Source organism: Bradyrhizobium sp. OAE829 (assembly GCF_040546575.1).
Taxonomy (GTDB): domain Bacteria; phylum Pseudomonadota; class Alphaproteobacteria; order Rhizobiales; family Xanthobacteraceae; genus Bradyrhizobium.
Genome location: NZ_JBEPOE010000001.1, coordinates 1 through 230,686, shown reverse-complemented (window position 1 = coordinate 230,686; position 230,686 = coordinate 1). Strand labels below are relative to the sequence as shown.

General features: G+C 61.2%; 174 protein-coding genes, 2 tRNA genes and 9 pseudogenes (1 of these 185 cut by a window edge). 94 read left to right on the top strand and 91 right to left on the bottom strand.

The annotated features are described in order from the left end of the window. From ABIE49_RS00915 to ABIE49_RS00905, 3 genes are all read right to left on the bottom strand, one after another. Nucleotides 1-923, bottom strand: the 5' portion of a protein-coding gene (locus ABIE49_RS00915) for a GGDEF domain-containing protein (RefSeq protein WP_192736025.1). It extends 304 nt beyond the left edge of the window; only the first 923 of its 1,227 coding nucleotides appear in the window; it begins with the start codon at nucleotides 921-923; its stop codon lies off the left edge, out of view. Between the two features lie 91 nt (nucleotides 924-1,014). Continuing rightward, complete coding sequence (locus ABIE49_RS00910; protein ID WP_192736024.1) at nucleotides 1,015-2,520, bottom strand: AMP-binding protein; 1,506 nt, start codon at nucleotides 2,518-2,520, stop codon at nucleotides 1,015-1,017. A 22-nt stretch (nucleotides 2,521-2,542) separates the two neighbouring features. After that, nucleotides 2,543-4,375 (bottom strand): extracellular solute-binding protein, encoded by a 1,833-nt coding sequence (locus ABIE49_RS00905; RefSeq protein WP_192736023.1) that lies wholly within the window; start codon nucleotides 4,373-4,375, stop codon nucleotides 2,543-2,545. A gap of 269 nt (nucleotides 4,376-4,644) precedes the next feature. Here ABIE49_RS00905 and ABIE49_RS00900 point away from each other — a divergent pair, with 269 nt between their 5' ends. Beyond that, entirely contained in the window at nucleotides 4,645-5,478 is an 834-nt protein-coding gene (locus tag ABIE49_RS00900) for an invasion associated locus B family protein (protein WP_192736022.1), read from the top strand. 85 nt (nucleotides 5,479-5,563) lie between these two features. On the opposite strand, the gene hspQ is transcribed toward ABIE49_RS00900, so the two are convergent. After that, nucleotides 5,564-5,896 carry a heat shock protein HspQ gene (hspQ, locus tag ABIE49_RS00895; RefSeq protein WP_192736021.1) on the bottom strand — a complete coding sequence of 111 codons (333 nt, stop codon included), beginning with the start codon at nucleotides 5,894-5,896 and terminating at the stop codon, nucleotides 5,564-5,566. A 122-nt stretch (nucleotides 5,897-6,018) separates the two neighbouring features. Between hspQ and ABIE49_RS00890 the strand changes: the two genes are divergently transcribed. Beyond that, complete coding sequence (locus ABIE49_RS00890) at nucleotides 6,019-6,972, top strand: AEC family transporter (protein WP_192736020.1); 954 nt, start codon at nucleotides 6,019-6,021, stop codon at nucleotides 6,970-6,972. A 95-nt stretch (nucleotides 6,973-7,067) separates the two neighbouring features. Further along, entirely contained in the window at nucleotides 7,068-8,144 is a 1,077-nt protein-coding gene (locus ABIE49_RS00885; protein WP_192736019.1) for a tetratricopeptide repeat protein, read from the top strand. 50 nt (nucleotides 8,145-8,194) lie between these two features. Here ABIE49_RS00885 and ABIE49_RS00880 read toward each other — a convergent pair whose 3' ends face one another. Beyond that, nucleotides 8,195-9,385, bottom strand: coding sequence for a UbiH/UbiF family hydroxylase (locus ABIE49_RS00880; RefSeq protein ID WP_192736018.1), 1,191 nt, complete (start codon nucleotides 9,383-9,385; stop codon nucleotides 8,195-8,197). Between the two features lie 134 nt (nucleotides 9,386-9,519). Here ABIE49_RS00880 and pcsA point away from each other — a divergent pair, with 134 nt between their 5' ends. The 3 genes from pcsA (at nucleotide 9,520) to ABIE49_RS00865 (ending at nucleotide 12,048) form a co-directional block, all read left to right on the top strand. Next, on the top strand, nucleotides 9,520-10,254 hold the full coding sequence (gene pcsA / locus ABIE49_RS00875) for a phosphatidylcholine synthase (protein WP_192736017.1): 735 nt from the start codon (nucleotides 9,520-9,522) through the stop codon (nucleotides 10,252-10,254). Further along, a complete protein-coding gene (locus ABIE49_RS00870) occupies nucleotides 10,251-10,985 on the top strand; it encodes a TerC family protein (protein ID WP_192736016.1) in 735 nt (244 codons plus the stop codon). Before pcsA ends, ABIE49_RS00870 begins: the two co-directional genes overlap by 4 nt. An 88-nt stretch (nucleotides 10,986-11,073) precedes the next feature. Continuing rightward, entirely contained in the window at nucleotides 11,074-12,048 is a 975-nt protein-coding gene (locus ABIE49_RS00865) for a quinone oxidoreductase family protein (RefSeq protein ID WP_192736015.1), read from the top strand. A 176-nt stretch (nucleotides 12,049-12,224) separates the two neighbouring features. Here ABIE49_RS00865 and ABIE49_RS00860 read toward each other — a convergent pair whose 3' ends face one another. Together ABIE49_RS00860 and ABIE49_RS00855 are read right to left on the bottom strand one after the other, a co-directional pair. Beyond that, nucleotides 12,225-13,421, bottom strand: coding sequence for an acetylornithine transaminase (locus ABIE49_RS00860; RefSeq protein ID WP_192736014.1), 1,197 nt, complete (start codon nucleotides 13,419-13,421; stop codon nucleotides 12,225-12,227). Nucleotides 13,422-13,664: 243 nt separating this feature from the next. Continuing rightward, entirely contained in the window at nucleotides 13,665-14,936 is a 1,272-nt protein-coding gene (locus tag ABIE49_RS00855; protein WP_192736013.1) for a tetratricopeptide repeat protein, read from the bottom strand. A 154-nt stretch (nucleotides 14,937-15,090) separates the two neighbouring features. Between ABIE49_RS00855 and ABIE49_RS00850 the strand changes: the two genes are divergently transcribed. Then, the gene (locus ABIE49_RS00850; protein ID WP_192736012.1) at nucleotides 15,091-16,047 is read left to right on the top strand and encodes a hypothetical protein; all 957 of its coding nucleotides are present in this window, start codon (nucleotides 15,091-15,093) and stop codon (nucleotides 16,045-16,047) included. Between the two features lie 9 nt (nucleotides 16,048-16,056). Here ABIE49_RS00850 and rimO read toward each other — a convergent pair whose 3' ends face one another. After that, nucleotides 16,057-17,382, bottom strand: a complete 1,326-nt coding sequence (gene rimO, locus ABIE49_RS00845; protein ID WP_192736011.1) for a 30S ribosomal protein S12 methylthiotransferase RimO — start codon at nucleotides 17,380-17,382, stop codon at nucleotides 16,057-16,059. A 113-nt stretch (nucleotides 17,383-17,495) separates the two neighbouring features. Here rimO and ABIE49_RS00840 point away from each other — a divergent pair, with 113 nt between their 5' ends. The 5 genes and pseudogenes from ABIE49_RS00840 to ABIE49_RS00820 all read left to right on the top strand — a co-directional run bounded on the left by ABIE49_RS00840 (nucleotide 17,496) and on the right by ABIE49_RS00820 (nucleotide 23,364). Further along, the gene (locus ABIE49_RS00840; protein WP_192736010.1) at nucleotides 17,496-18,086 is read left to right on the top strand and encodes an ANTAR domain-containing response regulator; all 591 of its coding nucleotides are present in this window, start codon (nucleotides 17,496-17,498) and stop codon (nucleotides 18,084-18,086) included. Continuing rightward, nucleotides 18,083-19,261 (top strand): CmpA/NrtA family ABC transporter substrate-binding protein, encoded by a 1,179-nt coding sequence (locus ABIE49_RS00835; protein WP_192736009.1) that lies wholly within the window; start codon nucleotides 18,083-18,085, stop codon nucleotides 19,259-19,261. Before ABIE49_RS00840 ends, ABIE49_RS00835 begins: the two co-directional genes overlap by 4 nt. A gap of 356 nt (nucleotides 19,262-19,617) precedes the next feature. After that, nucleotides 19,618-21,404, top strand: a pseudogene (locus ABIE49_RS00830) (NirA family protein). 10 nt (nucleotides 21,405-21,414) lie between these two features. Beyond that, a complete protein-coding gene (locus tag ABIE49_RS00825; RefSeq protein ID WP_192736007.1) occupies nucleotides 21,415-23,013 on the top strand; it encodes a sulfite reductase subunit alpha in 1,599 nt (532 codons plus the stop codon). 198 nt (nucleotides 23,014-23,211) lie between these two features. Then, nucleotides 23,212-23,364 (top strand): hypothetical protein, encoded by a 153-nt coding sequence (locus ABIE49_RS00820; protein WP_192736006.1) that lies wholly within the window; start codon nucleotides 23,212-23,214, stop codon nucleotides 23,362-23,364. A 94-nt stretch (nucleotides 23,365-23,458) separates the two neighbouring features. On the opposite strand, the gene ABIE49_RS00815 is transcribed toward ABIE49_RS00820, so the two are convergent. Then, on the bottom strand, nucleotides 23,459-24,370 hold the full coding sequence (locus tag ABIE49_RS00815) for a helix-turn-helix domain-containing protein (RefSeq protein WP_192736005.1): 912 nt from the start codon (nucleotides 24,368-24,370) through the stop codon (nucleotides 23,459-23,461). A 168-nt stretch (nucleotides 24,371-24,538) separates the two neighbouring features. Between ABIE49_RS00815 and ABIE49_RS00810 the strand changes: the two genes are divergently transcribed. Genes ABIE49_RS00810 through ABIE49_RS00785 form a run of 6 tightly spaced genes read left to right on the top strand, consistent with a single transcriptional unit; the run spans nucleotide 24,539 to nucleotide 30,558 of the window. Continuing rightward, nucleotides 24,539-25,765, top strand: coding sequence for an amino acid ABC transporter substrate-binding protein (locus tag ABIE49_RS00810; RefSeq protein ID WP_192736004.1), 1,227 nt, complete (start codon nucleotides 24,539-24,541; stop codon nucleotides 25,763-25,765). Between the two features lie 30 nt (nucleotides 25,766-25,795). Beyond that, nucleotides 25,796-26,665, top strand: a complete 870-nt coding sequence (locus ABIE49_RS00805) for a branched-chain amino acid ABC transporter permease (RefSeq protein WP_249133094.1) — start codon at nucleotides 25,796-25,798, stop codon at nucleotides 26,663-26,665. Continuing rightward, the gene (locus ABIE49_RS00800; protein WP_502915854.1) at nucleotides 26,662-27,609 is read left to right on the top strand and encodes a branched-chain amino acid ABC transporter permease; all 948 of its coding nucleotides are present in this window, start codon (nucleotides 26,662-26,664) and stop codon (nucleotides 27,607-27,609) included. Before ABIE49_RS00805 ends, ABIE49_RS00800 begins: the two co-directional genes overlap by 4 nt. Further along, on the top strand, nucleotides 27,606-28,349 hold the full coding sequence (locus ABIE49_RS00795; RefSeq protein ID WP_192736003.1) for an ABC transporter ATP-binding protein: 744 nt from the start codon (nucleotides 27,606-27,608) through the stop codon (nucleotides 28,347-28,349). The genes ABIE49_RS00800 and ABIE49_RS00795 overlap by 4 nt, the downstream gene beginning before the upstream one ends. Beyond that, nucleotides 28,342-29,067, top strand: a complete 726-nt coding sequence (locus ABIE49_RS00790) for an ABC transporter ATP-binding protein (protein ID WP_192736002.1) — start codon at nucleotides 28,342-28,344, stop codon at nucleotides 29,065-29,067. The genes ABIE49_RS00795 and ABIE49_RS00790 overlap by 8 nt, the downstream gene beginning before the upstream one ends. A 39-nt stretch (nucleotides 29,068-29,106) precedes the next feature. Further along, entirely contained in the window at nucleotides 29,107-30,558 is a 1,452-nt protein-coding gene (locus ABIE49_RS00785) for an aldehyde dehydrogenase (protein WP_192736001.1), read from the top strand. Here the strand turns inward: ABIE49_RS00785 and ABIE49_RS00780 are convergent. Beyond that, entirely contained in the window at nucleotides 30,546-31,502 is a 957-nt protein-coding gene (locus ABIE49_RS00780) for a helix-turn-helix domain-containing protein (protein ID WP_192736000.1), read from the bottom strand. The two genes, ABIE49_RS00785 and ABIE49_RS00780, sit on opposite strands and share 13 nt — an antisense overlap. A gap of 140 nt (nucleotides 31,503-31,642) precedes the next feature. Here ABIE49_RS00780 and ABIE49_RS00775 point away from each other — a divergent pair, with 140 nt between their 5' ends. From ABIE49_RS00775 to ggt, 3 genes are read left to right on the top strand one after another with little or no spacing between them, the layout of a single operon-like run. Next, nucleotides 31,643-33,619, top strand: coding sequence for a primary-amine oxidase (locus ABIE49_RS00775; RefSeq protein WP_192735999.1), 1,977 nt, complete (start codon nucleotides 31,643-31,645; stop codon nucleotides 33,617-33,619). A gap of 42 nt (nucleotides 33,620-33,661) precedes the next feature. Beyond that, nucleotides 33,662-34,747, top strand: coding sequence for a TRAP transporter substrate-binding protein (locus ABIE49_RS00770; protein ID WP_192735998.1), 1,086 nt, complete (start codon nucleotides 33,662-33,664; stop codon nucleotides 34,745-34,747). Between the two features lie 39 nt (nucleotides 34,748-34,786). Next, the gene (gene ggt / locus ABIE49_RS00765) at nucleotides 34,787-36,409 is read left to right on the top strand and encodes a gamma-glutamyltransferase (protein WP_192735997.1); all 1,623 of its coding nucleotides are present in this window, start codon (nucleotides 34,787-34,789) and stop codon (nucleotides 36,407-36,409) included. Nucleotides 36,410-36,413: 4 nt separating this feature from the next. On the opposite strand, the gene ABIE49_RS00760 is transcribed toward ggt, so the two are convergent. From ABIE49_RS00760 to pxpB, 3 genes are read right to left on the bottom strand one after another with little or no spacing between them, the layout of a single operon-like run. Next, nucleotides 36,414-37,184: a LamB/YcsF family protein gene (locus ABIE49_RS00760; RefSeq protein WP_192735996.1), complete on the bottom strand. Its 771-nt coding sequence runs from the start codon at nucleotides 37,182-37,184 to the stop codon at nucleotides 36,414-36,416. Between the two features lie 34 nt (nucleotides 37,185-37,218). Further along, the gene (locus ABIE49_RS00755; RefSeq protein WP_192735995.1) at nucleotides 37,219-38,274 is read right to left on the bottom strand and encodes a 5-oxoprolinase subunit C family protein; all 1,056 of its coding nucleotides are present in this window, start codon (nucleotides 38,272-38,274) and stop codon (nucleotides 37,219-37,221) included. Next, on the bottom strand, nucleotides 38,271-39,002 hold the full coding sequence (gene pxpB, locus ABIE49_RS00750) for a 5-oxoprolinase subunit PxpB (protein ID WP_192735994.1): 732 nt from the start codon (nucleotides 39,000-39,002) through the stop codon (nucleotides 38,271-38,273). The genes ABIE49_RS00755 and pxpB overlap by 4 nt, the downstream gene beginning before the upstream one ends. A gap of 276 nt (nucleotides 39,003-39,278) precedes the next feature. Here pxpB and ABIE49_RS00745 point away from each other — a divergent pair, with 276 nt between their 5' ends. Together ABIE49_RS00745 and ABIE49_RS00740 are read left to right on the top strand one after the other, a co-directional pair. Then, on the top strand, nucleotides 39,279-39,977 hold the full coding sequence (locus ABIE49_RS00745) for a ribonuclease activity regulator RraA (RefSeq protein WP_192735993.1): 699 nt from the start codon (nucleotides 39,279-39,281) through the stop codon (nucleotides 39,975-39,977). Between the two features lie 23 nt (nucleotides 39,978-40,000). Then, nucleotides 40,001-40,405 (top strand): (R)-mandelonitrile lyase, encoded by a 405-nt coding sequence (locus ABIE49_RS00740; RefSeq protein WP_192735992.1) that lies wholly within the window; start codon nucleotides 40,001-40,003, stop codon nucleotides 40,403-40,405. A 194-nt stretch (nucleotides 40,406-40,599) separates the two neighbouring features. Here ABIE49_RS00740 and ABIE49_RS00735 read toward each other — a convergent pair whose 3' ends face one another. After that, nucleotides 40,600-41,442 (bottom strand): DUF2147 domain-containing protein, encoded by an 843-nt coding sequence (locus ABIE49_RS00735; protein ID WP_192735991.1) that lies wholly within the window; start codon nucleotides 41,440-41,442, stop codon nucleotides 40,600-40,602. 186 nt (nucleotides 41,443-41,628) lie between these two features. Beyond that, nucleotides 41,629-42,408, bottom strand: coding sequence for a transporter substrate-binding domain-containing protein (locus ABIE49_RS00730; RefSeq protein ID WP_192735990.1), 780 nt, complete (start codon nucleotides 42,406-42,408; stop codon nucleotides 41,629-41,631). Between the two features lie 97 nt (nucleotides 42,409-42,505). Between ABIE49_RS00730 and ABIE49_RS00725 the strand changes: the two are divergent. Continuing rightward, nucleotides 42,506-43,019: pseudogene (locus ABIE49_RS00725) on the top strand (DUF1993 domain-containing protein). Between the two features lie 9 nt (nucleotides 43,020-43,028). Here the strand turns inward: ABIE49_RS00725 and ABIE49_RS00720 are convergent. The 6 genes from ABIE49_RS00720 to ABIE49_RS00695 form a co-directional block, all read right to left on the bottom strand. Beyond that, entirely contained in the window at nucleotides 43,029-43,541 is a 513-nt protein-coding gene (locus tag ABIE49_RS00720) for a hypothetical protein (RefSeq protein WP_192735989.1), read from the bottom strand. Between the two features lie 247 nt (nucleotides 43,542-43,788). Further along, the gene (locus tag ABIE49_RS00715) at nucleotides 43,789-44,775 is read right to left on the bottom strand and encodes a hydroxyacid dehydrogenase (protein ID WP_192735988.1); all 987 of its coding nucleotides are present in this window, start codon (nucleotides 44,773-44,775) and stop codon (nucleotides 43,789-43,791) included. A gap of 32 nt (nucleotides 44,776-44,807) precedes the next feature. Continuing rightward, nucleotides 44,808-45,908, bottom strand: coding sequence for an ABC transporter ATP-binding protein (locus ABIE49_RS00710; protein WP_192735987.1), 1,101 nt, complete (start codon nucleotides 45,906-45,908; stop codon nucleotides 44,808-44,810). A gap of 4 nt (nucleotides 45,909-45,912) precedes the next feature. Further along, nucleotides 45,913-46,827 (bottom strand): carbohydrate ABC transporter permease, encoded by a 915-nt coding sequence (locus ABIE49_RS00705; protein WP_192735986.1) that lies wholly within the window; start codon nucleotides 46,825-46,827, stop codon nucleotides 45,913-45,915. After that, nucleotides 46,827-47,759, bottom strand: a complete 933-nt coding sequence (locus ABIE49_RS00700) for a carbohydrate ABC transporter permease (protein ID WP_192735985.1) — start codon at nucleotides 47,757-47,759, stop codon at nucleotides 46,827-46,829. Before ABIE49_RS00700 ends, ABIE49_RS00705 begins: the two co-directional genes overlap by 1 nt. A gap of 153 nt (nucleotides 47,760-47,912) precedes the next feature. Continuing rightward, nucleotides 47,913-49,253 (bottom strand): ABC transporter substrate-binding protein, encoded by a 1,341-nt coding sequence (locus tag ABIE49_RS00695; RefSeq protein ID WP_192735984.1) that lies wholly within the window; start codon nucleotides 49,251-49,253, stop codon nucleotides 47,913-47,915. 464 nt (nucleotides 49,254-49,717) lie between these two features. Here ABIE49_RS00695 and ABIE49_RS00690 point away from each other — a divergent pair, with 464 nt between their 5' ends. Continuing rightward, nucleotides 49,718-50,470, top strand: a complete 753-nt coding sequence (locus tag ABIE49_RS00690; protein WP_192735983.1) for a Spy/CpxP family protein refolding chaperone — start codon at nucleotides 49,718-49,720, stop codon at nucleotides 50,468-50,470. Between the two features lie 345 nt (nucleotides 50,471-50,815). On the opposite strand, the gene ABIE49_RS00685 is transcribed toward ABIE49_RS00690, so the two are convergent. Together ABIE49_RS00685 and ABIE49_RS00680 are read right to left on the bottom strand one after the other, a co-directional pair. After that, a complete protein-coding gene (locus ABIE49_RS00685) occupies nucleotides 50,816-51,217 on the bottom strand; it encodes a VOC family protein (RefSeq protein WP_192735982.1) in 402 nt (133 codons plus the stop codon). Between the two features lie 12 nt (nucleotides 51,218-51,229). Further along, nucleotides 51,230-52,426, bottom strand: coding sequence for an acyl-CoA dehydrogenase family protein (locus tag ABIE49_RS00680; RefSeq protein ID WP_192735981.1), 1,197 nt, complete (start codon nucleotides 52,424-52,426; stop codon nucleotides 51,230-51,232). Between the two features lie 402 nt (nucleotides 52,427-52,828). On the opposite strand from ABIE49_RS00680, the gene ABIE49_RS00675 reads away from it, so the two are divergent. Then, a complete protein-coding gene (locus ABIE49_RS00675; protein WP_192735980.1) occupies nucleotides 52,829-53,095 on the top strand; it encodes a PilZ domain-containing protein in 267 nt (88 codons plus the stop codon). Between the two features lie 9 nt (nucleotides 53,096-53,104). On the opposite strand, the gene ABIE49_RS00670 is transcribed toward ABIE49_RS00675, so the two are convergent. Both ABIE49_RS00670 and ABIE49_RS00665 read right to left on the bottom strand, forming a co-directional pair. Beyond that, nucleotides 53,105-54,073, bottom strand: a complete 969-nt coding sequence (locus ABIE49_RS00670; protein WP_192735979.1) for a Bug family tripartite tricarboxylate transporter substrate binding protein — start codon at nucleotides 54,071-54,073, stop codon at nucleotides 53,105-53,107. A gap of 83 nt (nucleotides 54,074-54,156) precedes the next feature. Next, the gene (locus tag ABIE49_RS00665) at nucleotides 54,157-54,792 is read right to left on the bottom strand and encodes a DsbA family protein (protein WP_502915853.1); all 636 of its coding nucleotides are present in this window, start codon (nucleotides 54,790-54,792) and stop codon (nucleotides 54,157-54,159) included. 140 nt (nucleotides 54,793-54,932) lie between these two features. Here ABIE49_RS00665 and ABIE49_RS00660 point away from each other — a divergent pair, with 140 nt between their 5' ends. The 9 genes and pseudogenes from ABIE49_RS00660 (at nucleotide 54,933) to ABIE49_RS00630 (ending at nucleotide 94,267) form a co-directional block, all read left to right on the top strand. After that, nucleotides 54,933-55,112, top strand: coding sequence for a hypothetical protein (locus ABIE49_RS00660; RefSeq protein ID WP_192735978.1), 180 nt, complete (start codon nucleotides 54,933-54,935; stop codon nucleotides 55,110-55,112). Nucleotides 55,113-55,329: 217 nt separating this feature from the next. Continuing rightward, nucleotides 55,330-56,415, top strand: a complete 1,086-nt coding sequence (locus ABIE49_RS00655; protein ID WP_192735977.1) for a helix-turn-helix transcriptional regulator — start codon at nucleotides 55,330-55,332, stop codon at nucleotides 56,413-56,415. Between the two features lie 235 nt (nucleotides 56,416-56,650). Then, nucleotides 56,651-57,010, top strand: a pseudogene (locus tag ABIE49_RS39995) (VCBS domain-containing protein); the annotation flags it as partial. 35 nt (nucleotides 57,011-57,045) lie between these two features. Beyond that, nucleotides 57,046-57,246, top strand: coding sequence for a hypothetical protein (locus tag ABIE49_RS39990; protein WP_502915975.1), 201 nt, complete (start codon nucleotides 57,046-57,048; stop codon nucleotides 57,244-57,246). Continuing rightward, nucleotides 57,233-71,620 (top strand): VCBS domain-containing protein, encoded by a 14,388-nt coding sequence (locus ABIE49_RS00650; RefSeq protein WP_502915974.1) that lies wholly within the window; start codon nucleotides 57,233-57,235, stop codon nucleotides 71,618-71,620. Before ABIE49_RS39990 ends, ABIE49_RS00650 begins: the two co-directional genes overlap by 14 nt. 565 nt (nucleotides 71,621-72,185) lie before the next feature. Continuing rightward, a complete protein-coding gene (locus ABIE49_RS00645) occupies nucleotides 72,186-72,905 on the top strand; it encodes a hypothetical protein (protein ID WP_192735975.1) in 720 nt (239 codons plus the stop codon). Nucleotides 72,906-72,980: 75 nt separating this feature from the next. Beyond that, nucleotides 72,981-91,634, top strand: coding sequence for a leukotoxin LktA family filamentous adhesin (locus tag ABIE49_RS00640; protein WP_192735974.1), 18,654 nt, complete (start codon nucleotides 72,981-72,983; stop codon nucleotides 91,632-91,634). A 15-nt stretch (nucleotides 91,635-91,649) separates the two neighbouring features. Then, entirely contained in the window at nucleotides 91,650-93,311 is a 1,662-nt protein-coding gene (locus ABIE49_RS00635; protein WP_192735973.1) for a ShlB/FhaC/HecB family hemolysin secretion/activation protein, read from the top strand. A 143-nt stretch (nucleotides 93,312-93,454) separates the two neighbouring features. Then, nucleotides 93,455-94,267 (top strand): aspartate dehydrogenase, encoded by an 813-nt coding sequence (locus ABIE49_RS00630; RefSeq protein WP_192735972.1) that lies wholly within the window; start codon nucleotides 93,455-93,457, stop codon nucleotides 94,265-94,267. 25 nt (nucleotides 94,268-94,292) lie between these two features. On the opposite strand, the gene ABIE49_RS00625 is transcribed toward ABIE49_RS00630, so the two are convergent. The 3 genes from ABIE49_RS00625 to ABIE49_RS00615 all read right to left on the bottom strand — a co-directional run bounded on the left by ABIE49_RS00625 (nucleotide 94,293) and on the right by ABIE49_RS00615 (nucleotide 96,324). Further along, nucleotides 94,293-94,562 carry a hypothetical protein gene (locus ABIE49_RS00625; protein ID WP_192735971.1) on the bottom strand — a complete coding sequence of 90 codons (270 nt, stop codon included), beginning with the start codon at nucleotides 94,560-94,562 and terminating at the stop codon, nucleotides 94,293-94,295. Between the two features lie 69 nt (nucleotides 94,563-94,631). Beyond that, a tRNA-Ser gene (locus ABIE49_RS00620) sits at nucleotides 94,632-94,721 on the bottom strand. Nucleotides 94,722-94,899: 178 nt separating this feature from the next. Continuing rightward, nucleotides 94,900-96,324: an outer membrane protein gene (locus tag ABIE49_RS00615; RefSeq protein ID WP_192735970.1), complete on the bottom strand. Its 1,425-nt coding sequence runs from the start codon at nucleotides 96,322-96,324 to the stop codon at nucleotides 94,900-94,902. 988 nt (nucleotides 96,325-97,312) lie between these two features. On the opposite strand from ABIE49_RS00615, the gene ABIE49_RS00610 reads away from it, so the two are divergent. Next, on the top strand, nucleotides 97,313-98,239 hold the full coding sequence (locus ABIE49_RS00610) for a septal ring lytic transglycosylase RlpA family protein (protein ID WP_192736124.1): 927 nt from the start codon (nucleotides 97,313-97,315) through the stop codon (nucleotides 98,237-98,239). Here the strand turns inward: ABIE49_RS00610 and ABIE49_RS00605 are convergent. Beyond that, nucleotides 98,233-99,174: an alpha/beta fold hydrolase gene (locus ABIE49_RS00605; protein ID WP_192735969.1), complete on the bottom strand. Its 942-nt coding sequence runs from the start codon at nucleotides 99,172-99,174 to the stop codon at nucleotides 98,233-98,235. The genes ABIE49_RS00610 and ABIE49_RS00605 overlap by 7 nt on opposite strands. Nucleotides 99,175-99,341: 167 nt before the next feature. Here ABIE49_RS00605 and ABIE49_RS00600 point away from each other — a divergent pair, with 167 nt between their 5' ends. From ABIE49_RS00600 to ABIE49_RS00590, 3 genes are read left to right on the top strand one after another with little or no spacing between them, the layout of a single operon-like run. Continuing rightward, on the top strand, nucleotides 99,342-100,604 hold the full coding sequence (locus tag ABIE49_RS00600; RefSeq protein ID WP_192735968.1) for a D-alanyl-D-alanine carboxypeptidase family protein: 1,263 nt from the start codon (nucleotides 99,342-99,344) through the stop codon (nucleotides 100,602-100,604). 2 nt (nucleotides 100,605-100,606) lie between these two features. Next, a complete protein-coding gene (tmk, locus tag ABIE49_RS00595) occupies nucleotides 100,607-101,293 on the top strand; it encodes a dTMP kinase (protein WP_192735967.1) in 687 nt (228 codons plus the stop codon). After that, nucleotides 101,290-102,330, top strand: coding sequence for a DNA polymerase III subunit delta' (locus ABIE49_RS00590; RefSeq protein WP_192735966.1), 1,041 nt, complete (start codon nucleotides 101,290-101,292; stop codon nucleotides 102,328-102,330). The genes tmk and ABIE49_RS00590 overlap by 4 nt, the downstream gene beginning before the upstream one ends. A gap of 40 nt (nucleotides 102,331-102,370) precedes the next feature. Here ABIE49_RS00590 and ABIE49_RS00585 read toward each other — a convergent pair whose 3' ends face one another. Then, complete coding sequence (locus ABIE49_RS00585) at nucleotides 102,371-102,823, bottom strand: hypothetical protein (RefSeq protein WP_354066528.1); 453 nt, start codon at nucleotides 102,821-102,823, stop codon at nucleotides 102,371-102,373. Between ABIE49_RS00585 and metG the strand changes: the two genes are divergently transcribed. From metG to ABIE49_RS00560, 5 genes are all read left to right on the top strand, one after another. Further along, complete coding sequence (gene metG, locus ABIE49_RS00580) at nucleotides 102,807-104,363, top strand: methionine--tRNA ligase (protein ID WP_354066527.1); 1,557 nt, start codon at nucleotides 102,807-102,809, stop codon at nucleotides 104,361-104,363. The two genes, ABIE49_RS00585 and metG, sit on opposite strands and share 17 nt — an antisense overlap. 14 nt (nucleotides 104,364-104,377) lie before the next feature. After that, nucleotides 104,378-105,169, top strand: coding sequence for a TatD family hydrolase (locus tag ABIE49_RS00575; protein WP_192735964.1), 792 nt, complete (start codon nucleotides 104,378-104,380; stop codon nucleotides 105,167-105,169). Continuing rightward, nucleotides 105,166-105,972, top strand: coding sequence for an MBL fold metallo-hydrolase (locus ABIE49_RS00570; RefSeq protein WP_192735963.1), 807 nt, complete (start codon nucleotides 105,166-105,168; stop codon nucleotides 105,970-105,972). The genes ABIE49_RS00575 and ABIE49_RS00570 overlap by 4 nt, the downstream gene beginning before the upstream one ends. Before the next feature lie 76 nt (nucleotides 105,973-106,048). Beyond that, nucleotides 106,049-107,047: a L,D-transpeptidase family protein gene (locus ABIE49_RS00565; protein WP_192735962.1), complete on the top strand. Its 999-nt coding sequence runs from the start codon at nucleotides 106,049-106,051 to the stop codon at nucleotides 107,045-107,047. 161 nt (nucleotides 107,048-107,208) lie between these two features. Next, nucleotides 107,209-107,841 (top strand): antibiotic biosynthesis monooxygenase family protein, encoded by a 633-nt coding sequence (locus ABIE49_RS00560; RefSeq protein WP_192735961.1) that lies wholly within the window; start codon nucleotides 107,209-107,211, stop codon nucleotides 107,839-107,841. A 108-nt stretch (nucleotides 107,842-107,949) separates the two neighbouring features. Here ABIE49_RS00560 and ABIE49_RS00555 read toward each other — a convergent pair whose 3' ends face one another. From ABIE49_RS00555 to ABIE49_RS00535, 5 genes are all read right to left on the bottom strand, one after another. Beyond that, nucleotides 107,950-109,611 (bottom strand): acyl-CoA synthetase, encoded by a 1,662-nt coding sequence (locus ABIE49_RS00555; RefSeq protein WP_192735960.1) that lies wholly within the window; start codon nucleotides 109,609-109,611, stop codon nucleotides 107,950-107,952. 28 nt (nucleotides 109,612-109,639) lie between these two features. Beyond that, nucleotides 109,640-111,538: a TRAP transporter large permease gene (locus ABIE49_RS00550; RefSeq protein WP_192735959.1), complete on the bottom strand. Its 1,899-nt coding sequence runs from the start codon at nucleotides 111,536-111,538 to the stop codon at nucleotides 109,640-109,642. Between the two features lie 62 nt (nucleotides 111,539-111,600). Further along, nucleotides 111,601-112,620, bottom strand: coding sequence for a TRAP transporter substrate-binding protein (locus ABIE49_RS00545; protein WP_192735958.1), 1,020 nt, complete (start codon nucleotides 112,618-112,620; stop codon nucleotides 111,601-111,603). Nucleotides 112,621-112,995: 375 nt separating this feature from the next. Then, nucleotides 112,996-113,802, bottom strand: coding sequence for an enoyl-CoA hydratase/isomerase family protein (locus ABIE49_RS00540; protein ID WP_192735957.1), 807 nt, complete (start codon nucleotides 113,800-113,802; stop codon nucleotides 112,996-112,998). A gap of 103 nt (nucleotides 113,803-113,905) precedes the next feature. Beyond that, nucleotides 113,906-114,679 carry a PA4824 family protein gene (locus ABIE49_RS00535; protein WP_192735956.1) on the bottom strand — a complete coding sequence of 258 codons (774 nt, stop codon included), beginning with the start codon at nucleotides 114,677-114,679 and terminating at the stop codon, nucleotides 113,906-113,908. Between the two features lie 62 nt (nucleotides 114,680-114,741). Here ABIE49_RS00535 and nthA point away from each other — a divergent pair, with 62 nt between their 5' ends. The 6 genes from nthA to ABIE49_RS00505 all read left to right on the top strand — a co-directional run bounded on the left by nthA (nucleotide 114,742) and on the right by ABIE49_RS00505 (nucleotide 119,538). Beyond that, on the top strand, nucleotides 114,742-115,389 hold the full coding sequence (gene nthA, locus ABIE49_RS00530; RefSeq protein WP_192735955.1) for a nitrile hydratase subunit alpha: 648 nt from the start codon (nucleotides 114,742-114,744) through the stop codon (nucleotides 115,387-115,389). Next, on the top strand, nucleotides 115,389-116,048 hold the full coding sequence (gene nthB, locus ABIE49_RS00525; protein ID WP_192735954.1) for a nitrile hydratase subunit beta: 660 nt from the start codon (nucleotides 115,389-115,391) through the stop codon (nucleotides 116,046-116,048). The genes nthA and nthB overlap by 1 nt, the downstream gene beginning before the upstream one ends. Continuing rightward, on the top strand, nucleotides 116,048-116,431 hold the full coding sequence (locus ABIE49_RS00520; protein ID WP_192735953.1) for a nitrile hydratase accessory protein: 384 nt from the start codon (nucleotides 116,048-116,050) through the stop codon (nucleotides 116,429-116,431). The genes nthB and ABIE49_RS00520 overlap by 1 nt, the downstream gene beginning before the upstream one ends. A 227-nt stretch (nucleotides 116,432-116,658) precedes the next feature. Then, nucleotides 116,659-117,666, top strand: coding sequence for a TRAP transporter substrate-binding protein (locus tag ABIE49_RS00515; RefSeq protein WP_192735952.1), 1,008 nt, complete (start codon nucleotides 116,659-116,661; stop codon nucleotides 117,664-117,666). 10 nt (nucleotides 117,667-117,676) lie between these two features. Continuing rightward, nucleotides 117,677-118,219: a TRAP transporter small permease gene (locus ABIE49_RS00510; protein WP_192735951.1), complete on the top strand. Its 543-nt coding sequence runs from the start codon at nucleotides 117,677-117,679 to the stop codon at nucleotides 118,217-118,219. A gap of 26 nt (nucleotides 118,220-118,245) precedes the next feature. Further along, on the top strand, nucleotides 118,246-119,538 hold the full coding sequence (locus tag ABIE49_RS00505) for a TRAP transporter large permease (RefSeq protein ID WP_192735950.1): 1,293 nt from the start codon (nucleotides 118,246-118,248) through the stop codon (nucleotides 119,536-119,538). An 80-nt stretch (nucleotides 119,539-119,618) separates the two neighbouring features. Here ABIE49_RS00505 and queC read toward each other — a convergent pair whose 3' ends face one another. Then, nucleotides 119,619-120,329, bottom strand: a complete 711-nt coding sequence (gene queC / locus ABIE49_RS00500; RefSeq protein WP_192735949.1) for a 7-cyano-7-deazaguanine synthase QueC — start codon at nucleotides 120,327-120,329, stop codon at nucleotides 119,619-119,621. 135 nt (nucleotides 120,330-120,464) lie between these two features. Here queC and mazG point away from each other — a divergent pair, with 135 nt between their 5' ends. Then, complete coding sequence (mazG, locus tag ABIE49_RS00495) at nucleotides 120,465-121,313, top strand: nucleoside triphosphate pyrophosphohydrolase (protein ID WP_192735948.1); 849 nt, start codon at nucleotides 120,465-120,467, stop codon at nucleotides 121,311-121,313. Between the two features lie 52 nt (nucleotides 121,314-121,365). Next, nucleotides 121,366-121,842, top strand: a complete 477-nt coding sequence (locus ABIE49_RS00490; RefSeq protein WP_192735947.1) for a hypothetical protein — start codon at nucleotides 121,366-121,368, stop codon at nucleotides 121,840-121,842. Between the two features lie 31 nt (nucleotides 121,843-121,873). Here ABIE49_RS00490 and hflX read toward each other — a convergent pair. The 7 genes and pseudogenes from hflX to dusB form a co-directional block, all read right to left on the bottom strand. After that, a pseudogene (gene hflX / locus ABIE49_RS00485) lies at nucleotides 121,874-123,251 on the bottom strand (GTPase HflX). A gap of 11 nt (nucleotides 123,252-123,262) precedes the next feature. Further along, nucleotides 123,263-123,511, bottom strand: coding sequence for an RNA chaperone Hfq (hfq, locus tag ABIE49_RS00480; RefSeq protein WP_006020546.1), 249 nt, complete (start codon nucleotides 123,509-123,511; stop codon nucleotides 123,263-123,265). Nucleotides 123,512-123,785: 274 nt separating this feature from the next. Next, nucleotides 123,786-125,156: a nitrogen assimilation response regulator NtrX gene (gene ntrX / locus ABIE49_RS00475; RefSeq protein WP_192735945.1), complete on the bottom strand. Its 1,371-nt coding sequence runs from the start codon at nucleotides 125,154-125,156 to the stop codon at nucleotides 123,786-123,788. A gap of 17 nt (nucleotides 125,157-125,173) precedes the next feature. Further along, complete coding sequence (locus ABIE49_RS00470) at nucleotides 125,174-127,522, bottom strand: sensor histidine kinase NtrY-like (protein ID WP_192735944.1); 2,349 nt, start codon at nucleotides 127,520-127,522, stop codon at nucleotides 125,174-125,176. 146 nt (nucleotides 127,523-127,668) lie between these two features. Further along, nucleotides 127,669-129,111 carry a nitrogen regulation protein NR(I) gene (ntrC, locus tag ABIE49_RS00465; RefSeq protein ID WP_192735943.1) on the bottom strand — a complete coding sequence of 481 codons (1,443 nt, stop codon included), beginning with the start codon at nucleotides 129,109-129,111 and terminating at the stop codon, nucleotides 127,669-127,671. A gap of 9 nt (nucleotides 129,112-129,120) precedes the next feature. Then, nucleotides 129,121-130,296, bottom strand: a complete 1,176-nt coding sequence (locus ABIE49_RS00460; protein WP_192735942.1) for a two-component system sensor histidine kinase NtrB — start codon at nucleotides 130,294-130,296, stop codon at nucleotides 129,121-129,123. Next, entirely contained in the window at nucleotides 130,293-131,294 is a 1,002-nt protein-coding gene (gene dusB / locus ABIE49_RS00455) for a tRNA dihydrouridine synthase DusB (protein WP_192736123.1), read from the bottom strand. Before dusB ends, ABIE49_RS00460 begins: the two co-directional genes overlap by 4 nt. A gap of 286 nt (nucleotides 131,295-131,580) precedes the next feature. Between dusB and ABIE49_RS00450 the strand changes: the two genes are divergently transcribed. Together ABIE49_RS00450 and ABIE49_RS00445 are read left to right on the top strand one after the other, a co-directional pair. Further along, entirely contained in the window at nucleotides 131,581-132,762 is a 1,182-nt protein-coding gene (locus ABIE49_RS00450) for a bifunctional 2-C-methyl-D-erythritol 4-phosphate cytidylyltransferase/2-C-methyl-D-erythritol 2,4-cyclodiphosphate synthase (RefSeq protein WP_192735941.1), read from the top strand. Between the two features lies 1 nt (nucleotide 132,763). After that, a complete protein-coding gene (locus ABIE49_RS00445; RefSeq protein WP_192735940.1) occupies nucleotides 132,764-133,366 on the top strand; it encodes a CinA family protein in 603 nt (200 codons plus the stop codon). Between the two features lie 12 nt (nucleotides 133,367-133,378). Here ABIE49_RS00445 and ABIE49_RS00440 read toward each other — a convergent pair whose 3' ends face one another. The 4 genes from ABIE49_RS00440 to lipA are packed head-to-tail and all read right to left on the bottom strand — an operon-like array spanning nucleotide 133,379 to nucleotide 137,441. Continuing rightward, on the bottom strand, nucleotides 133,379-135,058 hold the full coding sequence (locus ABIE49_RS00440; RefSeq protein ID WP_192735939.1) for a thiamine pyrophosphate-binding protein: 1,680 nt from the start codon (nucleotides 135,056-135,058) through the stop codon (nucleotides 133,379-133,381). A 34-nt stretch (nucleotides 135,059-135,092) separates the two neighbouring features. Next, nucleotides 135,093-136,013, bottom strand: coding sequence for an NAD(P)-dependent oxidoreductase (locus ABIE49_RS00435; RefSeq protein ID WP_192735938.1), 921 nt, complete (start codon nucleotides 136,011-136,013; stop codon nucleotides 135,093-135,095). A gap of 1 nt (nucleotide 136,014) precedes the next feature. After that, nucleotides 136,015-136,473 carry a type II toxin-antitoxin system RatA family toxin gene (locus ABIE49_RS00430; protein ID WP_192735937.1) on the bottom strand — a complete coding sequence of 153 codons (459 nt, stop codon included), beginning with the start codon at nucleotides 136,471-136,473 and terminating at the stop codon, nucleotides 136,015-136,017. 8 nt (nucleotides 136,474-136,481) lie between these two features. Next, nucleotides 136,482-137,441: a lipoyl synthase gene (lipA, locus tag ABIE49_RS00425; protein WP_192735936.1), complete on the bottom strand. Its 960-nt coding sequence runs from the start codon at nucleotides 137,439-137,441 to the stop codon at nucleotides 136,482-136,484. A 129-nt stretch (nucleotides 137,442-137,570) separates the two neighbouring features. On the opposite strand from lipA, the gene ABIE49_RS00420 reads away from it, so the two are divergent. Continuing rightward, on the top strand, nucleotides 137,571-138,176 hold the full coding sequence (locus tag ABIE49_RS00420) for a DNA-3-methyladenine glycosylase (protein WP_192735935.1): 606 nt from the start codon (nucleotides 137,571-137,573) through the stop codon (nucleotides 138,174-138,176). Nucleotides 138,177-138,846: 670 nt separating this feature from the next. Here the strand turns inward: ABIE49_RS00420 and ABIE49_RS00415 are convergent. The 6 genes from ABIE49_RS00415 to ABIE49_RS00390 form a co-directional block, all read right to left on the bottom strand. Next, on the bottom strand, nucleotides 138,847-139,233 hold the full coding sequence (locus ABIE49_RS00415; protein WP_192735934.1) for a VOC family protein: 387 nt from the start codon (nucleotides 139,231-139,233) through the stop codon (nucleotides 138,847-138,849). 162 nt (nucleotides 139,234-139,395) lie between these two features. After that, nucleotides 139,396-142,263, bottom strand: coding sequence for a valine--tRNA ligase (locus ABIE49_RS00410; protein WP_192735933.1), 2,868 nt, complete (start codon nucleotides 142,261-142,263; stop codon nucleotides 139,396-139,398). A 306-nt stretch (nucleotides 142,264-142,569) separates the two neighbouring features. Beyond that, nucleotides 142,570-143,325 (bottom strand): PopZ family protein, encoded by a 756-nt coding sequence (locus tag ABIE49_RS00405; protein WP_192735932.1) that lies wholly within the window; start codon nucleotides 143,323-143,325, stop codon nucleotides 142,570-142,572. A 406-nt stretch (nucleotides 143,326-143,731) separates the two neighbouring features. Further along, nucleotides 143,732-145,138, bottom strand: coding sequence for a TolC family outer membrane protein (locus ABIE49_RS00400; protein ID WP_192735931.1), 1,407 nt, complete (start codon nucleotides 145,136-145,138; stop codon nucleotides 143,732-143,734). Nucleotides 145,139-145,423: 285 nt separating this feature from the next. Next, nucleotides 145,424-146,008: a protein-L-isoaspartate O-methyltransferase family protein gene (locus ABIE49_RS00395; protein ID WP_192735930.1), complete on the bottom strand. Its 585-nt coding sequence runs from the start codon at nucleotides 146,006-146,008 to the stop codon at nucleotides 145,424-145,426. Nucleotides 146,009-146,171: 163 nt separating this feature from the next. After that, on the bottom strand, nucleotides 146,172-146,351 hold the full coding sequence (locus ABIE49_RS00390; protein WP_192735929.1) for a hypothetical protein: 180 nt from the start codon (nucleotides 146,349-146,351) through the stop codon (nucleotides 146,172-146,174). A gap of 270 nt (nucleotides 146,352-146,621) precedes the next feature. On the opposite strand from ABIE49_RS00390, the gene ABIE49_RS00385 reads away from it, so the two are divergent. Then, nucleotides 146,622-146,696: transfer RNA gene (locus tag ABIE49_RS00385), tRNA-Asn, on the top strand. Between the two features lie 287 nt (nucleotides 146,697-146,983). On the opposite strand, the gene ABIE49_RS00380 is transcribed toward ABIE49_RS00385, so the two are convergent. Next, a complete protein-coding gene (locus ABIE49_RS00380; RefSeq protein WP_192735928.1) occupies nucleotides 146,984-147,331 on the bottom strand; it encodes a hypothetical protein in 348 nt (115 codons plus the stop codon). A gap of 340 nt (nucleotides 147,332-147,671) precedes the next feature. Here ABIE49_RS00380 and ABIE49_RS00375 point away from each other — a divergent pair, with 340 nt between their 5' ends. Further along, nucleotides 147,672-148,922 carry a hypothetical protein gene (locus tag ABIE49_RS00375; protein ID WP_192735927.1) on the top strand — a complete coding sequence of 417 codons (1,251 nt, stop codon included), beginning with the start codon at nucleotides 147,672-147,674 and terminating at the stop codon, nucleotides 148,920-148,922. 43 nt (nucleotides 148,923-148,965) lie between these two features. Here ABIE49_RS00375 and ABIE49_RS00370 read toward each other — a convergent pair whose 3' ends face one another. Continuing rightward, a complete protein-coding gene (locus ABIE49_RS00370) occupies nucleotides 148,966-150,000 on the bottom strand; it encodes a hypothetical protein (protein WP_192735926.1) in 1,035 nt (344 codons plus the stop codon). A gap of 1,654 nt (nucleotides 150,001-151,654) precedes the next feature. On the opposite strand from ABIE49_RS00370, the gene ABIE49_RS00360 reads away from it, so the two are divergent. From ABIE49_RS00360 to ABIE49_RS00335, 6 genes are all read left to right on the top strand, one after another. Further along, the gene (locus ABIE49_RS00360; protein WP_192735925.1) at nucleotides 151,655-152,011 is read left to right on the top strand and encodes a hypothetical protein; all 357 of its coding nucleotides are present in this window, start codon (nucleotides 151,655-151,657) and stop codon (nucleotides 152,009-152,011) included. Between the two features lie 7 nt (nucleotides 152,012-152,018). Beyond that, entirely contained in the window at nucleotides 152,019-152,411 is a 393-nt protein-coding gene (locus tag ABIE49_RS00355; RefSeq protein WP_354066525.1) for a hypothetical protein, read from the top strand. 38 nt (nucleotides 152,412-152,449) lie between these two features. Beyond that, entirely contained in the window at nucleotides 152,450-152,611 is a 162-nt protein-coding gene (locus ABIE49_RS00350; protein WP_192735924.1) for a hypothetical protein, read from the top strand. Nucleotides 152,612-152,681: 70 nt separating this feature from the next. Next, nucleotides 152,682-153,038, top strand: coding sequence for a DUF3303 domain-containing protein (locus tag ABIE49_RS00345; RefSeq protein ID WP_192735923.1), 357 nt, complete (start codon nucleotides 152,682-152,684; stop codon nucleotides 153,036-153,038). Between the two features lie 141 nt (nucleotides 153,039-153,179). Continuing rightward, nucleotides 153,180-153,794, top strand: coding sequence for a COG3904 family protein (locus ABIE49_RS00340; protein ID WP_192735922.1), 615 nt, complete (start codon nucleotides 153,180-153,182; stop codon nucleotides 153,792-153,794). Nucleotides 153,795-154,315: 521 nt separating this feature from the next. After that, nucleotides 154,316-154,654 carry a hypothetical protein gene (locus ABIE49_RS00335; RefSeq protein WP_192735921.1) on the top strand — a complete coding sequence of 113 codons (339 nt, stop codon included), beginning with the start codon at nucleotides 154,316-154,318 and terminating at the stop codon, nucleotides 154,652-154,654. Between the two features lie 954 nt (nucleotides 154,655-155,608). Here ABIE49_RS00335 and ABIE49_RS00330 read toward each other — a convergent pair. After that, nucleotides 155,609-155,812 (bottom strand): cold-shock protein, encoded by a 204-nt coding sequence (locus tag ABIE49_RS00330; RefSeq protein ID WP_192735920.1) that lies wholly within the window; start codon nucleotides 155,810-155,812, stop codon nucleotides 155,609-155,611. Between the two features lie 2,356 nt (nucleotides 155,813-158,168). Between ABIE49_RS00330 and ABIE49_RS00325 the strand changes: the two genes are divergently transcribed. From ABIE49_RS00325 to ABIE49_RS39980, 3 genes are all read left to right on the top strand, one after another. Then, complete coding sequence (locus ABIE49_RS00325; RefSeq protein WP_192735919.1) at nucleotides 158,169-158,495, top strand: hypothetical protein; 327 nt, start codon at nucleotides 158,169-158,171, stop codon at nucleotides 158,493-158,495. Nucleotides 158,496-158,550: 55 nt separating this feature from the next. Next, nucleotides 158,551-158,775, top strand: a complete 225-nt coding sequence (locus tag ABIE49_RS39985; RefSeq protein ID WP_502915850.1) for a hypothetical protein — start codon at nucleotides 158,551-158,553, stop codon at nucleotides 158,773-158,775. A 302-nt stretch (nucleotides 158,776-159,077) separates the two neighbouring features. Further along, nucleotides 159,078-159,248 (top strand): hypothetical protein, encoded by a 171-nt coding sequence (locus ABIE49_RS39980; protein WP_502915849.1) that lies wholly within the window; start codon nucleotides 159,078-159,080, stop codon nucleotides 159,246-159,248. Between the two features lie 237 nt (nucleotides 159,249-159,485). On the opposite strand, the gene ABIE49_RS00315 is transcribed toward ABIE49_RS39980, so the two are convergent. Further along, nucleotides 159,486-159,689: a cold-shock protein gene (locus ABIE49_RS00315; protein WP_192735917.1), complete on the bottom strand. Its 204-nt coding sequence runs from the start codon at nucleotides 159,687-159,689 to the stop codon at nucleotides 159,486-159,488. Between the two features lie 1,431 nt (nucleotides 159,690-161,120). Here ABIE49_RS00315 and ABIE49_RS00310 point away from each other — a divergent pair. The 7 genes from ABIE49_RS00310 to ABIE49_RS00280 all read left to right on the top strand — a co-directional run bounded on the left by ABIE49_RS00310 (nucleotide 161,121) and on the right by ABIE49_RS00280 (nucleotide 167,769). Then, entirely contained in the window at nucleotides 161,121-161,333 is a 213-nt protein-coding gene (locus tag ABIE49_RS00310) for a hypothetical protein (protein ID WP_192735916.1), read from the top strand. 1,412 nt (nucleotides 161,334-162,745) lie between these two features. Continuing rightward, nucleotides 162,746-162,892, top strand: coding sequence for a hypothetical protein (locus tag ABIE49_RS00305; RefSeq protein WP_192735915.1), 147 nt, complete (start codon nucleotides 162,746-162,748; stop codon nucleotides 162,890-162,892). A 983-nt stretch (nucleotides 162,893-163,875) separates the two neighbouring features. After that, a complete protein-coding gene (locus ABIE49_RS00300; RefSeq protein ID WP_192735914.1) occupies nucleotides 163,876-164,385 on the top strand; it encodes a hypothetical protein in 510 nt (169 codons plus the stop codon). A gap of 419 nt (nucleotides 164,386-164,804) precedes the next feature. Then, the gene (locus tag ABIE49_RS00295) at nucleotides 164,805-165,032 is read left to right on the top strand and encodes a hypothetical protein (protein WP_192735913.1); all 228 of its coding nucleotides are present in this window, start codon (nucleotides 164,805-164,807) and stop codon (nucleotides 165,030-165,032) included. 98 nt (nucleotides 165,033-165,130) lie between these two features. After that, the gene (locus ABIE49_RS00290) at nucleotides 165,131-165,538 is read left to right on the top strand and encodes a hypothetical protein (protein ID WP_192735912.1); all 408 of its coding nucleotides are present in this window, start codon (nucleotides 165,131-165,133) and stop codon (nucleotides 165,536-165,538) included. Nucleotides 165,539-166,655: 1,117 nt separating this feature from the next. Then, complete coding sequence (locus ABIE49_RS00285) at nucleotides 166,656-166,802, top strand: hypothetical protein (RefSeq protein WP_192735911.1); 147 nt, start codon at nucleotides 166,656-166,658, stop codon at nucleotides 166,800-166,802. Between the two features lie 673 nt (nucleotides 166,803-167,475). Then, nucleotides 167,476-167,769, top strand: coding sequence for a hypothetical protein (locus tag ABIE49_RS00280; RefSeq protein ID WP_192735910.1), 294 nt, complete (start codon nucleotides 167,476-167,478; stop codon nucleotides 167,767-167,769). A 212-nt stretch (nucleotides 167,770-167,981) separates the two neighbouring features. Here the strand turns inward: ABIE49_RS00280 and ABIE49_RS00275 are convergent, their stop codons facing one another. The 5 genes from ABIE49_RS00275 to ABIE49_RS00255 form a co-directional block, all read right to left on the bottom strand. Continuing rightward, complete coding sequence (locus ABIE49_RS00275; protein ID WP_192736121.1) at nucleotides 167,982-168,512, bottom strand: DinB family protein; 531 nt, start codon at nucleotides 168,510-168,512, stop codon at nucleotides 167,982-167,984. Between the two features lie 825 nt (nucleotides 168,513-169,337). After that, nucleotides 169,338-169,871, bottom strand: coding sequence for a hypothetical protein (locus tag ABIE49_RS00270; protein WP_192735909.1), 534 nt, complete (start codon nucleotides 169,869-169,871; stop codon nucleotides 169,338-169,340). After that, nucleotides 169,871-170,257 (bottom strand): hypothetical protein, encoded by a 387-nt coding sequence (locus tag ABIE49_RS00265; RefSeq protein ID WP_192735908.1) that lies wholly within the window; start codon nucleotides 170,255-170,257, stop codon nucleotides 169,871-169,873. Before ABIE49_RS00265 ends, ABIE49_RS00270 begins: the two co-directional genes overlap by 1 nt. Nucleotides 170,258-171,671: 1,414 nt before the next feature. After that, on the bottom strand, nucleotides 171,672-172,070 hold the full coding sequence (locus tag ABIE49_RS00260; protein ID WP_354066524.1) for a hypothetical protein: 399 nt from the start codon (nucleotides 172,068-172,070) through the stop codon (nucleotides 171,672-171,674). Between the two features lie 4 nt (nucleotides 172,071-172,074). Continuing rightward, nucleotides 172,075-172,293 carry a hypothetical protein gene (locus tag ABIE49_RS00255; protein ID WP_192735907.1) on the bottom strand — a complete coding sequence of 73 codons (219 nt, stop codon included), beginning with the start codon at nucleotides 172,291-172,293 and terminating at the stop codon, nucleotides 172,075-172,077. Between the two features lie 1,065 nt (nucleotides 172,294-173,358). Between ABIE49_RS00255 and ABIE49_RS00250 the strand changes: the two genes are divergently transcribed. Next, nucleotides 173,359-173,658: a hypothetical protein gene (locus ABIE49_RS00250; RefSeq protein ID WP_192735906.1), complete on the top strand. Its 300-nt coding sequence runs from the start codon at nucleotides 173,359-173,361 to the stop codon at nucleotides 173,656-173,658. Nucleotides 173,659-173,814: 156 nt separating this feature from the next. Here the strand turns inward: ABIE49_RS00250 and ABIE49_RS00245 are convergent, their stop codons facing one another. Both ABIE49_RS00245 and ABIE49_RS00240 read right to left on the bottom strand, forming a co-directional pair. Next, nucleotides 173,815-174,066, bottom strand: coding sequence for a hypothetical protein (locus tag ABIE49_RS00245; protein ID WP_192735905.1), 252 nt, complete (start codon nucleotides 174,064-174,066; stop codon nucleotides 173,815-173,817). A gap of 597 nt (nucleotides 174,067-174,663) precedes the next feature. Then, a complete protein-coding gene (locus tag ABIE49_RS00240; RefSeq protein ID WP_502915848.1) occupies nucleotides 174,664-174,918 on the bottom strand; it encodes a helix-turn-helix domain-containing protein in 255 nt (84 codons plus the stop codon). Nucleotides 174,919-175,019: 101 nt separating this feature from the next. Between ABIE49_RS00240 and ABIE49_RS00235 the strand changes: the two are divergent. The 3 genes and pseudogenes from ABIE49_RS00235 (at nucleotide 175,020) to ABIE49_RS00225 (ending at nucleotide 177,349) form a co-directional block, all read left to right on the top strand. After that, nucleotides 175,020-175,821: pseudogene (locus ABIE49_RS00235) on the top strand (YqaJ viral recombinase family protein). Nucleotides 175,822-175,901: 80 nt separating this feature from the next. Beyond that, nucleotides 175,902-176,129, top strand: coding sequence for a hypothetical protein (locus ABIE49_RS00230; RefSeq protein ID WP_192735904.1), 228 nt, complete (start codon nucleotides 175,902-175,904; stop codon nucleotides 176,127-176,129). A gap of 29 nt (nucleotides 176,130-176,158) precedes the next feature. After that, complete coding sequence (locus ABIE49_RS00225; RefSeq protein ID WP_192735903.1) at nucleotides 176,159-177,349, top strand: ERF family protein; 1,191 nt, start codon at nucleotides 176,159-176,161, stop codon at nucleotides 177,347-177,349. A 1,052-nt stretch (nucleotides 177,350-178,401) separates the two neighbouring features. Here ABIE49_RS00225 and ABIE49_RS00220 read toward each other — a convergent pair. Further along, nucleotides 178,402-178,737, bottom strand: a complete 336-nt coding sequence (locus tag ABIE49_RS00220) for a hypothetical protein (RefSeq protein ID WP_192735902.1) — start codon at nucleotides 178,735-178,737, stop codon at nucleotides 178,402-178,404. 998 nt (nucleotides 178,738-179,735) lie between these two features. On the opposite strand from ABIE49_RS00220, the gene ABIE49_RS00215 reads away from it, so the two are divergent. The 7 genes and pseudogenes from ABIE49_RS00215 to ABIE49_RS00185 all read left to right on the top strand — a co-directional run bounded on the left by ABIE49_RS00215 (nucleotide 179,736) and on the right by ABIE49_RS00185 (nucleotide 188,752). Then, the gene (locus tag ABIE49_RS00215; RefSeq protein WP_192735901.1) at nucleotides 179,736-180,323 is read left to right on the top strand and encodes a COG3904 family protein; all 588 of its coding nucleotides are present in this window, start codon (nucleotides 179,736-179,738) and stop codon (nucleotides 180,321-180,323) included. A 63-nt stretch (nucleotides 180,324-180,386) separates the two neighbouring features. Next, nucleotides 180,387-180,689 (top strand): hypothetical protein, encoded by a 303-nt coding sequence (locus ABIE49_RS00210; RefSeq protein ID WP_192735900.1) that lies wholly within the window; start codon nucleotides 180,387-180,389, stop codon nucleotides 180,687-180,689. Between the two features lie 2,374 nt (nucleotides 180,690-183,063). Then, nucleotides 183,064-183,297: pseudogene (locus ABIE49_RS00205) on the top strand (IS3 family transposase); the annotation flags it as partial. A 316-nt stretch (nucleotides 183,298-183,613) separates the two neighbouring features. Beyond that, nucleotides 183,614-185,344 (top strand): glycosyltransferase family 39 protein, encoded by a 1,731-nt coding sequence (locus ABIE49_RS00200; RefSeq protein WP_192735899.1) that lies wholly within the window; start codon nucleotides 183,614-183,616, stop codon nucleotides 185,342-185,344. Between the two features lie 353 nt (nucleotides 185,345-185,697). Continuing rightward, nucleotides 185,698-185,985 (top strand): hypothetical protein, encoded by a 288-nt coding sequence (locus tag ABIE49_RS00195; protein WP_354066523.1) that lies wholly within the window; start codon nucleotides 185,698-185,700, stop codon nucleotides 185,983-185,985. Between the two features lie 837 nt (nucleotides 185,986-186,822). Further along, the gene (locus ABIE49_RS00190) at nucleotides 186,823-188,223 is read left to right on the top strand and encodes a hypothetical protein (protein WP_192735897.1); all 1,401 of its coding nucleotides are present in this window, start codon (nucleotides 186,823-186,825) and stop codon (nucleotides 188,221-188,223) included. Nucleotides 188,224-188,458: 235 nt separating this feature from the next. Beyond that, nucleotides 188,459-188,752, top strand: a complete 294-nt coding sequence (locus tag ABIE49_RS00185; RefSeq protein WP_192735896.1) for a hypothetical protein — start codon at nucleotides 188,459-188,461, stop codon at nucleotides 188,750-188,752. A gap of 176 nt (nucleotides 188,753-188,928) precedes the next feature. On the opposite strand, the gene ABIE49_RS00180 is transcribed toward ABIE49_RS00185, so the two are convergent. The 3 genes from ABIE49_RS00180 to ABIE49_RS00170 all read right to left on the bottom strand — a co-directional run bounded on the left by ABIE49_RS00180 (nucleotide 188,929) and on the right by ABIE49_RS00170 (nucleotide 191,601). Then, nucleotides 188,929-189,396 (bottom strand): tetratricopeptide repeat protein, encoded by a 468-nt coding sequence (locus ABIE49_RS00180; RefSeq protein WP_354066522.1) that lies wholly within the window; start codon nucleotides 189,394-189,396, stop codon nucleotides 188,929-188,931. Between the two features lie 171 nt (nucleotides 189,397-189,567). Further along, complete coding sequence (locus ABIE49_RS00175; protein ID WP_192735895.1) at nucleotides 189,568-189,957, bottom strand: hypothetical protein; 390 nt, start codon at nucleotides 189,955-189,957, stop codon at nucleotides 189,568-189,570. A gap of 24 nt (nucleotides 189,958-189,981) precedes the next feature. After that, nucleotides 189,982-191,601 (bottom strand): type II and III secretion system protein family protein, encoded by a 1,620-nt coding sequence (locus ABIE49_RS00170; protein WP_192735894.1) that lies wholly within the window; start codon nucleotides 191,599-191,601, stop codon nucleotides 189,982-189,984. Nucleotides 191,602-192,165: 564 nt separating this feature from the next. On the opposite strand from ABIE49_RS00170, the gene ABIE49_RS00165 reads away from it, so the two are divergent. Then, nucleotides 192,166-192,324 (top strand): hypothetical protein, encoded by a 159-nt coding sequence (locus ABIE49_RS00165; RefSeq protein WP_192735893.1) that lies wholly within the window; start codon nucleotides 192,166-192,168, stop codon nucleotides 192,322-192,324. Between the two features lie 361 nt (nucleotides 192,325-192,685). Here ABIE49_RS00165 and ABIE49_RS00160 read toward each other — a convergent pair. From ABIE49_RS00160 to ABIE49_RS00100, 13 genes and pseudogenes are all read right to left on the bottom strand, one after another. Further along, nucleotides 192,686-193,111 (bottom strand): annotated as a pseudogene (locus tag ABIE49_RS00160) (hypothetical protein). Nucleotides 193,112-193,488: 377 nt separating this feature from the next. After that, nucleotides 193,489-195,693 carry a spermine/spermidine synthase domain-containing protein gene (locus ABIE49_RS00155; RefSeq protein ID WP_192735892.1) on the bottom strand — a complete coding sequence of 735 codons (2,205 nt, stop codon included), beginning with the start codon at nucleotides 195,691-195,693 and terminating at the stop codon, nucleotides 193,489-193,491. A gap of 209 nt (nucleotides 195,694-195,902) precedes the next feature. Further along, on the bottom strand, nucleotides 195,903-196,295 hold the full coding sequence (locus tag ABIE49_RS00150) for a TadE family protein (protein ID WP_354066521.1): 393 nt from the start codon (nucleotides 196,293-196,295) through the stop codon (nucleotides 195,903-195,905). Between the two features lie 23 nt (nucleotides 196,296-196,318). Next, nucleotides 196,319-197,806, bottom strand: a complete 1,488-nt coding sequence (locus tag ABIE49_RS00145; RefSeq protein ID WP_192735890.1) for a pilus assembly protein TadG-related protein — start codon at nucleotides 197,804-197,806, stop codon at nucleotides 196,319-196,321. Nucleotides 197,807-197,815: 9 nt separating this feature from the next. Continuing rightward, the gene (locus ABIE49_RS00140) at nucleotides 197,816-198,247 is read right to left on the bottom strand and encodes a hypothetical protein (RefSeq protein WP_192735889.1); all 432 of its coding nucleotides are present in this window, start codon (nucleotides 198,245-198,247) and stop codon (nucleotides 197,816-197,818) included. 83 nt (nucleotides 198,248-198,330) lie between these two features. Further along, on the bottom strand, nucleotides 198,331-199,227 hold the full coding sequence (locus ABIE49_RS00135) for a type II secretion system F family protein (RefSeq protein ID WP_192735888.1): 897 nt from the start codon (nucleotides 199,225-199,227) through the stop codon (nucleotides 198,331-198,333). After that, nucleotides 199,224-200,150: a type II secretion system F family protein gene (locus tag ABIE49_RS00130; RefSeq protein ID WP_192735887.1), complete on the bottom strand. Its 927-nt coding sequence runs from the start codon at nucleotides 200,148-200,150 to the stop codon at nucleotides 199,224-199,226. Before ABIE49_RS00130 ends, ABIE49_RS00135 begins: the two co-directional genes overlap by 4 nt. Further along, nucleotides 200,150-201,622, bottom strand: a complete 1,473-nt coding sequence (locus ABIE49_RS00125; RefSeq protein ID WP_192735886.1) for a TadA family conjugal transfer-associated ATPase — start codon at nucleotides 201,620-201,622, stop codon at nucleotides 200,150-200,152. Before ABIE49_RS00125 ends, ABIE49_RS00130 begins: the two co-directional genes overlap by 1 nt. Next, nucleotides 201,619-202,812: a CpaE/TadZ family protein gene (locus ABIE49_RS00120; RefSeq protein ID WP_192736117.1), complete on the bottom strand. Its 1,194-nt coding sequence runs from the start codon at nucleotides 202,810-202,812 to the stop codon at nucleotides 201,619-201,621. Before ABIE49_RS00120 ends, ABIE49_RS00125 begins: the two co-directional genes overlap by 4 nt. Next, on the bottom strand, nucleotides 202,812-203,753 hold the full coding sequence (cpaB, locus tag ABIE49_RS00115; RefSeq protein ID WP_192735885.1) for a Flp pilus assembly protein CpaB: 942 nt from the start codon (nucleotides 203,751-203,753) through the stop codon (nucleotides 202,812-202,814). The genes ABIE49_RS00120 and cpaB overlap by 1 nt, the downstream gene beginning before the upstream one ends. 1 nt (nucleotide 203,754) lies before the next feature. Continuing rightward, complete coding sequence (locus ABIE49_RS00110; RefSeq protein WP_192735884.1) at nucleotides 203,755-204,261, bottom strand: A24 family peptidase; 507 nt, start codon at nucleotides 204,259-204,261, stop codon at nucleotides 203,755-203,757. Nucleotides 204,262-204,395: 134 nt separating this feature from the next. Then, entirely contained in the window at nucleotides 204,396-204,587 is a 192-nt protein-coding gene (locus tag ABIE49_RS00105; RefSeq protein ID WP_192735883.1) for a Flp family type IVb pilin, read from the bottom strand. A 109-nt stretch (nucleotides 204,588-204,696) separates the two neighbouring features. Then, entirely contained in the window at nucleotides 204,697-205,035 is a 339-nt protein-coding gene (locus tag ABIE49_RS00100; RefSeq protein ID WP_192735882.1) for a hypothetical protein, read from the bottom strand. Here ABIE49_RS00100 and ABIE49_RS00095 point away from each other — a divergent pair. From ABIE49_RS00095 to ABIE49_RS00080, 4 genes and pseudogenes are all read left to right on the top strand, one after another. Next, complete coding sequence (locus tag ABIE49_RS00095; RefSeq protein WP_354066520.1) at nucleotides 205,034-206,224, top strand: glycosyltransferase family 87 protein; 1,191 nt, start codon at nucleotides 205,034-205,036, stop codon at nucleotides 206,222-206,224. The two genes, ABIE49_RS00100 and ABIE49_RS00095, sit on opposite strands and share 2 nt — an antisense overlap. A 495-nt stretch (nucleotides 206,225-206,719) precedes the next feature. Beyond that, nucleotides 206,720-207,010, top strand: a complete 291-nt coding sequence (locus tag ABIE49_RS00090; RefSeq protein ID WP_354066519.1) for a DUF5658 family protein — start codon at nucleotides 206,720-206,722, stop codon at nucleotides 207,008-207,010. Nucleotides 207,011-207,194: 184 nt separating this feature from the next. Further along, entirely contained in the window at nucleotides 207,195-208,481 is a 1,287-nt protein-coding gene (locus ABIE49_RS00085; protein WP_192735880.1) for a glycosyltransferase family 87 protein, read from the top strand. Nucleotides 208,482-208,537: 56 nt separating this feature from the next. Beyond that, nucleotides 208,538-208,716: pseudogene (locus ABIE49_RS00080) on the top strand (transposase); the annotation flags it as partial. A 707-nt stretch (nucleotides 208,717-209,423) separates the two neighbouring features. Here ABIE49_RS00080 and ABIE49_RS00075 read toward each other — a convergent pair. Then, nucleotides 209,424-209,981 (bottom strand): LabA-like NYN domain-containing protein, encoded by a 558-nt coding sequence (locus ABIE49_RS00075; RefSeq protein WP_192735878.1) that lies wholly within the window; start codon nucleotides 209,979-209,981, stop codon nucleotides 209,424-209,426. A gap of 107 nt (nucleotides 209,982-210,088) precedes the next feature. Then, a complete protein-coding gene (locus tag ABIE49_RS00070) occupies nucleotides 210,089-210,253 on the bottom strand; it encodes a hypothetical protein (RefSeq protein ID WP_192735877.1) in 165 nt (54 codons plus the stop codon). Between the two features lie 320 nt (nucleotides 210,254-210,573). Between ABIE49_RS00070 and ABIE49_RS00065 the strand changes: the two genes are divergently transcribed. Next, nucleotides 210,574-211,551 (top strand): Bug family tripartite tricarboxylate transporter substrate binding protein, encoded by a 978-nt coding sequence (locus tag ABIE49_RS00065; protein WP_192735876.1) that lies wholly within the window; start codon nucleotides 210,574-210,576, stop codon nucleotides 211,549-211,551. Between the two features lie 2,281 nt (nucleotides 211,552-213,832). On the opposite strand, the gene ABIE49_RS00060 is transcribed toward ABIE49_RS00065, so the two are convergent. Beyond that, a complete protein-coding gene (locus tag ABIE49_RS00060) occupies nucleotides 213,833-214,117 on the bottom strand; it encodes a hypothetical protein (RefSeq protein WP_192735875.1) in 285 nt (94 codons plus the stop codon). A 256-nt stretch (nucleotides 214,118-214,373) separates the two neighbouring features. Between ABIE49_RS00060 and ABIE49_RS00055 the strand changes: the two genes are divergently transcribed. Continuing rightward, the gene (locus ABIE49_RS00055) at nucleotides 214,374-214,619 is read left to right on the top strand and encodes a helix-turn-helix domain-containing protein (protein WP_192735874.1); all 246 of its coding nucleotides are present in this window, start codon (nucleotides 214,374-214,376) and stop codon (nucleotides 214,617-214,619) included. Between the two features lie 61 nt (nucleotides 214,620-214,680). Here the strand turns inward: ABIE49_RS00055 and ABIE49_RS00050 are convergent, their stop codons facing one another. The 3 genes and pseudogenes from ABIE49_RS00050 to ABIE49_RS00040 all read right to left on the bottom strand — a co-directional run bounded on the left by ABIE49_RS00050 (nucleotide 214,681) and on the right by ABIE49_RS00040 (nucleotide 218,859). Further along, nucleotides 214,681-215,097 (bottom strand): ester cyclase, encoded by a 417-nt coding sequence (locus ABIE49_RS00050; protein WP_192735873.1) that lies wholly within the window; start codon nucleotides 215,095-215,097, stop codon nucleotides 214,681-214,683. A gap of 269 nt (nucleotides 215,098-215,366) precedes the next feature. After that, nucleotides 215,367-215,752: pseudogene (locus ABIE49_RS00045) on the bottom strand (response regulator). After that, nucleotides 215,749-218,859 (bottom strand): GAF domain-containing protein, encoded by a 3,111-nt coding sequence (locus ABIE49_RS00040; protein WP_192735872.1) that lies wholly within the window; start codon nucleotides 218,857-218,859, stop codon nucleotides 215,749-215,751. Before ABIE49_RS00040 ends, ABIE49_RS00045 begins: the two are co-directional and overlap by 4 nt. 472 nt (nucleotides 218,860-219,331) lie before the next feature. Between ABIE49_RS00040 and ABIE49_RS00035 the strand changes: the two genes are divergently transcribed. Then, nucleotides 219,332-219,577 (top strand): hypothetical protein, encoded by a 246-nt coding sequence (locus tag ABIE49_RS00035; RefSeq protein ID WP_192735871.1) that lies wholly within the window; start codon nucleotides 219,332-219,334, stop codon nucleotides 219,575-219,577. A gap of 702 nt (nucleotides 219,578-220,279) precedes the next feature. On the opposite strand, the gene ABIE49_RS00030 is transcribed toward ABIE49_RS00035, so the two are convergent. Next, complete coding sequence (locus ABIE49_RS00030; RefSeq protein WP_192735870.1) at nucleotides 220,280-220,537, bottom strand: hypothetical protein; 258 nt, start codon at nucleotides 220,535-220,537, stop codon at nucleotides 220,280-220,282. A 361-nt stretch (nucleotides 220,538-220,898) separates the two neighbouring features. Between ABIE49_RS00030 and ABIE49_RS00025 the strand changes: the two genes are divergently transcribed. Both ABIE49_RS00025 and ABIE49_RS00020 read left to right on the top strand, forming a co-directional pair. Further along, nucleotides 220,899-221,303, top strand: coding sequence for an FAD-dependent oxidoreductase (locus ABIE49_RS00025; RefSeq protein ID WP_354066518.1), 405 nt, complete (start codon nucleotides 220,899-220,901; stop codon nucleotides 221,301-221,303). Nucleotides 221,304-221,721: 418 nt separating this feature from the next. Continuing rightward, nucleotides 221,722-221,988, top strand: coding sequence for an NAD(P)/FAD-dependent oxidoreductase (locus tag ABIE49_RS00020; protein ID WP_354066517.1), 267 nt, complete (start codon nucleotides 221,722-221,724; stop codon nucleotides 221,986-221,988). Between the two features lie 495 nt (nucleotides 221,989-222,483). Here the strand turns inward: ABIE49_RS00020 and ABIE49_RS00015 are convergent, their stop codons facing one another. The 3 genes from ABIE49_RS00015 to ABIE49_RS00005 all read right to left on the bottom strand — a co-directional run bounded on the left by ABIE49_RS00015 (nucleotide 222,484) and on the right by ABIE49_RS00005 (nucleotide 230,501). Beyond that, nucleotides 222,484-223,131, bottom strand: coding sequence for a hypothetical protein (locus ABIE49_RS00015; RefSeq protein WP_192735869.1), 648 nt, complete (start codon nucleotides 223,129-223,131; stop codon nucleotides 222,484-222,486). A gap of 18 nt (nucleotides 223,132-223,149) precedes the next feature. After that, the gene (locus ABIE49_RS00010) at nucleotides 223,150-223,605 is read right to left on the bottom strand and encodes a hypothetical protein (protein ID WP_192735868.1); all 456 of its coding nucleotides are present in this window, start codon (nucleotides 223,603-223,605) and stop codon (nucleotides 223,150-223,152) included. 116 nt (nucleotides 223,606-223,721) lie between these two features. After that, nucleotides 223,722-230,501, bottom strand: coding sequence for a VCBS domain-containing protein (locus tag ABIE49_RS00005; RefSeq protein ID WP_354066516.1), 6,780 nt, complete (start codon nucleotides 230,499-230,501; stop codon nucleotides 223,722-223,724). Nucleotides 230,502-230,686 lie beyond the last annotated feature (185 nt).

Genomic DNA, 230,686 nt, shown 5'->3' with positions numbered 1-230,686 from the left:
GCGAAGCGCGCGACCGACAGGCCGCCGCCGCGTTGCTGGGTCTGGTAGACGGCGCTGGCGAAGTCGCGCTCGAAGGCGCCTGGCGTGAGCAGGCCGGTGCGGGCGTCGATCAAACCCTCGGCGTCGATCGAGCGCAGGGTCCGGCTCAGATGCGCTTCAAAGGCATGCTGGCGGATCAGCGGCAGCGCGGTCGCCACCATCTGTGCGGACTCGCCCAAGAGGATTTCGAGGTTCGGCAATTCATAGGCCGGCAACAGATCGCCTGACGTCACCACGACAGGCAGATGGCGGAAGCGGGCGTCTTCCGCCAGCACGGTCAGGAACGCATCGACCACGCGCGGGCTAAAGCCTTCGCTGAGCACGATGCCGTCGATGTCGCGCGTATTCAGATGTTTCGCCGCGGCTTCGATGCTCAGCGCGCCGACCACGCCGGTTTGCTCGCCGAGCGAGACCGACAGCGTCGGGTAGGCGCCGCCGCGGCCGACCAGCAGCACGGTAGCATCCCGGAAGGTGTCAATATCAGACAGCGCGATCCGGGTGGCCGGTACCAGCCGGCGCATCACGGTCGCGTGCAGCGAGCGGACACGCAGCGCCGCGCGCAGGCGCGCGACGAGGCGGCTGGAATCCCCCTGGCTCTGGAAAAACGGAATGGCGTTCTCAGGCAACGTTCCCTGCGGATCGACCGCGATCAGCGGCAGATAGGGTTGGTGGGCCGCGATCGGCGCGGCGAGTGCGGCAAGCGTGGCCTGATCGACGTCGGACGTCGCGGCCAAGACCGCGGCCGGCTGCAGCTGTTCGACCGCGCGACCTGCGTCCGCCCATTCGGCCTCGACGACCGGAAACAGCTTTGCGACATCGAGCGCTGCGGCGAACGACGGCCGCCTTGCGGTCGATACGACGAGGATCGGGCCTTGCTGGGACATCTGACAACTCGGATCAAGCGCGCGACGTATGAGAGCGCGATCCTAGTTTGCCGGGCTTAATGTGGCGTCAACGCAAGCCGCGAGATTGCGTTCAGGTGGAGTTGGCCCGGTCGCGAAACGCTTCGACCATCAACGGGTTAAGCCCGAGTTCCGTCAGCGCGTCGCGGGCGCGGGCGTTGTCCTGGGCGCGGCCGGCAAGCCGATGGCCGCTAAGGCGATCCGGCAATGCCGTGAGCAGCGCGCCTTGCCCGAGGCGACGCGCCCATTCCTGCAGGTCCTGCGCCAGGAAGCGGTAGCCGCCAACCGCCATGATGCCGGACGGCGGCGCGGTAATATTGATGGCGCCGGTCGAGCGGTCGAGCCGCGCGGAATAATCAGTGTCGACGTAATCGCGCGGCGGGGCTGCGATCAGCGAGTCGCTGGGTGGCGGCGGGGGCGCATAGGCCGCGACCGGGATCATCGGTCCGCGCAGTCCCAGGGTGCCCCGCGGCGTCAGCAGGATGTCGCCCGCGATCGAGGAGCCCGGAAGTTCGCGCGGCGCGCCATGCGGTCCTGACTTGATCAGGGCCGGCGAACCGTCCTCCGCAATCCGGCGCGCCCCGAACAAACCGACTTCGCCGAACAGATAGACGTCGGTCAGCGTCGCCTGCTGGGCCGACCAGGACGCGCTCGACATCACCTGTTCCGGCGCGCGCCACAAGCCGATGACGTTGCGCAGGGAGGGCAGGCTGCCCGCGAGGCCGAGTTCGTCCAGCCGCAGCGCCAGTTGGGCCGGGGCAATCAGCGTGTCGCAGGCATGCTCGTTGACCTGCTGCTCCAGCACTTCTTCGTCGAACGGATGGTGCAACACCAGCGTTCCGCCCGACAGCAGCCACACCGTCAGCGTCGATGCGAGGCCGGCAAACGACATCGGCGAAAACGCCGACAGGATCGTTGCGCCCTGCGGCACGTCGCTTTCGAGCGAGACCGATAGTCCTCCGGCGATCAGGCCGAGATGCGCGCGCGGCACCGGCCGGAAACCGTCCGACGTCAGATCGAACGAGATCAGCGCCGCCTTGCGGCCATCCTGAATGACGGCGCGCGCCGTTGTCGATTCCCGAAGGATCGCGTTGTCGAGCGAGGCCATGCCTTCCGGCAAATCGGTGCCGAAGCCGCAGACATGGCGGATCGAAAACGCTTCGGCCGCGGCATTCATGGCCAGATCCGAATAGACGATGCCGTCGACCTTGCTTGTGGTCACGATCGCCCGCGCCGCGGTGCGGTTGAGCGCCATGGTCAGTTCCGCCTGCCGCCACAGCAAGGGCAGCACGGCGACCACAAGTCCGGCGCGATAGGCGGCCAGAATCGTCAGCGCGAATTCGATGGTGTTCGGCAGCTGGACCGCGACGACGGAGTTGGCCGGCAACCCGGATTCGATGAAATGCGCAGCCAGCGCGGAAATGGCGCGGTCGGCCTGCGCGTAGGTGAGACGCTTCGGCGTCTGCCCGGTGACGCGCTGCTTGTTGGGCGGATCGACCAGCGCCGTCGCATCCGGCTGCCGTGCCAGTGACCGCTTGAACAACGTATCGAGCGTGGGCGAAGCGGCTGGCTGGGTCACGGCGTCACATCGATGGCTTGCGTCATTTGGTTTGCGCGTCCGGTCTGTGCCACCACGTTTCCGGCAGGTAGCCCGTCAAAGCGATGGTTGAAGGCCGTTCTACCCGATTCCATCGCGCGATCCATTGCTCGGCGACGTTAAACAACGGGATAGCGTAGAAGCCCGACATCAGGGTGCGGTCCAGCGCCCGCACCGCCGAGACGAATTCCGGTCGCTCGCGGGCCTCCAGCAGCGCCGCGATCAGGGCGTCGATCGCTGGATCCTTTGCGCCCATGTAGTTCCTTGTGCCTGATATATCGGCGGCCTGGCTGCCCCAATAGAACGACTGCTCATTGCCGGGCGACAGTGACTGGTCCCAGCGGTTCTGCAGCATGTCGAACTCGTAGGCGAGCCGGCGCTGGTCGAATTGCACCGGATCGACCGCGCGCACGCTGGCCTCGATGCCGGCGCGCTTGAGGTCTCTGGCGTAGGCCAGCGCGATCCGTTCCTGATCGCGCGTCGTGACCAGGATCTCGAAGGTGAGGGGTGTTTTGTTGGCGCGCTGGCGCAGCACGGTGCCGTCGAGCGCGTAGCCGGCCTCGGACAGCAGAGCGAGGGCGGCCCGCAGCGCGGCGCGGTCGCGGCCCGAACCGTCAGTGACGGGCAGGCGGAAGCTGCCGTCGAGAATGTCACGCGGAATATGCGCGAGGTAGGGTTTCAACAGTTCGCGCTCGCGTGCATCGGCGGCGCGGCCATAGGCTGATAATTCCGACCCGGCGAAGAAGCCTCCGGCACGCGTATAGAGGCCGAAGAAGTAGTTGCGGTTGATCCATTCGAAATCGAACAGCAGCGTCAGTGCGCGCCGCACCCGGACGTCGGAAAACAATGGGCGGCGGGTGTTGAACACCAAATACTCCGACGGCTGCGGCATCCCCGGCTTGATGGTGTCGCGGATCAGCTCGCCGCTGCGGGCGGCCGGGAAATCATAGCCGTCGTGCCAGCGCAGTGGCTCGGCCTCATTGCGGAAATCATACAGACCGCGCTTGAAGGCTTCGAACTGGCCGTTGGACTCGCGGTAGTAATCGAACCTTATCTCGTCGAAGTTCCACAGGCCCCGGTTCGCCGGCAGGTCACGGCCCCAATAGTCGGGATTGCGCGTCAGCGTGACGCTCGCGCCGGGGCGCACCGCAGTGACGCGATAGGGACCGGAACCGACCGGTCCGGTCATCGTGGTTTCTTCAAAGGTTTCGGGATCGACCGCATGGCGTGGCAATATCGGCATCAGGCCGAGGATCAGCGGCAGTTCACGGTCAGGCGCGCCGCCGAAATCGAACCTGATGGTGAGCGGGTCGGGCGCCGCGGCCTTGGCGACCTTGGCGTAATACTGGCGGTGGTTGGGGCGGCCGCGGTCGCGCAGCAGCGCCCAGGAAAACAGCACGTCGTCGGCCACGACCGGCTTGCCATCCGAGAACCGCGCCCGGGGATCGAGATGGAACGTGACATAGCTTCTGATGTCGTCGGTCTCGACGCTCCTGGCCAGCAGCCCGTAGAGCGTGAAGGCCTCGTCATTGCCGCGGCTCATCAGGCTCTCGACGACAAAGCCCCTGATCTGCTGCAGGGCGAGGCCCCGGACGATGAACGGATTGAGGCTGTCGAAGGTGCCAAGCAGACCCCAGACCAGCCGGCCACCCTTCGGCGCATCCGGATTGGCGTAGGGCATGTGGGCAAAATCGGCCGGCAGGGCCGGCGCGCCATGCATGGAGATCGCATGGCTTTCACCGGCGCGGGCCTTGCCCGCGAGCGCCAACGGCACCAGGCCGAGCGCCAGCACAACGCTGGCGAGAATACCAAGCCGGATACGTCCAAAGGCTAACATCGGCACGCGCGGATTTGATTCGGAATGACACACCAGCGAGCTTTACCATAGGCCTTGACCATAGGCCTTGGTGTCCACCGGGACCGCAGCCAAAGATACTTGTCGGCATTGATCTTTTCGTCTGCCGCTGTATTGAAGGCGTGCAATTGGTCAGGGCGGTGGCGCTGTCACGTATCCGCCTCAATTGACTAGGAGACAGCCGCCCAAACGGCTAGGTGTCGGTGCCTGCAGCGGTTTCGGGCGCTCCCGTTCAGAAAGGGTTTTCCGCAATGAATTTCCGTATTTTGGCCGTCCGGCCGCGTGGGCGGGTTGCCGCCTTGTTGGCGGCGACGGCATTGTCGGCGCTCGTTGCGAGCGCGCAGGCCCAGACCCCGGCTCCGGCCCCCGGAGCCCCCGCAGCGGCGCCCAAGGAGGCCCCGAAGGCCGCTCCCAAGGCTGCCCCGAAAGCCGCTCCGAAGGCTCAGGCGCCTGCCGCCCCGAACGCCCAGCCGGCCCCGCCAGCGGCCGCCGGCGGCGCTCCCCCCGCAGGCGGTCAGTCGCAGGACCAGCAGGTTCAGCTGATCTATGCGCCCTGGACCAAATTCTGCCTCAAGGGGCAGGACGCCGGCGCGAAGCAGGTCTGCTTCACCGGCAAGGACGGGCGCATCGAGTCCGGCCAGCCGGTCATCGCGGCCGTCATCATCGAGCCTGAAGGCGAGCCGAAGAAGATCCTGCGCGTGACGCTGCCGCTCGGCATGCAGCTCGTGCACGGCACCCGCGTCATCGTCGATGCCAATCCCCCGGCGCAGAGCCCCTATGTGATCTGCTTCCAGAATGGTTGCATGTCGGACTATGAAGTGACCCCGGAACTGCTGGCCAACCTGAAGAAGGGCCAGAACCTGGTGGTCCAGGCGATCAACTCCAACGGCGCGCCGCTGACGCTGCCGCTGCCGCTGGCCGAATTCGCCAAGGCCTATGACGGCCCGCCGACCGACCCCAAGGAATTCGAAAAGACCCAGCAGAAGTTGCAGGAAGAGCTGCAGAAGCGGGCTGAAGAAGCGCGCAAGAAGCTCGAGGCCAACCCGCCCGCCGGCGGCGCGCCGGCCAATCCGGCGGCCAAGTAACGCTGCTTCGATCGACAGACAAAAAGGCGCCCGGTCGGGGCGCCTTTTTCGTTCAGAGAACCTTTAGAGCTCGGATGGAGCCAGGTCAGTTCAGCGAGGGATTGCGCGGACGGTAGCCGCCGGACTTGTCCTTGACGAAGATCTCGGCGACCTGCGAATGCCGGATCGGTTCGCCGGACTCGTCGGGCAGCAGGTTCTGCTCGGAGACATAAGCGACGTATTCGGAGTCCGAATTCTCCGCCAGCAGGTGATAGAACGGCTGATCCTTGTGCGGCCGAACGTTCTCAGGGATCGACAACCACCATTCCTCGGTATTGTTGAATACCGGATCGATGTCGAAAATCACGCCCCGGAATGAAAACACCCGGTGGCGGACGATCTGACCGATCTGGAATTTGGCGGTGCGCGCTTTAATCATATCTCGTCGAATAGACCATGATTGTGGCCGATGCTAGGGGCAAAAGCTTGATTACCTCTCAAGTCCAGCTGGCACATCCGGCGACAGCACGCGGAAAACGTTGAAGAAAAGACCTCCATTGCATGGCTGATATCCTCAATCTGGCGATTCCCTATTTCGGGGTGATCTTCATCGGCTTTGCCTGCGGCAAGACCAGGGGGCTGCCGGAGGCGGGGCTGGCCTGGATGAATTTCTTCCTGCTCTACGTCTCGCTGCCGGCCCTGATGTTCGGCATCATGGCCAAGACGCCGTTTTCGGAACTCAATAACCCGCCATTCCTGATCGCGACCACGCTCGGCACCGTGATTGCCTTCGTCGTGGCCGTGGTGACGGGCCGGGTCATCGGCGATCTGTCGCTGCGCAAGGCGACCCTGGCCGGGCTGGCCGGCGCCTACGGCAATATCGGCTATATGGGCCCGGGGCTGGCGCTCGCCGTGCTCGGCACCAAGGCGGCGGCGCCGACCGCGCTGATTTTCTGTTGCGACAGCATTTTCCTGTTTTCGATCGTGCCGATCCTGATCGCGTTCACCGATCGCGAGCACCGCTCGCTGCTGCACACGCTTCGCATCGTGGTGCGGCAGATCGTGCTCAACCCGCTGATCATGTCGGCCGGCGCCGGCGCGCTCGCCGCGGCGCTGCATTTTCGTCCCCCCGTCGCGATCGACAACACGCTGGTGTTTTTGCAGAACGCCGCGGCACCGACGGCGCTGTTCGTGCTGGGCGTGACCGTCGCGCTGCGCCCGTTCGATCGCGTGCCCTGGGAGGTGCCCGGCGTGATCGCGGTCAAGCTCCTGATCCATCCGCTGATCGTGTTCGGCCTGATGCTGCTGTTCGGGCCGTTTGCGCAGCCCTGGGCCGCCACCGCGGTCCTGATGGCGTCACTGCCGCCGGCGCTCAACGTGTTCGTGATTGCGCGGCAGAACAACACCTGGATCGAGCCGGCGTCGGTCGCCGTCCTGATCGGCACCTTCGCCTCTGTCGTCACGCTGACCAGCGTGATGTGGTTCATCCAGAGCGGAAGGCTGGGGCTACCTTGAAGGGCGTGGACCTATCACGCGCCTCGGTGTCGCCTATTGGAACGCAATAGAAGTGGTGATTTTCACCAATGTTCGGCCGCCGTGCTGCGAATAGGGTGAATGACTTCAATAGATTGTCAGCTTTCGAATTCATCCATCGTCAACCGCAAAGTCCGGCGTTCTATTTACCGGGGAGGCTTAAACTCTCCGCCATGACGCGCCGCCGCTGGATCATTGTCTTTGTTGCTTTCCTTGCCATGATCGTGGTGGTCATTTCCATGATCGCGGTGACTCCGATCATTCTGCGTTCCGCCCTGCATTTCTGGCATCAGCGGCAACTCGCAAGCCTCTTGAACGGGCCTCCGCCCAGTTACGAGGTCCTTCCATCCGACGATACGTTGACGGCCCTTCATAAGCGTGCCCGTCAGGCCGAGCGCGCACGCGACTACCAGCGCGCAGTCGACCTCTACACCCAGGGACTGGAAGACGTGTTCTACGGCGCCGAAGTTCGGCGCAACTTGCTGCGCCAGCGTGCCTTTGCCTATGAGGATTTGAAACAATACGAGAGCGCCGAGGCCGACTACAACGCGGCCTTACAGACCGAGCCGCTCGATCCCGACTTCTATGCCAAGCGCGGCTTTTATTTTTACCGCCTCGGACGTTACGACGAAGCGCTGACCGATTTCCGCAAGGGTGGCCAACTTGTTCCGACCGACGGCGGGTTTCCCTTCGGCGAGGGCGAAGTCCATGGCAGGCTCGGGCAACATGAAAAGGCGGCGGAATGCTACACCGAAGCGATCCGGCGAAACGCGGGGGTCACGAGCTACTACCGCGAGCGCGGCAGTGCGTACAACTCTCTCGGCAAGTTCAAAGAGGCCAAGATCGATTACGACAAGACTCTGGCTCTCGGCTATTATCCAATCCCGGCCCCGCGCGAGACTGCCGACGCCAATCTTGGACGCGGGTATGCATCACTGCGGCTTGGTCACTACCAGGATGCGATCGACGATTTCAACGCGGTGTTGAAGGTCGTGCCGCGATCGAGCAATGCGCACGCGTGGCGCGGCACAGCCTACCAGCGCCTTGGCAAAGGTCCTGAAGCGGTTGCCGCCTACAAGGCGGCGCTGACCATTAATCCAAAGAACGAGAGTGCTCTGGGCGGACTCAAGTCGTTGGGTGTGCCGCCGCCCTAAGCCACGGTAATGATCCCGCTGGGACGCCTCTGGTTTTACGGGTTCAGGCCCTAACCCACGCGCTTCCATGATGGCGCGAGGCCCTCGCGCATGGCGAGCCGCCGCAGCGGGCCGAATGAGCCGATCAGATGCAGCCCCACAGCGCGCAGCGACTGCACGGGGAGGAAATCGCTGAGCAGTGAGCGGTTGGCGAGGTCGATGGCAAATATCCGGCTGACGACATCGGAGCTGCGGGCGGATTGATAGCGCGCCAGCACCTGCGGCGCGCCCGGATCCTCGCCGAGCGACAGGGCTTGCCCGGCGATATCGGCGATGTCGGCGGCGTCGCGCAATCCCATGTTGAGACCCTGCGCGCCGATCGGCGGTAGCACATGGGCGGATTCGCCGACCAGCGCGACGCGATGGCTGGCGAACTGCTTTGGACTTTCGATCGAGAGCGGAAACAGATTGCGTCCAGGCTCGACCCGGACTCTGCCGAGAATGGAATGCGATTGCTTTTCCGCAGCGTCGGACAATTCGTCGTCACCGAGCGCCATCAGCCGTTGCGCTTCATTGGCCGCGGAAACCCACACCACGCTGCTGCGGTTGCCGGGCAGGGGCACGAACACGCATGGCCCGTGCGGGGTATGAAACTCGGTGGAGATATTCCTGTGCGGCCTTGAATGGCTGATGTTGAAGGTCAATGCCGACTGATGCAGGTCGCGGCGCTTGACGTCGATGCCGGCGGCCTCGCGAGACAGGGACTGCCGCCCGTCGGCGCCGATCACCAGCCGCGCCGACACCGACCCGCCCGCACGGGTGTGGATGGCAACCATTGCATCCTGCGGATCGACGGCTGCCGCCTCATCGTCAAATCGCGTCAGGCCGGACAATTCGGCGGCGCGCTCTTCCAGGGCTGCCATCAGCGTCCGGTTGTCGATGTTGTAGCCGAACTGGTCGAGGCCGATCTCCTGCGACGAAAACCGCACTTCCGGCGCCCGGATCAGGCGGCCGGTGTCGTCGACGAGCCGCATGGTCTGCAAGGCCGCGGCCTGATCCCGGCAGCGGCGCCAGACGTCGAGGCGTTCGAGCAGATCGGTGGAGGCGCCCAGCAGCGCCGTGGTGCGGTTGTCGGCATAGGGCACTCGGCGGGCGAGCAAAGCGGTCCTGGCACCGGTCTCCGCCAGCGCGATGGCGGCGGTCAGTCCCGCCGGTCCGCCGCCGATCACAACGGTGTCATAAATTGGCGATGCATCGTTCATATTGGAACAATTGCCATTCCCGGCGGCATTTTCAAGTCATTGACCTTCTTAAATGTTTCCACCGATTTGCGCGGCGGAACGCCGCAAGCGCCGGTATGCAAATCGGGGCGATTCCTGTTAGCACTGCCGGAGCAATGGACCAGACACAAGAACCAATAGCATCTCCTGCTACGACCCGAATGCGGACGGCCGCATTCGGCGTCCACGTCTTCACGGCGCTTGGAGCGGGCATCGGCCTGATTGCGATGCTGGAAGCGGTGCGCGAGCACTGGGCCGCCATGTTCGGCTGGCTTGGCGTCGCGCTCATCATTGACGCCATCGACGGACCGCTCGCGCGCAAATTCGACGTGGTGCGGCTGCAGCCGAACTGGTCCGGGGAGGTGCTCGACCTCGTGGTCGATTTCGTCACTTACGTGTTCGTTCCGGCTTACGCCATCACGGCGAGTGGCTTGCTGCTGCCGATGGCGGCGCCGCTGCTCGGCATCGGCATCATGACCTCTAGCGCGCTCTATTTTGCCGACCGCCGCATGAAGGCGGCTGACAACCATTTCCGCGGCTTTCCGGCGGTGTGGAACGTCGCGGCATTCTACCTGTTCCTGCTGCATCCATCGCCGGCGCTTGCCACTCTTGGCGTAGCGGTCCTGATCGCGCTGACCTTCGCGCCGTTCCACGTGTTGCATCCGATCCGCGTCGTGCGCCTGCGCTGGCTGACCATGTGGCTGCTGGCCGCATGGGCCGTGCTGGCGGCCTACACCATTGTCTGCGACTTCGCCGTGGGCATTCCCATTACCGTCGGACTCTGTGCGATCGCCATCTACGTCGCCGGCAGCGATGCCGTGATCCGCAAACTGAAATCGTTCAAGGCATGATGGAATTACTGACCAGCCCGGAAGCATGGGTGGCGTTGCTGACGTTGACCACGCTCGAAATCGTCCTCGGCATCGACAACGTCATCTTCCTGTCGGTGATCGTCTCAAGGCTTCCGCCGGAGCAGGCCAACCGCGCGCGCCAGATCGGTTTGCTGCTGGCGCTGGTGTTCCGCATCATGTTGCTCAGCGTGCTGGTGTGGCTGATCGGCCTGACGGAACCTGTGCTGACCGTGAAAAGCGTGACGCTGTCCTGGCGTGACATCATCCTGATCGGCGGCGGCATGTTCCTGATCGCGAAGGCGACGCATGAAATTCACGCCGAAGTGGAGGCGCGCGAGGCCGAGCCCGAGGCCAAGCCGAGCGCGAGCGTATTCTTCTGGGTGATCATGCAGATCATCGTCGTCGACATGGTGTTCTCGCTGGATTCGATCATCACTGCGATCGGCATGGCGGAGGATATCGAGATCATGGTGGCCGCCGTCGTGATCGCCTGCTTCATCATGTACGTTTCGTCAGGACCGGTGGCGAAGTTCGTGGCCGATCACCCCACCACCAAGATGCTGGCGCTGGCGTTCCTGGTGCTAATCGGTGTGGCGCTGGTGGCGGACGGATTCAAATTCCACATCCCGCGCGGCTACATCTATTTCGCCATCGTGTTCGCGGCCGCGGTCGAATTGTTCAACGTGCTGGCCCGGCGCAATCGCAAAAAAGTCGTCAAACAGCGGGTTTAGGCCCCCGCGAGTTGACAATACGGCCTTGATGGCTTTCGCTCCGCCACGAGCCGGGGCGCTTGAAGCCGATACCGAGGGAGACAAGGTCATGGTCAAGGCCGTGCGCGTGCACAAGGTAGGGGGTCCGGAAGCCCTGGTCTATGAGAGCGTCGACGTGCCGGCGCCGGGACCGGGCGAGGTCCGCATGCGCCAGCACGCCGTCGGCCTGAACTTCATCGACGTGTATTTCCGCACCGGTCTCTACAAGGCGCCGGGGTTGCCCTTCATCGCCGGTAATGAGGCCGCGGGCGAGGTGGTGGCGGTCGGTCCTGGTGTCACCAATTTCCATCCCGGCGACCGCGTCGCCTATTATTTCAATCTCGGCGGCTACGCCTCTGAACGCGTGATCCCGGCGGACAAGCTGGTCAAGCTGCCCGACCACATCACCTACGAGCAGGGCGCTGTCCTGATGCTCAAGGGCCTGACGGTCTGGTACCTCCTGCACAAGACCTTCAAGGTCGAGCCCGGGCACCGCGTGCTGATCCACGCGGCCGCCGGCGGCATCGGCCTGCTGGCCTGCCAATGGGCGAAGGCGCTCGGCGCGCATGTGATCGGCACCGTCGGCACCAAGGCGAAAGCCGACCTCGCGCTCGCCAATGGCTGCGACCATGTCATCCTCTACAACGAGGAGGACTTTGTCGCGCGGGTCAAACAGATCAGCCGCAACGAACTGTGCGACGTCGTCTATGACGGCGTCGGCAAGACCACGTTCCCGGGCTCGCTGTCCTGCCTGCGGCCGCGCGGCCTGTTCGTCAGCTTCGGCAACGCCTCGGGCCCGGTGCCGCCGTTCGCGCTCGCGGAGCTCAACAACCACGGCTCGCTGTTTGCGACGCGGCCAAAGCTCAACGATTACGTCAGCACCCGCCGCGACCTGCTGGAGGGCGCCGACACGTTGTTCGCCGCCGTCATCAACGGCAAACTGCACGTTCCGATCAACCACGCCTATGCGCTGAAGGACGTCGCCAAGGCGCACACGGACCTGGAGGGCAGGGCGACGACCGGGGCTATTATTTTGAGGCCGTGAGGTTTCGGCCGTAGGAAAAAGTGTCGTCCCGGCCTTGAGCTCAGATGTGCAATTGCACATCGGGGGACCCATACCGCGTGATCCATCGATAGAAAAAAGCCGACAGAGACCGCCTGCCATTACAACGGCCGCGGCGTATGGGTCCCGGCTCAAGGCCGGGACGACATCTGTTAGAGCTACGCCACCATCCGCGCCGCTCCCATCTGGGTCAGCACCGTATCGAGGCAGTCGATCATCATCGAAATCTCCTCGCGCGTGACGTTGAGCGCCGGCATGAACCGCAGCGCGTCCGGCTGCGGCGAGTTGAGCAGCACGCCTTCGGCAAAGGCCTGCGCGACGATCGAGGCGCCGATCGGCAGTTTGAGGTCGAGCGCCAGCAATAGACCCCGGCCGCGCACGTTGCCGAGACCGTGGCGCGCGGACAGTTTCTGCAATTCGCTTTCCAGGAACAGGCCCGTGTCCGCCACGGACTTCAGGAAGCCGGGCGCTACGACATGTTCGAGCACCGCAAGGCCGGCGGCGCACATCAGCGGGTTGCCGTTGAAGGTGCCGCCCTGGTCGCCATGCTCGAAACAGGATGCATATTCGGTCGCCAGCAATGCTGCGAGCGGCACGCCGCCGCCGATGCCCTTGCCGAGAGTCATGATGTCAGGCTCGATCCCGGCATGCTCGTAGTGGAACAGTTTGCCCGATCGGCCCATGCCGGTCTGGATCTCGTCGACGATCAAGAGCAGCCCGCGCTCCTGGGTCAGCGCCCGCAGCTCCCTGAGGAATTGATCGGTCGCCGGCCACACGCCGGCTTCGCCCTGCATCGGCTCCAGCATGACAGCAACGGTCTTGCCCGAGATCAGTCGCTTGACGGAATCGAGATCGTTTAGCTGCGCCTTGGGAAATCCGGTGACCTTGGGCTCGAACAGCGGCTCAAAAGCCTTCTTGCCTGACGCCGACATGGTGGCGAGCGTGCGGCCGTGGAAGCCGCCGACGAAGGTGATGATCTCGTGCGCGCCGCCCTTGTACAGCGTGCCAAATTTGCGCGCGAGCTTGATGGCGCCCTCGTTGGCTTCGGCCCCCGAATTCGCAAAGAACACCTGGTCGAAGCAGCTGTTGGCGACCAGCGCATTGGCGAGCTTGAGGCTGGGCGCGTTGAAGAACGCGGGGCTTGGCGTCAGCAGCAGTTTTGCCTGCGCCGCAATGGCGTCGGCGATGATGGCAGGCGAGTGGCCGAGGCAATTGACCGCCCAGCCCTGCATGAAATCGAGATAGCGCTTGCCGCTGTCGTCCCACAGATAGGCGCCTTCGCCCTTGACGAAGACGGTGGACGGCCGCGCGGTGATGTTCATCAATGCGTCGAACGGTTGGGTAGCGCTGGTCATGTCGAGCTCCTCGTTGGGTTTGGGTGAAGGGCAGGCCGAAACGCAAGAAGGCCGCACTTTTCGGGTGCGGCCTTCTCGAAAACGTTGCTGAACTAGTTGATCAGCGGTGTCGTCGGACATGGCGCAGCCCATCATCGTCGCTGGAGCGACGACGGAAAGCTGCGCGGCGGTTGGTCCGGTTCAATGTCATGGCGCAGGCCCATACAGCCGAATGGCCGGCCCTGTCAAGCGGGGAGCTGGTCATCACTCGATCCCATAGCGGCGGAATTCATCTGATATATCGGCCTTGATCGCCCTGGCGGCGGCCATGTCGCTCTCTGCGCCGCTTTCGTCGCCCTTTTTCCGCTTGGCGATGCCGCGGCCGTACAGCGAGTTCGCCAGCTTCGGATCGACGCCGAGCGCAACGGTGAAACCGTCGATCGCCGCGTCGAGTTGGCCGAGCTTGAGAAAGCAGAAGGCGCGGCTGTCGAGCGTTTGGGCATCGTCCGGCCTGTGCCGGAGCGACTCGCTGCAGTCTGCGAGCCCTTCCTGCGGACGGTCGAGAATGGCCCGTGTCAGGCAGCGGGCGTTGAGCGCGGCGGCGTATTTCGGATTGAACCGGATCGCCTGGTCGAAGTCGGACAGCGACCGTGAAAAGTCGTGACGGTCAAAGTGAATAAGACCGCGCGCATAGGCATCGCGATATTCGTCAGGCGCCAGCCGCAGCGACTGGTCCAGGTCGGCGAGCGCGCGTTCGATCTCGCCTTTGCCCCTGAACAGGCGCGCCCGGTTGCCATAGGCGGCGGCGTAGTTCGGGTCGAGCCGGATTGACGTATTCAGGTCGGCGAGCGCGCGGGCTTCGTCGCCGTGATTCCAATAGGCGGTGCCGCGGTTGAAATAGGCGAGTGCAAATTTCGGGTCGAGCTTGAGCGCGTGATCATAGTCGGCCATCGCGCGGCCGAAATCGTTGATGTCGCCGTAGGAGTTGCCGCGGTTGTTGTAGTACCAGGGATCGATCGAATTGAGCCGGATCGCCTGATTATAATCGGCAATCGCCTTTTCCGGTTCACCCTTGTCGCTGTAGGTGATTCCACGGTTAAACCAGGCGAACGATCCCTTCGGATCGAGCGCGATCGCGCGGTCCAGATCGGCGATCGCCCTGTCAACCTCGCCCTTGCGACGCCAGGCTTCGCCACGGTTGGTGTAGGCGCCGCCAAGCTTCGGATTGCGCCGGATCAGTTCGCTGAAGTCGGCAATGGCGCGGTCGCTGTCGTTCTTGGTGAGGTAGTTGGCGCCACGATTGAGGTAGGCGCCGACGAGGTCTTTTGGCTTGGTACCTTTCGCCGCGATCACGGCCGTGCAGCCTGCGATAATCTGGTCAGGGGTGGCCTTGCCGCCGCTGAAGCATGAGGCTCGAGCCTGGGTCACGGGTGACGATGGCTTCGCCAAAGCCGGCATTGCCGTGAGCAGGGTCACCAGACACAGCATGGTCTTGGCGGCGCGGAAACCAATTTCAGTCCTTTTGAAACTCGCCATCATCGATCTCGCGCTTACCTGCGTTGCCAATCCGAAAATTGTGTCCCTTGGTGACCGCAAAGGCCGGATCGGTTCACATTCCAGGCTCGCAATTGAACCGGCTCGATCATGGAGCCGACCAAGGCGGGCCCACCAACCGCACAAGGTCATCCCAGTGTCCGACGACTATTCCTATCCCATCGACATCGACAGCATCCGCAGGGCATTTCCGCCGGGCACCGAGGCGCCGCCATTACTGATTGATTTCGCTGGCTGGCTCAAAGGTCGCGATTGGGGCAATGCCGGCTGCTACGAGCTTGTCGGGGACTTTTCCGACAATGCGCCGATCGTCGATGGCAGCCCGCTGCGCGACCAGTTCGCGCTGTTTGCGCGATTGCCGGAAGGCTCGGTCGTCGGCGCCTGGTACGGGGCCGGCACCAGCGTCGCCAATGCGCCGATCGTGGTGCTTGGTTCCGAAGGCCAATACGAAATCATCGCGGCGTCGCTCGAGGGTTTGCTGGCCAAGATCGCAATCCAGCGATTTGAGGAAGACGTGGTGTGGACCGACTTTACTCCGCACGAAGACGCAGAGGATGAGACGCACGAACTCGCCGATTGGTTGGCCAAACGTTTCCGCGTGAGGGACCTCAGGAGTTTGACCGAGCCGCCGACCGGACTGCCGGACTTCGGCCGCTGGATGGAGAAATGGTGCAGGGATCGCGAGGCGTTTTGGGAAACGCATCCGGCGATGATCAGGTTAGCGGATCAGTTGATTGCGCATCGGCCACCTGGCAAGACGCCATGGGATCGCACGATTTTCGAGGTCGCGATCGCTGGCCAGCAATATCAGGTCCGCGTGCTGGATCGCGGCCGCCAACCGATCGAAGAATCCTTCGCGATTGAACCGTTGCTGCGCGGTCTGCGCGACGACATGTGGCGGGCGAAACCCGATCTCGGCCTTTGGTATTCGATGTCGTTTTCGATGGGCGCCGATGGTCGCATCCTGCCGCGCTTCGACTATGAGACGCGTCCGGCGATCAATGACGTTCCCGTCGCAATTGCTGAGGCGCGAGCCGACCTTGTCCGCGCACCCCGGCCCGAACGATGGGTGCCGGGCTGGCTCGCGACTTGAGCAGAAGGGTCAGAACCCCGCGACGCTACCGTGCAGATCGTATTGGTCCGCGCGCTCGATCTTGGCGGTGACGATTTCGCCGACCCGCAACGGACGTCGGCTGGAGACATAGACCGCGCCGTCGATTTCGGGCGCATCGGCCTTGGACCGGCCCTTCGAGACGGTCGGGCCGACTTCGTCGATGATGATCTGCTGCCGCGTGCCGACCTTGCGCTTCAGACGGCGCGCGGAGATCTTCTGCTGCCGCGCCATCAGCGCGTTCCAGCGCTCCTGCTTGATGTCGTCGGGCACGGGACTGCCGATCGCATTCGAGCTCGCGCCGGCGACCGGTTCATATTTGAAGCAGCCGAGGCGATCGATCTCGGCTTCCTCGAGCCAATCGAGCAAATAAGCAAAATCAGAATCGGTCTCGCCGGGGAAGCCGACGATGAAGGTCGAGCGCAGCGTCAGCTCGGGACATTGCTCGCGCCACTTCTTGATCCGCGCCAGCGTCTTTTCCTGCGCGGCCGGGCGCTTCATCGCCTTGAGCACTTCCGGGCTCGCATGCTGAAAGGGAATGTCGAGATAGGGCAAAACCTTGCCCTCGGTCATCAGGCCGATGACTTCATCGACATGCGGGTAGGGGTAGACATATTGCAGCCGCACCCAGGCACCGAGCTCGCCGAGTTCTTTTGCGAGGTCGAAGAACTTGGCGCGGACCTGGCGGTCCTGCCACGGGCTCTCGGCATATTTGATGTCGACGCCGTAGGCTGACGTGTCCTGCGAGATCACAAGCAGTTCCTTGACGCCGGCCGCGACCAATTTTTCTGCCTCGCGCAGCACGTCACCCGCCGGGCGCGATATCAGGTCGCCGCGCAGCTTCGGGATGATGCAGAAACTGCAGCGATTGTTGCAGCCTTCGGAAATCTTCAGGTAGGCGTAGTGCCGCGGCGTCAGCTTGACGCCCTGCGGCGGCACCAGGTCGAGATGCGGATTATGGACCGGCGGCAGCGCCCGGTGCACCGCGTCGAGCACGCTCTCATATTGCTGCGGACCCGTGATCGACAGCACGCCCGGATAGGCGGCCTCGATCTGCTCGGGTTCCGCGCCCATGCAGCCGGTGACGATCACCTTGCCGTTCTCCGCCATGGCCTCGCCGATAGCGCCGAGCGATTCCTGCTTGGCGCTGTCCAGGAACCCGCAGGTGTTAACGATGACGATGTCGGCGCCGTCATGCTTGCGCGCCAGTTCATAGCCTTCGGCCCGCAGCCGCGTGATAATGCGCTCGGAATCCACCAGCGCCTTGGGGCATCCCAACGAAACAAAGCTGATCTTGGGCGCGGCGGCCTGTTGCATATCTTATCTGCCTGATTGATCAGCACGAGCTAGTCCCAATTGCCCACAATTACAAGGCTTTGCGCGGGACCATGACGTGCTATGGATGGGCCCGCCGGGTTAAGAGTTGATCGATGAGCGCTGAGTCGTCACCGAAAATCGTCATTGTCGACGAAAGCCCGATCCGCGCGGCCATTCTCGAAGAGGGGCTGCGGGAGGCGGGCTTTACCCGCGTGGTCCATATCAGCGAAATGCAGAGCCTGCTGGCGCGGATCTACTCCGAAGACCCTGATGTCATCCTGATCGACCTGGAAAACCCCAGCCGCGACGTGTTGGAGGCGATGTTCCAGGTCAGCCGCGCCGTGCGCCGCCCGATCGCGATGTTCGTCGACCAGAGCGACTCCGCCTCGATCCAGGCCTCGGTCGATGCCGGCGTCTCCGCCTATATCGTCGACGGCCTGAAGAAGGAGCGGATCAAGCCGATCCTCGACCTCTGCATCTCGCGCTTCAATGCCTTTTCCAAGCTGCAGGATGAGCTCGACCGCACCAAATCCGCGTTGGAGGAACGCAAGGTCATCGATCGCGCCAAGGGGATCCTGATGAAGGTAAAGGGCCTGACGGAAGACGAGGCCTACGTGCTGCTGCGGTCCACCGCGATGCGCGAAAAGAAGAAAATCGGCGAGATCGCGCAGTCGATCCTGACCGCGTCGGAGCTGCTGAAATGACCACACCGCTGCATATCGGCTTCATTCCACTGGTAGATGCCTCCGCGCTGATCATTGCCGTCGACAAGGGCTTTGCCGCCGCTGAGGGGCTCGATGTCACGCTGACGCGGGAAGTGTCGTGGTCCAACGTCCGCGACAAGCTCAATATCGGCCGGTTCGACGCGGCGCACCTGCTGGCGCCGGTTGCGATCGCCTCAAGCCTCGGCCTCGGCCACGTCAAGGTGCCGATCGCGGCGCCGTTCAATCTCGGCCTCAACGGCAATGCGATCACGATCTCGCCGGCGCTGCATGCGGCGATCACGGGCGAGATCGACGGCGACCCGCGCAATCCGCTGGTGACGGCGCAGGCGCTGTCCCGGGTGGTGGCGGCGCGGCGCAAGGCCGGCGCGGAGCCGCTGACGTTCGGCATGACGTTTCCGTTCTCGACCCATAACTACCAGCTCCGGTTCTGGATGGCGGCGGGCGGGGTCGATCCCGACGAGGACGTCCATCTGGTGGTGCTGCCGCCGCCCTACATGGTGGACAGCCTGGCCAACGGGCATGTCGATGCGTTCTGCGTCGGCGCGCCCTGGAATTCGGTGGCCGTCGATCTCGGCGTCGGTCACATCCTGCATTTCGTCTCCGACATCCTGGTGCGCGCCGCGGAGAAGGTGCTTGCGGTCAGGCAGAGCTGGTCGGACAAAAATCCGGAAGTCCTGACGGCCTTGATCCGGGCCGCCTCGCGCGCCGCGCAATTCATCGAGCAACCGGACAATCGCACCGAGGCCGCGCATATCCTCGCGAAGCCGGAATACATCGGCGTCGATGCCGGAGTGATCCTGCGGACGCTGGATGGCCGGTTGAAGATTTCGCCCGACGGAAGCATCCGCGAAAGCAGCCGCTATCTGCTGGTCGGACGCGAGGGCGCCGCGCGGCCCGATCCCGCCCAGGCCGCCTGGCTTTACGCCCAGATGGTGCGCTGGGGACAGACGGCGATGCGGCCGGACGCGCTCAAGACCGCCATGGAGGTGTTCAGGCCGGATCTCTATGACGCTGCCATGGGGGCTTCCTTGGGACAGCCGGGCAAGTCGGGCAACGGTGCGGATGCGATCGGCGCCTTTGCCGGTCCCGCCTTCACCCCCGACGACATCGCCGGACATCTGGCGGCGTTCGAGATCGGCCGCTGGAAGCCGTGACGGCTTGAACCGAATGAGGCGAAATTAGGCATTGGTATTGGATGCCCAATAATTAAGCCGACTGCCTTCCAAGTCGCGGTGAAGCAAGCTTCAGAGTTTCACCGATCAATTCCCAACGATTTGATATTTCATGTGATTTTTACGAAATCGATTTGGCACGCAACTTGTATGTTGCAGTGCAGCCAAACCGACGCGGATGTCGGTCGGCTCAAGTCCAAGATGGATTTCCGCAGCAACGAAGCTGGTCGGACCGAACAGGAGCAAAAGCCCGGCACGGCGGCTGCGCCGAGTTCCAAACGGTCAAACCCCATTCGTTGACGCCACCGATCGTGGCCGCAGGAGCTTCGTCACGTCAGATGAAAATGGAAACGCTCACAGTCGACTTTACCGACGAGCAGAAGCGCTACCTCGAAGGCTTCACCACACCGGCCTGCAGATCAGCAGGGTCGGGCGCGGCCTCGGCGGCGGTACGGGCAAGGCGAATGCCGAGCCGAGCGGACCTGAGGCCGCGCACATCAAGGCGCAGGACAGGGTTACCGCCGCCGGCAAGAAGCTCGTCGAGCAGGAAAAGTGGAAGCGCGAGGAGCATCCGTTCGATGCTTATCCGCGGCTGAAGCAACAGGCGCTGGTCGATGCGCGGCCGTCGCCTGCGGACAATTTCCGCTGGCGCTATTACGGCCTGTTCTATGTAGGACCGGCGCAGGATTCCTATATGTGCCGGCTGCGGATCCCGAACGGCATCATGAAGCATTGGCAGTTTGCGGGGCTTGCCGATCTGATCGAACCCCTGTGCGGACCGTTTTGCCACGTCACCACGCGGGCGAATTTGCAGGTGCGCGAAATCCCGCCGAAGAACGCCGTGGCGCTCATCGAAGGCATTCAGGACCTCGGCCTGTGTTCGCGTGGCTCCGGCGCCGACAACATCCGCAACGTCACGGGGACGCCGACGGCGGGGATCGATCCGCAGGAAATTCTCGACACCCGCGAATACGCCCGCGAGTGGCACTATCACGTCCTCAACGACCGCTCGCTGACGGGACTGCCGCGCAAATTCAATGTCGCCTTCGACGGCGCCGGCAAGATCGCAGTGCTGGAAGACACCAATGATATCGCGTTTTCCGCGGTCGAGGTGAAAGACGGTTTTGGCGTCGAGCCCGGCGTCTGGTTCAAGCTCGGCATCGGCGGCATCACCGGCCACCGGGATTTTGCCGCCGATACAGGTATCGTCGTGAAGCCTGCCGACGCAACCAGGGTGTCGGATGCCATTGTCCGTGTTTTCATCGATCTCGGGGACCGCACCAACCGGCTCAAGGCGCGTTTGAAATATGTCATCGACGGCATGGGGATGGAGAAATTCCTTGTGCTGGTCGAGGAGAAACTCGGCGACGCTTTTACGCGCGTGCCGGCGGAGGCGCTGGCGCCACGGCCCAAGTTCGACCGCACGGCGCATATCGGCGTGCACAAGCAGAAGCAGGATGGCTTGAACTGGATCGGCGTCGCACTGCCGCTCGGCAAAGTGACCTGCGAGCAGATGCGCGGCCTCGCCAGGATCGCGCAGGATCTCGGCGACGGCGATATCCGTCTGACGGTCTGGCAAAACCTGCTGATTCCGGGTGTGCCCGACGACAAGGTTGCGCTGGCTAAGGCCGCTATCGAGGCGATCGGGCTTGCGATCGCGACCTCTGAAATTCGCGCCGGCCTGATTGCCTGCACCGGCCGCGCGGGCTGCAAATTCGGCCTTGCCGACACCAAGCGCACGGCCGCCAGGATCGCGGATTGGTGCGATCCGAGGGTGCCGATCGAGACGCCGATCAACATCCATCTCACCGGCTGCCACCATTCCTGCGCGCAGCATTACATCAGCGATATCGGCATGATCGGTGCGCGCATCCCGGTCGGCGATACCGACGACACGGTCGATGGCTTTCATGTCTTCACGGGCGGCGGCTTCGGTCCGGACGCCGATGTCGGGCAGGAGGTGTTTCACGACGTCACGGCGGAGGACGTGCCAATCTATGTCGAGCGGCTGTTGAAGGCCTACCTCGCACATCGCGCTTCGCCTGAAGAAACCTTCCTGACCTTTGCGCGCCGCCATGACGGTGAGACGTTGCGCAAGCTGGCCGACGCCCAAATGTCTTCGTGAAAGTGCCCTCATGAACCAGATCACGCCGCCACCCAAGATCGAGATCATTCCCTCCAGCGCGCCGTTCTCCGAAGCGCAGCGCTCGTGGCTGAACGGGTTCTTTGCCGGTCTCTTGTCCGACGCGCCGACGCCGTTGTCGGCCGAGCAGGGCGCTGCCGTCATGGAAGGCGGCGACGTCGATGACGGCGCGCCGTGGCACGACCAGACCATGCCGATTGCCGACCGCATGAAGCTCGCGGAGGGGCGCCCGCTGCGGCGGAAAATGATGGCGGCGATGGCGCAGCAGGACTGCGGCCAGTGTGGCTACAATTGCAACGACTATTCGGACGCGATCGCCGGCAGGACCGAGGCGCGGCTCAATCTCTGCGTCCCCGGCGGCAAGGAAACCGCCCGGATGCTGAAATCGCTGTATGAGGAACTGGACAAGGCACCGGCGGCGCCATCATCGGCGGCTGCCACGGCACCTGCCGCTGCCGCGCCCCCGGTCGTCGCAGAGCCGGGCCGTTCGCGTGACAATCCCGCGCCGGCAAAATTCCTCGGGCGCTATCTGCTCAACAAGGGCCAATCGGAAAAGGAAACCTGGCACATCGACTTCGACCTGTCGGGCTGCGGTCTCGATTACGTGGTCGGCGATTCCTTCGGCCTCTTCGCCCGCAACGATCTCGGCAATGTCGATCAGATCATTGCCTTGCTCGGCGCCTCGCACACCACCGAAGTCCGCGGCAAGACCTTGCGTGAGGTGTTGCTCGACGATGTCTCGCTGGCACCGGCGCCGGATTCGCTGTTCGAACTGATCTCCTACCTCACCGGCGGCGTGCAGCGCGAGAAGGCGAGGGCGCTGGCGCAAGGTGAAGATCCCGATGGCGATGCCGCGACGCTCGACGTGATGGCGGTACTGCAGAAGTTTCCCAATGTGCGGCCGCATCCCGAAGCCTTCGTCGAAGCGCTGGAAGCGTTGCAGCCGCGACTCTATTCGATCTCTTCGTCGCACAATGCGACGCCTGGAAAACTCTCGCTGACGGTCGACTGCGTTCGCTACGTCATCAACAAGCGCAAGCGGCTCGGCCTTGCCTCGACCTTCCTCGCCGAACGCATCCGGCCCGGCGACGAGGTCAAGGTCTATGTGCAGAAGGCCCACGGCTTTGCGCTGCCGGAGGATCCGAAGATTCCGATCATCATGATCGGGCCGGGCACCGGCATCGCGCCGTTCCGCGCCTTCCTGCATGATCGCCGCGCGACCGGCGCGACCGGCAAGAACTGGCTGTTCTTCGGGCATCAGCGCAGCGACTGCGATTTCTTCTACCAGGATGAACTCAGCGCGATGAAAACGTCAGGGCTGCTGACGCGGCTGTCACTGGCGTGGTCACGCGACGGCGACAAGAAGTTCTACGTGCAGGACCGCATGCGCGAAGTCGGCCGCGAAGTGTGGACGTGGCTGGCCGAGGGCGCCAACGTTTACATCTGCGGCGACGCCAAGCGGATGGCCAAGGACGTCGAGCGCGCGCTGGTCGATATCGTCGCCCAGTTCGGCGCAAGGTCCACCGACGAAGCCGTCTTGTTCGTTGCGGAACTCAAGAAGAAGGGCAGGTTCCAGCAGGACGTTTATTGACGGGGGTACAATCGTAGCGCCGCGGGTTCCAAATCGCTCAAATCGACCCGAATAAAATTCTCGTCCGAATTGGGCCAAGAGAATTTTTCACTGGAAAGTGAGTCCGGCGGAGGGGCCGTATCACTATTTTTCGGGCCCGCTTGCAAGTTGCCGCGAACGATATTCCATATGCATCCCATGCTGCGTTGGAGATCGACAATGCGCGAACTATCGGCGGAAGCCCGCCTGCACCTCTATGCACGTTCCCTGTCCCGCCGGACCGGAACCGGATTCCATACCGCCGCGCTCTACGGCTCGTTCGCGCTCATCGCCGCCATCGTGTTCAGCTCGCTCTCGGTTCACCCGTTCTGATTTGAAGCGTTCTTTTTTGACGGATTTTCTTAACGCGAACCGGAATCCATCCCCGGATCAAGTCCGAGGACATGCTTCGCTCGAAAACGCTACGTTACGGCCAGGCCGCGTAGGACGCGCCGCGCCGCATCTGCTCCAGTCGAGAACGACGCCGGTAGACGCCCGGCGAAACGCCTTGGTGCTTGCGAAAGAAGCGGCTGAAATATCCGGGATCACGAAATCCAAGACCGTAACCGATCTGCTCGACTGGAAGATCGAGTTGCTGCAGGCGCGTGCAGGCCTCCTCGATCAGTCGCAGATGCACGACGGCGCGAGGGCTGACGCCTTTCTCGCGTTTGCAGTGGGCGTGAAGCTTGTCCTCGGTAACGCCCAGCGCGGCCGCATAACGCGCGACCTGCCAGCCATCCCGATAATGCAATTCGACCATCTGGAGAAAATTTCCGACCAGGCGGGTGCCGTCACCCCGGTGCGCGGCTTCGTCGGGCGGTTCGCCTGAAATGACGGAACGCCACAGATGCAGGCAAAGCAGCAGCACATGCGATGACGCCATCGTCGCGGTGCCACGTCCGGGAGAATGCAGTTCGCGTACCAGCGCGTCGCAGCCATGGATCACGGCGTTGAAAGCTTCGCCGACCTGTCCCGCCTTCAAGAGCACAAGCCGGTCGATGGTGCGGCGGAGGTGAAGTGCCTCGGCGCTGCCAGCAACGGTTTTGGTGAGAAAGTCTTCGGAGATCGCGATCAGATAACCTTGCGCGCCGGCTTCGACCTGCAGGTCGCCCTCGAGATCGGCCGGCAGCCACAGCAGCGCCGGGGCTTCAAACGCTACATGGGTGCCGCGCAGTGCAACGGCGCCGCGCCGCGCCTCGATCACCATGAGGTGGGAACGGCGAAGTCCGCGCTGACGAATGACCCATTGGGCCGGCGCCAGGCTGGCGGAAAACCGCTCCGCATGGAGGGCCGGAATCGGCTTCTCCGCAAAGGCTTCCAGCACCGAACCCAACTGCATGGCATCCCCCAACCGTGACAATCTACCGCTTGTCCCAAGCGCTCTTTGACGGAAGGATACAATCAATCCCCGGATACGTCCAATTCTATGCCCCGAGCGCTCCCATAGGCTGCATCCGGTCGAACGCCGCTCCAAGGCGATGGACGCAAAAGTCTCTGGGAGGAGAACATGGGGTCATCAGTCACCCGCTTCGCAGCGGGATTACTCGCCGTCACCGGGGCGGCCCTTTTCGCAGCCGATGGGCCGGCGCTGGCACAAAGCTCGGTCAAGATCGGTTACGCGCTTTCGCGCACCGGTCCCAATGCTGGCGGTGCCGCGGTGACGACGCTGCCGAACTACGAAATGTGGGTGAAGGAAGTGAACGCCGCGGGCGGCCTGAAGCTCGGTGACAAGCGGGTGCCGATCGAGGTTGTGCAATATGACGATCGCTCCAGCGCCGAAGAAGCGGCGAGGTCGCTCGAGCGGCTGATCACCCAGGACAAGGTCGACTTCATCCTGCCGCCCTGGGGCACCGGCCTCAATCTGGCGGTCGGGCCGATCCTGAACAAGGCCGGCTATCCGCATCTCGCATCGACCGCGGTGACCGATCGCGCGCCCGAACTGGCCAAACGCTGGCCCAACAGCTTCTGGCTGCTCGGCACCAGCGCCGGCGCCGCCAACACGCTGGTGGATCTCTTGGTCAAGCTGCGCACTGAAGGCAAGATCGGCGACACCGTCGCCATGGTCAGCGTCGCCGACGGTTTTGGCATCGACCTGTCGGGCGCCGCGCGTCCTGCACTGGCAAAAGCCAATTTCAAGCTGGCCTATGACAAGACCTATCCGGTCGGCACCCAGGACCTCAGCCCGATCGTCAACGAGGTCAAGGCGCTCAATCCGGATGTCTTCATCGCGTTCAGCTACCCGCCGGATACGCTTGGGATCACCGAACAGGCGCGGATCGCAAGCTTCAATCCAAAAATCTTTTACACCGGCGTCGGCACGGCCTTTCCGCTGTTCAAGCAGAAGTTCGGCGCCAATGCGCAGGGCGTGATGGGGATCGGCGGCTGGAGCGGCGACAGCGCCCCGATCAAGGATTACCTGGCACGCCACAAGGCGGCAGCGGCGAACGGCGCCGAGCCGGATCGCTGGGCCAGTGCGGTGACCTACGCCAGCCTGCAGATGCTGCAGCAGGCGATCGAACGCGTCGGCAAGATCGACCGTGAGGCCGTCATCAAGGATCTGCAGACCGGGACCTTCGATACCATCATCGGCAAGGTCAAGTTCGAGAACAACCTGCCGACCAAATATTGGTGGGTCGGGCAGTGGCAGGACGGCGAATTCTACGGCGTCGGCCCGGCCACCAACGAAGGCGCGCGTACGCCTATTGTCCCGAAGCCGGCATGGAAGGCGCCGTGATCGGCGATTGGTCCAGACGGCACTGAGTAAATGACGAACGCCATCTTCACCGGCCTGATGCTCGGGGGCATGTACGCGCTGATCGCCATGGGGCTGACGCTCCAATATGGCGTGGCGCGGATCATGAACCTGTCCTACGGCGAGTTTCTCGTCGCGGCGGCCTTTGCGTCCTACTGGCTGTTCACGGGATGGGCATTGAACCCGTTGCTTGGGCTGGCGCTCGTCATTCCCGCCGGTTTCGGCGTGAGCCTGTTGCTGTACCGCGTCCTGCTCACGCCGCTGGTGCGCCGGGCGCGGACGCGGGGCGCGCTCGAAGTCGACAGCATCCTGGCGACGTTCGGCATGATGTTCATCGTCCAGGGCATCATGCTGTCGATGTTCGGGGGCGCTTACTTCAGCTACTCCTTCCTGGCGATCCCGGTCAGCCTGTTCGGTGAAATCCTCGCCTTGAATAGGCTGATCGCGTTCGGCCTCGCGGTCGCCGTCGGGCTGGCGCTGTATCTGGCGCTGACGCGCACCCGGCTCGGCACATCGATCCGCGCGGTTGCGGTCGACCCCATGGCCGCACAGCTGGTGGCGATCGACGTGGTCAGGACATCCGCCTTTGCTTTCGCGCTCGGCGGCGCGCTGGTGGCGGCGGCTGGTGTTCTGATCAGCATGTTTCTGACCTTCAGCGCCTCATCGGGGGTGATCTTCACCATGAAGGCGCTGATCGTGGTCGTGATGGGCGGCGTCGGCAATCTGCTTGGCTGTCTCGTCGCCGGGCTGGCGCTGGGCTTAAGCGAATCCTTGGTCGCGACCTTCGTCGATCCGGGCCTGACACTGGCGGTGAATTTCGCGCTGTTCCTCGGCGTTCTGCTGGTCAAGCCGGCGGGCCTGTTTGGGAGGGCGCAGCGATGAGCGCCATGCGCCTTGCCGCCGCGCTCGCGGCCTGCGTTGGCCTCGCCGTGCTGGCGCTGCTGCCTGTCTACGTCGACGCCTATTACCTCGCGCTCGCGATCGGCCTCCTGCAATTCACGGTGCTGGCGACCGCATGGGGCCTGTTCTCCGGACCGACGCGTTATGTCTCGCTGGCGACGACGGCGTTTTTCGGGGTCGGCGCCTATACGGTGGCGGTGCTCGGCGAACTGCTGCCCTGGCCAGTGGTGCTGCTGATTGCGACCGCGATCGGCGCGGTGATGGCCGTTGTCGTCGGCCTTTCCACGCTGCGGCTCAGCGGCCTGCATTTCGTGATCTTCACGTTCGGCCTCGCCGAACTCATTCGCCAGCTCGTGATCTGGTTCGAAGTCAACAAGTCCCGCGTGCTCGGCCGCTACGTGTTCGTCGATATCACACAGAAGGACATTTACTGGCAGCTTCTCGTGCTTGCGGTCGCCGTGTTCGTGATCGGCTGGCTGATCGCGCGCTCGCGGCTCGGCTTTGCGCTGCGCATCATCGGCGAGGACGAAACGGTCGCCAAGCATTGCGGGATCAATGTCACCGTCGCCAAGGTGACGCTGTTCACGATCAGCGCCGTGTTCATGACGCTGGTTGGCGCGATCATGGCGCCGCGCTGGACCTATATCGAGCCGTCGATCGCCTTCAACGCCACGATTTCCTTTGAAGTCGTGATCATGGCTCTTCTGGGCGGCGCGCACCGGCTCTGGGGGCCGGCGCTCGGCGCCATTCCGCTGACATTGCTGTTCGAGTTCCTGGCGGCACGGTTTCCGACCGCCTCGACGCTGATCATGGGCGTCATCTTTCTGCTGATCGTGTACGCGCTGCCCGCCGGCGTCGTCGGCCTCTGGGACAATTTCCGGCGGCAATGGCGGCCGCAGCGCGCCGGGCAGGAGGCCAAGGCATGACGGCCACAGGCTCAACCGTTCTTGAGATCAAGGGTCTGGTCCGGGCGTTCGGCGGCCTTGTTGCTGTCAATGCGCTGGATATGACGGTCGGGTCCGGCGAGATCGTCGGACTGCTCGGTCCGAACGGATCAGGCAAGACCACCGCGCTCAATCTCGTCTCGGGCGTGCTGCGTCCGGATTCCGGCGCGATCCACTTCGCCGGGCACGACATTGCGGGGATGGCGACGCACCGCATCGCGCGTCTTGGCCTCGGGCGAACCTTCCAATTGGTGCGCGTGCTCGACGGCATGAACTGCGCCGAGAATGTCCGGGCGGGCCTCGCCTTTCATCCGGCACGCTTGGCGCGCAGCGAAATGGATGCCGCTGCCATCCGATTGCTGGAGCGGGTCGGGTTGAAAGATGCCGATCAGCGCCTGGCAACCGAGCTGACTTACATCGACCGCAAGCGCCTCGAGTTGGCGCGCGCGCTGGCGCTGAAGCCGCGGCTTCTTCTGCTCGACGAATGGCTGGCCGGGCTCAATCCCTCCGAGCTTTTGATCGGCATCGCGCTGATCCGCTCGTTGAAGGAGGAGGGTTTGTCGATCTTGCTGGTCGAGCACGTCATGGACGCGATCCGTTCGCTTTGCGATCGCTGCGTGGTCATGAACAGCGGCCGGAAGATTGCCGAGGGGACGCCGGACAAGGTGTTATCGGATCCCGCCGTGATCGAAGCCTATCTGGGAGCACCGGCCGATGCTTGAGGTCGCAAACATCAGCGTCGCCTACGGCCAGCATCGCGCATTGACGGACGCAAGCTTGAGCGTGGGGCGTGGCGAAATCGTCGTCATCCTCGGCGCCAATGGCGCGGGAAAGACCTCACTGCTGAAAGCCATCGCCGGCATCGTGGCCTGCCTTCCCGGCAAGCGCGTCACGCTTTCGGGACGCGATATCGCAGGTCTTGCGGCGCACGAGATCGTCGAAGCCGGTCTGGCGCTGGTGCCGGAAGGCCGCGGCATCTTTGCCGATTTGACGGTCGCGGAAAACCTGTTGCTGGGCGCCAATCCGAAGCGCGCGCGTGACGGGGAGGCGGCGCGGCGGGAGCGGGTGCTGTCGCTGTTTCCGCGCCTCGGTGAACGGCTCGGACAGACGGTGCGGACCATGAGCGGCGGCGAGCAGCAGATGGTCGCAATCGGTCGCGCGCTGATGTCCAATCCCGACGTGCTCCTGCTGGACGAGCCCTCGCTCGGCCTGTCGCCGCTCCTGGTGCGTGAATTGTTCGCAAGCCTTCGCAAGGTGCGCGAGAGCGGCGTCGGCCTGCTGCTGGTCGAACAGAACGCGCGCGAAAGCCTCGCCATCGCCGATCGCGGCTACCTCATCGAGAACGGCAAGATCACCGGCAGCGGTACGGGGACCGAGCTGATGTCCAACGATGCCGTACAGCGCGCCTATCTCGGCGGAATTGTCGCAAGCGCGGTTTGAGATTCACGAAAACAACCTGAAAACACGGAGGATCACGCCATGAACCAGATCAGTCTGCTGCTCGAAAACCAGGACGTCCAGGCGGTCGACGGCGTCACGTTCGATCGCCTCAACCCCATCACGGGTGAAGTCGCTACTCGCGCTTCCGCCGCGCAGATATCCGATGCTAAACGCGCGGCCGATGCAGCTGCGGCGGCGTTTCCGGCGTGGTCGGCGACCGGGCCGGGTCTGCGCCGAAAGATTTTGCTCAAGGCGGCCGACGCGCTCGAAGCCAAGACGGCGCAATTCATTGAACTGATGGCGACTGAAACCGGCGCGACCGCCGGCTGGGCCGGGTTCAATGTGATGCTTGCAGCGGGGATGCTGCGCGAAGCCGCCGCCATGACGACGCAGATTTCGGGCGAGGTCATCCCGTCGGACAAGCCGGGCTGTATCGCGATGGCGGTCCGGCAGCCGGCCGGCGTCGTGCTCAGCATCGCGCCCTGGAACGCCCCCGTGATCCTCGGCGTACGCGCGGTGGCGTTGCCGCTCGCGTGCGGAAATACGGTTATTCTGAAGGCCTCGGAGATCTGTCCGGGCACCCACCGCTTGATCGCGGAATGCCTGCGCGATGCGGGATTGCCGCCCGGCGTGGTCAACGTCATCACCAACGCACCGGAAGATGCACCTGATCTGATCGAGGCCCTGATTGCGCATCCGGCCGTGCGCCGTATCAACTTCACCGGCTCGACCCGTGTCGGCCGCATCATCGCCCAGACGGCAGCAAGGTATCTCAAGCCGGCACTGCTCGAGCTCGGCGGCAAGGCGCCGCTGATCGTGCTCGATGACGCTGACATCGATGCCGCGGTCGCCGCTGCCGCGTTCGGCGCGTTCATGAACCAGGGACAGATCTGTATGTCCACGGAGCGGATCGTGCTCGACAACAAGGTCGCCGACGCTTTTGTCGCGAAGCTGGCGACCAAGGCCGACTCGTTGGTGGCGGGCGATCCGCGCAAGGGCGGCACGCCGCTGGGATCGCTGATCGGCGCTGACGCCGTCGATCGCATCCAGGGTCTGATCAAGGACGCGGTAGCTAAGGGCGCGCGCGTCGTCGCCGGCGGCCGGTCGGAGGGGACATTGATGTCGGCCACCGTGCTCGATCACGTCACCTCGGTTATGCGGATCTATGGCGAAGAATCGTTTGGTCCGGTGGTCAGCATCGTGCGCGTGAACAGCGTCGATGAGGCCGTGCGGGTCGCGAACGACACCGAGTATGGATTGTCAGCTGCGGTGTTCGGCCGCGATATCGCCCGCGCCATGGAGGTCGCCAAAAGGATCGAGTCGGGCATTTGCCATGTCAACGGCCCGACGGTGCACGATGAAGCGCAAATGCCGTTCGGAGGCACCAAGGCCTCCGGTTATGGCCGTTTCGGCGGCAAGGCAGGCATCGCCGAATTCACCGAACTGCGCTGGATCACCATCGAGACCGGTCCGCAGCATTATCCGATCTGAGTCAGACGAGGAGAGGTCACGCCGCGGAAATCCCGCGGCGTGACGCCAAAGAAACTCTTGAAGGTCCGGGTCGCGTGCGCGCCGTCGGCGAAACCGCATTGCATGGCCAGCGCCGCAATTGAAGTTTGCGACAGGGCAGGTTGCTGCAGCAGGTTTCGAAAGTGGTCGACGCGCAGTCCGAGTACGTGGCGTTCAAACGTCGTCTGGTGGTCGGCGAAGATGCGATGCAAGGTTCGCTCCGAAACGCCGAACGCAGTTGCAATCGCCGGAGCCGGCCGGATCGCCTCAATGTTCGCCCTCAGATAGGTGTCGATCAGGCCGAACAGCTCGGTGCGGGTAAGCCCGTGGTCGTCACCGGTTGCAAGACGAAGCAGGGTCGACAGATAAGCGGCGATATCCGTTTCGGCCTGGCCTGGCCGCGCATCCGACAGATGGATGGCCGCGCGAATGAAAGCCGCGATCGAGCGCGCGATGGCGCCGGACAGAGGGACGGGTCTTGCGCATAGTCGCTCGGCTTGCGGAAACATCTGGAGCAGCGTCGCGGCAGGAACTGTTGCGATCAGCACTTCGGAACGCTGTTCGGGTCCATCTAGTCGATCCTCGAACGGCCGCCGCGCGTCATAGAGTACGCCATATCCCGGCTCGATCGTGCCTTCGTTGCCGGCCTGCGCCATCGAGCTTCGCCCGCGACGCTGGAAATCGAACATGAATTCGTCCGAGCCCGCCTTGCTCACGAGCTTTGCGTCGCGGCTGTAACATTGCGGGCTGCTGTCGAAACGCACGAGTTTGACGCTGCCGAGTTCCACGAACTCGAAGTGACCGCTGACCCGCGTCGGACCGATCGGCCTGGTCTCGATATGGGCGAATGATCGACAGATCGACTCGGTCCAGAACGCCTGGCGTTCGGCGGGGTGGATTTGGTCTGTCGAGACGCTGATCGGCATCGCGGATGCGGTTCCACAAGGTGATGGCTCACCGTCGCCCGAATTCGGTCCGGCTGGCAAGGTCGAAAAGCTGGCAGGTTCATTCAAGACGGTGCACCCTGGTTACCCTAACGTGCGGTCCAATGTTGCAAGGTGTGAATATGGACCTGACGAGAGAACCGGCCGGTATGGCCGTCAAGCATCCCCTCGATCCACTCAGCGAGGCTGAGGTGGTGCTGGCCTCCGATCTCCTGCGGGCCGCCAAGCAACTTGGTCCGGATACCCGTTTTTCCCACGTCCAGCTTGAGGAACCGGCCAAGGCCGACATCCTCGGATGGAAGCCCGGTACCAAGCTGCCGCGCCAGGCGGCGGTCACGCTTTTCGACTGCAAGACCGGGGCGACCGATGTCGCGACCGTCGATCTCGGGTCACGGCAGGTGACGGCATGGCGAGAGCATTCGACCAAGGTGCATCCTTATGGCCAGCCCCCGGTCACGATCGAGGAGGTGTTCAAGGTCGGCGACATCGTCAAGCGTGATGCCGGATGGCGACACGCGATGAAGCGTCGGGGGCTGACGGACGAAGACATCGAGCTGGTCCAGGTCGATCCGTTCTCGGCCGGTTACTTCGACCGGGACGTCGAGAAGGGCCGCAGGCTTGTCAGTGGGGTTTCCTTTTGGCGCCGCGATATCAAGGACAATGGCTATGCCCATCCGATCGAGGGCGTGGTCGCGCTGGTCGATCTGATCGAGGACAAGGTCGTGCAGCTCGTGGACGAGCCGGAAATCGTTCCGATCCCGAAGCGGTCTCGCAACTATGATCGCGCATCGATCCCGAAAATGCGCGAGGACGTCAAGCCGCTCGACATCGTGCAGAAAGACGGTCCCGGTTTCTCCGTCGAGGGTTGGAAGGTGTCCTGGCAGAACTGGTCGTTCCGCGTCGGCTGGACGGCACGCGAAGGCCTCGTGCTGCATCAGATCGGTTTCAACGACAGCGGACGCGAGCGACCGATCATCTATCGGGCCAGTGTCAGCGACATGATCGTGCCTTATGCCGATCCGACCGCGAACCATTTCTGGAAGTGCGCATTCGACGCCGGCGAGTACGGTCTGGGCAAGCTCGCCAATGCGCTGGAGCTTGGCTGCGACTGCCTCGGGCACATCCATTATTTCGATGTGCCGGTTGCCGACGATTACGGCAAGCCGTCTGTCATGAAGAACGCGATCTGCCTGCACGAGGAGGATTACGGCATCCTCTGGAAGCACTATGAATTCCGCAACGAGACGTTTGAGGTGCGGCGATCCCGCCGTCTCGTGATCTCGTTCTTCACGACTGTCGGCAATTATGATTACGGCTTCTACTGGTATTTCTATCAGGACGGCACGATCCAGCTTGAAGTCAAGCTGACCGGCATTATCCAGACCGCGGCGGTAGCGCCCGGCCAATCCTATCCCTGGGGCGGCATGGTCGCGGAGGGGCTCGGCGGTCCGACGCACCAGCACTTCTTCAACGCGCGCCTGCACATGATGGTCGATGGCGAGCGCAACAGCGTCACCGAGCACGAATTCAAGCCACGGCCCTTCGGCAAGGACAATCCATACGGCAACGTGTTCGACACCACGGCGCGAACGCTGGCGTGCGAACAGGATGCGGCCCGCGAGGCCGACGGCCGCACCGGGCGCTACTGGAAGATCATCAATCCCAACCAAACCAACAGCGTCGGCGGGCCGACCGGGTACAAGCTGCTGGCGCATGCGGCGCCGGTCATGCTGGCGCAAGAAAACTGTTACATGACCGCGCGTGGCGGCTTTGCCACCAAGCACCTCTGGGTCACGCGCTATGCGCCTGACGAACGCTATGCCAGCGGCGAATTCCCGAACCAGCATGCCGGCGGCGACGGTCTGCCGAAATACGTGGCGCAGAACCGCGGAATCGAGAACGAGGACATCGTGGTCTGGCACACTTTTGGCGCGACCCATGTCTGCCGGCCCGAGGATTTTCCGGTCATGCCGGTCGAATATGTCGGGTTCGCCCTCAAGCCGAACGGATTCTTCGCCGAGAATCCGGCGATGGATTTGCCGCCTGATCGCAACGACGCAAGCCGCGACGTCAGGGAGAAGGGGGCGTGCTGCGCCTGACACGCGACTGGTTTCGCATCCGATCCAAACAGGAGATGGGCCATGAACCGCAGGAAGCTTCTAAAGGGCGCCGGTCTTGCCGTCGCCGCAACGGCTGTCAGCGCGCCCGCGATCGCACAGTCGGCTCCAACGGTGCGCTGGCGGCTGACGACGTCGTTCCCAAAATCCCTCGATACGCTCTATGGCGCGTGCGAGATGTTCAGCAAGGCCATGGCCGATCTGTCGGAACAGAAGTTCCAGATCAGCGTGTATGGCCCGGGCGAAATCGTGCCGGCGTTCCAGGTGTTTGACGCGGTCGCCAACAACACCGTCGAGATGGGGAACAGCGCGTCCTACTACTACATCGGCAAGGATCTGGCGTTCGCGTTCGGAACCGCCGTACCATTCGGGCTCAACACGCGGCAGATGAACGCCTGGCTCGCCTATGGCGGCGGGCTCGAACTCATGAACGACCTCTACAAGCCTTACGGCATCTACGGCCTGCCGTTCGGCAACACGACCGCGCAGATGGGCGGCTGGTTCCGCAAGGAGATCAAGACGCTCGATGATCTGAAGGGCCTGAAATTCCGGGTCGGCGGCGTGGCCGGGCAGGTGCTGGCCCGCATCGGCGTCGTGCCGCAGCAGATTCCACCCGGGGATATTTATCCCGCACTCGAAAAAGGTACGATCGACGCTGCCGAATGGATCGGCCCCTATGACGACGAGAAGCTCGGCTTCCTGAAGGTCGCGCCCTACTACTATTATCCCGGCTGGTGGGAAGGCTGCGCCAACGGCTTTCTCTACATCAACACGGCGAAGTGGGCGGAGCTTCCAAAAGTCTATCAGGACATGATGACGATCGCGGCCGCGCAGGTCGCGGCCGACCTGACCGCCAAATACGATACCCGCAACGCCCAGGCGATCAAACGCCTGGTCGCGGCCGGCGCGCAGCTCCGGCCGTTCTCGACCGACATCCTCGACGCCTGCTTCAAGGAGACCAATGAGCTGTTTGCGGAGGTCGCGGCCAAGAACGCAAAGTTCAAAGCCCTGAACGACTCCATGACGGCGTTCCGCAACGAGCAGTATCAGTGGCATCAGGTCTGCGAAGCCACCTACGACAATTACATGATCCGGCGAAGCCGCGGCTAGGCTGACATCGCCGGCGGCTTGCCAGAACCGGAGACGCATTTGGATATTCGCACCGGGCGGCCGGTTTCGCTCGCGCCTCGCGGCATGGTGACGTCACCGCATTCGCTGGCCTCCTCAGCCGGCGTCGATGTGCTGCGTGCAGGTGGATCCGCCATCGATGCCGCGATTGCCGCGAGCGCCGTGCTTGCGGTCGTTTATCCGCACATGACGGGGCTGGGCGGCGATGCGTTCTGGCTCGTGCATGACGGCCGCAGCGGAGAGATCAAGTACCTCAACGGCGGCGGCAAGGCGGCAGCGGGCGCATCGCTGGCGTCGATGGCGGGGAGAGGGCTGAAAGAAATCCCGCTGCGCGGGATCGTCCCGGCGACGCTGACGGTGCCGGGCGCGGTTGCTAGCTGGGCCGCGGCGCATGAGGCCCATGGCCGGCTGCCGCTGCGGCGCGTACTCGAAGCCGCGACCGGCTATGCGCGCGACGGCTTTCCGGTCACCGGACGGCTGGCGAGCTTCATCGAGATGATGCGCGACGATCTCGTTCAGCAACGCGAAGCCGCCGGGATTTTCTTACCCGGTGGTGCGGTGCCAGCGCCAGGCACAAGGCTCACCAATCCCGATCTGGCGAGGACGCTTGAAGCGATCGGGGATCATGGATGGTCCGGCTTTTACGAGGGGCCCGTCGCCGCTGAAATGGTGCGCTTCTCGCAAGCGCAAGGCGGTTTCTTTCAGCCCGGAGATTTCGAGGCGCAACGGGCGAGTTGGGGTATGCCGCTGACCGGTCGTTATCGCGACGTCACCATCTTCAACACGCCGCCGCCGACGCAGGGTTTTACCGTGATCGAGATGCTCAATCTGCTCGAGCCGCTCGAACCGCACCGCATGGACTTGCTTGGACCCGACCTATTGCACCTGATGGTGCAGGCCAAGCAGATTGCCTATCATGACCGCGATCTGGTGCTTGCGGATCCAGCCTTTGCCGATGTGCCGGTCGAAACGCTGATCAGCGAGGACTACGCGCGCAAGCGGGGCCGGTTGATCGATCCGGCGCGCGCACTGAAATGGGATGAGGTGCCGTCATTCGGCAGCCTGGCCGGCGATACCGTCTACATCGCCGCGGTCGACCGCGACGGCAACGCGGCCTCGCTCATTCAGAGCCTCTATGGCGGCTTCGGGTCATGCGTGGTGGCGGGAGCTACTGGCGTCGTGCTGCAGAATCGCGGCGCGTACTTCTCGCTCGATCCCAATCATCCCAATCGGCTTGAGCCTCGAAAAATCCCGCTGCACACCCTCATCGCCTCGATGGCCAAGCGCGACGGCAAGCTCTGCAGCGTGCTGGGCTGCATGGGCGCGGATGGCCAGCCGCAGATCCAGCTGCAGCTCTATTCGGCGATGATCGATCACGGGCTCGATATTCAGGCGGCGATCGAACTGCCGCGGTTCCTGTCCGGCCGCTTCGCACTAGGCGAAGCGCGCGACACCCTGCACATGGAAAACCGCTTTCCGGCGGACACGATCCGTGTGCTGGAACAACGGGGCCACACCGTCCATCGCTGGGCCCCGTGGGAGGAGATGGCCGGCCACGCCCATGGCATCACCATCTCATCGCGCGACGGGACCTTGAGCGGCGGTTCGGATCCGCGCAGCGACGGTGCTGCGATCGGATACTAAAACGTCAGTTCGCCGTCTTGAACGGTGCGACCGCGATCCCGGCTTCCTTCAACGCCTGACGCAGGCCGCGCCCGATCTCGACAGCGCCTGGCGTATCGCCATGAATGCAGACGGTATCGGTGCGCATCTTGATCACCTTGCCTGTGACCGAGACCACGGCGCCGTCCTGCACCATCCGCACCACCCGATCGGCGATCGCCTTGGGATCATGAAGCACCGCGCCCGGCTTCTTGCGCGACACCAGCTGGCCGTCGTCTTCATAGGCACGGTCGGCGAACACTTCGTGCACCATCGGCAGGTTGGCCGCTTCGCCCGCGGTCACCAGCTTCGAATTGGCCAGCACCACGAAAATCAAATTGGGATCGACCGCCTTGATGCCGTTGGCGATCGCCCGTGCGGTCATGTCGTCCTCGCAGGCGACGTTGGAGATCGCGCCATGCGCCTTGACGTGGGTGACCTTGTGGCCGGCCGCAGTCGCAATCGCCTGCAGCGCGCCGATCTGGTAGGCGATCAGGTTCTCGATCTCGGATGATTTCAAGCCGGGCATCGGGCGCCGGCCAAACCCGTGCAGGTCGCGGTAGCCGGGGTGAGCGCCGACGCTTACGCCGCGCGCCTTCGCCAGCTCGACCGTGCGGCGCATGATATCAGGATCGCCGGCATGGAAACCGCAGGCGACGTTGACCGAGGTCGCAAGCTCGATCATCGCGGCGTCATTGCCCATTTCCCACGCGCCAAATCCTTCGCCGAGATCGCAGTTGAGGTCGATGGTTGTCATGGTGCTGGTCCGCTTCTGGTGAGTGGATCTTGAACTAGTCCGGTCCCGATACATCCGCAGGCGATGCGACCTGCCAGGTGGTTGCGTCGACGGCGCTGACGGCATAGCCGGCGACGTTGGCATCTTGCAGCGCGTCGATGTTGAGATCAAAGCTTTCGATTGACCGCAGCCGGTCAGGCAGGGAGCGCAACAAATCGGCGAACTGGCGCGCTGCGGCCTGGGCTTCCGCCATGCTGACGGGCTTGAAGCGAAAGGCGCGCCCGGCCGGCGTCTGCGCAAACCGCCCAAAGTCGGCGGAAATCACCGTCGCGATTTTGGGATAACCGCCGCTGGTGCCGCGATCCGGCATCAGCACGATCGGCTGGCCGTTGCCGGGAACCTGCAGGCTGCCGTTCACAGTGCCGTCGGAAACGATGTTGTGGCCGTGCAGATGCTTGATGACGGGGCCTTCGAGCCGGTAACCCATGCGGTCGCTGGTCGCCGATATCTTCCACTCGCTGTCGATAAACAGCTGTTTGGCATCATCGCCGAATTCGTCGTCCTGCGGTCCCCAGACCACGCGGATTGGGGCGTCGGCCGTGGCCGGCAGTTCGATCCGGCGTTCGGGCGCGCCGCTGGCCGGCTGCGTCTGCAACTCGTCGCCGCTCTGCAACGGGCGGGGATAGGGGCTGCCGAGCCCGGCGCGGGCGTTGACGGAGAGGCTGCCAAAGTCAGGTTCGCCGATGATGCCGCCCTCGATGGCGAGGTAGCTGAACGAACCGCTGCGGGCAAAGCCAAGTGTCAGGGTCTCGCCGTCGGCCAGCGTCGCAGACGTATCGACCACAACCGGGCGTCCGGCGATGTCGGCGTTGCGTGACGCCCCTGACAGCGCGATGCGAACGGCGCCGCCGCGCGCCGTGAAGGCGGCGCCGAACGGGCCGATCTCGACAGCGGCTGCAAACAGCTCGTTGCCGACCAGCGTGTTGGCGGCCGCCAGCGCCAAGCGGTCCATCGCGCCGCTCGGCACCAGGCCATAGCGCTGGGAGCCAGGGCGGCCGCCGTCCTGTACCGAACTTGCCGGGCCGATGGAGGTGATGACGAGCTTGCTCATGAGGGCATCAACTCGGCCACGATCTCGCCCGCCGCCGCGGCGCGGTCCTGCTCGGCAAAGGTTTTGCTGTCGACCGGTTCAAAATTGATGGCGTCGCCGGGCTCCAGCAGGAAAGTCGGATCGCGATGCAACTGGTAGGTTCGAACTGCAGTCTGTCCGAGCAGATGCCAGCCGCTGGGGCCGGCCAGGCATTGCACGCCGGTCTGCACGCCGCCGATAGAGACCGTGCCGGCCGGGGTCAGCAACCGCGGATTTTGCCGCCGCGGCATCTGCATCGAGGCCGCTAAACCAGAGAGATAGGACCAGCCAGGCGTAAAGCCGATCATGGCGACGCGGTAGTCGCCGGCGACGTGCCGCGCCACGATGTCGTCGGGCGTGGTCTTGAGCGTCTTGGCGACGTCCTCGAGGTCGACGCCGTGCTCGCCGCCATAGACAACGGGGATGCGCCAGCGGCGAGTCTTTGTCGCCTCCGGTACCGGCAGCTGCGCCAGCGCCAGAATCTGCTCGCCAAGTGCTTCAAACGAAGTTCGCACGGGATCGTAATGCACCAGCAGCGAGCGATAGGTCGGAACGGTCTCGGTGACGCCCTCGATTGGCGTCGCTGCCATCGCGCGGTCGAGCGCCAGCACCCGCCCGTTGGCGGCATCATCGATGTTGCGGGAAAACTCCACCGTGATGGCGCTGTCGCCACTGGGCAAAAGGCGGGGCGGGGGTAGCGTCGCGGCCATGGCCTCGGTACTGCCTCGGATCTGTCTCAGGACTGGCTGGGGACTGTCTCAGGGACTGCCTCAGGGACTCTTGCGCTGAGATCAAGCTGTAGCGTGTTTCGCGCGCCAGTGGAATTCGCTTCGTGCGAAATCATTGAGCAAGTTCAATAAATTAATCTGCATGGCAGCGATAAGCTGTTGTGATCGCTCCGCTGCGAACGAACCCTTGACGCGATGCCCGCGCCCCGCAAGATGCGCTACCTTTTGATCCCCTCCCATTGGAGCGTTGCCTTACCGATGTCCCTGACCCCCGAAGCGATCGCGACCCTGTCCCGCGTGTCCACTGCCACCATCACCACGGTCCTGCTGAAGAAGGGCCTGCGGAACGTCTGGATGCGCGGCACCAAACCGTTGCGTCCGGGACAGCCGCGGCTGGTCGGGCCGGCCTTCACGCTGCGATTCGTGCCCGCGCGCGAAGATCTCGCCACCCCCGAGTCATGGTCCTCGCCGATCTCAACCCGGACGGCGATCGAAGCGATGCCGCAGGGCTGCATTGCCGTGGTCGACGCCATGGGCGTCAAGGATGCCGGTATCTTCGGCGACATCCTGTGCGCGCGCATGGTCAAGCGCGGGGTCGCGGCGCTGATCACCGACGGCGTCGTGCGTGACGTCGATGGTGTGCTCGGCACCGGCCTGCCGGTCTGGTGCGATGGTTACGCGGCGCCACCGTCGGTGGCCGGGTTGACCTTCGTCGGTTGGGGCGAGCCTATCGGCTGTGGCGGGGTTGCGGTATTTCCGAACGACGTCGTGGTCGCCGACCAGGACGGCGCGGTGTTGATCCCGCAAGCGTTCCTCGACCTCATCCTGGCCGAAGGTGCCGAGCAGGAGCGGATGGAAGCCTGGATCGTCAACGAAGTGAACAACGGCGCGGCGCTGCCCGGCCTCTACCCCATGAACGCCGAGACCAAGGCGCGCTACGCGGCGAGCAAGAAATAACGTCAACAAAGCGAGGTAACGCCATGGATATCCACGTCTCCGGCTCGCGGCCGACGCGCAAGGCTCCACCCGACTATTTCACCGGTACGGTCTGGCAGGATCCTATCATCGCCACCGAGGCGCCGGCGCGGCTGGTTTCCACCCGCGTCTCTTTCGAGCCCGGCGCGCGTACGGCGTGGCACTCGCATCCGCTCGGGCAGACCCTGTACGTGGTTTCGGGGATCGGCCGTGTGCAGGCCGTGGGCGGGCCGGTCCGGGAAATCCGGCCCGGGGACGTAGTCTGGATCCCGCCTGGCGAGAAGCACTGGCATGGCGCCTCGCCAACCAACGGCATGACCCACATCGCCATGCAGGAAGCACTCGACGGCAGCTACGCGACCTGGATGGAGAAGGTCACGGACGCCGAGTATGCGGCAAAGGTCGGGTAGAGCGGGAACAGATCAGGTTGGCTAGCCGCGGCCCATTCTACTTTGCATGGGGTTGTTTTCGCGACTTCTTGTTCGGGCGCTGCCGTTCATCGCCCATAGCGTGAACCCGATGGCCTGACGCGACACGGGAAACCACAAGCAAAAAGCCCCGCCGGCGAAGGCGGGGCCCCGGTTGAATGTGCGTCGTCCGCGCGTCAGTTCACACGGGTCCAGGTCTGGCCACCGCAGAACATGCCGCCAAAGGCGCAGCCCTGAACGCGCAGGCTGTCGGCACCTTTCAGCGCGAGCGTTGAATCATAGGTGCTGCCGGAATTCGGATCGAAAATCCGGCCGCTCCATTTGTTGTCCTTGCCAGGCTTCATGTTGATCAGCACCTGCTCGCCGTTGCGGTTCGACTTCTTGTCGACGGAATAGCCGCAAAGATTGGGGCCGCATTGTTCGATGCGGACCTTGCCTTCCTTCTCTTCCGTCAGCCAGACGCCAAGCGGCGAGGTCGCCGCCTGCGGGGCGGCCGGCGGCGGTGCGGGCGGCGGTGTTACTGTGGCGACGGAAGGCGCAGGCTTCGGCGCGGGAGGCGGCTCTTGCTGGACCTGCGGGGCGGGTGCGCTGGGCGGCAGTGGAGCGGCCGGCACAGTCACCGGATCCGCCGCCGGAGCAACGGCGACATTGGCGGCCGAAGGTTCAGCGGGCGCGACCGGTGCGGGAGCTGCAGGGATGGGTGCAGGGGCCGGCGGCACAGCGGCTTGTTCGGCGGGGACAGGCGCGGCGGGAGCAGGTGCGGCGGGAGCGACCGTGTCGGGTGGCGTCCTGGAGTCCGTCTTCGCCTGTTGCGGCGACTGCTTGCGCGGACGGTCGCGATCACCGTCCTCGTTGCGCGAGCGTTTGGCCTTCGGCGTGTTGTCGTAGACGCCCGGGATCTGAACGGTGCCGCGATCGGGATCGATCCTAATGGTGCGGCCGCCGTAATCGAAGGTGTACTGCGCCTGCGCGGCACTGCTCGCCAGCAAAAGCGCGGCGATCGCCATAAGCTTCTTCATGATGACCTCCTGAGCAGGGAATCCCAACCCCCGAAGCTACGCAATGGCAGCTCGCAAAACGTGATCCAGATCACTTTCAAATCATGAGTCGTATACTAACGGCTTTGGTTCAATGTCGTTCGCGCAGCCTAATTTGCCCCCGACAGACGGTCAATTTGCGGCGAAATTGCATTATTTGCCGGCCGATCAATCGAACCAGGCGGCGTAGATTTTCCTGAAACTGCCGTCCTCTCTTGCAATGTGCAGCCACTGATCGACGAAGGCTTTCAGCGCCACGTCGCGCTGCAGCCAATAGGCCTTCTCGGCGAAGTCGAACGGCTTTTCGGGATGCACCGCGCACAGCACGCCGGGATGCAGCTTCTGCTGATACAGAGTCTCCGACGAGTCCGTCATCATCAGGTCGGCATTGCCCTTGGCGATCTCGTCGAAGATCGTGACGTTGTCGTTGTGGAGTTTCACTTCCGCATTCTTGACGTTGGCGCGGGCAAACCGTTCGTTGGTGCCGCCGGGATTGACGATCACGCGCGTGCCGGGCTTGTCGATGTCGGCCATGGTTTCGTACTTGCCCTTGTCGGCGCAGCGGGCGATCGGCGTCTTGCCCTCACGCATGATCGGCGTCGAGAACAGGCCCTTCTTCTGCCGGTCGAGCGTGATCGATACGCCGCTCATCGCGACGTCGAAATTGTCGGCCTCGAAGTCCTTCATCAGTTGCGGCCATGCGGTGTGGACGAATTCGATCTTGACGCCGAGCGCCTTGCCGAGCGCTTCTGCCATGTCGACGTCGAAGCCGCGGAATTTCGACGTCGTCTTATCGAGATAGGTGAAGGGCAAATAGTCGCCGGTCATGCCGACCCGCAGCGTGCCGCGCTTGATGATGTCGTCGAGGCGGGAAGGGGCTGGCTGCTGGGCATGGGCTGATATCGTCAACAGGGCAGCCATACCCAGACCAAATAGCATTCGAAGCATCAGTTCTTCTCCGCCGGTGAATTCGATGACACCTAGTTTGTGATGACGCAGGATTTAGACCAGATGCGCGCGCCGTACCAGCCGGAGAAATCCAATCGTGACCATCTCTCTTTGTGAAACGTCAGTCGATGTTTTCGTGCCGTATCTCGGCAATCTGTCGGCCCTGCTGGACCACGGCTCGACCTATGCCAAGGCCAAAAACATCGATCCGGCGATCCTGCTCGATATGCGGCTCTTTCCCAACATGTACAATCTGACGCGCCAGGTGGGGGAGGCCAACCGTCATGCGGTGGTTGCCTGCGCGCTGCTCGCCGGGCGCGAGCCGCATGTTTTTCCGGAGGCCTAGCCAGATATTGCGGAACTCCAATCGCGTATCGCGGCAGCGATCGCCTTTGTGCAGGGCCTGCCACGCGCGGCGATTGACGGCGCCGCAGACAAGGAGGTGGTGTTTACATTCAAGAACGGGGCGACACGTAAATTCACCGGGGCGGTCGTTGCTGCTGACATTCAGCGTGCCGCAGTTCTTCTTCCACGTCACCACGGCTTACGACATCCTGCGCCACGCCGGCGTGGATCTCGCCAAGAAGGATTTCCTGGGGCCGCCGAAATAGCGCGCAGGATTACGTCTCGCCGTTGTCTTTGCGCACCAGATTGGCGACGGCGGCGCGTCCCGTCATTTCGCTTTTCAGTTGCTCGAACCGGTGACGTGCCGCGGCTTCGCGGTCGTCGACCAGCTGGATCGCGGCATCCTTGTTCATCGGTCCGCTGACAATGGGCGTTGAATTCTCGCCTATGGTCTCATCGACGTAATACTCGCCATCGTCCTCGCGGACCGTCCATTTGAAACGGATCGCGGCCATCGGTCCGGGCCCGACCTTGGAATAGCCATCGGCCTCGAACGGTAGAAAGACCTCAGGCGGCGGGGCGGCCTCGATCGGCGCGGCGGTCTCAAGCGGCGGAGGAACCGCCATCGATGGCAGTGCCTCGATCGGTTGAAATTCTTCGAGTGGCGGAGGGGTGGCCGGCACCTCTTCAACGGCAGGCCGTTCCCGCTCGCGGGGGATCACGGGCGGCTGATCGAGAATGCTGGCGATCGCCGCCAGGGCGTTGTCGGTCGGGTCGTTTTGGCTCACGATTCGGCCTCCGGATCGAACTCCGTCTGCGGAATCGGTGTCCCCGTTGCCGCCCGGTATCTTTTCCTCGCTTCCGAATGAGGCTGAGTTTTGTCCGTTCAGGCGCAAAACCGGCTATGCCGGGCGCGGACCTGCGCGTTTAGCCCGTCATACGGAATAAGGGTTCCTTATGCTTGGGCCGGTATGAAACATCCCGGGCGGCGGCTCGATGGTTCAGCCGTCGCCCGGATTGATCATGCCGGATCGGTCAGAGCACGTCCTGATTGATCACGTTCTGACGCAACGGATCGCCGTCGAGAACGCTCAGGATATTGCGCGCGGTCTGTTCGCTCATGCGATCGACGGCTTCCCTGGTCACACCGGCGACGTGGGGTGCGAAGATGACGTTTGGAAGCGCGAACAGCGAATGGCCGGCCGGCGGCGGCTCCTGTTCGAACACGTCGAGACCGGCGCCGGCAAGTTTGCCGGACAGCAGCGCGTCATGCAGCGCGGGTTCGTCGACGATGCCGCCGCGCGCGGTATTGATCAGATAGGCGGTCGGCTTCATCCGCCTCAAGCGCGCGGCATTGATCATGCCGACCGTCTCCGGGGTCTTCGGGCAATGCAGGCTGACGAAGTCGGCGCGCGGCAACGCCGCGTCGAGATCGGTAACAGGCTCGCAGCCGGCGGCCTTGATGTCGGCCGCGGGCTTGTAGGGATCGAAAACCAGCACGTTCATTTCCATCGCCTGGCAGCGCTTGGCGGTGCGGGTGCCGATGCGACCGAAGCCAATGATCAGGACGGTCTTGCCATAGAGGTCGTAGGGCAGCATGCCGAGCCGGCTCGGCCATTTGTTGTCCCTGACGATGGAGTGCATTTCCACCGCGCGTTTTGCCAATGTCAGCATCATGAACAATGCGCACTCGGCAACGGAGGGCGAATTCGCTGTGCCGGCGACCATCAGCGGCACCTTGCGGCGGCTCAACGCCGGCACATCGACGGCATCAAAGCCGACGCCGATCCGGGTCACCACCAACATGTCCCTGGAAGCTTCCAGTTCCGTTTCGCCAAAGCGGGTGCCGCCGAGGGCGACACCATGGACCGGCGCATGCTCCTTGAGCTTGGCCTGAAAATCCGGTTGCGAGATCATGTTGGGGAATTCAACGAGCTCGATATCCTCGCGTGCGTCGAGCAACGCACGCCCCTGCTGTGACATCGATTCCGTGACGAAGATTTTCTTCTTGTTGGTCGCCATTTCCTGCCCTTGGGTGACTGTTGTCCCCGCCGTCAAATGACGGCGCCGCTCACCTCGTTTAGCAGGTGCATATTGTTGAGGTCCACTGCCAATCGGAGCGGGGCGCCATCCTGCGCGCCGGCGTTGGGATTGACCCGGCCGCAGACCTGCGTGCCCTCGAGCGCGAAATAGATCAGCGTCTCCATTCCCATCGGCTCGGTGACGTCGAGCGTGGCATCGAAGTTTTCGACGCCGGTTTCCGGATGCGGGCTCGCTTCCGTGATGTGCTCGGGCCGCAGTCCCAGCAGCAGCTTGTCGGTCCGCGACACGCTTTGGTATCTGGCCGCGCGCGCCGGCGGCAGCGGGAAGGCGAGACGGTCGGTGATCTGGACATGGAGCTTGCCGCCGGATTCCTCGAGCCGGCAGGGAATGAAATTCATCGCCGGCGAGCCGATGAAGCTCGCGACGAATTTGGTTGCGGGATTGTGATACAGCTCGTTCGGCGTTCCGATCTGTTCGATGCGGCCATGGTTCATCACCACGACCCGGTCGGCGAGCGTCATCGCCTCAACCTGGTCGTGGGTAACGTAAACCGTTGTGGTGCGGACCTTCTGATGCACCTTCTTGATCTCGATCCGCATCTGGACGCGGAGCTTGGCGTCGAGGTTGGACAGCGGCTCATCGAACAGGAACACCTTGGGATTACGCACGATGGCGCGGCCCATGGCGACGCGCTGGCGCTGGCCGCCTGACAGCTGCTTCGGCTTGCGGTCGACGAGTTCGACGATGTCGAGCATGCGCGCGGCTTCGTCGATCCGGGTCTTGATTTCGGCCTTCGGATAGCGCTTCAGCCGCAGCCCGAACGACATGTTTTCCGCGACCGTCATGTGCGGGTAGAGCGCGTAGTTCTGAAACACCATGGCGATGTCGCGGTCCTTTGGCGGCACGTCGTTGACGACGTCGCCTCCGATCATGATATCGCCGTCGGTGATGTCCTCGAGCCCGGCGATCATCCGCAGCGTGGTCGATTTTCCGCAACCCGACGGACCCACCAGCACGACAAACTCATGATCGGCGATGTCGAGATCGATGCCGCGCACCGCCTCGACGTCGTCGTACTTCTTGACAACCTTGCGCAACGTCACGTCAGCCATGAGTTCAACCCTTTGTCGCACCGGCGGTCAGGCCGGCAATGTAATAGTCCATCAGGAACGCGTAGATGATCAGCGGCGGCGCGGCGCCGAGCAGAGCGCCGGTCATGATCTGGCCCCATGCGAACACGTCGCCCTTGATCAAGGTCGTGACGATACCGACCGGCAGCACCAGTTGATCCGTCGATGTCGTGAAAACCAGCGGATAGAGGAACTGCGCCCAGGAAACCGTGAAGGCGAAGATGGTCGCGGCGATCAGGCCGGGCAGGGCGACGGGAATGAAGATCCGCGTCAGCGTCTGGAACCAGGACGCGCCGTCGATGATCGCGGCTTCGTCGAGTTCCTTGGGGATGGAGGCGAAGTACCCGATCATGATCCAGGTGCAGAACGGCACCGTGAGTGTCGGATAGATGACCAGCAGCACGTACCACTTGTTGATCAGCTGGATCCCGGTCAGCTCGCCAAACGCCACGAACATCTTGAACAGGGGCAGAAACAGCAGCGTTTCAGGAATGAGGTAGGTCAGGAAGACGCCGGTCGCAAGCGTGGCCGAGCCCCAGAACCGCATCCGCGCCAGTGCAAAAGCCGCCGGCACGCTGATCAGCATGGTGATGGTCACGACGAAGATCGAGACCAGCGCCGAATTGCGGAAGAAGGTCAGGAACTGGTTCGATGTCAGCAACTCGACATAGTTCGACAATGTCGGATGGTAGACCCACCACGGATTCGTCGCCGCCGAGATTTCGGCGCTGGTCTTCAGCGACGTGATCACCATGTAGAGCGGGGGGACCAGCGCAAAGACCGCGAACAAGGTGAGGAAAAAGTACGACCATCGCAGCGCCCATGTGCGGTCGCGGCTCATGCTGCGCAGTTTGACGGGGCGGGTCGGGGCGGCCTTGTCGATCACGACGGTGCTGGTCATCAGGATTCATTCCCGCGTTTGTTGATGTCGCGCAGGATGAAGACTGCCGCGATTGCGAGTATCGGCACCATGAACAGCGAGACGCTGGCGCCGAGCGGAATGTCGCCGCCCTCGATACCGATGCGGAACGCCCAGGTGGCGAAGACATGGGTACGGTCCAGCGGACCGCCGGCGGTCAGGATGCGCACGATATCGAAATTGGCGAAGGTGACGATCACCGAAAACAGCGTCGTGATCGCGATGATGTTGCGCATCATCGGTAGCGTCACGTACCAGATGCGCTGCCACCAGTTGGCGCCGTCGATGGCCGCGGCCTCATAGAGCTGATCGGGTACCGACTTCAGCGAAGCCAGATACATGATCATAAAGAACGGGGCGCCGAACCAGATATTAACCAGGATAACCGAGAATCGGGCCCAGCCGGTCTCGCCGGTCCACGGAATCCGGTCGATGCCGATGCCGGCCAACAAATAGTTGAAGGCGCTGTACGACGGATCGAACAGCCACAGCCAGGCCAACGTGCTCATGGCCGGTGGGATGACCCAAGGCACCAGCAGCATGCCGCGCCATTTGCGCTGCCCCTTGGCCGGAATGTTGTGAACGAAGTGGGCCACGATGAAGCCGATCAAGGCCTTGAAGAAGACGGCCGTGATCGCGAAAATGCAGGATTGCTCGACCACCAGCCAGAAGGTTTCCCGCTTGAACAGGAACTGGAAGTTTCCGAGCCCGATGAAGCGCTGCATCGACTTGTTCAAGGTGGCCAGATGCAGCGAGTAGAAGGCGGGATAGATGACCAGCAGCGAGATCAGCAGGATCAGCGGCAGCGTCATCAGGAAGGCTGCGGTCGATTTGCGCTTCAGGGCGGTTCGTAAACTGGCGCGCTTGCGCGCCGTTCGCGGAGCGGCGTTACGCTCAATCGCGACATCAGCCATGATGCATCTTCCTCGCGAGTTTCATTCAGAGCAGGGTGGTTTCCTCGTCGAGGAGCCGGCGCGGCGCCGGCTCCCATCGTGTCGGCAGGCGGATACACACCGCCACGGCCCAAGATCCAACCGAGATCCGACGGGCCGCGCGGCGAAATCGCCTCAGCTACGCATGAAGCCTTCGAGTTCGCCTTCCGCCCAGGCCAGCGTCTTCTCCATGGGCTCGCCCCGGTAGAAGCGCACGCACATCTTGGTGAGCGTTGCCTGGGTGTAGATCTGCTGGGCGACCTTGGGCGGCGCGGGCGACGCCGAGATCGAAAGCAGCTGATGCTTGTGCGGATTCGGATAGTGGTAGAGCGTGCCCTTCGGCGGTCCTTCCTCGGCCCATGTCTTGAAGGTTGTCAGTTTCTCGAAGGCCGGCAGGTCGTAGCCGCCGCTCGCCGCCACCATTTTCTCGACCGCATCCGGCTGCGACAGACGCGTCAGCACGCTCTTTGCCGCCTCCTTGTTCTTGGAGAAGCTCCAGACGCTCCAGAAGTAGGGCAGGAACGGCGCGAAGCGGCCCTTCGGACCGACCGGGAAGCCGTGGGTCCAGCATTGCTCCGCGATCTGCGGCGCATCGCGCCTTGCGACGGCCCACGCGCTCGGCGGATTCATGATCAGGGCGCCTCTGCCCGAGACCAGCCACCTGTTGTTGGAGCCGTCGTCCCATGACGGCGCGTCCGACGGCAGGAAGGCCATCAGCTTTTTGTAATATTCGAGCGCCTGCCGCACGTTGTCGTTCTTGACGACGACGTTGCCCTTGGCATCGACGACCTCCGCCCCGAAGGCCAGGAAGAACGCCCCGACGGTATCGACGGAATCGCTGGTCTCGCCAAGACCGATGCCGAAGGGAACACCGCCCTTGTGACAGGCCTCCGCCGCCTTCAGGAATGTGTCCGTGGTCCAGCCATCGGCTTTCGGGGCCGAACCTGCCGGGTACATGGCCTGGACGTCGATGCCGGCGTGCTGCTTCATCAGATCGATGCGCGAGCAGGGCCCCTTGATCTGGCTGCCGACGCAGGCCGGAACGCCCAGCCATTTGTTGCCGGCCTTGCCGAGATACTGGACGGTGCCGTTGACTTCGCCGTTCTGCTTGATGAGCCCCTCGACCACGTCATTCATCGGCTCGAGCAATTCCGCCTGGGCGTGCGGCCACCAGGTCGGCATCGCCAGAATGTCGTGGCCCGACTTCGCCTGGGCTTCGGCGGCGATCGTCAAGAGGTTCTTGTTACCCTGGCTCGGGATGTAGTCGATGGTGACCTCGACCTTTTCCTTCTCGGCCCACTCATTGACAATATCGGTAGAAGCCTTGTTGGCGCCGGGTACCCAGTGGTCCCAAAATCCGATCGATAGCTTGCCGGCGGCATGCGCGCCGCGCACGTAGGGTGCGGTCACGAGTGCGGCCGATGATAGCGCTGTCGCAGCAATGAATTGGCGTCGAGTAAGCTTCTTCCGTGTCATGGCGTTCCTCCCTGGATGGGCCAATCGGATGTGAAGAAATTCCCGTTCTTGCTTTTTTATTCGGCTCCGTTCGGACGCCGCGGATTTTTCATTATTGACGATCAGAGCAGAATTGCCAGCGTCTGTCGAGAAATCACGTAAGCGCGATTCTAGAACTAACGTTGTGTGCAATTGGCAGGCAGCGAGGACCGTGAGCCCGTTGTCTACCGCTCATTCCTGACTCATGACGCGGAATATTGCGTTGCACCTATCGAACTCATCGGTGGGGGTGAGGATGCGAAATAGCGCCGCAGGTTCCCCTGCCGCGTCTCTAATTTGGGATACGCCGCCGTTTTCATCACTGGGATGACCGGGCGCGGCAGGTAGACTTGCACGGCGCGAAAACGATAAAATCGGATTCGGCTGCGGTCCTTGGCCCAGCACCACCACGCCGGAAACTCACGATCGACCATGGAGACCAGACAATGACCAGCCCGACATCGAAGCTGCGCGCGCGGCTCAGACTGTGCGCAGCCCTTGGGGTGGCCGCCCTTATGCTGTTTAGCGCGTCGCTCACGGTGGAGGCACAGGTGGTTGAGGGGGTCCAAAAGGGCGCCCGGGAGGGGAACAAGGCGGCCGGACCGGTCGGTGGCGTGCTTGGCGGCGCTATCGGCGGTGTCGTGGGGGTGGTGACCGGTGTGACCGGTGTCCTCACCGGCGGCGCACAACAGCAACAACAACAACAGACAGCCCCGGCGAAGGCTGGCAAACAGGGCGATACCGCAAAGCAGGACGATGCCGCCAAATCCGGCAAGGCGGCCAAGGGCACAAAGACGGCGGCGAAGCAGCCGCAGGTGCTGACCCAGACCGGTGCACCGCAGATCACGGCCGAACAGATCGTCGCCAACAGCGACGCCAATATCGAGCGCATCAAGAAGCAGTTGAATCTGACGCCCGAGCAGGAGAAGAACTGGTCCGGCTTCAACAGTGCGATGCACTATCTCGGCCACAATGGCGCCGATCGCCTCAATCTGCGTATTGCGCGCGCCAAACGCGATCCGCCCGACGACATCATCGAGCAGATGCGGAACGAAGCCCAGTTTCTCAACGACCGTGCGGTGGACCAGCGCAATGTGGCCGATGCCGCCGAGCCTTTATTTGCAAGCCTGGACGAGAAGCAGAAAAAGATCTTCATCCAGGAAATGGTCAATCTAAGCCACGAGCGCGGGCTGGATTAGCGCGGAAAAACTGACGCATTCGCACGAAACGTCATCCGCCCCGGATCAAGTCCGGGCCGGCTTCCCCATCATTGAGGGTTTGCCCGTGGGCGAATAGCCGGGCACGCATGCCCTGGGGTAGGTGAAAGGCGAGGCACCCGGCTATCCTGCCGCAGCGGCGCGGCAGGTTCCAATCGCCATGCAATGATGAAGAAACCCTGACGGGATCGCGCCCGACTGATGGCTGACTTGCGGCCTTGTCGGGAACCGCTAACGCAAAGCCGAAATCAAAAAGCCGGAATTAAAACAAGTTCGGCCAGCGCTGGGCTGGCCGAATAGTCGAACCTTGCCCGCGGCGGTGGCCGGTTACGCCTTCGCGAAATTCAGCTCCACACCGACACCGTCGGGATCGTAGAGAAAGAATTGCGTATCACCGGTTCGCGGCACGATGCTCTCGCGGAATTTTACGCCTTTGGCCTGCAGGCGCTTGCGCACGCCGTCGACGTCGGTCGCGGCAAAGGCAATGTGGTCAAGCCGGCCAGTGTCCTCGTATTTCTTCTCGGTGCCGCGCACCACGATGCCCTCGCGCGGCTCGCGCGTACCCATCAGGTGCACGGTGGCGGTGCCGCCGGAGTAGAGCCAGTAGCCGGGGAAACCGAGCGGCGGACGGTCGCCGTTCTCCAGTCCAAGCACGTCGCAGTAGAAATCCTTGGTGCGTTCGAGGTCGGAGGGTTCGATGGTGTAGTGCTGTAATCCGCCAAGTCCCATGGTTTGTTCTCCTTATACAAAGGTGAGATCGACATCGACGCCCATCATCCAGGCGCCGACGGTTTCAAAATGTCTGATCTGGCCTTGCAGCTGCTGGGTTACGGTGTGGATGTCGCGAAAGCGGCGCTCCAGCGGGTGGCCTTCGAAGATCGCGGTGGCTCCCGCCGCGTTGTAGGCGAAGTCGACCGCCTCGCGTGCCTTGTGGATGGCGTTGGTGGCGGCCATGCGAACCGTGATGCGCTGCGCGACGGTGATGCTGGCCCCGGCGACGAGGTCCTTCCAGATTTCGGCCATCGACTGCAGCACGAAGCCGCGGGCGGCGCGCAGATTGACCTCGGCCTGGGCGAGGCCGGTCTGGACCACGGCGTTGTCGCGCAAGATGCCTTTGGCGCCGCGCGGCACCTTGTTGCGCGCCACCTCGACGAAATCGTCGAGCGTGCTTCGGGCGATGCCGCAGGCAACGCCGGCAAAGCCGACCTGGTAGCAGGTGCCGGCCCCCATGCGATAGAGCGGACCGCTTTCGCGGCATTCCCGGTCGAATTCACGGGTGATGGAATGGTCCGTTGGAACGAAGAAGTCATTCAGCGCGAACTGGTCGCTGGCGGTGCCGCGCAGGCCGACCGTGTTCCAGATGTCGGTCCATTCGACGTCCTCGGTTCGCACCAGCATGGTCCGCTCCAGCGGCATACCGTTGGCTTCCAGCCTGGGAGTGCCGTCGGCCGCAAAGATCGGACAATGCGCGCCGAGCCAGGTCGCGTGCCGACCACCGGAGGCAAAGGCCCACACGCCCGTGACCCCGTAACCGCCCTCGCATTCGATCGCACGGACCTTGGGCCCTGGACCCCAGGCGAGTACTGCACGCGGATCCCCGAAGATCGCGCGCGCCACCGGCAGATCGAGATAGGCCGCCGACATCGCACAGCCGCCGGCCTGGCTCAGGCACCAGGCCGTGGACGCGTCTGCCTTGGCGATGGTTTCAATGACATGGAAGAAGGTAACGGGATCGGTTTCTATCCCGTCGGTCGAGCGCGGCAGCAACAGACGAAACAGCTGCGCGTCGTGCAGCCTGTCGAGTAACGCCGGCGGCAGCCGGCGCTTATTCTCAATGTCGTTTCCGGCTGCCGCAACATCGGGACGAACAGCTTCGGCACGGGCGATAATCGCCCGGTCACCGGTAAGGTCGGCAGCAGTCGCGATCAAATTATCCAAGCCTCCATCGACGCCTTGAATTCAGGGCTATGCCTGTCGGACTCTCGCCGCCGACATACTCAGCTCGTCGGCCTATTCCTTGTCGATCTGCTCGATCGACTTGCCCCTGGTCTCGAAGCCGATGAAATCATACACGATGCCGGCCATCAGGAACCAGCAGCCGAGATAGACCAACGCCGTCACCGCCTGTGTAAAAAGGGTATCGCCGGCCCGTCGCGCGCGACAAGCCCACGAAGACGCGGAGCACATCTGCGCAGAAGCGATGGAAGCCCATCCTGCCGTTCCGCACAAACCGGAACGTCGCGGTCCATCGTCGCCAATCGCATTGCGGTGCACACACGCCATTTGCTTAAGGTTTTTCGTCTATTTAGATAGGTCGAGCGATATCCACGGCCAGAACGTATGGAAGAAAAGCGAAAATTTCCGCGAACCGAGATCGAGGAGCCCGCCTATGTTTCATCGGGCGGCTCCGTGATGCGTTGCGTGGTGAGGAATATTTCGCTCGAGGGTGCGGCAATCGACGTCGAGAACCCAGCATTCGTTCCGCAGCACTTCCGCCTCGTGATGGCGAAGGATTCCTCGATCGTTCATGAGTGCCGGGTCGCCTGGATCAAGAAGAACCGGATCGGCCTGACGTTCATGAATGTCGTACAGGAACCGCAGAAATGAAGTGACGCGTCACTCTATCCTGAGCTTTGCGTCACGTACCACTTTGCCCCATTTTTCCATTTCCAGCTTGATACGGGCGCCGAATTCCTCAGGCCGGTTTGCGACCGGCTTGAATCCGAGCGCGGTCAGGCGCTCCTTCACGTCTGCCTGCCCGACTGCCTTGGCTATTTCGCGATAGAGCAGGTCGACGATCTCTTTCGGCGTTCCCGCCGGCGCAAGGACGCCTGTTATGGTGTCGGCCTCCTGGTCCTTGATGCCTTGTTCGGCGAAGGTCGGCACGTCGGGCAACTGGATCGCGCGCTCGCTTGCGGCGACGCCGACCGCGCGCAATTGGCCGGCCTGCACCGCCGAAAGGGCGGGCGGCAGCGCGGTGAAAGCGATCGGCGTGTGCCCGCCGACGGTTGACTGGATCGCAGGCGCTGCGCCGGTAAACGGGACGTGCACCAGGTCGAGGCTGAACGCCAGCCGAAACAGCTCACCCCCCAGATGCGGCGTCGAGCCGACGCCGGGTCCGGCAAAACCGTATTTGCCGGGATTGTCACGGATCAGCTGCACCAATTCCGGAAGCGACTTGGCAGGCACCGACGGGTTTACCACCACCACGTTCGGGGAAACCGCCACCAACGTCACCGGCGCGAAATCCTTGACCGCATCGTACGGCACCTTGGCGTAGAGGCTGGGATTGACCACAAAGCCGGTGCTGACGACCATGAGGGTGTAGCCATCGGGCGTCGCTCGGGCGACCTGGCCGGAGGCGGTGTTGCCGCCGGCGCCGCCGATATTCTCCACGAAGAACTGCTGACCGAGCGCATCGGAGAGCTTCTGCGACACCATTCGCGCGATCACGTCGGTCGGGCCACCGGCGGGAAACCCGACAACCACGCGCACCGGGCGGTTCGGATAGTTCTGTGCCGAGACGGTCGGGACGGCCCCCAGCAGCAGCGCGGCAGCAAGCAAGGTTTGCAGAACGGCCGCCATGACGCCCCCCGGATTTTATGTTTGTTGACGCCATCATCAACGACGGCGCAGCGCAGAACAAGGGGAGGCGCGGGGGGCCGGCGCTATTTCTTCAGCAGCGGCTTGATCCGTTGCTCCAGTTCCTCGAATGACATCGAGCCTTTCAACCGCTCGCCATTGAGGAAGAAAGTCGGCGTTGAATCGACCTTGAGCATCCCATGGGCGTATTTCTGATCCGCCGCGAGCTTGTCGAGCATCGCCTGATCCCTCTCGCAAGTCGTCACGTCCTGTTCGCTCATCCCGTTCAGCTTGCCGACATAGTTCAGCGTTTCCTTGGTCCGCGCGATCAGTCGGTCCTGCAGCTTGAACAGGGTCTCGATGACGCCGAAATATTTTTCCGAATCGTTCCTGGCGATGCAGCGCGCCAGCATCGAGGCCGCCGCAGCCGCTACGTCGAGCGGGAACTCGCGGAACACGAATCGGACCTTGCCGGTGTCGATATATTTGGAGCGCAGCATCGGAAAGACGTTCTCGCCGAAGGCGGCGCAATGCGAGCAGCTCATCGACGCGTACTCGGTGATGGTCACCGGCGCATTCGGCGATCCGATCGCGATGTCCGGCAGCGACACCGGCTTGGCGACAGCCGCCGCCATTGCGCTCTGGGCGACGGCGGGGCCTGCGAAAAACGGCGCCGTGAAAGCGAGCAGGGCGACAAAAGCGATGCAGCGAGGGGCGTTCAACGGGCTATTCCAAATTGATGGGTAGGGGAGAGTCTATCCGGTTCTGCCGTGCCTGAAATTATCTATATTCTTCAACGAGCAAAGACGAAAGCCGGATGTGTCACAGCAGCGACCGGTCGGCGTGTAGCTAACGCGCCGTCATGGCCGCCGAAATCCTGGTCAGCGCTCCGTCGCCGACGCGTGCAGCAATCGTCCGGAAGTTGATGGGGTGGCTGCAGAAGTTTCCGGAAGAGCTCACCCGCCTTGCCGGAAATGGATCAGTGCTTTTCGAGACCGTGACGGCGACAGACCCACAGCAGATTTCCAGTGAGATCACGTAGAACTACGGATGCCGGTCCGCATGGTCAGGCTACCAGAGTTGGACATACTCGCTCGCGGGAGATGTGTACAAGGTAACGGTCTGCGATCCGCACGGTTGAATTAATCGTGCTTGCTTACGATGATTGACGATCGCAGTTGACCGGGAAATTCCGGCAATCCATTCATGCCGGACGAACTGGCTTGTAAAGCCGGCGGGCAAGAAGGGGTGAGGGGGCAGTGGCGATAGATCCATTCATAGACGAGATCTATGAAGCGGCGGTCGTTCCGGAAAAATGGCGATCCATTCTCGATCGCCTGGCGGAAATTGCCGATGCCGAGGGCACGCTGCTGTTCGCAGCCGGCCCTGGAGATCCAAGATGGCTGTCATCCAGATCCATCGAGGCGTTCATCGCGGAATGGACCGGCAGCAAATGGTATCTCGACAATCCACGCGGCCAGCGCCTCGTTCCGATCGACGAGCCGAGGTTCCTGACCGATCTGGACGAGTTGACGATGGAGGAGATCGACGCCTCCGATTTTTATACCGAACTGCTACGCCCCCGTGGACTTGGATGGTGCGTTGGAACGTCGATACGTTCACCGGCCGGCGACACGCTGGTGTTCTCAATCGAGAAGGCTCACAGCAAGGGGCCGGTGCCGCGATCGGTTGCGGAGACTTTGGATCATTTGCGTCCGCATCTTGCACGGGCATCGGTCCTCTCGGCGCGACTGGGACTGGATCGGGCGATATCGACGGTCGCGACGCTGGAGGCGATCGGCTTGCCGGCTGCGGCGTTGGCGTCCACTGGTCGCGTTATCTCGGCCAATGCGGGTTTCCTCGCCAGCAAGGGGCATGTGCGCGTCGGCGCGGGAAACCTCATTCAATTCACGTCCGAACCGGCTCAGACATTGCTGATGGAAGCCATTTCGCGCGGCGGGCGTTCCTCCAATGGAATCGGCCGGTCCATTCCGGTCCGAGCTACCAAAACTGACCCGGCTTTTGTCGCCCACGTCGTGCCCTTGCACGGCGGCGGACGGGATGTTTTCACCGGAGCCTTGTCGATCGTTTTCATCACATCGATGGTACCGAGCACCAGCCCGGCGTCGCCATTGTTGCAGGCCCTTTTTGATCTCACTCCGGCGGAGGCACGTACGGCGAGTCAGATCACCGAAGGCAAATCCATCGAACAGATTTCGTCCACAACCGGAATAGCCCAGAACACGATTCGATCTCACCTGAAATCGGTGTTTCAAAAGACAGGAGTGCAGCGGCAAGCGGAATTGGTCAGCTTGCTCGGCGTAACGATCAATCAAGTCACGTAGGATCACTGGTTAACGCCTAACCCATTTGGGGGAGGCTATTTTGTTGTTGACGGGCGGCTTGACTTGACCGCGATGATTTCTAAAGACTACATAAAACGCATTCTAAAATTTCATCTCAAAAAACTCATTTCAAAAAACTCATACCGGCCCGTTGGGGCTTTGAACAACAACCAATCAAAAGCAGCGGATTGATCTGACGCCGTCAGACCGACCGATTTTTCGTGGGGCTATTGCTATGGCAAATTCACCGGCGGTCATTGGTTTACCGAGCAACAAGGAAGTCACCGAAGACACCACGTTGCAATTCCTGACAGCCGTTGGATTCATCCCGATCAGCGATGCCAACCCAGGACAGGCCGCTTTCAAGACCACGGTGAAAGCAGCGTCAGGCACTATCGGAACGCTGACGATTGCGGCGAACGGGGCGTACACTTACTCGGTCGCCAACAGCGCCGTTCAATATCTCGGGGCGGGCAAGACCAAAGTCGAGACCTTCACGGTGACGTCGGTCGACGGCACAACCAAGCAGGTCAGTTTCACGATCAAGGGCACCGACGACGCGGCGGTGATCGGCACGCCGACCAATTCTCTGGTCACCGAGGATGCCAGTGTTTCCGGCGGCAAACTCAAATCCACGGGCACGCTGTCGATTTCGGATGCCGATCAGGGAGAGGCGTCCTTCAAGACGACGGTGACTTCGGTCGGCTCCAATCTTGGAACGCTGACGATCGCCGCGAACGGATCCTACACCTACTCGGTTTCCAATTTTGCCACGCAATATCTCGGCGCCAACGACACCAAGACCGAAACCTTCATCGTGACGGCGCTTGACGGCGCCACCAAGCAGGTCAGTTTCAAAATTCAAGGCAGGAATGATGTCGCCGTGATCGGCACGCCGACCGTGCGCAACACGACCGACACGGGCGGATCGTCATTGACGGCAACCGGCACGATCTCGGTCTCGGATGTCGATCAGGGCCAGGCCGGATTCAAGACCACGGTGAGTTCGGTAGGCACCAATCTGGGAACGCTGTCGCTCGACGTGAACGGGTCGTACACCTATTCGGTCGCCAAGAGTGCCGTGGGCTATCTTGGCGTAGGCGTCACCAAAACCGAAACGTTCACGATTACTTCGCTTGACGGCACCAGCAAGCAGGTGAGTTTCGTCGTCACCGGCATCAACGACGCCGCGGTGATCGGTACGCCGACCGTCAGCAACGTGACCGAGGACGCCACGCAGCCGATCCTATATGCCTTCGGATCGATCTCGATTACGGACGCTGACCAGGGCGAAGCCTCGTTCAAGGTGGCGATGATCAGTGGCCAGGGCGCGCTCGGCACCTTGGTGCTGATGCCCAACGGCAGCTACAGCTATCTTGTTGCGGGTTCCGCCGTGCAGTATCTCGGTGCCGGCGACACCAAGGTCGATACGTTTACGATTATTTCGAAGGACGGTACCACCAAGCAGGTCTCCTTCACGATCCACGGTACCAACGACGCTGCGGTGATCGGTACGCCGACCCATCGCGACGTTACCGCCGATCCCAATCAGACGACGTTGACCGCGACGGGCTCGATCTCGATCTCGGATGTCGATCAGAACCAGGCGTCGTTCAAGACGACGGTGGTTTCGGCGGCGGGCAATATCGGCAATCTCTCGCTCAACAGCAACGGCACCTACAGCTACACCGTGCCGGAAAGCGCGGCTGAACAACTCGGCTTCGGCGGCACCAAGATCGATACCTTCACGGTCACCTCGTTTGACGGCACGACCAAGCAGGTCACATTCGTCGTCCATGGTCCGACCTCTACCAACCACCCTGCGGTGATCGGTAACCCGACCGTTACGAGCGTGACTGAGGACGCCACGACGCCGGATCTTACGGCGAGCGGCACGATCTCGATCTCCGATTCCGATGGTGCAGGGCAGGCCGCGTTCCAGGCTGCGGTAACTTCGGCGCCAGGAACTTTCGGCACGCTCACGCTGTCGAGCGACGGCAGCTACACCTACAAGGTCGCGAATAACCTCACCCAATCGCTTGGCGTCGGCGAAAGCAAGATTGAGACGTTCACGATCAAGTCGCTCGACGGCACCGCCAAGGAAGTGACGTTCACGATCAAGGGCACCAACGATGCCGCCGTCATCACGGGCAGCAGCACGGCGAACCTCTCGGAAACCAACGCGAATCTGAACGGCGGCGGAACGCTGAGCGTTAACGACGTCGACGGTGCGGACACCTTCGTGTCACAAACCAACGTGGCGGGCAGCAATCAGTTTGGCCATTTCTCGATCACCGCGGCAGGGGTGTGGACCTACAGCACCGACACGGCGCACAACGAATTCGCGCCCGGCCAGACCTATACTGACAGCCTTACGGTCACGACTGCGGATGGTACGCCCAAAACACTTGTGGTCAGCGTCGTCGGCAAACAGGATGCCCCAACGCTGAGCGTCGTGACTGCCAGCGGTAACGAGGAGGCCGCCGCGATTCCGCTGACGATCTCGTCGGTGCTGGTCGATCCCGGTGCTGTCTTGACGTTGAAGATTACCGGCGTGCCGGCCGGCGCAATCCTCACCAAGGGTATGGCTGATCCCGGCGACAGCAGCATCTGGCACCTCAGCGGTTCGGATCTGACAGGCCTTGCGCTCAAGCCGGCGCATGACTTCTCCGGCACCATCAATCTGTCTGTCACGGCAACCAGCACGGATACTGCGACCAGTTCGCAACTTTCGACGGCGCCGCAGACACTGACCGTAAACGTTGCTGCCGTGAACGACGCGCCCGTCGCAGTCGCCGATATGTTAGCCGCGACCGAAGACACGCCGATTACCTATTCGGTAGCGCAGCTGCTGAGCAATGACACAGACGTCGATAATTCCGCTGCTCAGCTCTCGATCGCTACGGTAACGAGCGGAACCGGCGGCACCGCGGTTCTGAACAGTGATGGCACCTTGATCACCTTCACGCCGAACGCAGACTTCAACGGGCAGGCGAGTTTTACCTATACGGTGACGGATGGACAGCTTACGAGTTCACCTGCAACGGTGATTGTGAATGTCGCGCCCGTCGCGGCCCAGCCGTCGATCATCACCCAACGAGTCGAGGTCCCCACTTCAGCCGACCCGATTTCTCTTAGCATCCAGATCAGCGACCTCGACACGAGTGACACGCTTGCATCTACCGTTCAGATCAGCGGTGTTCCGGACACCTACAAGTTGAGTGCTGGCGCCCCTGCGGCCGAGGGCGATGGCGTCTGGATCGTCAACCTGAGCGATGTGTCGAGTTTGAAACTGCTACCAGCCAATGGTGGCGTCGGCGCCGCGCAAACGATTACGCTCAGCATTACCGCAAGCGCATTTGATCACGGGAACGTTGCTTCGAGCACCGTGGAACTGAACATCCTCGTCAAGGATCCGAACGCGCAGCGCGCAGTTGACGGTTATATCGCCGACGCGCTTGTGTTTGTCGATAAGCCCCGCGACGGTATTTATAACGGCATTCTTGATGGAGACGAACTGTTTACCTATACGGCCAGCGATGGCTCGTTCAGTCTCAACTCGGCGGGCGGACAGTTGGTTCTTCAGGGCGTCCATACTGGCGGCCACAATACGATCGACGTACTTACCGGGTTGGATTTCTACGGAACGCTGAGGGCCCCCAGCGGCTCGACCGTTGTGACGCCGCTGACCACGTTAATCGTGGCTATTGCTGCAACTGGTGGCACCACGGCGGAGGCTGAAACCTCCGTCAAACTAGCGTTGGGGCTGTCAGCCACGGTAAATCTGACGACGCTGGATCCAATCGCCAGCACGGTTTCGGCTGCTCCCGGTGCGGCCGAGGTTCTCGCCGCGTCCATCCAGGTGCAGGCGACCGTGGCCCAGCTCTCGGCCGCCACGGGTGCGTCGAGCGATGCGGTGATCGGTGCGCTGGCCCAGGCCGTCTCCGGCAGTGCTACGCCCGGCAGCGTGGACCTTGGCGAGTCCTCGACGGTTGGCGCGCTGGCATCGGCCGTAAACGATACCCTTCCGTTAGGAGATCAACTGACGGAGGATCAACTGGGTGCGGTCTCGGCGGTGGTGTTCGAATCGAATGCTCAGATCTCAACGGGCGTAACGGATGGCGCCGATCTCAGCCAGGTCGCCCAGGCGGCCCAAGTAGCCTTCGGCAGCACGACGCAAGCGCTGTCGGACGCTGCGAGTGGCGTGATCACTTTCGATAACGTTGAGACCAACTACACGGGCACTGCGCTCGAGGAAAAGATCGCAGCCGCGCCGCTCACGCTCACGGGAACCGAAGTCGCCGACACGCTGGTGGGCGGCGATGGCAATGACGAGATTGTCGGCCTCGGCGGCGGCGATACGCTCAAGGGCGGCGCCGGCGCCGACATGCTGTTCGGTGGCGCGGGCAAGGACAGTCTGACCGGCGGGGAGGGCAACGATATTCTGGACGGCGGCCAGGACTTTGACCGGGCCGTCTACACCGATGCGTCCGGCGCCATCACCGTCAACATGCAGACCGGAAATGTAACCGGGCTGGGGATCGGCAGCGATACCCTGATTGCCGTGGATGGCATCATCGGAAGTAACTTTAACGACCATTTCAACGGCGCCGGATACACCGGGACCGCCGGCTTGCCGGGGTCGATCACCGGCTTCACCGAATTCGAGGGGCGCGGGGGCGACGATGAGATCATCGGCGCGATGAACGTGCAGGGCCATGCCCTGACGCGCGTGAGTTATCTCGGCGCTTCTGCCGGTGTCACCGTCGATTTGCAGACCGGGCAAGCCTTCGGAACCGACGCGGGAGACGTTGCCGACGTCGGCCACGATACGATCAGCAATATTCTTAACGTCTGGGGTTCGAACTACGACGATATCCTTCGCGGAAGCGACAACGGACCCGGCTCATTCGAGGCCTATGAAGGGCGTCGCGGCAACGACCTCATTGAAGGTCGCGGCGGCTACGATGTCGTCGTCTATGCGACCGATCTGACGACCACGACAGGAATCACTGTCAACATGGCAAGTGGAACGGTGACCGGCGATGCAACGGTCGGCACCGACACACTTCGGCAGGTGGAGGCCGTGCGCGGCACTAACTTCAGCGACCTGTATGATGCGACGAACTTCGGTAACGTGGGTACTGCCAATATCGGCTCGTCGGGCACCTTCAACGACTTCCAGGGTGGTGGCGGAAACGACACCGTCATCGGCAACGGTTTCACGCGCGTCAATTTCTCGAGCGCATTGGCCGGCGTGACGGTCAACCTGCAAACCAACCTGAGCCAAGCCGGCGTTACCGCGACGAACGTTGCCGGCACCGCGAACGGCACCACCGAAGGCACCGACACACTGACGGGCGTTAATGCCGCGCAAGGGTCGGCATTCAATGACGAGCTGCTTGGAAGCAATTTCAACAACACTATGACCGGACTGGGTGGCGATGACGTCATCGACGGCCGCGGCGGCTTCGATACCGCGAGCTACAACAGCATGACCCTTTCCACCGGGGGCATTGCCGTGATGCTCGCTGCCGGAACGGTGACGGACAACGTCAGTGATGTAATCGGCCATGACACGCTGCTCTCGATCGAGGCCATCCAGGGCACCCATTTCGCTGACACCTTCAACGCGACGGGCTACGGTCAGGCCGGCGCAGCCAACGCCAGCAACAGCAACGGCAACTTCAACCAATTTGAAGGCCTCGGCGGCAACGACACCATCACTGGCAACGGCAACACGCGGTTGGGCTATTTCAACGCAACCGCGGGCGTCACCGTCGTGTACAGCGCAGCGAACGTCGGCTCCGGCACTGTACAGGGCGATTCGTCGGTCGGTCTTGACACCTTTAGCCTCGTCAACAGCGTCACCGGCTCTGCTTTCGGCGACACCTTTACCGGCGACAACACCAACAACGTGTTCGACGGTGGCGCCGGCGACGACACCTTTAATGGTGGTGGGGGCAGCGACACCATCACCGGCGGCGCAGGCAACGACACGATCCACGGCGGCGGCGGCTTCGCCGACATGGCGGTCTATACCGGCGCGCGCGGATCCTACACCCTCAACCTCACAGGGGGCGGCGCCGGCTCCATCTCCGGACCTGATGGCAGCGATACCTTCACTGGCATCGAGGTCCTGCAGTTCAGCAACCAGTACCTGCTGACGGTGTCGGGCAGCACGGGTTCACCTCTCAACGTGACCGGTTTGAATTTCAATGCCGGCGTTATGGTCGCGACCGCGACCGGCTCGAACGACGACTACCTGACGATCGGGCAGGGACTCTCCAACCGCATGATCAATCTCGGCGACGGCACCGGCGATACCATCAACCTTGGTGTAGCCGGCGGCTACAACCTCAATCTCGTCAACGTCGAGAATCTGAACGGTACCGGCGGCGACGATTTTGTCGGCATGTTTGCCACTGTCAACGGCCTCGCGATTGATCTTGGTGCCAGTACCAATGGTGACACCGTTAATCTGGCCAGCGGCACCAACACGGTAAGCGTCGTCAATGTCGAGAATCTTACGGTCAACGAGGTCGGGGCCAGCAACGATACGCTCACACTGACGAACAATGTCAGCGGCCTTTCCATCAATCTCGGCCTTGGAACCAACACGATCAACCTGGCGGCGGGAGGCAACTTGCTTAACCACGCCTTCGGCACAAACATCATCAACGGCACGTCGTCCGCCGATACGCTTACCGTCGTCAACGGACTGTTCCAGTCCACGGTGAATCTCGGCGAGGGCACCGACTCGCTGATCCTGACCAATCCGACGGGTTTCAGCAGCCTTGGCCTCGTCGGCGTAGAAAATGTGGTTGGCGGGGCAGCCGGCGACTATATCGTCTTGCAGAACGCAGTGACGGGCGTCACGTTCAATCTCGGGACCGAGATTGACATCGACACCCTCAATATTGCCACAGGTTCGAATTCCGTTGGGGTCGTGGGCGTTGAACAAATCAACAGCAACGAGGTGGGTGGGCCGTCGGACGATGCGCTAACGCTGCTAACGAACGTCAACGGCATCACCATCAATCTGGGCAACGGCAGCAATACGCTCAATCTCGCGGCAGGAGCGAATTCCGTAAAAGGCTACGGCCTCACGACCATCAACGGTACGACGTCCGTCGACGAACTCACGACGCTGGAGAACGACATTGGCAGTACCATTGACCTTGGCGCCGATACGGACACGCTGAACCTTGGCGTCATCGCCACCGGCGTCACCGTCAAGAACGTCGAGAACGTCAACGGCAGCGCGTTTAACGACACCATCACGATCGCAAATACCTCCGGAACGACCACGGTGACCGGCGGAATGGGTTCGGATTTCATCACCGCCGGCGCCGGACAGGACAACATCCGCTACACCAGCGCAGCACAAGCCGGGATCGGGGGAGGTGAGACCGTCAACGACTTCACCGTCGCCAACGATACGTTCGTGCTCGATCACGTCGCTGGCCTGGCCGGGCAGATCCATTTCGTCGGCGACGGCGCGTTCACCGGATCGCCAGGGGACTTCCATTCCGAAGCCCGCCTCAACGGCAACATTCTGCAAATCGACGTCGACGGTGACGGACAGATGGGCGCGGGTGACATGGAGATCACCCTCAATGGCCTGAACGGCACACTCACCGACGCCAACTTCGTCACCTCCGGCGTCAACCACACGCCGACAGACATTTCGCTGGTCGGGTCGTCCATCGCGGAAAACACGGCGGCCGGAACCGTTATCGGCACCTTGTCCGGCACCGATCCGGATGCCAGTGACACTCTCACCTTCAGCATCGTCAATCCGAACGGGATGTTTGCGATCAACGGCAACGATCTCGTCGTCGCCGGTCCGATCGACTACGAGGCCGGCGCATCACAGCAGGTGACGGTGCGCGTTACTGACGCCAGCGGCGCAACGTACGACAAGCTGTTTAACATCGGCGTCACCGACGCGAACGATGCACCCACGGTGATCTCGGGTGCGACGGGCAGCATCGCCGAGAACGCGGCAACCAGCACCGTGGTCTATCAGGCGATGGCAAGCGATCAGGATGCGGCCGGACCGAATTCCACGATCGCATGGAGTCTGTCAGGCACCGATGCCGCGGCTTTCGACATTGACGCGACCGGCCAGGTTACGCTTAGGAATTCGGCCGATTACGAGCTCAAGAACTCCTACAGCATCAATGTCGTCGCGACCGACGGGGGGACTCTGTCCAGCACCAGGGCGGTCACGATCAGCGTCACCAACGTCAACGAGGCACCGACCAATATCGGGCTCAGCGGCAACACGATCGCCGAGGGCAGCGCCAATGGAACGGTGGTCGGTACGCTCTCGGACGTCGATCCGGACGCGGGCGATTCCGCTACCTACACCTTGACCGGCAATGCGGGTGGCCGCTTCGCCGTCAGCAACGGCCAGATCGTCGTCGCCGGTGCGCTGGACTTTGAAACGGCAGCCTCGCATCAGATCACGGTCCGGGTAACGGACGGCGGTGGCAATACCTTCGACAAGAACTTCACCATTGGCGTGGCTGACGTGACCGGTGTCACCCAGAACGGCGACAGCGCCGACAACACGCTGGTTGGAACTTCCGAAGCTGACACGCTGAACGGCCTGGGCGGCAATGATTTGCTGAAAGGTCTGACCGGCAATGACAGCCTCGATGGTGGGCTCGGCTTCGATCGGGCAGATTACAGCGACGCCACTGGCGGCATCACGGTCAACTTGGCGGCGGGCACCGTTACGGGCCCGGGTGTCGGCAGCGACACGCTGACCGGCATCGAGGCCGTCACCGGCAGTGACTTCGCCGATACCTTCAATGGCGCCGGGTTCACGGGCTCGGTCGGCGCACCTACCACCGTTGTCTGCCAGGACGATTTCGAAGGCCTCGGCGGCGATGACACCATCATCGGCACCGTGAATGCACTTGGTCAAATGACGACCCGTATCACCTACATCAGTGCAGCCACCGGCGTGACGGTCGACCTGGCCGCGGGTACCGCTGACGGCGATGTGAGCGTCGGCCATGACACGTTCACGAACGTCAATTCGATCATCGGATCGAACTATAACGACACACTCTACGGCAGCGATAACGCGCTCTTCACCTATGAGACCTATGAAGGTCGGGCAGGCGACGACTACATCGACGGTCGTGGCGGCTTTGACCAGGTCAACTACAACAACAACCCGGCGACGACGTCGGGCATCGTGATCCAGCTTGCAAACGGGATTGTGACCGGTGACGCCTCTGTGGGCACGGACACGCTCGTCAACGTCGAAGCGGCCCGCGGCACGATCTTCGATGACATATTCGACGCGACCGGATTCGGCAGCGCCGGTGCGGCCAATGTCGGCTATAGCGGAGGCTTCAACGATTTCGGCGGGGCGGCCGGCAACGATACGATCATCGGTAACGGCAGTACCCGCCTGAACTACCAGACAGCGGCAAGCAGCATCAGCGTTGATCTCGAGACGAGTGCGTCTGGAACCAACGCGGTCACCGTCGCCGGTGTCGCCAATAGCGCCACCGAAGGGACCGACAGCTTTACCGGCGTCAACGCCGTCCAGGGCTCCATGTTCGGCGACACGCTGCTAGGCAGCAGCTTCAACAACACCCTTATCGGACTTGGCGGCAACGATTTCATCGACGGTCGCGGCGGGTTTGATACCGCGGGCTACAACAGCCTGGGCACCGTCACCAGTGGCGTGACCGTCAACATGGGAGCGGGCACCGCCTCCGGCGACGGGTCGATCGGTACGGATACCCTGCGCAACATTGAAGCTGTCCAGGGCACGATGCTGGCGGACAACTACGATGCGAGCGGCTATGGCGCCTTGGGGGCGCTGAACTTCAGCAGCAGCAACGGCACCTTCAACCAATTCGAGGGATTGGGTGGTAACGACTCCATCAAAGGCAACGGCAATACGCGCGTACTCTATTCCAATTCGTTGGCCGGAGTGACGATCGCGATCGGTGCCGGTGGCACCGGCTCAGCCCACGGAACGGCAGGCGGTGACGCCGCCAATGTCGGTACCGACACTTTCGTCAGCGGCGTTAACAGCGCCATCGGAAGCAACTATGCCGACGTCTATGACGCGTCCGGATTCAATGGCTACAATTCGTTCCAGGGCAACGCCGGCAACGATCAGATCACCGGCAATGGGGGTACGCAGGTACAGTATGGCAACGCCACCTCTGGCGTGACGATTGCGATCGGTGCAGGTGGCACCGGATCGGCGGCCGGCGATATCTCGGTCGGCACCGACACCTTTACCGGTGGCGTCAACAGTGCGATCGGCGGCAATTCGGCCGACAGCTACGATGCATCCGCTTATGTCGGCTTCAATGCGTTCCAGGGTCAGGGCGGCAACGACACCATCACCGGAAATGGCGCGACCGAGATCCAGTTCAACAGTGCCACTGGCGGGATCAACGTCAACCTGTCGACCGGTATTGTCACTGGCAACGCCTCGGTTGGTACCGACACCATTACCGGCGGCGTCGACCGCGTGGTTGGCACGAACTTCAACGACACGCTGACCGGCGGCGCCGGCAACGAGACGCTTATCGGCAACGGTGGCAACGATACGATCAATGGCGGGGCCGGCAATGACGTCCTCAGCGGCGGCGGGGGAGCCGACAAATTCATCTTCGCAACCGGCACCGGCGCGGACACCGTCACGGACTTCGTCTTCGGCTTCGGTAAGCAAATTGACCTGACCGGCATGAACGGCGTCTACAGCTTTGCCGACGTTCAGGCACATGCGGCCCAGGTCGGCGGCAACACGGTGCTGACGTTTGGCACGGACAGCATCACGCTGCAGGGCGTGATGCCCGGAAGCCTCGCGGCAAGCGACTTCATCTTCGGGTCCAACAGCGCGCCGACGGACATCCTGCTATCCACCAACTCGGTTGCCGAGAACAGCGGCGCAGGAACCGTCGTCGGAACCTTGTCTGACGTTGACGTCGATGTCGGAGATTCCGCCACCTATACGCTGACCAACGATGCAAACGGTCGCTTCGCGATCAGCAACGGCCAAATCGTCGTCGTGGGTGGGTTGAACTTCGAGGCGGCAACGTCGCATCAGGTCACCGTGAGGGTCACGGACGGGGGCGGCAATATCTTCGACAAGAGCTTCAGCATTGCCGTGACCAACGCCAACGAGGCGCCGACCGATATCTCGGTCTCGAACGCGGCCGTTCCGCAAGGCACTGCCAACGGCGCGGTCATCGGCGCATTGTCGGCGATCGATCCCGATGCGGGCGATACCGCGGCGTTCTCGCTGGTCGACGGGGGCGGTCAGTTCGACGTCGTTAATGGCAATATCGTTGTCGCGGGTCCGCTTACGGCGGGCTCACAGCAGGTGATCGTGCGCGTTACAGACGCCGGTGGCGCAATGTACGACGAGGCGATCACGATCAGTGTCAACGCGGGTTCGACCGTCGTTGGTACCGAGGACGCCGATCCGGCGTTGACCGGCACCGGTGGCGACGATCTGATTCAGGGTCTTGGCGGCAATGATACGCTGCAGGGCTTCGCCGGTAATGATACCCTTGAAGGTGGCAACGGTCAGGATGCCGCGATCTATATCGATGCCACAAATGCAATAACGGTCAATATGACGGCTGGAACGGTCGCTGCAACTGGAGCGGACGCTTCCATTGGCGCCGACACGCTTCGTTCTATCGAACTCGTGCAGGGTTCCAACTTCAGCGACAGCTACAACGCGACCGGCTACTGGACCGGCTTCGGAACTCCCAGCGCCAACCAGGGCAGCCCGACATTCCAGGGCAACGTCAGCAATACCTTTGAAGGCATGGGAGGTGATGACAGCATCACCGGTAACCTCCGCACCACAGCATCCTACTTCCATGCGCTAGCGGGGGTCACGATCAACCTTTCGAGCGGAGCAACCAACGGAAGTGCGTTCACTACGGGGGGCGGCGACACTGCCGGAATCGGCGCCGATACCCTGATCAACGTCATCTACGGGCGCGGCTCTGAGTTCAATGACATCATCAACGGCGGCACCGGTAACGACGTCCTGCTAGGCGGCGCCGGCGATGACGCGCTGAATGGCGGGACCGGGTTCGACCTCGCACAATATTCGCCAAACTTCTACTACACAGCGACTGCTGGCATTAACGTCACGATGTCGAGCGGCGTGGTGGTTAGCATGACGCCGGGCGATCTGTCGAACGGCAGCGATACGTTGCGTTCGATCGAGTCGGTTCGTGGCACCCATCTTGCCGATACTTACGTCGCCACAAATTTCGGCGCCGCGGGTTTCCAGAACACTTTGACCAACAACGTCGGCAACAATGGCACCTTCAATGAATTTGAAGGCATGGACGGAAACGACACGATCGTCGGCAACAACAATACCCGCATCTCGTATTACAACGCGGCTGCCGGGGTGACCGTCGACCTGCTGGCCGGTTCTGCGGTGGGCACCGCGCCGGACGATATCGCCTCGATCGGCAGCGATACGATCAGCGGCATATCCCAGGTCCGCGGCTCGAGCTTCGACGACACCCTGCGAGGCAGCAACACGGCCGCATTCACGGAAGTCTTCGAGGGCTGGACCGGAAATGACCAGATTGACGGCCTGGGCGGCTTCGATGTCGTGGCCTTTGGCAACAATATTGTGACGGCGGCCGGCGTCGCAGTTAATATGACCACGGGGGTCGTGGTCGGAGATGCAAGCATTGGCACGGACACGCTGCGAGGGATCGAAGGCATTTCGGCCACGAATTTCAACGACACCTACACGGCAACCAATTTTGGAGCCACGGGCTTTATCGATACGAATAGCTTCAATGTCGGCAACGCCGGGTTCGGAAACTTCAACCAGTTCGAAGGTCTTGGCGGCAACGACACGATCACGGGTAACGGCAATACCCGCATCATCTACAGCGCCGCGACAATTTCCGGTGTGACCATTAACCTGCAAGGTCTAACAGCAAGCGGTGCCACGGTAGGCAACGACACGTTTGTCGGTGTCAACAGCGCGACCGGCAGCAACTTCGACGATACTTACAACGCGTCAGGATTTACCGGCGTCACTTCGGCGGGATCATTCGGCACCTTCAACTCGTTCGAAGGTCTTGGCGGTAACGATACCATCACCGGCAACGGCAACACGCGCATCTCGTACTCGCAATCGGGAGCCGGCGTTACGGTGACCCTTGCGGGAGCTGGCCCAAATCAAGGTAGCGCAACGGGTGCGGCGATTGGAACGGATACGATTGTCAGCGGCGTAAACAGCATCCAGGGGTCGGGTCAGAACGACACCCTTACCGGCGGCACAGGCAACGATTTCTTCCTGGGCGGTAACGGTCTCGATACGATCCACGGCGGTGGCGGCAGCGACAATATCAGCGGCGAAGCCGGCGACGATACTCTCAATGGTGACGGCGGTAACGATACCATCAACGGCGGTGGCGGTAACGACACGATCACCGGGGGTCTGGGTAGCGACACGATTACAGGTGCCGGCAACAACGACAATATCGACGGTGGAACGGGCGGCGATGTCGCCGTCTATACCAACGTGTTCGCGAACTACACCACGGTCAACTCCGGTACGGTCGTCAGTGGCGTTAATGCCACCGATGGTACGGACATCTTGAGCAACGTCGAACTGCTGCAGTTCAACGATACCATCCGCCTGATCGCTTCCGGTGCGGCGGGTGCCGGCAACTCGATCGACGCTTCCGGCGTCTTTTTGAGCGGATCGGCGGCTGTCACCTCCATGACCGGCACCACCGACGACTACCTGACGATCGGGCAGGGCTTCTTCGGCCATCAGATAGATCTCGGCGCGGGCACGGCCGACACGATCACGCTGGGCGTCAGTGGATTCTACACGTTGAATTTGCTCGGCGTGGAATACGTCGTTGGCAGCGGCGGTGACGACAGCGTCAACCTGACTGCGAATGCGGCCGGCCTTTCAGTCGACCTCGGAGGGGGCAATAATTCGCTTAATCTGGCGGCGGGAATCAACTCGCTCAGCGTCAGCGGTGTTGCGAATGTGGGGGGGACGGATTTCGGCTCGACTCCGGCTGTCAATGATGTGCTCACGTTCCAGAACAATGTGGGCGGCATCAACATTAGCCTCGGCAACGGAAACAACACGATGAATCTGGCCGCCGGCGGCAATTCGTTTACAAATATTTTCGACATCAACCATGTGGTCGGGAGTGGCAGCAACGACACGTTGACGATCACCGGTGCAATTGCGGCGGTGAACGGAACGACGATCGATCTTGGCATCGGCGACGATACGCTGGTCCTCGCTGGAGCTAATACGTCGTTCTCCGCGGTAGGTATCGAGCACATCAGCGGTAACGCGGCGGACAATTCGATAGTCTTGAACAATAACGTCGATGGCATTGCCATCGATCTCGGCGGCGGTTCCAACGCGGTTTTCCTCGCCAACGGCGCGAACTCGGTTAGCTTGACCAACGTCGGAAGTATTTGGGGTAACGACTTTGGCGGTGCTGCTTCGGACGACTCGTTGACGCTGCTCAGCACGGTCGACGGCGTTTTGATCAATCTGGCCCAAGGCAGCAACACCCTAAACCTGGCTGCGGGCGTCAACACCCTCGGCAGCGGCGTCTTCGGCCTCAGCTTCATCAACGGCAGTGCGACCGGCGATGTCCTGACGATGCAGGGCAGCAACGGCAACACGATCGACCTTGATGACGGAACCGATACGCTGAACTTCACGCAGTCGGCGATCAACGTCACCGTCGCGAATGTCGAGAACGTCAACGGCTCTGCCAGCTTTGACACCATGATCATCGGCGGCAACTCGACGGGAATCACGACGGTCACGGCTGGCGTCGGCGCAGATGCCATCACAGGCAGTGCGGGACAGGATAATTTCCGTTTCACTAGCGTGGGTGACTCCACGATCAACGGGGCGCGGGACACCATCACCAGCTTCGATGCCAGCATCGATACGTTCACGTTTGCCGGGATTGCCCACAACGGCGATCACATCGAATACATCGGCACCAACAACTTCAGCGTGACTGGCCTGGCTCAGGCCCGCTATCTTACCAGCACGCCGGGCAACGACATGCTGCAGATCGACCTCGACGGCGACGGAGTGATGGGGGCAGGCGACATGGAGATCGGTGTGGCCAGCTATACAGGGAACCTCTCCAACTCCAACTTCCTGCTGTTGTAAGGAAGCGCATTGCGCGCACCATGATACGGAAGCCGCGCGTCAAGCGCGGCTTCTTCGCATTCTGCAACGGTAGCGGCGCCGTCGCTTGGTTTTGAGTTGGCGAATCCCGTTTCTTCGATGCCACGCGAGTGTGCGCCGCGTGAGAGATGCGGCGATCTGATCGTGCGCTGGATGAGAACCGACGCCGTTCGAATTCTCGCCGGCACCGACATTAACGATCGACAGGTCCGCCGGAATGCCACCGGCCTGAACCTTCCCAGGCATCGACAGAGGCTTGCGGCGCTGTCGCTATAAGCAGCTGATTTGTATCACCAATCCAAAATGCTCTGATGGCGTTTGGCTCGGCTGTCGGAAGTGAGCAGCATGCCACATCAGCGCGCACTCGTGTCGGGCCTGCCACGCATCCGCGTCGATATTAGCTATCGGTGCTCATTCTCCCATCGCCGCTATGTTCGATGTGGGGAACGCGGTATTAATACGGGGTAACGAGGCCAATTGCTAATTTCCGGTTACCGAATTGCGGCGTTGCCTAAAGTTTATGTCTGGTGTTTCGGAAGGTTTTGGAATGCGCAAGTTTTCGATGTTTCTGGCATTTTGCGGTATCGCATCTGTCGTTGCCGGCCCGGCGTACGGGCAGGGCGTGCCCAGGCAGCAGAAGGCAGTGCCGGCGCCAAGGCCCGCAGCCCAGGCCGAGGCAACGGTGCCGGCGGCAGCGGCGGCGACCGATGAAAAATCCGCCAAAGCGATCGATGGATTCCGTTCTTCGAAATTCGGCATGAACGAGGCGGATGTCCGCGCGGCGATCACCAAGGATTTCGGCGTCAAGCCGGAAGCGATCAAGTCGCAGGACAATCCGGCCGAACTGACCCGCAGCGTATTGCTGGCCGTTCCGGACCTGCTGCCGAGCGGCGGAATCGCCGAAGTTTCCTACGTGTTCGGCTACAAGTCGAAGACGCTCATTCAGGTCGGCACGGTCTGGTCGAAAGGGACGGATCCGGCGATGACGCCGGAGAAGCTGTTCTCGAATGCCAATATTCTCCGCGCCCACTTCCTGGGCGAAGGCTTCAAGCCCGATACCATCGCCGTCAACACGCCCGTCGCCGGCGGCGTCCTGATGTTTCGCGGCAGCGATGCCAAGGATCGATCGGTGATCCTGCTGCTGCAGGGAACGTTCGAGACCAAGGAGAACAACCAGCGGATCCTGACCCCGACCGGGCTGCTGCTGTTCTATGTGGCCGACACCAAGAGCCCCGACGTTTTCAAGCTCCCGCCCGGTCAGTTCTGATGTCGTTCCGCTCCGGATCAACCCGACGCATGGCCGCCGGTCGCGCGCTCTTGTCACCAGCGAAGGTGAGCTGACATGCGTATGCCGCTCTCGGCCAGAAGCGAGGGTGGTCTGACGTTACGCAGGTTCTCCCGCCTGCGTTTCGTCTCGTTGATCTGCATTGCGCAAATGACGATCCTGCCGTTGCTCGGCACGGGTCTTCAGGCGCAGACGGCCAACGTGATCATTCCCGACGGTCGCACCGGAACGAGCCTGCAGACGTCGGGCAATGTCACCAACATCACCACGACCACCGTATCCGGCGCCAACGCGTTCAACTCGTTCTCGCAGTTCGGCGTCGGGCAGGGGAACACCGTCAATCTGCAGGTGCCCAACGGCAGCCAAAACCTGATCAATATCGTCAGGGACGCGCCGGCTTACGTCAACGGCACGCTCAACTCCTATCAAAACGGCAAAATCGGCGGCAATGTCTATTTCGCCGATCCCTATGGCTTCGTGGTCGGCAAGACCGGCGTCGTCAACGTGGGCAGCCTGAACGTTTCCACGCCGTCGAAGGAATTCACCGACAGCATCATCGGCGCCTCCGGGCAGATCAATAACGCCGCCGTCATCAGCCTGATGAACGGCTCATTCCCGATATCGCCGGACGGCAATATCCGGATTCTCGGCCGTATCAACGCCGCGGACGGCGTCCGGCTTACGGGCCAGAACGTTTTCGTCGGGGGCGCAGGGAGCCAGCGCGAGCGTGTCAACCACGAGCACGCTTCCAAATTCGCGGCATCGGTCAATTCCAAGGGCCTGCGCAGCGCCAGCGCGATTACCGTCCGCAACGGATCGATCCATATTGGCGCGGTCAACAACGCAACCATCTCTGGACGGCTGACGGCGCGCAGCCGTACCACAACGCCGAGCGCGATCACGGTCACCGCCGGAAACAATATCGAGCTCGGCAAGAACGCCAGCCTGAGCACCGCCGCCACCAAGTCGGGCGACGCCGGTAACATCACGTTGAAGACCACCGGCGACCTGACCGTGAAGAGCGGCGCCCGGATCAATGCCAGCTCCGCCAAGGGTAACGCGGCTGTCGTTGATTTCAGCGCCGACGGCATCGTCAACATCGCCAACGGCGTCAAAGTCAATGTTGCCGCGCCTAACGGCAATGCCGGCAAGCTCATCCTCGATCCGACGGATATCGTCGTCGGCGCGGCCACCGGTGTCGCCGGTGTCAACATGTCGAATGCCACCGTCGCCGCCGCGATCTCCGCGCTCAATGGCACCGGCACGTTCACGCTTCTGGCGAGCAACTCGATCACGATCAATGGAAACGGCGTCGTCGACGGCGGTACCGCGGTCAATGTGACGCTGAATGCGCCGACGCTGAACCTGCTGGCGGGCAGCTATGTCAGGGGCGATACCGTTGCTCTGACTTCGACTACCTCTGGCGGCCAGGTCAACATCAATGCTGCCAGCAATGGCGGCGCTCAGGTTTTGACCAACACTGCACTGCAGATTACTGCGTCGCGGGTCGTCCTCTCCAGCGCCGCCAATATGATCGTTGGCAACGGCAGCACAAGCAGCAATACCGGCGCGGCTGGCTTCGTGTCCAATGCCACGATCGCGCGCTACGCCGGCGCAGTAGGGAGCGGCGCCACGCTTTCGCTCAGCGCGGCGTCACAGATTACCGTCGATTCCACCGGCGTCGTCGACGGCCGCCGGATGGCTGGCGCCGTTTCGAACGCCAACTCGGTCGACCAAATCGTATTCACCGCACCGACGATCAACATCGACAGCGGCGGTCAGGTCCTTGCGCAGGCGGTGAATACCACGGGCGCCAACGCTACCAGTTATACTTCCGGCCGGGTCATCATGAATGCCTTCGGCGCCGGTTCAGGTATTAACCTATCCGGTACTGTTAGGGGCGGCTTCCTCGGCTTCAGTACGGATCAGGCCTCGATAAGTGTGGGATCGACGGCCGTCCTTGCCGGCGATCCGTCGCGGTACGTCAATTTCAACGGCCCATCGATCAGCGTAAACACCGGCGCGAGCATCAGCGCGGGCACTGTCGGTTTCTTCTTCGCTCAAAGCACGCTTACCGTTGGTGGCACTTCGCTGACAGGCGGCAACGTCGCCGCCAACAACGGCCAGTCCGGTCAACTGTCGAACCTGATGGTCGCCAGATATATCGCGGCGGTGAACGGTTCCGGAACCCTGTTGCTGTCGGCTCAGGCCAACACCCTGAATCTGAACGCCGATGCCGTGATCAACGCCGGCAGCACGATGAAGGTCGCGCTGCAGGCTCGTACGCTGAACGTCACGTCGGGCGCCCAGATCACCGCGGGTGCCGCCGCCTTTGCCTTCGACCAGGACAACGTCATCATCGGCAGCTCGGCCGACCCCAGTGCCGGGAGCGCCGGGTTTGTCAACAACACCCAGATCGCCTCGTTGATGCTGGCGCTTTCCGGTACCAGCGCATTCGAGATTTCGGCGAACAATTCGATCACCCTGAACGCGACCGCCGTCATTGATTCACGTTCCCTGAACGCCTCGCAGAATTCGCAGGCCAACTCGCGGGACGTCACGTTGAGCGCGCCGACGATCACGATGGCCCAGGGATCGAAGATCCTTGCACAAGCCGTCAATTTCGGCGGCTCGACCTTCACCAGCGGCAACGTCTCGCTCAACGCGAGCGCGAGCAGCAACGTGTTGTCAGGCCAGGCGACTGCGACGACGGGAATTACGATCGACGGTCAGATCACGGGCGGCCATATTACGATCAACGCCACCTCGACCGCCGTATCGAGTTTCACAAGCTCAATCCTGGGGATGTTCGCGCTCGTCGGCGAAAGCGTTGCGCCGGCGTTGCTCGGCCTCAATGGCGGCTACGTCGCGGCGAGTGCGACGGCAACGGTGAGCATCAACAGCCACGCCAACATCAATGGCACCGGCCGGGTTTTGATCAGCGCGAACGGCTCAGAGCTGGCGGAGGATCCGGTCCTGGCGGGGCTCGTGAACTTCATGCCGTTCAGCGCGGCGGTGGTGGTCGGCAAGATCGACGCGAACGTTTCAACCAACGTGGCATCCGGCGCGACGATTTCTGCCGGTAGCAACCTGTCGATCCTTGCCACCAACGATGCGACGATGAAGGTGTCCGCCGTCTCGGCCGGTTCGGCGCAGTTTGTGGAGACGGTCGCCTATTCCAAGGTTTCCGTCGCGACCTTGGCCAACGTGGCCACCGGCGCCAACATCAGTGTCGGGACGGTCAACGCCGGCGGCAATACGTTTGCCGTCCGTGCGCTCAACAACAACAGCTTCTCGACGTCGGCGACGTCGGTGGCATTGAGCACGCCCAGCGCTAGCGGCGGCGTAGGCGGAGCGCTGGCGATCAGCGATATCACGACCTCGGCTACGGCATTGTTGGGAGCCTCGCTCGGCACCAGCGCCAACCGGCTGAACGGTTCAGTGGTCGTCGAGGCGACATCCAACGGCAAGCTCAACTCGACCATGGCCTCGACCATCGTCGGCACACCGGCCCTGGTCGGCGCCCTGCAGGAAGCAATTCTTACAACCGTGTCGCCGCAAAGCATGATCTTTGCGATGATGGGCCCGCTGGTCTCGGCGAGCTTCAACTTCAAGGCTGCCGGGGCGATGTCGCTTGCGAACAGCACGCAGAATGCGACGGCCGCAATCAAGCAAAACCCGAGCGGCGGCGCACCCAGTATCTACACCAATGGCAATGTCGCTGTCGTCAGCAATGTCATCGACGTCGGCGTCCGTAGCAATGCGACCGCCAGCGCGATTACGTCCGATGTGTCGGCCGGCGAGGGCGTCGCGATCAGTGCGGCCGTCGCATGGGGCACCTTCAACCATAATTCCAACGCCTATATCGGTGGCGGTACGCTGATCAACGCGCCGAACATCGGCGTCGCTGCGAACACCTATTTGCCGATCACCAACACCTGGCTGCAATGGGCCGGACTGGGCGAGGTGATCAGCCATCTCAACGGCAATCTCGGCGTCGGCGGCAACATCCTGACCAGCTACGCCAATGCAACCTCGGATGCCGGCGACACGGTCGGCATTGCCGGCTCGCTGAACAATTTCATGGTCAACAACAACACGACCGCGTGGGTCGCGACCGGAGCGAGCCTGAACGCTACCTGCAGCATCGCGACCTGTGGCAACGGCGCCTGGTCGGCGTCGACCTGGAGCGGCACGCAGGACTTCAATGCGACCCTGGCGATCGCGGCCAACACGACCACGAGTTCCATCAACGCCGCCGGCAATGTCGGCACGCTGGGCTTCCTCCCGGGCAATACCTCCGGTGGCTCCTCGCTGGGTGGCGCACTCAACCTCGTTCAGTTCTCCAGCAACACCATCGCCGGCGTTGCCTCCGGAGCTTCGCTAAGCTCCGCCGATAACATTTCCATCGATGCGGTCACAACCGACCTGTTCTTCGGTGTGGCGCCGACATCGGGCAAGGCTGCGGGCGCTCTGTCGCTGAACGGGATCACGTCGATCGCGCTGGTCAACAACAAGACGCACGCATCGATCGGCATCGGCGCCAACGTGTCTTCTCCGACGGTCAACGTCCATGCGGCGCAGGATCTGTCGATGCTGTCGATCGCCGGTGCGGTCTCCCTCGGCGGCGCTTCCGCGGTCGGTATCGCCGTCGCCTATCTCGGAGCGAGCACCGATACATCAGCCTATATCGGCGAAAATCAGAGCGACATCAGGCCGGGTCCCTTCAGCGCCAATGATCCGTTCTCGGGTAGCGGTGGAGGCAACGGCACGATCGCTGTGGACCATCTGGCGGTCAGCGCGACGACCTCGGGACGCATGACGGCGGCTTCGATCGCGGCGGCGATCTCCGAGCCGTCGGTCTCGGACTTCGCCAACAAGGCCGGAGCCGTCGGTGCCGCCGCGACAGGCGGAGCCGATGGTGTCGGGATAGCGATGGCCAGGATCAGCCAGTCCTCGGGCGCCTCGAGCGATGGCTTCTCCATCGACATCGCGGGCAGTTCGTCGATCAGCGACGTCTCGCTGGGAACGAAAGCATCGGTCACTGGTGTTACAATCAACCGCTTCACGGCGTCGAGCACAGCGGCGAGCACGCTGGTCCAGGCGCTCAACGACACGGTCCTCAACAACGGTTCGGGCTCCGCTGCGGCCAACCTCGCAGGGTCCGCGGCATCGGGAAGTGTTGCGGTCGCGGGCGCCATTGCGGTCGCCATGTCGAACAACGCCACGGTGGCCTATATCGACAACACGACCATCAACAATCACGCGGCGGTGTCGGTTCAGGCGCTGAACGGCGGATCGGAAACAGTCGTCGCCATCGGTATCGCCGCATCGCGGGCCAATTCGGTTGCGATCGCGCTGTCGGTCGGCATCATCACCGACAGCGTCAACGCCTACATCCAGAATTCGATCCTCAACGGCGTCTCCAGCGGCACGTCGCGCGCGGTCGAGGTCGACGCCTACCAGACCAGCAACATCGCCATCGGCGGCGGCTCGCTTTATGTGGCCGGCGGGCAGGGCGGGGTCGGTGCCGGATTTACCTATGCCTCGATCGGCGATCCGACCGGTGGCACGGCGGTCGATGCGCATGTTCGCGGGACGTCGATCAACAATTACGACACGCTTACGGTGCTTGGAGACAATGCCAGCGTGATCGCCGCAGGCGCGGCATCTGGCGGGGCCGGGGGCAATGGCGCTGCCGGCGCCATCGTCGTCACCGACATTACGACGTCGACGATGGCCTATATCCGCAGCAGTGCCACCGTTAACATCACGGTCACCGGCAACGTCATTGTGACCGCCGATAGCGTTGCCATTGCATCGCTCGACACCGCGCTGTCCAATCTCGTCAAGGCCTCGAACGCCAACCAGCTCGCGTCCGACAATTGTTCAACCACCGGCGGCCAGCAAAACTGCGTCGATTTCAGCTACCAGGCGCTGAACGGCGGGACGGCGGGCAGTCCAACGGCACCGGGTGCCGCTATCATTGCGGTCGCCGGCATCATCCAGGCAGGCAAGAACAATGTCGGCGCATCGATGGTGTATGACCACATCGCGACGACGCATTCGGCCTACATCGCAGGTGTCCTGCTGACCTCGACCAGCGGCACCGTCTCGGTGACCGCGAGCGACTCCTCGGAGATCCAGTCCGTTGCGATCGGCTTCGGCCTTTCCACCGGCCAGTTCTCGGGCGTCGGCGGACTGTCGATCAACTCGATTCAGAATACCGTGACGGCCTCGGTCGGCAACGCGCAGTCGAACACCACGAATTCGACGGTTACGGCCGAGAAAGGTCTCTTTGTTACCGCGAACGACACCTCGAAAATCACCGGAACTGCGGCGGTGGCCGGCGGATCGACGCAGGGAAGCGCCGCGGGCCTTGCGCTCGTCTATAGCGACATCTCCAACAATTTGAGCGCCGGGATAAGCGGCTCCAAGGTGTTGGTTTCGAGCGGAAATGTCGGCGTTTCGACCAAGTCGGACGCTACGATTTCGACGGTTGCGGTGGGTGTCGCCATCTCGTCGCAAGTCGGTCTTGCCGGATCGGTTGCCACCAATCTGATGGGCACGAATGTTACCGCCAGCATCACCGGCGGCGCCGACGTCATCGCCGACGGCAACATCGCCGTGCAAGCGAACAACACCGACAACGCCGCGGTCTTTGCTGGCGCCTTTGCGATCTCCAAGGGGGCTGCCGGCGGCGCGGGGTCGCTTGTCACCAACAAGATCACAGGCAACACGTCAGCCTATATCAGCGGCTCGGCCACCAAGGTCGACGCGCGCGGCAACACTGGGTCGACGTCGAATCCCTTCTCCGTCAACAGCGGCACACTCGCGCACGCGCTCGATCTTGGTGCGTTCAGCGCGCCGACCGACGACACGCCCGACCTGACCGAGATGCGTGAAAATGTGAGAGGCCTTTCGGTCAACGCCAGCTCGCATCAGGCGGTCGTCGCCAACGTGGCCAGCCTTGCCGCGAGCTCCGGCGTTTCGATCATGGTCAATCCGATCGTCAACGTGATGTCGGGCTCGACCAAAGCCTATATCGACAGCGCCAGCATCGACACCCGACTGACCAGCTCCACTTCGTTGCCGCAGATCAACGTCGCCGCCAGCAGCATGTCTTACTCCGGCACGTTCGGGCTCGGCATCGTGGCGCCGACCGGCACCGCGGGCGGCGGCGCGACCATCATCAGCACGACGATGTCGCGCGAAACGTTCGCCTATATCACCAACGCCGAGGTCGGCGGCACCGTCAACGTGGGCGGCGTGATCTCGCCGACGGTCGGTGCGGTCACGGTCAAGGCCAATGCCGAGCAGCACGCGTCGTCCGTCGCGGTCGGCTTCAACAGCGGTTCGGTCGGGCTCAACGTCTTCAATGCCAGCACGCAAGCCTATGTCGATGGCGGCTCCCTGACCGCCTCGTCACTGTCGGTCAAGGCCAAAAACAGCACGGGCATAGCTTCCGCCAACGGCTCCGGCGCCTACGGCAGCAATGTGGCGATCGGCGCTGCCTTCCTGGTCCAGGTCAGTTCGAACAAGACCCTGGCTTACGTCGGCGATGAATTCCACTACCGGGGCAACGGTGCGGCGCATACGACGGCGCTGCAATTGACCGGCGCGCTCGAGGTCGACGCAAGAACGATCAACGATTTCCAGGCGTTTTCGGTCGGCGGCGCGATCTCGACCGGCGGTGGGGCCGTGGCGGGAATGGCCAACATCGAGATCGCCAACAACGTCACGATTGCCGGCATCTACGACACCACGCTGACGTCGCCGACCGGCACCGCTGCGGGCGCGGTCACCGTCAATGCAAACGAGGAAGTCTACATCCGCGAGATCGCGGGCGCGCTGTCGGTTGCGACCGGCGGGGTAGGCGTCGGCGCCGCCGCCAATGTGCTGGTGTTCAAGAGCCAGACCACCGCGGAGACCCGCAACAGCAATTTGAACTCGTCCGGGGCGATCAACGTCAACGCCCAGAGCATCAAGGAAGTGCAGTCCTACGCCGTGACCGTGGGCGCCGGCAGCTCGGTGGGTATTGGGGCAGCGATTGGTGTCATCCTGATCGGCACCAACACGGCGGATGCCGACACGCAGGGTGACCAGACCGGACAATTCGGCGGCACCATCGCCGCCGCCAATGCCGGAACCAGTTCCAGCCAGGGCAGCGGCGCGGTCGCGAGCGTTACGGCTGGCAATCCGAGCGGCGCCAACGCCACCTCGACCTATGACGTCAGCACCGTGCTGACCGGCGGGAATGACAGCGTCACGGCGCAGATCGCGGGCGGCAACGTCAGCGGCACCCAGGTCAACGTCAACGCCACCAGCGCCAATGCCGCGCAACAATTCCTGCTCGGCGCTGGTTTCGGCAAAAATGTCGGCATCGGCGCCGGCATCGGCTGGACCAGCGTCAACAGCAGCGTTCTCGCCAATCTGAGCGCCATCGTCTCGGCACCCACCGTCAGCGTCGCGGCTGTCGTGAAGGATGCCACGACCGGGCCTTATGCGGGCAAGACCGTAGACACCGAAGCCATCGCCGGCGGCCTGTCGCTGTATTTCGGCGCTCAGGCCGCCGTGGCGGTCGGCAATGTCAGCAATACCGTGACGGCGCAGCTCGGCGGCACGGTGACGGGAACGGGCGGCAACGGCGTTCAGGTTAGCGCGCGCGACACCTCGACCCAGGCCGCAACGGCCGGGGGCGGCAGCGGCGGCATCGCGGCCGTCGGCGTTACGATCGCTACCGCCGCAAAATCCAGTTCGGTCGCCGCCAAGATCCTGGATAACGCCAGCGTCAACAGTTCGACGGTTGCCGTCACTGCGACCCAAGCCGGCGAATTGTCGGCGTCGGCGACGGCGGTCGCCGGCGGTATCGTCTCCGGCACGGGCGCGGCTGCGACCGCGAAGGAAGACTCCACGGTGCTGGCGGAGATCGGCAGCAGTGCCGCGATCACCACCTCCTCGACTGGCCTCGGCACCCTGGTGTCGGCTTCGGCGACGCCCGACGTCTCGGCGACTTCGCTGGGTGTCGCCGTCGGCGGCGGCGCGATCGGTGTCTCCGTGGCGCTGGCGACTTCGGCGCTCAACGTCACCTCCCGCGTCGGCAACAGCACCACATTCACCGGAGGCGACGTTTCCGTCACCGCCATGGCGCTGACGCCGAGCAGCGGCAACGGCATCTATGCCCGTGCGATCGCGGGCGGCGGCGGATCACTGATCGGCGTCCAGGGCAGCTACGCCGAAACTAGGGAAAACTCGACGGTCAGTGCCTATGGCTGGACGGGGATTACCCTGCCGGACGGCGACTTCATCATCGCCGCCCAGAACGACAGTAACCAGTACGCGACGGCGACGGGTATCGCGGCCGGCTATGTCGCGGCGGGCGCGACCATCAGCAAGGTCACATCCAACGCCACCACGGACGCCTATCTCGGGGCGGGGGCGATCACCACCGCGAACCATATCGGGATCCTGCAGATCACCGCGGTCGGCACCGACAGCCTTGCGTCCAGCGCGACGGCTGGCTCGGGCGGCACCATCGCGGGCGCCGCGGCGGTCGCGTTGATCAACAACACCGCGACGACGAGCGCGAACCTTTACGGCAACGCGACGTCCAACACGCTTTACCTCGGTGGGTTGAACATCCAGGCCCAGCACCAGACCAATTATGCCGGTAGTGGCGACGCCTTCCAGGCGTCCTTTGCCGGCGCCAGCGGCGGCAATTCGACAAGCAACATCACCTCGACCACGACGGCCGGCGTCGGAACCAACCTGATCATCCATTCCGCCGGCGGCGACATGCTCGTGATCTCCAACGACATCGTCAATCAGGTCGGTGGCGGGGCGCGGGCAGGGTCGGGCGGCGTGGCCGCGGGCGCCGCGACGGTGAGTGACGCCCACGTCACCCAGAGGGCGACCACGAATATCGGCAGCGGCACGATCCTCAGCCTGAACGACGATCCTCTGACGTCAACCGCCAAGGTCAACATCGAAGCCTACAACTCGCTGCGCACCGTCGACAGTGTAAGCCTGACCGCGGGCGGCCTGTTTGCCGGCGGCGGTGCCCGGTCCAACATGACGGCCAACGCCTACGCCACGGTCAATATTGACGCGACCGAGATTTTCAGTGCCGGCAATCTCTTCATCGGCACCGCGTCCTCGCTGATCGCGTACAACTACGCCAACGCGAACCTCTACGGCGCGATCACCGGCGCCGGCGCCAGCACGAATACCTCGCTGACCGCGAACCAGGCCATCAACGTCAGCGGCGATACGACGCTGCTGGCCTGGGGCCTGCTCAATCTCACCGCCGGCCAGGCAGGCGATGGCAGCAAGTACAGCCAGGTGAGCGCCAACGCGACCACCGTGGTCTACAACCAAGCCCTGGTCCCGATTACTGCCGTGTACAGCGGCACGGCGACGGCGCGGAGCTATACCGACTTGAATATCGCCGTCGGCGCGCAGGTGCTTGGCGTGAACAACGTCTCGCTTGCAGCGACCAAAGGCGCCGTATCGGCGAACGGCAGGGGCACCAATTACAATCCATATCTGACGCTGTTCAGCACCGAGAACCACGACAACCACAGCGATGCTACCCAGGGCCGCGGCAACATCTCGCAGAACGGCGTCGTGGTGGCCGGCATCTACAATCAGCAATCGATCCTCATTGCGGTCGGCGCCAACGCGCCAACGCTAACGACGACCAGCCCGTACGCGCTGACCCTCGAACTGGTCTCCGATCCCAATAATTTCAGCACGGTCAAGAAGTACAATCACCAGACCATCCAGTACGCGGTCGTCAACGGGTTCAATCCCTATCAGACGATCGTCTCGCAGATCGCTACGTTGAGCGGGTTGTCGACGGCGGACGTGCAGACGGTGCTGTCGGGTGCCAATCCCACCATCACCATCGCCACGGCCAATGATCCGACCGGCGATATCCAGCGCCAGGTCAACACGCTGATCCAGCAGGCGCCGTTCGCCGCCAACGTCGCCGGCGCGTCGATCGCACTTGGCGATATCATGGTCTCGGGCGGCAACGTCTCGATCCTGGCCGATACGGTGAGCGGCACGCAGGTGGCCGGCAAGGCCGCCCCGCGGGTCTCGTCCCGCGACTCCGTCTCGATCAACATCGAGAACCAGGGCCTGAACTTCATGTCGGTGTCGAGGATGACGGTGACCGGCGTCAGCGGTGGCCACAATGTCTTTACGGGTGCGGCGACCGACACTACGTCGCCCGGCATCACATTCCAGCAGGATCTGACTGGCTCGACGCCCGTCGTCACGGTAAACGCCAGCTATAACCGCAAGGACCCGAACACCGGCCTCGGCGTCGATCTGAACGGGATCCCGCTGACCAAAACCCCCGACATCTACTTCAACGGTGAGGTCACCAACCTCAACGGCCTGCTCAACATCTCCAACGCGCTCGGCAACGTGGTCGCGTCGAAGACCTACAACGCGGCGACGATCCAGGTGGTGGTCCCGAACGGCACCTTCACGTTCAATGGCGGAGTCGGCAGCATCTACAACACCAACGGCATCGTGTCGTCGCAGTGGGCTGGTGTCCAGTTCAGGCCCACTGATACGCTGACCGCCGTCATGACGGCGGCGACGTGGCTCGGAACGTACGGCCAATACGTTCCAGGCGAGGTCTATATTGCCGGCAACGGCACCTACAAACCGTATACGCATTATTGCTGCAACGGCGGCAGCGGCAGCGCGGCTGCTGTTCCGAACAGCGTGGTGTTCACCGCGCGCATGCTCAACCTGTTCTATGACGGCGTTTCGCTTTACTCGGCGATCTTCCTGCCGGCAGGCGAGGGCATTCCTGGAAACCTCGCTCAAATCGAGGGAGCCAACCCGGCCATCGTCTCGACCAGGCCTTGGGAGAAGAGCACCTATGACGGTCAGACCGTGTATGGTGACAACGGAAGCCCGTTCCATTGTTCGGGCTGCGCAGCCTTCTTCCAGGTCATCAACATCCAGTCCGCGGCGGTGACGCCAATAACCGCTGCGACGACCCTGACGGCGGCGGCGCCCAACGCGTTTGCTATCGGCAAAGCCATCATCCTGTCGGCGTCGGTGCTCAACGTCAACGGAACCATCCAGAGCGGACAGAGCAGCAATTACTCGGTCAGTCTCGGCAGCAACGCCAGGAACGTCATTGACAGCCTGCGCGCCGACACGCTGGCAGGCCTGTCGCTCGCCCAGGCCCGGAGCAATGCGGAGCACGGCAGTTATCTCGATCTGACCCCATACCTGAACATAGTGAACGGCGGCGACGTGCCGGTCGGCGCGCGTTACAATGTGCTGACTGACCAGATCGTGCTGAACAGCGTGGTGCAGGGCACCGGCGGCTATGTCTACCTGAACGGCCGGATCATCAGCACGTCCACGAGCGGCACGCCGCAGGGCAACATCATCGTCAATGGCGGCGCCGGCACGATCACCGTCAACAACACGACCGGAACGACGCTTGTCACCAACACGATCAACACCGGCGTCAGCGCCGCGAGCGTGATCCAGATCGTCGATCAGCTCAAGCAGCAGACGACCTGGTACGTCTACAATGCTGCGGCCCCGGGCGGACAGCAGGTCAGCACCTACCGGACCGCGGGCGTCAATGCGAGCGGTTACAATTCGGGGATGCTGGTTGGCCTCAGCGGAACCTCGGGCGTGGTGTACCAGCCGCTGGCCAACCAATATTATCAATGGGTCGACACGGCGACGCTGACGCGTCCTGTCACCAGCACTGCCGCCGACTATGGCTGGACCTTCAGCGGCGTCTCGGCCAACTCGCCGACCTATCCCTACACACAGACCTCGAGCCTCGTCTCGAACGTGCAGCAGGTCGTCAATGGCGTTGCGACCGGACAGTTGCAGACCGCCAACTTCCAGGAAGTCGTCACGGCGACCGGCGAGTACCACTCAAACAACTTCAACACCGGCAGCGGTGCATGCTGCGGCAGCCTCAAACAGTACAATTGGTACCAGCAGATCTACCACAACCTGACCTTGACGCTGACGAACACCGTCAAGGCGTCCTACGACATCGGCATCCACTTCAATGGCGGCGGTTCCAGCTCGGTGGCGGTGACGTCCGACGCCAGCATCGTGATCAATGGACCGATCAACAATCTGCAGGGTGCAACGACCGTCACCACGACGGGCGCCAATTCCTCCATTACGGTCGGCGCAACTGCCAACAATCCGTTGATTTCCGGCACCAGCGTGACGCTGACCGCGCCTGGCGGCATCGGCTCGCTCGCGGGGACGAAGACGCCGGTACCGGTTCAGGTCTATGGCGGCAGGCTGAACGCAACATCGATCGACCGTGACATCGCCATTGCCGCGCAGGGATCGCTGGTAATCGGTCAGGTGAAGGTCAATTCGGCGACCCCGGGCAGCGCGCCGCAAGGAAACATATTCCTGTCGGCGACCGGCGACATCAATTCGGGTTCACCCTACAATTTCGCCAACCCCGTCGTGGTCGGCAAGTCGATCGAGATCAATTCGACGGGCGGCGCGATCGGCGCGATTTCAAGCGTCAGCAACGGGGCAACCGTCCTGACCAACGTCAATCCGCTGGTGGTCCAGGCCACCGGAACGACCCTGGTCAACGGCAGTGTCGATGGCGGGGTTCTCGACAGCGCTTCCTCGACCGGTACCTACATCGTGCAATCGAGCGGCGATCTCAGGCTCGGCAAGGTTTCATCTGGAGGCGCGGTCTTCCTGGCGGCCGCCGCATCCGACGGTCACACCGCCAACATCCTCAACGGCCTGTCGGCCGGCGGATTGACCGCCGAGCAGAGCGCGCACCTGCAGAGTGTCTGGACGGATCTGAACCTGGTGAGCGGCTCTGCTGCGGCCTCCGTCACCGCCTACGAGTCGATGATCAAGGCGGCCTACAACGACTATTGGCAGCTGCGTAATCTGGCCTTCGCCGACGGCAATACCTACGCGCTCACGACGCTCGGCACCACCGTGCTCAAGGCCCAGGTCGCGGCCAAGCTCGGCATCGATCCCGCTGATGTCACGACCACCCAGATGATGACCGAGGCGACGACGCGCTTCGAGAGGGCCGAGTATCTGCTCGGCATCAAGTCCGCGGCCCAGCTCTCGAATTCGCTCACGACGCTGTTCGGTGCCAACCTTGCCTCGAATGCAAGCCTGCAGGCAGCGCCGGATCTGACCGTGTCGCTCACGGCCTACAACCCGAATTTCAGCTATTCGCTGTCGACCAGTTCGACGCTTTACGCAACGATCACGTCGGGTTCGCAGTGGACGCAAGACCAGCTCAAATACACCGTGAGCGCCGCGGCCAATCCGGCCACCGCAGTGGCGCCGGCGCCGATCGGCGAACTCACGCCCGCGAACGTGAGCGGCCGGCAGGTCATGCTGTATGCGCCAAACGGCTCAGTCGGCAACCTGGCTAGACCTGAGAACTTCTCCTTTACCAGCAGCACAGGTTCCTCGACGTTGTCGGACGTGCAGAAGGCCCTGCTGGCCTCGGCCGGTCCGTCGCAATTGACGGTGACGCCGACGACCGACCCGGTGACCGGTGTCATCACGTATAATGTGAGCGTCTCGCAGCAGAGCTACGTCGTTCTGAATCCGATCGACGCCGTTGCCGCCAAGGTGCAAAGCGATATCTATCTGGCCAGCAAGTCCGACTTGAAGCTGGGTGGCATTGCCAACGCAACGTTCGGTCCGATCACGGCGGCACGGACCAACGGCGTGCAGATCGTGGGTGCCGGCGACGTCAAGCTCGATGCCGTCGGCAACATTTTCGCGGGCATTGCCAATCAGCCGGTAATCTCCGGCAACATCAGGGATCTCACCCTGATCTCGGAAACCGGCAACATCGGTCAGGCGCCTGCGGCCGGAACCAACCCGGCGAACAATCCGAACGCCCTTCAGATCGCTTTCGCCAACCCGTTAACCAACCAGCTCGACCAGGTCGTGGCGGCGCAGGGCGGCATCTATCTGAAACAGACCACCGGCGATCTCGTCCTCGGCAACGTCACCGCCGCAGGTGCGATCCAGTTCGCGGCGACCGGCAGCATTTACGCCCAGCCGCAGTTTACCGACCGTACCGCAGTCCATATTGCGGGCGCGTCGCTGGACGTGCGCGCCGGTGGCAATGTCGGCTTCAACGGCACCACGGCCCAGCCGCTCCAGGTCAAGATATCGGGTGCGATCACCGGCACTTCGGCCGGCGCCATGACGATCCTGGCCCCGTCGGACAACCTGAATATCGGTACGAGCGGAACCTACGGCGGGCTTTCCGCCGGCGGCGCGATGACGCTGAGGACGCCGGTTGGCGCGCTCAATATCAATGCCGACATCACCAGCGACGGGTTGATGCAACTGCTCGCCAATGGCGCGGTGACGTTCACGGCCGGCACCAGCACCGATCCGATCGTCGCCCAGAGCACCAACGGTGCGGTGACGCTGGCTTCGGCCTCGCTCACCATGGGCGCCTACACCGCCATCAACGCCGCGGGCGTGATCACCGTGGCGACCACCGGGGATGCCACGCTCGGCCAGCTCAACTCGTCGGCGTCTTATGCGGCGGCCGGCAATGCGGCGTCCATCGTGGTTTCGGCCGGCGGCGTCAGCGCAGGCGCGATCCTGGGCAACGCCGACGGCCAGACCAACCTGCTAGCCTCGGGCGCCAATGCACGGGTCGCGCTCAACGCCAACAGCATCGGGACATCGACGCAGCGGATCACCTTGAACGCGCCATACCTGGCCGCCACGGCGACCGATGGCGGCATCTATATCGGCGCGCTGGCTGACCTCGAGGCGAGCCTGCTGTCGGCGGTCGAGGGCAGCGTGGGCGTGCAGGGCAGCGGCAGCCTGACGCTTAATAGCGTTCTGGCCGGCACGGCCACCGGTGCCAATGGCACCTTTACCGCACGGGCGACCACCAGCGGTAGCAGCATCGTCGTCGGGTCGGCCGCCAGCAGCGGCAGCCAGACGCTCCATGCCGACCGCAATGTGACCTTCAACCAGCTCACGGCGACGGGTGTCGGCGGCGATCCCGGCGATATCACCGTCAACGCCGATCACGGTTTCGTCCTGGCGCAGACGGTCGTTAACGGCGGCGTGACGACACTTGGTTCGGTTGCAGCCAATGGCTCGGCCTCGCTGACCGCAGCCACGACCATCACTGGCACGACGCTGGCCGCCACGACCGGTTCGGCTTCGCTCCTGGCCGGCGGCCTGATCGACTGGACCGCGCTGACCGCGGGCACCACGCTGGGCATGACGTCAACGGCTGGCAGCATCACGCTCAAGACCGCGCAGAGCGGCGGCAGCCAGACGCTGCACGCCAACCAGAACATCACGTTCAACCAGCTCGCCGCCAATGGCATCAGCGGCGACGTCGGAAACATCAACGTCAATGCCGACAACGGCTTCATCCTGGCAGAGACCGTGGTTGCCGGCGGCGTCACGACGCCGGGTTCGGTCGCAGCCAATGGCTCGGCGTCGCTGACGGCCGCGACAACCATCACCGGCACGACGCTGGCAGCGAGGACAGGCTCGGCCTCGCTGCAGGCCGCCGGCCTGATCGACTGGACCGCCTTGACGGCTGGCACGACGCTGGCGATGAACTCGACCGGCAGCAGCATCGCGCTCAAGACCGCGCAGAGCGGCGGCAGCCAGACCCTGCATGCCAGCCAGAACATCACCTTCAACCAGCTGGCCGCCAATGGCATCACCGGCGACGTCGGAAACATCAACGTCACCGCCGCCAACGGCTTCATCCTGGCAGAGACCGTCGTTGCCGGCGGTGTCACGACACCGGGCTCGGTCGCCGCCAATGGCTCGGCTTCCCTGACCGCAGCGACGACCATTACTGGCACGACGCTGGCCGCCACCACCGGTTCGGCTTCGCTCCTGGCTGCCGGGCTGATCGACTGGACCGCACTGACTGCAGGGACGACGCTGGGGATCAATTCGACCGGCAGCAGCGTCACGCTCAGGACCGCGCAGAGCGGTGGCAGCCAGAACCTCCATGCCAACCAGAACGTCAGGTTCAACCAGCTGGCCGCCAATGGCATCACCGGCGACGTCGGAAACATCAACATCAACGCCATCAACGGTTTCATCCTGGCCGAGACCGTCGTTGCCGGCGGTGTCACGACGCCGGGTTCGGTCGCAGCCAATGGCTCGGCTTCGCTGACCGCAGCCACGACCATCACCGGCACAACGCTGGCAGCCACGACCGGTTCGGCTTCGCTCCAGGCCGCCTGCCTGATCGACTGGACCGCGCTGACAGCAGGTACGACGCTGGGAGTCAATTCGACCGGCAGCAGCATCGCGCTCGTTTCAGCGCAGAGCGGCGGCACGCAAACCCTGCACGCCAGGCAGGACGTGACGTTCAACCAGCTCACGACCAGCGGCATCACGGGTGACGCAGGTAACGTCAACATCAACGCCGATACCGGCAAACTCGCCGGCGGCTCGATCAATGCCCATGGTTCGGCCAGCTTGATCGCGGCGACCACCAATACCGGCGTCAACCTCACCACCGTCACCGGCGGCGCGTTGCTGCAGGGAACGCTGATCGACTGGGCCAACCTCAAAGTGGCCGGCGCACTCGGTATTACGGCGACGACGGGCGGGATCAACCTTGGGACGGCGATCAGCGGCGGCACCCAGACCTTGCAGGCACATGGCGACATCGTCTTCAAGCAGCTGACCGCCAATGGCATCCCCGGCGACGCGGGTGACGTCAATCTGCGCTCCGACTTCGGCTCAATCCTGGGCGGATCGGTTTATGCCAATGGCGACACTCATTTCGATACGGCCGGTTCGATCAGCCTCGATCAGATCCGGGGCAATACGGTCGCGCTGTCCGCGCCCGGCGACCTCACCATCAAGTGGGTTGGCGTCGTCAAGCGACTGGATCTCGCCGCCAACACCATCAACGTCGTCGGCGGGCAAATTCCATCGACGCCGTCGATCCCGCTGATCATGAACGTCACCGGCTACAAGGGCGGTGTCGCGACCTCGGCCAATCTCAACATCGATCCGGACACGATCATCGTGAACCAGTTCAGGGTCGTTGACGCGAACTTCGTCACCGATGCGCCGAACGTCACGATCGTCAACGGCTTCGTGCCGGGCCAGCTGATGCTGACGACGCTGACCCAACGGATCCTGCTGGATAACCGTTCGCCGGCGCCGTCGAACTGGGCGACGCTGCAGCTCTACCAGCCGGGCGGCGTGTTCACGATGAGCCACAACGGCAACGCCAACGTCACCGACAGCTACGTCGTCCTCTACAATGGCGACATCTCGGCGACCGTGACCAACTACGTGGGTTCGCACGCCTGCTGCAGCAGCTTCACCGGCTCGATGGCGATCCGCAACATCGCGAACGACGCCGAGGGTACGGAAACGCTCAACACCTCGTTGGCGCAAAAGAGCGGCGCCGAAACGTTCTACCTGCTTGGCCTTGCCGGAAACGCGAGACTGGAGGCGCTGCTCACCCCGAAGCCGGTTGAGGTGATCGGATCGGGACCGGCTGTGAATATTGAGGGGCTTACGGAAGCCAGGAAGCTTCGGCAGCTCCAGCGTGAAGGCCGCAAGAATAACCGTCCGGGCTGGAACAGCACCGGGCTTGATGGACGCGCAAAAGGGAATGCCAATCGGTTCGCGGATGCCAGGGAGAATGGCAATCCGGTAGTTCAGTTCTAAGGCGACAGGTTTTCAATGCGTAGGCAGGCAATAGCATTGGGCATCGGGCTTGCACTGTTGTGCAATGCATCCGCGCGCGCGCAGCTCGCCCCGCAGGTCAACCCCGGCGCCATCCAGACCGACATCGACCGCCAGCGGCAGCAACTCGAGCGGCAGAGCCAACCGCCCAAACTCCAGGGCCCCGGCGTGGTCGGCGGCGAGCGGGAAAAGACCCAAACCCTGAAGCCAGGTGGTCCAAAATTCCTGCTGCGCAAGCTTGAGTTCGATTCATCCAAGTTCATTACGCCCGAAGAGCTCGATGAGATTGCGAAGAAATATATCGGCAAGAACGCCGACATCGCGACACTTCAGCAGGTCGTAGCCGATATCAACGCGGTCTACGCCGAACGCGGGATCGTCACGGGGATCGCGACGCTGCCGGATCAGGATGCCAAGGGCGGGATCGTTCGCATCAAGCTGACGGAAGGTCGTCTGCAAAAGACCACCATCGAAGGCAACAAGCAGACGTCGACGTCCTATATCCTGCCGCGCGTCCAGGCGCCGGAAGGTGAAGTCCTCGATGTGCCGAAGCTCAACCGCGATGTGATCTGGTTCAATCGAACCAACGACGTGCAGATCAAGGCGTTGTTGCAGCCGGGGACCAGCTTCGGCCTGACCGACCTGCAATTCGCCGTGCTCGAACCACCCACCGATACACTGCAATTATTTACCGACAATCAGGGTGTCCAGAACACCGGCCGGTTCGAGGGCGGCGCGTTTTACCGGCGTCACGGCCTGTTCGGCGTGGACGATCGCCTGACGTTCTATGGGGTGAGGTCGGACGGCAATCTCAACGGCAACGTCGCCTACAACATTCCGGTAAACCCCTGGGGCGGCCGCGTCGGCCTGAGTTACACGCAAGGCAAGATCAAGATCATCGACGGACCGTTCGTCGCGCTCGACGTAACCGGGCGGTCGACCCAGGCCTCCATCAATTTCAGCCAGCCGGCCTGGGTTACCCAGAATTGGCTGCTGCTGCTCAACGCGGCCCAGACCGACGGCAATACGGTAAGCCGGTTTAGCACCGTCGCGGTTACCAGCGACCGCTATCAGCGATCCACGGGCGGGTTTTCGCTCACCAATTCCGGCAACAATTATTCCATCACCGTCTCGCCGTCGATGAACTACATCGAGTGGCACGATTACATCCTGAACGGCAACCGAACCTTCAATACCTATACCGGCAGTGCGATAGCGACGGGGGTGGGTCCTGCCAATTTCAGCGCCAATCTCTTGGGCAGCTGGCAATATTCGCCGACGAAGCTGTTGCCGGGCGACCAGATCTTTTCGATCGGCGGCCCGACCACGGTGCGCGGCTATCCCACCAATGCGGTGGCAGGCGACAGCGGCTACTACGTCAACGCTGAACTGCACTACAACTGGTCGGCCATTCTCAAGGGCCTGGACACGTATGTGTTCACCGATTGGGGCGCGGTGTACTCGACATTCCCCGGCATCGTGGAATTGGCTTCGATCGGGGCGGGGTTCTCGTGGACGATGGCGCCGTCGCTGACGTTCGAGGGCAGCTATGCAACGCCCCTGAAACTGGCGATCTCCACCCAGCGGCACTACGAATACTATGGCCGGTTCATCTTCCGGCCCCTGCTGATGTTCCCCAAGCAAAACGTGCCCGGATAGGAACGCCGCCAGGATTCTGGCGAGCCCGCCCCGAAACATCCCGGCTAATGTTCTGACGTCCCCGGTGACCGCGCTGCCGTTCTCGACGCGCGCCCGGGAAATGCTATGCAGGGCACGTGAGCGATTTCCAGGGAGTTCGTACGATGCCCAACCCATCTCGGCGCGTCGCCGTCGTCGGCCTTGGTCCGATCGGGCGGAAGGTTGTGGAAGCCCTGGATCAAGGCATCGACGGTCTGGTCCTCGCGGCGGTATCGGTTCAGGACCCGGCGAAGCATGGCGATTTTCTCGCCAAATTGAAGCGATCGCCCGCCGTCTTGCCGATCGACGAGCTCTGCGCGGCGGCCGATATCGTGATCGAGTGCGCGCCCAGCAAGCTCGTGCGATCGATTGTTATCCCGTTCGTGAGCCGCGGTAAAACTGCGATCGTCCTGAGCGTGGGCGCGCTTCTCGAGAACGAGGATCTGATTGCGCTGGCCAGGCAGAACGGCGGCCAGATCGTCGTGCCGACCGGTGCGCTGATCGGTCTCGACGCGGTCACCGCCGCGGCGGAAGGCAATATCCAGTCGGTCAGGATGGTGACGCGAAAGCCGCTCAACGGCCTCGCCGGGGCTCCCTATCTGGTCGAAAACAACATCGACATTGCCGGCATCACCGAGCCCTTGAAGATTTTCGAGGGCACCGCCCGTGATGCCGCCAAGGGCTTCCCGGCGAATCTCAATGTGGCCGTGGCGCTGTCACTGGCGGGCCTTGGGCCCGACCGGACCACGCTGCAGATTTGGGCCGATCCAACCGTGACCCGAAATGTGCACCGCGTTGAAGTGGAATCGGATTCCGCGCGCTTTTCGATGACGATAGAGAACATTCCCTCGGAAAACCCCAAGACCGGCCGCATCACGGCACTCTCGGTCATTGCCTATCTGCGCAAGCAAGGTTCAGCTTTACGCGTCGGAACCTGAGGATTCAGGCGGTGAGGGGGAGGCCTCACTTCGCGAGCGACATCCAGCGCTCCGTGGCGCCGATCGCCGCCGACCAAAGCTGGTCCGCAGGCTGACCGCGGTGCAGCGCTTTGCCGATCTCGCAAATCGCCATGAATGCACCAGAGCGCGCCTCTTCGACCTCCAGCGGCTGCTCGCCGCTTCCCTGAACCAGGCCGACCAGTCCGTTCAGTATCGGCAAGGCCAACTGCGCCGGCTGATCTTCGGCAGCTTTCAAGGCATCCAGCACGCGCGTCGCTTTTTCGAGATCACTCATGGCCATTTGGCAAAGCCCGAGGGATGAAAGGCCCAGGATAACAGGCTGGGCCGGCTAATCGTCCAATACTGGCGGAAGGGGTGGGATTCGAACCCACGGTACCCTTGCAGGCACGCCGGTTTTCAAGACCGGTGCCTTAAACCACTCGGCCACCCTTCCAAACCAGTAATTTCAGTCGCTTAGCGTAGGGCGGAGTCGAACGCAATGCGAACGTGGACCCAATTTGAGGATGACGCTCCTGAGGAAGAGAGCAGGGCACGTTGTCCGTGGGTCGATCCGATGCAGGATTTGCGGTCGACCGGGCGAGAGTTGCTGCCAACGCCGCTCGCTCGCCGTCTCAATACTTGGCGACGACCGGACCGCTGCCGAATTTGTAGTTCACACCGACGCGTCCGACGTGATCGCGCACGTCAGTGGCCAGCGTGAGGGGACCGAATCCAGGCTGGGTTACCGTGTAGGTGACGTTGCCGAGGTCGACGTAAAGATACTCGGCCTTGGCACTCCAATTGCCGCCGAGCGCGGCCTCGATGCCGCCGCCGATGGTCCAGCCGGTCTTGGTGCTGTTGAACTGTGATGTCTGGTTCAGGGGCGGACTCTGCTGGTTGATGGTGGTCTTGATCTCACCGAACGCAGCACCACCCGTGACGTAGAACAGCGCGGGTCCGGCGGCATAGCCCAGCCGCCCGCGCGCCGTTGCGAGCCACGACATCTCCTGGGTGAAATTCTGCGTCAGGGTGCCCAGCGTCGGCTGGCATAGTCTACAGATCGTGTCCTTCTGGCCGCTCCACTGAAAGTCGCCTTCCAGACCCAGCACGACACTGCTGACCTGCCAATTGTAGCCGGCCTGCGCGCCACCGACGACGCCATCGGGCGCGATGGTGAGTTGATCGTTGGGAAGTGCAAAGGTCTGGACGCCAGCATTGCGGGCGACGCCATAGCCGACATTGCCGCCGACGTAAGCGCCGGTCCAGTTGTAGCCGAGCAGAGCGGGAGCTTTGGCGAACATAGGCGCAGCTGCCGGGGCCGGCGGGGCGCCAAATCTATAGTTCACGCCGACGCGTCCGACATGGTTGCGCACGTCGCTGGTGGCGACTTGCGTACCGCCGCCGAAGGCGAGAGGGATGATCTGCGTGTTCGAAACACTGCCGAGATCGACGTAGAGATATTCGACCTTGGCCGTCCAGTTGCCGGCCAGCGCTGCCTCGACGCCGCCGCCGGCGGTCCATCCCGTCTTACTATTGGTTGCGGTTGCCGACGGCGCTCCGAAGCAGCAATCCAGGGTCTGCCGGATTTCCCCATACGCCAAGCCGCCGGTGGCATAGAACAGGGCCGGGCCGGCCGCATATCCCAACCGCCCGCGCACGGTTCCGAACCACGGCATCTCCTGGGCGACGCCACGACCAATAACGCCAGGAGGGAAACTGATGCAGTTAAAGCAATACGAATCCCGTTGGTCCGTCCACTGCCAGTCGGCTTCGGCGCCGAGCACCCAATTGCCTGCCTGCCAATTATATCCGACCTGCAGGCCACCGAGCACGCCGCGCGGGGCGAGTGTTACCCTGTCGGTCGGAGGTGCGCCGAAGAACGGTTCGCTGGAATTGTGTCCGACGCCATATCCGAAATTGCCGCCAACATAGAAACCCGTCCAGCTATAGACGGATGCGACTATCGGAGCCTTTGCCGTCCTGGCGGGAAGATCCGCCGCTTGAGCGGTTACGACCGTAGCGATTGCGATCGCCATACCAAGCGGCACACGCTTCATTCCCAGCACCCATTTAATCGTATGACCCGATTCACTCTATCAAATCGCGCGGAAGCGTGTGTGACCGCGCCGCAACACCTGAGCGGGAATCATATTACTGTGGCGATGGTTGGATAAATCGCTCGTCTGCGCGCAGGCGGAGAAGTGGGCGCCAACCCGAAGTGCGCATGCGGCGGCACGTTATGTTGAGCAGGTGCTAATTGGCGGCCAGCCCTTCAATGCCAACCTTCAATGCCAAGTGGAGCATTCGTCGGATGCGCCCCGCGTTGATGCCGGAGCACTGGGCCCGTCAGTTGCCTACCGGCGGTCTAGCCGAGCGCGAACGCCAGCAGGCTCGAGCACAGCAGCACCAGGCTGGCCGTGGTCAGTGCTAGGAATCCGTTGGAGACCAAATCGTGGTTGCGCATGATACACCTGCCACTCTGGATGCTCGTCCGAATTTATTAAAGCTTTCCGAATCTCCCGCCTCGAAGGAGGTGATGAGTCTTTCTACCCGGGGCCAATGCCCCAGGCAGGACCTGAAACTCAGGCCCGGGAACGATAGCCTTCGAATGCATGGGCCAGGAAAATCGCCGCGCTCACCAGGCCCATAATCGCTGTAACCGTCTCAATCATCGCACAAATCCTTTGCGCCCCTGCACGCACAGAACGACCGCGGCGTTGCACAGTCAAAAAGATTCAGTGGCCGAAACGACAGATCCGGGCCGAGTGATGATTTGCTGCAACAGATTGTCTGAAAGCGGGACAGGGCAGGGATGGTCTGAGGGCGATCGTCACAATGAAGCCCGTAAACCGCCGGGGGACCACGGCAAACCCAAGGCGACCACGCGGGTAGCAACCATTGATTCACCACGGCGGCGCGCACCGCATTTCCGCCGTGTTCGGGTTGCGATATCTTTACGACTTGGTGCGGAGGTGGGCCGTATCAAGGAATCAGGCCATGCAGCCTCAACGTAGGCATGCGGCCGTGGGAATGGTATTGGGGCGAATGGGGATTCGACGGCCGAAATCGATGGTCCGGGTGGCGCGTGGCGCTGCTGCCGCGGCCGCCTGTCTCTTACTTGCCAATTGCGCCTCGTCGGGCAAGTTCGCGAGCCGCGTCGATCCCAAGTACGGCGTTTCCTCGAGCCCCCGGGTGGTGGCGATGGGCGAGCCCGTGCCGAAGGGCGGCGGCACCTACCGAATCGGCAAACCCTACACCGTGGCGGGGCGGGTCTACGTGCCCGAGGAAGACCCCGACTATCGCGCGGAGGGCATGGCCTCCTGGTACGGCGACGATTTCCATGGCCGGTTGACCGCTAATGGCGAAGTATTCGACATGCTCTCGCTGACCGCAGCCCATCCAACGCTGCCGATCCCCAGCTACGCCCGCGTCACCAATTTGCGTAACGGCAAATCGCTGGTCGTCCGCGTCAATGACCGCGGCCCATACCATGGCAATCGCCTCATCGACGTCTCGAACAAGGCGGCTGAACTGCTTGATTTCAAAAGCAATGGTGTCGCCAAGGTCCGCGTTGAGTATGTCGGGCGGGCCCCCCTGGAGGGTTCCGACGATCGCCAGCTGATGGCGACCTTGCGGACCGGCGTTCCGGCACCGTCACCGTCCACGGTGCGGGTGGCTTCTACCCGGCCGTTCGTTCCCGAGATGCCGTCATCCGCGGGCCGGATCCGGGGTGAGGTTCCGATGCCTGAGGGACGGCCCTATAGCCTCGGCAACACGTCGGCGGACTACGCCTCGATCAATGCGACCTCGGAAATGTCGACCTCCAACCGCACCCGGGGCCGGGCGTTGGAAAATCCGCGTGCGGTCTCTTATGAAAACGAGCCGGGCTATGCGGCCGCGCCGCGCTCGGCGTATCTGCCGATCGATCCGCGCGGCCCGAGCGAGGTTCTGAGCGGGCGCGGGCTCTACTGATTCTTCAGGAAGGCTATCAAAGCGGCGTTGACCTCATCGGGCCGTTCCTGCTGAACCCAGTGACCGGCGCCGTCGATGATCAGCTTTTGCCGCAGGTTAGGCAGCACCCGCTCCAGTTCCGTGACGCGCTTGGCGCCGATCAGGCCGGTGATAACGGAATCTTTCGATCCCGCGACGAACAATGACGGCTGATGGATCTGGGCACCTTGCCAGGGGGCGGTGAGTTCCCAGTTTCGGTCGAGATTGCGGTACCAGTTCAGTCCGCCGCGGAAGCCCGACTCCCTGTAGACCTTGGCAAAATAGGCGATGTCGGCCTCATCGAGCCAATCCGGCAGCTTCACGACGGGGCCGATGTTGCCGAGAAAGCCCTTGCCCTCGGTGACGTAGAGCGCGGCCGGGTCGGACACCCCGCGCCCGAGCACCAGGCGCATGGTCAAGGCGACATCCCGTTCGAACTCGGCCTCGGCAACACCCGGGGTCTGAAAGTATTGCCAATAGAAATTGGTGATCCCACCGTCGCGCAGGCTGTCCAGCGGCCGGCCGCGGCCGCGGAACGGGGGCGGTACGCTGAGGCCCGCGACCTTCGTAAAGACGTCCGGGCGGAACATCGCCGCGTGCCAGGCAACGGGCGCGCCCCAATCATGGCCGACAATGACGGCCTGCCTTTCGCCGAGGGCCGACACCAGCGCGACCATATCGCCGACATTGTCGAAGATGCTGTAAGCCCCGACATCAGCGGGCGCGCTGCTGCGGCCAAAGCCGCGCATGTCCGGCGCCACGACATGGAAACCGGCTGCCGCGATCGCAGGGATCTGGTGCCGCCACGAATAGGACAATTCCGGCCAGCCGTGACAAAGCAGCACCAGCGGACCCTGACCTTGCTCGAGCACAAACAACTCGATCCCGTTGGCGGAAATGGTGCGTGAGGATGGCATCGCGTTTCCGCCCTGTTTTTCGTATCTTGTCGGGAAATTGCAGCGCCCCCGAAGGATACGGTCGTTCGGTCGGCGCCGCAATCGGATCGGCTGATCCACAAGTCCGAAAACCTGTGTTGTTTGCGATACTTCCAACTGTTAGAACGCCGGGATTCAGGACATCGCCAATGGCTGCCGACAGACCCGTTTCCCGCAAATCTGACGCCGCGGCCGCACGTCCGTGGCGGGGCCTGATCACGGCCACGCTGGCACTGGCCGTCGGCTGGGGCGGGATTGTCTACGCCGCCAACAACAGCGTGCAGGGCGCCAAGAAGGAAGCGGAGGGTGGCTTCGACGGCGACGCGCCAACCGCGATCCTGATCGAGGCCACCAGCGGCAGCGTGTTGTTCGAAAAGAGCGCCGACGAGCTGCGGGCGCCGTCGAGCATGTTGAAGCTGATGACGACCGAGGTGGTGTTCAACGCCGTCAAGACCGGCAAGGTCAAGCTTACCGACGAATACCGCATCAGCGAAAACGCCTGGCGCAAAGGCGGCGCTCCGGCGGGCGGCTCGACCATGTTTGCCATCCTCAACAGCAAGGTTTCGGTCGACGATCTGCTGAAGGGCGCGATCATCCAGAGCGGCAATGATTCCTGCATCGCGCTCGCCGAGGGGATGGCTGGAAACGAGAAGATCTTTGCCGCCGAATTCTTGACCAAGCGGGCACGCGAGCTCGGTATGACCAGGTCGACCTTCGGCAATTCCAACGGGTTGCCCGATCCCGCCAACAAGATGACGGTGCGCGAACTGGCTGTCCTTGCGCGCCATATCATTCAAACCTATCCGGACATGTACAAGCTGTTCGCGGAGAGGGAGTTCACCTGGAACAAGATCCGGCAACAGAACCGCAATCCGCTGCTGAACTCGCTTAGCGGTGCCGACGGGCTGAAGACTGGTTACACCAAGGAGGGCGGCTACGGGATGGTCGGCTCCGCCGTCCAGAACGACATCCGGCTGATTGTCGTGATCAACGGGCTTGAAGACCCCGACGATCGCGCGTCGGAAGCCAAGAAAATGCTGGAATGGGGGTTCCGCAATTTCGAGGCGCGGACGCTGTTCGCGGCCAATCAGCAGGTCGGATACGCCAAGGTGTTCGGCGGTGAAAGCCGGTCGGTCAAGCTGGCGAGCCGCGAGCCGATCAAGGTGATGGTGCCGAAGAACGGCAGCGAGAAACTGATCGCGCGCCTGGTCTATAGCGGCCCGGTGCGGGCGCCGGTCGCCGAGGGCCAGCCGGTCGGAGTGGTGCGGGTCTGGCGCGGCGGCAATGTCGCAATGGAGGCGCCGGTCTATGCTGCGGAGGCGGTCGCGACCGGTTCGACGATGCGCCGGGCGATCGATGGCGCCAGCGAGCTTGTCATCGGCATGTTCCGCGCGAGCGCAGAGAAGCTCTGATTATGGCCGAAGCAACGGTGAGCCGGCCTTCGGGACGCGGGAAGTTCATTTCGTTCGAAGGCGGCGAGGGCTCCGGAAAGTCCACGCAGATCAAGAAACTTGCCGACCGCCTTACAACGGCAAAGCTGCGCGCGATCGTCACCCGCGAGCCCGGCGGCTCGCCGGGCGCCGAAATCATCCGTCATCTCGTGCTGTCGGGCATGGGCAAATTGCTCGGGCCGGAGGCGGAAACGCTGCTGTTTGCCGCCGCCCGCGACGACCATGTGCGCACGGTGATTCAGCCGGCGCTCAGCCAGGGGATCTGGGTGCTGTGCGACCGGTTTTCGGATTCGACGCGTGCCTATCAGGGCCGGCTGGGGCAGGTCTCGCCCGCCGTGCTCAACGCCATGCAGCGGGTCACCATCGGCGATCTCAAGCCGGACCTGACCATCATCCTTGATATCCCCGTTGAAGTCGGACTGAAGCGCGCCGCCGCCCGCCGCGGCACCGGCGCTCCCGACCGTTTCGAAGCGGAGGACGTCAAGTTCCACCAGGATCTGCGCGACGCCTACAAGCAGATCGCCACAGAAGATCCGCAGCGCTGCGCGCTGATCGACGCCAATGCCGATACCGATACGGTCGCCGCCCGCGTCTGGAAGGCGTTGCGCGATCACCTGTTCGCGATTTCCTCGACGGCGAGTTCCACATGAGCGCCCGTAAGGTCGAGCAGGAGACCGCAGTCCGGCATCCCCGCGAAACGCCTGACCTGTTCGGGCATCGCGATGCCGAGACCGCGCTGCTCAACGCCTATCGCAGCGGCCGCATTTCGCATGCCTGGCTGATCGGCGGCGCGCAGGGCATCGGCAAGGCGACGCTGGCCTATCGCATGGCGCGGTTCGTGCTGACGCATCCCAACCCGTTGTCGCCAGCAGTGCAACGCGCGGAGACGCTGGCCGTCGATCCCGCCGATCCCGTTGCGCGGCAGGTTACCAATGGCGCCCATGGCGGGCTGTTGGTGCTGGAGCGCAGCCTCAACGACCGCGGCGTGATGCGCACCGTCATCACCGTCGACGAGACGCGCGAGACGATCTCGTTCTTCGGCTCGACCGCAGCGGTCGATGGCTGGCGGGTCTGCATCGTCGATACCGTCGACGAACTCAATCCTAATGCGGCGAACGCGCTGCTCAAGATCCTCGAAGAGCCGCCGCAGCGATCGCTGTTCCTGCTCGTCAGTCATTCGCCGGCGCGGGCGCTGCCGACCATCCTGTCCCGTTGCCGCAAATTGCCGCTGCGACCGCTGGCGACCGAAGACGTTATCGGCGCCGCCGCACAGGCTGCGAACATGATGGCCGATGATCCGGCGCTCGCGGAAGCCGCCGAAGCCGCGGAGGGGAGCGTCTCGCGCGCGGTCACGCTGCTCGGCGGCGATGCGCTCAAGCTGCAGCAACGGACCGCGGCGCTGCTCGCCACCCTGCCAAATGTCGACCCGCGCGAATTGCACGCGCTCGGTGACGCGCTCGGCGGCAGCGACCGCGTGGCCCTGGCGGCCTTCGTCGACGGCGTCGATCGCTGGATTAGCGAAAAGCTGCGCGCGGATAACGCCAACGCCAACCTGCCGCGCCTTGCACGGCTGGCGGAGGTATGGGAAAAGATCATCCGCGCCGCGCGCGATACGGAATCGTACAATCTGGAACGAAAACCGCTGGTTTTCTCGGTGTTCGGGATGCTCGCGGAAGCCACGCGGTGACGCTCCGTTCGATATAATCCGGACAATCTGATTTGAACGTTTAAAGGAAATTCGTGGTGGCGAAGGCTAAAAAGAAAACCTCCAAAAAGAAAAAGGCCAAGGCCCGCAAGTCTTCGCCTGCGCGTACCACCAAAAAGGCGGGCGCTAAAAAACGCGCCATGAAAACATCGCGCAAGGCGTCGAAGAAGGCTGCCAAGAAAGCCGTCAAGAAATCCGTGAAGAAGACGGCAAGGAAAGCCGTGAAGAAGTCGGCGGCGAAGAAGGCCGCCAAGAAGCCTGCGAAGAAATCGTCGAAAAAATCCGCGAAGAAAACGATATCGAAGACGCGCGCCACCGCGCCCAAGAATAATACTCCCAAGAATACGCCCGAGAATGCGCCCAGGGAAATAGTCGCGGCCGCAAAGCCGCCATCCGCACCGAAGCGCCCGAAGGCTGCCACGCCGCGCGCGAAGGCGCCCGTTGCCGCAACGCCAGCGGTGGCGACGCCACGCAACAGTTACTTCGTCACGACGCCGATCTTCTATCCGAACGGCATACCGCACATCGGGCATGCCTATACCGCGATGGTCACCGACGCGATCGCCCGCTTTCAGCGGCTCGACGGCTTCGATGTCCGCTTTCTGACGGGCACCGACGAGCACGGCCTCAAGATGCAGCAAACCGCGGTTGCGGAAGGCCTCACGCCGCTCGCTCTTGCGGATCGCAACTCCGCGCGCTTCCGCGACATGATGACCGCGCTCAACATCTCATATGACGATTACATCCGCACCACCGAGCCGCGCCACGAACAGGCTTGCCAGGCACTCTGGCGCGCGATCGAGAACAACGGCGATATCTATCTCGGCAAGTATGCCGGCTGGTATTCGGTGCGTCAGGAAGCCTATTTCGACGAAACGGAAACCACCGTCGACGCCGACGGTGTTCGCCGCGAGCCGCTAGGCTCGCCGGTCGAGTGGACCGAGGAAGAGACCTATTTCTTCCGTCTGTCGGCCTATCAGGACAAGTTGCTCGACCTCTATGCGCGCGTTCCCGACTTCGTGCTCCCCCGCGAGCGGCTGAACGAAGTCGCGAGCTTTGTCAGAGGTGGTTTGCAGGACCTGTCGGTCTCGCGGACGACGTTCGACTGGGGCATCAAGGTGCCGGGCTCCCCAGCTCATGTCATGTACGTGTGGTTGGATGCGTTGACGAATTATATCACGGCCGCCGGCTATCCGGATGTCGAAGGCGCCGACTTCAAGCGTTACTGGCCGGCAAATCTGCATGTCACCGGCAAGGATATCGTGCGTTTCCACGCCGTATACTGGCCCGCTTTCCTGATGTCGGCCGGCGTCGAGGTTCCGCAACGGGTCTTCAGCCACGGCTTCCTGCTCAACCGCGGCGAGAAGATGTCGAAATCTGTCGGCAACGTCGTCGATCCCTTCGCCATGGCGGCGCAATACGGCGTCGATCAGGTGCGCTATTTCTTCATGCGCGAAGTGTCGTTCGGCCAGGACGGCAGCTACAACCACGAGGCCATCGTCACTCGGACGAATGCCGACCTCGCCAACGATCTCGGCAATCTGGCGCAGCGTTCGCTTTCGATGATCGCCAAGCAACTCGGCGGCATCCTGCCGGAGCCTGGCGAGTTCAGCGACAACGACAAGGCGATCCTGGCGCAGGCCGACGCCATGCTGGAGGCGTCGCGCACGGCGATGGCGACACAGCAGATCCATCAATGGCTGAGCGCCGTGTGGGCCGTGGTGGCGGAAGCCAACCGCTATTTCGCGGGCGAGGCGCCGTGGGCGCTGGCGAAGACCGATCCGGCGCGGCAGAAGACCGTCCTGTACGTGACCGCGGAAGTCGCGCGCCAGGTCGCCATCCTGGCACAGCCGGTGATGCCGGAATCCTCCGGCAAGCTGCTGGACAGCCTCGGTATCCCCCAAGATATCAAGTCGCGTAATTTTGCGGCACTACCCACGCGCATCGCCGCAGGTACAGCCTTGCCGGCGCCGGTCGGGGTGTTTCCACGCTACGTCGAACCAAAGGCAGATTGATCGGTTCGAACGCCATGCTCGTCGACAGCCACTGTCATCTCGACTTTCCCGATTTTGCCGAGGATCTCGACGGCATCATTGCGCGTGCCGAGAGCGCCGGAATCGGCCGCATCGTCACCATTTCGACGCGGGTGAGGCGGCTTGGCGGCTTGCTGCAAATCGCCGAGCGGTTTCCGAACGTCTATTGCTCGGTCGGAACCCATCCGCATCACGCCGACGAGGAAGACGGCATTCCGGCAGCCGAGCTGATCGAACTGACGAAGCATCCCAAGGTGGTCGCGCTGGGCGAGGCGGGGCTGGATAATTTCTACGACGACGGCTCGCCGGAAGCGCAGGAGCGCGGCTTTCGCGCTCACATCGCCGCCGCGCGCGCAACCGGCCTGCCGCTGATCATTCACACCCGCGACGCCGATGAAGGTTGCGGTCGCATTCTCGAAGAGGAAACGGCCAAGGGACCGTTTCGTGCCGTGCTGCATTGCTACACTGGCGGACGCGAACTGGCGATGAAGGCGATGTCGCTGGGACTTTCGATCTCGTTCACGGGCATCCTGACGTTCAAGAAGTCGGAAGCCTTGCGCGAACTTGCCGCCGAACTGCCGGCCGACCGCATCATGGTCGAAACCGACGCGCCTTATCTCGCGCCCGGCAAATTCCGTGGCAAGCGCAACGAGCCATCCTACGTGGTCGAAGTGGCCAGAGTGCTGGCGGAGGCGCGCGGGGTTTCGCTTGAGGAGATCTCGCGGCAGACCACCGAAAATTTCTTCCGGCTGTTTTCCAAGGTACCCGCGCCGAAAGCGGCCGCATGACGCTGACGCTGACAATCCTTGGCTGTGGTTCCTCCGCCGGCGTGCCGCGTCCGGCGCTGGGGTGGGGCGCCTGCGATCCCAACAACCCCAGGAATCGGCGCCGCCGTTGTTCGCTGCTGGTTGAGCGCACGGGCGCCCACGGCACCACGCGGATCGTAATCGACACTTCGCCTGACCTGCGCGAGCAATTGATCGACGCCAATGTCGACCATATCGACGCGGTGTTCCTGACGCATGAGCACGCCGACCAGACCCATGGCATCGATGATCTGCGTTCCGTCGTGCTGCACCAGCGCCGCCGCATTCCCGTCTACTTCAATCAGTCGACCGCGAAAGACATCATGGCGCGGTTCTCCTATTGCTTCATCGCGCCCGAGGGTAGCGATTACCCGCCGATCCTGACGCGTCATTCCATCGAAGCCGGCGAGAGGCACACTACTGAGGGGAAGGGCGGCCCGGTGAAGCTTTCCGCCTTCCTAGTTCACCACGGCAAGATTCCCGCGCTGGGATTTCGCATTGGGGATGCCGCCTACACACCCGACCTCCACGACATTCCCGAGGAGAGCTGGCCGGCGCTGGAAAACCTCGAACTCTGGATCATCGACGGGCTGCGCTACGCCGGGCATCCCAGCCATTTCAGCATCAACGATGCACTGTCGTGGATCGAGCGCTTCAAGCCGCGCCGCGCCGTCATCACCAACATGCATTCCGACCTCGATTACGAGGTGCTGCGCCAGAGCCTGCCGGCCGGCGTGATCCCGGCTTTTGACGGGATGCGCCTGACGCTGGAGCGGGCGGGCTAAGGCCCAGGCGGCGCGGCGGAACTTCGTCGGCACGAACTGATTATCACCGGAGTTCCGCTTCCAGGAGTGAGCCGAGATGATCCGCCGCCTGTTGGCCGCACCGGTCCTGTGGGTCTGGCTGATATTGCCAGCGACCGCCCTGGACGCCGCGTCGATCAACAATGCAGAATTTGAATCTGCAAAACCTCCGGCAGAAAGGAAAGTCGATCCTCTCGTCATCAAGGTCCAGGTCCTGCTCGATCGCGCGCGTTTCTCTCCAGGAGAAATCGACGGCAAGCTCGGCGAAAACGCGCAGAAGGCTTTGAAGGCTTTCGCCGAGGCGAAGGGCTTGAAGCCTGCACAGGCACTGACAACGGAGGTATGGAAGGCGCTTGCCGGGACAAGTTTGGATGCCGTTGTCATCGAGTACAAGATTTCCAGTGACGACATCAAGGGGCCCTTCCTGGAAAAGCTTCCTGCCAGGATGGAAGCCATGCGGGACCTCAAGACTGTTGGCTATACGACCCCGCGCGAGGGCCTCGCCGAGAAGTTTCACATGAGTGAGGGACTGCTGGAAGCCCTGAACCCCGGAAAGAAGTTCGATAAGGCAGGTGAAGCGGTTTGGGTCACGGCCGTGGCCGGCAACGACGCCAAATTGAAGGCTGAACGGATTGAGGTGGATAAATCGCGCCAGACCGTAAAGGTCTTTGCCTCCTCCGGCGAGCTTGTGGCGTTCTTTCCAGCGACCGTCGGGAGCAAGGAAAAGCCAACCCCCAGCGGTACGCTCAAGGTCGTGTCCGCCGATGCCAACCCGAACTACCGCTATAATCCCGACTACAAATTCAAGGGTGTCAGATCAAAAGAAGCCTTCACCATCAAACCCGGCCCGAACAATCCCGTGGGAAGCTATTGGATAGGGCTTTCAGCGGAGGGGTATGGCATCCACGGCACGTCCAACCCTTCGACGGTCAGCAAGTCTGAATCCAACGGTTGCGTTCGGCTGACCAATTGGGATGCCGGCTTGCTGGGCAAGAGCGTCAAGAAGGGAACAGCGGTCGTCTTCGTCGAGCAGCCGCCGGCGAGCGGAAAGAGCTAGATCGTCCCATCACGATTCAAGCTGCGCCGCTTCTTGTCATCCCCAACAGGATTATGAAGTGCTGCGCCAGACTCTGCAGGCTGGCGTGATCGGGCCATGACGGTTGACGCTGGAGCGGGTGGGGCAAACGGACTACGTTGGGAAGAAAGAGGGGTAGCGTAATGATCGGTCTGTTCTTCGAAGTTCAGACGAGGCCCGGGCACCGGGACCAATATCTCAATCTCGCCGCTTCGTTGAAGCCCGAGCTCGAGGCCATGGGTGGCTGCCTCTTCATCGATCGCTTCAGGAGTTTGACCCAGGAAAACCTGCTGCTGTCCTACCAGATATGGCGGGACGAGGGCGCCCTGACGGCCTGGCGGGCCCATGGCCACCATCACGAGGTCCAGACGGCCGGCCGCGAAAAGGTCTTTTCGGACTACCGCATTCGCGTCGCCCAGGTCGTTCACGAAGAAAGGCCGGGACAACCTGTCTGGCAGCCGAAGAAGCGGACGCCCTACAACGATCCTTCGCGCCGTCCGCCGACCTATGTGCTGGCGGCGGAATCGCGAAGCGCCGAACTTCCAGTCGCAACCGATTGGCGCCGTGACGCGTTCACGAGCGTCTATCGCGAAGGACAGTATGCCCACCTGATAGACGTGCCGGACGAAGCACGCGGTGCCGCATTCGGTGCGCGGCTATTTGCCGATCCCACGACCGAGTATTTCCGCATCTTCGAGGTCATGCGCGACTACGGCATGTATGAACGGGCCGAGGCGCCGCAGTATTATCCGCCGGTGACGCGAGGGCCGGCGTAGGTTCGTAGGGTGGGCAAAGCGAAGCGTGCCCACCACTCTCCAGCGAATTTGACGAACGATGGTGGGCACGGCGCCTACGCGCCTTTGCCCACCCTACGGTCTACGAACTCAAGCCGAAATCGCCTTCGCCGAATCCACCTGATTGCGCAGCAGGAATTTTTGAATCTTTCCGGTCGACGTCTTCGGGATGACGCCGAACACGACAGCCTTCGGCGTCTTGAATCCGGACATGTGGCCGCGGCAGAACGCGATGATGTCGGCTTCGGTCGCTTTGGCGCCTTCCTTCAGTTCGACGAAGGCGCAGGGCACTTCGCCCCATTTCGGATCGGGCTTGGCCACTACGGCCGCGAACAGCACGGCCGGGTGCTTGTAGAGGATGTCCTCGACCTCGACGGAGGAGATATTCTCGCCGCCGGAAATGATGATGTCCTTGGAGCGGTCCTTGATGATGACGTAGCCGCTCTCATCGAGCACGCCGAGATCGCCGGTGTGAAACCAGCCGCCGGCAAACGCCTCGCTCGTGGCCTTCTCGTTCTTCAGATACCCCTTCATCACGATATTGCCGCGGAACATCACCTCGCCGATGGTCTCGCCGTCGCGCGGCACTTCGCGCATGGTTTCGGGATCGAGCACGGTGACGCCTTCCTGCAGCGGGTAGGGCACGCCCTGCCGGCGCTTGAGCTGGGCGCGTTGATCGGCCGGCAGTTCGTCCCAGCCCGGCTGTTCGGCGCAGACCGAAGCGGGACCATAGACCTCGGTGAGCCCGTAGACATGCGTCAGCTTGATGCCGATGCTCTCGGCGCCTTCGAGCACGGCAACGGGAGGCGCTGCGCCCGCAATCAACCCGACCACGGGCCGCGCCTTGGCGCCCTTCGGGGCGTCCGGCGCATTGATCAGCGTGTTGTAGACGATCGGCGCGCCGCACATGTGGGTGACGCCGTGTTTGGGGATCAGTTCGAAAATCTTCGACGGGTCCACCTTGCGCAGGCAGACATTGATGCCGGCGGAGGCCGCGACCGTCCACGGAAAGCACCAGCCGTTGCAATGGAACATCGGCAGCGTCCAGAGATAGACCGGATGCTGGCCGAGATTGCCGGCCAGGATGTTGCTGACGGCATTGAGGTAGGCGCCTCGGTGATGGGTCACGACACCTTTCGGGTTGCCCGTGGTGCCCGACGTATAGCTCAGCGCGATCGCGTCCCATTCATCGCCGGGCAGGCGGGCAACGAAGCCAGCATCGCCCTGCGCCACCGCCGCTTCATATTCGAGTTCGCCGATCCGCTTGCCGCCGGCAAATGCTGCGTCGTCGACGTCGATAACGAACGGCTTTGGTCCTTTCATCAGAGTCAGCGCTTCGGCGATGACGCCGGAAAACTCCGGATCGACCAGGATGATTTTGGCGCCGCCGTGATCGAGCTGGAACGCGATCGAGGGCGCGTCGAGCCGGATGTTGAGCGCATTCAGCACCGCGCCCGCCATCGGGACCGCGAAGTGCAGTTCGTTCATCGCCGGGATATTCGGCAGCATCGCCGCCACCGTATCGCCGTGTCCGATGCCGCTGCCGGCGAGGTATGAGGCAAAGCGCCGGCAGCGCTCATAGGTCTGCGACCAGGTGAAGAAGCGGCCCTCATAGACGGTGCTGACGGCATCGGGATAAACAGCCGCGCTGCGGGCGAGGAAGCTCAGCGGCGTCAGCGGCACGTAATTCGCCGGCGTCTTGTCCAATCCGATGCTGTATTGACCTTGGTCTGGAGTTTGGGCTGCGCTCATCGGCTTTGTCCCGCCAGTAAAATTGAACCTACAAGAACCCGATCGAAATCCACGGGAAGATCGCCACAATAATAAGTCCGACCATCAGCGCCAGCAGATAACCCCAGATCGGCCTGATCCCTTCGGCCGGATCGACGCGTCCGATGGCGCAGGCGGCATAATAGCCCACTCCGAACGGCGGCGCGAATAGCCCGATACCCATCGCCAGAATAACGATCATGGCATAGTGAACCTCGTGCACCCCGACCGCACGCGCGATCGGAAACAACAGCGGCCCGAACAGCACGATGGCCGGAATGCCCTCGAGCACGCTGCCGAGGATCACGAAGGCCACGATCGATACCGCGATGAAGGTCGCCGAACCGCCGGGCAGGCCTGTCATCGCCGCCGCCAGCGTCCGCGAGAAGCCGGATTGGGTCAGGCCCCAGGCCATGCCGGTGGCGCAGCCGATGATCAGCAGGATGGCGCCGGACAGGCAGGCCGTCTCGACCAGCATGGGCATGATCCGCCGCCAGTCGAAATTGCGGTAGATCATCAGCCCGTAGATCAGGTAGCCGACGATGAAGGCATAGACGATGCCGATGGTCGATACCTCGGTCGCGGTCGCGATGCCCTCGACCACGGCGTAACGGATCACGAAGGGCAGCGCCACGGCGGGCAGGGCGATGATAAACGCACGGAGGATCTCGCCGCCGCTGGCCCTGGCGACGTGGGTCAGATCCTCGTCGCGGTAGCGCCACCACACCAGCGCCGACAGCGTGATCGCCAGCACCACGCCCGGCAGCAGGCCGCCGGTGAACAGCGCCGCAATCGATACGCCGGTGACCGAGCCGATCGTGATCAGCACCAGGCTCGGCGGGATGGTTTCGGTCTGGGCGCCGGTGGCCGAGAGCAGGGCGACCAGATCGCCCGGCTTGGCGCCCCGCGCCTTCATTTCCGGAAACAGCACCGGCGCCACGGCGGCCATGTCGGCGGCCTTGGAGCCCGAGATGCCCGAAACCAGATACATTGCGCCGACCAGCACGTAATGCAGCCCGCCCCGGACATGGCCCAGCAGGCTCGCCAGGAAGGCCACCATGGCGCGCGCCATGCCGGTCATCTCGATCAGGAGCCCCAGGAATACGAACAGCGGCACCGACAGCAGGATGAGATGGCTCATGCCCTCGTCCATGCGGCCGACTAGCACCATCAGCGGCGTATTGGTGGTCAGCGCCAGGTAGCCGTAAGTCGCCAGCCCAAAGCCGAACGCAATGGGAACGCCCGCGAACACGCAGAAGCCGGCCACGCCGACGAAGAAGATGATCAGGTTGAGGTTGCCGAGCGGCTTCAGCGAGCCCTTCAGCAGCCAGAACACGGCAATGACCAACGCGACCGACAGGATAGCCGCGAAAACGGTACGGGCGTTGCCCGCGCGCGCCAGTCGCAGGAACGCAAACAGCGCCATCAGGGCAATGCCGACCGGCAGCGCCGCCGCCCGCCAGATATTGGTGACCTGCAGCGCCGGCGTGGTGATGTAACTTTCCTCATAGGCGTATTCAAAGGCCGGCCAGGCGATCATCAAGAGGAACGCCAGTGCGGCCGAAGTCGCGACCAGATCGAGATAAGCGCGCAGCGCGGGCTTGGCGCTCGCGACCACGGCCGTCATCCGCATGTGCTCGGCACGCCGGAACGCCACGGCAGCCCCGAGCATCGCCAGCCACAGGAACAGCATCGAGGCCAGTTCGTCCGACCAGATCAACGGCCGGTGCATGCCGTAACGCGCCACCACGCCCGCGAACAGGATGACGATCTCGGCGACGACCAGGAGCGCTGCCGGGATCTCAACCAGCATCCCAAGGAGGTTTTCAATGGACGCGAGCAGCGAGCGGCGGCGAGGGGGCTCAACCACCTCGCCGGTCACGGTCTCGGTCAGTTCGGCATGAGCCATCGCAGCGCCCTGCACCACAGCATGAACCAAAGACAGGATAGGGGTCTGAGGCCCCTATCCGGCTACGACAGCTTGCCGACGGACTTTTCCAGCAGCTCCCAGGCCTGTTCGCCGTATTTGCCCTTCCACTCCGCATAGAAGCCGGCCGTGCGAAGTTTGTCGCGGAACGGGGTCACGTTGGGCTGGTTGAACGCAAGGCCTTTGCCGGCCAATTCCTGCTGCAGGCCGGCATTGAGCTTGGCGACGTCTTCGCGTTCCTTGACGCCCGCCGCATTGATGTTTTTGGCAACGATGGTCCGGACATCCTCCGGGAGTTTTTCCCACGCGCGGCGGTTGGCCAGGAACCAGAAGCCGTCCCACATGTGGTTGGTCAGCGAACAGAATTTCTGAACTTCGTAGAGTTTGGCGGTCGAGATGATCGCCAGCGGATTTTCCTGGCCCTCGACGATCTTGGTCTGCAGCGCGGAATAGACTTCGCTGAAATTGATCGAGGCGGGCGCTGCATCGAACGCCTTGAACATCGAGGTCCAGAGCGGCGAAACCGGCACCCGGATCTTGAAGCCCTTGAGGTCCTCAGGCCCGTTGATCGGCTTGGTCGAGGACGTGGTCTGTCGGAACCCGTTGTCCCAGATCTTGTCCATGACCACGAGGTTGGCCTTGGTGATCTCGCCGCGGACGTGAGCGCCCAGCCCGCCATCCATGGCCTTCCAGACCGTGTCGTAATCCGGGAAAGCGAAGCCAATGCCGCTGATGGACGCCGCCGGCACCAGCGTCGCCAGGATCAGGCCTGACAGCGTGAAGAATTCGACGCCGCCGGATCTGATCTGGCTGAGCATGTCGGTGTCGGAACCGAGCTGGTTGTTCGGGAAAATCTGCAGGTCGAACCGGCCATTGGTCTCGGCCTTGATCGCCGCCGCCATCTCCTTGGCGCGGGTGTTCAACGGATGGCCGTCCGGGAGATTGTTGGCGTATTTGTAGGTGAATTCGGCGGTCTGGGCACGCGCCACAAACGGGGCGCCGATGCCACCGAAAACCGCTGATACCGCGGATGCCTTGAGAAGCGTGCGTCGTGAAAAGCTCATCTGGTTTTCTCCCTTGAGGGTTGTTGTTCTTGAGACCCAATCCGTGCGGACCGGCTGCTGCGTGGGCATTGCGAGCGATATCGCCGGGGCGGCTTATTGCAGCGTCCGCGGGCCGCGGCAATATCGGTTTTCGGGACGCAGCCGCGAGCAGTCATGCGTTTGTTTTTGCGAGCTGTCTGGGGCCGCGTTCTGGATCGAAGAAACCGGGCCAATCTGACCTGGCTTGGAAGGAGTTCTCGCTAAATATCTGATCTAATTGTAGATATAAATATTCCATAATATACCTTATGCGAATTACGGCTATACGGCTGCCGAACCGGCCTTTCTTTGCATGGGGTTGTTTTCGTGATTTTGCGCCTGGCCTCTCGGCATAGGCTACCGCCCCCTGAACGTCGGCTTGCGCCGCTCCAGGAACGCCGCGACACCTTCCTTGTGATCCTCGCTCAGGCTCGCCAGCGCGAACTGGTCGACGTCCATATGGCTGGTGAGATCGTCGAGCGCATGCGTGAGCCGGTTGACGGTCAGCTTGGTCATGGCGACCGACAGCGGCGGCTGGGCCGCGACCTTGGTGGCGAGCGCCATGGCGGCGTCGAACGCCTGGCCGGGTTCGGCGACCTCCTCGACCAGCCGCCATTCATAGGCCTCGGCTGCCGTGATGCGGTGGTCGGCCAGGATCACGGCCTGCTTGGTCCGGGCCGGTCCGATCAGGTGCAGCATCCGCGGCACGCTCTGCCAGCTCATGTTCATGCCGAGACCAATCTCGGGCACGCGCATATGGGCGTCGCGGGCCATGACCCGGAAATCCAGCGCCACCGCCAGCGCGACGCCGCCGCCGACGCAGAAGCCTTCGATGGCGCCGATCGTGATCTGTTCCATGTCCTGCCAGGCCCGCGTCAGGCGCGGCCCGAGCTTCAGGTGGCGGCGCAGGGTGCCGAGGTCCATGGTTTTCCGCGCCCGGCCCTCGGGATCCTTGAGATCGAATCCGGCCGTGAACGCCTTGGCGGCGCCGGTCAGCACCACGACCGAGGTCGCGCCGTCATCCTCAAAGCTGCGGGCGGCATCGGTAAGCTGGCGCATCGCCTCCGGCGACATCGCGTTGATGCCGTCGCCCCGGTCGAAACGTACGACGGCGATACGGCCATCGGGCCCAAGGCCTCTTTCAATGGTGACAAACCCGGTCAAGCGGCGTCTCCCTGCCCGTTATTTTTGAGAACCTTAGCGCAGAAGCCTGCGGTCGGCCCGCGCGCTGTTTGCATGCCGGCGGTGCAACCGGCCGTGTGGAGGCTCACAAATGGCCCGTACGCTGGTGGTCGGGTTTGCCTCCCGGGACCGGAAAGCGAATCGTGGTGCCAAGCGTGATCCAGTTGGCGTTTTCGCCCGATATATTGTGGCCGTAGATCAGGTCGACCGAGAATATGTCGTTGGGCCGGTAGCGAATGCCGGTCTGGAATCGCGGCCGGACCGCGCTCGGCTCGTCCGACTGGCCGGCCTGGCCAAACGCTTCGATGGTCCACTGCAACGTGTCCGAGAGCTTCCAGTCAAAGCCGGCGCCGTAGACCAGGTAATGCCGGTCGGCCATGCGGTCCCACATCCAGCCGCCGTTGAGATTGATCCGCATCGTCTCGGACAGCCTGTAGGTCACCGGCACGACCGCGAACGCGGTGAGGTTATCTCCGGTCAACGCGTCGAACGATCCGCCTGCATAAAACGACAGGCCGAACCGTCCCACCCCGGTCGGAATGAAGTTCCACTTGGCCTTGGGAGCAAGGCTGGTGCTCCAGTCGCCGTCGCTGCGCGACCGGACGGTCTGCATGCTCAACTCCACCGGCCTGAAAACATTGACCGCGCAGGATGGATTGGCCACGGCCGTAAAATCCGTGTTGGTCGCAGCCTGCAGCCAGCTCTCGACCTTGCAGGAGCCGACCTCGGCGATGTCGGCGGCGTCGACCGCGTAGGCGCCGTTGGCGGCGCGCGCATCGCCAGCCGGAAACCAAATCGGAAGCCAGGCCGAAATGGCCGCTGCCGCGACGATTGCGATGCGCCCTGCCCCAATCCCCATGGCCAAATGCTAGCAGAGTCTTCGCCTCGACATAGCCCGGATTTTGCGACTATCTTGGCCGCATGACAGGCCATGACCACGATCACCACGACCATCATCACCACCACGATCACGACCATTCGGAATTGTCGGAAACCGAGCTGCGGGTGCGCGCGCTTGAATCGATCCTGACCGAAAAGGGCTATGTCGATCCGGCCTCGCTCGATCTTTTGATCGACCTGTATGAAAAGAAGATCGGGCCGCGCAACGGCATCCGCGTCGTCGCCAAAGCCTGGAGCGATCCGGCCTATCACGCGCGGCTGATGAAGGATGCGACAGCGGCAATCGCCGAGCTCGACTATAGCGGGCGGCAAGGCGAGCACATGGTGGTGGTCGAGAACACACCCGAACAGCACAACATGGTCGTCTGCACGCTCTGCTCCTGCTATCCGCATCCGGTGCTCGGGCTGCCGCCGGTGTGGTACAAATCCGCGCCCTATCGTTCCCGCGCGGTCTCCGATCCGCGCGGCGTGTTGCAGGATTTTGGCGTCGCCCTGCCCGAGACGACAAAGATCCGCGTCTGGGATTCCACCGCCGAAATCCGCTACCTCGTGCTGCCGATGCGGCCCCAAGGCACCGAAGGCTGGAGCGCCGAGCAGCTGGCCGAACTCGTCACCCGCGACAGCATGATCGGCACCGGACTGCCGAAACAGCCTGGCGAGGCCGCCTGATGGACGGCGCCCACGACATGGGCGGCGCCAAAGGCTTTGGCCCCGTCGTACCCGAACCGAACGAGCCGGTGTTTCATGGCGAATGGGAGCGCCGCGCCTTTGCGTTGACGGTCGCGATGTCGCGCCCGGGCGGCTGGAACATCGACATGTCGCGCTTTGCGCGCGAAAACCGCCCGCCCGAGGATTACCTCAGCAAGAGCTATTTCCAGATCTGGCTCGCCGGCCTGGAAACGCTGATGATCGAACGCGGACTGGTGACATCAGAGGAAATCGAGGCCGGCAAGGTGCTCTCGCCACCCAAGCCCGACGTAAAGACCCTGCCCCCGCAGGATGTCGTGCCGACGATCCGGCGCGGCGCCTCGACCGAACGCACGGCAACTTCGCCTGCGCTGTTCGCGGTCGGCGAAACGGTGCGGATGAAAGAGATCCATCCGCAGACGCACACGCGGTTGCCGCAATATGTCCGCGGGCATCTCGGCACGATCGAGCTCAATCACGGGTGCCATGTGTTCGCCGACCTCAATTCGCTCGGCGTCGGCGAGAACCCGCAATGGCTCTACACGGTGCGGTTCGACGGACCTGAATTGTGGGGCAAGGACACCGATCCGACGCTCAGCATTTCGGTCGACGCCTGGGAATCCTATCTGGAGCGCGTGTGATGAACTTGACCCCGCAACAGGCGATGCGGGCGGCGGTTGCAGTCCCCGGCGTGCCCCGCGACGAGGATGGCCCGGTGTTCCGGGAGCCCTGGGAAGCCCGCGCCTTTGCGATGGCGCTGGCACTGCACGAGGCCGGGGTTTTCACGTGGAGGGAGTGGGCGGAGACGCTGGGCGCAGAGATCAAGCGCGCCCAGGCCGCCGGCGATCCCGACACCGGCGAGACCTATTACCAGCACTGGCTGGCGACGCTGGAGACGCTCGTCGCCGCCAAAGGCGTCACGACGTCGGATGTCCTGCACCGCTATCGCGATGCCTGGGATCACGCTGCCGACCGCACCCCGCACGGTGCGCCGATCGAGCTGAAGCCGGGTGATTTCGGCTAGCCTCACCTGTGCGCCCTTCGAGGCCCGTTATTTCCAACGTGTCGATCGCCCGCGATTGGCCGACGGTGCCTGAACCATCCAATCAATGGATCATTCGATCCAATAATTAATCTGCCGTGGCATCGGTCCCTGTTTACTTCGCCAATCCGGACTGCATAGTCTGTTCACGAAAATAAGGCTGTCGGCCAACGATGCCGGCACAAATAAAACATCGAGGGAGGACGATCATGAAGCGAAGAGATTTTCTCGGAGCTGGCGCCGCGACGGTTGCGTTGGCTGCGACGGGCGGCATCGGCGGTGCGGGAGGCGCGTTCGCCCAGACCAAGATGGTCATCAGGGCATCAGATGTTCATCCGCTCGGCTATCCGACGGTCGAGGCCGTGGTGCGCATGGGCAAGAAGCTGGAAACCGCCACCGACGGCCGCCTCACCATTCAGATGTTCCCGTCGATGCAGCTGGGCGGCGAAAAGGAGATGATCGAGCAGGCTCAGCTCGGCGCGCTGCAGATGGCCCGGATTTCCGTCGGCGCGGTCGGCCCGGTCGTGGACGACGTCAACGTCTTCAACATGCCGTTCGTGTTCCGCGATTCCAAGCACATGGAAGCGGTGATCGATGGCGAGATCGGCGACGAGCTGCTGGCGAAGATTTCGGCGAACGAGAAGACCAACCTGATCGCACTGTGCTGGATGAATGCGGGCTCGCGCAACATCTACAACAGCAAACGGCCGATCAAGACGATGGCGGATTTGAAGGGCCTCAAGGTCCGCATGATGGGCAACCCGCTGTTCGTCGATACGATGAACGCGCTTGGCGGCAACGGCGTCGCCCTGGGCTTCGACCAGGTCTTCAGCTCGATGCAGACCGGGGTGATCGACGGCGCGGAGAACAACCCGCCCTCCTTCATCGCCCAGAACCACAATCAGGTGGCAAAATACTTCACCATGACCGAGCACCTGATCATTCCCGAACTGCTCGTGTTCTCGAAGATCTCGTGGCAGAAACTGACGCCGGCTGATCAGGCGCTGATCAAGAAACTGTCGAAGGAATGCCAGGCCGAACAGCGCGTGCTGTGGCACGAGGCGGAGAAAGTCGCGATCGACAAGATGAAGGCCGCCGGCACCGAGATGATCATGGACGTCGACAAGAAGCCGTGGCGCGACGCGGTCAAGCCGGTGTGGGACAAGTACGGCGCCAAATATGCCGAGATGGTCAAGCGCATCGACGCCGTGAAGTAGGGCCTGGCGGATGAGTACGCAGTCCGGCGTGGCCGGCGATCCCGGAGCCGGGCTGTTCCGCAGCGCCATGAATGCGGTCTACTGGACCGGCGCCGTGGTTGCGTGCGTGGCGCTCGTCCTGGTCTCCGCGATCATTCCATGGGCGGTTTACACCCGCTACGTCCTGAACAGCGCCTCGTCCTGGCCTGAGCCGCTGGCCGTCCTGCTGACGGTCGGCATCACCTTCATCGGCGCCGCGAATTGCTATCGCCAGCGCATCCACATGAACATGACCGTGGGCACCGATCTCCTGCCCCCTCGCCTGCGCGGGGCAGCCGCCGTGATCAGCGAACTGCTGATGGGGGCCGTGGCGGTTTTCATGATGGTGTGGGGCATGAAACTCGCTCTGGCGACTTGGGGAAATTCAGTCGATGAGTTTCCCTGGCTTTCCGTCGGCATCACTTACCTGCCGATCCCGATCAGTGGCGCGATGATGCTGCTGTTCGTGATCGAACGGCTGACCATAGGGCCTCCGCCGTCAAGCGGCGGCGATCCCCACGTCCCTATCGAATAACGTTTCTCTTCCAGCACGGACGTCCGATGGATATCGCAGTTCTCCTTCTCAGCATGTGTGTGTTCTTCGCCATCGGCATGCCGATCGCCTATGCCATGGCGCTGTCCGCGTTGGTCGGCGCGCTGTGGATCGACCTTCCGGTCGCCGCGATCATGCAGCAACTGTCTAGCGGTGTCGGCAAGGTGTCGATGCTGACCATTCCGTTTTTTGTCCTGGCCGGCGCGATCATGGCCGAGGGCGGCATGGCGCGACGGTTGGTGGATTTTGCAGCCGTCATCGTCGGCTTCACGCGCATTCGCGGCGGCCTCTCGCAAGTCAATATCCTTGCAACGACGATCATGAGCGGCATCTCCGGTTCTTCCGTCGCTGATACCTCCGCGATCGGCTCGGTCATGATCCCGCAGATGGCCAAAAAGGGCTACCCGCGCGTCTTCGCGACCAACGTCACCATCAGCGCCTCGCTGCAGGCCATCGTCGTTCCGCCGAGCCACAACGCCGTGATCTATTCACTGGCGACCGGCGGGGTCGTCTCGATCACGAGCCTGTTCCTGGCGGGAATCCTGCCCGGCTTGCTGCTGGGCTTTTCGCTGATGCTGTTGTGCTTGTTCTACGCCTATCGCGACAAGCATCCGAAGGGCGAGCCAGTGCCGATCCGGCAGGCCGCCAAAATGCTGGTCGAAGCGCTCTGGGGCATCGTGACGCTTGTGATCGTGCTCGGCGGCATCCTCACGGGCGTTTTCACGCCGATCGAGGCCGGCGCCGTGGCCTGCGTCTGGGCGTTCTTCGTCACCATGTTCATCTACCGCGACTACAAATGGTCGGAACTGCCGCAGCTGGCCTACCGGACGCTGCAGACCGTGGCGATGGTGCTGACGCTGGTCGCTACCGCATCCTGCTTCGGCTACATCGCAGCCATCATGCAAATGCCCGCGAAGATGACGGAATTCTTCGTCGCGATTTCAGCCAACAAATACGTGCTGCTGATGTGGCTCAACATCATGCTGCTGGTGCTGGGCACCGCGCTCGATCTCGCGCCGCTGTTGCTGATCTGCACGCCGATCCTGCTGCCGGTGGTCAAGAGCTTCGGCATCGATCCCGTCCATTTCGGCATCGTCATGCTGCTCAACCTGGGCATCGGGCTGTTGACGCCGCCGGTGGGCACAACGCTGTTCGTCGGTTGCGCGATCGGCAAGGTTTCGGTCGACGACATCATGCGCGAGATCTGGCCGTTCTACTACGTGATGTTCGCGGTGCTGATGCTCGTGACCTATATCCCCGCGATCTCGCTGTGGTTGCCGCACTCGTTCGGATTTCACTAGCTATCGAGCGAAAGCCTGCCCCGGACTTGATCCGGGGTGGACACCGGGTTCGCGTTAGCAAAACGCGTCAAGGCAAATAACTACGCTTTCGCATATTCGCGCCAGCCCTTGGCGCGTAACGCGCAGGCCGGGCATTCGCCGCAGCCATAGCCCCAATCGTGCTGGTCGCCCCGCTCGCCGAGATAACAGGTGTGGGAATGTTCGCGGATCAGGTCGACCAGCCCTGCCCCGCCGAGGTCATGTGCAAGCTTCCAGGTCGAGGCCTTGTCCAGCCACATCAGCGGTGTGTGCAGTTCGAATTGTTTGGCCATGCCGAGATTGAGCGCGGACTGCAGCGCCTTGATGGTCTCGTCACGGCAATCCGGATAGCCGGAATAATCCGTCTCGCACATGCCGCCGATGATGTGGCGGATGCCGCGCCGGTACGCCAGCGCCGCGGCAAACGTCAAAAACACCAGATTGCGGCCGGGCACGAAGGTGTTGGGCAGCCCGTCCTCACCCATTGCGATCGCGACATCGCGCGTCAGTGCGGTGTCGGAAATCTCCGCCAGCGTCGGAATCTCCAGCGTATGGCTCTCCCCGAGCCTCGCGGCCCAATCCGGCCGCAATGATTTGATGCCCGACAGCAGACGATCCCGGCACCCAAGCTCGATTGCGTGGCGCTGGCCGTAGCTGAATCCCAGCATTTCGACGCGCGCGAAGCGTTGCAGGGCCCAGGCCAGGCAGGTGGTGGAATCCTGTCCGCCGGAAAACAGCACCAGCGCGGTTTCGGATTGGAACGGATCGCTCATGGAGCCCCAATACCATTCCCGGGCGCGCAGGCCAATCGGTGGAAATCAATCCGGTTTCGGCGCGTTCCGCTGGGATCGGTCCGCCGCTTGCGGCATAAAGCCAAGGTCTGTCCTCTCCCCGGCGTCGGTAAACCCATGACCCCTTCCCGCGATATTTCCCGGCTGCTCGAAATCATGGCGGCGCTGCGTACGCCGGTCACCGGTTGCCCATGGGATCTCGAACAGAATTTTGCGACGATCGCGCCCTACACCGTCGAGGAAGCTTATGAGGTCGTCGACGCCATCACCCGTGGCGATCTCGACGATCTCCGTGAGGAACTCGGCGATCTCCTGCTGCAGGTCGTCTATCATGCGCGTATGGCCGAGGAACAGAACGCCTTTGCTTTCGGCGACGTAGTCGAGGCGGTCACAAGAAAGATGATCAGACGGCACCCGCACGTCTTCGCCGACAAGGACGGCAACATCCAGCCGGCCGGCGTCAAGAGCGCCTGGGAGCGCATCAAGGCTGAGGAGAAGGCCGAACGTGCCGCGCGCCGGCCGCCGGAGTCGGGCGGACCCAAATCGCTTCTCTCGAGCGTCAAGGCGGGCCAGCCTGCGCTGACGCGCGCGATGGAATTGCAGCGCAAGGCCTCGACCGTCGGCTTCGACTGGAACGATCCCCGGGCCGTGCTGCACAAGATCCGCGAGGAGGCCGACGAGATCGAGGCGGCGCTCGGCAAGGGCGATACGGAAGAACTCGCAAGCGAGACCGGCGATCTCCTGTTCGCCCTGGTCAATCTGGCGCGGCATGTCGGCGCCGATCCCGAAACTGCGCTGCGCGGCACCAACGCGAAATTCGAGCGCCGCTTTGCCTACATCGAACGCGCCCTGGCAGCCAAAGGCCGCACACTCGAGGGCGCGTCACTTACCGAGATGGATGCGCTGTGGAATGAGGCCAAGGGAGAGGAGCGGCCGGCGGAGCCGACAACGGTAGCGAAGGCTTGAACCTGCATCAGCTGGCCGATACCGTCCCCGATATTGTCTCAATTGAGGGGCCATGCCTTTGACCGGATTGGTGAGCCAATTGCTTCCTTTCGTGGCGGCCGCCAGCCTTGGCCTTCTCGCTGGTGCGTTGCTGGCCGAAGACCGGCTGCTGCTGCCTTACTGGCGCACGCTGTCGGCGGACACGTTCTACGCGCTGCACCCAAGCTATGGGCCGCGCCTGTACCGCTTCTTTGCGCCGCTGACAACGGCTGCGCCAATGGCCGCTGTGCTGGCTGCGATACAGATCGTGTTGCAATCTGAGGGGCTTGGGCCGCGCACCACCGCGGCGATCACCGCAGCCGTTCTGGCGTGGTGTCTGGTCGCGATCTATTTGGTCTATTTCAGGTCGGCGAACGATGCCTTTGCACGGCACGCGGTGTCGCCTGAGGATTTGCCGGCCGTGCTGGCGCGCTGGGCCGGCTGGCATCGGGCGCGTGTGCTGATCTGCTTGGCAGCGTTCGCCCTGTCGCTTGTGACCCTCGCGGCCTAATCGAGAATAGACAGCTTCCCACCCAACCAAGCTAGGCCGCGTGGGGCACGGCTCCGAACCGCGACACCACGATGTCGTGTTTGGTCTCGTCGACCCGCACCGTCATGTCGAACCGCTCGCCGTGAAGCTCCTTGGTGAGCACTTCGGCGTTACGATGCAGCCAGCTGATGCCGGCGCCATCGGAGGCGTCGATCGATAGATCGAGCGTCATCCGGAAGGCTGCGAGCCGATCCTCGATCGCGGTCAGCAGCGTCTCGATCCCTTCGCCGGTTTCGGCGGATACCAGAAAGCACGGCCGCTCTTCTGGCCGGCGCGCGGCGATGTTGCGCAGGTTGTCGCGCTCCTCGGGATCGAAGCGATCGATCTTGTTCCAGACTTCGAGGATACGCGCGCCTGCGTCCGGGTCGATCCCGAGCTGGCGCAGCACGGCGTCGACGTCGCGCTCCTGAGCCTCCGCGTCCTCGTGCGAGATGTCGCGGACGTGCAGGATGATGTCCGCTTCCAGCACCTCTTCCAGCGTGGCGCGAAACGCGGCCACCAGTTGCGTCGGCAGGTTGGAGATGAATCCGACCGTGTCCGACAGCATCGCCTTGCCGCCATGCGGCAGGGTCAGCGCGCGCAATGTAGGATCCAATGTCGCAAAGAGCATGTCGGCGGCCTGGACGTCGGCGCGGGTCAGGCGGTTGAACAGCGTAGACTTGCCGGCGTTGGTGTAGCCGACCAGCGCGACCACACGATACGGCACCCGCTGCCGGCCGGCGCGATGCAGCCGTCGCGTTGCCTGCACCTTCTTGATTTCGTTCTCAAGGCGCGTGATGCGGTCGCCGATCAGGCGGCGGTCGGCCTCGATCTGGGTCTCGCCGGGGCCGCCCATGAAGCCGAAACCGCCGCGCTGGCGCTCCAGATGGGTCCATGATCGCACCAGCCGGCTGCGCTGATAATTCAGATGCGCAAGCTCGACCTGCAGCGAACCTTCCTTGGTCTTGGCGCGACGGCCGAAGATTTCCAGGATCAGTCCGGTACGGTCGAGCACCTTGGTGTCCCAGGCCTTCTCGAGATTGCGTTGCTGGATCGGCGACAACGCGCAGTCCATCACCACGAGTTCGATGTCATGGCCTTTGATGAGGCCGAGGATCTCCTCGACCTTGCCCTTGCCGAGATAGGTCGCGGGCCTGATCTGGCTGATCGGAGCGATCAGGGAATCGGCGACCGTCAGGTCGATGGCGCGCGCCAGACCTGCGGCCTCCTCCAGCCGCGCCTCGGAATCGCGCACGGCCTCGTTCGCCTGCGCATCGGCATCGCCGCGGCGCATACGCAAATAAGGACCGATGACGATCACCCGCCCCGGTCTGTCTGCCCCCCGCCGACCGCGGACGGTCGGCGTCCCCTTCACGATTGAGGGGTTCCAATCAGGTCACTCTCAAGCCGGAGCATCCTCACCGCCTTCGAACAACTGGATCGGAGCACCCGGCATGATGGTCGAGATCGCGTGCTTGTATACAAGCTGCGAGTGCCCGTCGCGCCGAAGCAGCAGGCAGAAATTGTCGAACCAGGTGACAATCCCCTGCAGCTTTACTCCGTTGACCAGAAAGATCGTTAGTGGCGTTTTGGTTTTGCGAACGTGATTTAGGAAGGTGTCTTGTAGGTTTTGTGCGCGGTCTGCCGCCATTGTTTTTGTCCCGCCGTCTTGTGCTTCTTTTTATTTAACCGGTTGTTGCTCTCTAACGGAGCCTGCCCCGGTCGCCGGCTTCCCCTGAGATCCCCCTCCGGTCGGCTCGGCGGAATGATTAGAAGGCAGGCGCGCTTTTTAGGCAAGCCAGTTCGCGCGTCACCCCCGCGGAACCCAGTGACCATTCTCCGTAAAACTCCGGAAAGAGATGAATATTCTCAAGCAACTGCATGGATCGACGCAGCTGCTTGCCGGATACCAATTCGCGTAAATCTCAGCCTACCCCGAGCGCTTTGAGCTTGCGATGCAGGGCCGAGCGCTCCATGCCGACGAATTCCGCTGTGCGAGAGATGTTGCCCGAGAACCGGCTGATCTGGGCGATCAGATAGTCGCGCTCGAACACCTCGCGCGCTTCGCGCAATGGCAAGCCCATGATGTGCTCGCCATTGTTGCTGGTCGGCATGGCCGGCACCATTGAGCCGACGTCCTGCGGCAGCATGTCGGCGGTGACGATCGCTTCCGGACCGCCGCCGGCCAGAATCATCACGCGCTCGACGTTGTTGCGGAGCTGGCGGACGTTGCCGGGCCAGACATGCGATTGCAGCACCGCCATCGCATCTTGGCCGATTTGTCGTTTCGGCAGGCCGGTCGCGATCGAAATCTGATCCATGAAGTAGTCGATCAGTTCGGGAATGTCTTCGCGGCGTTCCGACAGCGGCGGCACCCGGATCGGCACCACCGACAGCCGGTGATAAAGGTCCTCGCGGAATCGTCCTTCGGAGATCTCCTCTTCCAGGTTGCGCGCGGTCGAGGAGATGATGCGGACGTCGACATGTACCTTGGCGGTGCCGCCCGAACGCTGGAAGGTCTGATCGACCAGCACGCGCAGGATCTTGTTCTGGGTTTCGCGCGGCATGTCGGCGATTTCGTCGATGAACAGCGTGCCGCCATGGGCCTCTTCGAGCGCGCCGGCCTTGCGCGCCTGTTCGCCATTGGTCTGCTCGACCCCGAACATTTCGACTTCCATCCGCTCCGGCGTGATGGCCGCTGCGTTGATGACGACGAAAGGCCCTTCGGCGCGGCTCGAGGCATGATGCAGCGTCCGCGCTGCCAGCTCCTTGCCTGAACCGGGAGGGCCGACGATCAGGATGCGGCTGTTGGCCTTGGCGGCCCGGTCGATGGTCTGGCGCAGCTGGTTCATGCAGGCCGAGCGCCCGGTCAGAACGCTAGCAGCCGGAGCCAATTGCTTGAGTTCTTTTACCTCGCGCTTGAGGCGCGAGGTTTCGAGCGCCCGCGTCGCCACCAGGATCAGGCGGTCCGATTTGAAGGGCTTTTCGATGAAGTCATAGGCGCCGCGCTTGATGGCGGCGACGGCCGTTTCGATGTTGCCGTGGCCGGAGATCATCACCACGGGCACCTCGGCGTGATCCTTCTTGATTTGCTCGAGCAATTGCAGGCCGTCGAGCTTGGAGCCCTGCAGCCAGATGTCGAGAAACACCAGATGGGGGCGGCGGTTGGCGATCTCGGCAAGCGCCGAATCGCTGTCGCGCGCGGTCCGGGTGCTGAAACCCTCATCGTCCAGAATGCCCGCAACAAGGTCCCGGATATCTGCTTCGTCGTCGACAATCAGAATGTCACTGGCCATGGGTTACACCTGTCTTGTCAGTTGCCTGTTGCGGCTTTGATTTTTGGTTCATCATTAGTCGCGTTTGCCGCCTCATTGGTTTCGGAAGCCGGCGCTTTTGTTTCGCCGCCCTGCTCTTTTACGGCCGCAGCCGGTTCTTTCGCTTCGGCCTTCGGCGCCTGGCCGGACACGGCAAAGCGCAACCGCATCCAGGCCCCACGTTGCCCCGGCCGGAAGTCAGACGCATCCTTGAGTTCGATGCGGCCGCCATGGTCTTCCAGCACCCGCCCGACGATCGCGAGCCCAAGGCCGGTGCCTTTCTGCCGCGTCGTCACGTAAGGCTCTAGCAGGCGCGCGCGAGCCGTCTTCGGCAGGCCGATACCGTTGTCGATCACATCGATCACGATGTCGTCGTTCTCCTGCGCGGCGATGACATCGATACGGCCCTTGCCAAGCTCCTCCGGCGGGACCTGCTCGATCGCCTCGGTCGCGTTCTTGATGATGTTGGTCAATGCCTGCGAAATCAGCCGGCGGTCGAACTGCGCCCGAATCGGGTCTTGCTTGATTTCAGTCTCGATATCGAGGTCGGGATGCCCGACCTTCATCAGGAATACCGCCTGCCGTACGGTATCGGCAACGTCCTCGCCTTCCATTACCGGCTTCGGCATCCGCGCAAAGCGGGAGAACTCGTCGACCATCCGCCTGATGTCGTCGACCTGGCGCACGATCGTGTCGGTGCATTGCTCGAAGATACCCTTGTCTTCGACAATGACCTTGCCGAACTTGCGGCGGATACGTTCGGCCGAAAGCTGGATCGGCGTCAGCGGATTCTTGATTTCGTGGGCGATGCGGCGTGCCACGTCGCCCCAGGCCGAGGTGCGCTGCGCGGAAACCAGATCCGTGATGTCGTCGAGCGTGATGATGTAACTGTCGCGCGATTGCCCGGTCTGTTCGGCGCTGACGCGGACCGACAGATTGCTCTCATGGCCGTCGCGGGTGATGGTGATCTGGCCCTGCACCAGCTTCTGCGTCCCCTCACGTGCGGTTTTCATCATGTCATCGAGCTCGGGCAGCACGTCCGACAACGGATGATCGAGCGTTTCCGATTCCACATGACCGATGAGTTTTTCCGCCGAACGGTTCAGGATGCCGACGCTGCCGGAGGCATCGACGCCGATGATGCCGGCGCTGGCCGACGAAAGCACAGCCTCGATGAAACGTCGGCGGCTGTCGATCAGCTCGCTGGCGCTGACCAGCTCGTCGCGCTGGGTGCGCAATTCCTGTGTCATCTTGTTGAAGGTCTCGCCCAATTGGGCCAGGTCGCCTTCCGATTTATGGACCGGTACCTGGACATGCAGATCGCCGGTGGACACGATGTTGGCGGCGCTCATCAAATTGCGGATCGGCGCCACCAGCCAGTTCGCAAAGTTCAACCCGATCAGCACCGACGCCATCAGGATCGTGAGCGCGATCACCGCGAACATCAGCGCGAAGGCGACCTGGATGCCTAGCCGTCGTGCTTCGATCTGGGCATATTCGGCGACGCTGGCCTGGGTCTGCCGCAGCTGGCCAACCACGCGTGGATCGAGCAGGCGCGCGACGTAGAGAAAGGTATCGTCGAAGGCCCGCAGGCGGACCACCGCTGCAACGTAGTTCTCCTCCGGGAAAACCGAAATCTCGGGTTTATCCTCGCCGACATTGTCGAGCAATTCCTTCGGCGGGGTCGCAAAGGCTTGCCTGATGCCGGTTTGCGCGGACACCACCACGTTGCCTTCCTTGTCGAGCAGCATGGTGCCCGGCAAGTTGCGCTTGGAGGCACTCGCCGTCAGCAACTCCAGAAACGTACGCCGGTCCTGGACGAACAACGGCCACGCGTTGGCGATATCATTGGCCATGCCCAGGATGTCGCCATTGATGAGCTGGGCGTGCTCGTACGTGTAGGCCCGCGCGATGATCAGCGAATTCTGGATCACCTCCCGCGTCGGGCCCGAAAATAGCCGGTCGAGACCGCGATCGATGGTGACGTTGGCGACGATCGCCACCAACACCGCCGGCAGCACGGCAATCACCGAGAACAGACCCACGATCTGGACGTGCAGCCTTGCCGCCGCCTTGCCACGGCGCCGCGCCTGCACCACCAGCCAGACTTCGCGGATGATAATGGCAACCAGCAGCAGGATGGTCGCGGCATTGATCAACAGGAAGGAGTAGACGACGTTGCGCGAAGGTTCGATCGGCGTCAGGCCGCTCAGCACCACAAAGGTCAGGAACGCCGACAGCAGCGCGATCCCGACCGCAAACGGCGCCACCCATTTCCGCAGGATTCCTCCTGTGGATTGGGCAAGCGACGGGTCAAATGTAGGCGCCGAGGTCTCTGCGGTGGTCATTCCGGCAATCGGTGATTTGAAAGACTTTGTGTCCGCCTGCCGCGGACTGATGCATTCATATCACAATGTTGCCAAATTGCGACAATTCCGCGGCGCACCTCGTCGCGAAAGCGTTCTGTACCAGCATTTCGAAGAGATCTAACGGGCTACCCCCCGCTGCGATAGACCTGAATATCCAGATCCCTGATCTTCTTCCGCAGCGTGTTGCGGTTGAGGCCGAGCAAATCGGCGGCACGGATCTGGTTGCCCCGTGTCGCCGCGAGCGCCGCCGTGAGCAGCGGCACCTCGATTTCCTTGAGGATGCGATGGTAGAGGCCCGGCGGCGGCACGCCGTTCGGGAAGCCCGAGAAGTGCGACGACAGGTAGGCCTCGACCGCGCCGCCGAGATTCTCGACGCCGAGCGGCGCATTGCCTCCGGACGCCACGGCCGGCGGCGCCAACTCGCCGTCGATCACTGAACCCGTGATGACGTCCTGCGGATAGAGCGCTGCCAGCCGGCGTGCGAGATTTTCAAGCTCGCGCACGTTGCCGGGCCAGCGGTGCTGCTTGAGCCGCTCCAGCGCCAGCGTGTCCAGCTTCTTGGGCGGCAGCCCGTCCTTCTCGGCGAGCGAGAAGAAATGCCGGATCAGGTCGGGCAAATCCTCGATGCGTTCGCGCAGCGGCGGCAGCCGCAGCGGCACCACGTTGAGACGGAAGAACAGGTCTTCCCGGAACAGGCCCTGCTGGATCAGGATGCGCAAATCCTTGTTGCTCGCAGCCACGATCCGCACATCGGTCTTGATCGGGGTGCGCCCGCCCACCGTGGTGTATTCGCCCTGCTGCAGTACCCGCAGCAACCTGGTCTGCGCTTCCATCGGCATGTCGCCGATCTCATCGAGAAACAGCGTACCGCCCTCGGCCTGTTCGAACCGGCCGGAAGCCCGCGTATTGGCGCCGGTGAACGCACCGCGTTCATGGCCGAACAGCTCAGACTCAATCAGATCGCGCGGGATCGCCGCCATGTTGACCGCCACGAAGGGGCCGTTGCGCCGCTTGCCGTAATCATGCAGCGCGCGGGCTACCAATTCCTTGCCGGTGCCGGACTCGCCGGAGATCATCACGGTGAGGTCGGTCTGCATCAGACGCGCCAGCACGCGGTAGATTTCCTGCATCGCCGGCGAGCGGCCGACCAGCGGAATAGAATCGAATTCACCTTCGTCGGCAGAACTCGCCACGCGCTCCTTCGGCTCCGCCAACGCGCGCCCGACGATGGTGATCAGCTCCTTCAGGTCGAAGGGTTTCGGCAGATATTCATAGGCACCGCGCTCCGAGGCCCGGATCGCCGTCATGAAGGTGTTCTGCGCGCTCATGACGATGACGGGAAGGTTCGGCCGCATCTTCTTGATCCGCGGCAGCAGGTCGAACGCGTTCTCGTCGGGCATCACGACGTCGGTGATGACGAGGTCGCCCTCGCCCTGGCTCACCCATCGCCACAGCGTCGCCGCGTTTCCGGTCAGGCGCACCTCGTATCCGGCGCGCGAGAGAGCCTGGTTTAGAACTGTGCGGATGGCGGTGTCGTCATCAGCGACAAGTATGCTACCTGCGGGCATCATTATTCCTCATCTTGCGGCCTGTGAGGCAGGCGATGGCGTACCCGAAACGTCATCGCGATTGCTTTGGTCGAATTGTTTGGTGGCACTGAACATCGGCAGCAGCACGCGGAACGTGGTCTTCCGCGGCTGGGATTCACATTCGATGATACCGCCGTGATCGCCGACGATTTTTGCGACGAGCGCGAGACCGAGCCCGCTGCCGGTTTGCTTGGTGGTCACGAACGGGTCGAACAGGTTCGGCAACAGGTCCTCCGGCACGCCGGAGCCGTTGTCCTTGACGCAGAATTCAAGCGGCAGCGATACCCGCGACTTCTTGCCCGGCACCGACAGGCGGACCCCCGGGCGGAACGCGGTGGTAAGCTGGATTTCGGCATCGCTGCCGAGATCGGCGACCGCCTCGGCGGCGTTCTTCACCAGATTGAGGAAGACCTGAATGAGCTGGTCCTGATTGGCCAGCACCGGCGGCAGCGACGGATCGTATTCCTCGACGAAGCGGACGTTGCGGGCAAAGCCCGATTGCGCCAGCCGTTTGACGTGGTCGAGCACGGAATGAATGTTGACGGGACCGCGCGCCACCGGCCGGTCGTCGCCGAACACTTCCATGCGGTCGACCAGCGTAACGATGCGGTCGGCCTCATCGCAGATCAGCCGCGTCAGCATACGGTCCTCGGATGAGGCCGCCTGCTCGAGCAATTGCGCCGCGCCGCGAATGCCGGACAGCGGATTCTTGATTTCATGCGCCAGCATCGCCGCCAGCGCGATCACCGAACGCGCCGCGCTCCGATGCGTCAATTGCCGGTCCATCTTGTCGGCGATGGTGCGCTCCTGCAGCATCACGACGATGTGGCCCGGCCGCTCCGTCAGCGGCGCGACGTGAAGATCGACCTGGCGGTCGCCGCCGATCCTGGGCGTGCCGAGATCGACCTTGTATTCGTTGACCGGCGAGCCGCTCGATCGCACCTGATCGATCAGCGCCAGCAGCGGACTGCCGAATGGCACCAGCTCCTTCAGCGACTGCCGTTGCAGAAACTGGGTCGAAATCTCGAAGAACGATTCGGCGGCGATGTTGGCGTCGATGATGCGCCCGTCGGGCGCGATCAGCAGCACCGGATTCGGCAGCGCATTGAGAATCGCATCGCTTTCGGACGGCAGTCGCCGACGTTGTTCTGCGGCCGAATTCATGCTGCAGCACTCCATGCAAAATCGTCGTAGGCGTCCTGGAGCGATCGATGTACCCGGTGCGGATCCTCCGACGTCAGTATCTTTTGCCGCCAGCTCTTGAGTGTCTCCGCCGGCGCGCGGCTGCATTCGGCAGCGATCTCGAGCGCCCAGCCGAGATGCTTGCGCGCGTGCTTGAGGCCGATGCGCAAGCCGTAGAGGCGGCAGACTTCGTCATAGAGCGCGCGGATGTGGGCGAGCTGTTCGGCCAGCGAGGGGGCGGCTTCGGGCTTTCCGGTTTCCAGCTGGCGTCCGATCTGGCCGGGCAGCCAGGGCTGCCCCTGCGCACCGCGCCCGATCATCACGGCATCGGCGTTGGACATTTCGAGCGCGCTGACCGCCTTCTCGAACGACGTGATGTCGCCATTGACGACGAGCGGAACCGAGATCGCGTCCTTGACGGCGCGGACCGCGCTCCAGTCCGCTTCCCCCTTGTAGAACTGGCAGCGCGTGCGGCCGTGCACCGTGATCATCTGCACGCCGGCAGCTTCCGCGCGGCGCGCGAGTTCAGGGGCGTTGAGCGAGCCGTGGTCCCAGCCGAGCCGCATCTTCAGCGTCACCGGAACCTTGACGGCAGCGATCGTCGCCTCGATCAGTTTCAGCGCATGGTCGAGATCGCGCATCAGCGCCGAGCCGGACTGGCCGCCGGTCACGTGACGCGCCGGGCAACCCATATTGATATCGATGATGTCGGCGCCGGCAGCCTCGGCAACCCTCGCCCCTTCCGACATCCAGTGGGTTTGACAGCCTGCAAGCTGAACCACGTGCGGGCCGATCCCGGTCGCCTCGCAGCGCAACACCGACATCGGCCGGCCATGCACGAGATCGTCGCTGGCGGTCATCTCGGAGACGACGAGTCCCGCCCCAAGGGCGGCGGCAAGGCGCCGAAAGGGGGCATCGGTAATGCCGGACATCGGCGCCAGGAGAACCCGGTTGGCGACCGAAATATCGCCTATCTTCAACGTCTTAGGGCGTGGGTCGTCCAGGCCGGTCACGGTGTTCTCATTGGTCTGGCAGCAGCGGCATTGCTACTGTCGGCGCATATTGTGAGCACAAATCTTGTGCAGTCAAGCTTCATGCCTACACTTTAGACAGTTCTATCATTTGTGCAAGTGCACTGCAACAAAAACTGCTTTTCCCACAGCTATTGGGAAACGCTCTGTTTTTACGCATTCGGCATGGTAAGGGCTGTGCGCCGCAGGGGCCCGATCCCCTCTCCTCAACCCGATCCGTCCGTAATTGAGTCAGATGCCGAAACCTGAGCGTACAGCAGCCATTCTCGTCGCAGCCGGGCGCGGACTTCGCGCCGGCGCGGGAGGGCCCAAACAATACCGAACGATCGGCGGGCAGACCGTGATCTTCCGGGCGATGGAAGCGTTCTGCCGCCACCCCGAAATCTGCGCCGTGCAGCCGGTTGTGAACCCCGACGACGCAGCGGTATTCAACGAGGCCGTCGCCGGTTTGCGCCATCAAACACCCACCAATGGCGGCGCCACGCGCCAGGCCTCGGTACACGCCGGCCTCGAGGCGCTGGCCAGCGAGAAGCCCGACATCGTTCTGATCCATGACGCGGCGCGGCCATTCGTGACACCGGCGGTGATTTCGCGCGCGATCGACGCCGCCGGCCGCACCGGCGCCGCTGTGCCGGCGATCGCCGTCACCGACACGATCAAGCAGGTCGGTGAGGCCGGCAATGTTGAGGCCACGCCGGACCGCGCGCGGCTGCGCATCGCTCAGACGCCGCAGGCGTTTCGTTTCGACGTGATCCTCGAAGCGCATCGCCGCGCCGCGCGCGAGGGCCGCAGCGATTTCACCGATGATGCCGCGCTCGCCGAATGGGCGGGATTGACGGTGGCGACCTTTGAAGGCGATCCTGCGAACATGAAGCTCACGACCCCTGAAGATTTCGTCCGCGAGGAAGCCCGCCTCGGCGCCATGCTCGGCGACATCAGGACCGGCACCGGCTACGACGTGCACGCCTTCGGCGACGGCGATCATCTGATGATCTGCGGCGTCCGTGTGCCGCATACACGCGGCTTTCTCGCCCATTCCGACGGCGACGTCGGCCTGCACGCCATGGTCGATGCCATCCTCGGCGCGCTGGCGGACGGCGATATCGGCTCGCACTTTCCCCCCAGCGATCCGCAGTGGAAAGGCGCCGCTTCCGACAAGTTCCTCAAATATGCGGTCGATCGCGTCGCCGCGCGTGGCGGGCGGATTGCCAATCTCGAGGTCACCTTGATCTGCGAGCGCCCCAAGATCGGGCCGCTGCGCGATGTCATGCGCGCGCGCATCGCCGAGATCACCGGGCTCGACATTTCCCGTGTCGCTGTCAAGGCAACCACCAGCGAACGGCTCGGCTTTACCGGCCGCGAGGAAGGCATCGCCGCGACCGCGAGCGCCACTATCCGTCTTCCCTGGAGCGAATAGCATGAGCGGCAGCGACGCCCGCGCCCTCTCCCGCTCGCTGCTCGATCTATGCCGGATGCGCAAGCTGACGATTGCGACCGCGGAATCCTGCACCGGCGGCCTGGTCGCGGGCGCGCTGACGGATATTCCCGGCTCCTCCGACGTCATCGACCGCGGCTTTGTCACATATTCCAACGATGCCAAGCGCGCGATGCTGGGCGTCAAGCTAACGACGCTGGCGACCTTCGGCGCCGTCAGCAAGGAAACCGCGACCGCGATGGCGGTCGGCGCGCTGGAGAAGGCCGGCGTCGATCTGGCCGTCTCCATCACCGGCATTGCCGGTCCCGGTGGCGCCACACCCGGCAAGCCGGTTGGGCTCGTGCATTTCGCGGTCGCCTCGCGCGACGGCCGCATCCTGCATCGCGAACATCGCTTTGGCGCCATCGGCCGCACCAGCGTGCGCCAGCGCTCGGTGGTCGAGGCGCTGCGCATGCTGATGGAGCTGGCGCGCGGGCCGCAGGCCTCCGTTAAGCCGCGCCGCGAGGCCGTGAGCCGGCTCCGCCCGCGCGTCGCGCGTTCGACCCGGGGCAGCGCCGTCAAGCGACGACGGCCGCCGAGATCCTAGCGATCCGACTCATCACTTCGCAGCGGCCAGCGCCTTGGCGCGGGTTTCGCTGAGCGAAGCCGCCGGCGTCAGCGCCTCCGGGCTGATCGTGAGTTCGATGATCGCCGGCAAGCGCGAGGCCACCGCCTCGTCGAACGCCTTTGCAAAATCTTCGGTGCGGTCGACCCGGGCGCCGAAGCCGCCAAACGCACGCGCGAGCGCGGCGAAGTCCGGGTTCGCCAGATTGGTGCCGGACACCCTGCCGGGATAGTGCCGCTCCTGATGCATGCGGATGGTGCCGTACATGCCGTTGTTGCAGACGATCACGATGAGAGGCAGCCGGTTTTCGACCGCGGTCATGAACTCGTTTCCGGTCATCTGGAAGCAGCCGTCGCCAGCAAATGCGATCACCGGCCGGTTCGGGTGCAGATGCTTGGCCGCAACCGCCGCCGGCAAGCCGTATCCCATTGAACCCGATGTCGGCGCGAGTTCGGTCCGGAACTGGCGGTAGCGCCAGAAGCGATGAATCCAGACGGCGTAATTGCCGGCGCCGTTGCAGATGATCGCATCCTCCGGCAGCCGCTCGCTGAGATCGCGCACGATCAGCGAAAGCTGAACGTCGCCCGGCGAACGGGTCGGTTCGTTGAAGGCGAGATAGTCCGCATGCGCCGCCTTGAGTTCGTCGCCGCGCGGCTGATGCTTCGGTTTCAGTCGGCTGATCGCGGCCGCGAATGCCGCGCTCCCGGAAATGATGCCCAGTTTCGGCGCGTAGACGCGGCCGATCTCCTCGGGATCCGGATAGATGTGAACCAGCGGCTGCTTCGGCTGCGGGATGTCGAACAGGCTGTAGCCCGATGTCGTGATTTCCCCGAGCCGGGCGCCGAGCGCAATGATCAGATCGCTGTCCCGAATCCGTTCGGCGAACTTTGGGGAGATGCCGATGCCGACATGGCCGGCGTACGCCGCGTGGAGGTTATCGAAATAATCCTGGCATCGGAAGGAAGCGGCGACCGGCACTTCATGCGCGGTCGCGAAGACTTCGAGATCGCGGCGTGCTTTATCGCTCCATCCGCCACCACCGACGATCAGCAACGGCTTGCGTGCCGCGGCCAGCAACTCCTCGAACTGTTGCAGGCTTTCCGCGCCCGGCGCGACGGTTTGCGGCTTGTAAGGTCGCGCGTCCGGAACGTCAGCCTCGTCGGTCAGCATGTCCTCGGGCAGCGCCAGCACCACCGGACCGGGCCGGCCGGAGGTGGCGGTATAAAACGCCCGCGAGATGAATTCGGGAATTCGCCGCGCGTCGTCGATCTGCGCGACCCATTTGGTCATCGGCCCGAACATCTGCCGGTAGTCGATTTCCTGGAACGCTTCGCGTTCCATCATGTCCCGCCCGACCTGGCCGAGCAGCAGGATCATCGGCGTCGAATCCTGAAACGCGACATGAACGCCGGCGGAGGCGTTGGTAGCGCCCGGACCGCGCGTCGCAAAGGCAATGCCGGGCTTTCCGGTGAGCTTGCCATAGGCGTCCGCCATCATGGCCGCGCCGCCCTCGTGCCGTGAATTGACGAAGCGGACCTGCTGGTTCTGGTACATGCCGTCCAGCGCAGCCAGAAAACTTTCCCCGGGCACGCCAAACACGGTGTCGGCGCCGTGCAGGGCCAGTTGATCGATCAGAATATGCCCGCCGGTTCGCATGGGTGCCTTGATGTCCATCACTCGGTCCTTTTGTTCGGCAAGTCGTGTAAATTTAACCGCCTTGATTTCGATCGTTCGGCCGCACGCGAGCCTCGACGCCGGTGACGGCTTCGTAAGCCTTGATCACGGCGGTGCAGGATTCGCCGTCATGGCCGAGCAAGGCGGCCTGCCGGTAGGTCTGGTGCACGGCATCGGCCATGAACCCCGGCAATCCGGCGTCTTCCAGCCAGCGCGCGTAATAGCGCACGTCCTTGCGGGCGTTCGCCAGCGACATCAGCGGGGTAAAGTCGCCGTCGAGCGTCGCCTGGCCGTAGAGGTCGAGCATGCCGCTCTTGCCGCCCGCGGCCGAGATGATGGTGATCAGCTGCTTGAGATCGAGGCCGTCTTTGGCCGCCAGCGCAAACCCCTCGCACCACGCCGCAACGTTGGCAAAGGCGATGTAATTGTGGATCAGCTTGAGGCGGATGGCGTGGCCGAGCGGGCCGATGTGGAAGATGTTCTCCGCATAGCGCTCGAAATAGGGCCGGAGCTCAGCGAGTAAATCGGCCTCCCCGCCGTAGAGCACGTTGACCTTGCCGGCGTCCGCGTGCTTCGGGGTTCGCGTCATCGGCGCCTCGGCATAGCGCCCGCCGGCTGCACGCACCAGTCGATCGAGTTTATCGACCATTTGCGGGCTGCCGGTGGTGTGATCGACGACGACGAAGTTCGGCGCCGGGCGGGCGAGCAGGCCGTCGGGTCCCGTCAGCAGCGCCTCGACGTCCTCGGCGGCATTGACGCAAATCATGATGATGCGGCATTCGCCGATGTCGCGAAGACCGCCGGCCGCCGTCGCGCCCTGGGATTTGGCAGTGGCGACCGCCTCAGGGTTCAAATCGTACGCCGTGACGGCGACGCCTTTGGCGAGGAGGTTCTTGACCAGCCCCCGCCCCATTCCGCCGAGACCAATGAAACCGACGCGTTCCAATGCCGTCATGTCACGCCCGCTTTCCATAAACCACATCCGCCCGCTTTTCGAACGCCGCGGCAAAGCGCTGGAACGCGGCGTCGAACATCGTGCCCATCAGCATCGCCAGCATCCGGCTCTTGAATTCGTAGGACAAGAAGAAGCCGACATCGCAGTCGGTTTCGGATTTAGGTTCGAAGCTCCAGCGGTTTTCCAGATTGCTGAACGGGCCCTTCAGATACTCCACCATGATCTTCAGATTGGGACGGTCCAGCGTCACCCGGCTGGTGAAGGATTCCCGAACAAGCTTGAATGACACCGTCATGTCGGCAACCACGATCTCGGTGCCGTCAGGCTGCGCCGTGCGCTGACGGATTTTCAGCGAATGGCATAACGGCACGAATTCCGGATAGCGCTCGACGTCGGCGACCAGATCGAACATCTGCTGGGCGGTGTGATGTGTCCGCCGCTTGCTTGAAAACCTCGGCATCGGCTATCTCAGCGGGATCGCGCCGCGCGCGCCGCCTGCAGCTTGGCGAAATCATCGCCGGCGTGATGCGAGGAGCGGGTCAGCGGGCTGGCCGACACCATCAGGAACCCCTTGGTGTAGGCGACCTTCTCGTATCCTGCGAACTCGTCCGGGGTGACGTAGCGCATCACGGCGTGGTGCTTGCGGGTCGGCTGCAGATATTGCCCGATGGTGAGAAAGTCGACATCGGCCGAGCGCAGATCGTCCATCACCTGCAGCACCTCGTGGCGTTCCTCGCCAAGGCCCACCATGATGCCGGACTTGGTGAAGATGGTCGGATCGATTTCCTTGACCCGCTGCAGCAGCCGGATCGAATGGAAATAGCGGGCGCCCGGCCGCACCGTGAGATAGCGCGACGGCACGGTTTCCAGATTGTGGTTGAACACGTCGGGCTTTGCCGCCGCGACGATCTCCAGCGCGCCCTCCTTGCGCAGGAAATCCGGCGTCAGGATCTCGATGGTCGTCGTCGGGCAGCGGGCGCGGATCGCGCGGATAGTTTTCGCAAAATGCTCGGCGCCACCATCGGCGAGATCGTCGCGATCGACTGAGGTCACGACGATGTGGGCGAGCCCGAGCTTGAAAGTGGCCTCCGCGACATGTTCCGGCTCGGCGGCATCGAGCGCCCCAGGCATCCCGGTCTTGACGTTGCAGAACGCGCAGGCGCGCGTGCAGGTGTCCCCCATGATCATGAAGGTGGCGTGCTTCTTGTCCCAGCACTCGCCGATATTCGGGCAGCCGGCCTCCTCGCACACCGTGACGAGGCCGTTTTCCTTGACGATCTTTCGGGTGTCCGCGTAGCCGCGGGTGTTCGGCGCGCGCACCCTGATCCAGTCCGGCTTCGGCGGCGACAGCGCATCCGGCCGGTTCACCTTTTCGGGGTGGCGCGGGCGAACCTGGGTGGATGAGACGGTATCGACGAGAACGACCATTTGGAGCCTGAATATTCCTGAAGACTTTAGCTAATCCGTGTCGCGCTGCGTCGCAACCTCGCCGAACCTAGCAGAAACATGCAAGATGTTGGGAGCATTCCTCCTGTTCCCGCTGATTCCCACCTCAAAATGACTCAAAAGCCCCAACCGGCCGAAACCAAGGCCCCTCGCCTCGGCAAGGCCCTGAAACGCGCGTTTTTTGCCCGCAGCGTGCATGAAGTCGCGCCCGACCTGATCGGCGCCACGCTGCTGGTCGACGGCGTCGGCGGCATCATTGTCGAGGTCGAGGCCTATCATCACACCGATCCGGCCGCGCATTCGTACCGGGGGCCGACGCCGCGGAACCTCGTGATGTTCGGTCCGCCCGGTTTTTCCTACGTCTATCGCTCCTACGGCATTCATTGGTGCGTCAATTTCGTCTGCGAGAAAGAAGGCTCGGCCAGCGCGGTTCTGATCCGCGCGCTGCAGCCAACCCACGGCATTCCGGCGATGCGCCGCCGCCGCGGCCTGCATGACGAGCGCACGCTGTGCTCGGGGCCCGGCAAACTGTGCGAGGCGCTTGGGATCACGATCAAGCACAGCGAACTGCCGCTCGATGCGTCGCCGATTGCGCTGCATGCGCGGATTGGCGACACCGAAATCGTCACCGGCATTCGCATCGGCATTACCAAGGCGGTGGATTTTCCGTGGCGGTACGGGCTGAAGGGCTCGCGGTTTTTGAGCAAGGCGTTTTGAGACGCTTGCTTGTCATTGCCGGGCTTGACCCGGCAATCCATCGCCTCAAGAAATATTCTTGCGAAGATTGATGGATGCCCGGGTCAAGCCCGGGCATGACGAGTTGTAACTGCGGCGTCATCTTGCTCAAACGCACCTTCGCGTTCTCGCGACGCATTGCGCCCGAGCTTTGCTCGTAACTTCCTTGCCCTCGAAAATAGAGGGCGCAGGGAAGACCGGATGCGCGCTGCACCCGCGGTCTCGTGTGCGAATTGTGCTAAGTAGGCTGCACACGAGCATACAGGGCAGCGGAGAACACCCAGCCTTCCCTGCGCAATGGCTTTACGGCTTATGACGCGCTCTCCCCGGTGAGACGGCCTCTATTGCCACCGTCGCCCCTCGGAAGCGTTAGCCCCCGCAGGACTTAACGCCGTTACGGGCGCCAGGACCACACGCTTTCGCCGTACGCTTCAGCCACGACCGTCAATCGCAACTGTTACGTCCATCGCAACCCGCCCCTCGTCGTGACGACGGCCGACGCCCCTCTGAGTGGGACGGGATAACGCAAACTCGTAGAGATGATTTGCCCGACGGCGAAAGCGAAATATTTTTAGTTCCGGGGCTTGACACTACTTCTGACAATCAGAAGTGATTTGCCCGTCGTGTCAGTTTGTCGCGGCTACCGTCGTTTTCACAGTGCGTGGTGGCAGACCGCCTCGATGCGGTTGCCGTCGGGATCGCGCAGGAACGCGGCGTAATAGGACGCGTGGTAGTCGCGCAGGCCCGGCGGTCCGTCGTCGCTGCCGCCGGCGGCGATACCGGCGTCCCAGAAGGCGTCGACCTGGGTCTGCCAGCGTGCCTTGAAGCACCAGTGGCGGCCGAACGCGTCGTCCGGCTTCGGACCCTTGCGGATGGTGAGATAGACCCGGTCCGGATAGGCCGGCCGCGCCCGTTCGCCATAGCCGAGCCAGTCGTCGCGACGGCCGACCTTGACGACCCCGAGCGCTTTCATGATGGCGTCGTAGAACCGCTCAGCGGCGGCGATGTCGGAGACTGTGATGGAGACGTGGTCCAGCATGGAAGGCTCTGCTAGTTGGAACGTGCATCTTGGCCGCATGGTTCGAGACGCGCGCGTTGCCGCGCTCCTCACCATGAGGGTCAAAGATCTCATCCTGAGCCAGCAGACCTCATCCTGAGGAGCATCGCAAAGCGATGCGTCTCGAAGGATGAGGCCACCGCCCTACACCGCGTTCTTCAGCCGCTCCAGCGCTTCGAGAATCTTTTCTTTTCGCGCCACGGCCGCCTCGCGCTTCTCTTTCTCTTCCTCGACGATCTCTTCGGGCGCATTGGCCACGAATTTCTCGTTGCCGAGCTTGGCGTCGACGCGTTTGATGTCGGCGTCGGCCTTGGCGATTTCCTTGTCGAGCCGGGCCTTTTCGGCTGCCAGATCGATCACGCCCTTGAGCGGCAGCGCCACGACTTCGCCGCGCACCAATAGCTGCACGGCGCCTTCCGGCGGGCGGTCGGCGAACGAAATCTCGCCAAGCCGCGCCATGCGCTTGACCGTATCGCTCCAGCGCTGCGCACGATCCCTGGTCTCGGCGGATGCACCCGCCAGCACCAGCGGCGTCAACGTCGCAGGCGCAATGTTCATTTCAGCGCGCACCGAGCGGATCGCGGTGACGAGATCGACCACCCAACCGATTTCGGCTTCGGCTGCGGGATCGCTGAAATCGCCGGCGTCGAGCGCAGCCATGATCGGCGGGATCAGCGCATCGTTCGGGCCCGCCAAGGCCATCGATGCGAGTTGATCCGCCGTGGCTGCCCCCGCCTTGCGCGGCCATTCCGCCAGCACCAAGAGGCCGTCGTGCTTCGCCGTCACCGCCCAGAGTTCTTCGGTGATGAAAGGCATGAACGGATGCAGCAGTTTTAAGATTTCATCGCGCGCCCAGGCGACCATGGCGCGGGTCTCGGTCTTTGCCGCGCCCTCCTCGCCCAGCAACATCGGTTTTGCGAGTTCGATGTACCAGTCGCAATAGACGTTCCAGACGAAGCGATAGATCGCGTTGGCGGCGTCGTTGAAGCGATAGGCCTCGATCGCCTCGGTGACTTCACGCGTCGCGCGCGAGGTTTCGTGCGCGATCCAGCGGTTCAGGGTTTGCTTGGCGCTCGCGTGATCAAAACCCGCCGGCATGACGCAGCCATTCATTTCGGCAAAGCGGCAGGAATTCCACAATTTGGTTGCGAAATTTCGATTGGTTTCAACGAGTTGCGGCGACAACTTGATGTCATGACTGTGCGCCGCGCCGCGTGCCAGCGCAAAGCGCAGCGCGTCGGCGCCGAAATCGTCGATGACGCCGAGGGGATCGATGACGTTGCCTTTCGACTTCGACATCTTCGCGCCCTTCTCGTCGCGAACCAGGCGGTGGATGTAGACGGTCGAGAACGGCGCTTCCTTCTTGAAGTGGAGGCCCATCATCATCATCCGGGCGACCCAGAAGAAGATGATGTCCCAGCCGGTCACCAGCACGTTGGTCGGATAGTAACGCGCGAGCTCCGGCGTCTCGTCCGGCCAGCCGAGCGTCGAGAACGGCCACAGGCCCGAGGAGAACCAGGTGTCGAGCACGTCTTCATCGCGCGTGATGAAGCCTTCGCGCTGGGCGGGATCCTCCGCCATCGCCTGTCCCTGCTCCGGCGTGATGACTTCCTGCTCGACGTAATAGCCGAGCGCGTTGCCGACAGCCTCCTCTTCGGTCTCGGCAACGAACACCTTGCCGTCAGGCCCGTACCAGGCGGGAATCTGGTGGCCCCACCAGAGCTGGCGGGAAATGCACCAGGGCTGGATGTTCTCCATCCATTCGAAATAGGTCTTTTCCCAGTTCTTCGGCACGAACGTCGTCGCGCCGCTGTGCACAGCTGCGATCGCTGGCTGCGCCATCGTCTTGGCGTCGACGTACCATTGGTCGGTCAGATACGGCTCGAGCACGGTGCCGGAACGATCGCCATGCGGCACCGTGTGGGTGTTGGGCTCGATCTTCTCGAGGAAACCAAATTCCTCCAGGCGCGTGACGATCCGCTTGCGGGCGGCGAAGCGTTCGACGTTGTGGAATTCCTCGGCGAACTGCGACGCCCCTTCCGGCAGGTCGCGCAGATAATCCTCGTTATCGACCAGCGCGAGGCATCCCTCCTGATCGAGAACGCTGACCCGCGGCAAGCCGTGCCGCTTGCCGACCTCGAAGTCATTAAAATCGTGCGCCGGCGTGATCTTGACCGCGCCCGATCCCTTCTCGGGATCGGCGTAGTCGTCGCCGATGATCGGAATGCGGCGGCCGACCAGCGGCAGGATGACGTGCTGGCCGATCAGGTGCCCGAGCCGTTCGTTGTCCGGATGCACGGCGACCGCCGTGTCGCCCAGCATCGTCTCGGGCCGCGTGGTCGCGACCACGATGAAGGTGGCGGGATCGTCGGGGCTGAAGGTCTTGCCCTCGACCGGATAGCGCAGGTACCACAGGCTGCCCTTGACCTCGACCTGCTGCACTTCGAGATCCGAGATTGCGGTCAGCAACTTCGTATCCCAGTTCACCAGGCGCTTGTCTTTGTAGATCAGGCCATCGCGGTGCAGTTCGACGAACACTTTTACGACCGCGCGCGACAGGCCCTCGTCCATCGTAAAACGTTCGCGCGACCAGTCGCAGGAGGCGCCGAGCCGCTTCAGCTGGTTGACGATGACGCCGCCGCTTTCCGCCTTCCACTGCCAGACGCGCTCGAGGAATTTCGCGCGCCCCAATTCGCGGCGGCCCGGCTCCTGCCGCTCCATCAATTGCCGCTCGACCACCATCTGGGTCGCGATACCGGCATGATCGGTGCCGGGCTGCCACAGCACGTCGCGGCCGCGCATCCGCTCGAAGCGGCAGAGGATGTCCTGCAAGGTGTTGTTGAGCGCGTGGCCCATGTGCAGCGAGCCCGTCACATTCGGCGGCGGGATCACGATGGTGAAGGGCTCGGCGTCCTTGCGCTCGGGGCGGCCAGCTTTGAACGCGCCGCTCTCCTCCCAGATGGCCGACATGCGGCTTTCGATATCGGCGGGCTGGTAGTTTTTCTCGATCATGACAATGCAATTGGGTCTTGAGGAAGCGATAGCGTTTTGGGGCGAATTTTGGAGACGGTTCGCGCCAGGAAAACGCGTTCAAAACAACAGACTAGCGCCCGACTCTGAAGCAATCAGGAACCTTACGGGCATCCCTTTGTTTGAGCATGATCTTTTCGGAAAACCGGTGCCCACTTTTCAGGATCATGCTCTAGAAAGCCGCCGGAAGGCATCGAGTCAACCACGGCTGCACGCCGAAGTCCGATAAAGCCCGTCGGGCATGGCTGAATGAGGGCCAAACGCCTCGCAAGCGGCCGCTTTGACGGGCTAGCGCCCGCGCGAAACCCGCTCGATTTCGGCTTTGACGATCCGCTCGACCAATCCCGGCAGATTGTCGTCGAGCCAGGATTTCAGCATCGGACGCAGCATTTCCTTGACCAGATCTTCCAGCGTCCGGGCATTGTTGCTGAGTACGGTGTTGGCCAGCGAATTGAAGGCGGATTCGACCGCGGAGACGGTCGAGCGCGACAATATCTGCTGCGCCGGCGAAGCTTCCACGGCGCTCTCAAACGGCGGCGGTTCGTAGGCCGGCTGCCGGTGCAGCGCCTTGGCGCCGGCGGTCTCGGTGAACTCGATGTCGTCCTGCGGCTCGATCTTGTGGAATGAGGATGCCGCGGGCTGCGGATCCGGTACCGCCATCTCATCGGTGAGCTCGAACACGTCGGCCTCGGGCTGCGCCGGCCGGATGTCGGCCTCCGGCGTCGCCGCGTCGAGGCTAGCCAGCATCGCGTCGATGTCGTCCTGGTTGTTGCTGGCCGCGGGCTCCGGCGCAGGCGGCGGTGGCGCGGGCTTGGGCACAGCGGCGGCTGGCTTTGCTTCAGAAGGTTTGGGAGCGATCGCGGACGGCGGAATATCCTTCATCGCCGTCGGCCTGGCGGCCGGAGGCTCTGGCTTCGCTGATGGCGGCGGGCTGGCGGGCTTCTCGGCTGCGGCAGGCTTGGCTTCGTCGTCCGCGATGATGCGACGGATCGACGCCAGAATCTCCTCCATCGAGGGCTCTTGGACCTTTGCAGGTTGCGTCATCGCCGACTCCACATCGAAACCATTTTACACCAAGCCACTCGGGATTTGCCGGTTCCGGATATGCAGGCCGGGATTTTCATCGCGCAAGCCAGACTTGTCCCCAGATCAACCCCACACGATGCGTCGCGCGGGGTTCCGCTCCCCAAAAGCAACCCGGCTCGCGGCCTGTAGACGTAAAAGGTTTGCGAATCGCCCTGCTGCCTCCAAGAAAGTTATGTCACGGCAACAAGTGATTGCAACAACACACCCGGCGTACTCCCCGTCGGGTGGTGAATCATTCCGCCGAATGACGTTGTCATCCCAGGGTGACGCTTGTCATCCCGGGGTCACGCTTGTGATCCCCTGGGTGCCGCTTGTGAACCCAAGGTGACGCTTGTCATCCCGCGCGCATGCGGGTGGAGGGCTATCAGCGGCCGTCGGGCGTGCGAACACCGACCCAGCTGTCGCGCACCTGATGATAATGCACGCTCGGATCATAGGTCGTGGTCGGCAGCTTGAGCACGATCGGTGACAAGCGCCCGATCGTGTTGAGCACCGAGTAGGACGCGACGACGCGGTCGTGCTGGGCGGTGACCAGCGCGACGCGCGCGTTGACCAGCGCCTGCTGCGCGTTCAAGACGTCGAGCGTGGTGCGCTGTCCGGCCTTGGCTTCCTCGCGCACGCCGTTGAGCGCGATCTCGGACGCCGTGACCTGCGCCTGTGCCGACTGCACCTGCGCCTTGCCGGCCACCAACTGTCCCCAGGCCGTGACGACGTTGGCGCGGGCCTGATCCCGCTGCTGTTCGAGAGTGAGGCGCTGCTGCGCCAGGGTTTCCTTGGATTGGCGGATCAACGAATATTCGGCGCCGCCATTGTAGATCGGGACATTGAGCTGCGCGACAGCCGACGCCCCGAACGTACTGAAGACCGTCATTTGCTGTTCGTAGGACTGCTGCACCGATGCCACCAGGTTGACGGTCGGCAACAACGCGCCCTCGTTGACCTTGACCTGGAGATAACTGACGTCGATGCCGTACATCGCTGCGGTGACGTTCGGATTTTGCGTCAGCCCGAGTTCGACGGCACCGGGCAGCGTGCCCGGCAAATAGCGATCGACCGGCGACCCCGGGGCCAGCGCTACCGGCTCATTGCCGATGATGCGGCGGAAGTTCGAACGCGTGGTGTTCAGGTTCGACTCGGCGGTGAGTTGCTGGGTCCTGCCGGCGGCCAACTGTGCTTCCGATTGCGCGACGTCGGTGCGGGTCACTTCGCCGACATTGAAGCGGTCCTTGGTCTGCTTCAGCGTCTGTTCGAGCACGCGAACGTTGCTCTTCTGAACCTCGACGATCGCGGAGTCGCGCAGGTAGTCCATGTAGATCGTGGCAGCCGACAGCAGCACGCTCTGCTCCAGCGCCCGCAAGGCTTCGCGCGCACCGGAAACCTGGCTCTCGGCGGCGCGGGTCCTGTTGGCGGTCTGCTGGCCGTTGAACACGTTCTGCGTGACGGTGGCGCCGACGCTGCGCGGCGCGTTGGTGCCGTGAACTCCGGTCCGCACGATCACGTCCGGGGTGCCGCCCGAGGTCAGGTGCGTGTCGGTATATTGATAACCGGCGCTGGCGGTGACGGCGACCCTCGGGCGATAGCCCGACAGCGCCTGCGGCACGGCTTCGTCGGTGAAGCGCACCTGGGCCCGCTGCGCGTTTAACTGTGGGTTGTTCTGATAGGCGCGCACAAGCGCGGCCTCGATCGTATCGGCAAGGGCGGGCGTCGGGCCCATCAAAGTTAACAGAAGGACCGAAGCCGCAGCTCCAGCAAAAACCTTCACCCCACGCATCAATGGTGATCCAATCATTTAGTTCGCCGGCCAAAACACAACCGGACGCCGCTTCCGTCGAAGTGAGTCCCGGCTCACCTTATTCCGCACAGGGCCCCGACGGAACCACCCAGCAAGCAAAAGCAGTCGAAACTCTTCACGTGGGGCAAACGGGCCACACTTCTGATTCGGAACGGGATTTTAACGGCCTGAACGGGCGTCTTTTTCGTTTTGACGCGTCTTCTTCACGCCAACCGGGTTCCATCCCGGATCAAGTCCGGGGCAGGTTTTCGCTCGAAAACGCGTCTAGAAAACGAACGCTGGAAGCCGTTCCATGCCCGGCAACACCGGCACGGCGGCATCGAACAGCGCCCGGTTCCCGAAATCGCCATGGGAACGCGTCACGATGGTAGCCCGCTGCGGCTGCGACATCGCGAAAACGCCGACCAGGCGGCCGCCGTCCCGCAGTTGCTCATACAGCTTTTGCGGCACGATCTCGGTCGCGCCGTTCAGGACGATGACGTCGAAGGGCGCCTTGGCGGGATCCCCGTCGGCGCCTGTCGCGCTATGGACCTGCCTGGCAAACTGGCCAATCACGGCGGCGGCGTATCCGCTGGCGCAGCCCACCACCAGAACGTGATCGGTTTCCTTGATTTCGGCTGCCTGCAGCATCTTCGCCAGCACCGCCGGCTGGATCAGGAACTGCTTTTCCGAACCGCCCTCGCCGACCTCGAGATCGAGGTCCAGATAGGCCAAAGCGCGCTTGTTTTCGGGGACGAAGGTCTCGCGCGGCACCGCCAGCATGGCGTCGATGATGCGGATATCGGTGACGTCGCTGGGACGCACCTGACCATCGACCATTTTCTGGCGCGCGGTCGAAAAACCGGACATTGGCGAAGACCCTTTGAAGACCCTTGGGCTGAGACCCTGAAAACAAGCGGCGTTGCCGTCGGGAGAGCTGAAACCGGGGTCATCTTTGGTACAAGCTCCGGCAAAACGCAACACGCCGGGCGTGCGCACCAAACCGGGCGCAGGCTTCGAAGGGAAAGGCGCCCTACTCGATCGTGACGGCAAGCCGGCCGATCAGCTGCGCCACCTCATCCAGATGCTCGGAATCATGTTCCGCAAGCGCTTGCGCCAGCCGGAACAGGCATTCGTCATCGCTGAGATCAGGAATATCGCTCGGCACGATCGACGGCACGGCTCTCATCAGGTCGGCGGCAATGGCTGGCATCGATTCGGCTCCCGTGAAACCCGGCAATTGCAAAACTCGGATCGGATTGAGTCGAATTGGCGGCTTGCGCCATGCTCCACGCGGATGCCGGGTTTGCACGGGCGCGTTGCCGGTCATGTCCCACGCCGGACCGGAAATGACGGCAAATCCTTGAGCCGCCGGGGATTTCAGGCCCCGTACACCATGGCGCCGGGGATGGACATTTGGTCCTTTGCAAGCCCGAAAGGCTTTGTTATACGCTCCCGGCTCGCGAACATTTGTTTCGCCTATTCCTCGGTAGCTCAGCGGTAGAGCATTCGACTGTTAATCGAATGGTCGCTGGTTCGAATCCAGCCCGGGGAGCCAGCAAATTCAATCGGTTCTCAGGTTTCGACGCGGCGCCGACAGGCGCCTTCTGCATTGGGGGCCACTTGAGAATCCTGCGTCCGGAGCGGCAACGTATTTGATCCCTACGGGGCTATACGGTCGAATCGGACGGCGCCCCCCGATCGGGCCTGCTGCCGATTGGTGCGGTCTTCGTTTACGTCACCCGTCGCTACAGTCCGCCGGTCCAAAGTGACGTTCGATCCCGATCGGCACACTGCGGATGTTTTCCCCACCGACGCGGCTGTTCAATGAGGGATCCGATTTGGTCATCCGTTACCTGCCGGCTCGGCGAAAGACAGCGCGAGCCGCAAAAACTCTTCGCGGTCAAATTCAACCTCACCGAATGCACCACGCAAGACCAGCGGACAGGTCGCGGCTGCCTTGAAGGCTGCTTCGTTGATCAGCTTGTATTCGCGGCCGTGCAGATTCATCGGAAGGCCGGATAACGCTTGAAGCCGGTAGCTGATAGCGACCAGATCACCGGTGCTTACTTCCTTGGAAAGTGCATCGATGATTGAAATGGTGGCGTTCTCGAATCCACGGGGGCCATCCTCAGCCGCGCTGTTGGCGCGCATCAGAAGATTGGCGCAAACTTCTCGTACTGGCTCGCCCATATCGGGTTCCTGCGAATCGGGATCACTCACGATGACACGATGCAGGGGGCCGAAAACCGATGATTGAGGGCTTGTCCCACCTATTCACAGGGTACTTCCGCAAGCGCTGCGTGATGCGGAATCCGGCCATTATCATCGAACGACGCGGTTCATTGCCCCGAAATATCACCCCACGCCCTTCGCCGGCAGCGATCATAAGGCACTGAAGAAGGGGCTCGCACCAGCGCCAGGAATGATCGATGATCCGATAGCCAACCAGGAACGACCAGGAACTTCGATCTTGAGCTGAACGCCGTTGAGAGGGGTGTCAGCAAAACGGAGCAGAACGCCGGGGGACAGTGTGAAATTCAAGTTGGCGATACTGATTGCGCTAACAAGGCGCCCGGACGGCCGCGCGTCTCTTGACGAGCTCAGGCACGATGTCGAGGCGCTCACTGCCGACGAAGACCAATCGGAAGAGATTGCCTCCGCGCTCGATGACATCGACATTTTGCAGTCGGGGCTGGTGACACCGGAAGGCGACGGATTTCGAATTACCGACGCAGGCCGATCTGCGTTGAAGGCTCTGGAAGCCTCGAACGAGCCCTCATTCGACCTTCGCGCACCATCCCCTCCTCCTTCACTAATGATGATCGATCATCTCATTGGCACCGAGGAGCGTCTGAAAATCTTCAATCTCGATCCGCGGGTGGATAAAATCGATGTCGTCCCCGATAGAGTGGAAGAAACCGGAAATGCCGAGGATATGCCTCCGGTAAATACAATTCCTGCCGCGGCTCAGAAGGCGAGCGGCCATTCGCCGCTTGAAGATATTGCCCGGCCGATAGCTCCGGAAATTGGTGCCGCCGATCTACAGAACAGCAATCCAGTCCCGTTTCCCCAGGAAGTACCGCGCCGGCCGGACGCAGCCGTCTTTTTGACGCGAGACTTTGTTGCTGAGGCCAAGACGCCAGCGCCCGCGCCGCCTCGCCGAAACTGGTTCAGCAAGTCGATCGCTGCCAGGCTTCAGCAAGCTCGGGCGATCTGGCAGCGTCATCTCGAGCGCGACGGATCCACCGCAAAGGCGGTACGAAGGACCGGAAATGTCGGAGGCGGAGCCATTGCGCTCCTCACCCTGCTCGTGCTCGTGATGTGCGCTGGAGGAGTGATCGCCCTCACCCAGATCAGATCCCTGAAATCGGAAATCGCAACCCTCCAGCGCGAACTCTCGCCTCTCAGGGAACGCGCAGCCAAGGCGGATCTTCTTGAAAAAGCAAAGCAGAAAGCTGATCAGCAAGCGGAATCCCAAAACAGATCAGCTGCTGAAAACAAGGCCGGGGCTGCCCCTCGAACCGAGCAAGCTGCGCTCAATCTGACACCGGAAGAAATTCGACTGATCCGGGATTTTATCAAACCCGCCCCGCCTGCGGGCCCCCGAGCGCCTGCGATCAACATTGGCGATACGGTCAGCATCGCAACAATCCCGCTGCCGTCTCAGCTCATGGAGAAGATTCCGAAATTGATCGGAGCCAGATTTACGACCCGCAATGGATCGATCGTCATTTTGCGGCGTGATAGCCGGCAGGCAGACCTTGTCTTGCCACCTAACTAGCTAAGGTGCCATCGACCATGCGGACCGGACGTGGAGAGCACCTCTAGCGCGCAAGCGCAGGCGCCGGCGGCCGCGGCGTCGCTGACAATCTTGGCCTTTCGGCCCTCGGCTGGGCGTTGGCCTGCGGCGATGAGAGTGTCGACGCCGGCTGGCGCACCGCGGGAGCTGCTGGCCGTGGCGAAGGAGGCGTCGGCCGTGGCGGGGTGGCGGCAATTCTGGGCGGCGCACTCTGCTCGGAAGCCCGGGAAATGACGCTGGTCAATTGTTCCTGGATTCCCTTGATTTGCCCGGCCACGCTTGCATTGTCGCGCACCGCTTGCTCCTGGCTTGTCTTGATTTGTTCGGAAAGCTGGGCAACAACGCGGGTCAGTTGCTCATGGCTCGCCCTGAATTGCTCGTTGAGCTTCGCATTGTCGCGGGCCATTAGTTCACGATCGGCCTTGAGCTGCTCGATCTCTTTTCCCATGCTCGCAAGATCGCGCGACATCGACTGTAGCAACGGCGTCAACTCGGGCGGCAGGGCAGCGGCGGTCGGCGCGGTCTGGACCAGCGGCGCAGGTTGTGAAGCAGCTGTCTTCGCAGCATCGCCGGACGACCCCAACCATGTGGTAAGGCCTGCACCGATACCGCCTGCCAGCAGGATGCCGGCGATACCACGTAACGCCCAACCGCCAGGAGAAACCCGGTTATCCGAGACAGCCGGACGAATCGCGTTGATGCTCCTGGTTTGCGGATCCGCCCGGGGGCCTGGGACTTCGTGCGACAGCCTGGAAGCCAGTTGATTTGCTGGATCCGCTTGAGGGCTACCTGGGAATTGTTCAGCGAGTGATTGACGAGCTATGCCGGGGATTTCGTTCCTGGCGTCGCGGACGACGTGGGCTTCGCGAGGCGGTGCTTTTCCAAAATGCTCCATTGGAATTTCGGTGACCCGCCGAAGATTGTCAGGAGCCGTCGCAACCCGTTCGCCAGCCTGCACTGCGTCGTCGGGCTCCTCGTCAAAGTAGGTAGGGGGCGAGGCAGGCTCGCGCAGTATCTCCGCTACGGTATTATGTAGCACCTCAAGTTTATCTGTATTCATTTTTTGACCCTCAGCCACAACTCGACCACGCGGCGGATAGTCTCGAGGCGACCAGGCGGATCGTCCCGTTGGCGGCACCAGTTGTCAATACTCTGCAAGTTGGCGAGCGATATGGGCCACGATGCGGTTCGTCATAAAGGCATCGTCTGAAAACATCGAGGGCAAGACCCCTGCCCCACGGGCTTAAGCCATCGGCTTCTGCCGCATGACCATGAGATACCAGACGACCCCGGGCGACGATGCCGGCCTTCGCCAATGCATGCGGGCGTTCGCCCGGGAGCGCCGCCGCTGCGCCTGCACGTTCTGCACAATCGGGAGGGCTAAACTCGCCGTAAAGCTTGCGAGGTCGCTCAGGTTTGCCGGATCATGATATGCCCGCGGATTACCCGGTATTATGGCGCAAACGCCACAAGAACTTTGAACGGTCCACCGCCATCTAGGCGGTATGCCCCACGCCAAGTTACTAACCAAGCAAGCTCTCTATACCCTCAGCCAACTGCATAGCGAGTTAGTCGGGAAGCTCTCCGCCAACCAGCGCGAAACCAAGCGGCTACGGCTGCGATATTGCAGGTTGAAGCCGTGATGAAAATGCTTAGTCCGGAATCAATATCCGACTGACCGCGCATCCCGCAACGCTGCCGCCAACTGAGGCGGCCTTGGAGATTAGTCCTTAGTCGGAAACGTCACGACCTTACGGTCACCCTGCCATAGTTCTATAGTGCATCCATCTACAAGCCGTGCGGCCCATTGTTTGGCCTCAGCCTCGTCTTTGCAGGCTACTTCGATCCGATCAGTGACGGGGTTGTCCGGACCTACCAAATAGGCGCGGTATTCCGGCATGGCATTAACCCCCAATTAAGGAACACACTTAGAGGCGCTCTCTAAGTTGGAGTCTAGTGGGGTACGGGAAAGTATCGCTGATGTGATCGGCTAGCCGTCGAGATGGTGGGCCACTTACGGAAACTGCGCCCCCAAGCCGAATAATGCTCCCTCTAAAGCTGGAAATTGCAATGCCCCGGCTTACGTCTGGGGCGCTGTAAGGCTCGAAATTGATGCTGGATAATTCCGGGAACAAGCGGCAATAACCCGCGTTGAGGCCGGTCCGGCGTTCTTGAGAGACGACGCGGAAGTTGCTGCGACTTTGAGATGTTCTCCGGCGTTGCAGCGGGGCTGATTGAAGCCAGCGAAATGGTAAGGAATAGCCGCAGAGCTTTCGCGATTGAAAAAATTGACACGAAGCAAATTCATTGGCCGCATCGAGCATTTCGAAAAGGGGCGGCGAGAAAGCGGCGAAGCCGGATCGTTTCAGAACTTGAATCGGGACTTGATGGCTTATGTTGCCTCAGCACTTCCGGCCGCCGGTCGGCTTATGCCATGAGGCCGCTTTACAGGGGCCCTTGGCGAGTTCTCCTAAAAACGCGAAGGGATAGAGAGCGGCCAAAGCCGCGCGCCCTGTCATAGCGCTGCGCCATATGGCGATGCAGCGTCCCGGAGGCTTTTGGCGTTTGCGCCCGTAATACCGGGATTACCTCAAAAGGGCTACGCACAGGATCAAAATCTTTGTTAAAGAATAGCCTCGATGTGTTGCTTTCGATTGACGACTTCGGTGCGTCCTTTGGATGCTGGCATTGTCTTCTGGGGCGGGAGTTCTGTCATGCGTCGCTCACAGCCGATCGGGACGAGAGAAGCGGACCAGGATGTTTACCTGGTACTGGACGACTTCGGCGCCCGTTTAAGCCGAGGCTGGCGCGAGATCGACGAAGAGGCTACCGATCGCGAGACGCTGATCCAAGACCTCATGAACGACCAATGCGGCCGTCCAGCGCGCATCGTCGCCTTTAATACCGCCGAGGGTTGGTCGCGGGACGTGACCATGGATATCGCCGACGAGCTGCGCATGCGATTTGCCGAGTACGATCAAATGCCGCGCTCTGTGCAGGAGTTCTTGGAGGCGGTTGCACGGCGCAATTTGAATCCTCGATCGCGACAAATTCGGCCCGTCCAGGCGTGAAGGCCCAATGAGTACGGATAAACTGCAGGAGATGGACAAAGTTCTTGCGGAGATATTCCGCGAGCCTCCACTAATTCCGACCCATCTTGAGCCCCCGCCGGTAACTTCCTTTGACCCATCAAACGAAGAGGAGCCTTCTGCTCAAGTCCCTGCAGTTGACGCTCGACCCGATGCGGAGGACGGGGTGAGACGGGCGGAACAAGCAAAGTCATTATTGGAAGGACTTGGCCTTGAGACCGCGATCCGCCTGCGCTGGGCGATGCGTGATATCAGAGCCAAACGAACGAAATTGACGCCCGTCAGCGAAAATGACCTAGCGGCGCTCATGGATCTGGGTTTCGTCGAGATGCAAGAAGGAGCACCGAGGCTCACCGGTTTAGGCGTCCTCACGCTCGATTGAGCGCCCTCACCTGCCGGTACGACGGGACGGGGAGATAAATGGACCTGCTGTCATCGATCGAATTGCCGTATTGGCTGATGATTGCGGGAGCCGCTTTAATCGCGATGGGCTCGCTTGGGCTTGTGTTTAGACGGAGCACGCAAGCTGCTGGTGATCCTGATCCAGTACCAACTGTTTCGCGCCCCGAAGGCCAGCAATGACCGTGCAAGATCTCTGACATCCTAATCGGACGCTCTTGAGAACTTCGCTCGGATAGTGGGAACCAGGGCAATGCTGCCCGGTGCAGGGAGGGAAAAATCGATGAAATATATGTGTGAGTATACAATTCGAACGGCAGGTCTTTCCTTTGATCAAAACATTGCGGGGGGTGAGGCGCTTCTAACCGCGTTCAGTAAGTGGAAGCCCGAAGAGGAAAAGGGGCTGACGATTCACGCGTTTGTTTCGGACCTCGCCGGAAGGGGCGGCTTTATTTTGGTTGAGACCAATGACCCGAAGGCCATCACCGCCTTCGCTGCAAAATACAACTATTGGAATGACGTCAAGGTTACTCCTGTGCTGGATGTTGGCGAGGTGGTTCCGATATCAGCGGGTGCGCTTGATTGGGCGCGTAAAGCATCGAAGGGTTGATCGACGGCCGCTGTAGTCCATTGAAGCGCCCCGATCCGGAGTGGTCGGGGCGCTTTAAATGAGTAACCAACACCGCGTGCAGTACCCCACGCCGTTCGCAAGAGCTTCGAGCACTTGCCGGAGCCTCCCAGGCGCGGTTGGATGGGCCGTTATCGTGAGGAATGGATGGGGCCGCAAAAGTGCGGAATTGCGGCTAGCGGGTTTGTGAGTGCGGGGCTCGCGCTGAGCGTGTCGATCGCGGCCGCCGCCGAGATAAAATCCCTTGATCTCAAAGACGATCGGGTCGAACTTTCCATCTCCGGCAGTATTGCACCCGGTGACGCTGACTTACTGAAGGCGCGCATCAAGGAGGCGAATGATGCGGGCAAACTGGTGACCTCGCTGCGGTTGAACTCTGATGGGGGCAACTTGCTGGAAGCTGTCCGGATAGCCGACGCGGTCAAGTTCGCAAAACTGTCGACAAATGTAGGGCGTAGCGCTACGTGCGCATCAGCTTGCTTTCTCATTTTCGCGGCAGGAGAAGCAAAATACGCAAACAATAGCGCCCGTATCGGAGTGCACGGCGCCTCCGATAAGGATGTCCGGTCTTCGAGAGCTGCAACCACGTCGATGGCAGACATTGCGAAGGCATTGGATGTTCCCTCGCCGATCATTCGCCGCATGGTGAACACGCCGCCCGGCGAAGTAGAATGGCTTAGTCTTGCAGATCTTCGATCGATGGGAGCGAATATCAGTCGCGTCGAGCCAGAGCGATAAAGGAGCCAGATGACCGGCAACGGATGAGCACGCTAACCGCTGCAGAGACGCTTACCGTCCCCTACCCTTCAGCGCGCCAATCGCTCCCTGGCGTTTCCCATTGCAACGGCGCACCGTGGATTTCTGTGGACAGCCGACTTTCGTTTTCAACTTTATCGCCGATGCAAGTCTCGTTGCCTAATTATGCCTCGAAAACGGTACTCCCTACCCTACCCGTTTGTGGAGGCGGGCGTCATGGAGCTATTTCGAGGTGAGAAGATTGCCACTGCTCAGGACCGATCAAACCATGACTGCCGCTTCTGCGCCGAAAGGCTCACTCTCCTGACGATCATGGAATCGGCAAGCGGAGATGTCGTTCATATGTTCGAATGCGAGCAGTGCGGAGAACGCATTTGAACCGATTAGACGCGCGGGAGCTTAGCCCCAACGACCAAAGTGAGGTCGTCCGCCGGTGGTGGAGATCGGGCCTGCTGGGAGCGGATCCGGACTTATTGACGTGCCGTTCAGAGAGAGCATCAAGGGTGACCGATGCCATGGCCGACGACTTAATGGCCGGGCTGAAAGCGAAGGGGAATAACGTCGCCGCCACAACCTACGTCCTTTATAGGAGGCCATCGATGGTTTCGGTTGATCATTTTGCTTATGAACTTCGCTCGCAATTACGAACTGCTGCCGTTCAAGGCGCCACCAGCATTGTAATCGCCTCAGGCGAACTGTGCCAATCGGTCAGAATGGGCAGTGCCTCGATGGATGCTTGCTGTGAGGCAATGCAGCAAGAGGTTCGATCTGGCGATACTGTTTTGCGGGGAAAAGAGGTCGGTGTCGGGATGACCGTTCGCTACCAGTTGCCGCGATCCTAATCGGACGACGCGGGTCCAGGGGCAGATCCTGCACTTCGCTTTCAGCGTAACAATAGGTGTTCGAATACCCGCCGGTCTGTAGAGCTGGGGCTGAAGGTAAAAGATGATCAGCTGGCGATTTGCTGTCCCGACCGTTCTAGGCGCCGCTGCCGTAGCCGCGTGGATCACCTACGTCGTTTTTCCAATCCCGCCACAGCTCCTCGAAACAAATCAGCAAATGCCGCCTGCGGCTAAATCGACAGCTCATCACGGTTCGGCGTCATCGAGTATTCCGACACCCAGCACTGAAGACGACGTGAGTGCCTATCAACGAGCCGCCGAGGCCATCCTGAAGCGAGCGCAGAATGCGAAGGCGTCGGCCGACGAGCCTCCACTGGTCGCCGGTCGTATCCCACTGCCAAAGCGGCGCCCGCTCCCTCGACCGTGACGCTCAGATCTATTTCCACATTCGAAAGGCGTCCAGTGCGTGAGCGACAAGGATGCCGACGCTGAGAATTACCAAAAATGCTGCAACAGCCTCGAACATGAGCGTTCCTAAAAGATGCTCGAGTAAGCAACTCTGCAGGGCGCACAGTCAAAATGATTCGCTTGTAGCGCGGACGTTCTCGGCATAACTGATGATTCCGAGCAACGGTCGGCCTGGTCGGCTCGACAAGCGAGTTCCGTTGCGTATCGCTGAGACTTTTGGGGGCAGGCTATCGGCAATTGTCCCCGTTCTGGCCCGCACTAGCGAACTCGTTGGGCGTCATATTCCGCAGCTTTGTTTTAGAGCACACCAATGGCCGATGATGCCCCGCCAATCGCCACAGAAAATCGATCTGCCTCTGCACTCGTCCCTTCGATTTTGAGGTAGCTATCTTTGGCCCTCACCAGCGCCGCGCTCTATTCGTAACCTGAAGTCTTAGTTAGTCAAAAACATCCACACCATCGGCCCGAAATCTGGTGGCCTCTTCGCTAGCCAACCCTTAGGTTTTCCGCGGACGTTTTGCCGCGGTTTTCGGTTTCCTCGTAGCTAACCTTCGTGCCCTCGTTGAGGCTGCTGAGACCGGCCCGTTCAACGGCTGATATGTGCACGAACACATCCTTGCCGCCCTTATCCGGCTGAATAAATCCGTAACCCTTGGTCGCGTTGAACCACTTTACAGTACCAGTCGCCATGTCCGCATCTCCAGTTTTACAACCGATGCCAGCAGCCTAATTTGATCGGGACCCGCCCGGCAAGAAAAACCCGCCGGATTATGTGCCCTCCGACGGGTTTCCTTACGCGTTACTCTCGCGAGGGCTTTGGGGGCCATGACGCGATTATCACCAACGTAACTGCAGGTAGTTAAAATTTGATCTCCCGCGGCGTCATCGGGCCCCCCTCCCTCGCGCACGCGAAACGGGCGGCACTGCGAGAAATTAAGCGACCGCTGAAGGCGGTGACCGGTCCCGCGCCCGTCGTCGTCGGCCGCGACGGTTTACGACAACCCGCCTAATCGGCGTCAACGCCTGCGGCGGCACCGGTATTGAGTCAGCGGCTTCTGTGGGCCGCTCGTTGTCAGCCGTCACTTGGATCGGGCTTTCGATCGAAGCGAGAAAGGTTCGACCGGCAGCGGTGATTTGCCAGCCCGCATCATCGCGTAGGACAAATGATTGACTGAATATTTCGAGGCCCGGGGCGCGCGCAGCCAGGCGTCTCGTTCGGTCGGTCCAGTCCGATCCGCTGGTCATAAGGATGGCTACCGCACTCCTGAGCTCGGCGAGTGAGGCGCGTCCGTCCGGATGACCGGCTAATACCTTCAATACTGTGATTTGAAAACTCACCACACGCCCCAAGACGCAACGGAAGTTTTGTAAGAAAAACAAAAGCTATCTCGCGCTCTCAGTTAGGTCTGCCGAATTGTGAACATAAACCCGGCGGGCGAACATTTTTGAGGTTTGGTGTGTTAGGTGCGCAACACTGGTAGTATTACCAGGTTTTCCCGAATCGTCTTTTCCGCAAAGTTACCGCTGGTAGCTTTCGGATGCGGGCACCCGCAGAGCGCTGGGTTTTGTAGATCACGACTCCATCAACCCTAGAACGCCGGTGGCGTTTGGACGGTGCAGCAGATGATCCGCGATGAACGGGAAATCAACCGTTACTTTGAAGTCGGCCTGCTTGTTGCCGCCCTCGGTGGGGTTGCCATGATGGCATATTGGGCATTGACCTAAGGCCGCCTCAGTTGTCGGCCTTCCGGTTCCGGGCTCGTGCCTTCGTCGGGCTGCTCAATCTGACTCTCCAACCGCCATAGTGCTGGGTCGTTTGCCTAGCTGCGAAGAAGACCGCGCCTCAATGGGGCCATGCCCGCCCTCACCCACCCCCCCACCCCGAACGTTCTCACACGCTGTTTCTGTGGCGCCGCGATCAATAACAGGCAATCACCGGCCGCAGCTCGCGGGGAAATCCCGCAAGTCGTCCCTATGCAGTTTGTGCCACGGCCAACTTTGTGGCTCGGTACGACTACTAAGTTATTCCGAATCTTCTTTTCCACAACGGAGGTGGCTGTTAGCCTTCTGCATGGCGCTCTCGCCCAGTGCCTGGGTTTGATCGATAATGCGCTAGCACTCAATGAAGAGATAGCAGTATGCCCGAGCTTGAACGGCTGTGGACAACCATTCCAATCAGTGAAGACCGTGCAGAAGGTGCCACCGAAATTTGGATGCGATATGATCTAGGGGCGCGCGCAACAATGCACCATACGTTGAATCGTTTGACCGCCGAGGGACGCATCAGGCGAATATCCCGGCCAATTCCGAACGGCGGCGAAGTGCATTTATACTATCGAGCACCAACGCCGGACGGTTCTTTATCGCGCTGATGGTTCTCGCCGTGCAGCGGCCCCCTATCAACTCCCCAGGACCGGCTTTTTGGACCGGATGCCAGTCGGTGTAATCGCATGCTCCCGATCAGCGGTGCACGACGGTGTCGCAGTCGAGACATGCAAAACTGTCCTGCAACATTAAACTTGCGCTGTTGAACTGCGCGGAAAGTTGCGCCGCATTCTGGACAGGCAAAGATAATGTAGGTGCCGTCAACCATGGGCCCATTGTGCCCCTGGTCGTTTCCCAGCTGCTCAGGTTTGCGGCGGCAGCCTGTGGCTACATGATTGGGTGTCCGAATTCTCCTGAGCGGGAGCTCAAGGTCGGGACGAAACGGCGGAGCCTCGGCTTGAAGTCCAGATCCCCATGAGCGTGCCGGTATTTAGTGACGTCGCCGCGAGGCCGATCGAGGCTGCGCAAAGCCACGCTAACCCGTCGCAAGAAAGCTGAAGCGAACAGGAATTACCACTGCAAACATAGGGGATCGGCGATGCGGGCACGTTGCCGCTTATTCCCGGAAAACTACCAAGTTTTCCCAAATCGACTTTTCTGCCATCTGATCGACTGGCAGCCTTGTGACCGGCGCTCCCGGAGAGAGATTTTTGCCTAACCCCGCTTGCCGTACAATTTGATTGTCACTAGGTTGAATGAAGTTGCGCAGTGAGTTTGCGTCATGCGTAGACCCGATCAGTCCCCCTCAATAGTACCGCGGGAAGCCAACCAGGACACGTATCTGGTATTGGACGACTTTGGCGGGCGACTGGGCCACGTTTGGCGGGAGACCAACGAAGAGGACGCCGACCGCGAGACGTTGATCCGGGACCTGATGACGGAGCAGTACAGCCTTCCGGCGCGCATAGTCGCCTTCAATACCGCAGAGGGCTGGTCTCGCGATGTGACGATGGATATCGCCGACGAGCTCCGAAGGAGATTGGCTGAGTACGACGAGGTACCGGCTTCCGTGCAGGCGTTTCTGAAATCCGCCAGCGGGGCGAGCTGAGCCGGATTACGCCCGCCTTTTGCCTGTTCCTTGGGGAACAGCGCTCCACTCGCCGATGGGCAATTGTCTCGTCACCGAGGCGATGGTGCCTGCGGAGAGCAACCGGAGAATGAACATGAAATGCGCAACAACCTCAATCGAAGTGACCAGACCGGTTGAGCTGTCTGATGAGCAGCTCGAAACAGTAGCCGGTGGAGCGTTCGAAGTAGTTAGGGTGGTCGCAATTCGCGCGGACGGTACCAACATGCAGATGTGGACCACATCCGTTACCAGGAAGTAAGCAACTCTGTTGGCGAAAACATGGGCCGCCTCATTTGGCGGCTTCTTTTTCCATTGCGGGCAACGATCCAATTGTCGTGAATTGACTGGGAAAAGCGTTTTGCACGGCCCCGCGGGCTCGGCCAAAAGGTCAGCGATGAATTTACAGTACCGCTGTGCCGGGCGCATCGTCGCGAGCTGCACCGCGCCAGCAAAGAAGAGATTGGTGGGTGACAGCCGGCCTGGAACCAGTCGTTTTGGCGCGCCAGCTTTGGCTGGAAACCCATCCGCTACCTGTCGTTCCACCCGTCCAAGAAGAAAGTGATGCAAATGGGCCGGAGCGCGCTTGGCAAAGAGCGTTGCCCGCGTATTGCCAGCAAGGCGGGTACGGTTATCGGCCGCAAGCTCAACAGCCGTATTGTGACCATTCAGTTTGACGGCAATCGAAACCCGACCTCGATCAATTGCGATTACATCGAGCTGATCAAGGTTTAGGCCCAATTAGGAGAGCCAGCCCACTGGCTTTGTAAAGCGCGTTGTTGCGCGCTTATTTGCTCCGCGGTTAGGTCGGCGGTAGCCTCCTCAACCGTCGGGCCGCTTAGCAAACATGACTAAGGCCACACGGGCGTTACACCGTATGGCCTTTGGCCGGGACTGTCCCGCTCCTCGCAAAAATTCCGTCGCCGGCTAAATAAGAGAGGAGCAAGCTGAAGCGTTCCGCCTAAAGTTTGCTCAGCCGACTCTTAAATTTTCCGCGGACGTCTTGCCGCGATTTTCCGTCTCTTCGTAGCTAACCTTCGTGCCCTCGTTGAGGCTGCTGAGACCGGCCCGTTCAACGGCTGATATGTGGACGAAAACGTCTTTGCCTCCGTTGTCTGGCTGAATGAATCCATAACCCTTGGTCGCGTTGAACCACTTCACAGTACCAGTTGCCACGTCCGCATCTCCAGTTTTAAAACCAATGCCAGCAGCCTAATTTGATCGGGACATGCCCGGCAAGAAAAACCCGCCGGATTATGTGCCCTCCGACGGGTTTCCTTACGCGTTACTCTCGCGAGGGCTTTGGGGTTCATGCCGCGATTATCACCAACTTAACTGCAGGTAGTTAAAATTTGATCTCTCGTCGGCGTAAGCGGCGAACCCTCCGTCGCGCGCGAAACGGGCGGCAAGAGAAATTAAGCGACCGCGGAAGGCCGCATCCGGTCCCGCGCCCGACGACGTCGGCCGCGACGGTTTACAACAACCAGCCTGATCGGCGTCAAAGCCTCGGGCGGCACCGGCATGGCAACAGCGGCTTCCGTCGGCTGTTCGTTATCCGCGCTCACTTGGATCGGGCTTTCAACCGAAGCGAGAAACGCCCGACCGGCATCCGTGATTTGCCAGCCCGCATCATCGCGTAGGACAAATGATTGACTGAATATTTCGAGGCCCGGGGCGCGCGCAGCCAGGCGTCTCGTTCGGTCGGTCCAGTCCGGTCCGCTGGACATTAGAAGCTCTCCGAGTGAGGCGCGTCCGCCCGGATGACCGGCTAATACCTTCAATACTGTAATTTGAAAACTCACCACACGCCCCGAGACGCAACGGAAGTTTCGTAAGCAAAAGCAATCCTATCTCGCGCTCTCCGCTAAGGTCTGCCGAATTGTGAACAGATACCCGAAGGCCGAACACATTTGAGGTTGGTGTGATAAGTGCGCAACACCGGTAGTATTACCAGGTTTTCCCGAATCGGCTTTTCCGCAAAGTTACCGCTGGTAGCTTTCGGATGCGGGCACCCGCAGAGCGCTGGGTTTTGTAGATCACGACTCCATCAACCCTAGAACGCCGGTGGCGTTTGGACGGTGCAGCAGATGATCCGCGATGAACGGGAAATCAACCGTTACTTTGAAGTCGGCCTGCTTGTTGCCGCCCTCGGTGGGGTTGCCATGATGGCATATTGGGCATTGACCTAAGGCCGCCTCAGTTGTCGGCCTTCCGGTTCCGGGCTCGTGCCTTCGTCGGGCTGCTCAATCTGACTCTCCAACCGCCATAGTGCTGGGTCGTTTGCCTAGCGGCGAAGAAGACCGCGCCTCAATGGGGCCATGCCCGCCCTCACCCACCCCCCACCCCGAACGTTCTCACACGCTGTTTCTGTGGCGCCGCGATCAATGACGCAGGCGATCACCGGCACATTAACGCAGCTTGCGTGAAATTGGCGCGTCATCCCTATGCAGTTTGTGCCACAACCAACTTGCTGACTCGGTACTACTACTAGTTATTCCGGATCCTCTTTTCCACGACGGACCTCGCTGATAACCTTTTTCATGGCGCTGTCGCAGCGTGCCTGGGTTAGATCGATGATGCGCTAGCACTCAATGAAGAGATCGCAGCATGCCCGAGCTTGAACGGCTGTGGACAATCATTCCAATCAGTGAAGACCGTGCAGAAGGTGCCACTGAAATTTGGGTGCGCGATGATCTAGGGGCGCGCGCAACAATGCACCATAAGTTGAATCGTTTGACCGCCGAGGGACGTATCAAGCGAATATCCCGCCCAATGCCGAGCGGTGGCGAAGTGCACTTGTATTATCGTGCAGCGGAATGACACTGATGGGCTGCAGCCGGTGACAAAGTCTCAACACTGGCCCTGGTTTGGAGTGGCACTTTTGGCGATGGCCGTCATTGCATGGATCGTGATCTGAAAGGCGACGGGGCAAGGCAGCGAGTTTTTTGACCAAGTAGGATTTGATTATGAGTTTAGAAAAATTGAATGACGAGAGCGTACAGCGTTACTACGAAAGCCGCAAAGAGGCCGAGGCCGATCGAGCTTTCAAGTACCATTTGACAGCCAGCCCGAGCGTCCGGGAACGGGCGGAGAAATTGCGTGAGGAAATGGTCAGGCGGAAACTTCAACACTCGCCTATTCGCTGGCCCTCGTAGCAAAGGCGGGTCTGGGCCGCATGAGGCGCGCTGGCGCGACAAGACGCCTCTCGCTCTCTGATTTTGTTGAACCTCATGATCGAGCGGATCGGCGCCAATTGACTCTGCGATTAGTCAATCCGTTTTCGTGCCAGGCGGGCTTAAAAAACGGCCCCAGCGCCAATTAAATGCGCGGTAAGGCCAAGGCTACGGTCTCTAAATCCCGCGCGGCTTGCAACACGAACGGTTGCCAGTTGTTCCCGGGCCGTTGTCTCAACTAGAGCCCCGCCGATGGCGGGCTCCGGAGGGCGTTGAGTTATCTGCTGGGCGTGCTGGTCTGACTCGGTAACGAGCCGGGCAACTGCATTTGTTGAACAGCGGGTCCTGGTTCGCCATCGGCGAATTCCAGCTCTGCATCTGAGGGTAGCCTGCCACGCCGGCCGAGCCGTGCTCTGGCCCGTCCTGCGGTTATCCGGCACTGAAAAGTTCATTTCATCACCGGCCGGGACCGATGTCCGGCTGGACCTTACCGACGCTCCGACGCCAGCGCAGCGCCCAGGCGCAGAGCCCTGTGAGTTTGTCAGATGTTATCTCCGGATTCCTACGGACTGCCGCTCGCGGGGATGTTACCGAACATTAGGCACCGATGATGCAGGCATACCGTTGCCGAAAAATTTCAGTGTCCGGGGCTAGAGCAGCGCCGCCAAGCAGTCATATTCCGCTTGTGCGGCGTTGCGGTGCAGCAGCTGATGTGTCCGCCAGTAAGTATTACGTACGGATCAAAGCTGACGTGTGCCAGAATGCTGTTAAGATGAGTTCGGCTCCGTACGGTAGGCGTGATATTGGTTTCATCGCCAATGCCCCGTCCGAGCTAGCCCCACGGACGGTTTTATTTTGTGGGATTGTGACACCCAGCGAGGCCATTAAGCTAACCAGTTAGCTTGATTGCGATGATCTTGATTGACAAATGACCTAAAACGGGAGGCTATCGCGCATACCCGAAAAAGTTTCACCGACCATTTTACTATCTTTGTTTTGCTTGCTCAGGCAGGGGCGTGGGTCTGGTTTGTAGCCACATACGGTTGAAGCAGCCCACGCATGTTAAATGGACGCAAGAACGCAGTCATCGGACTAAGTGCCCTGCTCGGATTCATCCTGCTGGAAGCCAGCTTGGCGATCACAGTAATTGTCCTTGTACTGAAGCTGATCGTCGGCGTTGAGTTGCGGTTCTCGACCTCGGACTGAACCAGCCGGAGGTCCGCGAACCACGAAAAAGCCCCGCCGGTTAGGGCGGGGCTAAGTCGAGGTAGCATTGACATATGACCCGCGTGAGGGCCGCTGGCAACGTATCACGCCGGCAAGGTCAGTCTAGTGTCGAATCCACCCTCAAGATTTCCCGCGGATTTCTTATGCCTCGAAAAGCTCCCGCCGATTTGGTGAAGCGAAAAATCTCTTGATCTCGTATCTGGGCCTCGGCCAGGACGTTCGGTGCTTCTTGGTTTTGCTTCCGTTCCGCCGATTGGCACCTCCAGATTTCATTTCCTGACCAGCAAATCCGACCAGCGCGCGACGCTCGTTACACGTGGACACGGACCGGCTAGCCGCTTTGCTCGACCAATTGGTGCAGCGAAAAAGGATAATTCGCGGTCCTCATCGGCGCAGCGCGGCGCAGGGCGATCTCGGCATTGGCTAATCAAAATGCCGGTAGTTCCGACCAACGGGTGGCACGGGAACCAGAGCCTTCCCGGCCGAGTTATACGCCCGCCTCGTCAAAAGGAACCCCGCCATGGTTGAGCCGACCGAGTGTTTTTCATGCAACGAAACGCAATTAGTCTGCGACGCTCGTCCTCAGCGGCCCTGGTCTGGCAGATACGCGTGCGTTTTCGGTGCGGCTAGCATTCCCTACCCCGAATACGATCAATCATCCTGGCGGGCTGCGGTAACGAAGAGTAGTTGGGCGGCGCTGTCGATGATCGCCCTAGGTGCTGCGCTGTGCCTAATTCCAAATTTCGCAGCTGCGGATCAACCGAAAGCGCACGGGTCGGACGTTAGCTCCCGTCAGCGATGTGTGTGCAGCACAACGATCCGCCCGGCTCGCGTTGTTCGCTACAGGCACTATCGGATCAAATCGGCGTACCTGATAGGTTATGACCCGCTGCCGTATCGCTTCGGCTCGACATTTGTCTGGCAGCCCCCTTATCGGTATTACAGACACTAGTGTCACACACATGAAGCAGGTGTTGGTCTTAATTGGGTGCCTGCTTTCGACGGCGGCGGCTGGACAAGATCTCAATAGGCTTGAGTTGGGGGTTCACGATCTCGTTGAGATCAAGACCCTCACTGGCATCACGCTCGTCGTCGATCCGACGAAAATTGTAATGGCTTACGCCCTGCCACGGCCTTCAGGTCGCGGCGCAGCCATAACCAACATTGTCGGTTTGGCGGGCGGTCCTCAAGAAGTCGACGAGCCGGCCAACGACCTCCTGGAACGCCTCAGCCTGAAGCCATACTTCGTCGCCCTGACCTTACCCGACGGGGTACCCGTGTGGATGAAGGCGTCAGCGATCTCTTTCCTCCGCGCTACCGAGACTTGGGATCACACTCGATCCGAGGCCAAGAGTGCGGTAAGCGTTGGTGGTCGCCCCATTTTCGTGAAAGAAACCGTTTCGACCATCAGGGACGCAATCAACGCTCTCCGAAGACAAAACAAACGTAATGATGGACGAGATAAGCCTTAACTCACGCTTCGTTCGAACTCAGCTTGGTCGACAGGCGTGACGACCTTTCGGCACTCGCGGAAAAAGGCCACGAAGTGCTCGACTAACTAGGATCAATCTTTAATCTAGGCGATATCACAGAACCTCCCCACTCAACCGGAACCTTGCGGAGGATCTGCTCGCAGGAGAAAATGAATGCCAGCACGGCCTCGTCACATTCCACACGCCACAGAACGCACTGCGTTACAAAAGATGAGTCCCACCCGGGGCGTTCGGCCAGAACAGATGCATCCAGCAGGAAAGCAAATTATTTCGGGAATGTTGGCGAAGGGCTGGATTGAAAAACAGCCAGACGGCCGAACCTACTGCATAACGCCGGCCGGCGATGAGGCGCTGAAAGCTGTTATTCCCACCAAACGATGAGCCAAGCGACGAAATGCATGACGGAGCAGAAGATGAAGGAAAGTACTCAAGCTAAAATCACGGCTGCCGTAGCGCTTGCAAGGGGGGTAGCACAAAAGGCGTTAGCGCCCAGCCCTAACCCTGAGTGGACTGAATATGACATGCGCTCCATCGATGAGTGGATCGCCCTTCAGGACGTGAAACTCGAGCGCCCCGAAGCCATCCGCCGGCTTGTCGAACTGGGGCTGAAGGCGAAAGCGAAGTGAAAAGTTGGAAATGGCCCAACAAGCAGATAATTCAGATCCGGGTTAGCTCATCGGGATCGTCTTGCAAAACCCCGCACGCTGGCGTTGAAGGCGAAGAAATGACGGTGACCGACTTGCGGGAGCTACAAGAAATGGCGGCGAAGCTAGAAGCCACCGCTCGCAAACTTTCGACGGGACCACGGCGCGAAGAATTACTTGAAGATATCGCGAGATTTCGTGCGCAAATAGCCGCCCTGCAGGCCGCGGCTTTACAGGGAAATGACGATGAGAGTTTTGATCATTCTAGCCGCGGCATGCTTTTCGACGAACGCGATCGCGCAGGCTCCTTCGCCGCCGAAGGTGGGCCACAAGCCGCTGGTTCAGGTGAAGCCAAAAGCGGCAGAAGGATGCAAGCTCGTCGGAACGGTCAAGGGGACCAAGCTTTGGGCAGGCAACTGCGCGGCCGCGTCAGAACTTCGGGGAACCGCACCCGCGGACGAGCCTTCCGCGCCAGCGACGGCTCCTGAAGCAATTCCCCCTGCGGCGAAACAATAAGTAGCCAAGCCCCTCTGGGGGCGGCTTTCGCGCGCCTACTTCTTCACGAGCCGCGCGACCCGCCGGTGGTCATGAGAAGATCTCGATAGTCGGACGGTCTTCAAGATATTGGCGGGCGTCCCGCTCCGCGATTTGCTAGGTCGGTAGCGGCGAGGTCATAGCGGGCCAGCGCCCCGCTAAGGTCTAAGGTCAACCGCGTAGGCAATGAACTCCTCACGGCTGGGCCCGCTCCTTGGCCAACGAAAAGCCCGGCGAGATGCCGGGCGGAACGCAAGTATTACACAGCTAAAAAGCAATGGATCGAACTAAGCGCGCCGTTCCTGGGCCGTCTGTTCACTTTTGAACGTTGTTCGCCAGCTCTGGTTGCGGAAAACTGCCGCCTGGTGGAGATAGGCTGAAAATAAGGAGGGTTGGCAAGCAGAGTTGCACGCCAAGATCATCGACCGCGGCGCGACACGCGCACGCTTCTCTGTGGATCTGAAACGGGTATAAACTCGAAAAAATCCAGACGCTTATGGGACACTCTTCAATTAAAGCACGAGGATCTTCGCAAGCTCCCCCGAGCTTTAGGAAAACCAATTGACCCGGCGTCGGCGCGTCGCATAGACGGCATCTTTCTGAGCCACTTCGAACGGGGCGTGATCGGTCCTGATCTTTCCACCGCCGCCTGCCAAATGGACCTGGAGCGCCCCAACCGCCCGACCATATCTGCTGCAAATGCCGGGATTCAGGCTTGGCCGTGAACTCCTGGATGCAATCGTCCAGGGTGCCATCGCGAATTTCTTTGCAACCGATTTCCCTGAACGAGAGACCACGCTGCACAAGCAAAGGCGGTGCCTCATTCACTTGCGCGCTTCAAATTCGGGCCGCTTAAAGGAAACGGCCGCAGCGAGGGCAAAAACACTGCTGGGGCCGCTCACCGCCAGCGGTCATCCGCGACGCCCCGGATTAGCCCGCTTTAACCTGTCGCGCTAACTCCGAACGGTCACGTCCCCGGGTCCCGGGGTGACGATGCCAAGCCCCCAGGGGCGGCTTTCGCGCGCGCTTAGGCTGCGCTAGGCTGGCACAAAAATGTCAGGGGACAGCAGAATGCCACTAAAAAAAACGCTTGATGAGATGCAAGACGGCCTGCGGCAGGCCATGGAGGCCTTAAAGAAGGGCGATACCAAAGAGGCCGAACGAATTCTTCTCATTGTCGGCAGCCTATTAGATCGGCTGGTTAGAGCCAGCAAATGAGCCCTTGGTCTTACAAAGAATAGCGCGCTTGCAGCAAGGCTCAGGGCGAAAAATGAGACAGGATCTATGGACGCCCGCCGAGGATGTTAGATTGCGCGCCTTGGCGCTGGCCGGCTTAAGTTTGGCGGAGATCTCACAGCAAATTGGCCGTTCAAAAGGTGGGGTACGCGACCGCGCCGCAAGGTTGAAAATCGCGATCGCTCGAGATCAGAACGGCGCTCAAAAGAAGGCGCGGTTCAAACGTTTAGCACCGCGAAGTCGCCACGCTTAATCTCTTTGAGATCAATCCAAGCCAAGGCTGGCGCCACAGCATGCAGGGTCTACCGAGTGGGAAGAGGCAGTCGAACAATTGTTGTATTCGTTTGCCCGCAATGCAGCGCGGGCTACCAAGCCGTGCAAACCTCGATGGCTGAGAAGGGTGGCTTTGACTGCCAAATTTGCCGGACACAGGTCTGTGCTTGGTCCGGGCCTTACTCTTACTCAAACTGGCAGGCAGTCGAAACAATGCCTTGGAATTCTACGAAATGAGTTTTCCCCGCTGAAGGCATCCCCGAATGCAAAGACAGCATTCCCCAGCCACGACACACTGTAGTGCTCCACCATGCCCACCGCGCACATGACGGATTCGCCAGTGGCATGAAATTCCAGGGTCTTCCTCGGAACCACGATAGAGGTGAACCGGCTCAGGAAATACGTCGAATGGATGAGCCGAGGCCGGCGAACCGATCGGATTGCCTACGTCACGAAGGAGTGGGATTTACCCCTACCGTTGCCCGGCGCGGAATGGCAAGCCGATGCAAAGTTTAGTCCTGCCGACGAACTATTAAGCAATCCGGATATGAAGGCTGTTTTCAAAGAGGCGCTGGAAAAAGGCGTGGCGTTGTATTCGGCCCCAAGGTCAGACGATGAAAAAACGCTGACACCCGCCCAATATGCAAATTTGGAAGCCGCCGCGCGCCGCGCGTAAGCTAATGGAGATCGCAAACGCCATTCCGTTGTTTAGGAAGGTCGCAGCCGTATCGGGAAGACACCTCTCGTTTTCAGGTGAACCCGTTTCGTACCTGTAGATCACGCCAAACGATCCGCTAGTGCGAGCTCGAACGTCACCGCAGTCTGGAAGACCGCTGACGCTCTGCGGCTCGCTATCCCTGTAATTTCGACCACTTTTCGAACGATTGGCTAAGACTGAGCTAGCTTCTCCAGGCTGGGTGCGTTGGCACCGCGCTGAAACGCTAGCAAGTCCAGGGACGGCGGCTCACCGCCAGTCAGGATCGATAAGCACGCGTGTGCCTGCCCACGGTGATGGGTCTGATGATTAAACAGATGCAAGAGTATGTCGGCGACGGCCTGAGAGTGAGGCATCCCCGACGTGGTCCTGTAGCTTTGTAAACTTGCAAGAGCCGCCTCGTCATACCTATCGACGACGGCTATTAGCCGCTCATCCTCCGCCATGCGCGCTCGGGCAAGTTCGAGGCGATCTTCGTACAGGATGGCATCCAATCGACTTGGATGTTCCCCCTCCCCGGTTATCCGTTTGAGCCAGATCCGATCGGTCAGCAGCAAGTGGTTCAGCGTGCCATGGACGCTGGAGAAAAACACGCCGATGTGCAACCGGTAGGCTTCGTCGGATAATTCGAGCGCGGCGGCGTATAGGCGGGCATTCGCCCAACGGTTATAGGCGGCAAGCTGCTGAAATATACTTTTTGTCATCAGTTCGGTCCGGTGAGCGGAAATCAGTACAGGTCTCGTTATATCGTCATCCATCCTACCCCTGCGGGTGCTGAATCACTTGTTTCGGTCAGCCGAACGGCTCCGGCGCCGTGTGTATACGACACCTGCTCCATGAAGTAGCGGCGGCCCCCATCACGGTCACTGCCCCTCATTGTTGCAGTGCGTACGCCAAAATACATCGGATTTGGACGCAAGGCACCCCCCGAATGCCGCGCGGCGGTCGGCGGGGAATTGAAAAATTGGGTTCGTTCTGCCAAATTCTTTCTCATGGTTTCTTGATGGCTTGACAGGCGATTGCGCGGATTGCTCGATCCTTCGCGATGTCACGTGCTTCGTACCTTGCAAGCTTTGCTGTCGGGCAAGGCCGTCGGATGGCTTCTGCAAGGCGTTCGGGACCAGGGGGCGGCATGGTACCCAACGGATCCAAACATTCCCGCAATTTGGCGAAGGGAACAACTTTTTGATTTTGCCAGGATTGCCGACCAGGACGTTCGGTGCAACCGAACACATAGGCGCGCTCGATCCAGGCAGCCCTCTTCATTTTAGTTTTGCCAATTTCAACTCCGCATCCGCGGCCTCTCGCGCATGCTCGATGCAAAGCTGCCGCGCGAGCTTCCATCGCTCCACCCGCCAGCAGGGCAGCCCCAACGCCAGGAACGAACTCAACGCTGTAAAACTTGGGGGCAACGTCACTTGTCGCCTGCCTTCTATTTTTAACAATCCACTCTGCAGGTCACGCGCCGCGCTCCTTGACCATCCACGAATTAGGCCCGCGAACATTGGATTCGTCTTCGAAATTCTCGCTTACGAACGCTTCTTGCTGTGACGAACGATTGCGCGAATTGCTCGATCACGGCGTGCCAAAGCGCGCGTTTCGTACCTTGCAAGCTTTGCTGTCTCGGGCAAGGCCCGGCGGATGGCTTCTGCAAGGCGTGCAGGACCAAATGGCGGCATGGTACTTGAAGGATCCAAAAGCTCCTGCCAATTTGGTGCAAAAAACATTCTTCTGATGTCGTCGGGGTTTCTGCTCGGACGTTCGATGTAGCCGAACACGTACACGCGCTCAATCCAAGCGACCCTCGTCATTTTTAACGTTGCCAATTCCAACTCCGCATCCGCGGCCTCGCGCGCATGCTCGATGATGAGTGGATCAGCGGAACCTTGGGCGAATAGCTGCGAAAGCTTCTCCATTTCCGGAGTTGTTTCCCGCGGCCGGGCTGCGGCCAGTCCATGCCTGCGAGCGTTGTCTCGCGACCGCTGTTTGCCCAGAGTTGTTTTCGGCCCGCTGCTCTTTTTTGCGTTTTGCTGATTGGCTGCAATTTGCGCGGGAGTAGCCATTATGCGGTACCCCTTTGGTCGAGAGATCCCCCATCGCCATCTATCGCACGCTGGGTGACGGTGCGCACCCGTTCGGCCAGGTCGTCGGCGCGGCGTTTGAAAATCTTGTTAATTGCCTTATCGCGGCGATCCTCCCACATCGCCATTTCCCTTCCCAGACTCTCCAGATCGGCGCCATTGAGCTTGATCGCCAGCGCCTCGATCGCCAGTTCATTAAGGCTGTATTTCTTCAATAGCGCAGCAAGTTCAGCTTTGACTTTTTCGGAAGTAAACCACCGATCAGCCAATATCTCGGCTTCGATCTCTTGATGCGTTCCCAGCTCCCAAACAAGAACTGCACAATCGCTTTGCGAAACGACATGTTGATGATGCTGGGTCGGCTGCATCGCAGCCGCCTGATGTGCCAAGCGCCTTCAGCAGCATCGCGGATGTTGAGTTTGTCAAATATGTCCTTGGGATCTAGTTCTTCAGTCAAATGAGCAACAAAATCGTCGTAGTCTTTCTGGCTTTCCGTCAGGAGCACTGGCGGAGATCTCAATACAAATAGTTTTTCGAATTCTTCGTTCATGGGACATTCCCTTCCTGCGTTGCGAAAATGGATGTGCTTGTCGGTCATCACCCGACACATTTCCCGAAGATACGCCGCTGGGAACAACGCTGAATGAAGCGATTCACTGGTAGCGTCATGACGATGACGCAATGGAATCATTAACCGCTCGTTAGAGCCACCACACATCCATCGAGTGTCGGTGCGCAACGCCAGTTATCCACAGTGCAACGGAGGCGGCGGCAATGCGGCAATTTAATTCACAACTAAAATTGGGTTCGTTTTGCAAATTACGCACGCGAGTTACGACAGGGCGGCGTATTATTTCGCGAGACGCACAAATTGACCCGTTCAACTTCCACCATAGTGGAGCCGGTCTTCAAAGTTTTTGTGCGCTAATGCACTCGGCCGCCTGGCCCTCTTACTTGTTCCCAGGCGCAATTTTTTCATCAACCGATTTGCAAAGTTCAACGTCGTACTCGGACATGTCCGGTGCAATCGGCGTGCTCGAAAAAGGACGCGATCCGGTCGACGCGCGCAGCCGGCTGTTCGCATTTGTGCGTCCGCCTGGCCACGCTGCGAGCCAGTACGCTGCCGAGCAGCGTTGACCAACCGCTACGTGGTTTCGGCGAGCAGAATCGGAACAAGGATTTTGCGATCGTGCTCACGAGTGAGTTCAGGAGAACGTCGAGGTCACGCATCGAACTCCTCTTATGCCAGCGTCTTCTTCTGAATTCGCTTGTTAACGCTGCGTGCCGACGGCCTCTTCTCTCCGACTTCGAACGCGGCGAGATCGGGCCCGAACTCTTCTGGCACGCCTGCCTCATGGGACTCGAGGGTCTGGTGTCCAAGTTGGACGATCGACCGTACCGGCCCGGCCGGTCCTAACGGCCCCAGCGTATGGGGTCCTCACAGGGAGAGGCTATGCTGGGGCGCCTGTTTGTGCCCGATTGGCACATACCGGCGGACTTCGTTGGCAATGATCGACGCGGGACCGAAGCTGGTCCGCCAGCCCCCTCCACAACACTCAGTCGTGAACGAAACTCTTTGCCCGAGATCGCGAAGCCTTCCTAAAACAACGCCGTCTTACCTTTTGGCTTCTCTAACACCCATAAGGGAGAGCAAAATGCGTACTCATTTTTCGGCGCCATTGTAATCGCGGTCGCCGCTGCGGGGGGCACACTTTGATCTCATCCTCACTTGCTGAAGCTCGGGGAAGTCGATTGCTCAATGACCCCGCGAGAAACTCCTCTTTAGTCAGTCCAAATCGGTCGGAACGATTTAGCTACTGCCAAGGCACGTAACTCATCGGTCTCCAGAGCGATCTTCTGTGCGAGCATTACGTCGCCAGGAACCAGCGGTTCGTTGGGCACGAAACACCACCCAAATTTCGGGTGACCGTATTGGTCAAGTTCGTAAACATTGGCCGCTGTCCCGTAACGTATGCGATATCGCTTGCCGCTTTGACAGCCCGTGACTTCGAAACATTCATGCTTTTCGAACTGAGCAAGTTGTTCAGCCGACAGCCACTCGCGCAGTAACTTAATGCCCCGCCTCTCACGCTCGGAGCGGAACAGTTCGCGATAGTAATTTCTCAACAATCGCCACCGGCCAACGCACGCCTTTTGAAATTGAAAAATCATCCCGAACATGGGACTAGCCGCCGACTAGCCGCGGGAAGAATAGAGTTTTCTCGGCCGCAGGGTCGAACCTGCCGGTTACCACCGGTTCTCCCGAGAAATTTCTCGTTGCCACTGTAAAGCCGCCCGTTAGCTGCTTAAAGCGCTCTTCCGCTTCCTGCAGCGCCTGCGGGTTGTTCGCATCAAAGTCGTGGCGAATATCGCCACAGTGGTCCATCACGACTTGGGTTGCCATGGAAACGCTCCTCGGGCTCGCATCAATGAACGAAACTGCAATGTTAGAATTTCTGAGAAGTTCCTATCAGTACAAGAATGATCGCCGTTTTTGATACGCCGAGGATCCGATGGTCAATCAGTGATCACGTCGGTCGCTTTCGGCAGCGATAATTCTATGCAGATCTCCAGGGGTCCGGATCGGTCCGGCCGGAGAAGCAATCGCCCCCGAGGCAGCCAAAATTGGTCAGGCATTCGCCTCCCTGACGACTAATTGCCGCCTTTTTCCCAAAGCCACCCTACTTTAGCTGTTGGGGGGGCGGCATCATGGAAATTTTTCGAGTTGACAGGGTTTTCACGGCTAAGGACCGATCAAATTATGACTGCCGCTTCTGCGCAGGACGGCTCACTAAACGATCATGGAATCTGCAAGCGGAGCTGTCATTCATATGTTTGAATGCAAGCAGTGGGGAGAACGTATTTGGACCGACTAGGCGGCGGGCACGTTCGGGCCACAAGCGCCTGGTTCAGGCGAAGCCAATAGCGGCAGAAGGTTGCAAGCTCGTCAGAACGGTCAAAGGGACCAGGCTTCGGGCCGGCAATTGCGCGACGGCGCCTTGGTAGTCGCCGCACTCGCTTTAAGATGAGTGAACTCGGAGCCGCTCGATGCCCGGAGCTGGCCGGGCAGACAGGGATCTTTGTCGAGGTAGCCAAAGCAACACGGGCGTTACCGTGTTGTTCAGCGGAGCCAACAGACCAACGGCCTTGCACAGGGATTTTATCGCCCCAATCTAACGGTAACGCATCGGGCATTGACGGACTATCCGCGCCGATATCGTCGCGCGCCTTCTCGCTTGCGCTACTTCCTGAAGAGCCCCGCGACCCGCCGGGTGGTCATGAGACCGGATCTCGATGGCCGGAGTCTAAGAATAGCTGCTTCCCGCTTCGCCGCCTCCGCCTCAGTTGCAGCAGATCGTAGCGCTCTAGCGCCACCACGCTCAGCAGCGTACCTCATGGGCGCCTTTCGCGCGCGCCCAGGTTGCGATACGATGCCTTCGGCTTGTTGAGCTAAGGCCCAAGGCTAAAAATGATCAGCTGGCGATTTGCTGTTCCGACCGTTCTAGGCGCAGCTGCCCTTGCAGCCTGGATCACCTACGGCGTTTTCCCGATCTCGCCGCCGCTCATCGAAGAAAATCGCCGAATGCCGACTGTGTCTGAGGGGACGGGTAGTCAGGATATCGCGTCTGAAGATGAGATGTTCGCCTACCAACGAGCGGCGGCGGCCATCCTAAAGCGCAATCCGAATGCAAAAGCGTCGGCCGACGAGCTTCCATTGATCACCGGTCGTATCCCGCTGCCAAAGCCGCGCCCCCTCCCGCGACCCTGAGGGCTATTTCCACGATCGATAGGCATCCAGCGCGTGAGCGACAAGAATGCCGACGCTGAGAATTACCAAAAATAATGCAACAGCCTCGAGCATGGGCGATCCTAGTACAACTCAAGTAAGCAACGCCGCGAGCTGCACAATCAAATGAATCGTTTGTCATGCGTTGTTCTCGGCATTGACGATTCTAAGCAACTGTGGACCCGCTTCCAGCATTATCCGGCCGTAGCGCTGCAAATCTCGGGCCGCTCTAACTAGCCGCGCAATGCATCGGTGGTCGTGAGACCAGATCTCGATGGCCGGATTGTTTTCAAGATACTGCCGGACCTCCCGCTCGGCGGTTTGCGAGCCGGTATCGGCGAGCAGCGCCACCCCGCTTAGGTCGACCGCGTAGGCAATGAACTTCCTCATCGCTTTGTCCAACGAAAAGCCCGGCGAGATGCCGGGCGGAACGCAAGTATTACACAGTTAAAAAGCAATGGCTCAAATTAAGCCCGCCGCTCCTGGCCGTCTGTTCACTTTTGAACGTTGTGCGTCAGGCTCCTTATCGCTTGCTCGCCCGCTCTGGTTGGAAAACTCCCGGCTTGTAGAGATCGGATCTGGGGCTGAAGGCAAAAATCGAAATAATGGGCCAGTGGTCTTTCAAAGAGCAACGCCGTTTGCTGCGAATGGCTCCGGCGACACTAAGTGAGAACATTCACTGTAGCGTCTTGACGAAGCTGCAGGTGACAGCTGTTAACGTGGAGCCGCCGCGCTTCCATCGAACTATCGGTGCGTAACGCCAGTTATCCACAGTGGAACGGAGGCGGCGGCGTTTGTCATGCGGCGTCACGTTGAAAGCGGCCGTTGGGGCTGTCGTTGCCGATCGATTTTTGAACAAACGCTCGACGCTGCGCGGGTGCCGCGCTCGAAGTCTGAAAAGATCGAATAACTAGTCCCTGCGAAATTGGGTTCGTTCTGCGAAATTTTGAGACGCGCCGATTACGGTCCGTCGGAGCTGAAAAGGATTTACTTCTTCCGGGTCTGACGCTTTTGCGTTGCGGCTAAGCGCACTCCGGGTCCACCACCGTTTCCGTTAATAAACTCGATGCCGGCAGCCTCCAATGCACGTTGCATTGCCTCGACCGTGCGCACTTTCAATTCGTCTCCGCGTTCAAATCGCGCGACGGTGTCAATTGATACTTTGGCTGCTGCAGCAAGATCTCGAACCCCCCAGCCAACGGCTGCACGAGCCATTCGGCACTGCACGGGCAACAAAATCATAATAAAATCCTGATTTCGGTTGCAATAGCGGTTTTATGCGATATCATGTTTTTGTTCTGATTTCGTATTGAAGCGAGGCTTCGTCACTTATGGAGGTCGAGATGCGCGGGTGGATGGTAACTGATTCAAGTGACAGGCGCAGCTTCATCGGCGGCTCAGATGCCCGGATCGTCATGGGCGCCGATGAGGCCGCCCTGCTTCGTCTGTGGCGGGAAAAGCGCGGTGAGGTCGAGCCTGAGGATCTCTCGAACAACCTGATCGTTCGGCACCGCGACCGAGGCCCTCAATCGGCGCTGGTACGAACGCAATACCGGCCACGTCATCACCCAGGTGCAGCGGCAAGTGTTTCATCCGATCAAGAGGTGGATGGCCGCCACCCTTGACGGCAGGGTTGAAGCGACTGGGGCGGTATTCGAGGCCAAGTTCATGCTGCCCTGGACATTTTCAGAAGAAGGCGCCGCGGAAAAGCACATGGCCCAGCTGCAGCACAACATGTGGGTTGTCGCTGCAAGGACCGCCGTGCTGTCGATCATCACCGGAGGCGGCAAATGGGTGGAGATGTCCATTCCGGCCGATCCGCTCTACCAGCACCTGCTGCTCACGGCGGAGAAAAAATTCTGGCACTGCGTCCAGACCGGCGAGACCCCTCACCTGTTTGGTGTCGAGCCGCCCAAGCCGCGGATCGAAGCGGTCAGGATTGTGGACATGAGCGCGTCCAACTCCTGGGCGGAATTCGCCGGGGTGTTTTGCCGAACCCGGGCCGCCTTCCTCGATCACGAAGCCGCGAAGGGCGAGCTCAAAAAACTCGTTCCCGAGGACGCGAAAGAGGCCAAAGGGCACGGCGTCCGGGCCAAGCGCTCCAAATCGGGCGCTATCAGTTTTGAACTTCAGGCCGCCGAATAGCCGCTGCCGAACTTTCCGATCAGGAGACGTTTGGAAGCCTGAGCGAAGCACTCGCAGTAGGTTGGGACGTGGATGCGCCCATGCAATCGCCGTTCGACTTTGTCCATCTCGACCCGTCCTGCGATCCTCCGGAGGGGTATGTCGCAGCCTTTGAGCTATTGGCCGCATTCTGGTGTGAGCTGCGCGCATTTCGGTCCGCCTGCCCGCAGGATGCGTTTCTGGCCGGCTTCACCGCCCATCTGGAAACCCAGCTGGTCGCCGACGCTCTCGTGTTGGCGATTCAAGTCGAACTCCTAAGCGCCCATTAGGGACCCCGGCCATTTTAACGGAGTTACCGATGCAACGTGCAAGCCAGTCGATCAGCAATATAGGCGCCGCCCTTGCCAGAGCGCAGGCGGAGATCCAGAACCCGGAAAAGTCGCTGACGGCGACCATCCCTTCGCCATTCCCGCGAGAGGAGAGCCGAACCTTTCGCTATGCCTCGCTGGCAAGTGGACTGGATATCGTCCGAAAATGCCTCAGCAGGTACGAGATCGCGACGGTCCAGGCAACGGCGATAGAGCCTGAGACCGGTCTCATCAAGCTCACCACGACCCTTCTCCATGCTTCCGGCGAGTGGCTGGCCTCGGACTGGCCGGTCTGTCCCATCACCGAGACCGCGGCCCCGCACCGGATGGGCTCTGCCCTCACCTATGCCCGGCGCTACGGCCTCTTTACCCTGGTCGGGATCGCCGGCGATGACGATCTCGATGCGCCCGATGCTGGTCCCCAACCGGCGGAGCCAGCCCCCACAAACAGGCCGCAATCCGATACGAACGGCCAGAACCCGCCAGCGAAAACGTTCCAGAGCGCCCGCAAGCGTGCCAACGGTGCTCATGTCAACGTCCTGCCGGCAGAAGCATCGGCAACGCTGCGCGACCAGTTGCTTGCCGAGCTCGACGGGTTGGGGCTCAAGGACGATCTCGACGCCTGGGCCCTCCAAGCGTGGCCAAAAGCAAACTCCCTGACGCCTGCAGATGGCGACAAGGTCAGGACGGCGTTTCAGGTCCGGCTCGACCGAATGACGTCGCATGCTGGTATCGCGTCAGGCGAACTGCAACAACCGACGGCCACCCCAGAGGTCCGATCGCGCATTGACAAGAGCGTGCTAACCCTGCCGGAGACCAAACGGCAGCGAGACCGGCAGCACCTGCGCTTTGTCGCTAGCCACCCCTGCCTTGTCTGCGGCCGCGAGCCGTGTGATCCACACCATTTGCGTTTTGCACAGCCCCGCGGTCTCGGCCAAAAGGTCAGCGACGAATTTACAGTGCCGCTGTGCCGCGCGCATCATCGCGAGCTACACCGCGCCAGCAAAGAAAGAGATTGGTGGGTGACAGCCGGCATTGAACCGGTCGGTTTGGCGCGCCAGCTTTGGCTGGAAACCCATCCGCTGCCTGTCGTTGCACCCGTCCAAGAAGAGGATGATGCAAATGGGCCGCCTGCCGCGCCGCCCCGTCGCATATGCCCAGTCGGGAAACAACGTCCTTGATTCAAATCATTGATTGGATGGAGTGGAAGGCTCGAGCGTGCGACAACCGATTTGCAACGCTGATCGCCATCTCAGCTCCTCTTCGGTAGTGTCGATCTGCTCGATATTGTTCGCCTACTTCAGCGAGCTTGGCCAGTGGTACTGCCATTCCCTGCTTGTATCGGGAGCTCGGTAGCAAAAATGGTAGGAGATCTATTTTGCGGCTCTTGGCCCATTGCGCTTCTCGTACTCGCACTCTTTGAATTCGAGTAACGGAGTTACGAATGGCGACCAACCCGTCCGGGCAGATCGGATGAGCGGTTGAGTCTTCGGTCGCTCATTTGTGCCCGTGGGTCCTACCCTGGTGCCAGTCAGTCCGACGCGGTCGCCCGCTAGGAACTTTTGCAACGGGCCATTTTAGTCAGCGCACGCGGGCCGCCCCCGGTTGCAAATCTCCAAGGCGGCCTCTACTTGCCCCGAGCTGGGCCGTTTGGATTCGCAACTATGCGTATTTAAGCCGGATGCGTGCATCCTCAGCGATCGAAACTGCCTGTTCTTCTGGCGTGGGGTCCAATCAGGCTTCTGCCTCGTCGCAATGTTTATGATCGACTTGGCTAGCAGGTTGGGGTCGCAGGGGGTGTTAGGGTGTCACGAACCCTTCGGGCTCCGCCCCAGTTAATGCTCTGCATTTCTTCCGTCATCGGGACGCGCCTGGCGGACGGTCTGGCGATATGCCCCGACGGTACAAGCTTTTGAACGATCCCCACCGCGTAGTGTTGGGCACTCGCAACAGCCCAAAGCTCTTTGCTGCCATCGGGATGGGTTACTTCCACTATAGGCATATTGGCGCGAACCTCTGTCGTCATCCCGCTAATGTGCCCCCCGAAGCGGGCCAGCCGGCGCCGCCACAATTAAACTGACCACAACCCATAACGACAACGATCGCGATCCTTTGCTGCGATGCAATAAGCTCTTGCAGAGATATGCGCCGGCCATCGGTTGTGGAACTCTCGGCTGTCGGGATAATGGCTTTCGCGTCAGCCGAGCTCACCGTGCCCAGGGGCTTAATCCGGCTAGCAGCGGGCTGTATCGAGTACGGCATCGAAGAGATTGTCGCGCGCGATCGTTTCAAGAAGATCGATAGCGAGCTGCGCTTCGCTACAGCAGAGGGCGGCAGCGCGCGCGCGTAAGCTCGCGATGGTCTCGCAGCTCAAAGTCAACGGAATGGCGGGGCTGAGTTCCAATCGTTTCGGCACGCGCAGGCTGATGCCTGCTATGGAGCATCGTACTACAAGCGTGCTCTCTTTGCATCCGATCCTTTCGGCAATATCCCCTTTGCGCAAGCCTTGCGCGACCAACGCGGGAATGCCGGCCAGAACTTCGTGGGTTAGAATAGCTTGTCTTCCCATCGGGAGCATCTCAGACTGTTGCGACCTAGCATCGTTAGCTAGCCGTTAGACGTGTCGAGAGCGCTTGGGGTTCACACCCCGCGTGATGAAACCTTTCACTGGCCCGAGTCCGCGGACGGGCTTCTTATCGCTCCACCGCCACCGCGCGGGCGTCTCTTGTGCTAGCGTTCTGCCAATGAACGGCCGCAGCTCAGGGGCAGTGGCTGGGGCCGAAAGTTTGCCTGAACGGCACACTGCAATTATGCGACCGGGCTATTATCCGCGCTATGGCGCAGTCGACGTACCCCCTATTTTCCGTACTGCAGTCCCTTTCTTCCCTTGAACGCCTTAAAGACTCGGTTTCGATAGGGAATTGTCAGTGACCGTCCTGCCCGCTACTGTCGAAGATTGAAACAGCTCCAGCCCCTATGGGCATCGTGTCAAAGCGGTTGATCGTCAAAAAGACCGCCATTCGCTGCGCGGCAAATCTCACGAAAAGGCCCGGCTTTCCCGCAATCAGAAGGTGTCGTGGAGCCGGTCGGCTTCCATCGGCCGCGCGTCACGTTCCCCGCCGTCCGTGCTTTTAAATGTCCAAAATTTGCCGGGCTTTGTGCCGGGTAAAACTACGGACGTTTGCCTTGCCGTCATTACTTAGCCGATTGGTCCCCTTTCACTTTTTGGGCAGCGTTTTTTGATCCTCGTAAGCGCCGCGTTCTTCGCGCTCTGTTCATGCTCCAGAGTGAGTAGGCCCGGAACAGAAAAGGGCGGTAATTGGCATGTTTTGCGTTTTACCTTCTGACGAGCTGCGCCCCCGCCGGTCGTCATGAGAGCAGATTCTCAATTGTCGAATGGTCCTCTAAGTTGTTTTGAGATAGCATCCGAGCTTTAACGGCGTAGCGTTTGGGTTTAGTCATGTTGGACGAAGAATTTAAGAAGCACGCGCCCGAACAGTGCGCCAATTGGCCGTCAGTTCGAAAGCCGTGGCACCGGGGCGGAGCGATAGGTCCGTGAGCGGGCGAATGAAATACGGTGACATTCGCCCCTACGCAATTGCGGTTTGCGCGCTTGCAGGATTCGCGTTGAGTGTGTCGATCACTGTCGCAGCCGAGATAAAGACCGCTAATCTCAAGGACGATAGCGTCGAAGTTTCCATCTCCGGCAATATTGCGGCGGGTGATGCTGAATTACTGAGAACGCGAATCAAAGCGGCGACTGATGCGGGTAAACTGGTGACCTCGGTGCGATTGAACTCGGAGGGTGGTAACTTACTAGAAGGTGCCCGGTTGGCAGACGTGGTCAGGTCTGCAAAGGTGTCCACCAAAGTAGGGGAAGACGCAACCTGCGCATCAGCTTGCTTTCTCATCTTCGCGGCAGGGGAAACAAAGTATGCATATGTTCGCGCCCGCATTGGAGTGCATGGCGCGTCCGAGAATGGTACCGAGTCTCGCAAAGCAACTATGGCGATGGCCCGTATTGCAGAAGAGTTGACTGTCCCCTCGTCCATCATTCGCCGCATGGTAAACACGCCGCCCAGCGATGTGACCTGGCTTAGCCTCAATGATCTTCGATTGATGGGAGCGGATATCAAACACTACAAAAACCAGTGAAGCCGCGTTACGAGGGATCGCGCGATGCGGAACATGCGAATTTTGATGACAATGAGTTTACTCATGACGCATACCGCTGGATCAGCCAACCCAGTGGAAGGGCCCGGCGCGAGTACGTGCGCCCAATTTAGCAGTATGTACCGGGCTAATGCGGGAATTGAGGATACGTTTTTTACCTGGGCACAAGGGTATATGTCGGCCCTCAACATGAACGTTTTGACGAGCAAGCTTCCACCGCGCGAATTAGCCGGCGGAGTGGCCACCCAGAAAGCAACTATTCGCAGTTATTGCGCAGACAACCCGCTAAGGAACTACATGGATGGTGTCATCGAGTTGTATAAGAAGCTGCCTCATCAAAAGCTTTGAGTTCAGCCGATTGATCCTGAGACATCAATTGAGGCGCTGGGTACGACCTGACCCTTGAAACCATCTTTGGATGCCGCACCCTCGAGTGGCCGAGTGGTTTAAGGCACCGGATTGGGCGTGGGTACTATTAGCCGTCCTGGGCAGCTGGTTTGCAACTCCGTTAGATCTCCGCGCGCGCGGCATTTTGTGCTGAATTGGTAGCGGTGCTTTTACGGCCTACCTCAGTCGAACAGTCTTGTTCAAGCGACGGCTCAAGGTCCGGGGTCTGGATCGCTGCCGCCAAGGAACGTTAACAGGCGCTCGATCTCATTTGCGGCCTTGATGCGAATTTTACGGAGGACGCTTGCTGGCCCGTTCGCGTTTCGCTGCCTGTGTAGCCAGTCGGGCAGCTCAAGTCGGAGCAGCATGGTCCTTTTACCTGAGCAAAATCCATGTGATGAAGCCGGCAAAACATAGAGCCAACCAAACCAGCGAGAATATCTCAAATCGATCCATGGCTCGTCCAATGTCGAAGCCTCGGTCCAGCAATTCAACCCTTCTTTCGGCGAACTGTCTATGCGGTGGCTGCGCCAGCCGCGAAAGCATGTAGGTCCGCACTCTGGGACACCCAAGGGATTGATAATTTGCCGTAAGTGTAGCGCCGCGCTTCAATAGCGGCGAACTCACCTGACGCCCTCACCCCAACGCTCCGACAATTGGCACCTCTACAACGGTGACGTGCAGGTCGGCACGATCGCAGTCCAATCGAGCTTGCCGACCCACGCCAGGCAATGGCCCGGGATTGCGGCTTCTACTCTCACATCGCTGAAGGTCTCACTGGGCTACGCGGCAACCCTTCGATCTGGCGCGGGCTGGTTTCGAAAGGCGTGGAAAGGCTACCTTTGCCGGTGCACGGAATCCGACTTCGACGAGTACCGGAGCCCGCTTGGCTGCCCAAGCTGATAGTGGAGGCGGCCTGATGGACAAGGTGCCCGGACTCGCCCAAGGCCTTTGCCGGCCGCTGGGCATCGTCGAATGGACAACTGGGACAGCGACTTCCTCGATGTTGTCCAAGAGGCGCATCTCACCTTCGGGGGTAAGTCCGACGGTGAAATTGCCTTCGGTGAGCTGAAATAAGGCGAGGCATTGCCTCTCTGCCGGTCCCATCATCGCGAGTTGCACCGGCATGGCGACGTTTGGTGGCGGCAGGTCAGTATTGATCCCCTGCTCACCGGGTCGGCACTGTGGAAACACACGCACCCTGCCCTTGCGCAGCTCGACGTAAAAAACATGTCAGACAACACTTGCAGCCGCTCAGATCTCATCAATGACAATTGATTTTACGAAACGAACCCAATCGTCAAGGCTGATACTACATGACCAGTCTCAAGCAGGTCGAAGCAAACCGCCGCAACGCCTGCCGAAGCACCAGTCCCAGTACCAGCGAAGGCAAACTGCGCTTGTGGCAAGATGCCGTGCGCCACCGACTAAGCAGCCATCATTGTCGATTATGACGCGCAATCAGCTGTGGAACGCGAGCTGGTATTGCGGCTAGCCAGCCTGTTGTGGAGAATTCGTCGCGACACCACGATCGAGATGCTTGAGTTTCGGAAGAAGCGATTTGCAGCAAAGACGAACGCGCCGCCTCTTTCCGCCGACCGACGAAGAAGTCGTGTCAGATCCGGAGCGCATTGCGCAGGCGTCTTTCTCCGCGCCAAGAGCGAATGCCTGCTCCTCCGATCTGGCGCAATGCTTTTCGCTCGCAAATTTACCGACCTACAACGCTAGACCGACTGAGCCGCTACGAAGCCACTCTCTGGCGCCAAGCAGGCCAGACCATGTTTGCGCTGGAGGCATTGCAACGAGGAAGGCATGGCAAAGACGGAACCCGTTTCGATCACCCCCTCGAGAAGGATGGCCGGGTCAAATCCAGGATGATTTTGAAGAACTCGTGTGCTTATTCTCGGAGTTGGCCTGGGGCTAGGCGGCTCAGGATTAAGCCGCATCACAGCATCTGCGGTTGGTGGCAAAGCAGTTGCCTCGTCTGCGGCAGCGAGCCCTGCGATCCGGCTGGACTCCCACTCACTACCCGCCGTCCCTCTTGTGGAAACAGAAGCAATGCAATTAGGACGCGATGACAGTCGCTTTGTTAAAGCGCAAAACGGCTCGACCATGGATAGCCGGCATCCGCAGCCGTTGCCGCCTAAATTCGCCTGGCCGCGAATTCGTAGGCCCCACGGTGTTATGACGCAAACGCCAAACGCAGGCCGCCCTGATAAAGGCAGCGCGATTGGCCGCTCGATGTTTTGCGGGGCGAGCGTGGCGCCAGCGGCCGAGACGTAGATGGCGGTTTTGGCTTTCGGGCTTTGGCTGGGTGGTGTGTGTGTGTGTGTGTGCCGATCACGGCGTCGTCTGCCCGATGAGCCGGTCAGGCAACGTCTGGTACCACGCGGCATGGAGAGCTTCGTCTCGACCGTGAAGACCGAGCGAACTGCGCGCAAAATGTACTGGCCGAGGGAAGGTGCCAAGGCCGACGTCCATTATATTTGAGCGCTTCTACAATCCGAAACGCCGACATTCGACGATCGCATATTTGAGTCCTATAGAATTCATGCGGCAGGTGGATTAGCTTAAGCGGGAGTGTCAACCGAACCGAGGCATTTAGGCAACGGGCAAAACCAGCCGTATGGGGGAGCACTTCAATTTTTTATGCCCGGACGAACATGACGAAAATAGCGGCGGCAAGGATAAACCCTGTCGGATTTCGATTGGCGGATCTTCCTTCGCCCTAACAAATCTGAGAGCATTGGTCCGTAGACATCAATAATGATAGTTAGCTGATGCCGGTGACTTCAATGGTTCGTCTAAGCTATCAGTACCTTTGAGCGGTCTGAGATTCTCTGTAACGCCGACTAGAGGGCCATGGAAATGCTCAGGTTATAGCTATGCATGCGGACAATGCTGACGCACCGGTTATTAAACGACGAAGAATGCTACCACACTGGCTCGCTCTGTTGGCACTGGGTTTTGCCTTCCTGCTTTTAGTGCCATGGCTGCAACGGGCCTTCTGGTTGACGCAATGCCCGGGCCAGATCAGGTGCGACACTCAATGGTACAACCTGAGCTGGACGCCTGCTGTCGAAACCTTTCTCTCTATCGGTGTCATTCTGGTAGTCGCTGCAATAGCCGGCGTTGCCGTGGTCGATCGAGTAGCTGCAAAGATCGTTTCCTACATCGCGAAAAACACGAATTGGTGGACAGCCGTTACCGTCGTTGCCGCTATATTGCTGCCGTTGTCACTGGCATATTTTGTCCTGGACCGATTTCCGAATTCTGGCGACGAGTATTGCTACCTGTTCGAAGCGCACACGCTCGCCGGATTTCGACTATGGGAAACCCCGCCAATCCTGGGAACTAATTTGATACCTTTCCGCACCTGGATTTTCGATTCCAAATGGGTCAGCCAGGCTCCGCCGGGATGGCCGATGGTGCTGGCCGGCGGGCTGCTGCTCGGAATTCCGACATGGATGATGAATGCACTGCTGGGCGGAGGCAGTGTCGCGGCACTTGTCGCGCTGTGCAGGCGTGTCGGTGACCGATCCACAACCGTCGTCGCCGTTGCACTTTTTACACTGACCCCATTCTACATCATGAACGCGGCGTCGTATTTCCCGCACGTCTTGTCGTCGCTCTTGATCCTGTTGTTCTGTTTCTGCCTGCTGCCGGAGGGCGAGATCGTGCGGAGCCACAAGCTGGTTGCAGCGGGCGCTATCGTCGGAATGTTATTAATGACGCGTTATTTCGACGTGTTACCGTTACTTCCGGCATTTCTGTTCTGGCTCGTCACGCAGAGGCGGAAAGCATGGCCGCGCATCCTTGGGCTCATGGTCGCAGGATTCACCCCGTTCCTGATGCTACTCATGATCTATCAATATCTGATCACCGGTAACCCATTCCGCAGCTCTTATTCCGTCATCAACACTCCTGAAGTATCCGAAGCGTTCGTGAACCTCGATCCCTCGCGAATCGCAAACGAAGCGATCTTGGTGGTGGTCGTGTCCTTGATTCGGCTGGCAGAGCTTGTGTTGTGGACGTCCCCAATTCTGGTAATCGCCTATTGTTGCTGCGTGCTACGTAAACTCAAAGACCGCAAACTCGCCTACTACGATCTGATTTTTCCGAGCTTCCTGTTTGCCTATACAGTCCTCGCCGATCCCGGCGGTAACCGTTATGGTCCACGCTATTATTTCGGAGCATTCCCTCTGATGATGGTGACCATCGTCTCAGCGCTTCCTTTAATCAAGGCGAGACTAAAACGGCCGATAGATCGCACGATGCTGCCCCTCGGGTCCATTGTCTGCTTGCTCTATCTTTTTGGCACTGCGCCACTTGTGCTGGCTGGGTTCCGGCTTGAGGTATTTTCACGCCAGGAGCCGTTTCGGGTCGCGACGCAAGTCATACCCGGTAACGCGATCGTCATTTTGGACACGAGTGCAGCAGGTCTCCACGTTTGGGATCTTGTGCGCAACCCACCATCAATGAACGCGGCGTTGCTATATGCCCGCTCCGGTACAGACATTGGCGCACTGCGAAATGCGTTTCCCGAACGGTCGATCTGGCAGTATAGTCGATACGATACAACGCAGCCTGGTCAGTTGATTCGCATTATGCCGTAGTGGCCGCAAGATGATATTCTCCGTCGGAGAATGGACTTGCGTTCCTTGGCAAGCCACTCCCATCAAAGACGAGCGCAACTGACACACCCAGCTAACTAACTGTCGTAAAGGCTTTGCAGGGTTACTTGCACTCACCTTCCGAAGCCCGCAACCCATGGCTATGGCCAACGATGCGGGTCTAGTGACGATTGAAGGAGGCCACTGGGACGTTTCCGGACTGCAGGGTTTCCGCCCGTACTGGTATCGGAACATTGGAGGGAGGCTTCAGTGTCGCTGGTCACGATCCAAACCTCAACTTCGAAAACAACCTTGCGACCCTCACCGTCAACGACCGACGTGCACAGGTGAACACGTTGTTCGCCGGGCTGGGCATGCAGCCGGTGCGCGCGGTGGACCCGGCGATCGCGGCCGCACCCCAGGCGATTGTAAGCTCCGATTGGCTGACGGGAGCGGCGGCACAGTCGAAAGCGGATGCGGATACGCTGGCAGCCTGGGCCGACGTCATTTCGAATTGGCGCGACCGTTTCGACGTCGTCGTCGACATCCACGGTGCTTGCGAGAGCGCGGTCGCCGCGCCGGCCCTAAAACGCGTCGCGCGTTCAAAGATCGCTGATGTCTACATCGCTAACCGACAGCATTGACGCGAGCGCCTGTGCGGCAATCGGCGCACGTCTCAAATATACCAGGTAGTTAGCGTAAGATCGTAATAGAAGCGGTCCGCCACAGGAAGAAAACTTGGTAGGTTACAGCGGCCGGAAGTGCGCCAAACCAACAGTCATCGCTGCTACTCCACCCGGAAGACACCGGTTCATTGACGAAGTAGCCGCGCTTTGTGGAAGTAGCCCACAGGCCGCCGATTTTAGCACCTGACCCAAACGGGTGCTGATTTTGGGCGCCCCCCGTCTTCCACTTCCAATTGCCTGCCTCAAACAAATGATAGCTGGCGGGCTGGTTTGCGATCCGGCCCAGTTTCAGAACAGATATAATGGCTCCCGCGCCGGGGTTAGAGGGGCCGGGGAGTTGACGGGATAGCCGTGGCAGGTCGGCTGCCAACGCCCCATGGCGCAGGTCACTGCCGCTTGCTCCCGACGGAGTGCCCCGCTTGTCCATAGTACGACGGCCGAACTCCGACGCGCAAAGCCCGCTCCCGGAGAGGACGAGCGTTCGCTTCTGCCGCCAAGCTTGCCAAGCCGTGGTCCGGTGAAAATACGTATATGAGTTGGCTGACCATTGAAACGATACCCGAGCCTGTGCAAACATCGGCCTAGTTTGTCGATTAGCGGGCTACTTTTGGTTTAGCGAAGCATCATGCAGGTTAGCGCCTTGCGTGCCCGCCCAGGTTGCGAAAAGATGTCGTTTGGCTGGTCGAGGAGCGCATTTCAATTGATCTCTATTGCTGGCTCCGGATCTCTAAATGATCACCAAACCAAGTCTGTAACCGCGTGACTCCAATTATTGGCAAAGTAACGGCCACGCGCGTGACGGGACTTGTTGTCGCGATCCTGGTGGCGGTGCTGTTCAAGCTCACGGCGTTCACGCCGGCCTTTCTCGTTGACGGGGATACATGGCTTCACGTGGCGGCCGGGGAATGGATTCTGGACCACCGCACCATCCCGCGCACCGATCCGTTCAGCCACTCAATGCTCGGCGCACCCTGGACCGCACATGAATGGCTATCGGAGATTGTTCTCGCCCTCTCATTCCGCGCCGGCGGCTGGAGCGGTGTTTCCCTCATCGCCGCATTGGCTGCATCAGCCGCGGCTCTCATTCTCGGCTTAAGACTAACGCGCGACCTTGCTGGAGCGGCGCTTGTGATCGTCTTGGAACTGGGAATCTGGCTCTGGTTTCCGAGCTTGACCGCGCGTCCGCACATCCTTGCGTTGCCGATTGCCGCACTGTGGACGGCAGGTCTGCTCGCTGCACGCGACCGCGACGCGCCACCACCGCTGGCGTTCGCGCTTCTCATGATACTGTGGTCAAACCTGCACGGTGGTTTTGCTTTTGGCATCGCGCTGATCGCGCCGTTCGCCGCAGAAGCCCTGCTTACGGCACGACCCGGTGCGCGCATTGCCGCAGTACGGGGCTGGGCAATATTCGGCTGCGCGGCAGTCGCCGCCTCGCTCGTCAACCCCTACGGTATCGAGGCGGTAATCTTTCCTTTCCGGGTGCTGGGAATCGAGAACCTCTCCCGCGTCAGCGAGTGGGCTGCGCAGGACTTCAGTCGCTTCAGCCAAATGCAGGTAGCGCTGATTGCCCTGATTGGCTTTGCCCTCGTGTTTCCAATGAAGACGCCTCCCATCCGTGCCGCACTCGTCGCACTGCTGGTCTTGATGGCGCTTATGCATATTCGTCACATGCAGCTCTTCGGCCTGATCGCGCCGATGCTGCTCGCCCGTCCGATTGCAGGAGCGATCGGCGCGCGTCCGCCCGAAGACGCTCGGCGGATTACGCGCACGGCGCTCGCCGCCTGCCTCGTTCTCACGCTTCCGATGGCTGTGATACGCGCAAGCATGCCGATCGTACGAACCAACGGTCAAGGCGCACCGATCGCCGCACTAGCCGCGGTTCCTGCTCAATTGCGCGACCAACCGGTCCTCAATGAGTACCCTTTCGGCGGCTATCTCGTCTTCGCCCGGGTGCGACCCTTCATTGACGGACGGGCCGACATGTATGGCGGGAGCATGCTGGGCCGCTACCTCAATATTGACGATGGCGACGAAGCCGCGCTCAAAGAGACGCTCGCTCGCTACAAGATATCCTGGACGATCTTTTCACCCGATGCCCGAACTGTCGGCATTCTCGACCGCGAACACGGCTGGCGGCGGCTATTTGCCGACAACGTTGCGGTGGTTCATGTGCGTCTTGACGCGCTGCCGTAGCTGCCGCTCTATCGGCAGCAATTACCTGGAAGCCGGTGCATATCGGTGTCCGCAAGAAGCTGGACACTACACGTATCACGGCTGCAATTTCCTTCCCCACCGCGAAGAAGTAGAGCAAGTGGGTGACCGCAAAGGACAGCAGGCAAGTCCCCAAAATGCTCGCCATCACGTACAGGCCGACACCTGACGGGATCGCGCCAAAACCCGACGGGACCGTAATCGGGCCGAGCGATGCGTGCGTGACGTTGGGTACGAACATCTGACAGGACATGACAAAAAACAACGCATACGCCACGCTCAGGTGAGTTGCGATCGTGAAAAGAGGCCGGGACCTGGCTGCGAGCCCGATGCAGCCAAGCGCGAAGATCGGCACTGCACCCCTGAAGAACTAAAATCCGTCGATCGGACCGTAATAGCTCAACGCGGCATCGCTGCGCTGAAAGATGCCGAACATCTTGAGATTGATGAACCAGAGAAGTTCAGAGCTTGGAACATATTGAAGGGTACGCGCCGCCAATTCAGCACATGAACAGCGCTAGTGGTCCGAGGAATTGCAGTTTGAAAAGCCGGTTTATGCGCAACCCATACGTCTCATACGACAACCCATACGTCGCAAACGTTTAGGCTGTCTTAAAGATTCCCGGGTACGAGGCGCGCCTCGGCGCGATACTAAATTAGCCCTTAACTAAAATGTTACGGCCAAGATTACGGCTGGACTTCCGGCGGCCTTTCGATGAACGCCCGGCTGCCGTTGAGCAGCTCCAGGTTGTTGGCGATGGCCGGGTTGCCCGGATCGAGCGCATAGGCCTGTTGGAACTTGCGCCGCGCCGCGTTCAGATTGCCGCGCAACATGTAGGAGTAACCTTGGTTGTTCAGCACCTGAACGGTTTCGCCGCCGAGCCGGATCGCCTGCCGATAGGCCTGATCCGCCAGATCGAAGCGGCGTATCCGGTCATAGCTCGCTGCCAGCCCGACCCAGGCCGTCAGGTCCTTGGGCGCCTTCTCGACCGCGTCCTTGAAATAGCGCTGAGAGATTCCGAAATTGCCGCGGTTGAACTGCTCGAGGCCCATCCGCACCGACTCGTCGGAAGGATAGTATTTCGCGTCGGTCGGCTCCTGCACCGGATCGGGACCGGCAGGCGCAACGGGCGCAACCATGGCGGCATCACGCACGGTCGCTTCTTGCACCGTTTCGCAACCCGCCAGGGCGGTCGCCATCAAGGCGCAAGCCAGCCATCCAAAAGGGCGCCACATAACCGTTATCCAGCCTCACTCATCAACGTGAACAAAAAATCGCCTCGTCTAACTTTGGAGCAGCGGCATCAAATTAAACGATCAAACTCATCAAGGTCGGACACCCGCGCCCAAGGCAGCCGCGCCGGTGCCCTGGAAGACGGCACCGCCTGCGTCCACTGCGGCCGCCGTGGCGCCGGCAGTTCCCATCGGGAGGTGTCCCCCGGCTGGGGTGCTTATTCCGAACGCTGGCAACGGGTCGCGCGGTTGATTGCCGGCACGATAACGCGTGATCGCGCCATTGGTCTTCGCCGCCTGGACCACGATCCGGCGATCGTTGACGCCCTTGGGCCAGGGATGGATCGTTTGCGCGGCGATGTTGACTTCCTTGGCATTGCCGGCACTTAGGGTGATGCTATCGGAGCGCTGAAAATAACGATCCATTTCGTCGTTACCGGCCAGGCCGTTGCAAGACCCAAGCGTAAAGACCGCGAGTAACACCGTGCATGTCATATCGGTCGTTCCTTAGTTGAGTGACTTGACCACCGGCTGGTCGGTGACAACCACGGGCGGCGCAGAGAGGCGAGCATCGGGCGCGATGATGTGCCCATAGGGTCCTTTGACGTTACCGCCGCCATTGACGTAGTCATTGTAGCGCTTCTTCACTTCCATCTGGCCGTTGAGGAAGAAGTCCACATCGTTTGCCGGTAGGCGGGAATCCAGCGGCGACGCCAGTTGTTGTCCCGGCGCAACCGGCGCCACCAGGCGCGGCGTCACGATGATGACGAGATCGGTCTCCTGCTGCTGGTAGGACGAGCTGCGAAACAGTGTGCCGAGCACCGGCACCGAGCCGATCCAAGGCACCTGCGAGACGTCCTGCCGGTTTCGGGTCTGCAGCAATCCTGCGATGGCAAAGCTCTGGCCGTCACGCAATTCAACGGTGGTCCGGGCGTTGCGGCTGGTCAAGGCCGGGACACTCGTGCCGGCGATCGTCACCGCGTTGGTGTAATCGAGTTCGCTCACCGATGGCTCGACCCGCAGGTTGATGACCCCGCGCGACAGCACGGTCGGCACGAAGCCCAATTCGACGCCGAACTTCTTGAATTCGATGGTCACGGTCGGCACCAGGCCGGCGGTGCCCGCAGTGGAAGCCACCGGCACGGGGAATTCGCCACCGGCGAGGAAGCGCGCCGCCTCACCGGACAGCGTCACCAGGTTCGGCTCTGCGAGCCGGCGGAGCACGCCCTTGGTTTCCAGCGCCGTCACCAGGCTGTCGATCGTCATGCCGTTGTTCAGCCTGAGAATGCTGGTCAGCAACGTGCCGAACGGCGCGGCTCCGCTGGCCAGCGTGGCGGCGGTGCCGATGAGAGGAAGGGTGCCAGTTGGAGTTGACCCGACGCCAGTAGCGGGACTTACGCCGCCGATGGGTACGCGGCCGACGCCTCCTACTCCACCGAGTCCTGTATTACCGACGTTCGTGCCGTTTGCATTGGCGGCATAAAGATTCACACCGAGATCGCGCCCGGCCGTGCGGTTGACCTCAAGAAACCGCACCTCCAGCATCACCTGCTGCGCACCCGCCACGCTCATGGCGTTGACGACGGACGTGCCCTTCGGCGCGGTGCTGGTTGCAATCGCCATCGCGCGCTCGGCGGCGACCGCATCGGGGGCGGTTCCTGTGAGCACAAGCTGGCCTTCGCTGGCCGAAACACGGATGCCGCGGGTGCCCGTCCCGGCGCTAATATTCTGCTGCAGATTGCCGGTGTCGACGGTGACCTCGACATCGAGGATGCCGATCTGCTTCATCGAACTGTCGAACAGGATGACGTTGGTGGTGCCAGGCGTTTTGCCCTGAATGTAGATGAGCTGATCGCTCAGCGATTTGACGTCGACAATATCGGGCGAGCCCGCCACGATGGTGGTGAAAGGGGCCTCGACGCGGAAGGTGCGCGACTTGTTCACGACCACCTTGACCCGCTGGACGTCGCCCATCTCGCTGACGAAGACGCCCCCGCCGCCGGCACTGCGCCGTCCCTGAGCCCCGGCAGGGTCAGCGAACGCAGGGACTAGCACTGCGCCAATCGCCAGCGCGCCCAGGGCGACCAGCCTAGCTCTTCCCCCAGTCGAAATGCGACCGCTACCCATTTCATCCCCTTCGCCGCGACCCGCGGCCATCCCGCACTAAACGCCCTCTGCGGGTACACAACTCGCCTGCGCGCACGACATCGCGGAGGTCCCAATCTGCCAAACAAGAAAATCGCTAGTATGTTATAATCCTCGGCCCCGAGCCGACTCCACTCAAGATCATCGTCCGTCAGGCGCTCCGGTTGCAAGGACAGAGCCCAAGATCCGCCGCAGATTCGAGAGAAATTCGCCCGATGTTGCCAAGAAGCACCACTTCCCGGGCCGCCAACTCTGACGGCTCGACGGTTGCCGGCATCCCCTCCGTCAACCCATTTGGGGAGTAATTTCATGTTTTTTTCGTTAAATTGGCTCCAATTGCCAAATTGGGTCGACCTGCTCTGCTGGGCTCGGCGTCAACGCAAGCTTACGGCGAAGCTTCAGCTCCAACGCCCTGGCAGATGCTCGCGCTCCCGACTGCGCTCTGCGGCGGCGGACAAGCCGCCCGACTGCAGGCCCGTCTAAAATCAGTTCTGGTTACCGCGTCATATTAGCGAGTGACGGCGCGGGCTGCGGAGGCTGCTGCCGATGATGCGTAAAACAAATTTATCCTGGCTGCTGGCGCAACCGGTCAACGGCATTCATTTGGCACCGTTCGAACAGAGCGAGATCAGCCCGGATCTATTCCGGCACACCCGCCTGATGGGACTGGAGGGTCTGGTCTCCGTGCCAGCAATATCGCGGTAGCCGGTTTGATCGTTGGTCAAGGCCTGGAACCGGCAGCATCCGGCGTTTGGCCGAGTATCGGGTCAATTTTAGCTGGGACTTCCGAGCGGCACGCGGTCTCGACATTCCGCAGCACAAAGGCCCGAGCGGGGTCGGGCCTTTAACTCCGCTCGCCTGTGACCAGCTTGGGGATAGGGTACTGCAGGCAACCGTCACTGACGAGACGCCGGCTTCACACGGAACGATGTGATCCTGAGTCGAGGTCCAAATTGCGGCATTACCTTTGGCTCATGCCTCACGAAAACGGCAGCTTGCCGAACAGCACCAGCAGCACGGCAACCACGAATCCGGCGTTTGGAGCGCGCGGGTCAGAGCGCGCTCGTCAGGAACAGCGGACGTACACCATATTGCCGTAGCGCTTGGTTGCATCCGGATCGACAAATCGCGTTATCAGCACCCGACCATCAACGGAAACGACTTCGCGATTCTTTACTCCACCAGCAGGTCCTGGCGGACCGATATAGTTTTTCCCGCCTGGAGTGCCTTTTAGCCGTAGATCTTGTGGGGCTGCCTCGCGGCAAGGTGCATGACTACGCCGCCTGACGTGCCCGCTGTAATCACATATGGCAGTTTGCACTGTGCTTTAGTCGCAGCTTCAACCAGTGGTCGGTCTTTTTGGATCCTGGTACGAAGCTACACCCCACCGGCCGACAATTTGATCAGCCCGGATTGTTGCCGGCATCTCGGGGGGAATCCCGAGCTCCTCTAAGGTGGCCTGCTGCGACCCGGCGCAAGCACCCAGTATCAACGCGAGGGCGGCCGCGATCAATAGATTGAGTGCAGGCCGAACTCTTTAGTCGATCATTTCTTCGCTTTCAGCCCCTACCCAGCCGGCCGCATGGCCCCTGAGACGGGCCCGAGAGTATTGGCTTGTTGATTGAAAAGCAAAAAGTCCGCGTGATGGTGAGTCGCACTAGGGCCGAGACCGAGACATCTTGCTCGGTGCCGCTGCGCGTAACCTTGGGTCCGAACTCCCCCCGTGAGAAGTCGCGTCTCATCATCTCGGTACTCGAACTGCCGTCGTTCGAGAGCAACACGATCTCTAAGCCGGATCGCACCTGGATGCTGCGCACAGGTGGGGAACCTCTCCTCGCATCGACGACCTCGCGTGATACAGGTGGCTGCTCACGGCGCTCTCGCGGTCAGTCCAAGGCGCATGGACGGCGAATATATCGATAGAATGTAAAGGCCTATCGCAAGGATGAGCAGATGCTGAAACCCAAGGATCATTGAGAACGATTCCGCTAGTCCGCCGATCACGGCGCCCGCGATATTTGAGCCAAATGCAACATCGGGGTTGTTCTCATCGCGGAAGCTTCTCGCAAAGATGACGCCCGCAAAAAACATCGGACCAAGCGCAAGCAAGCAGGGAATAACGTACCGCCAGACTGCTCCGCCGTTGAGGAAGGCGTCAAAAGGTACGAGTGCTGAGGCCGAGAGAAAGAGCAGCATTACCGCATAGTGGTGGTTCAATCGGACTTGCGGAGCTTTGATTACATACAGGTTCGCAAGAAGGATCAAGACCAGAGCAGTGAAGAATACGGCAGAATTAACGAGCCAGGTGCTCCCAAAGAGTAGCGCCATTTGAACCACAGCCTTTGTCTCCAAGAGCATGAAGCCTGCGCCGAGAAAAAACATGGGGCTATTCAGGCGCAATCGTAGTTTGGGCGCAAAGAAATAAACCATGGCAATGCCAAGAACTCCCAACACGATCATTGACCGAACCGTAAGGTCCGGAAGGAGCCGACCGCTCACATACAAGAAGGGCCAATTGTCTGTTGCGAATTGAGAGGGAGCATTGTTGTCATAGACTAACTTTGTCGGCGTAATAGGCTCCCACGTTCCTTTTGGAAGGCTGGTAGCGGATAACGCGAAGCCGTTGAGGGATAAGTTTTCGGGTGGCGCCATATTTAGCCAGAATGTGCCATGCTGCTTGAACGCTGTCGGAATACTGCGATTGCAACCAGCGATAATGGTCGTGAACCCAGTTTGGTCGGACGACCGGATTGTCTCGGCGTGGGGTAGCGGCAATACGACGGGTTCGCAGCCGAACACTTGCTTGGCCATGGCCGCGACACGTTGCACAATCCATCCCTGTCGGTAGAAATTGTACATCACAAATACGCCGTCAGGCTTTAGAACGCGCCGAACCTCCTCGAACGCCTGCTCCGTGAACAGGTAGCTTTCAAGTCGAATATTGGCATAACCGCTGTGTAGGATTAGAGAATCGACCAGAGCGTACACAACGAGATCGTATTTCTTTTCTGTCTTGCGCAGGAAATGCCGGCCGTCATCGAGATGACGTATTACCCTGCCGTCTTGATATGGTTGATCAGGGTGGTGGTGAATGCCGATGTCATGAATGACGGGATCAATTTCAACTGCATCGATTGTTTCTACGCCAAACCGCAGCGCATGTGCCACGTCATTGCCGGAGCCCGCGCCGATAATCAGAGCGTCGCGAAACGGTGGGTTCCCACTATGTTGCTGTAAAAGATGAATTAGCGAATAGGTGGAGCCGCCCCGCTCAAAGGGCACCATCGCCTGATGACCAATATTATTGACGAGAATTTCGCCGGTCTCTCTTTCGTAATCCACAGCGTAATAAGGGGACCAGCGAGTCTCAAGCCGTTTAGACATTTCGAGCGGCAGGCCTGCCAAGGCTATCAGAGCGATTAGTGTAACCAGCCGGACGATCGATAGTGCGCCATCTTGATGAAGAAGATAAGCCACACCAACACAGGTTATCGCAACCCATACGTGGGGAGGCATCTGCCAAGCGGACATAACTGAAAATAGGACGATACCAATGAGGCTACCGCCAATGTTTAGCGAATAGCCCGCCACTCTGTTCGGAAAGGTGTCAAAGGCTCGCCCAAGAACCTGACCGAGTCCGACAAAGACAAGCGCAATTAAGACAAAAAAAAGCGCAGAGATTGCGTCGATCGGTATGACGAACTGCGCTAAATCGGGATCGCGGTACTCCGCACCGAAGAAGACCTCTTGGGGAGATGATTGATGTCCTACGTCTACCGCGAGGCTGCCCCAGTAGTTGTAGGCGCCAATCGTGATACGGGCCATGGTGAAAGTCACCACTGCAAGCAGCGGGAAGAATGCAAGCCAATTGCGTCGCTGGCGCGCCGCCAGACAGCCGCAAGACATTCCGAGGAAGCAGGCGATTAGTACGATGTTTGTAAAGAACTGCAAGAAAACGACGCGGGCAGAAAACCAGCGGATGCAGGAGAGTTCGAAGAAAAGAACCAAAAATCCAACGAGAAAAAGAGTTACACCGGACCGACGCAGATTTTCGCTTTTAAAGTCGGAAATCACCTAGCGCTTCCTTCCAAAACGAATTTTCGCAAGATTAGGAAAGAATGTACTATAACCGCTCGATTATCAGAATATCAGAATAACGCGCCGGAGGCACAGCATTCGAGGCTTCGCACCGGCTAAGTCGCCAGCTGGCCACGTCCTTGGCGCGTGGTCGGGAATGCCCCGCCCGCGGCAATAAGCGAGCCTGAATGGTGGTCGGGATTGCGCTAGAACGGTATCGCGGTGGACGCGCTTGGCGCGTCCAATGCCGAACCCCATATCGGGACCATCGCGCTGAAACTTACAGATGCCGTAACGGTCAATGCGGAGCTTGCCGAAGTCGCGGTGAGCGTAACCGTAGGGCTGCCGGTACCATACAGGTACGGTGCAGCATTCGACCGGTCCGTGCTGGAAAAGTAGCTATCGATGTCGGTACAGCCGGAAGGTGAGCTGTTGGCTGTAACGGCGGGCGTGTAACACGCGATCATCAGTTTCCGCGCGCCCGTATTGGCAAGCGTATTCAATGACTGCCGCGTAATGGCATAGCGTCCCAAATCGAATATCGCGAACATCAACACGAACAATGGCACGACTACCATGCAAAACTCCAGGGCCGCCATGCCTCGCTCATCGAGCTTTCTCATCATTGCACCAGAGCGATAATCTGGGTCTTGAAAATAGTGCTCGAATTGCAGTTTGACGAGCTCACATAGGCATTGCCGCTAAGCGTGACGGTGTTGGCGATCATGGCTGCACAGGTCGTATTGGCGCTTTGAACCGATCCGCCCCACGTCACATCGACGTTGGGGAAGTACATCGTACCGCCCAAGCTGGCCGTGCCGCCGCTGATGGAGACTGCATTGTTGCTCTTGTTGGGAGCCTGATCATCAAACAGCACACCATTCAGAAGAGAAGAGACATTGTTGGTCACAGGGGCAGAGAGGCTAACGTTGCCACTAATCGTAAGTTTCGAATCACCAAGCAATACAAACGTCGTGCCGAGGCCGGTGCCTGTCCAGCTTGTGCAGGTGGAACAGGTAACGTTTCCTCCGAGTGTTATTGCTGAAGCATTGAAGAAGTAGGTTCCGGGGGCGAAGTCCAGGGTCACGTTGCCGCCGAACGCTCCGCTGAAATAGTATATGCCCTGGGCAAAACTTACTTTTACGCTGCTGCTAAACGTAAAACCCGATTTGAAATAGTAAGTTGCCGTGGTGCTACCTCCGGTGAAAACCACATAGTCAGCGTTGTTCGGCATGTTTCCATACGCTGTAGAGGCAGTGTTCGGGCTCACCGAGTAACATCTCGTAGCGCCAACGGGCGCCGCAGGCGACAATCCCGCGCAGGAAACGCTTGCAGCATTACTATTGCCGCTCAAGGTCGGAAAAGTGTTGAACGAGGCAGTATCGAGTGCCTTCAGGGGATTGTCCGCGGGCAGCGCAGCATAGTTGTGCGGTGGCAGGCCATTATCGTCGCAATGCCCACCCTTACAGCCACTGGCAGAATTAATGGCCCAACCCGAACCGGTAAAGCTCGGTGCGCTGGACATCATGACGGCATCATTCGACATAAGCGCACAACCGTTGCCGGTTATCTGCGAATTGCCCGCGATATTAAGCGAGCCGTTGTTCGGCGGATATCTTCCCAATCCCAGCGTACATACTTCTTTCGGTTTCTGGACTTCAACGATGGCCGTAGCGCCAATGTTGACGGTGGACATGCCGAGCACTGCCGCAAGATAGGTCGGCTGTTGCTGGGCAACAATGGCACGAACACGAGTGCTGGTGGGCTGATCGATCGCCACAGTCTGTGTGGCTCCCGTCGGGGGCGAACTCACACACGGATATGTTTGGTCGCGAGGGTCGCAGAACTTGTTCTTGTCGGCAAATTGCTTGCCTCGATAGATGTAATCATATGCGTTATTACTATCGCAATTGCCGCTTCCGGAATTCGAGCATGCCACCTTCAATCCGCCTGAATAGGCTGCCGCATCGGCGGCATTCTGGGCGTTTTGCTTGAGGACGTACCAGAATCCCGCCTCGGCTCCGAGCGCAACCACTCCGATCAGCGGTACGAGGGCGATAACGGTTGCGAAGGCGACAGAGCCACGACGACAGCGAAGCAAATTGCGCACGACGTCCTCCTACTGGAATCGTTGTGAGTAGTTCACCGTGCAGGTGCTGCACAACACCGATCCAAGCACCATGGGTGACAAGGTAAAGCTCGTTTGAAAGCTGAGGTACTTCGGAAAGTCTGTGCTGGCGCAGGGGAGTTGCGCATTCCCCGCGTCGCCGCATTTTACCGTTGCACTTACCGTATAGCCACTGATCGTCGTGGTGCCGTACAAGTTTTGCCAGGTGCTGATACTGTTCGAATCCGTAGCGTCAGGTGCGGAATACTGGGTACGCTGTCCCATGTCACGCAACGCCTGATGTGCTGCGATGAACCTGAAGCCGGCGATGGCAACGTCGGCGAGCGGCAAAAGCAGGCCGAGGACCAGGATCGGGTAAACGATGAGCATCTCAAGCGAGGCGGCGCCGCGTTGATCCGCTATGAAAGAATCTTTCCTGCTCACAAACCTACCTCGCCGAAGGGCGACCGAAGATCCGATCGCCAAGATCAGTGGTTCAAGAGGGTAACCGCGCTCATGGTTCTTAATCATTTGAACGCGCGCACCAGCTGCAGAAACGGACCTGCACCCATAACGACGAACATAGCTGGAAGCATGAACAACACCATGGGTATAGTCAGTTTGGCGCTTAATTTGTGTGCTTTTTCCTCCAGCCTGGTAATACGTTCTCGCCTCATGTCGACTGCGATGCTACGCAGCGCCTGGCTCAACGGCGTCCCGTATTGCAAGCTTTGGCTGACCATGGTGCCGAAACGGCGAAGTCCATCTGACTTGGCTCCAAATTTCTCGAATGCGTCGACGCGATTTGGCAATATCCGGAGATCATCGAGAAGATCGTAAAGAACCTGAGCCATGGCAGGATTGGTTTCGTTCATTTCTTCCGCCACCCGTTGCAGCCCGCTCTCAAGGCCCATTCCCGCTTCGGTGCACACCACCAGCAAATCGATGGTATCCGGGGTACCTTGCCGAATGGCTGCCGCGAAACGCCGTTTGAGCACCACGAGGATCAGCCGCGGCCCCATAATTCCGACCACGACGCCCGCGAGAGTGGAGATCAGTATTTCTCCGAAGGGCCTTCCCGAAAGTTGCGCGGCAAAAAACGCCGCGACCGGGAACAGGAACATGCTGACAGTTTTGACACCGATCCAGATTGGCAAAGTACGGTGATGATTCAAACCCGAGGACTGAAGGATCGTTCGTAGTTCCTCCAGATTTTCCTGCGCGTAAAAGCGCCGATAACGCTCGCCGAGCGTCGAAAACCAGTCGGTCATGTTCTGAAAGGGCGCCGACTGGCCAGGAATGCCCAGGACGGCTTTTGACACCCGCGCGTCCAACGCACGAACGTGTATTTCGCGGATGATCAACACGCAGGTCGCAGCCGCGGCCGCTATGGCGAAAGCCACCAGACCAAGACTCCACGTCATATTTCCGTTTCCCTTCTGACCATCCAACGTATCACCAGGGTCCCGATAACCACCGAGCCAACTGCGTAGGCCAGGAGGGTGTTTCCGGTCGGATCAGTGAACAGAACAGTGATGTTTTGCGGACTGGTCAGGTATAGCAACCCACCCATAATAAAGGGCGCCATTGACAGTGCGCGTGCGGAAAAGATCACCTCTCCTGCCAGAGCCTTCGCGCGAGCAGCCAGCGCGACTCGCTGGGTCACGGTGTCTGCCAGTGTCTGCAAGGTTTCGGTCAAGCTACCGCCTGACTTCAATTGAACTCCGAGCGTCACCGCAAACATGCCATACTCCGTCACTTGCGTTCGCCGATAGATATCTTCAACAGCTTCCTCGGGAGGTCTCCCCAGACTCAATTCGCTGCATACGATGGCAAACTGCCCCGCGGTCGGTTGCGGCATCTCGCGAGCGATGGTGCGAAATGCCTCCTGGACGGGCAGCCCGGATCGAACCGTGCTTGTCACCATCTGGATCGTATCAGGCATCTGTCGAAAAAGTTGATTGGCAAGGCGGCGTTGCTGCCATCCAAACAGACCCCGCACCATCATGATGGCGACAATTGCAGCCGCGAGAGATACGGTGAGGTTGGAAAACTCCACCAGTCGATTGGCATAAAAGATTGCCGCGGCTGCCATGACGCCAGCAAGCAGCACATAAGCGGGATGCAGGATGTAGGGTGTCTCAGCCCTGTAATTGGCCAGGCGGTGCAAAAACTGTCGCCGCGTACCGGCGCGTTGTCGGCGAATAGAGGGCAGACTGGCCGAACGTGACGTGGGCAGCGCTATCGCGAGTTGACGATTCATGCGTCTTTCTCGCGCGTCGAGCCACAACGTGATGGCTGCCGCGCATACCAAAGCCAGCAGGACCATGAAGATCAAAGGGGTCATTAGAGTTGCCTCATGGCGTCAGCCCAGGCTTTATCAAGCCCAAAATAGGCAAGACGGGTCTTGAATTTTGGGACCGCCTGGGTGGATCTATAGGTGCCCACAATCCGCCCGTGAACATCCTCCTCCTGGTACTCGAATGCTACGACGTCGTTGGTGGTGATCACGTCGCCTTCCAGACCGATCACCTCGGTAATCTGGATAACGCGACGCTGACCATCCCGCATGCGCTCCACCTGGACTATGATATCCAGCGCTGCGACGATCTGGGATCTGATCGCCCGCAGCGGCAGGTTGACCTGTCCCATCTGCACCATGTTTTCAACACGGGTCAGCGCGTCGCGAGCGCTGTTGGCATGCACCGTGGAGATCGAACCGTCATGGCCGGTGTTCATCGCCTGCAACATGTCGAACGCTTCGGGGCCGCGCACCTCGCCTACGACGATCCGGTCGGGACGCATGCGCAAGGCATTCCACACCAGATCGCGTTGCGTCACCTGCCCGGTGCCTTCGAGGCTCGGAGGCCGGGTCTCCAGGCTGATCACATGCGGCTGCTGAAGCTGCAACTCGGCCGCGTCCTCAATGGTAACGATGCGCTCACTGTGATCAATAAACTGGCTGATGGCGTTCAACAGCGTCGTCTTGCCGGAGCCGGTACCGCCAGAGACCAGAACATTAAGCCGGCACCGGCCGGCGATTTCCAGCAATTGTCCCATGGCCGGGGTCAGCGAACCGTTTTCGATCATTCCGGCCATGTTCAACCGACGACTCGGAAATTTTCGGATCGAAATGCACGGGCTATGGATTGCCAGCGGCGGGAAGATGATGTTGACCCGGCTGCCGTCCGGCAAGCGGCAGTCTACCATCGGGCTGGATTCATCAACGCGCCGCCCGACTTGCGCAGCAATTTTCTGCGCCACCGATGCGATATGATCATTGTCTCGGAATCGCACCGCGTACCGTTCCAGCTTGCCGTTTCGCTCGACATAAACGCTACTTGGTCCATTGACCATGATATCGTTGATAGACTCATCCAGCAGGAGCGCACGGAGCGGCCCATAGTTAGTCATGTCGTCCGCAAGCTCATCCGCTAGCAGGAATTGCTCGCGGCCTGACAGTTCCAGCCGATCCTTGTTGGCGATGTCATGGATAATATCCTCGATCTGCTGCCGAAGAACATCGCGCGAAAGCGTCGCGGCCACCGCCGGGTCAATCTGCTCAATGACTCGCTCGCGCAGCGAGGAGTGCATCACGGGATGATGCATTGGAGGGTTCTCGCGCCGAGGCACGAGAGTTGGGGCCGGTGCAGGCGAGCCTGAACTCGCCGCCGTCAGCAACGTGGGCGAATGCGCAAGCGACGGCGGCAAGCCTCCGCCCGGCGAGGGCGCAGCTTCCATCGGCGCAACCGGGCTTGGCACCAGGGTCGGCACACGAACCGGCAGGTCGTCGTCTGGGCGCCTTCCGAACTTTTTCATAGCCCGAGCAGCCTCCTCAGCCGTCCTTTCGGCTTGATGCCGACACCGGTGATCTCCCGGACGATCGGTGTCAGGTGACGCCGCAGTTTCGATACGTGCTTGAGCGCCGGAATTCCGAGATTAACCGCCTGAGTCATTCCCTTCCCAAGATCAGGAATCACCATGTCCGGCTCTGCTCCGAGCGCTTTGAAAATTGTTTGCCTGGGTAGCCCGCCGGCACGGTCGGCGCGGTTGAGCAAGGTAAAGACCCGGTCCTTGCCGGCGATGTTGGTGACGGCGTTGCGCAGCGCGTGGGCATTGCGAAGTCCCGTGACCTCCGCTTCCAGCAGGACCAGTACCTGACGGGAAAGGCTGATCACCGGGTAGAGCGAGGGAGGGAATGGCACCGGCACGTCGACCACGACATAGTTGAATCGTTGACGGAGCAAACCGAGCACGTGGCGCACGCCCGCTTCGGTAATATCGAGCTGCGCATCCAGCTCCTCGTCCGCTGCGATCAGGCTGACCCGATCGTTGATCTCGATTGCGGCGCGTTCCAGAAACAACGTATCCGCCCGCATCGGGTTTTCCAGAGCGATGCGCAGACCCGGCCCCGGCCGGACGCCCAGCATCACCGCCGTCTCGCCGTTTTGCAGATGAAGATCGAGCAGCGCGACCTTCGCCTTGGTCGTCTCGGCCAGTTGCAGCGCGAGATTGATGGCGATACTCGTCGCGCCGGCACCGCCCTGCGCGCCGCAAATCGAGACGACATGTCCGCCGCGATCCGGTTGAGCGGACTTAACGCCGCCGATCAGCTTCGGGCGCAACAGGTCCAGCACCAAGTCCCGCGTAAGTGGCCGCGGCAGATACTCGGTGATGCCGATTTCGATGAGTTCGCGGTAGAACGTGATCTCCCTGCTGTCGCCGATCAACGCCACCCGAACATCGGGCGGGCAAACGCTGGCGAGCCGTTCCAGTTCGGTAAACGGGTCATCGTACCCGCTGATATCAGCCACCAATGCGAACAGATCGGTGTCGGTTTCCAGCATCTTCATGGCATTGCGGATCGTACCGCGCCGAATCGTTAGGTTGCTGCCGTCGAGGCCCTTGCGCAGGGCCGCGGCACTTTCCTCGTCATTGACGAAGCAGATGACGCGGTCGCGGGTGACCGCCGATGGCGCTTCAGGGGGATTTACCATTGCCATGTTCATCAACGCTTCTCCGGCGCATTGCCTGCAGCTGCAGTCAGGCGGGCAAGATCCGATGCATCGCAGTTCATTCCGCTGTCCGCGACCGATTTCTTGACCGAGAATTGCTTGGCCTCACCTCCGGAATACACAACGATTGCGGTCGTCTGACCGGCAGCTGCGTTCTGCCGGGCGAGTTCCGGCGACACGTCACAGCTCGACATGGCGCGAGCGTCGCCGCTGTCCCGCTTGTCCATGACGGCCGCCCGAACCGACAGGGAAAGTTTTCCGAGTTGTTTGGCGACCGTAATCCTCTGGACCTGATCCGGCCAGAGTTCCAGCGAGACTGTCGCGGCCTGCTTAGCCGACGCTGCAGCCACACCCCGACTGCCCTGCACGATCTCCTGGTCGATCGCGATGATCCGAACGTTGCGCAGAACGGTTTCGCTGAGCGCGCGGCGCCCGGGATCTGCTTTTTCGAACATCTGGGTGAGCAGCACGTCGACATGGTCGCCCGGCCGGATAAGACCCGACACACCGGACTCTTCGTCAACCTTGATGCTGATGGCGCGGGTATCCGGCGCAAGCACGCTAGCAAGGAAACCTCGATCCTGAGGCCGCACTATGTCCTGCTGAGTGATGGGACTGCCCGCTTCGACGAACTTGCGAACAAGCGAGCCGGACAGCGAGGCCTTGGAGTCGGCCGTTTCGAGGATCGCGTCCGCCGGAACGCGCTCAGGCTGCACCTGACGGACCACGAAGTCTTCATCGCGGGCCAAGGTACCTCGCGGTAACGGCCGCGCCGCAGCATAATAGCCGACAGTCTTTGCCGGCGCCGGTGCCTGGTGAACAACCTCCGCCACCACCGCCTGTTTGGGCGAATTCATGTTCAGGGCAATCAGGCCCAGGGCAGCTGTCGCAAGTAGAAGAACTGCAATAATCGAAAGTCGCAAAGCCGAAGACATATCAAATTCCTTTACTGAAAATCGCCCAAATGCCACCGCATGCTATCGCGACGCCAAAGGGCAACGGCGCGTGCCGCACATGGCGCCAACGCTCGATCGCATAGACGCGGCGCAGCACCGATGAGCCGGCGGGGGCAAGCCTCGGAGAAGGCAAGTACCGCATCATCAGATGCACCAGGGCAAGAACGCCGCCGGCGAACGCCGTAACCGTCAATAGCTGAATAACGCCCATCAACGGCAGACCGAGCGCCAGGACCACGAGCAATTTGACGTCGCCACCGCCAATCATTTTCCACTGGTAGATGACCAGCAGCAGCAGAAACAGCACTGTCGCGGCGATCAGAGATTCTGCGAGCTGAATCGGGCTTGCAAGTTGAGCGGCGATCCCGAGCAGCGCCAGCGTCAGACAAACTTCATTTCGGATCGATCGTGTCGCGATATCGATCATGGCGACATATATCAATAATAGTATTGCCAGATAGGAGGCTGCGGGAGCAATCCAACTCATAGAATGCACGCCTCAAAAGAGTGTTATCAACAAATTGCAGGCCTCGGAAAAATCAGGCCTTTTCCATCATTGAGAATGCCTTGAAAAACGTGGGAGGCAAATCCGAGTACCCCCCACGCTGAGTCAATGTGGTGTTAGCTCGGAAGCTTCGCGATGACCGAGCTGACGGCGGTGCTCAGGCTCGTGGCGAGGTTGCCACTGGTGTCGGTGCCGAATGCAAAGCCCACCCCAATGATGACACATGCCGCCACAAGGATATACTCGAACGAGACCACGCCCGCTTCGTCCTTGGCGAGGGTCTTAACGGAATCTAGAAATTTACGCATGTTAACGCCTCCAAATTGATGTTAATTTTCAAAACTGACTCTAGCGGTTCGGAGCAGCCCGGCTGCCGCTAACGTAAACTTTCTCTTAAGCTCGCCTCTAAGTCAATGTTTAGACTAAGTTTAGACGCTTTAACCTTAACCGTGAAAATCCGGTGTTACCGGGTGGCAACAACGCAAAATCGCTAAGCAATTCACGCTCATATATGCTGTTTTTTGCATCAGTTAGCGGACCGGCGATCATTTTGAGCGAGCTCCGGCCTGGCGCTAAAGCTGGATGTCCTCCTTCGGCCCCGATAACGCAAAATGGCGAAAAGGTCCGGCCGAGAAATCTTTGGAAATAGGAAACGTCAGAGACTTTGGTCGGGCTGCTTGACGAATCCTTTTCTGCGCCTTTTTCTTTCGAGCGTTTTGCTTTCGGACAGGAAGCGCCCTGAGCAAGGATCTCCATGGTCGCCTTCAGCTCCACTCTCGCCATTGCTCCGGCCGAAATCAAAATTCCCGCGACGCTCAAGTATGTTTGTGTGGCGCTGTATGCGGTGAACCTGACGCTGTGCCTGACGGCGTATCTTGGGCACGCGTGGATTTACGACAAGAACGGCCTCGGCATCCCCACGGACTTCATTAGCTTCTATGCCGGCGGGCGTCTCGTGCTCGATGGCCTTCCGGCGCAGGCCTTTGACTGGGAGATCCTGAAGCAGATCCAGGTCGCGGCGCTCGGTCGGGATTTCGCCGGCGATTTTCCCTGGCATTACCCCCCGCCGTTTTTCTTCGTCGCATCCGTGATGGCGCTGTTGCCCTTTTCGGTAGCTTATCTTGGCTGGGCTCTTGCTAGCCTGGTGCCTTATGTTGCCGTCATGCGCGCAATCGTCGGCCACGATTTCGGCATTCGGCTTGCGCTCGCCGTGCCGCTCGTCTTCGTCAATGCATGGGTCGGACAAACCGGCTTCCTTACCGCAGCGCTGATCGGCAGCACGCTCTACCTGATCCCGATCCGGCCGGTGCTTGCCGGCATCTGCCTCGGGCTGTTGACCTACAAGCCGCAATTCGGGCTGCTGTTTCCGATTGCGCTGATCGCGGCCGGGCATTGGCGCGTGTTCGTCAGCGCCAGCGCCACGGCGGTCACGATGGTCCTCGTCTCATGGCTCGCCTTCGGCACCGAGAGCTGGCTGGCGTTCTTCCACTGGTTGCCGAGCTCCTCGGAAGCGGTCCTGACCGACGGCAGGGCGACATGGTGGAAGTTGCAGAGTCTCTACGCGATGGTGCGTTATTTCGGCGGCACCGAACAGCTCGCCTGGGTATTGCAGTTTGTCCTCACCGCGTCCGTTGCGGTGGCGGTGGCGCTGATGTGGCGAACCCGCCTGCCCTATGCCTTGAAGGCCGGAGTCCTTGCCGCGGGCACGCTGCTCGCCACGCCCTATATCGCCATCTACGACATGGTCGCGCTCGCCATTCCTGTCGCCTTCCTGGTCCGGATCGGAGTGAGGACCGGCTTTCGCCGCTACGAACTTCCAGCTCTCGGCAGCGCGGTCGTCCTCATCGCCGCTTACTTCACGGGCACGCCGACGGGGCTCCCCGCCATGCTGATCGTTGCAGGCAGGACTGATCCTTGCTCGTTCCGGTTCGTGGTGGCGGCGTGAGAGGGTCTCGGCCGAGGTTGCGGCGGGCGCCTAGGCTCCTAAACTTCATCTTCGACAACTGCACCATGCAGTTTTTAGCCACAAGACTGGCGCGCACTCAGGGACATTCTGCGGCGAGCGGAACCTGTCTCAGATCAAAGATAATCGACACAGATCGCGTCCGGATCAGTGGCCTGAAACAAGCATCGGACTAGGCCGACATGCCGTTCGGGCCGTTCGGGGCGGCCGCGTCAATCCTCCATCTTAGCGGTCGTCTCAACCGCCCTTGCACTGATTAGCGCCGTTCTCGAACGGATCCGCCGGTTCGCGATCCCGGAATTGTGTCGCGGCAGCTCGAGCCCGGCCGGCCTACGAAGGCAGTCCGCCGCCTTCCGGACCATGTGGCGGCCACACTGTGAAGACCGATTTAAGTGCTGCGTGGCGCTCGTTGAAACTAAATTAAGTGTTGATCGTTAAAAGGGTTACACATCAGACCAAGGCTCCCGGAGATCAAAGATGAGTTGGGTTAAGGCGCTGTTGTTGCTCTCCTGCATCGTATTGGGCTGCGCCGACCTTTTGACCACGAACGTCATCCTGGAGCTCGGCATGAGCGAGGCTAACCCGATCATGCGGTTGGCTCAGACGTCACTCGGCGAATGGTGGCTTATCCCTAAGCTGGGCATAACGTTTGTTGGGGCGTGGACGCTTTCGCTCAGCAACAATCTTTACGGCATTTCTGCCGTAGTAGCTTTTGCCTCGACGCCGGTACTGAACAATCTCATCCTCATCGCTGGTAACGTCAACTGAAACCAAGTCTCCGGGATGCATCGGGGGTAACGGAAGCTGGCGGACCGAATTGAGATGGATTCGACACTCAATATGGAAAAAACATAAGGGCCATTTTCCGCGCGGCCCGTCGTCAACCCCTACAGAGCCGTTGGGGCGCATTGTTGCCGGCTCCGAAGGAGGCGTAGAGCCTGAAGGATCGGCGATGAACCAATTCACTGTTTTGCCGGCGAAATTCTCGATTCCGTGGACCCGGCTACTGCAATGGCGGGCGGACGACCGAAAGACGGGGTATCTTTGCACCCTGTTACTCGTCTCATGCGGAATTTTTCTGGCTGTCATGGTTTACGTGACATGGTCTGTAAATGTAACCCAAGCGACGAACGGTGAGCTTTCCTCGGATTTCTTTGCGCTATGGTCGTATGCCAAAATCGCCAGCGAGTACTCGGCGACCGAGCTGTACGATTCCGTCGCCCTCCATGCCAGAGAAGTGGCGCTCGGAATGGATCCGAGCCTGCAGAAATGGTTTCCCTACCCGCCAACAGCCATATTTCTCCTATGGCCATTGGGCCTGCTGCCCTATGGGGCGGCGTACGTCGCCTGGGTGGTTGGCACGCTGGGGTTGTTTCTCTGGGCGGTCGTTGCAACGTGCTCCCGTTCTCCGCTTTGCATAGTAGGTGTGCTCGTTGCTCCGGTGACCGCAGCCACAATTGGCAGCGGCCAGAGCGGTTTCCTTGCCGCGGCACTGATCACCGGAGGGATCCGGTTGGCCCCCAGTCGGCCTATCCTCGGTGGGATTCTACTCGGGCTTCTCACCTATAAGCCGCAGCTTGGCCTCCTAGTGCCAATAGCGCTAATCGCTGCCGGAAACTGGCGCGCTGCAGGTGTCGCCTGCGCAACAGCTATGGGGCTGGCAATTGTCTCCGTCCTTGTATTCGGCTGGTCGCTCTGGCCAGCCTGGATTGCAATGCTTCCGGAGTACCAAGCTGCGTTCGACAGAAGCCATGACCATCAGTTGCACCTCATGCCCACCATCCTTAGCAATTTAAAAATGGCCGGATTCCAGTCGCCCATGGTGGAAGGCGTGCAGGCTGCCAGTTCCGTTATTGTGGCGGTGCTTGTAGGCCGTTGCTTCTACCGAAATGCGGGACGACTTGCCGCCGCCTCACTGTTCGTCGGGACCTTGCTGGCAACCCCTCATGCGTTCATCTATGATATGCCCATGATCTTGGCGGCCATGGCACTCTTCATTGAGGAACACCGGCAGACGAACGCAACGTTCAGTTTGGTCGGTATTCTGGTTCTGTCCTTGGCAATGCTGTTTCCGCTAATGATGCTGTTTCAATATCCCGATGCTCCCGTAAGCTCTTTGTCGCTACTGATGTTGTTTTGCATCATACTGTACCACGAAAGCCCATTTGTAGTGACAGGTCTCCTGAATCGTCTGGGGGCTAAGGCAACCAAAATGGCAACTAGGCTCAGGACCCATTAATCCTTGCGGATTGGGTGATGGGCTGATTCATTGGTCACGTGCGAGGAGGAGTCGCCATGGCTGATTTGTTTCTACTGTCAGAGCCCAGATGCGCCGGATTGAGCGCTATCTCCCGTTGTCACACAGGATCGCGAGGGTTGACGACCGGCGAGTGATAAGCGGGATTGTCTTCGTAATCAGGAACGGGCTGCGCTGGCGCGATGCACCAGGCGAATATGGTCCGCCCAAGACGATCAAAACCGGTTCGTGCGCCGGAGCCGTCTCGAGGTGTTCAACAAGTTGAGCCGACGCACGCATAGCCGCTAGCGAAGTAGCGTCAATCCTGGCGGGCATTGCGATCGCACATAAGGGCCTTGCCTAAGTCTCCTGTCTACTCACTCTCCCAAAGGCACTTAACCGTCCCGCCGCCTCGCAACGTGCGGCCATTTGGATTGGAGACGCGCCATTACCCACGCAGCCAATTCGGGGCTTAGCGGTCGATTGCTTTAGCGGTATGTGTCCCCCATTCCCAGGAAAACGACATCATGGCGTTCAGATCCGTTGCGCCAAGCTTTCTGCAAGCTTCGGGCGAGCGCAATAGGTTATTGGGTTCAGCCCCCCGCGGAAGATGCTAACTACTGCGGCCGCCAAACGGCTAGACGTCGGCGTCAAAATTGACCGTTTTGGGCCATGCCTTGCTTATACTCACGCGCATCCCTACTGGGCTCACTTGTTTAGTTCGCCGGCAACCGGAGATACTTGCAATGCGTCCGCGCTCTTGGTCAGCCCCGCAGCTACTTGACGTGCGGCATCCGGGGACAGCGCATATCCTTCCTGGTTTTCCAGCCGGTGATTGAGAATAAGCAGGACCAGGCCCTGCCCTCGGTGTCCGCCGTCACGGCGAAGGTCTTCGGGATTTCAAATCTGCCTTCATTCGGGTTGCCCCCCGATCGAGCATTCGGCCTACGAGAACTCATCCCTCTGGTTACGCATTCTGCTCTCCTCCTTTGTCCGCCCTATCGCAGCCTTGAGGTCATCCAATTCGAGGAACGTATCCGCCTGCCGACGCAATTCATCCGCGACCACCGTAGGTTTTGTACGCATACTTGATACGACTGTGACGCGAGGTCCGAGCCGCTGGAGTGCTTTCACCAGGGGACGAAAATCACCGTCCCCAGAAAACAACAATGTGTGGTCTACATGCTTCGCAATCTCGAGCGCATCGACTGCGAGTTCGATACCAATATTGCGCTTGAATTTGCGCCGGCCCTGACCATCATCGAACTCTTTGACCGAGCTCGTACGCACTGTGAAACCGTTATAGTCGAGCCAATCGATGAGGGGCCGAGTTGTTTGAAACTCTTCAGCGATGATCGTGGCGTAATACGCACGCACAAGCACGCCGCGCGTCCCGAACTCGGCGAGAAGCCTTTTGAAATCAATGCTGAAGTCTAAGCCTTTCGCCGTGTGGTGGAGGCTTGGGCCATCGACAAAGAGCGCCAATTTTTCGGAAGGAATCATCGCCCCAAGCTCCCTTGATCGCCCATAGCACGACCGCGGTGCATTACGGTGAAACTAAGATTGCCTGGCGGGTGGTGAGCGTTGTCCACTGCTGCCGCATCGCGGCGTTATGCTTGAATGTCGCTACCAGCCGGGTTCCGCACCATGCCATCGTGGCCATCAACTAGCTGCTTTGCCCATGCGCTGGCGTCATCGTCATTCTCGCATACGAAGGCGCGAGAGCTTTGGATATGCCCGTCATGGCCCATCACATAGGCGCGGTATTCCTGCATCTGCTGCTCCCCGCAACAGAAACACTAGCCGTGATTCCACGGTCCAGTCTGTCTTGTATCAACATTTCAAAAGGCGCTATCCAGGAACGTGGCCATCGTGGCAGTCCGCTACGGCATTCGCGCGTCGGTTTGACCGCGCGCTGACGACTTGCACTGTGCCTACATAATCTGACGGTGTTACCACATCTACGGGTTGTTATGGCTCAAGAGCGCCGAGAGGAAGCATGCCCCCTTCCACCTCGTTGCAAGACCGGTGTAGTCTGTTCCCGCAGGGCCTAGATGGATAAATCCGCGACGTAGCGCCCTGTGGAGGGAGCATCATGAAATTTTCCCGCCGCACATTCTTGCAGCTGGCCGTGGGCGCTGGTGCATTGCCGGCCGTGCCCCGCCTTGCGCGGGCGCAAGCCTATCCGTCCCGTCCGGTGCGCATTGTCGTCGGCTTTGCCGCCGGCGGGGCTACCGACATCCAGGCGCGCCTGATGGGTCAATGGCTATCGGATCGCCTCGGCCAGCAATTCATCATTGAGAACCGCGCCGGCGCCAGCGGCAACATCGGCACCGAGGCGGTCGCCAAAGCGCCCGCCGATGGCTACACACTGCTGCAAATTGTCACCCCGCACGCGATCAATGCGGCGCTGTACAGCAATCTCAATTTCGACTTCATCCGGGACATCGCGCCGGTTGTATGCTCCGCGCGGCTGGCCTACGTCGTCGTGGTGCATCCGTCGGTCCCCGCCACGACGATCCCTGAATTCATCGCCTACGCCAGGGCCAACCCGGGTAAGGTCAACTACGGGTCGGCCGGCCCCGGCACCCCGCAAAACATTGCTTGCGAACTCTTCAAGATGATGGCCGGGGTGAATTTGGTCCACGTCCCTTATCGCGGCGGCGCGCCCGCGACCACCGATCTGGTCGGCGGCCAGATACAGGTGATTTTTGCTCCGGTGTCCGAGTCGATCCAATATATCAAGGCGGGTAACCTGCGCGCCCTGGCGGTAACGACCGCGAAGCGTCTGGACGTATTGCCGGACGTTCCAACGGTGGGAGACTTCGTCCCTGGTTATGAGGCCAGCGGTTTTGCGGGCATTGGCGCGCCCAGGGACACCCCGGCGGACATCATCGATATGCTGAACAAGGAGCTCAATGCCGGCCTCGCCGACAGCAAAGTCAAAGCCCGGATCGTCGAACTCGGCGGCACAGTGCTTGGCGGCTCGCCCGCGGAATTCAGGACGATCATCTCGGAGGCCACCGAAAAGTGGGCGAAGGTGATCAAGTTTGCGGGCATCAAGGCTGAATAGTTCCGGTCGCCACCGGATTCTAAACCGAGCCTGTACAATCCGTTGCCCGCGTTGGATCAAACTGAGAAATCAGGACACGCAGCCGTGAATTCTGCTTTACCCTCACGGAGAGACGTGATGAGTTGGGCCGGTCAGCTCCGACCCAACTGTCGGGAACAGATGTTGGCCGCAAGGGCCCTAGCCCTTTTTGCCGCTCGCCTTTTCCTGCTGGTACGACGAGCCTGAGCCCTTCGGCTTGTCGGACTTTGGTTTCTTAGTTTGCTTGCTTGGCTTGTCTTTGCCCTTGGCCATTGTTCGCTCCTGATTCGAGGTAAATTATCAGGGCAATGCTACGCTGCCCCTCTCCCGTTTCAAACCTATATACCGGCGATGGGTTTAGCGGACGGTTCGTCATCGAGCTGGGGGATGCATATTACTGACGGGGCCACCCAATCGGCGCCATCAATAGCGTTTCATCGCCGCTTTGCCGGCACAAGACAAGCTTCTCAGCAAACCAACAAAGCAAAGGGCGCGCCGCATTCCTTCACCCATCCGCGACGGGAGCTAGCTGCGCTATGACGACGGCTCCGCGTCAGCTCCCGCCAGCAGGGCAAACCCCAGCGCCAGTCGCGAACCCAACGAGGATAAAACTTGGGGCAAGGTCAGCGTGGGTGTCAGATTCTTCCGACCTGGAAAGGGCGAGATCGGAGTGGACCTCTGTTGGCATGCCTGCGCACTTGGACTTGAGGGGTCAGTATCTAAAACGGATCGCCCTTATCGCGCCGGCCAATCGCCGTACTGGCGAAGGTCAAAACCCCGCCTCTCCCGCATGCGCCGGTACCACAGATGCGTTCTCCTGATGGACGAGATACCGCGCGAAATAGCCGGGCACTCAGCTCCTGCGGTAGGTGACGAGGTGGCGCCCGGCTACTCGCCGCATCGGCGGTCGCGGCACATTCAGGATAACGTCCAAACTCTAAAATCCTAAAATCAATTCGTCCGCCGAGTATTTTGATGTTATCCCTAAATTGCCTGCGCCCTAACTTCGAAGGACCCAATTGGATCGAACGGCGCTTGGTTCGCTTTTCGGGGTTCGCGACGTTTGAAACTAACTGCGGACGGGCAAAGACGCTCCTGAGGGGGCGGCAAGAAAAACCCGCCGGTCCCGAAACGTATGCGATATCGCTTACCGCTTGACAGCCTGTGACTTCGAACACACATGCGCTTCAAACTGAGCAAGTCGTTCGGGCGACAGCCACTCGCGCAGTAACTTGATGCCCCGCCTCTCGCTCTCGGACCGGAACAGTTCGCGAAAGTAATTTCTCAACGCTCGCCACCGGCGTACGCTCGCCGTCCGTGCGCCGTCCGCGTGATTTTCGATGGCTCCAAGTCGCCAACGGCGTCGGCACCTAGACTAAATTGGACCTGTCGAAAACATTTTAGTTTAAGCTCGATAGCTGCTTTAAAAGCTTCGCGAAGCGCCGGTGAAAGGAGACCGAGCGGTCGGCGGTTCACCGCGGCTTGTAGAACGAGGCTGAAGGCGCACTTTAATGGGCCAGGGGTCATTCCAAGAGCAGCGCCGCTGGCTGGGTGGCTGGGTCGTCGACGTCGCCCGAAGTGATGTTAAACTTACTGGTCGCTGTTAAATTTGTTGCAATTGGGAATTTCCTTCGAGCCTAGCATGGAAGCGCGCGTCCCAATCGTCGCTTCAAAGCCTGAAGCTGAAGGGGAAATAAATGGACCTGCTGTCATCGATCGAATTGGCGCATTGGCTGATGATCGCGGGAGCTGTGTTAGTGGCAATGGGCTGCCTTGGTCTTGTGTTTAGCCGGGACAGAGAGCCCGCTGCTGATCCTGACTAGCACCAACTCTTTCGCGCCCCCAAAGCCAGCAGATGACCATCCAAGATGTCCGACATCTCAATTCGCAAGCGCCTGTCGTCGTGGAAACAACGCCGAGGATTTCGCTCGGTAGCGTCGTATCACTATCGTAAAAGACCAGTACCGCACGCAAGCCAAACGGACCTGAACCGCGAGTTTGCGCACCCAAGCGGCACCAGCGCCGGATGGTTCTTCATCGGGTTGATAGTTCTTGCGGCCGTTGACTACTTATGTCTGCAGATGGGGTCAGGTTAGTTGTATCCCATAGCGGCTGACGTGTTCAGCGGCCCGTGTTAAGGAAAGCGCCAGCTGCACGGAAGGTTCGTGAAAGATACACGCCAACAGACGCTGATCCGTTCGCACAGAAAACGTGCAAATGATCAAGCCCGCTTTCGGCAGTCGGGCTTGACCTAGATCTATGATCAATGACGCCGATGGTGCCACCCCCTGGGACCGCCGTAGTTCGCGGGATGAACAACAGTGCGATAGCGATAACCCATGTAAACCGGCGGGTCATTGTAGGTCGTGTATTCGGTGTGGGTCACCGGAATATAGCCGTCATAGGTACCCACGGGGGTATAGTCACGATAGTAGCCGAGTGAATATCCGCCCCAGTAGCCATAGCCGGGACCATGCGCATGCGCGGTCGATGCAAGGCCCCCAATTGCGGCCGTTATCGTAGCCAGGACGAAGGCAACTTTTTTCATAGAAAACTCTCCTTTCGGGTATCCGGGCTTCCTCAACGGAGCAGCTTGAGCGTTGGTTCCAGCCCGAGCCTGAACATCGTCAAGACGGCGACGCCGGGCCGCGCTCAGCTTAGGTCGTCGCAAATTTCGGACTGCTCGCTACTGTTCGTCAGCCGGGATAAGTTTGAGACGTACCAGATAACCAACTACCTTGTGAGGACTCTGGCCAAGCGATTGCGACAGGCTGACGACGCATTGGCCGCGTCGATATTTCTGAGTGTTAGAGCGCGATTGGCTCGGGCACTGCTCAACCTTTTGCAGAACACGTGGGCGAGAAGACCGGGGGAGCCAGATCGAATTGCGCCCCAAGATAAGTCAAGGCGATCTCGCAGCGATGGCGGGCATAGCGCGAGAAAACGTAAGCCGGACCATGAGCGAATGGCGTAAGCGAGACCTCGTCACGCGATCATATGACGATTACTACTCCATCAAGGACGCTAGAGCGCTAGCCCGGGAGCTGTAGCTCGGGACCGAACCAGTGCAGCCTGCCCATCGCCATGGATCGCAATCAGAAATCTCCCCGCTTAAGCCCAGCCCAGTTGCTGCAATGCCATTCCAGAATGCCAAATCTTCGTCATATGGCTGATCTTGTCGCCGGTAAATTGCATCACATAGACGTAATCCGAGGTGGTCTTTTTGCCGGTCGGTTCGCACGGACCACCGGGACCGGTATGAGTACCGGAAAAGACAGCATAGGCAGCGACGTTGTTCCGCTCGGTATCAGTGGCAAAGGATCTCACCTCATAGCTACCGTCCGGCATAATCGTCATCAGTCCCTTCATCCAATCCGCGTATTCCGCGAGTGTTTTGATATCTGCAAGCGGTTCGGCCTGAGCTGCGAAGGTTGCGTTTGGAGCACAGTACGCCTTGCAGACTTCCCAACCCTTTCCAGTCTCGCAAGCGGCAAAGAAATCGCCTGCAATTGCGGTGATCGACGCCATGAGCAGTCTCCCCTTCGTGTTTATTAAATGCTGTTTTTGGTACTTCGGCCGCTCGGGCCATCACGCTGCTTGTTAACCGGGCCGGCGAGCGGACGTTGCGCAATCGATTTAGCGGCGCGTCACCAAGCGCTTTGATAAGGCTAGAGTCAATGATTGCGATAGGTCATTCGCATCATTTGACCGGACTGCGGCGCATGTCTTAAAGGTTGCCAATAGCGAACGATTCTCTGTCACTTCGGCCGAAGTCTCACCGAACACTCTTACTCAAATTAAGCCCGTTCCAGCCGCTTGTTGATTTCCTCACGTAACAAGGCGAAGTCGATTGGCTTCGTCAATAAACCCGAAGCGCCGCGTTCCATCGCCCTCCGTTTGGTCTCGGGATCGCCATACGCTGTGATCATTATAACCGGGACCTCCGGCCGTATCTCCCTGACCTTGGGTAGCATTTCAATTCCGGTCATTCCGGGCATGTTGATGTCTGAGAGGATCAGGATCAACGAAGCTCGATTGGACGAGCAATAAGAATTAGAGCATCTGCGGCCGAACGAGCGAAATCCATTACAAAACGCTCCGCTCGCAGATCGCGGCGAAACTGCTGGCGGAATAGCTCCTCAACATCGGGCTCGTCGTCCACCACAAGAACCAGAACGCTCACGTCTGACCTCTGGGTTGTCTCGAACGTGGCAAGGTAATACGAAATTCCGTAAATTGACCGGGCTCAGTATCGACATCAATTGTGCCGCCATGTTGTTTCACGATGATGTCGTGGCTCATCGACAGGCCCAGACCGGTCCCTTCGCCGGCTGGCTTAGTTGTGAAAAAGGGGTTGAACATCTTCTCCTTCACGCCCGACGGAATGCCAGCCCCGTTGTCACGGATGCGAATTTCCACAGCATCGCCGAGGTTTTTGGTGCTGGCCCGCAGCGTTGGCTCAAAGCCGGGCTCGCCGGCTTCCTTGCGGCGCTTGGTCACGGCATAGAAACCGTTTGCAAGCAAGTTGAGGAACACGCGCGTGATCTCCTGTGGAAACAGATCGATCTGGCCGGCAGCCGCGTCGAAGTCTCGCTCCAGCGTGACGTTGAAGTCGGACTTTTCGGCACGGGCGCCGTGATAGGCCAGGTTCAAGCTTTCATCGATCAGTGCATTGATGTTCGCAGGCCGGCGCTCGCCGATGCCTTCGCGGGAGTGCAACAGCATGTTCTTGACGATGGAATCGGCGCGCTTGCCGTGCTGGACGACTTTTTTGAGGTTGTCCTTCAAGAGCCCGGTGAGTTCGTCGACCTCGGCGCGGAGCTGGCTGCCGATTTCGACCGGCTTGAGGACCTCGTTCAACTCCTCGGTCAACTCAGCTGAAAGAGCCGCAAAATTATTGATGAAGTTGAGCGGGTTCTTGATTTCGTGAGCGATGCCCGCCGTGAGCTGGCCGAGGGAAGCGAGCTTCTCGGTTTGCACCAGGCGGTCCTGCGCGGCGCGCAACTCGTCCAGCGAAGCGGCAAGCTCCCGGGTGCGCTGCTGCACTTCCTCAAACAATCTGGTGTTGCCGATCGCAATTACCGCTTGGTCTGCGAACGTCTGAACGAGTTCAATCTGCCGCTCGCTAAACGGGCCGGCAACCATGCGTACCATGCTCAATACGCCGATCGGTTCTCCCTCCCTCACCAATGGAACTGAAAGCATCGCCTTGTAACCCGCACGTCGCTGTGCCTCAAAAAACTGGAAGTCCTTGTCCATCGAGACATCCGGCACATGTACGATGGATGCGGTGAGCGCGGCGCGGCCAGTAAACGTATGCATGTCTGGCTTGATCGGGTGGGCCTGCATGAACTCAAGGTAATCCGGCGGGCAGTTGAATTGCGCCTCGGGAACGAAGACGTCAGTCTGTCGCAGGAAGATCAGCGCCCTGTCGGCCTCGCAGAGACGGGAGGCCGACGAAACAAGTGTATCCAATACAGCCTTAAGATCGAAGGCCGAGCGGCTGATCACCTTTAGCACGTCGGCAGTCGCGGTTTGCTGTTGCAGGGTTTCGGAAAGCTCTCGCGTCCGCGCCTGTACCTCCTCGAACAGCCGAACATTGCCGATTGCAATAACGGCCTGATCGGCAAAAGTCTGCAGCAACGTCACCTGCTTGTCGCTGAACGGGTCCACTTCGAGCCGGCGAAGAGTGATCGTACCGATACTGTTGCCTTCCTGGAGCAGTGGAACGCTCAAGATGGTGCGGTGTCCCTGCTCGAGCGCTCGCGCTTGCGCCTCGGGAAAGTCGTCGCCCTCGGACGAACTCGTGTCGTGCACGTGCACCGGCCGTTTTTCGAGGGCGGCGCGTCCAGCCGTCCAGTACGGATTGATCTGCGATAAATTCCAATCCGCCGGTACCGTGCCGTGATGGGCCCCCAGCTCAAGCTTGTCGCCCCGTTTCAGACGCAAGACCGCATCATAGGCCTCGCAAAGTTCGCAGGCGTTCTCGACGATCGCCTTAAGCACTGGTCCCACTTCGGTCGGCGAGGACGCGATTACTTTCAGGATATTGGCACTGCCAGTTTGGTAGGTAAGTGCGTCCGATAGATCATTGGTACGCTTCTGAACCTCGTTGAACAGCCGAACGTTCTCGATTGCGATCACGGCTTGGTCTGCAAAGGTGGCGACAAGGTCGATCTGCTTCTCCGTGAACGGCTCGACGCGCTGGCGCGCCAGCACGATCACTCCGATCGGTTCATTCTTGCGTAGCAACGGCACGCCGACAGTTGTGCGCTGGCCGGCCAGCGAAGTTGTTTCATGCAGCGTGTATTCCGGATCAGCCACGACATCCACAATTTGGACCGGACGCCTCTCGAGTACGGCGCGGCCGGTAACCGTGCCGCGGTCGACGGCCAATGGGTGGTTCGTGAGAAAGTCGATATAGGCCTTGGTATAGCCGACGGCGGCTCCCGCAAGATACTCGTCACCCACGCGGCGCATGAGGAAAGCCATGTCGGCATCACAAAGCTGAGCCGCTGAATTCACCAAGGTATCCAGCACCGGCTGCAGCTCGAAAGTCGAGCGGCTGATGGTCTTGAGCACGTCACCCACCGCCGTCTGCTGCCGCAACGACTCACTGACGTCATTGGTGCGCAGCTCCACCTCATTGAACAGCCGTGTGTTCTCGATCGCGATCACCGCTTGGTCGGCGAACGTTTGCAGGAGAGCAATTTGTTCGTCGGTAAATGGCTTTATTTCCTTGCGATAGATAGTTAAGGCGCCAAGGACTTTTCCATTTCTGCGCAACGCAACAACAAGGGCCGTTCGGACGCCGCCGAGATCTACAATGGCGCGGCGAAGAGGACTTCCCGATTTGTAGGCATCTTCGTCCATCTGATTTAAGTTATGTACGACGTCTTCACCTTCTAGAAGGCGCCAATGCGACTCTCCGGGTCGAGGCTGGTCCATGCCTGCCGCGAAGTAGGCAGCGAGCGGATCAGGTACCCCTCGCTGCGCGGCTATTTCAAACCGTTGGCCGTCGTAAATAGTTAAAAATCCGAAGGCGGCCTCACATAACCGCATCGCTTTTTCTAGGACGGCCTCGAATACGCGCGCGTGAGAGCCGTGGGAGGAATTAATGATCTGGAGGACCTCGCCGGTTGCCGCCAAGCGCCCGCGCGATTCAATTAACTCACGCCTTAGATTTTCATTTTCTCTTTTCAAAGTGGGTTGAGCGATCGATCGTCCCCTTTTTACTGTCGGCTTGCGGGACGTCGGAAGACGACGCGCGCTCTTTCCACGTTTCGCCATCTAACTGCGCTCTCTGCCGAAAAGGTGCCAATGCAGTCGTTATCTGCAAGAAACTATCTTCGTTGCGCCTGCGCGTACAGCTTGCTGGGAAGCGCAAACTTGCACCGCGCGCTATAGGCTCGCAAAAGCAATGGGAGTTGCGGCAGCAAGCCGGCCGTTTGCGGCAATCTCTCGTCAGGCGCCAATTTTGGTACGGCTACCGTCCATCCTGCCTGCGGCGCGGACCTTGCGGTCGCTTTTCCGAGAGTCCAGCAGTACCGCGACGCGTCTGATTGCGGCCACGCCGTCACCGCACCCCCGAGCAAACCTGATCACTTTGCCGGATGTCCGCCCCCGGCTAGGAGGTAATAATGTACCGACTTGCACAGGCGGACTCGTAACCGACGACCTCAATCGACGTTGGCACGAGATCAATTCGGGCTACCGGATTGCCCAGATCCAACGCCACGTCGTTCACCGGATGATCCCCTGGATGGCCGCCACCCTTGACGGCGTCATAAAGCAAACGGGCGCAGTCTTCGAAGCCACATGCTGCCCTGGTCGTTTTCAGAAGGGGGCAGCGGCGGCAACGCACATGGCCCAGGTCCAGCACAACATGCTGGTCGCCAACACCAAGACCTCCGTGGTTATCGATCATCACCGGAGGCGGCAACGCAGGCGGGGACATACCAACTCTCTCGAAAATGAAAGCGGCCTTTTGATCACGATCAATCATTAGCCTACGGTCAAGGTTACCACCGCGGGGAACGCCGGCTGCGGAGACAGCGCGAAACGTCACTTTGATCTGCCGAGCACATAGAGGCTCGCTGAGGCGGGCTTACAAAAGCTTGCGCCACCCGATGAAATTAGGAATCAAGCCTTATCGTGCGAGTACTTCTCCACAACCAGCCGGTTATACTCATCTCTCACAGCTCGCCGCGAAATATGCCCTCTTCGGTCTTTGGCGATCTTCAGAAGCTCAGGATCGGTCGGCGCCCGCGATTTCTTTCTGAATACGGCAAAGAGTTGGCCGGGCGGCCCCGGTTTTCTTCCAAACAGCCGGTCAAACCATCCCATTGTGTCCTCGCCTGTTACTGCGAATTCCGACATCCTATCGTATTTAGGACACTTGGGGTCGCAGCTCCATGCGACCGATTGGCAGCTGGGAATGCATGTCGAAGCCAACATCGAAGTCGCCGTGCAGATACGCCTTTACGGACGGCGAGAAGGCATAAACTGTTCGGTCGCAGGCTTCGATCGCAACCGTTAGCGGACATCTCTCACTTGGCTACTCAGGCGACATGTTTGGCGGCGGCGACTCAAGTCCGATGGTGAAACCGCGCTCGCGCAAAACCTCGTCCCCTGCCCCCGACGTTTTGGGATCAGCGGCCTTGTCGATAGCGGCAGTATTCGTCGCCATTGTCGTATTCGACACAGATCTTCACCCGACGCCGGCGCCGATCTTCATCGGAGCTTCGATAATCTCGGTCCGCGCGATCCCAGCCTCGATTTTCCCGATCGTCTCGATCGGCGTATCGACCGCGCTCCTTGTCGCGATCCCGATATTCGTCGCTGTCCCCGCGTCGCATGTCTTGATCAGCATCTCGATCGTCCCGGCCCATGCGGTCCCAGTCACCCCGGCGATCCCGATCGCCGTATCGACCGCGGTCCCGGTCGCGATCGCGATATTCGTCGCCATCCCAGCGTCGCATGTCTTGACCAACTTCCCGGTCGTCCCTGCCCGTGCGGTCGCCATCACCCCGGCGTATCCTCCAATCGGGACCCATCTCGCGGTTATCGCCTTTGGATTTACCTTGGTCGGTGCGTTGATCCGGCGGTTGCTGGACATTGGGGTTAGATGGGCTGGGCTGAGCAGGTGCGTTTTGCGGTGGCGAAATCGGAGGCTTCCCTTCGTCCTGGGCGAATGCGGCAAGGCTCGACGAGGCCAATAAAAGAGTAGCGAGGACAAGCGCACGCATGGATTTTCCTCCTGTGATGTCGCTCTTGTAACAATTGACTGATAGATTAGTTCAACTCGAAGGCCCTCGCCTGGAGAAACCATGCGTGTCGTCATCTGCGGCGGCGGCGTGATCGGCGCCTGCATCGCTTACTTCCTCAGTCGTCGCGGGATCGACGTCATTGTCGTGGAACGTGCCGAGGTCGCCGCTGCGGCATCCGGCAAGGCCGGAGGGTTCTTAGCCAGCGACTGGTGCGTCGGCAGCCCGCTCGATGCGCTCACACGGCGGAGCTTCGACCTTCACGCCGCCCTGCCCCATGAGATTGCGGGTGATTGGGGCTATCGCCGCATGACGGCCTACAGCGGTATTGTCGTTCCCAAGCCTGACCCCCGCCGTTACTTGCCCGCCAAGCTCGATTGGCTCTCTGACGGCGTGGTCATCGAGTCTCAGCTCGGCACGCCGGAGACGACCGCGATCGTTCAACTCGCACTTTCACCACCGCCATGATGGGCGCCGCAGAACGGTGCCGAACTCCGTCACGGGCTAGTCACCGGCCTCGTTCGGACTGAGGATGGATCGAGCGTGCGAGGCGTAGAGGTGGATGGCGCTGTGCTTGAAGCAAATGCCGTTGTAGTGGCGATGGGGCCCTGGTCGGTGATGGCCGCCGGGTGGATGGTTCTGCCCGCCGTATACGGACGAAGAAGCCCAAGTCTCATCTACGACACCGGCAGGGACATCCCTGCGGAAGCGCTCTTCCTCGAATATCAAGACGAGACCGGCGGGGCCGCCATGGTCGAAGTTTTCCCAAGGGCCAACGGGCTCACTCTGTTGACTGCCTTCTCCGACGAGCCATCACTGCCGATCGACCCGGCCGTGGTGACGCAGACCAGAACAGGCCGATCGCCTTCAGATTATCGGCGAACGGTTGTCGCCGGCGCTGCGTCCGGACAAGATCATCGCCCGGCAATCCTGCTTTCGCCCGATCACCCAAGACGGCCTGCCGTTGATCGGCAAAGTGCCGCAGATTTACGTGGCAACCGGTCATGGCCCATGGGGTATCCTCCTCGCGCCCGCAACCGCCGAAGCCTTAGCCGAGCTAATCGCCGGCGGCGTCTCCCGTACCACCGACTTGAGACCCTTCGCACCTGCGCGGCTCCGTCCAGCCGACTCGTCGCGGCTGCGTGCGGTTTAGCCAGCCTGCTTTCATTCGGCCGTCTCCCTGTGCCATGTTCGTTAGCAAGACAGTCAGCGCGCAGCTGGGCCGACGTGAATGGTCACAAGCTAGGAACTTGAACGTCCACACCGCTTGCGCTGCGGTGCCATCAGTTCACTGGCACCACTACCCCTGCAGGTGTTGGCGCGAAGGATCCTGGTATCATCGGGCGCCTCTCGGAATATCTCGACCCGACCTTGCCGCGCGGTCAGATCGGCGAGATTGATTGAGCGCGGGCGTGATTCGAAGGTTGTGAGCTTCACCATAGAATGCTTTCATGTTTCATTTGATTTTCGACCGCAGGGGATTGCCATGACCGAGCCCACGAAGTCGCCAGACGTCCAGCACACCGACTATTTACTCCAAGCGCCGATTGTATTCTTCGACGCAATTCCAGGAGCAGTTTTGCGGGGTCCGGTCTTGAGCGTTGTATTGGCGACCCACGTCGGTGTGCCTGAGACAACCACGACCACGTCAGATCATCTCGTCGCGGTTGCGAATTTGCGTTTTACTCTCACGACGGCGGCCAGATTGCGGGATGTGCTGGATAAGGTACTTCTGGCAGCAAGCCCGGCGTCGGGCCCGGCCAATTAACGGTACGGGACGGTAGATCGTGAGCCCATAAAAGGTCGGCGTATCACGCTGCTGCGCGGCCTCGGACGTCCAGGAGCTTCCTGCGTTCACGGTTGGGAAGCCGCGACAGTAAATCGAGGACAACCTATTCGTGGTGCAGCTGGAACAGCAGGCCGGTGAGGCCCTCGCCTTGCCGGAGCCAGTAAACAGCAGCTTGTAAAGCATAACGGCCACCAGGCCGCTCAACGCCACCTCAAGTGTCTTGTGGTGGAACAGGGCGACACCCAGCAGCGTCAAGCTGAACAGAATGAAATCATTGGGTATGCCGAACAGGAGGACGGGCTGGGCCGAGTACGCGCTGGTTGCGGATGCGGCGGCGGCTGAATTTGCGAGTGGGTTTGAGCGGGCATAAATCACAGTCGAGCTGGCCGGGGCGATACAGAGGCATCTTGCCCTCCTGGGCGGTGCCAGTTCCAAGATTGCGGCAACCGCGTCACTAAAATCAAAACCATGCAACAGGCAACCTTGGTCACCCTTCGAATTGTTCAACGCACACCCGTATTGGGCTCACTTGTTCTGTTCGCCGGCAACCGGGGATGCTTGCAAAATGTCCGCGCTCTTGGTCAGCCCCCCAGCTACTTGTCTTGCGGCATCCGGAGACAGCGCGTAGCCCTCCTGGTTTTCCAGCCGGTGATTAAGAATAAGCAGGACCAGGCCCCTGCCCTCGGTGTCCGCCGTCACGGCGAAGGTCTTCGGGATTTCAAATCTAACTTCGTCCGGATTGTCGCCCGATCGAGCATTCCGCTTGGGAACCGCGGCGGTGTCCGCACTGGGAACTGCCCCCACAACGGCTGCCTCAAGCGTGCCCCGGGCGCTGACGAGGGCATCGATAAAGGCGTCCACGCACTCGCGCGCAATTTTCAGCTCTACGTCTCCGATATACTTCCCGCTTCCACCGACGATGACTTCCTTCTTGTCATCCGAGAGCCTGGACGACTTTACCTCGCTGATCCTGATCGCCATTTATGAACGCTCCGGGCTGTCCCTGCCCTGATCATACTCTTTCTCCCGTTTCAGGACCAATCGTCGAGCATCCCCCCGGCAGCTCCGCACTGTCGCCAAAGCATTCTGTAGGACAGCTAGATCAGATCATCACGGTATGACAGAAGTGTGCCCATAGTGGCGTCTGCCGCGAACATGAAGCCGTCCGCCGAGTAGTCGCCGAGCAACGAAATGTTGGCGGTGTGAACGCCGTCGCTCACCGTGAGGATTCCGCCAGTCTCCTCGGAATTCTCAACGTAACTTACGCTGGTGCCTTCTCCAAACGTGACATCGAGCAGATCGAAGTGGTCATCCTCGTTAAATCCCGAAACCATTCCGCTGAAGTCGAAGGAGTCGCCAAGCTTGAGCGTTCCAGTCGCTTCGGCAGCAAACGTTACGTTGACAGATGAGGCTGCTTCGAACTCGACCGTGGCTACACCATCGATCAGTGCCGTGCCGCCGCCAGTTACGCTGCCGTTGAGCGTGATGTCTGCTCCATTCGCCCACAGCAATCCGGAATTATCAAGGTTGCTGTCGATCACCAGCCCTCCGCTGCCGGTCGCTTCGAGTGTTCCGGAATTGACGATGGTATTCGCACCGGTATCGATTTCGAGGGAATTGGTGCCGGTGGCGATGATCGTACCTTCGTTAATCAGGATCATCTGCCCTGCGCCGAGCTGTCCGGCGCCGGAGATCGTGTTGTCCACATTCGTGAACGTGACATCCGAGACCGTTCCGGTGATCACGTTCTCGGTGCTGTCGGACAGAATGACCTGTCCGTGACCCTGGAGCGTGATACCATGCTGGATAAGCTGGAGGTCGGTTTCGGCACCTGCCGAGTTCAATTCGATCGTGCCGGTGTTATCGATGACGCCGCTCAGCGGCAGAATTGCGCCATTGCTGATCACCATGTGTCCGGCATTCACCGTGACCGGTGTCTGGTCGAAGACGAAATCATCAGCGGTGAGCGAAGCGGCATCGATTCCGTTCAGCGTGATCGTCTGACCTTCAGCGAGCGTGATCACCGCGTTGCCAGCCGCGTCGTTTGCCGTATGCGCCCGGATGTCGCCGAAGCCAGTGAAGTCGGCATAGCCAATCAGATCGATCTGATCAGAGGCCGCGTCGAAGCTATAGATCACGTCATGGCCGATCGGCTGTGCGAAAACGAACAGGTCTTGGCCGCTGGAGCCGGTCAGGTTGTCGTCGCTGGAAATGGCGAAGATCGGGTTGCCGGGGGCAAAGGCTTCGACGTTGTCGGTGAGCACCGAGAAGCCGTCCGTGCCATCGGCGTTGGTCCAGGTCATTGCGACGCTCAGTGCCATGGCGCCTGCGAACTCCGCGGACGTGGTAACGGTGAGCGTCGACGCGTCACTGGTCCGGACCGTCCAGGTGCCATTTCCGTTGTCGGTGCCATTGCTCACCGTCCAACCGGCAGGCACGCCACAGATCGTAACTGTCACCTCGCCATCGACTCCAGCAGGATTCGTGAGAGCCAGATTTATCGGCGAACCGGCGACACCAGCCGGTGCCACGACATAGTCCGCGACAACATTCGGCGAGCCGACGGCTGTCACGCTCGTATAGTTACTGAACGTTGCGATGAGCGTTGTTGTCCCAGCGCCATTTGCGTCGGAGTCGTGATACAAAGCAACACGATTGCTTCCGGCTACGTCTGAGTAAGCCAAGACAAACACACCCCCGTCGAAGTCGCCATTCTGGTTGCTTAGGAGCGAATTGATTTCGCCAGTTGTGTCTGCCGCGTCCGCATTGGTTAGGTCGAAAATGACAAGATCTGCCTCCTGTCCAGCGGGTGATATATCTGTTCCACTTCCTCCCAGACCTGCAGTTGTAACAGTTACGATTGTATTGAAGCCATTGCCGCTTCCTGCATAACTGAATCCGGTTAGATACAACGTGTCGTCGGCAGTGGCGAAATCCGTGATAATGTCGCTGGTACCGTTAAGTACGAGTGTGTCGTTGCCGGTGCCTCCGGTTAGGGTGTCCACACCGCCCGTGCCGACGAGCAAGTCGTTGCCACCGCCGCCGTCGAGGGTGTCGGCGCCTGCACTACCAAACAGCAGGTCGTTCCCGGTATTGCCGGTGTGCGTTGATCCGTTAGCGTCGGAGACCAGGATCGTATTGACGCCGGCGACCGATTGAGCAGACGCGGAGTCCGCATCGGTCAGGAGAAGCGTGTAGGGCGAGGAGCTGAGTGCATAACCGCCGAACGTCGCGCCGCCAGAGAAGGTCAGGAATTCGACCTGGTTGGTAGCAGCATTGTTGAACTGGTTCGTCACCGTGACGGTTGTGCTGGCAATCGCAATGCTGAGATTGCCCGCATTGTTGCTGATGTTCGTGTCGCTGAAGCTCAGAGTCGTCAAAGTTGCCCCGGCGGCATTGAACGCGATGGTGTCGATGCCCCCACCCGTTGAGCTCGCATCGCCATTTTCGTCTATCGTGTCGTCGGTGCCGTCAGCCAGGTCGAAGACATACGTGTCATTGCCCGCGCCGCCGCGCAATTGATCATTGTCGTCGCCGCCGACGATGAGATCGTTTCCGCCTGCACCGTTGATGGTGTCGTTGCCGGCATTTCCAAACAGAAGATCGTTTCCGCTGTTGCCGCTAATTGGGTTGTTATTGTTGCTGTCATCCGCAATGATTGTGTTCACACCGGCGGCGGCACTGGGAGCGCCGTCGTCATCAATGCTGAGCGTGTAGGGAGATGAGCCCAGGCTATAGCCCGCGAAGGTCGCTCCACCGACAAAGGTGAGCGTTTCGACGGCGTTGGTGATTGCCGTAGCAAAGTGATTAGAAACGGTAATCGTATTTGTTGCTCCATAGGCGATGACCAGATCTCCGGAGCCTGTACCATTATTTGTATCGGAAAAGTTCAGGGTCGTGAATGTTGCGCCATTGGTGCCGATTAAGATCGCATCCGTCCCAGACGAATCAGCAATCGTGTCGCTGCCATCACCCGAGCCGCGGAAGGCATAGGTGTCATTCCCAGCGCCGCCATTCAGCGCGTCTGTGCCGGTATAGCCAAAGATCACATCGTTGCCTGCCGTGCCATTGATGATAGCGTTCTCTGTCAATGACGACCGGTCGATATTAGCCGTAGCCTCGGGGCTGCTCGCGTTGCCGGCACCGTCGATTGTTTGGTAGTCGAACGTGCCGTCGGCTGTCGCATCATCGTTGAAGGTGATGAAGCCGGTGCCCTGCCCGCCATCGGTGTGAGTGACAGAGGTCGCACCTGAAGAGCCGACGACTGGTCCATTCCTTACGTCCACAGCGCCATTGGCTGTGTCGTTCAGCAGCAGCAGCCACTCAGGAATCTCGATGGTGTCGTTGTTGGCGAGAATTGTCTCGCCGGTGCCTTCGTGTACTGGCGTGACATCGAAGATCGCCGTATCGGTCGCGATTGAGAATGCCGTCGAGCCACCGGCGGGCGTCGGGTCAGCAAGGGCGCCATTGGTCCCGGTGTCCTGGTCCCAGGCCCGGAACGTAATGTTGGCGGCGCCGTCGTAGTCGGCATTCGGCTGGAAGTAGAGCCGTGTATTGGCATCCGCAACGAGAAGCCGAGCCGAGTCATCGGTAACTGCGCCGAGCGCGTTCCAGTTCGTGCCACCGTTGATGGAGTAGAACCACGTGCCATTGGTCGTGTCGGCCCCGATCACCGCAATACCCGTCACTGTGTCGTCGACGTCGGTGACATTGTCGAGACCACCAGCCGGGGAATTTAGATCGACGAGTTGCGAAACCAGCGTGCCAACGGCACCCACCGGCGCACCCGCATCCTCTGCAACAGCAGTCCCGGCCGGCGTTGCCGCCGCATTGAGCACCGGCGCGTCGTTGGTGCCGGTGATGGTGAACGTGACGTCCTGAATGGCGGAGTCCGTCGTGCCATCATTGACCCTGACCTGGTAGGTGATAGTCAGCTGTTGACCTGCTTGCAGGAAGTCGAGGTTAGCTGCCGCGGGATCGTAGCTGTAGCCGATGTTGACTGCACTCCCGGTCGAGGTCGTGCCGGTTAGTGTGAACGCACCGCCAGCAGTCAGCGCCGCAGCGCCAGCCGGTAGCGAGAATGCGCCGCCATTGAGCAGCACCGTTGGGCTGCCGACCACCGAAGCGGTCAGCGTGTCGCCCACGTCGAGGTCGGCGACCGAGAAGGTGCCGTTGATCGCAGCCAGATCCTGCGCCGAAGCGGCGGCCAGCTCGGCCACTGCCCCTGGATTGGTTGTGTCACTCAGCACCGGCGCATCGTTGGTGCCGGTGATGGTGATGGTGACGCTTTGCGTGGCGGTCCCGCCGTGGCCGTCGTTGACCGTGACGTTGTAGACCTGGGTCAGCGTCTGACCGGCCTGCAGATTATCGAGCGCGGAGTCCTGGGCCTCGAAGGTCCAGGTCACCTGGCCGGCGCCGTCGCCGGTGGAGCTGTTGCTGATCACAGGCGTCAGGGTGCCGCGGGCGGCAACCGCGCCGTTCACAGAGTCGGTGGCCGAGACCAGGCTGGCCGAAACCGTGTGGCCATCGGCCAGGTCGACATCGGTGAAGGCGATGGTGCCGGTGTCGGAGAGCAGCGTGGCGTTCTCGCCCGCCGCAAGGTCGGCAAGCTCGGTGACCGCGCCGGCGTCGTCGGCAACGCCGATGACCGGCGCATCGTTGGTGCCGGTGATGGTGATGGTGACGCTTTGCGTGGCGGTCCCGCCGTGGCCGTCGTTGACCGTGACGTTGTAGACCTGGGTCAGCGTCTGACCGGCCTGCAGATTATCGAGCGCGGAGTCCTGGGCCTCGAAGGTCCAGGTCACCTGGCCGGCGCCGTCGCCGGTGGAGCTGTTGCTGATCACAGGCGTCAGGGTGCCGCGGGCGGCAACCGCGCCGTTCACAGAGTCGGTGGCCGAGACCAGGCTGGCCGAAACCGTGTGGCCATCGGCCAGGTCGACATCGGTGAAGGCGATGGTGCCGGTGTCGGAGAGCAGCGTGGCGTTCTCGCCCGCCGCAAGGTCGGCAAGCTCGGTGACCGCGCCGGCGTCGTCGGCAACGCCGATGACCGGCGCATCGTTGGTGCCGGTGATGGTGATGGTGACGCTTTGCGTGGCGGTCCCGCCGTGGCCGTCGTTGACCGTGACGTTGTAGACCTGGGTCAGCGTCTGACCGGCCTGCAGATTATCGAGCGCGGAGTCCTGGGCCTCGAAGGTCCAGGTCACCTGGCCGGCGCCGTCGCCGGTGGAGCTGTTGCTGATCACAGGCGTCAGGGTGCCGCGGGCGGCAACCGCGCCGTTCACAGAGTCGGTGGCCGAGACCAGGCTGGCCGAAACCGTGTGGCCATCGGCCAGGTCGACATCGGTGAAGGCGATGGTGCCGGTGTCGGAGAGCAGCGTGGCGTTCTCGCCCGCCGCAAGGTCGGCAAGCTCGGTGACCGCGCCGGCGTCGTCGGCAACGCCGATGACCGGCGCATCGTTGGTGCCGGTGATGGTGATGGTGACGCTTTGCGTGGCGGTCCCGCCGTGGCCGTCGTTGACCGTGACGTTGTAGACCTGGGTCAGCGTCTGACCGGCCTGCAGATTATCGAGCGCGGAGTCCTGGGCCTCGAAGGTCCAGGTCACCTGGCCGGCGCCGTCGCCGGTGGAGCTGTTGCTGATCACAGGCGTCAGGGTGCCGCGGGCGGCAACCGCGCCGTTCACAGAGTCGGTGGCCGAGACCAGGCTGGCCGAAACCGTGTGGCCATCGGCCAGGTCGACATCGGTGAAGGCGATGGTGCCGGTGTCGGAGAGCAGCGTGGCGTTCTCGCCCGCCGCAAGGTCGGCAAGCTCGGTGACCGCGCCGGCGTCGTCGGCAACGCCGATGACCGGCGCATCGTTGGTGCCGGTGATGGTGATGGTGACGCTTTGCGTGGCGGTCCCGCCGTGGCCGTCGTTGACCGTGACGTTGTAGACCTGGGTCAGCGTCTGACCGGCCTGCAGATTATCGAGCGCGGAGTCCTGGGCCTCGAAGGTCCAGGTCACCTGGCCGGCGCCGTCGCCGGTGGAGCTGTTGCTGATCACAGGCGTCAGGGTGCCGCGGGCGGCAACCGCGCCGTTCACAGAGTCGGTGGCCGAGACCAGGCTGGCCGAAACCGTGTGGCCATCGGCCAGGTCGACATCGGTGAAGGCGATGGTGCCGGTGTCGGAGAGCAGCGTGGCGTTCTCGCCCGCCGCAAGGTCGGCAAGCTCGGTGACCGCGCCGGCGTCGTCGGCAACGCCGATGACCGGCGCATCGTTGGTGCCGGTGATGGTGATGGTGACGCTTTGCGTGGCGGTCCCGCCGTGGCCGTCGTTGACCGTGACGTTGTAGACCTGGGTCAGCGTCTGACCGGCCTGCAGATTATCGAGCGCGGAGTCCTGGGCCTCGAAGGTCCAGGTCACCTGGCCGGCGCCGTCGCCGGTGGAGCTGTTGCTGATCACAGGCGTCAGGGTGCCGCGGGCGGCAACCGCGCCGTTCACAGAGTCGGTGGCCGAGACCAGGCTGGCCGAAACCGTGTGGCCATCGGCCAGGTCGACATCGGTGAAGGCGATGGTGCCGGTGTCGGAGAGCAGCGTGGCGTTCTCGCCCGCCGCAAGGTCGGCAAGCTCGGTGACCGCGCCGGCGTCGTCGGCAACGCCGATGACCGGCGCATCGTTGGTGCCGGTGATGGTGATGGTGACGCTTTGCGTGGCGGTCCCGCCGTGGCCGTCGTTGACCGTGACGTTGTAGACCTGGGTCAGCGTCTGACCGGCCTGCAGATTATCGAGCGCGGAGTCCTGGGCCTCGAAGGTCCAGGTCACCTGGCCGGCGCCGTCGCCGGTGGAGCTGTTGCTGATCACAGGCGTCAGGGTGCCGCGGGCGGCAACCGCGCCGTTCACAGAGTCGGTGGCCGAGACCAGGCTGGCCGAAACCGTGTGGCCATCGGCCAGGTCGACATCGGTGAAGGCGATGGTGCCGGTGTCGGAGAGCAGCGTGGCGTTCTCGCCCGCCGCAAGGTCGGCAAGCTCGGTGACCGCGCCGGCGTCGTCGGCAACGCCGATGACCGGCGCATCGTTGGTGCCGG

What these genes read in the sequence shown, in the direction of transcription:
- ABIE49_RS00810 (WP_192736004.1), top strand. Translation starts at nt 24,539, where the DNA reads ATGGGGTCATCAGTCACCCGCTTCGCAGCGGGATTACTCGCCGTCACC.
- ABIE49_RS00225 (WP_192735903.1), top strand. Translation starts at nt 176,159, where the DNA reads ATGCAACGTGCAAGCCAGTCGATCAGCAATATAGGCGCCGCCCTTGCC.
- ABIE49_RS00090 (WP_354066519.1), top strand. Translation starts at nt 206,720, where the DNA reads ATGAGTTGGGTTAAGGCGCTGTTGTTGCTCTCCTGCATCGTATTGGGC.
- ABIE49_RS00820 (WP_192736006.1), top strand. Translation starts at nt 23,212, where the DNA reads ATGCGCGAACTATCGGCGGAAGCCCGCCTGCACCTCTATGCACGTTCC.
- ABIE49_RS00350 (WP_192735924.1), top strand. Translation starts at nt 152,450, where the DNA reads ATGGACCTGCTGTCATCGATCGAATTGCCGTATTGGCTGATGATTGCG.
- ABIE49_RS00435 (WP_192735938.1), bottom strand. Translation starts at nt 136,013, where the DNA reads ATGACGGCATTGGAACGCGTCGGTTTCATTGGTCTCGGCGGAATGGGG.
- ABIE49_RS00790 (WP_192736002.1), top strand. Translation starts at nt 28,342, where the DNA reads ATGCTTGAGGTCGCAAACATCAGCGTCGCCTACGGCCAGCATCGCGCA.
- ABIE49_RS00305 (WP_192735915.1), top strand. Translation starts at nt 162,746, where the DNA reads ATGTTAAATGGACGCAAGAACGCAGTCATCGGACTAAGTGCCCTGCTC.
- ABIE49_RS00775 (WP_192735999.1), top strand. Translation starts at nt 31,643, where the DNA reads ATGGACCTGACGAGAGAACCGGCCGGTATGGCCGTCAAGCATCCCCTC.
- ABIE49_RS00545 (WP_192735958.1), bottom strand. Translation starts at nt 112,620, where the DNA reads ATGAGCTTTTCACGACGCACGCTTCTCAAGGCATCCGCGGTATCAGCG.
- ntrC (WP_192735943.1), bottom strand. Translation starts at nt 129,111, where the DNA reads ATGCCCGCAGGTAGCATACTTGTCGCTGATGACGACACCGCCATCCGC.
- ABIE49_RS00265 (WP_192735908.1), bottom strand. Translation starts at nt 170,257, where the DNA reads ATGCAGCCGACCCAGCATCATCAACATGTCGTTTCGCAAAGCGATTGT.
- ABIE49_RS00030 (WP_192735870.1), bottom strand. Translation starts at nt 220,537, where the DNA reads ATGGCGACGAATATCGCGATCGCGACCGGGACCGCGGTCGATACGGCG.
- ABIE49_RS00615 (WP_192735970.1), bottom strand. Translation starts at nt 96,324, where the DNA reads ATGAAGCGTGTGCCGCTTGGTATGGCGATCGCAATCGCTACGGTCGTA.
- ABIE49_RS00900 (WP_192736022.1), top strand. Translation starts at nt 4,645, where the DNA reads ATGAATTTCCGTATTTTGGCCGTCCGGCCGCGTGGGCGGGTTGCCGCC.
- ABIE49_RS00575 (WP_192735964.1), top strand. Translation starts at nt 104,378, where the DNA reads ATGCTCGTCGACAGCCACTGTCATCTCGACTTTCCCGATTTTGCCGAG.
- ABIE49_RS00635 (WP_192735973.1), top strand. Translation starts at nt 91,650, where the DNA reads ATGCGTAGGCAGGCAATAGCATTGGGCATCGGGCTTGCACTGTTGTGC.
- ABIE49_RS00770 (WP_192735998.1), top strand. Translation starts at nt 33,662, where the DNA reads ATGAACCGCAGGAAGCTTCTAAAGGGCGCCGGTCTTGCCGTCGCCGCA.
- ABIE49_RS00835 (WP_192736009.1), top strand. Translation starts at nt 18,083, where the DNA reads ATGACCACACCGCTGCATATCGGCTTCATTCCACTGGTAGATGCCTCC.
- ABIE49_RS00150 (WP_354066521.1), bottom strand. Translation starts at nt 196,295, where the DNA reads ATGGCGGCCCTGGAGTTTTGCATGGTAGTCGTGCCATTGTTCGTGTTG.
- ABIE49_RS00795 (WP_192736003.1), top strand. Translation starts at nt 27,606, where the DNA reads ATGACGGCCACAGGCTCAACCGTTCTTGAGATCAAGGGTCTGGTCCGG.
- ABIE49_RS39985 (WP_502915850.1), top strand. Translation starts at nt 158,551, where the DNA reads ATGGGCAATTGTCTCGTCACCGAGGCGATGGTGCCTGCGGAGAGCAAC.
- ABIE49_RS00870 (WP_192736016.1), top strand. Translation starts at nt 10,251, where the DNA reads ATGATGGAATTACTGACCAGCCCGGAAGCATGGGTGGCGTTGCTGACG.
- ABIE49_RS00065 (WP_192735876.1), top strand. Translation starts at nt 210,574, where the DNA reads ATGAAATTTTCCCGCCGCACATTCTTGCAGCTGGCCGTGGGCGCTGGT.
- ABIE49_RS00445 (WP_192735940.1), top strand. Translation starts at nt 132,764, where the DNA reads ATGAGCGGCAGCGACGCCCGCGCCCTCTCCCGCTCGCTGCTCGATCTA.
- ABIE49_RS00245 (WP_192735905.1), bottom strand. Translation starts at nt 174,066, where the DNA reads ATGAGGAAGTTCATTGCCTACGCGGTCGACCTAAGCGGGGTGGCGCTG.
- ABIE49_RS00215 (WP_192735901.1), top strand. Translation starts at nt 179,736, where the DNA reads ATGAAATACGGTGACATTCGCCCCTACGCAATTGCGGTTTGCGCGCTT.
- ABIE49_RS00785 (WP_192736001.1), top strand. Translation starts at nt 29,107, where the DNA reads ATGAACCAGATCAGTCTGCTGCTCGAAAACCAGGACGTCCAGGCGGTC.
- ABIE49_RS00610 (WP_192736124.1), top strand. Translation starts at nt 97,313, where the DNA reads ATGGGGATTCGACGGCCGAAATCGATGGTCCGGGTGGCGCGTGGCGCT.
- ABIE49_RS00630 (WP_192735972.1), top strand. Translation starts at nt 93,455, where the DNA reads ATGCCCAACCCATCTCGGCGCGTCGCCGTCGTCGGCCTTGGTCCGATC.
- ABIE49_RS00300 (WP_192735914.1), top strand. Translation starts at nt 163,876, where the DNA reads ATGAAGCAGGTGTTGGTCTTAATTGGGTGCCTGCTTTCGACGGCGGCG.
- ABIE49_RS00710 (WP_192735987.1), bottom strand. Translation starts at nt 45,908, where the DNA reads ATGGCTGACGTGACGTTGCGCAAGGTTGTCAAGAAGTACGACGACGTC.
- ABIE49_RS00690 (WP_192735983.1), top strand. Translation starts at nt 49,718, where the DNA reads ATGACCAGCCCGACATCGAAGCTGCGCGCGCGGCTCAGACTGTGCGCA.
- ABIE49_RS00905 (WP_192736023.1), bottom strand. Translation starts at nt 4,375, where the DNA reads ATGTTAGCCTTTGGACGTATCCGGCTTGGTATTCTCGCCAGCGTTGTG.
- ABIE49_RS00340 (WP_192735922.1), top strand. Translation starts at nt 153,180, where the DNA reads ATGGGCCGTTATCGTGAGGAATGGATGGGGCCGCAAAAGTGCGGAATT.
- ABIE49_RS00210 (WP_192735900.1), top strand. Translation starts at nt 180,387, where the DNA reads ATGACGCATACCGCTGGATCAGCCAACCCAGTGGAAGGGCCCGGCGCG.
- ABIE49_RS00325 (WP_192735919.1), top strand. Translation starts at nt 158,169, where the DNA reads ATGCGTAGACCCGATCAGTCCCCCTCAATAGTACCGCGGGAAGCCAAC.
- ABIE49_RS00085 (WP_192735880.1), top strand. Translation starts at nt 207,195, where the DNA reads ATGAACCAATTCACTGTTTTGCCGGCGAAATTCTCGATTCCGTGGACC.
- lipA (WP_192735936.1), bottom strand. Translation starts at nt 137,441, where the DNA reads ATGGTCGTTCTCGTCGATACCGTCTCATCCACCCAGGTTCGCCCGCGC.
- ABIE49_RS00450 (WP_192735941.1), top strand. Translation starts at nt 131,581, where the DNA reads ATGCCGAAACCTGAGCGTACAGCAGCCATTCTCGTCGCAGCCGGGCGC.
- ABIE49_RS00355 (WP_354066525.1), top strand. Translation starts at nt 152,019, where the DNA reads ATGAGTACGGATAAACTGCAGGAGATGGACAAAGTTCTTGCGGAGATA.
- ABIE49_RS00645 (WP_192735975.1), top strand. Translation starts at nt 72,186, where the DNA reads ATGCGCAAGTTTTCGATGTTTCTGGCATTTTGCGGTATCGCATCTGTC.
- ABIE49_RS00520 (WP_192735953.1), top strand. Translation starts at nt 116,048, where the DNA reads ATGAACTTGACCCCGCAACAGGCGATGCGGGCGGCGGTTGCAGTCCCC.
- ABIE49_RS00290 (WP_192735912.1), top strand. Translation starts at nt 165,131, where the DNA reads ATGACGGTGACCGACTTGCGGGAGCTACAAGAAATGGCGGCGAAGCTA.
- ABIE49_RS00380 (WP_192735928.1), bottom strand. Translation starts at nt 147,331, where the DNA reads ATGGGCGAGCCAGTACGAGAAGTTTGCGCCAATCTTCTGATGCGCGCC.
- ABIE49_RS00255 (WP_192735907.1), bottom strand. Translation starts at nt 172,293, where the DNA reads ATGGCAACCCAAGTCGTGATGGACCACTGTGGCGATATTCGCCACGAC.
- ABIE49_RS00825 (WP_192736007.1), top strand. Translation starts at nt 21,415, where the DNA reads ATGAACCAGATCACGCCGCCACCCAAGATCGAGATCATTCCCTCCAGC.
- nthA (WP_192735955.1), top strand. Translation starts at nt 114,742, where the DNA reads ATGACAGGCCATGACCACGATCACCACGACCATCATCACCACCACGAT.
- ABIE49_RS00025 (WP_354066518.1), top strand. Translation starts at nt 220,899, where the DNA reads ATGCGTGTCGTCATCTGCGGCGGCGGCGTGATCGGCGCCTGCATCGCT.
- tmk (WP_192735967.1), top strand. Translation starts at nt 100,607, where the DNA reads ATGGCCGAAGCAACGGTGAGCCGGCCTTCGGGACGCGGGAAGTTCATT.
- pcsA (WP_192736017.1), top strand. Translation starts at nt 9,520, where the DNA reads ATGGACCAGACACAAGAACCAATAGCATCTCCTGCTACGACCCGAATG.
- ABIE49_RS00415 (WP_192735934.1), bottom strand. Translation starts at nt 139,233, where the DNA reads ATGCTGGACCACGTCTCCATCACAGTCTCCGACATCGCCGCCGCTGAG.
- ABIE49_RS00075 (WP_192735878.1), bottom strand. Translation starts at nt 209,981, where the DNA reads ATGATTCCTTCCGAAAAATTGGCGCTCTTTGTCGATGGCCCAAGCCTC.
- ABIE49_RS00755 (WP_192735995.1), bottom strand. Translation starts at nt 38,274, where the DNA reads ATGAGCAAGCTCGTCATCACCTCCATCGGCCCGGCAAGTTCGGTACAG.
- ABIE49_RS00760 (WP_192735996.1), bottom strand. Translation starts at nt 37,184, where the DNA reads ATGACAACCATCGACCTCAACTGCGATCTCGGCGAAGGATTTGGCGCG.
- ABIE49_RS00270 (WP_192735909.1), bottom strand. Translation starts at nt 169,871, where the DNA reads ATGGCTACTCCCGCGCAAATTGCAGCCAATCAGCAAAACGCAAAAAAG.
- ABIE49_RS00780 (WP_192736000.1), bottom strand. Translation starts at nt 31,502, where the DNA reads ATGCCGATCAGCGTCTCGACAGACCAAATCCACCCCGCCGAACGCCAG.
- ABIE49_RS00505 (WP_192735950.1), top strand. Translation starts at nt 118,246, where the DNA reads ATGGATATCGCAGTTCTCCTTCTCAGCATGTGTGTGTTCTTCGCCATC.
- ABIE49_RS00285 (WP_192735911.1), top strand. Translation starts at nt 166,656, where the DNA reads ATGCCACTAAAAAAAACGCTTGATGAGATGCAAGACGGCCTGCGGCAG.
- ABIE49_RS00640 (WP_192735974.1), top strand. Translation starts at nt 72,981, where the DNA reads ATGCGTATGCCGCTCTCGGCCAGAAGCGAGGGTGGTCTGACGTTACGC.
- ABIE49_RS00490 (WP_192735947.1), top strand. Translation starts at nt 121,366, where the DNA reads ATGCCTTTGACCGGATTGGTGAGCCAATTGCTTCCTTTCGTGGCGGCC.
- ABIE49_RS00295 (WP_192735913.1), top strand. Translation starts at nt 164,805, where the DNA reads ATGACGGAGCAGAAGATGAAGGAAAGTACTCAAGCTAAAATCACGGCT.
- ABIE49_RS00370 (WP_192735926.1), bottom strand. Translation starts at nt 150,000, where the DNA reads ATGAATACAGATAAACTTGAGGTGCTACATAATACCGTAGCGGAGATA.
- mazG (WP_192735948.1), top strand. Translation starts at nt 120,465, where the DNA reads ATGACCCCTTCCCGCGATATTTCCCGGCTGCTCGAAATCATGGCGGCG.
- ABIE49_RS00515 (WP_192735952.1), top strand. Translation starts at nt 116,659, where the DNA reads ATGAAGCGAAGAGATTTTCTCGGAGCTGGCGCCGCGACGGTTGCGTTG.
- ABIE49_RS00740 (WP_192735992.1), top strand. Translation starts at nt 40,001, where the DNA reads ATGGATATCCACGTCTCCGGCTCGCGGCCGACGCGCAAGGCTCCACCC.
- ABIE49_RS00800 (WP_502915854.1), top strand. Translation starts at nt 26,662, where the DNA reads ATGAGCGCCATGCGCCTTGCCGCCGCGCTCGCGGCCTGCGTTGGCCTC.
- rimO (WP_192736011.1), bottom strand. Translation starts at nt 17,382, where the DNA reads ATGCAACAGGCCGCCGCGCCCAAGATCAGCTTTGTTTCGTTGGGATGC.
- ABIE49_RS00050 (WP_192735873.1), bottom strand. Translation starts at nt 215,097, where the DNA reads ATGGCGTCGATCACCGCAATTGCAGGCGATTTCTTTGCCGCTTGCGAG.
- ABIE49_RS00735 (WP_192735991.1), bottom strand. Translation starts at nt 41,442, where the DNA reads ATGAAGAAGCTTATGGCGATCGCCGCGCTTTTGCTGGCGAGCAGTGCC.
- ABIE49_RS00070 (WP_192735877.1), bottom strand. Translation starts at nt 210,253, where the DNA reads ATGCAGGAATACCGCGCCTATGTGATGGGCCATGACGGGCATATCCAA.
- pxpB (WP_192735994.1), bottom strand. Translation starts at nt 39,002, where the DNA reads ATGGCCGCGACGCTACCCCCGCCCCGCCTTTTGCCCAGTGGCGACAGC.
- ABIE49_RS39980 (WP_502915849.1), top strand. Translation starts at nt 159,078, where the DNA reads ATGCAAATGGGCCGGAGCGCGCTTGGCAAAGAGCGTTGCCCGCGTATT.
- ABIE49_RS00625 (WP_192735971.1), bottom strand. Translation starts at nt 94,562, where the DNA reads ATGAGTGATCTCGAAAAAGCGACGCGCGTGCTGGATGCCTTGAAAGCT.
- ABIE49_RS00395 (WP_192735930.1), bottom strand. Translation starts at nt 146,008, where the DNA reads ATGTCCGGTTTTTCGACCGCGCGCCAGAAAATGGTCGATGGTCAGGTG.
- ABIE49_RS00420 (WP_192735935.1), top strand. Translation starts at nt 137,571, where the DNA reads ATGACTCAAAAGCCCCAACCGGCCGAAACCAAGGCCCCTCGCCTCGGC.
- ABIE49_RS00110 (WP_192735884.1), bottom strand. Translation starts at nt 204,261, where the DNA reads ATGAGTTGGATTGCTCCCGCAGCCTCCTATCTGGCAATACTATTATTG.
- ABIE49_RS00310 (WP_192735916.1), top strand. Translation starts at nt 161,121, where the DNA reads ATGCCCGAGCTTGAACGGCTGTGGACAATCATTCCAATCAGTGAAGAC.
- ABIE49_RS00880 (WP_192736018.1), bottom strand. Translation starts at nt 9,385, where the DNA reads ATGAACGATGCATCGCCAATTTATGACACCGTTGTGATCGGCGGCGGA.
- ABIE49_RS00550 (WP_192735959.1), bottom strand. Translation starts at nt 111,538, where the DNA reads ATGGCTCATGCCGAACTGACCGAGACCGTGACCGGCGAGGTGGTTGAG.
- ABIE49_RS00100 (WP_192735882.1), bottom strand. Translation starts at nt 205,035, where the DNA reads ATGGAGATCCTTGCTCAGGGCGCTTCCTGTCCGAAAGCAAAACGCTCG.
- ABIE49_RS00250 (WP_192735906.1), top strand. Translation starts at nt 173,359, where the DNA reads ATGATCAGCTGGCGATTTGCTGTTCCGACCGTTCTAGGCGCAGCTGCC.
- ABIE49_RS00570 (WP_192735963.1), top strand. Translation starts at nt 105,166, where the DNA reads ATGACGCTGACGCTGACAATCCTTGGCTGTGGTTCCTCCGCCGGCGTG.
- ABIE49_RS00510 (WP_192735951.1), top strand. Translation starts at nt 117,677, where the DNA reads ATGAGTACGCAGTCCGGCGTGGCCGGCGATCCCGGAGCCGGGCTGTTC.
- hfq (WP_006020546.1), bottom strand. Translation starts at nt 123,511, where the DNA reads ATGGCGGCAGACCGCGCACAAAACCTACAAGACACCTTCCTAAATCAC.
- ABIE49_RS00230 (WP_192735904.1), top strand. Translation starts at nt 175,902, where the DNA reads ATGCAATCGCCGTTCGACTTTGTCCATCTCGACCCGTCCTGCGATCCT.
- cpaB (WP_192735885.1), bottom strand. Translation starts at nt 203,753, where the DNA reads ATGTCTTCGGCTTTGCGACTTTCGATTATTGCAGTTCTTCTACTTGCG.
- ABIE49_RS00120 (WP_192736117.1), bottom strand. Translation starts at nt 202,812, where the DNA reads ATGAACATGGCAATGGTAAATCCCCCTGAAGCGCCATCGGCGGTCACC.
- ABIE49_RS00565 (WP_192735962.1), top strand. Translation starts at nt 106,049, where the DNA reads ATGATCCGCCGCCTGTTGGCCGCACCGGTCCTGTGGGTCTGGCTGATA.
- ABIE49_RS00460 (WP_192735942.1), bottom strand. Translation starts at nt 130,296, where the DNA reads ATGAATTCGGCCGCAGAACAACGTCGGCGACTGCCGTCCGAAAGCGAT.
- ABIE49_RS00130 (WP_192735887.1), bottom strand. Translation starts at nt 200,150, where the DNA reads ATGACCCCTTTGATCTTCATGGTCCTGCTGGCTTTGGTATGCGCGGCA.
- ABIE49_RS00165 (WP_192735893.1), top strand. Translation starts at nt 192,166, where the DNA reads ATGATGCGTAAAACAAATTTATCCTGGCTGCTGGCGCAACCGGTCAAC.
- ABIE49_RS00275 (WP_192736121.1), bottom strand. Translation starts at nt 168,512, where the DNA reads ATGACAAAAAGTATATTTCAGCAGCTTGCCGCCTATAACCGTTGGGCG.
- ABIE49_RS00600 (WP_192735968.1), top strand. Translation starts at nt 99,342, where the DNA reads ATGGCTGCCGACAGACCCGTTTCCCGCAAATCTGACGCCGCGGCCGCA.
- ABIE49_RS00695 (WP_192735984.1), bottom strand. Translation starts at nt 49,253, where the DNA reads ATGACACGGAAGAAGCTTACTCGACGCCAATTCATTGCTGCGACAGCG.
- ABIE49_RS00360 (WP_192735925.1), top strand. Translation starts at nt 151,655, where the DNA reads ATGCGTCGCTCACAGCCGATCGGGACGAGAGAAGCGGACCAGGATGTT.
- ABIE49_RS00865 (WP_192736015.1), top strand. Translation starts at nt 11,074, where the DNA reads ATGGTCAAGGCCGTGCGCGTGCACAAGGTAGGGGGTCCGGAAGCCCTG.
- hspQ (WP_192736021.1), bottom strand. Translation starts at nt 5,896, where the DNA reads ATGATTAAAGCGCGCACCGCCAAATTCCAGATCGGTCAGATCGTCCGC.
- ABIE49_RS00730 (WP_192735990.1), bottom strand. Translation starts at nt 42,408, where the DNA reads ATGCTTCGAATGCTATTTGGTCTGGGTATGGCTGCCCTGTTGACGATA.
- ABIE49_RS00430 (WP_192735937.1), bottom strand. Translation starts at nt 136,473, where the DNA reads ATGCCGAGGTTTTCAAGCAAGCGGCGGACACATCACACCGCCCAGCAG.
- ABIE49_RS00685 (WP_192735982.1), bottom strand. Translation starts at nt 51,217, where the DNA reads ATGGGACTTGGCGGATTACAGCACTACACCATCGAACCCTCCGACCTC.
- queC (WP_192735949.1), bottom strand. Translation starts at nt 120,329, where the DNA reads ATGAGCGATCCGTTCCAATCCGAAACCGCGCTGGTGCTGTTTTCCGGC.
- ABIE49_RS00470 (WP_192735944.1), bottom strand. Translation starts at nt 127,522, where the DNA reads ATGACCACCGCAGAGACCTCGGCGCCTACATTTGACCCGTCGCTTGCC.
- ABIE49_RS00555 (WP_192735960.1), bottom strand. Translation starts at nt 109,611, where the DNA reads ATGAGCGCAGCCCAAACTCCAGACCAAGGTCAATACAGCATCGGATTG.
- ABIE49_RS00860 (WP_192736014.1), bottom strand. Translation starts at nt 13,421, where the DNA reads ATGACCAGCGCTACCCAACCGTTCGACGCATTGATGAACATCACCGCG.
- ABIE49_RS00125 (WP_192735886.1), bottom strand. Translation starts at nt 201,622, where the DNA reads ATGAAAAAGTTCGGAAGGCGCCCAGACGACGACCTGCCGGTTCGTGTG.
- ABIE49_RS00590 (WP_192735966.1), top strand. Translation starts at nt 101,290, where the DNA reads ATGAGCGCCCGTAAGGTCGAGCAGGAGACCGCAGTCCGGCATCCCCGC.
- ntrX (WP_192735945.1), bottom strand. Translation starts at nt 125,156, where the DNA reads ATGGCCAGTGACATTCTGATTGTCGACGACGAAGCAGATATCCGGGAC.
- ABIE49_RS00035 (WP_192735871.1), top strand. Translation starts at nt 219,332, where the DNA reads ATGGCCGCCACCCTTGACGGCGTCATAAAGCAAACGGGCGCAGTCTTC.
- ABIE49_RS00240 (WP_502915848.1), bottom strand. Translation starts at nt 174,918, where the DNA reads ATGATTTTGTTGCCCGTGCAGTGCCGAATGGCTCGTGCAGCCGTTGGC.
- ABIE49_RS00670 (WP_192735979.1), bottom strand. Translation starts at nt 54,073, where the DNA reads ATGGCGGCCGTTCTGCAAACCTTGCTTGCTGCCGCGCTGCTGCTGGGG.
- ABIE49_RS00105 (WP_192735883.1), bottom strand. Translation starts at nt 204,587, where the DNA reads ATGCGTAAATTTCTAGATTCCGTTAAGACCCTCGCCAAGGACGAAGCG.
- ABIE49_RS00410 (WP_192735933.1), bottom strand. Translation starts at nt 142,263, where the DNA reads ATGATCGAGAAAAACTACCAGCCCGCCGATATCGAAAGCCGCATGTCG.
- ABIE49_RS00170 (WP_192735894.1), bottom strand. Translation starts at nt 191,601, where the DNA reads ATGGGTAGCGGTCGCATTTCGACTGGGGGAAGAGCTAGGCTGGTCGCC.
- ABIE49_RS00705 (WP_192735986.1), bottom strand. Translation starts at nt 46,827, where the DNA reads ATGACCAGCACCGTCGTGATCGACAAGGCCGCCCCGACCCGCCCCGTC.
- ABIE49_RS00330 (WP_192735920.1), bottom strand. Translation starts at nt 155,812, where the DNA reads ATGGCGACTGGTACTGTAAAGTGGTTCAACGCGACCAAGGGTTACGGA.
- ABIE49_RS00890 (WP_192736020.1), top strand. Translation starts at nt 6,019, where the DNA reads ATGGCTGATATCCTCAATCTGGCGATTCCCTATTTCGGGGTGATCTTC.
- ABIE49_RS00815 (WP_192736005.1), bottom strand. Translation starts at nt 24,370, where the DNA reads ATGCAGTTGGGTTCGGTGCTGGAAGCCTTTGCGGAGAAGCCGATTCCG.
- ABIE49_RS00675 (WP_192735980.1), top strand. Translation starts at nt 52,829, where the DNA reads ATGGAAGAAAAGCGAAAATTTCCGCGAACCGAGATCGAGGAGCCCGCC.
- ABIE49_RS00560 (WP_192735961.1), top strand. Translation starts at nt 107,209, where the DNA reads ATGATCGGTCTGTTCTTCGAAGTTCAGACGAGGCCCGGGCACCGGGAC.
- ABIE49_RS00840 (WP_192736010.1), top strand. Translation starts at nt 17,496, where the DNA reads ATGAGCGCTGAGTCGTCACCGAAAATCGTCATTGTCGACGAAAGCCCG.
- ABIE49_RS00715 (WP_192735988.1), bottom strand. Translation starts at nt 44,775, where the DNA reads ATGGCGACCAACAAGAAGAAAATCTTCGTCACGGAATCGATGTCACAG.
- ABIE49_RS00010 (WP_192735868.1), bottom strand. Translation starts at nt 223,605, where the DNA reads ATGGCGATCAGGATCAGCGAGGTAAAGTCGTCCAGGCTCTCGGATGAC.
- ABIE49_RS00040 (WP_192735872.1), bottom strand. Translation starts at nt 218,859, where the DNA reads ATGGCGAAACGTGGAAAGAGCGCGCGTCGTCTTCCGACGTCCCGCAAG.
- ABIE49_RS00390 (WP_192735929.1), bottom strand. Translation starts at nt 146,351, where the DNA reads ATGCCAGCCATTGCCGCCGACCTGATGAGAGCCGTGCCGTCGATCGTG.
- ABIE49_RS00660 (WP_192735978.1), top strand. Translation starts at nt 54,933, where the DNA reads ATGGCCGCCGAAATCCTGGTCAGCGCTCCGTCGCCGACGCGTGCAGCA.
- ABIE49_RS00135 (WP_192735888.1), bottom strand. Translation starts at nt 199,227, where the DNA reads ATGACGTGGAGTCTTGGTCTGGTGGCTTTCGCCATAGCGGCCGCGGCT.
- nthB (WP_192735954.1), top strand. Translation starts at nt 115,389, where the DNA reads ATGGACGGCGCCCACGACATGGGCGGCGCCAAAGGCTTTGGCCCCGTC.
- ABIE49_RS00855 (WP_192736013.1), bottom strand. Translation starts at nt 14,936, where the DNA reads ATGGCGAGTTTCAAAAGGACTGAAATTGGTTTCCGCGCCGCCAAGACC.
- ABIE49_RS00400 (WP_192735931.1), bottom strand. Translation starts at nt 145,138, where the DNA reads ATGCGTGGGGTGAAGGTTTTTGCTGGAGCTGCGGCTTCGGTCCTTCTG.
- ABIE49_RS00745 (WP_192735993.1), top strand. Translation starts at nt 39,279, where the DNA reads ATGTCCCTGACCCCCGAAGCGATCGCGACCCTGTCCCGCGTGTCCACT.
- ABIE49_RS00260 (WP_354066524.1), bottom strand. Translation starts at nt 172,070, where the DNA reads ATGTTCGGGATGATTTTTCAATTTCAAAAGGCGTGCGTTGGCCGGTGG.
- ABIE49_RS00605 (WP_192735969.1), bottom strand. Translation starts at nt 99,174, where the DNA reads ATGCCATCCTCACGCACCATTTCCGCCAACGGGATCGAGTTGTTTGTG.
- ABIE49_RS00405 (WP_192735932.1), bottom strand. Translation starts at nt 143,325, where the DNA reads ATGACGCAACCTGCAAAGGTCCAAGAGCCCTCGATGGAGGAGATTCTG.
- ABIE49_RS00535 (WP_192735956.1), bottom strand. Translation starts at nt 114,679, where the DNA reads ATGGGGATTGGGGCAGGGCGCATCGCAATCGTCGCGGCAGCGGCCATT.
- ABIE49_RS00060 (WP_192735875.1), bottom strand. Translation starts at nt 214,117, where the DNA reads ATGAAAAAAGTTGCCTTCGTCCTGGCTACGATAACGGCCGCAATTGGG.
- ABIE49_RS00805 (WP_249133094.1), top strand. Translation starts at nt 25,796, where the DNA reads ATGACGAACGCCATCTTCACCGGCCTGATGCTCGGGGGCATGTACGCG.
- ABIE49_RS00700 (WP_192735985.1), bottom strand. Translation starts at nt 47,759, where the DNA reads ATGGCTGATGTCGCGATTGAGCGTAACGCCGCTCCGCGAACGGCGCGC.
- ABIE49_RS00345 (WP_192735923.1), top strand. Translation starts at nt 152,682, where the DNA reads ATGCTGCCCGGTGCAGGGAGGGAAAAATCGATGAAATATATGTGTGAG.
- ABIE49_RS00095 (WP_354066520.1), top strand. Translation starts at nt 205,034, where the DNA reads ATGGTCGCCTTCAGCTCCACTCTCGCCATTGCTCCGGCCGAAATCAAA.
- ABIE49_RS00440 (WP_192735939.1), bottom strand. Translation starts at nt 135,058, where the DNA reads ATGGACATCAAGGCACCCATGCGAACCGGCGGGCATATTCTGATCGAT.
- ABIE49_RS00220 (WP_192735902.1), bottom strand. Translation starts at nt 178,737, where the DNA reads ATGGGAAGACAAGCTATTCTAACCCACGAAGTTCTGGCCGGCATTCCC.
- ABIE49_RS00200 (WP_192735899.1), top strand. Translation starts at nt 183,614, where the DNA reads ATGCATGCGGACAATGCTGACGCACCGGTTATTAAACGACGAAGAATG.